General features: G+C 45.4%; 113 protein-coding genes and 1 tRNA gene (1 of these 114 running past the window's edge). 60 read left to right on the top strand and 54 right to left on the bottom strand.

From position 1 onward, the window contains the following. Positions 1-262: 262 nt before the first annotated feature. Together AC1DP6_RS19415 and AC1DP6_RS19410 are read right to left on the bottom strand one after the other, a co-directional pair. Positions 263-1,015, bottom strand: a complete 753-nt coding sequence (locus tag AC1DP6_RS19415) for an ABC transporter permease (RefSeq protein ID WP_477056317.1) — start codon at positions 1,013-1,015, stop codon at positions 263-265. 4 nt (positions 1,016-1,019) lie between these two features. Continuing rightward, on the bottom strand, positions 1,020-1,955 hold the full coding sequence (locus AC1DP6_RS19410; RefSeq protein ID WP_477056316.1) for an ABC transporter ATP-binding protein: 936 nt from the start codon (positions 1,953-1,955) through the stop codon (positions 1,020-1,022). A 175-nt stretch (positions 1,956-2,130) separates the two neighbouring features. Between AC1DP6_RS19410 and AC1DP6_RS19405 the strand changes: the two genes are divergently transcribed. The 4 genes from AC1DP6_RS19405 (at position 2,131) to AC1DP6_RS19390 (ending at position 6,401) form a co-directional block, all read left to right on the top strand. Next, the gene (locus AC1DP6_RS19405) at positions 2,131-3,210 is read left to right on the top strand and encodes a sensor histidine kinase (protein ID WP_477056315.1); all 1,080 of its coding nucleotides are present in this window, start codon (positions 2,131-2,133) and stop codon (positions 3,208-3,210) included. After that, positions 3,211-3,921, top strand: a complete 711-nt coding sequence (locus AC1DP6_RS19400; RefSeq protein ID WP_477056314.1) for a LytR/AlgR family response regulator transcription factor — start codon at positions 3,211-3,213, stop codon at positions 3,919-3,921. It begins immediately after the preceding gene. A 110-nt stretch (positions 3,922-4,031) separates the two neighbouring features. Further along, positions 4,032-5,543, top strand: a complete 1,512-nt coding sequence (gene mqo / locus AC1DP6_RS19395; protein WP_477056313.1) for a malate dehydrogenase (quinone) — start codon at positions 4,032-4,034, stop codon at positions 5,541-5,543. Further along, positions 5,544-6,401, top strand: coding sequence for a fumarylacetoacetate hydrolase family protein (locus AC1DP6_RS19390; RefSeq protein WP_477056312.1), 858 nt, complete (start codon positions 5,544-5,546; stop codon positions 6,399-6,401). It abuts the gene before it with no gap. Positions 6,402-6,427: 26 nt separating this feature from the next. On the opposite strand, the gene AC1DP6_RS19385 is transcribed toward AC1DP6_RS19390, so the two are convergent. Further along, positions 6,428-7,051 carry a class I SAM-dependent methyltransferase gene (locus AC1DP6_RS19385; protein WP_477056311.1) on the bottom strand — a complete coding sequence of 208 codons (624 nt, stop codon included), beginning with the start codon at positions 7,049-7,051 and terminating at the stop codon, positions 6,428-6,430. Positions 7,052-7,344: 293 nt separating this feature from the next. Between AC1DP6_RS19385 and AC1DP6_RS19380 the strand changes: the two genes are divergently transcribed. After that, a complete protein-coding gene (locus AC1DP6_RS19380) occupies positions 7,345-8,052 on the top strand; it encodes an FkbM family methyltransferase (RefSeq protein ID WP_477056310.1) in 708 nt (235 codons plus the stop codon). 2 nt (positions 8,053-8,054) lie between these two features. On the opposite strand, the gene AC1DP6_RS19375 is transcribed toward AC1DP6_RS19380, so the two are convergent. The 20 genes from AC1DP6_RS19375 to AC1DP6_RS19280 form a co-directional block, all read right to left on the bottom strand. After that, the gene (locus tag AC1DP6_RS19375) at positions 8,055-9,458 is read right to left on the bottom strand and encodes an undecaprenyl-phosphate glucose phosphotransferase (protein WP_477056309.1); all 1,404 of its coding nucleotides are present in this window, start codon (positions 9,456-9,458) and stop codon (positions 8,055-8,057) included. 15 nt (positions 9,459-9,473) lie between these two features. Beyond that, a complete protein-coding gene (locus AC1DP6_RS19370) occupies positions 9,474-10,670 on the bottom strand; it encodes a glycosyltransferase family 4 protein (RefSeq protein ID WP_477056308.1) in 1,197 nt (398 codons plus the stop codon). Further along, on the bottom strand, positions 10,667-11,407 hold the full coding sequence (locus tag AC1DP6_RS19365; protein ID WP_477056307.1) for an FkbM family methyltransferase: 741 nt from the start codon (positions 11,405-11,407) through the stop codon (positions 10,667-10,669). The genes AC1DP6_RS19370 and AC1DP6_RS19365 overlap by 4 nt, the downstream gene beginning before the upstream one ends. After that, on the bottom strand, positions 11,404-12,510 hold the full coding sequence (locus AC1DP6_RS19360; RefSeq protein WP_477056306.1) for a glycosyltransferase family 4 protein: 1,107 nt from the start codon (positions 12,508-12,510) through the stop codon (positions 11,404-11,406). The genes AC1DP6_RS19365 and AC1DP6_RS19360 overlap by 4 nt, the downstream gene beginning before the upstream one ends. 7 nt (positions 12,511-12,517) lie before the next feature. Then, entirely contained in the window at positions 12,518-13,387 is an 870-nt protein-coding gene (locus AC1DP6_RS19355) for an FkbM family methyltransferase (RefSeq protein WP_477056305.1), read from the bottom strand. Further along, a complete protein-coding gene (locus AC1DP6_RS19350) occupies positions 13,353-14,798 on the bottom strand; it encodes a hypothetical protein (RefSeq protein ID WP_477056304.1) in 1,446 nt (481 codons plus the stop codon). Before AC1DP6_RS19350 ends, AC1DP6_RS19355 begins: the two co-directional genes overlap by 35 nt. Before the next feature lie 15 nt (positions 14,799-14,813). Further along, positions 14,814-15,719 carry a hypothetical protein gene (locus AC1DP6_RS19345; RefSeq protein ID WP_477056303.1) on the bottom strand — a complete coding sequence of 302 codons (906 nt, stop codon included), beginning with the start codon at positions 15,717-15,719 and terminating at the stop codon, positions 14,814-14,816. Continuing rightward, positions 15,719-16,366 (bottom strand): class I SAM-dependent methyltransferase, encoded by a 648-nt coding sequence (locus AC1DP6_RS19340; RefSeq protein WP_477056302.1) that lies wholly within the window; start codon positions 16,364-16,366, stop codon positions 15,719-15,721. Before AC1DP6_RS19340 ends, AC1DP6_RS19345 begins: the two co-directional genes overlap by 1 nt. Before the next feature lies 1 nt (position 16,367). Continuing rightward, positions 16,368-17,060 (bottom strand): FkbM family methyltransferase, encoded by a 693-nt coding sequence (locus tag AC1DP6_RS19335; RefSeq protein WP_477056301.1) that lies wholly within the window; start codon positions 17,058-17,060, stop codon positions 16,368-16,370. Next, entirely contained in the window at positions 17,057-18,397 is a 1,341-nt protein-coding gene (locus AC1DP6_RS19330; protein WP_477056300.1) for a flippase, read from the bottom strand. The genes AC1DP6_RS19335 and AC1DP6_RS19330 overlap by 4 nt, the downstream gene beginning before the upstream one ends. Beyond that, positions 18,390-20,753 carry a GumC family protein gene (locus AC1DP6_RS19325; protein ID WP_477056299.1) on the bottom strand — a complete coding sequence of 788 codons (2,364 nt, stop codon included), beginning with the start codon at positions 20,751-20,753 and terminating at the stop codon, positions 18,390-18,392. The genes AC1DP6_RS19330 and AC1DP6_RS19325 overlap by 8 nt, the downstream gene beginning before the upstream one ends. A gap of 10 nt (positions 20,754-20,763) precedes the next feature. Continuing rightward, a complete protein-coding gene (locus tag AC1DP6_RS19320) occupies positions 20,764-21,525 on the bottom strand; it encodes a polysaccharide biosynthesis/export family protein (RefSeq protein WP_477056298.1) in 762 nt (253 codons plus the stop codon). Between the two features lie 122 nt (positions 21,526-21,647). After that, on the bottom strand, positions 21,648-22,868 hold the full coding sequence (locus AC1DP6_RS19315; protein ID WP_477056297.1) for an acyltransferase family protein: 1,221 nt from the start codon (positions 22,866-22,868) through the stop codon (positions 21,648-21,650). Positions 22,869-23,495: 627 nt separating this feature from the next. After that, positions 23,496-24,419 carry an alpha/beta fold hydrolase gene (locus AC1DP6_RS19310; RefSeq protein ID WP_477056296.1) on the bottom strand — a complete coding sequence of 308 codons (924 nt, stop codon included), beginning with the start codon at positions 24,417-24,419 and terminating at the stop codon, positions 23,496-23,498. A 149-nt stretch (positions 24,420-24,568) separates the two neighbouring features. Continuing rightward, a complete protein-coding gene (locus tag AC1DP6_RS19305) occupies positions 24,569-25,315 on the bottom strand; it encodes an AAA family ATPase (RefSeq protein ID WP_477056295.1) in 747 nt (248 codons plus the stop codon). Positions 25,316-25,354: 39 nt separating this feature from the next. Beyond that, complete coding sequence (locus tag AC1DP6_RS19300; RefSeq protein ID WP_477056294.1) at positions 25,355-27,154, bottom strand: AMP-dependent synthetase/ligase; 1,800 nt, start codon at positions 27,152-27,154, stop codon at positions 25,355-25,357. Positions 27,155-27,640: 486 nt separating this feature from the next. Then, positions 27,641-28,018, bottom strand: a complete 378-nt coding sequence (locus AC1DP6_RS19295) for a hypothetical protein (protein WP_477056293.1) — start codon at positions 28,016-28,018, stop codon at positions 27,641-27,643. Between the two features lie 156 nt (positions 28,019-28,174). Beyond that, positions 28,175-29,038: an AraC family transcriptional regulator gene (locus AC1DP6_RS19290; protein WP_477056292.1), complete on the bottom strand. Its 864-nt coding sequence runs from the start codon at positions 29,036-29,038 to the stop codon at positions 28,175-28,177. Between the two features lie 150 nt (positions 29,039-29,188). Further along, positions 29,189-30,700: an alpha-L-fucosidase gene (locus tag AC1DP6_RS19285; protein ID WP_477056291.1), complete on the bottom strand. Its 1,512-nt coding sequence runs from the start codon at positions 30,698-30,700 to the stop codon at positions 29,189-29,191. Between the two features lie 209 nt (positions 30,701-30,909). Next, positions 30,910-31,773: a hypothetical protein gene (locus tag AC1DP6_RS19280; protein ID WP_477056290.1), complete on the bottom strand. Its 864-nt coding sequence runs from the start codon at positions 31,771-31,773 to the stop codon at positions 30,910-30,912. A gap of 1,256 nt (positions 31,774-33,029) precedes the next feature. On the opposite strand from AC1DP6_RS19280, the gene AC1DP6_RS19275 reads away from it, so the two are divergent. Genes AC1DP6_RS19275 through AC1DP6_RS19215 form a run of 13 tightly spaced genes read left to right on the top strand, consistent with a single transcriptional unit; the run spans position 33,030 to position 83,192 of the window. Then, positions 33,030-35,159, top strand: coding sequence for an AMP-binding protein (locus AC1DP6_RS19275; protein WP_477056289.1), 2,130 nt, complete (start codon positions 33,030-33,032; stop codon positions 35,157-35,159). After that, positions 35,156-39,859 carry an aminotransferase class III-fold pyridoxal phosphate-dependent enzyme gene (locus AC1DP6_RS19270; protein WP_477056288.1) on the top strand — a complete coding sequence of 1,568 codons (4,704 nt, stop codon included), beginning with the start codon at positions 35,156-35,158 and terminating at the stop codon, positions 39,857-39,859. The genes AC1DP6_RS19275 and AC1DP6_RS19270 overlap by 4 nt, the downstream gene beginning before the upstream one ends. Positions 39,860-39,865: 6 nt before the next feature. Further along, a complete protein-coding gene (locus AC1DP6_RS19265) occupies positions 39,866-49,366 on the top strand; it encodes an amino acid adenylation domain-containing protein (protein WP_477056287.1) in 9,501 nt (3,166 codons plus the stop codon). Between the two features lie 15 nt (positions 49,367-49,381). Then, the gene (locus AC1DP6_RS19260; protein ID WP_477056286.1) at positions 49,382-54,163 is read left to right on the top strand and encodes an amino acid adenylation domain-containing protein; all 4,782 of its coding nucleotides are present in this window, start codon (positions 49,382-49,384) and stop codon (positions 54,161-54,163) included. Between the two features lie 44 nt (positions 54,164-54,207). Continuing rightward, positions 54,208-55,611 (top strand): aspartate aminotransferase family protein, encoded by a 1,404-nt coding sequence (locus tag AC1DP6_RS19255; protein ID WP_477056285.1) that lies wholly within the window; start codon positions 54,208-54,210, stop codon positions 55,609-55,611. A gap of 45 nt (positions 55,612-55,656) precedes the next feature. Then, positions 55,657-64,068 (top strand): amino acid adenylation domain-containing protein, encoded by an 8,412-nt coding sequence (locus AC1DP6_RS19250; protein ID WP_477056284.1) that lies wholly within the window; start codon positions 55,657-55,659, stop codon positions 64,066-64,068. A 41-nt stretch (positions 64,069-64,109) separates the two neighbouring features. Beyond that, positions 64,110-75,752, top strand: coding sequence for a non-ribosomal peptide synthetase (locus tag AC1DP6_RS19245; RefSeq protein ID WP_477056283.1), 11,643 nt, complete (start codon positions 64,110-64,112; stop codon positions 75,750-75,752). 35 nt (positions 75,753-75,787) lie between these two features. Further along, positions 75,788-77,434: an ATP-binding cassette domain-containing protein gene (locus tag AC1DP6_RS19240; protein WP_477056282.1), complete on the top strand. Its 1,647-nt coding sequence runs from the start codon at positions 75,788-75,790 to the stop codon at positions 77,432-77,434. A 39-nt stretch (positions 77,435-77,473) separates the two neighbouring features. Further along, the gene (locus AC1DP6_RS19235; RefSeq protein WP_477056281.1) at positions 77,474-78,772 is read left to right on the top strand and encodes a hypothetical protein; all 1,299 of its coding nucleotides are present in this window, start codon (positions 77,474-77,476) and stop codon (positions 78,770-78,772) included. Between the two features lie 52 nt (positions 78,773-78,824). Next, positions 78,825-79,259, top strand: coding sequence for a cobalamin B12-binding domain-containing protein (locus AC1DP6_RS19230; RefSeq protein WP_477056280.1), 435 nt, complete (start codon positions 78,825-78,827; stop codon positions 79,257-79,259). Between the two features lie 26 nt (positions 79,260-79,285). Continuing rightward, positions 79,286-79,990, top strand: coding sequence for a thioesterase II family protein (locus AC1DP6_RS19225; RefSeq protein WP_477056279.1), 705 nt, complete (start codon positions 79,286-79,288; stop codon positions 79,988-79,990). After that, the gene (locus AC1DP6_RS19220) at positions 79,987-80,691 is read left to right on the top strand and encodes a 4'-phosphopantetheinyl transferase family protein (protein ID WP_477056278.1); all 705 of its coding nucleotides are present in this window, start codon (positions 79,987-79,989) and stop codon (positions 80,689-80,691) included. Before AC1DP6_RS19225 ends, AC1DP6_RS19220 begins: the two co-directional genes overlap by 4 nt. Positions 80,692-80,741: 50 nt before the next feature. Beyond that, positions 80,742-83,192: a TonB-dependent receptor domain-containing protein gene (locus tag AC1DP6_RS19215; protein ID WP_477056277.1), complete on the top strand. Its 2,451-nt coding sequence runs from the start codon at positions 80,742-80,744 to the stop codon at positions 83,190-83,192. 93 nt (positions 83,193-83,285) lie between these two features. On the opposite strand, the gene AC1DP6_RS19210 is transcribed toward AC1DP6_RS19215, so the two are convergent. Beyond that, on the bottom strand, positions 83,286-84,188 hold the full coding sequence (locus AC1DP6_RS19210; protein WP_477056276.1) for an oxidoreductase: 903 nt from the start codon (positions 84,186-84,188) through the stop codon (positions 83,286-83,288). A gap of 85 nt (positions 84,189-84,273) precedes the next feature. After that, positions 84,274-85,179 (bottom strand): helix-turn-helix domain-containing protein, encoded by a 906-nt coding sequence (locus tag AC1DP6_RS19205; protein WP_477056275.1) that lies wholly within the window; start codon positions 85,177-85,179, stop codon positions 84,274-84,276. A 273-nt stretch (positions 85,180-85,452) separates the two neighbouring features. Here AC1DP6_RS19205 and AC1DP6_RS19200 point away from each other — a divergent pair, with 273 nt between their 5' ends. Together AC1DP6_RS19200 and AC1DP6_RS19195 are read left to right on the top strand one after the other, a co-directional pair. Beyond that, positions 85,453-86,487: an endo alpha-1,4 polygalactosaminidase gene (locus AC1DP6_RS19200; protein ID WP_477056274.1), complete on the top strand. Its 1,035-nt coding sequence runs from the start codon at positions 85,453-85,455 to the stop codon at positions 86,485-86,487. A 102-nt stretch (positions 86,488-86,589) separates the two neighbouring features. Continuing rightward, a complete protein-coding gene (locus AC1DP6_RS19195) occupies positions 86,590-87,702 on the top strand; it encodes a serine hydrolase domain-containing protein (RefSeq protein WP_477056273.1) in 1,113 nt (370 codons plus the stop codon). Positions 87,703-87,814: 112 nt separating this feature from the next. On the opposite strand, the gene AC1DP6_RS19190 is transcribed toward AC1DP6_RS19195, so the two are convergent. Both AC1DP6_RS19190 and AC1DP6_RS19185 read right to left on the bottom strand, forming a co-directional pair. Beyond that, positions 87,815-89,440, bottom strand: coding sequence for a dihydroxyacetone kinase subunit DhaK (locus tag AC1DP6_RS19190; protein ID WP_477056272.1), 1,626 nt, complete (start codon positions 89,438-89,440; stop codon positions 87,815-87,817). Between the two features lie 34 nt (positions 89,441-89,474). After that, positions 89,475-89,846 carry a hypothetical protein gene (locus tag AC1DP6_RS19185; protein WP_477056271.1) on the bottom strand — a complete coding sequence of 124 codons (372 nt, stop codon included), beginning with the start codon at positions 89,844-89,846 and terminating at the stop codon, positions 89,475-89,477. A 186-nt stretch (positions 89,847-90,032) separates the two neighbouring features. On the opposite strand from AC1DP6_RS19185, the gene AC1DP6_RS19180 reads away from it, so the two are divergent. Beyond that, positions 90,033-91,055, top strand: coding sequence for an LLM class flavin-dependent oxidoreductase (locus tag AC1DP6_RS19180; protein ID WP_477056270.1), 1,023 nt, complete (start codon positions 90,033-90,035; stop codon positions 91,053-91,055). Here AC1DP6_RS19180 and AC1DP6_RS19175 read toward each other — a convergent pair whose 3' ends face one another. Next, positions 91,056-92,456, bottom strand: coding sequence for a DUF1254 domain-containing protein (locus tag AC1DP6_RS19175; protein WP_477056269.1), 1,401 nt, complete (start codon positions 92,454-92,456; stop codon positions 91,056-91,058). 219 nt (positions 92,457-92,675) lie between these two features. On the opposite strand from AC1DP6_RS19175, the gene AC1DP6_RS19170 reads away from it, so the two are divergent. The 5 genes from AC1DP6_RS19170 to AC1DP6_RS19150 all read left to right on the top strand — a co-directional run bounded on the left by AC1DP6_RS19170 (position 92,676) and on the right by AC1DP6_RS19150 (position 98,054). Beyond that, positions 92,676-93,317 carry a class I SAM-dependent DNA methyltransferase gene (locus AC1DP6_RS19170; protein ID WP_477056268.1) on the top strand — a complete coding sequence of 214 codons (642 nt, stop codon included), beginning with the start codon at positions 92,676-92,678 and terminating at the stop codon, positions 93,315-93,317. Between the two features lie 248 nt (positions 93,318-93,565). Continuing rightward, the gene (locus AC1DP6_RS19165) at positions 93,566-94,477 is read left to right on the top strand and encodes a transporter (protein WP_477056267.1); all 912 of its coding nucleotides are present in this window, start codon (positions 93,566-93,568) and stop codon (positions 94,475-94,477) included. A gap of 54 nt (positions 94,478-94,531) precedes the next feature. Then, on the top strand, positions 94,532-96,091 hold the full coding sequence (locus AC1DP6_RS19160; RefSeq protein ID WP_477056266.1) for an arylsulfatase: 1,560 nt from the start codon (positions 94,532-94,534) through the stop codon (positions 96,089-96,091). A 98-nt stretch (positions 96,092-96,189) separates the two neighbouring features. Continuing rightward, the gene (locus tag AC1DP6_RS19155) at positions 96,190-97,314 is read left to right on the top strand and encodes a helix-turn-helix domain-containing protein (RefSeq protein WP_477056265.1); all 1,125 of its coding nucleotides are present in this window, start codon (positions 96,190-96,192) and stop codon (positions 97,312-97,314) included. 98 nt (positions 97,315-97,412) lie between these two features. Then, on the top strand, positions 97,413-98,054 hold the full coding sequence (locus tag AC1DP6_RS19150; RefSeq protein ID WP_477056264.1) for a DUF2306 domain-containing protein: 642 nt from the start codon (positions 97,413-97,415) through the stop codon (positions 98,052-98,054). 22 nt (positions 98,055-98,076) lie between these two features. On the opposite strand, the gene AC1DP6_RS19145 is transcribed toward AC1DP6_RS19150, so the two are convergent. Then, on the bottom strand, positions 98,077-99,654 hold the full coding sequence (locus AC1DP6_RS19145) for an arylsulfatase (RefSeq protein ID WP_477056263.1): 1,578 nt from the start codon (positions 99,652-99,654) through the stop codon (positions 98,077-98,079). Positions 99,655-99,966: 312 nt separating this feature from the next. Between AC1DP6_RS19145 and AC1DP6_RS19140 the strand changes: the two genes are divergently transcribed. The 4 genes from AC1DP6_RS19140 to AC1DP6_RS19125 all read left to right on the top strand — a co-directional run bounded on the left by AC1DP6_RS19140 (position 99,967) and on the right by AC1DP6_RS19125 (position 108,901). After that, complete coding sequence (locus tag AC1DP6_RS19140; RefSeq protein WP_477056262.1) at positions 99,967-102,483, top strand: AfsR/SARP family transcriptional regulator; 2,517 nt, start codon at positions 99,967-99,969, stop codon at positions 102,481-102,483. 250 nt (positions 102,484-102,733) lie between these two features. Next, on the top strand, positions 102,734-105,991 hold the full coding sequence (locus AC1DP6_RS19135) for a SusC/RagA family TonB-linked outer membrane protein (protein WP_477056261.1): 3,258 nt from the start codon (positions 102,734-102,736) through the stop codon (positions 105,989-105,991). Between the two features lie 9 nt (positions 105,992-106,000). Continuing rightward, positions 106,001-107,782, top strand: coding sequence for a SusD/RagB family nutrient-binding outer membrane lipoprotein (locus AC1DP6_RS19130; RefSeq protein WP_477056260.1), 1,782 nt, complete (start codon positions 106,001-106,003; stop codon positions 107,780-107,782). A 12-nt stretch (positions 107,783-107,794) separates the two neighbouring features. Next, positions 107,795-108,901, top strand: coding sequence for a glycoside hydrolase family 99-like domain-containing protein (locus AC1DP6_RS19125; protein WP_477056259.1), 1,107 nt, complete (start codon positions 107,795-107,797; stop codon positions 108,899-108,901). Between the two features lie 92 nt (positions 108,902-108,993). Here the strand turns inward: AC1DP6_RS19125 and AC1DP6_RS19120 are convergent, their stop codons facing one another. Continuing rightward, positions 108,994-109,365 carry a winged helix-turn-helix transcriptional regulator gene (locus AC1DP6_RS19120; protein WP_441577207.1) on the bottom strand — a complete coding sequence of 124 codons (372 nt, stop codon included), beginning with the start codon at positions 109,363-109,365 and terminating at the stop codon, positions 108,994-108,996. Positions 109,366-109,457: 92 nt separating this feature from the next. Here AC1DP6_RS19120 and AC1DP6_RS19115 point away from each other — a divergent pair, with 92 nt between their 5' ends. Continuing rightward, on the top strand, positions 109,458-110,354 hold the full coding sequence (locus AC1DP6_RS19115; protein WP_477056258.1) for an NmrA family NAD(P)-binding protein: 897 nt from the start codon (positions 109,458-109,460) through the stop codon (positions 110,352-110,354). A 103-nt stretch (positions 110,355-110,457) separates the two neighbouring features. After that, on the top strand, positions 110,458-111,222 hold the full coding sequence (locus AC1DP6_RS19110; protein ID WP_477056257.1) for a hypothetical protein: 765 nt from the start codon (positions 110,458-110,460) through the stop codon (positions 111,220-111,222). A gap of 66 nt (positions 111,223-111,288) precedes the next feature. Here AC1DP6_RS19110 and AC1DP6_RS19105 read toward each other — a convergent pair whose 3' ends face one another. Next, positions 111,289-112,185 carry a glycoside hydrolase family 25 protein gene (locus AC1DP6_RS19105; RefSeq protein WP_477056256.1) on the bottom strand — a complete coding sequence of 299 codons (897 nt, stop codon included), beginning with the start codon at positions 112,183-112,185 and terminating at the stop codon, positions 111,289-111,291. 535 nt (positions 112,186-112,720) lie between these two features. Here AC1DP6_RS19105 and AC1DP6_RS19100 point away from each other — a divergent pair. The 10 genes from AC1DP6_RS19100 (at position 112,721) to AC1DP6_RS19055 (ending at position 128,111) form a co-directional block, all read left to right on the top strand. After that, positions 112,721-113,008 (top strand): hypothetical protein, encoded by a 288-nt coding sequence (locus tag AC1DP6_RS19100; RefSeq protein WP_441577203.1) that lies wholly within the window; start codon positions 112,721-112,723, stop codon positions 113,006-113,008. Between the two features lie 171 nt (positions 113,009-113,179). After that, on the top strand, positions 113,180-115,750 hold the full coding sequence (locus AC1DP6_RS19095) for a bacterial transcriptional activator domain-containing protein (protein WP_477056255.1): 2,571 nt from the start codon (positions 113,180-113,182) through the stop codon (positions 115,748-115,750). A gap of 180 nt (positions 115,751-115,930) precedes the next feature. Then, positions 115,931-117,988: an SGNH/GDSL hydrolase family protein gene (locus AC1DP6_RS19090; protein ID WP_477056254.1), complete on the top strand. Its 2,058-nt coding sequence runs from the start codon at positions 115,931-115,933 to the stop codon at positions 117,986-117,988. Positions 117,989-117,991: 3 nt separating this feature from the next. After that, positions 117,992-118,381: an SxtJ family membrane protein gene (locus AC1DP6_RS19085; RefSeq protein ID WP_477056253.1), complete on the top strand. Its 390-nt coding sequence runs from the start codon at positions 117,992-117,994 to the stop codon at positions 118,379-118,381. Between the two features lie 21 nt (positions 118,382-118,402). Further along, positions 118,403-118,552 (top strand): DUF5989 family protein, encoded by a 150-nt coding sequence (locus AC1DP6_RS19080; RefSeq protein ID WP_477056252.1) that lies wholly within the window; start codon positions 118,403-118,405, stop codon positions 118,550-118,552. Beyond that, entirely contained in the window at positions 118,552-120,408 is a 1,857-nt protein-coding gene (locus AC1DP6_RS19075) for a carbamoyltransferase family protein (RefSeq protein ID WP_477056251.1), read from the top strand. The genes AC1DP6_RS19080 and AC1DP6_RS19075 overlap by 1 nt, the downstream gene beginning before the upstream one ends. A 139-nt stretch (positions 120,409-120,547) precedes the next feature. After that, the gene (locus AC1DP6_RS19070; RefSeq protein WP_477056250.1) at positions 120,548-123,535 is read left to right on the top strand and encodes a SusC/RagA family TonB-linked outer membrane protein; all 2,988 of its coding nucleotides are present in this window, start codon (positions 120,548-120,550) and stop codon (positions 123,533-123,535) included. Positions 123,536-123,580: 45 nt separating this feature from the next. After that, the gene (locus AC1DP6_RS19065) at positions 123,581-125,140 is read left to right on the top strand and encodes a RagB/SusD family nutrient uptake outer membrane protein (protein WP_477056249.1); all 1,560 of its coding nucleotides are present in this window, start codon (positions 123,581-123,583) and stop codon (positions 125,138-125,140) included. A 115-nt stretch (positions 125,141-125,255) separates the two neighbouring features. Beyond that, positions 125,256-127,511, top strand: coding sequence for a GH92 family glycosyl hydrolase (locus AC1DP6_RS19060; protein ID WP_477056248.1), 2,256 nt, complete (start codon positions 125,256-125,258; stop codon positions 127,509-127,511). Positions 127,512-127,598: 87 nt separating this feature from the next. Then, positions 127,599-128,111 carry a 2'-5' RNA ligase family protein gene (locus tag AC1DP6_RS19055; protein ID WP_477056247.1) on the top strand — a complete coding sequence of 171 codons (513 nt, stop codon included), beginning with the start codon at positions 127,599-127,601 and terminating at the stop codon, positions 128,109-128,111. Here AC1DP6_RS19055 and AC1DP6_RS19050 read toward each other — a convergent pair. The 5 genes from AC1DP6_RS19050 to AC1DP6_RS19030 form a co-directional block, all read right to left on the bottom strand. Beyond that, positions 128,108-128,938, bottom strand: coding sequence for a hypothetical protein (locus AC1DP6_RS19050; RefSeq protein WP_477056246.1), 831 nt, complete (start codon positions 128,936-128,938; stop codon positions 128,108-128,110). The genes AC1DP6_RS19055 and AC1DP6_RS19050 overlap by 4 nt on opposite strands. Before the next feature lie 252 nt (positions 128,939-129,190). Continuing rightward, positions 129,191-130,156 carry a DUF5007 domain-containing protein gene (locus tag AC1DP6_RS19045; protein ID WP_477056245.1) on the bottom strand — a complete coding sequence of 322 codons (966 nt, stop codon included), beginning with the start codon at positions 130,154-130,156 and terminating at the stop codon, positions 129,191-129,193. Positions 130,157-130,179: 23 nt separating this feature from the next. Continuing rightward, entirely contained in the window at positions 130,180-130,863 is a 684-nt protein-coding gene (locus tag AC1DP6_RS19040; protein ID WP_477025690.1) for a hypothetical protein, read from the bottom strand. Positions 130,864-130,881: 18 nt separating this feature from the next. Then, positions 130,882-132,357, bottom strand: coding sequence for a RagB/SusD family nutrient uptake outer membrane protein (locus AC1DP6_RS19035; protein WP_477056244.1), 1,476 nt, complete (start codon positions 132,355-132,357; stop codon positions 130,882-130,884). A gap of 18 nt (positions 132,358-132,375) precedes the next feature. Beyond that, the gene (locus AC1DP6_RS19030) at positions 132,376-135,636 is read right to left on the bottom strand and encodes a SusC/RagA family TonB-linked outer membrane protein (RefSeq protein ID WP_477056243.1); all 3,261 of its coding nucleotides are present in this window, start codon (positions 135,634-135,636) and stop codon (positions 132,376-132,378) included. 480 nt (positions 135,637-136,116) lie between these two features. On the opposite strand from AC1DP6_RS19030, the gene AC1DP6_RS19025 reads away from it, so the two are divergent. The 3 genes from AC1DP6_RS19025 to AC1DP6_RS19015 all read left to right on the top strand — a co-directional run bounded on the left by AC1DP6_RS19025 (position 136,117) and on the right by AC1DP6_RS19015 (position 137,741). Continuing rightward, positions 136,117-136,623, top strand: a complete 507-nt coding sequence (locus tag AC1DP6_RS19025) for a hypothetical protein (protein ID WP_477056242.1) — start codon at positions 136,117-136,119, stop codon at positions 136,621-136,623. Positions 136,624-136,758: 135 nt separating this feature from the next. Next, positions 136,759-137,061: a hypothetical protein gene (locus AC1DP6_RS19020; protein WP_477056241.1), complete on the top strand. Its 303-nt coding sequence runs from the start codon at positions 136,759-136,761 to the stop codon at positions 137,059-137,061. Beyond that, the gene (locus tag AC1DP6_RS19015) at positions 137,058-137,741 is read left to right on the top strand and encodes an ATP-binding cassette domain-containing protein (RefSeq protein ID WP_477056240.1); all 684 of its coding nucleotides are present in this window, start codon (positions 137,058-137,060) and stop codon (positions 137,739-137,741) included. The genes AC1DP6_RS19020 and AC1DP6_RS19015 overlap by 4 nt, the downstream gene beginning before the upstream one ends. A gap of 50 nt (positions 137,742-137,791) precedes the next feature. Here AC1DP6_RS19015 and AC1DP6_RS19010 read toward each other — a convergent pair whose 3' ends face one another. Together AC1DP6_RS19010 and AC1DP6_RS19005 are read right to left on the bottom strand one after the other, a co-directional pair. Continuing rightward, positions 137,792-138,544 (bottom strand): XRE family transcriptional regulator, encoded by a 753-nt coding sequence (locus tag AC1DP6_RS19010; RefSeq protein ID WP_477056239.1) that lies wholly within the window; start codon positions 138,542-138,544, stop codon positions 137,792-137,794. Positions 138,545-138,606: 62 nt separating this feature from the next. Continuing rightward, the gene (locus AC1DP6_RS19005; RefSeq protein ID WP_477056238.1) at positions 138,607-139,752 is read right to left on the bottom strand and encodes a redoxin domain-containing protein; all 1,146 of its coding nucleotides are present in this window, start codon (positions 139,750-139,752) and stop codon (positions 138,607-138,609) included. An 87-nt stretch (positions 139,753-139,839) separates the two neighbouring features. Here AC1DP6_RS19005 and AC1DP6_RS19000 point away from each other — a divergent pair, with 87 nt between their 5' ends. Further along, a complete protein-coding gene (locus tag AC1DP6_RS19000; protein WP_441577185.1) occupies positions 139,840-140,142 on the top strand; it encodes a hypothetical protein in 303 nt (100 codons plus the stop codon). Positions 140,143-140,214: 72 nt separating this feature from the next. Then, positions 140,215-140,982, top strand: coding sequence for a helix-turn-helix transcriptional regulator (locus tag AC1DP6_RS18995; protein ID WP_477056237.1), 768 nt, complete (start codon positions 140,215-140,217; stop codon positions 140,980-140,982). Between the two features lie 58 nt (positions 140,983-141,040). Here AC1DP6_RS18995 and AC1DP6_RS18990 read toward each other — a convergent pair whose 3' ends face one another. Further along, positions 141,041-142,228, bottom strand: a complete 1,188-nt coding sequence (locus tag AC1DP6_RS18990) for an MFS transporter (protein ID WP_477056236.1) — start codon at positions 142,226-142,228, stop codon at positions 141,041-141,043. A 257-nt stretch (positions 142,229-142,485) separates the two neighbouring features. Here AC1DP6_RS18990 and AC1DP6_RS18985 point away from each other — a divergent pair, with 257 nt between their 5' ends. The 7 genes from AC1DP6_RS18985 to AC1DP6_RS18955 all read left to right on the top strand — a co-directional run bounded on the left by AC1DP6_RS18985 (position 142,486) and on the right by AC1DP6_RS18955 (position 152,771). Continuing rightward, positions 142,486-143,094, top strand: coding sequence for an RNA polymerase sigma-70 factor (locus AC1DP6_RS18985; RefSeq protein WP_477056235.1), 609 nt, complete (start codon positions 142,486-142,488; stop codon positions 143,092-143,094). A 120-nt stretch (positions 143,095-143,214) separates the two neighbouring features. Continuing rightward, positions 143,215-144,231 (top strand): FecR family protein, encoded by a 1,017-nt coding sequence (locus AC1DP6_RS18980; protein ID WP_477056234.1) that lies wholly within the window; start codon positions 143,215-143,217, stop codon positions 144,229-144,231. Between the two features lie 47 nt (positions 144,232-144,278). Continuing rightward, entirely contained in the window at positions 144,279-147,761 is a 3,483-nt protein-coding gene (locus tag AC1DP6_RS18975; protein ID WP_477056233.1) for a TonB-dependent receptor, read from the top strand. Positions 147,762-147,780: 19 nt separating this feature from the next. After that, complete coding sequence (locus AC1DP6_RS18970) at positions 147,781-149,388, top strand: RagB/SusD family nutrient uptake outer membrane protein (RefSeq protein WP_477056232.1); 1,608 nt, start codon at positions 147,781-147,783, stop codon at positions 149,386-149,388. A gap of 25 nt (positions 149,389-149,413) precedes the next feature. Beyond that, positions 149,414-150,535, top strand: a complete 1,122-nt coding sequence (locus tag AC1DP6_RS18965) for a SusE domain-containing protein (RefSeq protein WP_477056231.1) — start codon at positions 149,414-149,416, stop codon at positions 150,533-150,535. An 8-nt stretch (positions 150,536-150,543) separates the two neighbouring features. Then, positions 150,544-151,689 (top strand): glycoside hydrolase family 76 protein, encoded by a 1,146-nt coding sequence (locus tag AC1DP6_RS18960; RefSeq protein WP_477056230.1) that lies wholly within the window; start codon positions 150,544-150,546, stop codon positions 151,687-151,689. Between the two features lie 14 nt (positions 151,690-151,703). Further along, the gene (locus AC1DP6_RS18955) at positions 151,704-152,771 is read left to right on the top strand and encodes a glycoside hydrolase family 76 protein (protein ID WP_477056229.1); all 1,068 of its coding nucleotides are present in this window, start codon (positions 151,704-151,706) and stop codon (positions 152,769-152,771) included. Between the two features lie 77 nt (positions 152,772-152,848). Here AC1DP6_RS18955 and AC1DP6_RS18950 read toward each other — a convergent pair whose 3' ends face one another. Continuing rightward, positions 152,849-153,904: an AOC03_06830 family ribosome hibernation factor gene (locus tag AC1DP6_RS18950; protein WP_477056228.1), complete on the bottom strand. Its 1,056-nt coding sequence runs from the start codon at positions 153,902-153,904 to the stop codon at positions 152,849-152,851. 248 nt (positions 153,905-154,152) lie between these two features. Here AC1DP6_RS18950 and AC1DP6_RS18945 point away from each other — a divergent pair, with 248 nt between their 5' ends. Continuing rightward, positions 154,153-154,557 (top strand): carbohydrate-binding protein, encoded by a 405-nt coding sequence (locus AC1DP6_RS18945; protein WP_477056227.1) that lies wholly within the window; start codon positions 154,153-154,155, stop codon positions 154,555-154,557. 84 nt (positions 154,558-154,641) lie between these two features. Next, positions 154,642-154,725: transfer RNA gene (locus AC1DP6_RS18940), tRNA-Leu, on the top strand. A 168-nt stretch (positions 154,726-154,893) separates the two neighbouring features. On the opposite strand, the gene AC1DP6_RS18935 is transcribed toward AC1DP6_RS18940, so the two are convergent. From AC1DP6_RS18935 to AC1DP6_RS18925, 3 genes are all read right to left on the bottom strand, one after another. Beyond that, positions 154,894-156,018, bottom strand: a complete 1,125-nt coding sequence (locus AC1DP6_RS18935) for an FAD-dependent monooxygenase (RefSeq protein ID WP_477056226.1) — start codon at positions 156,016-156,018, stop codon at positions 154,894-154,896. Between the two features lie 38 nt (positions 156,019-156,056). After that, positions 156,057-156,881 carry a helix-turn-helix domain-containing protein gene (locus AC1DP6_RS18930; protein WP_477056225.1) on the bottom strand — a complete coding sequence of 275 codons (825 nt, stop codon included), beginning with the start codon at positions 156,879-156,881 and terminating at the stop codon, positions 156,057-156,059. 448 nt (positions 156,882-157,329) lie between these two features. Beyond that, a complete protein-coding gene (locus tag AC1DP6_RS18925) occupies positions 157,330-158,073 on the bottom strand; it encodes a hypothetical protein (RefSeq protein WP_477056224.1) in 744 nt (247 codons plus the stop codon). A gap of 332 nt (positions 158,074-158,405) precedes the next feature. On the opposite strand from AC1DP6_RS18925, the gene AC1DP6_RS18920 reads away from it, so the two are divergent. After that, positions 158,406-158,987, top strand: a complete 582-nt coding sequence (locus AC1DP6_RS18920; protein WP_477056223.1) for a hypothetical protein — start codon at positions 158,406-158,408, stop codon at positions 158,985-158,987. On the opposite strand, the gene AC1DP6_RS18915 is transcribed toward AC1DP6_RS18920, so the two are convergent. The 3 genes from AC1DP6_RS18915 to AC1DP6_RS18905 form a co-directional block, all read right to left on the bottom strand. Continuing rightward, on the bottom strand, positions 158,952-159,248 hold the full coding sequence (locus AC1DP6_RS18915; RefSeq protein WP_477056222.1) for a hypothetical protein: 297 nt from the start codon (positions 159,246-159,248) through the stop codon (positions 158,952-158,954). The genes AC1DP6_RS18920 and AC1DP6_RS18915 overlap by 36 nt on opposite strands. Before the next feature lie 128 nt (positions 159,249-159,376). After that, entirely contained in the window at positions 159,377-160,753 is a 1,377-nt protein-coding gene (locus AC1DP6_RS18910) for an aspartate kinase (protein ID WP_477056221.1), read from the bottom strand. Positions 160,754-160,827: 74 nt separating this feature from the next. Continuing rightward, positions 160,828-161,598, bottom strand: coding sequence for a nuclear transport factor 2 family protein (locus AC1DP6_RS18905; RefSeq protein WP_477056220.1), 771 nt, complete (start codon positions 161,596-161,598; stop codon positions 160,828-160,830). Between the two features lie 146 nt (positions 161,599-161,744). On the opposite strand from AC1DP6_RS18905, the gene AC1DP6_RS18900 reads away from it, so the two are divergent. The 3 genes from AC1DP6_RS18900 (at position 161,745) to AC1DP6_RS18890 (ending at position 164,051) form a co-directional block, all read left to right on the top strand. Further along, complete coding sequence (locus AC1DP6_RS18900) at positions 161,745-162,122, top strand: winged helix-turn-helix transcriptional regulator (RefSeq protein ID WP_477025721.1); 378 nt, start codon at positions 161,745-161,747, stop codon at positions 162,120-162,122. Between the two features lie 130 nt (positions 162,123-162,252). Continuing rightward, positions 162,253-163,116, top strand: a complete 864-nt coding sequence (locus AC1DP6_RS18895; RefSeq protein WP_477056219.1) for an NmrA family NAD(P)-binding protein — start codon at positions 162,253-162,255, stop codon at positions 163,114-163,116. A gap of 5 nt (positions 163,117-163,121) precedes the next feature. Next, complete coding sequence (locus AC1DP6_RS18890) at positions 163,122-164,051, top strand: helix-turn-helix domain-containing protein (protein WP_477056218.1); 930 nt, start codon at positions 163,122-163,124, stop codon at positions 164,049-164,051. 31 nt (positions 164,052-164,082) lie between these two features. Here AC1DP6_RS18890 and AC1DP6_RS18885 read toward each other — a convergent pair whose 3' ends face one another. From AC1DP6_RS18885 to AC1DP6_RS18850, 8 genes are all read right to left on the bottom strand, one after another. Further along, positions 164,083-164,463, bottom strand: coding sequence for a hypothetical protein (locus tag AC1DP6_RS18885; RefSeq protein WP_477056217.1), 381 nt, complete (start codon positions 164,461-164,463; stop codon positions 164,083-164,085). Positions 164,464-164,861: 398 nt separating this feature from the next. Next, positions 164,862-165,356, bottom strand: coding sequence for an acetyltransferase domain-containing protein (locus tag AC1DP6_RS18880; protein WP_477056216.1), 495 nt, complete (start codon positions 165,354-165,356; stop codon positions 164,862-164,864). Between the two features lie 67 nt (positions 165,357-165,423). Next, positions 165,424-166,185, bottom strand: a complete 762-nt coding sequence (locus AC1DP6_RS18875; protein WP_477056215.1) for a 5'-methylthioadenosine/adenosylhomocysteine nucleosidase — start codon at positions 166,183-166,185, stop codon at positions 165,424-165,426. A gap of 231 nt (positions 166,186-166,416) precedes the next feature. Beyond that, on the bottom strand, positions 166,417-167,865 hold the full coding sequence (locus tag AC1DP6_RS18870) for a nitrilase-related carbon-nitrogen hydrolase (protein WP_477056214.1): 1,449 nt from the start codon (positions 167,863-167,865) through the stop codon (positions 166,417-166,419). Between the two features lie 60 nt (positions 167,866-167,925). Continuing rightward, complete coding sequence (locus AC1DP6_RS18865; RefSeq protein WP_477056213.1) at positions 167,926-168,750, bottom strand: DUF6597 domain-containing transcriptional factor; 825 nt, start codon at positions 168,748-168,750, stop codon at positions 167,926-167,928. Between the two features lie 13 nt (positions 168,751-168,763). Further along, positions 168,764-169,009 (bottom strand): hypothetical protein, encoded by a 246-nt coding sequence (locus AC1DP6_RS18860; protein ID WP_477056212.1) that lies wholly within the window; start codon positions 169,007-169,009, stop codon positions 168,764-168,766. Positions 169,010-169,214: 205 nt separating this feature from the next. Further along, complete coding sequence (locus AC1DP6_RS18855; RefSeq protein ID WP_477056211.1) at positions 169,215-170,495, bottom strand: epoxide hydrolase family protein; 1,281 nt, start codon at positions 170,493-170,495, stop codon at positions 169,215-169,217. 380 nt (positions 170,496-170,875) lie between these two features. Continuing rightward, positions 170,876-170,989 carry the 3' portion of a T9SS type B sorting domain-containing protein gene (locus AC1DP6_RS18850; protein ID WP_477056210.1) on the bottom strand. It continues 3,105 nt past the right edge of the window, so only the last 114 of its 3,219 coding nucleotides appear in the window; its start codon lies beyond the right edge, outside the window; the stop codon is at positions 170,876-170,878.

Here is a 170,989-nt window from a genome sequence, read left to right as displayed (position 1 = left end):
CACAACAGGTGCTTTCATTGTTCATTGACAGATTGTTGATAAATATTGATTCGGGTTGTTGATGTTATAAATGTAATGAAAAATTATCTTGTTCCTAATTTTTAACAAATTTTCTATATTGAAATATGGTAACTGATTAATTTTCTATTCTTTATAAAAAGTTATGTGTGCATCGACAAGACGGTGTGGGTTACGCGGGCACAAAAAAAGGCATGCAGTTTTTTAACTTGCAAGCCTTTTTATTTTTCTGGCTCTATCAAACTCAGCCCCGGAATTTTTTCGTAAAATCCAGGTAGCTCAGCAATGAAATGAACAGGAATACACCTCCACTATAAATTTCATTTTGGGCAAGAAAGCCTTGTTGAGGGTATTTATAGAATACGGTCAGAAGACCATCGATGTAAGGATAATAAACCGCTTGCTCCATTTTCCTGTATAGCATGATGGCGATACAAATACCGAATAAGCCAATGCCTATATTGATAAACATGTTTTTTATCCTGATGCTCAGCCAGAAATGAATAGCCAATATGCCAAGGAATGCTATCAGTGTTCTGAATGCCATGTAAAATATAAAGCTAAAGTCTGGTAAATGGCGCAGAAATCCCATCCCCGGATAGGCCAGCCCCAGTAAGATACCGTCAAAAAAGAAGAACAGCAGAAATAACAGGCAAAGCAGGGAGAGCAGGATCAGGTTCATCCCTAATTTGTTAAAATAAATGCTGCTTTTTTTCTGTGGTAAAGTAAGCAGGTATTTCCATGCATTGTATTTATGCTCGATGTTAATGTACATACAGGTGACCATCACGATAACGAGCGGACCGGAAAATACTGTGAATCCCTTAAGCGCTTCTTTCCAGAAATCAGGCCAGGGGTTAGCTTTGGCCTCTATGATCTCTTTTGCATGTTCTATAAAATCAAAAGTAACCAGCATCGGAACGAGAAAGGCCGCTGCTGCTATCAGCCAAAGAATGAAGTTGTTTTTTAGTTTGAGTATCTCTGTTTGGAACTGCATAGCGTTATATTAATTGGTTATTCTTTTCTATAAAGTTTATAAATGTATTTTCCAGATCCTTGCAGGTAACGTATAATCGGTAGATATTCACGTTGGCCCCTACCAGTAGCCTCGCAATAGCAGATACCTGCTCGTTATTTTCAAATGGAATTTCCAGTGTGTGTGGCTCTTTTTGAGTGATCCTATACTGTTTATCCAATACTAAGATGGCTTTGGAATTGTTGTCTGTTTTTAATTGGATAACGTTAGCAGTTTTGTTGATTTCCTTAAGTGCTTCCAAGGAGCCCTGGAAAATCAAAGATCCTTTGTTAATGATACCGACATGTGTAACTAGTTTTTCAATTTCGGAAAGTAGGTGACTGGACAAAAATATGGTGATGCCCAACGCTTTATTAAGGCTAAGCAATAGCTCCCTTGTTTCGATAATACCGGCAGGGTCCAGTCCATTTACAGGTTCATCGAGGATCAAAAGGTCAGGCGTTGAAAGAAGGGCCAACGCCACACCCAACCGCTGCTTCATTCCCATTGAATAGGTTTTTACTTTCCGGTGAGCAGCATCCGTCAGCCTCACAAGTGTTAATACTTCGCGAATTCTTTTCTCATCCGTTTTCCGGATAATCCGGGTGATTTCCAGGTTATCCCAGCCAGAAAGGTGCTCATAGAGAGAAGGTTGTTCTATCATGGAACCCGTTCTGGAAAGTACCTGCATCCGGTTTTCTGAGAGCGGATTTCCAAACAGCCTGATTGTGCCGGCAGACGCCGGAAGTAAACCCAGTAATAACCGGATGGTGGTTGTTTTTCCCGCTCCGTTAGGCCCCAGGAAACCGTAAATAGCACCTTTTTCAACCTGTATGCTTACATTTTTCAGCAGCTGTTCTTTTGGCGTGAAACCGAAACTCAGGTTAGACGTCTCAATAAGAAAATCAGATACACGTTCCATGATGTTGATATTTTCAGTTTATGGAATAAATGTATTCTTCTCTGTCAGCACCGGAAAATGTTTGGGGCAGAAAGACAGGAACAACGGATGAAAGCACAAATAGTACTTAAATGGGAATTTCATTAGATAGTCCGCCTTTTTCGTTATTTCGAACAACATTTTAATACATCGGTCCATGTATGTTGTTATTGTAGCCAATTTTTATGATATTCGTCAGGTGAAGTCAATAACAGATAATTTTTCTAAGATATTTGAAAAGGGTATTGGACTACATGTTTTTTTTGCAGGCATTTTGTTGTTTGTACTTTCAATAATTACCCTCTCCAGTCGTTATGCGGTATCACTTTTGCCGCGGGCGATATTCAGTTTTATTTTGTTGATGCTTTGCGTTTACACTGGCAGATGGATTTGCCGGAGATGGCTGTTTAAAGACAACTGGGTAGTGCTGGCGTGCTTATACATTATCTTCATTGCTTTCTTTTCTATTCTTGGGGTGGCGGGCTATATATACCTGATGGATTTCAAATTTGATGAAAATGATTCTAAAGTGTTCTTTGTAGGAATACCTGGATTTGTTATTATGTTTTTATTCGGTGGCGGTTTTGTGGCCATTGGCAGGTCTGCCAGAAAAGAACAGATTCATGGAAATATGGTACTTCAACAGCAGAAGGAAAGTGAGTTGGCCTTATTACGCTCCCAGATAAGTCCTCATTTCCTTTTTAACACATTGAATAACTTGTACGGCCTATCCGTTACCGATCATGAAAAGGTTCCCGGACTATTGTTGAAACTTTCTGACCTGCTGCGTTACTCCGTTTATGAAACGGGACAGCAATGGTTTTTGCTGGATGACGAATTAGCTTATATACGGAGCTATATTGAACTGGAAAAGATAAGAATGGAGGACCGGCTTTCATTGCATGTACAGATGTCCGCAGGAAATGGAACAGTGCGGATTGCACAAATGGTGCTCATTACATTCGTGGAGAATGCTTTTAAACATTCCAGGAACATAATAGGACAGGAGATCCGGATTGACCTGGTTTTATCGGTGGTAGACGATTTTATAGTTTTTACGATAGGCAATAGTTTTGGAAACGATGCCAATGAAAATAGCCCATTGAAAGATGCATCCGGTGTTGGGGTCGGTAATACAATAAAGCGGCTTGATTTATTATATGGGACAGCGTATTCTTTGCGCCAGCACAAAGAGAATAATTATTATAAAGTGGACCTTCGGCTTAAAGTAAAATAAATGGAGAAGATCAAATGCCTTATAATAGATGATGAACCAATTGCGAGAGACATCGTTGTTAACTATTGCCATGTCATTCCATCCCTGGAAGTAACAGGCGTTTTCGGAAACAGCATCGATGCAAGAGCAGGGTTGATGAACAAAAACATACAATTACTTTTTTTGGACATACATATGCCGGTTTTAGACGGCATAGCTTTTTTGAAGACCCTGAAGAATCCGCCACAGATTATTTTTACCACCGCCTACAAAGAATATGCAGCTACAGCATTTGATTTAGCTGCCTGCGATTACCTGGTGAAGCCTTTTTCGCTGGAGAGATTTATTATAGCGGTAGACAAAGCCATTGAACGTCTCCATTATACTAATAAAGAAGTACCGGGAAAGGATAGTACACCTGATGACGGATTTATTTCTTTCAAAACTGAAGGTAAAATATACAGGATTAAGTATGAGGATTTGTTATATGCAGAGGCAAGTGGAAACTATAGCAGGATAATCACCTGTGATGCCGTCATAGTGCTGAATATGTCATTTATGAACGTGGAAAAAATGCTTCCGGGAAGTCATTTCCTCCGTGTACACAGGTCGTTTATCGTGAATAAGTCGAAAATTTCATTTATCCAGGGACAGACCATATTTTTGAATAAGGTAGAAATACCTGTCGGCAAGAATTTCAAAGGTGATTTGTTCAATACCCTGGGATTGTAATCCGGCTCCCTCTCACATAAATTAATTATTCCTTAAAATTTATCCCATATCACTAAACATTTATAGAGATAGATTATTTTATGTAAGAATCACCTTCAAACCGGGATCATATGCAAAAGCAAATATTACATACAGATGTTTTACTGATAGGTGCGGGCGTCATGAGCGCTACGCTGGCTACATTGCTCAAACACTTGTCACCGGACTATTCCGTTCACATTTATGAACGTCTCGACAAGGTGGCCGGAGAAAGCTCCGATGCGTGGAACAATGCAGGCACTGGCCACTCCGCGCTGTGTGAACTGAATTATACCCCGGAAAGGGAGGATGGTAGTATCGATACAAGTAAAGCTATTCATATTATTGAGCAGTTTGAGGTGTCCAAACAATTTTGGTCTTACCTGGTAGAACAGGGGCAGCTGAAAGATCCGGCCGGCTTTATCAGGAGTACACCACATATGAGTTTTGTACATGGAGATAATGATGTGGCGTATCTGCGTAAACGGTTTGATGCACTTCAGCAGTACCAGCTGTACCAGGGGATGGAATATTCGGAAGATCCGGCAGTGCTGCAGGATTGGATTCCCCTGGTGATGGAGGGTAGGGAGCTTTCAGAAAAAACAGCCGCCACGCACATGGAACTGGGTACGGATGTTAATTATGGTGCGCTGACAAGAGGGTTGATACATCAGCTCCAGCAACAGCCCAATTTCAAGTTGCACCTGGCGTATGAAGTGGAAACTATGGAACAGTTAAGGGACGGCAAATGGGAAGTAAAAGTAGAGAACCTGCTTACTAAAGAAACATCACGTGTCACCGCAGATTTTGTGTTCATAGGCGCCGGCGGAGGATCGTTACAACTGCTGCAGAAATCAGGTATCCCGGAAGGAAAGCAGTATGGCGGCTTTCCGGTGGGGGGCGAATGGCTAGTATGTAAAAAAGAAGAGATCGTGAACAGGCATAACGCCAAAGTATATGGACAGGCCTCTGTTGGGGCTCCTCCCATGAGTGTACCCCATCTGGATACCAGGATGATCGAAGGTGAGAAAGCCATTTTATTCGGACCTTTTGCTACTTTCTCCACCAGATTCCTGAAGGAAGGGTCCTTCCTGGACTTGTTTGAATCGATCAAATACTGGAATATTCTTCCGTTAATGAAGGTAGGATTAGAAAATTTCGGTCTGGAGAAATACCTTGTGGAACAGTTAAGTTTATCATTTGAAGACAGGATTGCCGCTTTGCAGGTATTTTATCCAAACGCCGATGGCAATGACTGGGAACTGCAACAGGCGGGGCAAAGGGTGCAGGTGATCTACAATGATCCCGATAAGGGAGGTACCCTTCGCTTTGGAACAGAAGTGGTAGCAGGAGAAGATGGCACTATTTCAGCCTTACTGGGTGCCTCTCCGGGGGCGTCTACAGCGGTATCTATTATGCTGGACTTGCTTAAAACCTGTTTCCCTGATAAAGTAAAAGGAGAGTGGACAGCAAAGCTGAAAGCAATGATTCCATCCTATGGTACTCATCTGGAAGGAAACCCGGAATTATGTTATCGTATCAGAACATGGACAAGTGAAACATTACAATTAGACTGGAAACAGCCGGTAGTAAAACAACAATAGATGAAATTATTAAGACATGGGAATCCGGGAGATGAAAAACCAGGTATTCTCCTCAACGATGAATGGTATGACACATCAGCACTCGGCGAAGACTATACAAATGATTTTTTGGGTAGCGGTGGCCTGGAAAGACTGGCATCTTTTATAGCAAAAGACAGGCATCAGCTTAAAAAAGTACCGCCTGCAACACGTTTGGGAGTACCCCTGGCCAATCCGGGAAAAATTGTTTGTGTGGGATTAAACTACAGGGATCATATTAAGGAAACCGGCTTTATTCCCGAATCCGAACCCATCTTATTCCTGAAAGCCATGAGCGCGCTGAACGGACCTTTCGACGGCGTGATGATCCCTAAGGACAGCCTTGAAACAGATTGGGAAACAGAATTAGGCGTGGTGATAGGTAAAGCCGGTACCAATGTGGAAAAGGAAGAAGCTATGAATTATGTGGCCGGTTATATCCTTCATAATGACGTGAGCGAACGTGCATACATGAAGAAGCGGGGAGGCACCTGGGATAAGGGAAAAGGATGTAATACGTTTGCTCCGCTGGGCCCTTATTTTGTTACGAAAGATGAAATTCCTGATCCGGGGAACCTGCATATCTGGCTTAAGCTGAATGGAGAGATGATGCAGGATGGGCACACATCGGATCTTATTTATCCGGTGCCGGATCTGACGGCATATATCAGCGAGTTTTTTGGTTTGTTTCCCGGTGATATTATTTCCACCGGCTCACCGGCAGGAAGTGGCACTGGACGTATTCCACAGCGTTTTCTGCGTCCCGGGGACGTGATTGAATATGGTATTGATGAACTGGGAGTAGCCAGGCAATCTTTCCGGGCATATGAACGTACCTGATATGATTATTTGCGGTCAGCCATGTATCATGGCTGACCGGATGTTGCTTTGAAAGTGCAAAACAGGAAATGCTGTCTGGTATTAAATGGCGTAATATGTTCTTCTGTGATACATTTGATCTTTGTAAAACCGTTTGATAGTTGCGCCGCCAGCGCCGTTTCATCATATTGCTTAATGGTTAGTCCACTACATTTTGTCGGACCATCATAGGAAAAGGTGCCAATGGTCATATAGCCTTTTACTGCTTGCTTCGCAATGCGGAGGTACTTTTCAATTTGTTCGGAAGTCGTCATAAAGTGAAAAGCAGCCCTGTCATGCCATAAATCATACGTGTTGGTAGGGTTAAACGTCGTTATATCAGACACTATCCAGGTCACCTTCTCCGCGAGCACGCCCAAACGTTTCTGAGCCCGTTCCAATGCTTTTTCAGATATATCCAGTACGGTAATATCTTCATAGCCTTCCCGGAGCAGGAAGTCAACCAGCTTGCTGTCACCGCCTCCAATATCAATCATCCGCGCTGATTTCGGAAGGTTCATTTCACGAATGAGTGCCAGTGAGATTTCAGGTACTTCCTGTGTCCAGCTTACTTCATTTGGCTGCTTGCCTGTATAGATATTTTCCCAATGTGCTTTCTGATCCATCATCATGTTTTCGGACCACAAAGATATCTATTCGGTAAGAACTTTCCTCAATTACACAGGTGGCTATAAAAGGCCTGTCCGGCTCCATTCCCCTCAGAATGAACAAAGTGAATAGATCTTCCCGCATTAAATATCAGTAAATTTAGTATAGTGGAGTATTGACTTTGTCGTATATGATCACCCCATCAAATAACTATCAAATCATGAATGCCCTGGGAAAGTCAGTTAAAGGAATGTATGTATTCTTATTCGCGCGAAGGGTTTTTTACCCGTTCAATCTTTTTTTATACAAATTGAGCATGTGTGGACTAGGCCTCAGGAATTACGAGAATGAGGTGGTGTCGGGAGAAAAAGCATTTATTAAATACCTGATGGCCGGGCAGCATCTTGATTCCGGCGTTATAATGGATATTGGTGCCAATATGGGCAACTATTCCATCATGCTCAGGAAGAATAATATCAGGCTACCTATTTATGCTTTTGAGCCTCATCCCGTGGCTTTCCGGAAATTGCAGGAGGTGGCTGCAGTACATGATTTTACACCTGTGCCGCAGGGAGCCGGAGAAGTAAGTACCCATGCCGCCATGTATGATTACCGCGGAAATGGCGGTTCCGAACATGCCAGCATGTATAAAGATGTGATAGAGCATCTCCATAAAGGACAGGCAGAGGAAGTGGCTATTATGCTCACTACCATTGATGAATTTGTAGCATTAAATAACATATCGAAGATCGCGCTATTGAAAATTGACACAGAAGGCCACGAGTTAAGTGTGTTGAAAGGGGCGCATCAAACTATCGCTAAAGGACTGGTATCTGTTATACAAATCGAGTTCAATGAAATGAACATCATCTCCAGAACATTTTTTAAAGATATTGTTGATATATTACCAGGCTATGATTTTTACCGGTTATTACCCGATGGATTAAAAGCGCTGGGAGCGTATAATTCCACCGGTTATGAAATATTCTCTTTCCAGAATGTAGTAGCATTAAAACGCGACTAGCATCAGTAGGCGTTTTTATCTCCCTTGATCATATTCATTAACGTCTGAAAAATGATCTGGCAGTCCAGCCAGAAACTATAGTTCTCAATATACCACAGATCAAAATCAACACGCTTTTGCATCTGACCGGATATCCTGGTTTCACCTCTGAAACCATTTACCTGTGCCCAACCTGTAATTCCCGGCTTCACCACATGTCTTAGCATATAGTGTTGTATGGTGTTCTTGGATTCCTGGTGTAAAGGAATGGGATGGGGGCGGGGACCCACCAGTGACATATCTCCCAGCAGTACATTGAAAAACTGGGGAAGTTCATCGAGATTGGTTTTGCGCAAAAAACGCCCGATGCGGGTCACCCTGCTATCATTGCGTGCTGCCTGCTGGTACCTCCCATTTTCATCTACGACATCCGTGTTGATGACCATAGAACGGAACTTATAACAGATTATTTTTTTGTTCTTCAAACCCCATCTTTCCTGTTTGAATAAGATAGGGCCAGGAGAAGATAGCTTAATCAGCAAGGCTATAATGGGAAATAACCAGCTAAACACCATAATAAAAAGCAAACAGGTAAAGCAGAGTTCAAAAATACGCTTGAACCTTTGTTGGGTGAGATCATCCAATGGAGAAGTCCGGATCGTTAAAAGCGGGAACTTGCCAAAGAAATTCATGCTGGCAGTAGACGTGCAGAAACGATGACAATCCGCTATGATTCTTACGCGTTTGGCTTCCTTTTCACTGGCAATAATGATATTTTCCATCTGCCCGTTTAATGTTTCCGGTAAGGCGATGATCACATCATCTATTTCATGATCTTCCAGTATCCTGGTAAGATCAGACACCTTACCCAGGTACTGCCGGTGCAGGTGATCATTGGCTTGCTCATCCACAAAACCAACGCAGCGGTAACCAAAGTGATCGTTGGATAAAATTGTTTTGTAAAACTTCATTCCTGTATCGCCGGTACCTACTATGAGTATATTTTTTATGTTATAACCATTTGACCTTAACCTCAGGAGGGACTGCTTTACAAAAAATTTAACGATAGTAATGCTGATGAAGATAAGAAAAGTATATAGCAGCGTGAATGTTCTGGGATAAGGATAATACTTGAAAAAATAGAAGAACAGAAATGTGAAGAAGCAGGCCTGTAGCAAGACTGCCTTGAGAATCGCAACAAATTCATAGGAAAACGACCGGGTCCTGAATTCATCATATAAATGAACAGACATACCAATGGCAGTCCATGCTGCAATACTGATGCCCAGCAGTAACAAATTAAATTGGGAAAAATATACATCTCCTAAACCAGCAATATATTTTCTGGCGCAGAGGAACGCCACCGTGAGCACTATATAATCAATGAGTAATCTCAGAGAAAAATTAATTTGGTTTCCTGGTTTCATAGTATTGTTGTTAAATCAGTTCCCGATAGCTTCAAATACCTGCAAAAACTTGTTTTCAATATGATGGATGTCAAAATGTTTTTCCGCATAAGACCGGCCGTTATAACCCATTTCCTTTCTTAAAGATGCATCCGCCACCAGCTTCTCTATATGATGACAAAAACCCTGATGATCATCCGGCGCAGTGCAATAGCCGGCTTTGTTTTCCAGAACAATAGCAGCACTCAGATTAGAGGGGGGAATAGCAAGTACAATGGGCTTTTGAGCACATAAATAAGTAAGCACTTTTGATGGTACGGAATAGATGCCCGCATCATTTTCCAGTATGCCCAGTAAAATGTCCGCGGCGCCCAGTACCTGGCTCATATCCCTGAAATGCTGGAATGGTAATAATAACAGGTTGTCCAATTGTTGTTGCTCCTTTTCTTTTTGTAGAAATGCTGCACCCAGTCCTTCTGAAATGACGATAAAAACAACATCCTTATGTTTACTGAAATAGGCTGCTGCTGCAGAAAGCATAGCAGGATTATGTTTTAACCCAAGTGTACCGGAATAAATAATGCAGATTTTATCCATTACCTGGTGTTGCCTGGCCCATTGATTATTTTTATCCATCAGTGTTATTTCCCTGATAGGCGCCCAGTTGGGGATGCAGGTGACCAGGTTGGGATGAATGTTCCATTTACGGAACAGATGGTTAAAATCCTGGGTGATACTAATAACATGTGAACTTTTCTTAAGCAGATTTACTTCGAGGCGCTTGAAATAATACCAGATCGGGAAACTGAAGAAACCCAGCCGCCGCCTGGCAATTTGCCTGATAGCCACTGCATAGATGTCCTGACACCAATACACAAATTTAATCCCCTTGCTGATGCAATACCGCTGCACATGTTGTTGCACAAATAAAGGCGTGGTGCCACTTAACACTACATCGGGTTTAAATACCTCCATTTTATCAATTAACTGCCGGGCATATTCAATTTCCTGTTTTCTTCTTTTTAAAAGGGAGTATTTATCAAACTTGCCTTTGATCATAATGGGCAGCACTGTCAACCTGTTTCCGTCAACAGGCAGATCTTCAAAATTTCCTTTGGGTGATTGAAAGGATACAGAGTAAGCATGGAGGACTTCATGCCCGCTTTGTACAAATTGCCGGCTTAATTGCAATGTAAACGCATGACCCGAATGATCGTTGACCACAATTTTCATACTGTCTTTCTTTTATATAATAGATCCATTTGAAGGATTTGTAATTTTTCAGATTGCAGGAAACCCACCGGGGCGATGAATTCAAATCCCAGTTCTTTAACAAAATTGTGCATCTCGTCAAATAATGGTTCCCCATCATACATTTGAACAAATGAGGTTTCGAATAACAGGTAATCAATTTGCCGGAGTGTATTCGCCGCACCTTTTAGTACTTCTTTTTCAAATCCCTGCACATCCATTTTTAATAGTAATGGCGCCACTAAGGGAGAAGAAGGCCGGAAGTCGTCCAGTCGCTTCACCTGCACCTGTATTTCGTTAGAGGTAGCTGTTTGGGGAAGCATATTTTTTTGTAAAACAGATACATGGAGCGCAGAACTGGCGTGAGAATAAGCATTGCTATTAAATGCAAGGGTGCCTGTTGAATTACCCAAAGCAAAGTTGTAAGCGTTAATCTGGGGTAACCTGCGTGTATTGCGTTGTAATATTGAAAACACTTCCGGAAGCGGCTCAAAAGAATGAATAGTTGCTCCGGGATAGAAATGGTTGGCTGCCAGGGCAAACTGCCCCTGGTTAGCGCCTACATCCAGGATGACACTCAATGAAGGAATGTAATGCCGGCAGTTATGTACTATCAGGGTAGAGGCAACGGATGCTCCTTTTTCCAACAGGGGAGTGAAACCCCTTCCCGAGGTCAGAAATACTTTTACCGAATCCGCAATTCTGAAAATAATACTCATTTGGAAAATTTATAATTCCAGCAATCCTGATAGAATCCAATCGTTTCCCGTACGCTTTTAGCCCACGTGAACTGTTGCACCTGTGCTAACCCCTGAGCAATTACCTGCTGCCTGTAGCCGTCATTTTCAAGACATTGAATTTTTTCTGCAAATAACACGGGATCTGCGTTTTCTGCCATTAACCCGGCATCACCCACTATTTCAGGCATGGATGTAATGTTGGTAGTGACAACTGGACAGCCAGCCTTCATGGCTTCACCCGGAGGAAATCCAAATCCTTCATAAGCGGATGGATACAACAAACAGAAGGCGTGATTGTATAAGATATTCAGATCAACCTGGTTCACAATCGGGAAAATATGATAACGACCGGCAATTTTTTCCTGCATGCCCTGTAGTTCTTTTTTACCCCAGGGCTCACCACCTATTATTACCAGTTGGTAAGCGGGCGGTAGTAACTCCATTACTTTTACTGCCATGGAGAAATTCTTATAGTTCCTGCGCGCGCCCACATATAGAATGAATTTTTTATGGAGATCCATATCCAGTGAGCATCTCGCTGATAATTGTTTGTTAATCGGATAAAAATCATCAGAAATGCCATGATAGATGACCTTCACTCTTTCCGGATCTATGGCCGGGAAAAAGTGAAGCAATTCCTTCCGGGTACTTTCTGAAATGCAGATAATACCATCTGCGCGATTGATACCATATGCCTTTTGCAGCGTATTGGCCAGCCCCCGCGGAAATTTTGAAGCGAGTTTCCGTTCATGTGCGAAATCATGCACAGTAAGCATATTCAGAATGTTTTTCTGGGTAGAAACCCGGAGGTAGCCGGCATGAAAAACGGAAGCTGCCGGGAGTTGATACCGCATAGGCAGGTAGCGGAGATATTTGCTGGGAATCCAGCTTTCACGGATACAGTTGAATGGATGATAGTTTATTTTCTGCTCAAAAATATTCTTTGGTACCGGAGAGGCATTTAAAAAACAAATGGCTTCACCGCTGTTGCATATACCCGACAGCAGCTCATACCAGTAAGCAGATACACCACCTGCTTTTTGAATAGAGAATATAATATTGTCCAAAAATATCTGCATCATGATCTGTTTATATCCACATATGTAACATCACCGGATTGCCGGAGATGTAATGAATTCCTTTTACGAGGTGGTTGTATTCTGGTACCACTCCTTTTATCAGGGCGATCAGCTTTTCGTAATCCTGCCCTTCATGATAAGTAGTAATGGCTATTTTAGGCTTGCTTTCCCGGATCGTTTTCAGTGCGCCCCTGATCATGTTTTCCTCAAATCCTTCAATGTCTGCTTTCAGGTAATCTATCCGGATGCCTTTGTCAGCAAAGAGACTGTCCAGCGTAACTACTTCCACTTCCACGGAATGCCCGTTGTTACTATGCTGCTGGATGGTACCATTCAGTACAGTGTAACCGGAGATAATATTCATGTATGCTTTCTGACAAACATCTCCGGCAGCTACCGGAAGAATCACTACTTTGTTTTTTTGTTGAAAAAGTTGTTGCAGGGAATCTACAAACAAGGGCAGGGGTTCCAATACAAAAATGCGGCTGGCAGTATATTGATGCTGGAATGCAAAAAAACCTTCTGCACTTCCGCAGTCTACTACCACATCACCCGGAGCTACCTTTGTTTGTGGTATTTCATAGTAATGCCAGTGAGGAGGTCTTGCTTCTGCCAGTATCATCGCCAGACTATAAAATGGCGCTGAGGATGGATAGATGAATATATCCTCAAAGCCTTGTATCCGGTAATAGGAGTAGTGATCATCTTTATTTACGAGGAGGGCCTTTTGCCTGGCTACCGCATACATGCCGGGTGAAAACAGATGATACATCATTTCACGCCAGGCTGTTCGTTGCCTTACCGTTTTATTGAACAGGTAATGATACAGTAAGGCCCCCCGGAACCTAATGCCCCATAGTATATTCCGTACTTTGTTCATATTCATTTTCATTAGTTGCCCCATTTTCATATGCACTGAGCAATGCGACTATTATTAAAAAGAGATCGATCTGACTGAAAAAGAAACAGACGCCCACAAATGCGAAATAGTTGCGCTGAAAAGCAGGTGTATGTGGGTTTGTTTTAGTAAGTATCAGGAAGAAGAAAAATAACGATACAGCGCCAAATTCAGCGAGAATGAAGAACCATCGCATGTTGAGATTATGACCACCAACACCATCCACCCGATTTTTGTAACTAAGCTGCCCGAAGAAGTAATTGGGAGGAATGAACGTGCTGTTCCCGGCACCATATCCCGATAAAAGAAGGTAGGGTTCATCCTTCAGGAAATCCACTATAGGTAACTCCATATCCCTTTGGAGTGGAATTCCCATGATGATATTATTCTTTTGCCATATCTCATTATCGTACCGGTAGGCAGATCTCTCAAAGAGCAGCTGATAAACAGGCTGGTTCCGGTTTTCCATATAATGTTTCAGGAAATATTCCTTGGAAGCAGCTACGACGAGGAAAATGCCCACGATCATGCCTAGTGTACCCAACATTTTCACCCTGACGGAATTGAATTTCTTAAACGTAGAAAACAGGAATGCGGCGGCCAGTATGTTTATCCAGAATGTTTGGGAAGCGGTGAGAATACCAACAACCAATGTAACAGCTACCATTTTGTAGTTTCTGTCTTTAGCAAATAGTGGGATGGCCAAAGATAAAAAGGCGCTGAATATTTTAGGCTCTGAGAAAAATGCCTGTACCCGCAACCCAAGCGGGCCATTGATTTGCTCCAGCATATACCGGCTTTGTAACCCCAGTAGTTCCCCCAATGCAATATTCTTAAAGACCAGCTGCACGGCAATCTGGAGGGTAGCCACTCCACAGGAGATGCCCGCGATTTTTTTTATGGTGGTGATGAATTTGTCGAACGAAAGCTCATTTCTGTCCTGCACTATCTTTGCCCCAATAGCAAATAGCGGTAAATAGGTTTTTACGTAAAAATAGATGGGCTTGGTACAAAACGCCAATAGTTTACCTCCCGGGTAATAGAATGGATCCTTGTATAGCTGTGTAATAAGGAATACCGAAATCTCAGAGAGCAACGGCAGCATCAGCAGGAACAGATATTCCTTCCGGATGTATTGTCTGCCTGTCAGCAGTTGATGAAGCTGTTCGATAAAAAAGAAGATGCCGATAAAAAAAGTAGCTGTAAAGGTAGGACCTATGGCAATCATCGTGTAAGCTTCCGTAGCAAAGGCACATAGCAGCGTATCAATAATATTGATCCGCCTGTTGTAATACAGATACAGCAGTACACCAGCCACCATCAGGGGCATACTTTCCCTGAAAGCTTCCACATATGCATTACTGCTTTGAAGACTAGTGTATCCGGTATCCATTTTATTTTTTACTAATTAGGTGATACGTTTATATAAGCCGTATAACAACGGGTTTTTCTTTACCATTTTTTTGAGTCTGATAGATAAGCTGCCCTGACTGTATACTGTAGTAGCAGTATATCTGTCTGCTTCCTCCTGTATGCTATTTTTACCGGGATGAATGATGTCTGTTATAGATCCGTATTTTATTTTTTTGAACCACCCTGGAACAAAACGGGTATGAGTGGAGGCTTTTCCATAACCTATATTTTTAACAAGACTAATATTCGGGGTAATCGCCCATCCCTTATTAAACCAAATGCTCATAAACCATTGTATGTCCCAGGTATCGGTTTTAGCATCGTATATGGATTGCAATTCGGATTGTAGGAATGTATTGAGGCCGCTCCGGGAAAGGTGTTGGAAGGAGCGGAGTGAAAAATCATATTTCTGCCAGGCACGCCGCCAGGTAGCCCATCCCCATACACATGCGTAACGGGAGAAGTAATAGGCAGCATCTCCCCAGTGTTTGCCTGCCTGGAAGTTACTTCCGTTGATGTGCATGATGTTTTCATCAGACCTGTATTGTGTCAGTAGGGTGGCGCAAAAGGGGAAGAAACTGGGATCCGGAATGCAATCGTCTTCCAGTATGATGCCTTCCTCTACCTGCTGAAAGAACCAGTCGATGGCTGTACTTACGGCCTTACCACATCCCAGGTTGTGCTCGCGGAATAACGTTTGTACTTTGCAGGGCCAGTCTATTTTATTTAAGATGCCATTTCTTGTTGCTTCACATAACGCTGCCTCTCCGGGTTTATCCGCACGCGGGCCATCTGCAGCTATAAACAGCTGTTCCGGCCGTTGCAGCCTGATTTGCCCGAATACCAGCAGTGATTGCTCAGGACGGTTAAATATCAGCAATAAGACAGGCGTTTGTAACATTATTTGGTCGCCTCCAGTGCAACTGCGTTATTAAATCTGATTTCTTCTTCTACCAGTTTAAACATATGATCACTGCTGTCGTTAAACCCGCAGCTTCGTATGTTTTTGAATCCGGCTTCCGCTAACTGATGTGTGAGTGATACGTGGTCCCACATATACAGATGTTCGCGGTTCCCCAGCATAAATTGTACGATTGGCCGAAAACCACGTATCCGCTCTTCCTTGCCCAGCAAGGTTTCCTGCATGAATGCGCTGTTAGCCTCAGGGTCATTATTATCCAGCAGATCAATATATCTCCTGGCGGCCCCGCCTAAATCAGGAAGCACGCACCTGAAGTAGCCACCTGGCTTGAGTAATTGGAAGGTATTCCGGAGGGCCAGTTTGCAATCGCTGCGGGACAAATGCTCCAGTACATGGGAGCAATAGATGCCATCACACGAGTTGTCGGCAATACCGGGTAACCCTTTTAATATATCACCCAGTAGCACATCAGGATGAAAAGAAACATGCATCGCTGGTTTCAGCAGGTTCCCTATCAGAGGAATTCGCTGAATGCTAAGCGTAGGCGATGAATCGAAATTTTTCCAGCCAGCCGGTGCTGAAAACGGCCCACAACCATATTGTACATATAACTTGTTACCAGACATTTTATGGTTTCATATTTTTAAAGAAATAAGTGTAATAGGTTTTTGCGAATATGCTGTATCCTTCCTGTTTCATATACTGACAGAGTTCACTGTTGTCTATATGAAATAGCTCAAATGGTTGTGATTCCACCAGTACATAAGCCGGTCTGTATTTACTCCAGTTGTTGGAGCGTAATACTTCCATATCAAGTCCTTCTGCATCAATGGTGAGAAAGTCAATGGAAACATCCTTGGCCAGGTATCTATCCAATATATCAGCCAATGGCCAGGTATCTATTTTTTGCTCTTTGATGACCCGGTATTGAGGGGCCTGTGTATACTCTTTTACTTTTTCCTGAGAAAAAGTACTTAAAGCAGGTTCGTTGAATATGAAGTACGTAAGTTGCTGCTTTACTGCTGATACCCCCATTTCCAGGTTGGTGTCTTTAGGTCGGTGCCTGTTGAATAAAGCTTTCGAACCGGGAAGGGGATCTATGTTTATACCGGTCCACTTTTTTTTATGCAGCAGGTAAGTATTTGACACCCGGAAGGGGTGGTGTGCACCTACATCTACATATATGCCGTTCTCTTTCTGGCCAAAGATTCTTTGCAGAATAAGATCTTCTCCCTCAGAACTGTATGCCCGCACACCATAACGGAGTCTGGGAAATAAGGAAGAGACTATTTTTACTGCTATGTTCCTCAAACCACTCATAATTTTTTTTGATTTACGGTTAATAGCTTGCCAGTAAATACTTTAAAGCTTGAGTGTACCTGTTTCATATCTGAAATCATCCGCAATGGATGAAATATTTTTTTGGTCAGCAGATATCCTTGTCCGCTTTTGTCGAGCAACATCGTTGTTCCATATACGGCACTATATGCAACTACTGATGCGATAGCAGCGCCCACTCCGCCATAAGCAGGAATCAGGAGGAAGTTAATACCGGCATTGACGAGTAACCCGGAGATATTGCCATAGAGATAAATTTTATACTTCCCCTCCACGAAGAGGTACTGTACTAAAACGATACAGGTAAATACCGGGATGCTGGCCCATATGTGGATCATCAGTATCTGTGAAGCAGCCGCATATCCTTTACCGTATAAAAACGGAATAATGAATTGTGCCGTGAGGGTAATAAACAGAGAGATAGCAAGACTTAACCAGAAAGATAAGCGCAGCCATTTTTCCAATGTAAGCAGATACCTTTCTTCGTTGTTTTTCTTCTTTTCTATCAGCCCCGGTAACACCGCTACCGCCACAACAGTGGGAACGGCATACCAGAGTTCGGATATCCTGGCCGCCGCAACATACTTACCCAATTCAGCCGGACTGGAAAGGATATCGAGTAATACAAGGTCTACTTTCAGGAACAGGACTACCAGCAGGTTGGATAGTATCAGCGGCCAGCTTTGCGCCAGCAGCATTTTCGCCAGTGGTATATCCACGTGCAGGGTAAATCCGTTAGTATAGTGGTACCTGTATATCAACAATATGATCAGGTAGGTAATCAGCAACTCGATGACCGATGCCCATAAGAAAGTGAGCAGCGTACCATGGAAGAATATAATGAGTAGTTTAATCCCGCAAAAAGTAATGAAGACAGATACCTTAGGGATAATCACTCTTTTAAGATTGCTTTTTACCTGGTAGAAATAATCCAATACATCAAAGGATTGTAGTACAATGAGCAGGGACGAAAAAATGGTACAATAGAGGTAAAGTTGCTGATGTTTCCGGGTAACCAGCACAATACTGACACTTGCCAGCAAACAGGTGATGCTGGCAAGCAATCTCATAAAGATAATAGTCGCAACAATTGCCCCTTGCTGCTGCTCATGATGGATTAATTCTTTAACAGCAATTTTATCCATACCCAGTATCGCTACGCTACCAATGATAGTGGTAAGTGCCAGGGCATAATTCCATATGCCGAATTCTTCGGGTCCCAGGTAACGGGCAATGAGCGCCATGATGATAATGCCGGGGAAGAGTTTACTCAGCTTATCTATCAGCAGCCAACCGCTATTTTCAAATAATTTATGCAATTCTTTGTTTTATTTTTTTAACCAATGATGCCCAGGTATTATTATTCCGCTTATTTTCTGTGTAGGAATAATGATCATAATAGTAATATGGATAGAAGGTATCCTGCTCTATACCGTTGAAAATGATCCCTGTTTTTTTGAAGAATCCTTTCCTGATATTTTCAGATACAGGTATTAATTTGGACTTATGCGTGAAATTGTACCGTACCACAAACAAGGCGCAGTCTATTTGTTGTGCAATACTTTTTGCGTCAGATACAATGCCGATCGGCGACATATCAATGATCACGAAATCAAACTCCGCTTTCAGGCGATCCAGCAGATCAGCCATGCGTTGTCCTTCTATTAATTCAATCGGGTTGGGAGGAATAGGCCCGGATGAAACAAGGTAAAGACCGTCTGTATGCGGTACTTTTTTGATGATCTCATCTATCGTTTTGTTACCAATAATATAGTTGGTGACGCCTACGCTGTTATCCATTCCCAGGAACTGGGAGAGCTTTGGTTTCCTGAGATCCAGTTCAAGGAGCACTACTCGTTTATTGCTCACCGTTAGGGCATTACCCAGGTGTGCGGAGAGGAATGTCTTTCCTTCACCTGAGATGCTGGAGGTAAGTAGTATCGTGGGAGTACCTGTTTGTCCGGTGAGCAGGAATTTAAGGTTGGTACGCATGTTAAAGATCTGTTCTACCAGTACGGATTTATTCTGGAGAGACATATCCCTTGCACCTTCTTCCTGTTGATAGATTTCAGCGATCACCGGCAGATCAAATACCTGTTCGATTTCTTTTTTACTAAGTACTCTTGGATTTAAGAAATACTTCAGATAAATGTAGGCGCTGGTAAGAATCAGTCCTACCGCCACGAAACCAATGAATACAATGGTTTTTCGCGGGGAGATGGGTTTGTCAGGTATGTAGGCAGGAGCAATGACTTTGTTGTCTACTACATTGCTCGCATACGCTACCGCCGCTTCTTCCTTTTTCTTTAGCAGGTAGAGATATAGATTTTCCTTTACCCCCTGTTGTCTTTTAATATTGATATATTCCTTTGCGTAGGTAGGTATATTCGCTATTTTCTGTTGAATCTGGTTTACCTTATCCTGCGTTTTCTTTTGCACAACGCCGGCATTCCGTTTATAACCTGCGATATAGTCTTTGATGGTTTGCCTGGTGTCGGTGATCTGTGATTCCACATTTTTTAAGATATCGCTGGTAGGCTTCAGGGAGAGCGACAATCGTTTCTTTTCTCTCAGGGCTTCTTCATATCGGTTGATCATGGATGTGAGCGTTTGATCAACGTTACCTAACATGGGGGCAAAAGGATAGTCGCTGGAGGGATTACTGACGTAGTTTTCTACCTGGTTAAATACAGACAGCTGCATATTAGCCTCGCTCAGGCGGATGTCTGCGTCTTTTACCTGTTCCAGTGCCAGTTTTGAGCTGGCATCAATATCCGTAATGCCTCTTTGTATTTTGAAACTTTCTTCCTGTTGTTCCAGCAGGCCGAGTTCTTCTTTCAATGAATCAATCCTGACCGTGAGAAAATCTACTGTTTTGAATGTGACTTTATTTTTATCATCGAGGGTATATTCATTGTAGGCATCGAGTAAAGCATTCAGGAAGTCGGCGGTTCTTTCGGGAATAGGGTCCTTGAAACTTACCAGTATGACTGTCGCATCCCTGTTGACCAGTGCGGTGCCTATCTCTTCTATCTTGTCATAAGCAAATTCTATTACGGAATCCACGCGTATACGGAAGTTCTGGCTTCCTCTGTCTGAGCCGGATGTAGGATAGGTGATGACGAATTTATCTTTTGCTATTACAAATGGTTCTCCAGGCCGGACTGTTAATTGTGTGCTGGAGTCTATCGTATCACTGATTCGTTTTATCCTGAGTTGGCCATTCGCTGTCGTTACATCAAAAATGTAATTGCCTACTTTTGAAGCGTCGCTCAACACGCGGATGGTTAATGGAGGATGACTATAAATTTCTTCATTACTGACTGTTCCCTTTACATAATAGCGCAGGTTAAAGCCATTATTGGCGATTACTTTTTGCAGGAGTATGGGAGATTTGAGGACCTCCATTTCATTCTCTATATTTTTGCTGCTATTGAACATTGACAGCGATTTCAGCGCATCCATTTCTTCTCCGCCACCTTTTTTCTCGTCTTTGAGATAAAGTTTAGCGGTCGACATGTATATCGGTTTCTTGTACTTCAGGTAAAGCATGGCCGCAGTCACTGCAGCTATTATTACCAGGAGGTATAATGGCCAGTGAAAAGTTATTTTCTGGAAGAGATCATTCAGATCTATAACAGCGTTTCTGTTGTTGGTGGCTTTATGCTGATTCATATATTGCTGATCATTTACTTAGAATGACAATCGTGGTAAGAAGTGATATCACACCTATAATAGCTGGTAATAACTGTATCGTTTTGGACGTGGCAAACGTACGGTCAGGGCCAGGTTTCACATAAATAACATCGTTATTGCTGAGATAATAGTAAGGAGAGGAGAGCGTTTTGCTGTCGTTCAGGTTGAGGGTGGCATACGTTTTTATACCATTTACTTCCCGAATAATCATGATATCGTCTCGTTTAGCAGTTACATTGAGATCACCTGCCATACTCAACGCATCCAGGAGAGACGCTCTTTCTGCGCCTATACGAAAAGAGCCCGGATGGGCAACATCTCCCAATACTGATACCCTGAAATTAACCAGGCGGGTGGATACATAAGCATTACGGACTGTTTTCTCCAGCTCATGTGATACCAGGTCATTGATTTCAGCAGTTGTTTTGTCTTTTACATTTATTTTGCCAATAACGGGTAAGGCTATATTTCCGATGCTGTCTACCAGGTAACCCTGTTCCATGCCATTGTTGGTAGTGGAACCGGAGGCAGCAGCATTTGGATTAAAAATCTGCGATATTTCTTTGTCAAGTGTAGTAATGGTGATCTGCAGAATATCACCGGGCTGTATTTTTAGTTGTTGTAGCCGGTTAAGGGAGTCGGCTCCTGAAGTGGCGGCCAGGTCATTGAAATAGGTCAGTTTGCGGCTGCTGGAGCAACCGTAAATGATAACCAGTAACATGATCAGTGGTAATCTGAATTTTAATCCCATATTTAGTAATTAATATATAAATGCAGGTATTGCGTGAAAAGTGAACCATGAAAGCATCAATCACTACACACATCGGGAGGCCCAGCATAGACAGCTGATAAGCCAGTTTAAACAGGATCCTTCTACGTTATTATTTCGACTTCGGTAATACTAATATTTGGTTTATTCTTTTTGAAAAATGTTGCCCGGATTTTTTCCTGGGCAGGCAATTCAAAATAATAGTAAGCGACAAAGCTGAGCGGTATCAGCACCAGGAAAAACAGTAATAAAGTATATGGTGAATGCAATGCCATGCGGTTGATACCGAAAAGGTCAATGCCAAGAGCGAAAGTTATCATTAAGGGAAAATGAAGGAGATACATTGCATAACTGCAATTACCCATTATTCCCCATTTGCTGTTAATCGTACCTTTCACCGTTTCCCATAATGCAAAGGTTAAAACGGTACATGGTGCAACAGCGGTACGGAAGAAGAAGTTTCTGAGTAGCCCAAACGCTGCCAGTGCAGATTCAGGTTTTTTGCCGGGCATTACCAGCGGGTAGTACTTTAACCACAGGTTCTGCATGAAAGACAGGTGATACTCCGCAAGTATCATGATCCATAGCGATACAGTGATGGTTATGAGCAGGGGTAAGGTTTTATTGGCCTTGTGTTCTTTTACTAACCAAATGTACCAATAGTAAACAAGTGCACCTAAAAAGAAGGAATACATTCCTTTTCCAATCAGGCTGAAATAATATTGCAGGAATGCGCCAATAGGGAGCATGAGCAGTAACAATACCTTTTTGTTTTGTAATCTCAGGTAGCAGACCAGGAAAAACACTAAATACAGGAATACTTCTACGGAGGCAGACCAGGCTGGGCCATTAAATGATGGCCCTTTCTCAAATCCCCAACTTTGTAAAAACAGGAGATTCAACACGAAATGATAAGCGTCATTATATTGTCCGATGAAATAGTGGCCCATTGTTTTTAACATCAGCCATTGCAGTATTGCCACCAGTATTAAGGTAACAAAGTGAATGGGGTAGAGCCGGCTAAGCCGGTATCCCATAAACTTCCTGAAAGTCAGTTTATGATTGGCGACTTTGTCTGCGTACAACCAAAAGAATATAAAACCTGATAGCAGAAAGAACAGGTCCACCGCTACCGGGGCATCATTATAGAATAGGGAGAAATACCGGTATAACGGAAGTGCTGTTTTATCATATCCTCCGGGCACATAGGTATAGTCTGCATAATAGAAAAACTGCCAGTGGTATGTTACTACGATCATGGCGGCAATGCCTCTGAATGCATCAAGCGTGTAAAAGTGCTGGGGTGGTTTTGGGTAGGATGCCATTTGGATTTTCGATAGCTAGTTGATTGATGATGATCCTAATTCACTTTTTATTTCAGATTTTGATCGAAGTAGCGTTAATAGACACTACAAAAACGCAGCTTTATGATGTTAATTTAGATATAATAATGAAATGTACTCTGACAGCGGGATAGAAAGGATAAAATGGATGCCTGGTTATAAAATGAACAAAATGAACAGCATCAGGTAGCGCTTCCTTCGGCTTCTCAAAAGGGGGATGGTTAACTCCGATGCCTACACGTTTCTTGCCTCAACTACTTAAGATCTCCACAGGAAATCTATCCTGTTGGTTTAGTATTTATAAACTTTGTAAGCCGCCTGAATGGCCGGCAAAAGGGAGGTGATACCGGAGCACAAGAGGAATATGTAACGGCCCCATATCGTAAATGGAAGGTGTAAAAAAAGTTCGGGAGATAGTAGGGTTTTCTTCTCCTGAAAGTGTATTAATAGCATCTGTCAAATGCCACGGCAATACCGATAGATACACGATTAACAGGAACCGGCTTTTATCAATAAAATATCTTCTGCTCCTATGGAACGGGCTTTTTACTATGCGATTATCGCCTGGAAAATGATGGCTATTATTTTATTTATTCCACTTTCCCTCGCTTACTGCTTTTTTAACCACTGCTGCAGACTATTCAGAAAAGCCGTTTGTCTGTCCACAAAAAGATAATGTGACGCACTATCCAGGTACTCAAAATGGGAGTCGCCCACTATATTCCGGAGACTGCCTATTTGTGCTATAGAAAAGATGCCATCCTGCTTTCCATACAATGCATATATGCGCATATTGTGGCGCTTTAAATCGGACAGTATCGGCTTTACATCAATGTTAGTACGCTTTTCATTTTTATAGAAAAGTTCGGGTGCCTGATCATTTCTGATATCTTTTAAGCCGCCTGCATCATAGGCAGCATAGATTTTTTTTGCCGCCTCCGTGCTATTGGCGACTTTGAAGAATCCATTTTCAGCGGCTAATGCAAAACATTCTTTGCGATACTCCGCTGAATTTTTAGAAAGATTTGAAACCGATAATACCTGTTTTAATTTTAACGTATCATGTTTTCGTGTATAAATAGTTTTTACGGAATCCAGGATATGATCATAAGTTTCCTGCTGGGAGAACAGGCCACTTGTCAGAATAAGTGCATCTATTTTCTCCGGATGTTTTTGGGCAAACAGCGTAGCCACCAACCCGCCAAAACTAAAGCCGATGAGGTTCGCACGTGTGAGCCGGAATCGTTGATAGATACCATTCAGGTCGTCAAATGCTTCCTGGTAGGTCACTTTTGCATTTTCATAGGTAGACCGGCCCTCGCCTCTGCGGTCATATACAATCACATAAAAGCCGCTATTAGCCAGTTGTTGCGCAGTAGTTGCTTCAAAAAGCAATGAGTTGCCCCTGGGGCCACCATGAATAAATATGACAGGGAGGCCGTTTTTATGCCCAAACGTTTTAATGTAAAGAGATTGCCCCTGCGCCGGCAAAAGCAGCAGAAATAAGGCGGCTAATAGAAAAATGTGTTTCATGTTGTAGTTTAACTCAGCGGCCGCAAATTATTTTATCTGCGGGAGATATCAGCCGGAAAGCTTTAGTATTTTTTTATGCTGGACAATATGAAGCGGCTGCTTTCAATGAACGGCCTGTAGAAAGGAAATGTAAAGAAGTTTATTCGCCATCAGCCTTCTCCCAATAAAATCTTCACCATGTTTTCATGGTTATTAATAAACTGCCGGGATGTTTTATAATTCTCCGTTTCCGTATAACTTGTTTTCCGTATCCCCTTTTCGCTGAGCTCATAAATAGTGGCATCAGGATAAGCCATTACGATGGGGGAATGGGTAGCGATGATGAATTGGGCATCCTGTTGAATCAGTTCATGCATTCTTGTCAGCATCGCCATTTGTCGCATGGGAGAGAGGGCGGCCTCAGGTTCATCCAGGATATATAAGGCATTTCCGGAGAAGCGGTGCATAAACAGCGCCCAAAATGCTTCTCCATGAGATTGTTCATGCAAAGAAACGCCCCCATAATCCTGGATCACCCGGCCCGTAGGACCTTCATCTAAATGTTCAATATTGGTTCCCACGTTGAAAAAGCTTTCACTTCTCAAAAAGAAGCCATCTTTTGGTCGTATCGGTGCCCGGGCTATCCTGATATACTCGTGTAATACAGAATGAGAAGCCCGGGTAGCAAAATTGAAATTTTTGGAACCACCTTCCGGATTAAAACCACAGTTGACAGCAATGGCTTCAATCAGGGTAGATTTACCCATTCCATTTTCACCGGAGAGGTAAGTGACTTTAGGATGAAATTCCAGCGAGGAAAAGTTTCTCAATGCAGGAATATTAAAAGGATACTCCCTGGAAGATGCTATTTTATCCCTGTTGAAACTCAGTGTTAACAGTCCTCTTTTTTTTACCATCACCGATCCTTGTTTTGCGCAAAAGTAAGGGAAAGATTGTTAGCTGTAAATCTGCGCTACCACATCCTTGAATTTTTCCATGACTGCTTTTCGTTTCAGGCTAAGTTTAGGTGTCATTTCCCCACCGGCAATGCTCCATTCTTCTGTGAGCAGTTCAAATTTCTTGATCTGTTCCACATGATTAAAGAATTGGTTGTATTTATCCACCACTTCCTGGTACATTTCCAATACCCGCGGGGTTTTAATGGCGGCTTCGTTGGTGGTGTAAGGAATATTCTGCTGATTCATCCAGTACTTCAGGTAGGTATAGGCAGGCACTATCAATGCACCCGTAAATTTTTGCCCGGCGCCTACTACCATGATCTGTTCAATAAAAGGGCTTTCCTTGAACTTATTTTCAATCGGCTGCGGGGCCACATATTTTCCGCCACTGGTTTTAAACAGTTCTTTTTTCCGATCCGTTATTTTCAGGAATTTATCATCTACCCAAACACCTACATCACCGGTGTGCAACCAGCCATCTATCACTGTTTCTGCGGTGAGGTCAGGACGTTTGTAATACCCTTTCATCACGCTGGGCCCCTTTACACAAATCTCTCCATCTTCTTCCAGCTTTACTTCCAGTCCGTTGATAGGAGGTCCTACGGTACCAAACTTCACGCCGCCGGGGGATTTCCTGTTTACAGAAATAACCGGGCTGTTTTCGGTAGGTCCATATCCTTCAAATACCGGGATACGGGCGGCATTAAAAATGCGCAGTAACTTTTCCTGGCAGGCAGCGCCGCCAGTCACGATAAAACGGATATTATTGCCCAATGCCTGTCGCCATTTACTAAATACCAGTTTGTTGGCAATGGCCAGCTGCAGGTTGTACCAGGCACCACCACTGATGTTGTTATCATATTTTGAAGCCAGTGCAACCGCCCAGAAAAACAGGCGGCGTTTAATGCCGGTTAAACCGTTGCCGGTGGCCATGATTTTTTCGAATACTTTTTCCAGCAAGCGGGGTACCGTGGTAAAGCCATCCGGGCTGATTTCCTTCAGGTTGGCGCTCAGGGTATCCATGCTCTCCGCATAATAAATGCTGATGCCGCTAAACATGTATATATAAGTCACCAATTTTTCAAAGATATGATTCAACGGCAGAAAGCTTAATACCTTAAACGGCTGAGGGGCATCTTCAAATGGAAAAGATGCCTTTGACATCATCAGGTTCCAGACAATGTTATGATGCGTCAGCATTACTCCTTTGGGTGTGCCTGTAGTACCAGATGTATAAATAATGGTAGCCAGGTGATGCGGATCAATGCTGTCTTTTATCTCTTCCACACGGGCCAGCAGTTGGGGGGTAGATTGAGCCGTAATATCGGACCAGTGTGTAGTACCGGGTATTTCGTCAAATGTATAAACATGCTGTAAAGTAGGCACCCCATCCCGTATACTGTTCACTTTATCCAGCAACTCTTTACTGCTCACAAACATATATTTCACGGCGGCGTCCTGCAGGATGAACTGCAATTCGGCTGGATTGGTAGTAGGATATATCGGCACCAGTACCGCACCGGTTTGTTGAACGGCAATGTCTGTGAAGATCCATTCCGGGCGGTTGTTACTGATAATGGCAATTTTATCGGCGCCTTCGGGGGTAAAATCATTTCCTCCCACACCCAGCTGCAATAGTCCTGCGCTGAAACGGTTTACTATGTCGCTGACACTGGCGGTATCATAGGTTTTCCAATTTCCATTTACTTTCGCCGCCAGCATATCCGGTTTAGGGAATTGTGATAACTGCCAGCTAATTGCATCAAAAAGTCTTTGCTTCTTCGGGATATTGCTCATAACGCGATTTTAATGAAAGTTCGTTCTTGTTCCTGTTGTTCTAAATATACTAAATAAACAATATAATTTATTAAAGCGATCTCCTCCCGGGAGATATTTTCATGAATAACTCTTTACACCTGTTTCCTTTGAATAATATATCTTTTTCCTCAGCTGCCTCCTGGTGCTGAAGAATAGCTACTATGGCCGATTCAAACTTTCCATTCATCTTGTGACTGGGTTGTACATCCGAAAGTCATCTCCGCATCAAGTCCACCTCACCTCCACCTCAACTCCACCTCTGCTGCGGTGCTACTATATATACATAGTTTGTTTCAGGCATAGGATCAACGGAGCCAACATAATGGCGACACTTTTGCAGATAATCTTCATGCACTATACAACTTGATACCAGGAGAGGGAAAACGACAGCATACATGACCTTCTAAAAACAATAGCCGGTCCTTTTTAAAGGGCCGGCTATAATTATGCGGAGCGATCGTATTATTAATCAATGAAACACGGCGCCGTGTTGGTTTCACTGTACGGCCCATTGGTAGATCCATCACTGAATTCGTAGTGGTAGTAGCAGTACCAGCGTCCACCGCTGCCGGGTACACTTTGGTCGTTTACCCTGATACCGGTTTCGCAGATGCCATTGATCAGTTTTTTATTACGCCCTGTGCAATCAAACATCACGGTGGAGCCATACATGTATTTCAGTGTTACCTCGTCATTATAAGCGAGGGCATATTTGCTGGGAGTGGCTACTGCCAGTGTATTGGCAACCGGGTGTACGGACGGCAGGATACCGGATTTTTTGCTGACAATAAAAACAGCACAAAACAGGAGTACGGCGCCTATGGCGCGCATCAGAGTTTTCATACCTACTTTTTTGATGTGAGGAATTACGGGTTTAAATCGGTTATTTGAGTTACCGGGTAACTATATCAATTTAGGAAAACTCAGAAAGATGAGCAATTTAATTTTGCACTAGTAAAGATGGTATTTGCCGACATCCTGGTAGCGATAGTGAGGGCTTTATTTAAAATGACTTTTATACTCCAGTGGTCTTTTTCCTGTTATTAATTTGAACATGTTGATGAAGTGAGACAACGTGTTATAGCCGCACTCATAGCAGATCTCCGTGATGTTCTTATCAGAATCAATGAGTTGTTGGCAGGCATATCCAATCCTTAATTCCGTAAGAAACCGGACATATGTTTTTCCTGTTTTAAGCTTGAAGTACCGGCAAAATGAAGTGCCGGTCATATGCACCAATGCGGCTGCATCTTCCAGGGTTAATTTACTCCGGAAGTTGTGGTGCGTGTATTCAATCACGGTTTTCAGCCGTTGGTTATCATGCTGAGACGGATCATAATTGAAACTTTCTGTCGATAACAATGTATAGTCACCACTTTCAGCTATCAGGTACAGTATCTGCAGCAAGGTGAGTAATCTGCTGCCGGGCGACTGTACCAGCAGGTCTTCCATCATACCGGCAACGTTGCGGCAGGTGTCGCCTTCCAGCTTAATGCCCTGACGGGAGAGTGACAGCAGTTGGGTGAGTTTACGCATTTCCGGCCATGCGGACAAGGTACTGCTGGGTATATCCTGTTTGAACAGGGCTACCACCGCCTCACCGGATTGTCCTTTCTGTTCACGGATAAAAGTATCCTCATGACGAAAGGAGTGGGGCAGGTTAGCACCAATTAAAACAACATCACCGCTTTGGAAAGGGCCGATATAGTCGCCTATCAGCCAGGTACCTGAGCTTTTCTTTATGAACAACAATTCCAGTTCAGGGTGAAAATGCCAGATATTACGCATGTTTTCCCCTATATCTTTTCTTACAGTAAAGGAACTCTCTGGTGGCGGAGTAACTTTCTTCAGTACTGCTTTCATAATCGTGCTGTGGCCGGAAAGGAAATAAAAATGGTTTATACTTACTCTTAAATGTAAGTATTTTTTCTCATTTTTGTAAGAATCAGGGAAGAAGTTCCTCCCAGCCGCCTCTAAGGGAATCGTTTGTGACAGCGGTAACGGCTGGCATCATTATTTAAAACCGAATTTGAAACCAATGACCTTCCATGACGGCAGGTGAGCGGGTTTGCTGATCACCAGGGCATCATCTTCGGCTTTCCACTGCACTTTTTCATTGCTGCCCAGCATTTTTACCGAGGCAATTGTTTTATTATTCAGGCTGCCTTTTTTACCTAATGATTTGATGCGGATATCACCGGAGGGAGTGTCCAGGAAGTAGGCATACAGGTAATTGCCTTTGCTGGTAAACCGGATATCTTCCGCTGTGTATTTTACTTTTTCTTCGTTAAAATTGCCTGCTTTAACCGTGGTGGCATTGGCCGGTTTTTCGCCATATATTTTCCAGGGCCGGCTGCCGTAGATGCCTTCGCCATTGGCCGCTATCCAGTTGCCGATTTCATCCAGCGTTTTCAGCATATCGGGTTCCAGGTCGCCCTCAGGTGTTTGTACAATGTTGATGAGCAGGTTGCCGTTTTTGCTGACAATGTCTACCAGCATACGCAGCACATCAGTGGCAGATTTGTAGTGCTGCCCCGTGCGATAGTACCAGTCGCCGATGGAAGTATCCGTTTGCCAGGGAAATGGACTGATCGTATCCTGGACGCCTCTTTCCAGGTCCTGTGCCCACATCCCTTCGGAGGGCTGCTTACAATTATACACAGCGGTAGGTTTGCCTTTGTGCCAGGCAATATTATCATTGTAGTAGTTGGCCAGCATGCTTCGACCAATTTCGTCAAAGGGTAGCTGACTGTCAGAATAGAGCAGGTCAGGATGATAGGTTTCTACCAGTTCTTTTACGTAACTATACCATAATTTCATCCATTCCGGATTGGTGGTGAGCCAGCCTTTATCATCGGGCGCAGCGGCAGTATGATAAAGATCAGCATAAGCCGGATCGTTTCCATCGTAAGGGACGCCTTTTAAATCCCCGCCTTTATCAGCGCGGTGGCTCGGCTGATACCAGGTATAGCTGGCCGCAAGATGCTCTGATACACCGAAATACAGCCCTTCTTTTTTAGCTGCCTGCTGCCACAAACCCACTACATCTTTTTTAGGTCCCATATTCACCGCATTCCATTTGTGAATTTTAGAGTTCCAGAGAAAAAAATTATCGTGGTGGCTGCCCATGCTGACAAAGTACCTGGCCCCCGCTTTTTTATAAAGTGCCATCAGCTTTTCCGGATCCCATTTCTCTGCTTTCCAGAGTGGGATAATATCCTTATAACCGAATTTGGAAGGATGTCCGTAGTGGGCCACGTGATATTTATAGTCCGCGCTGCCTTCTTCATACATAGCCCTGGCATACCAGTCACCCATGCGTGGTACTGCCTGTGGCCCCCAATGCGCCCATATACCAAACTTGGCATCGCGGAACCATTCGGGGTATTGGTATTGTTTTAAAGATTCGTTGGTGGGTTGATAGGGCCCTTTTGTTACCGGCAGTTGTTGAGCGGAAACAGCCAGCGTTGTTAAGGCGGCAACTGCACCGGTTAGCAGGGAATGCTTCAGCAATTGTATTTTCATACGTAGATACTATTTAGAATAATAAGGAGTATCCAAAAGTATCGCTATAATAAAAAACACCTGTCGACAAAATTGCCTGTTTACTATGGTATTTTGCCCTGCACCGGGGCCGGGAGATAAATCAGCGCGCAGGTTACTGCAGATGCAACCAGGAGAGGTAGGAGCATCCTGCCTGAAATAAGCTGCTTACTTCAGGCAGGATGAATAAATTATTTAAAAAGCGGAGTCCTCTTCATGAGAAAATTTATATAACCTTTCCACAGGTCATCTTCCAATGTAAGTTCAGGACCAAGGTCCAGTGGCTTCACGCGACGTTGGTATACAACTGTGCCATCACTTTTATAGAGCGATACTTCTGCGCTGATGTTATAGGCGTCTTTATCTGTAGCGGTGCTGGTAACAGAATGGTCGTTACTATTTCTTTCTGCACTGCTGTAAGTGCTCTGTTGTCGTTCTTTAAAAGTTTTAAAAAGATCAAACATCAATATATATTCTGTACCTGTTTTTTGTGCGAGGGCAGCAATATCATAGCTGTTAATAGCAGTGAGATCAATGTTGCCACTTCTTAATCGTGTATTTATAACCCTTATATCTACTGGTGTAACATTGATCTTTTTCTTATTCTTACGCATAAAGTCCATGATATGAGATTGCGCAAGATCACTGAGGTCTTTACGATAAACACCTTCCTGTGTGAAGTAAGGAGGTATGATGGCAACGCTGTTAGGTGCAACAGGTAAGGCACTGTTATTACCGGTTTCTTTCAGTGGAGGAGCGGGGGCATCATTAGTAACAGGAGGTTGACTATCATTTTTTTTAGCAGGTACATTGCTGCTAAAGCTCTGTTCCCTGCCGCTCGAAAAAACGATCTTGTTGATTTCTGTTGTTGGTATTACATTCTCAACAGCTTCTCCGGGATACCTGAAACTGATGGTGCTGTTGGTGACTTTAAATACCTGTACTTTAAGAATGTCGCCGCTTGTTTTAATCACCATATCTGTTTTAGTGGTTTGCTGGGCAACAGATGCTAATGCCAGTATTAGCAGGCAAAAGAGGAGAAATGGATTTTTCATTATAAAAATGGATTTATGAAGATAGGATAATAATGATAGTTCCGTTTTGGGTTAGCGTTAATCAGGATGCAAAGTAAATGGATATCGTTTAAGTAAAAAAAATATTTTCACATAGTTCGCTATTTGCGGCGCTGCGTTGTTTTAGCAGTGGATTTAGTTAAATAAAGCCTGATCTGTTGGTTTAGTATTATTCTGAAAAAAGTTAGTATAACTAATCAGCGGCGGGTGTTAATGTTTTTTTAATGTGGAATTAATTTTTATTGGGCATGGAAATTTGGTTATATCGTGTTTTTTCTCGTATTTTACGCCCAGATTGTTCTTTTACACACGGAAATTATTGAACATTCACACTTACTGAAGGGTTAATCCACCACACCTCAACGTAGACACTGCTCCTTGTGATGATAGTAAGTTCCTTAAGTATTGTTTTGGTTACTTGAAAAACATTTTGCCTTACATCTTTTAATTATCTGTTTTATCGAGTTACTGAGAAAGGTTAGGATAGTATACACGGAATATACTGTATTAGCCTGCAGGTTCCCCCTGACTTTAATTCACCCAAAAGAAAAATGACTTATGAGACCCTTGAATAGCTGTTGCTGTTAATACAAACATTATTATCCCCCAGGACATAAAATTATGTGCTGTGAAGAAACCGCCTCTTCTTCGCTGTATCGATAATTATGTTATTGAAATGACATTCTATGTCGTATAGCTTTACTATGTCACACAATGGTGATAACTGTACGCTTATTTATAAAATGCAGGCGCCACCTGCATGTCAGAGCTTTATTGTATCGTTAAAATATAAAAACAACGACTAGAATTTAAAGAAACCCTATTGATGATTAGATTAGAGCAAGAAGTATGATGTTAGTATCCTAAAAAGAGTTCGTCACATTGATCATGGAGAGAATTCTGCATGTCGGGAAGACAAGTGTAACTGTAACTGAGCCGTGATGTCACACCCTGGCATATAGTAATTATTCCATTGATCAACCACCAGGAAATCTCTTCACTTAAACAGAGCTAAACGTTTGCAGCCCGGCTAACAGCGCTGGTGGAACATTGCTGTGATACCTGATGCTTCAAACGTCTGCTATAACCTGCTGCACCTTTCCGGTGCGGTGAGGGTGATGCTTGCCAAAAACGTGCGCCATTTTATTTCCGTGAATAAAATGTGCGCCGTTTTGGCTCAGCATTCTATTGCTTCTTTGACTCATTTTATTATATAAAATATAGAACGATATAGCCCTATGAACAATTTTCTACATCAGGAATGTGTACTGCTGACAGATATGTTGTCACGACTGCAGCAGGAAGAAAGTAAAGGAATCGTATTTATAAAAGGCGGAGAGCAGGAAGTATTTGTTTCCTATGCTTTGTTATTCAGAAGAGCAAAACAATGCCTTTACTACCTCCAGCAGGAGAAAGGGCTGCATGCCGCTGATGAACTGATCATACAGGAAGATGACAGCGAAATATTACTGACTGTTTTCTGGGCCTGTATATTAGGGGGTATCATCCCCATTCCCGTATCCACCGGTAATAAAAATGAACACAAACTGAAAGTGCTGAAGATCCGCGAAAATTTAAAACGTCCTTATCTTTTTGCAGGGAGTGATCATGTACAGCGATTGATTACCTATATACAGACGGATTTACCAGGAACTGATGTGCTGGCGCTACAGCACAGCATTATAGACGCCGGGATGTCATTTGAAGAACAGCCGGACACGCCTGAGTTGCGTACCCCTTTAGCAGACGACCTCGCTTTTGTACAATATTCTTCCGGATCTACAGGGTCACCCAAAGGAGTCATGCTCACCCATCGCAATCTCTTTTATAATACTACTGATTTAGCGGAACGTAAACAGCTGACCGCCGAAGATAAAGAGCTTAGCTGGATGCCGCTCACGCATGATATGGGGATGATCTGTTTTCACCTGACCGGTGTACTCACAGGTTGTACCCAATACCTGATGCCTACTGCCTTGTTCATCCGCCGTCCACTGCTTTGGATGGAATCTGTGAACAAGCATAAGGCCACCATTTTGTATTCTCCCAATTTTGGATATGAATATTTCCTTGAAGCACTGGATAACAAACCCGTGGGTAACTGGGATCTGTCTTCTGTGAAAATGATTATTAATGGTGCTGAGCCTATTTCTGCGGAAGTATGCCGGCGATTTACCAGCAGGCTGCAAAGTTATGGCTTATCGCCTGTTTGTATTGCACCAGGGTATGGACTGGCAGAAGCATCTGTGTGTGTAACACTGAGCAAGCAGGGAACACCTGTACGGGAACTGTATCTGCAACGGGATGCATTAGGAATAGGTGACGAAGTGATTGCGGAGGAAAATGCACATACAGGTACAGTAGGTTTTGTAGAAGTGGGATTTCCAGCAACCCATTGCAGAGTAAGGGTTTGCGGCGACAAAGATGAAGTACTTCGATTTGGTACTGTAGGCCATATTCAGATAAGCGGATTAAATGTTACATCCGGTTATTATCGCAACGAGGCTGCTACAAATGCTATCCTCACCTCCGATAACTGGGTAAGAACCGGTGACCTGGGTTTCCAGGAAGCCAACGGGATGTTGGTGATCACCGGCCGGCATAAAAACATGATCATCCTGCACGGACAAAATTATTACCACCACGATATTGAACGTATTCTTTTTGATGTTCCAGGTATTTCCGCCGGAAAAGTAGTGGCAGTTGGTATTCCCGGAAATGGTAATGAAAAAGAAAAGTTAGCGGTATTTGTATTGTTCAAAGGACAGTTACCTGCATTTGCTGTTTTGGAAGAAGCCATCACAGAGAAGCTGGGCGACGTGCTTTCTATTGTGCCGGATCACGTAGTGCCGGTAAGGGAAATTCCTAAAACTACCAGCGGAAAAATACAGCACTATGAATTGATACAACGTTTCCGCAATGGAGAATTTGACGATACATTGAATGAACTGAAGGCATTGTCCGGCGATGTTTTCCTGCGGCAATGGCAGGATGAACCGCATGCTGCGCGGGTGCAGGCCATAGCACAGTGGTTGCGGGAAACAGTGGCACTGCTCATAAAAGTATCTGCGCAGGAAATAGATCTGTTGCAGCCACTCACGGACCAGGGGCTGAAATCATTGCACGCCATGCAGCTCAAAGTAATATTGGAACGTAAACTAAATATCCCGGTAGGTATCGGGGTGCTATATAAATATCCTGTTATAGAAAGATTGGCCCTGTTCATAGAAAAGACATTATTCCCCGCGGCAGTGCATATACCATCCGCCATCATTGCCAGGGAAACTGCTGCTGTGGGTCTGCTCGAAAGAGTGGCCTCCTTATCTGATGAAGAAATTGCTTTACTCCTTAATGAAAATTTACTATGATAACCCGGGAAGAAAGAATAGCGGAACTTAGTCCGCTGCAGAAAGCGTATTTAAAAATTGAAGAATATAAAACACGGTTAGGCCAGCAGCTGCAAGATAAAAGCCGTGGCTATGCCGACATTGCGGTGATTGGCATTGCTCTGCGTTTTCCGCAGGCAGATACACCTGCAGCTTATTGGGAAAATCTTGTTGCAGGGCGTGATCATATAAGACCTTTTCCGGAACAACGTGCCACAGACGCGCTGGATTACCTGCGTGCTGCCGGCAAAGGCGCTGTAGCGCCCCAGTTCAGAGAAGCCGCCTACCTGGAAGATATTGATAAATTTGATCCCCGTTTTTTTAAATTCAAACAGAAAGAAGCAGCATTAATGCATCCATTGCAACGCATGCTGTTACAAACATCCTGGCAGGCAATGGAAGATGCCGGCTACCTGGGTAATGACCAGGCAGATGATCGCACCGGTGTATATATGGGCGTGTCCGGAGATCATACCTACAGCCAGTACCTCGACATGATTGCCAGTGGATACCAGGATGTAAGTGCTCTAGCACTCACTGGTAATAATAATGCCATTACTTCGAGCCGCATCTCTTATTTCCTGGACCTCAAAGGTCCGGCAATTACCATTGATACTGCCTGTTCCTCTTCCCTGGTGGCTATACACCAGGCATGTAAAGGATTAATGAATGGCGACTGTGAGATGGCACTCGCCGGTGGCGGACGGGTATACCTGGTGCCGGAAAAGGGAAAATATGAAGTAGGTTTTGAATCACCTGCCGGCAGAACAAGGGCATTTGATATTGCTGCAGATGGCGCCGGTGTAGGAGAAGGTGTGGCAGTAGTGTTGTTGAAACCATTGGATAAAGCCATCGCTGATGGTGACCGTATACATGCAGTAATTAAAGGTTCCGCCATTAATCAGGATGGCACCTCCGCCGGCATCACCGCACCTAATCTCGCTGCGCAGGAAGCTGTGTTGAAAAGTGCGTGGGCAGCGGCCTCCATTGACCCGGCTACGATTACTTATATTGAAACACATGGTACAGGTACATCTCTGGGAGATCCGATAGAGTTCCAGGCCCTGAGTGATGCGTTTGGTGCAAATGCACCTGTGCAGGGTTGTGCTTTGGGCGCTGTAAAAAGTAATATTGGTCACCTGTTTGAAGCTGCTGGTATTGCAGGTTTGATCAAGTGTATACTGGCATTGCAGCATAAACAGATACCTCCTGTCATTAATTATACTGCACCTAATCGTGAAATTACACTCAAGGATTCTCCTTTTTATATCAATACAGAAAGCATTCCCTGGAAGCTGACAACGGCAGATATCCGCCGTTGTGGTATCAGTTCTTTTGGTATCAGTGGCACCAATGCACACGTGGTGCTGGAAGAATACATTCCGGCAGCATCTAAAGATCAGCGTCATACAGCTACACCACAACTGTTTACATTATCCGCTGCCAGCAGGGAAGATTTGCTGGTACTGGCCAATAGTTATGTATCGTGGCTGGAAGATAAAAAAGAAGACAACCTGGAAACGATCTGTTATGCCAACAATACCGGCAGGGCACATTATTCCTGGCGGCTGGCAGTTGTAACAGACAACGTTGCACAATTGCAGGAGGCATTGCGGAAAGCAGATACGTTGTTATTACAGGCTGAAAGGCGTTCCCATATCAGCGAGCAGAGTTATGATCAGCTGCAGGAGCTGGCTGCATTGTACCTGGAAGGTGGTAGTATCAACTGGCAGTTGTTATATAAAGGGAAACGTATTACCCGGATAGCACTACCCACTTATCCGCTGAACGAAGTACGTTGCTGGGTTACCTACGATCAGGCAGCTCCGGTAGCAGCTCCTGTGCAGGTAGCAGCAGTGATAACGGCTACGCATACACGCGCGGATATTTATAAGGCGGTGCGGACAATGATCGCCAAGGATACCGATCTGAAGCCGGAAGATATAGGCGAAGATGCCGACTTTTTTCAGCTCGGACTGGATTCCCTGATCATCATGCAATTGATTCAGGGCATACGCAAAGAGTGGAAACAGCAGGTGGAATTATCGCAGTTTTATGATAAACTGACTACGCTGAGCAGGCTCGCAGATTACCTGCTGGAACACCTCGCGGCAACAGGCACCGTGCAACCGGCATTGACTGTTACGCCGGCAGCAACAGCCACTGTTGCTGCTGCAAGGCCGTCGCAGATCAACTACTTTGTGCCTTATAGAGAAGTAGAGAAAAAATCCGATCATAACCTATCTCCCCAACAACAACAACACCTGCAGCAGCTGGCTGCCCGTATTAATCAACGTACCGCCAGAAGTAAAACATCTACCCAGCAGTATCGCGGCGTGCTGGCCAATAACAGGAATGTAGCAGGCTTCCGCCCTGAGCTGAAAGAGATCACTTACCAGATCATTGCAGCAGAAGGTAGCGGCGCCAATATTATGGACCTTGATGGCAATCAGTATGTAGATCTTACGATGGGCTTTGGGGTTAACCTCTTGGGATATAATCCTCCGTTCATAAAGGCTGCTTTAATGGCCGAACTGGAGAAGGGATTCCCGGTAGGCCCGATGGTGGAAACAGCAGGTAAAGTAGCATCGCTCATTTCAGAAATGACTGGTGTGGAAAGGGTGGCATTTTATAATTCAGGTTCCGAAGCAGTAATGGTTGCACTCAGGCTGGCCAGAGCCACCACGGGTCGTAATAAGGTAGTGCTTTTCAAAGGCGCTTACCACGGTACTTTCGATGGCGTGCTGGCACTGGCTAACGCGCTTGATCCTGCGTCTTCCATTCCTTTGGCGCCAGGCATTGCGGACAATTATGTGAGCAATGTAGTGGTACTTGATTACGCTACGCCGGCATCCCTCGATTTCATCAGGGAGCATGCCCATGAGCTGGCAGCAGTATTGGTAGAGCCGGTGCAAAGCCGCAGACCGGATATACAGCCGCGTGATTTCCTCCATGCGGTAAGAGAGATTACCGCTTCGGCTGGTGCCGCCATGATCATAGATGAAGTAATTACCGGTTTCCGCATTCACCAGGGCGGTGCACAGGCCTGGTTTGACGTAAAAGCGGATCTGGTCACCTACGGAAAAATTGTAGGTGGTGGTATGCCGGTGGGCGTAGTGGGAGGCAGTGCAAAATTCATGGATGCGATAGATGGTGGTATGTGGCAGTTTGGCGATCAGTCTTACCCCGAAAAAACCACCACTTTTGTAGCCGGTACCTTTAACCAGCACCCGCTCACCATGCAGGCCGCGTGGCAGATACTGACGTATCTGAAACAACAGGGCCCCGGCTTACAGGAAACACTGAATGCGCGCACTGCGAAACTGGCAGCACACCTGAATCAGTTCTTTACTGAAAAGCGTGTACCCATTTCCGTTGTAAATTTTGGTTCGCTGTTTCGTTTTGTGCTGAAAGGTAACTGGGAGCTGTTTTATCAGCATCTGCTGGCCAACGGGGTATATGTATGGGAAGGACGCAACTGTTTTATTTCTGCAGCACATTCAGAAGAGCAGATAGATTATATCTACCAGGCTGCTACCAGGTCAGTAACAGAGATGCTGGACGGTGGCTGGGTAACTGCCGGACCAACCGTCACGGTGGTAATGTCGGAGATCCCCTTTACGGAAGAACAGGAGCAACTGTATGCGCTCGCCGCATCTGATCCGGAAGCTTCCAGCGCTTTTAATGAAAACCAGGTAGCTACCCTTACAGGTGCGCTTGATAAAAACGCTTTGCATGAAGCCATTGATATTGTTGTAAACAGGCACCAGGCGCTGAGAACCGTTAAGGTCAGTGCAAAGGGTATGCTGGTAGCAACAAAAGCAGCAGCTATTATTAAAACGATTACAGCGGCGGAACTACTGGCCTTACAGGAACAGGGTATCACCACCACAGATCTGTTGCGCGAAAACGGGCAACAGGCTTTCGATCTGCAACAAGGTCCTTTCATACGTTTTCTTTTACTGGAAAACGATGAAACACATCATAGCCTCCTGATGACTGCCCATCACCTCGTGGCAGATGGCTGGTCCATCGAAATCATCTGGAGTGAAATCGGGCAGGCCTATTCTGCTATCACCGGCAAAGAACCGGTATCGCTGCCATCCACCGTGGCGATAGAAAAATTCAACGAATGGCAACAGGTGCAACAACAGGACGAAGCAGGTAAAGCATTCTGGAAAGCAGCATTTCAGCAGGACTATCCGGCTATTGAGCTGCCGGCAGACCGACTGGTGACGGCTAATACCGGCAAGCAGGGGAGCAGCTTTACGATCACCCTGGATGCATCGCTCCGGAAACAACTGACTACATTGGCACAGCAGGAAAAACTGACCTTGTTCAACCTGTTATTGGCTGCCTATAATATTTTGCTCTACAAACTGAGCGGACAACATGCTTTTGTTATTGGCATTCCTTCCGCAGGACAGGCCCGTATGGGGGAGAACTGCCTGGTAGGACAATGTGTAAGCATGCTGCCATTCTACAGCCACCTGCAGCCTGAAACACCGCTTAAAGACTATCTGCTGGATATACGTACCAGGTTGTCGGATATTATCCGTTACCAGGATTGCTCTTTTTCATCGCTGCTGGCGGCAGATACTACACTGACCCCGCCGCGTATTGCTACAGAAATAGATATGGGCAACAGGCAGTATTCACTGCCTGTTGCCGCAACCCGGTAATATAACATGAACATCAGATCAGGAAAAATTTTACCTGCGGTAGAAGCAGATAAAACAGCAGTTATACATGGGAGTACAACGCTCAGTTACGGCGGACTGGCAGAAGCGGTATGGAATAATGTGGTGATGCTGAAAGTGACCGCAGGTCGCCCTGTATTTATCGTGGCAGATGATCCCATTACGCGGTTAACGCTGGCGTTAAGTGTAATAGAAGCAGGTGGCTATTGTTCCTTCCTGCACCCGGATGCAGATGATGTCTTAAAACAGGAAATCAGCAACTGGAAAGAGGCGGTGATATTATCTGAGAAATGTTACAGCGGACAGTTTGCATCCGAACGAATGATTATATACGATGCGGAGGGGTACATTCTTCCTTCCAGCCTGGTGCTGGCGGAAGATGAACCACCATACGCAACAACAGGCGGTATCGTTTTGCGTAATACCCTTCCGGGGGAGGCCGCCGCTTTTATAGTTGATTATCCGGTGCTCACAGAGCACTTACAACATATCATCCGTGAATTTGGGATCACTGCTTCTCAGCGGCTGCTAACGGATACTGTCCGTCAGTACCACGATCTGCTGGAGTGGTGGCTACCGGCTATCTCCGGAAAAGCAACCCTGCAGTTTATGGACAAAAACACGCCAGGCGGTAGTCATGGCGAAGTGGCGTTGAAACTGAATGTAAAAGGAGTGAGAGAGTGGTTGCACCGCCCCGGATCATTCCGGCATATCATCAATGGTGATACCGGCAGGCTGATCATCAGTTGCCACCACCGTGTTAACCGCCACCTGGTGAAAGCATGGAAAAAACAGTACCCTCATATCCCGGTGGTGTCGCATACCTATCAGTTGTTAGGCCTGCCCGTATCCATTGCCAGCGGGTATATGGACGCAGCCGAAGTAACAGATGCCGATATCACAGACAGCTTATCCTTACACCGGCCATTTGGCAAAACGAGGATCGCGATACTGGATGAAAAAGGCAAACCGGCACCGGTGAATGTAAAAGGTAGTCTGCAGGTAGAAAACAATTGTTTGACGAACCCGGTATTATTTAATCAGGATTCCCCTGTTTCTCAAAAATTATTTCCCACGGGATACAATGCCCGCTTTATACCCGGCGGAAAAATACAGCTGATCAACCAGCAACACCGGGAGGTACGCAGCGGCAACCAGGTGATCACGCCGGATGAAATAGAGGAAATCGTTTACGCACATCCGTTAGTATACCAGGCAGCAGTAATGTTGTCATTCGGACATACCCATCCTGGCGTAACGGTATTTGTAACGCCAAAAGAAAATGAAGAGATAACTCCTGCTGGTTTGCGTCAGTGGCTGAGTGTATACGTGCCCGCATCCCGGATGCCGCGTTACTTTGTGGTATTGCCATCTTTCCCGGAACTGGCGGATGGTCAGCTGGATATCGCTGCCCTGCGGTTGCCGGAAGATCATTACGACAGCCAGGCTACCGCTAACGAAACAGAGGCCCGGATCATCAGCATCTGGAAAGAAACGTTGAAACAGGATAATATAGGTCCGGCAGATGATTTCTTTTCGCTGGGCGGACATTCTTTGCTGGCAGCACGTACCACGGCCGTGATGAACGATGCCTTTGGTCTTACCTTGTCTCTCAAAGATATTTTTATACACAGTACGCCGGCGTTGCTGGCGACTTTTATTGCCAACCTAACGGAAACGGATACTGGCGAACGCCCTGTTCCGGGTGAGCGTGGTAATCATATACCGCTTTCTTTTTCACAGGAAAGGGTATGGTTCATTCATCGTCTGCAGGGCAGTGTGCCCTTTCATTTACCTGCACTGCTGAAGTTGTCGGGTAAGCTGGATATTGCCGCATTGGAATATGCTTTGTCAGGCATTGTGCAGCGGCATGAAGTGATACGTACACTGATCCGGGAAGAGAACGGCGAAGCATTCCAGGAGGTAATACCTGCCGATACCTGGCAAATGCAATACACAGATGCTACGGCGCTGAACGGAGAAAGCGCCTTGCAGGAGCTCCTCCATCAGCAGGTGATGCTGCCCTTTGATCTGCGAAAAGATATGATGCTGCGGGCTACACTCATCCGCCGGTCTGATAACGAACATCTCTTGCTGTTGGTGATGCACCATATTGCTACAGACGGAGGATCTTTTCCGGTGATCATGAATGAGCTGGTGGCATTTTATGTAGCCCATACAGAACATCGGGAGCCTGAACTGGCACCGCTGCCCCTGCAGTATGCGGATTATGCCATATGGCAGCGCAAACTGCTGACGGATGCGGTGTTGGACAAAGAAGTGGGCTTTTGGAAGCAACAGTTGGAAGGATTATCACCGCTGGAACTACCCACCGATTTTGCGCGGCCGGCTATTCAAAGTACCGCCGGTGGAATGGTGTGTTTTCATCTCGATAAATCGTTACACAAACAATTAAATATGCTGGCGCGACAGGAAGGGGTAACCCTTTATGTGTTGTTGCTGTCGGCATTTAAAATAGTGTTGGCACGTTACAGCGGGCAGCAGGACATTTGTGTGGGTGTACCTGTGGCCAACAGAACGTATGCCGAACTGGAACCGCTGATAGGCTTCTTCCTCAACCTGCTGGCCTTGCGTACGCAGGTGGGTGAGTCGGGCAGCGGCAGGGTACATGACCTGTTGTTATCTGTAAAAGAGTCCCTCCTGCAGGCCTATGCGCACCAGGAAGTGCCTTTCGAAAAAGTAGTAGGCACACAGCGGGATCTCAGCCGGAGTCCTGTATTCCAGGTGTCGTTTACACTGCACAGTGGTGGCGGGGCCGAGCTGTTCCGCATCCGCGACCTTGCCCTCAGTGAAATAGACCTGGAAGAGCGGGCCATACAATTTGACCTCGATGTGGCGGTAGTGGAAACAAAAGGCGCGCTGCAGGTAAACCTGGGTTATTGCAGTGATCTTTTTACGCGGGAAACAATCCTGCGCATGGCGCAACATTACCAACAGGTGTTGTTGTCGATACTGGAAAATCCTTATCGCAAGATTGCTGACATTCCGTTTATAACGGCATCGGAAGCTACGCTGTTGAAGGATTTCAATGACAAGGCTTATCCGTTCCCCCAGGATAAAACAATGGATGAACTGATAGATGAAATTGCTATCCGCTATCCCCACCGGATTGCCATAAAGCATAACAATAACGTGGTCGACTATACGCAACTTAAACAGGGGGCGGAGCAATTGGCCAACTACCTGGTGTCCGCCTCAAAGTTGCAACATGAGGATATTGTGGGCGTATTATCAGACAGAAGTCCTTTACTGCCGCAGGCTATTTACGGTATATGGAAAGCCGGTGGCGCATACCTGCCGCTGCATCCGGAGTTACCGGAGGAGCGGCTGAAAATGATACTGGAAGATGCAGGCGTAAAAGTACTGATCACAGAAAAAAAATATAGCACGGTAGCTACTGCTTTGCAGGCAGCCTGCCCGTTGCTGGAGCATGTTGTATATGCCGACAGTCGGGAAGCATATCAGGAAGGCATCTTTCTGAAAAGTAATACCGGAAAGGATAACAGCCAACTCGCCTATGTAATATATACTTCCGGTTCTACGGGAAAACCCAAAGGGGCGATGGTAGAACATAAGGGGATGATCAATCACCAGTATGCACGTCTCAGGGAGCTGGAAGCAGATGATCAGTGCCGCATAGCGCAGAATGCTTCTCAGAGTTTTGATATTTCTATTTTCCAGTCGTTTGCCGCGCTGTTGTGTGGTGGAACTACCGTTATTTATAGCCAGGATACCGTATTAAGACCGGACGAATTCCTGAAGCAGGTGACCGCGGATGGTATTACGATGATGGAAATAGTGCCAGGATATTTATCGCTGGTGCTGGATGAACTGCCGGTTCAGAAGCAGTCGGTGTTTACTGCCCTGAAGTATATGCTGGTAGGGGGAGAAACGATGAAGAAGAGCCTGGCAGAACGATGGTTTGCTGCCTTTCCCGGTATAAAGCTGGTGAACGGTTACGGACCTACGGAGGCATCAGATACGATTACGCAGCATATCATGGATCAGGTTCCTGCCGGCAGCAGTATTCCTGTTGGTAAGGTATTACAGAACCTGCGTATTTATATTGTAGATAAAAATGGAGAACTATGTCCGCTGGGAGTGGTAGGTGAAATATGGGTGGCGGGTGTTGGCGTAGGCAGAGGATATTTGAATGATCCGGTTAAAACAGCCACCTCATTTATAATCGATCCTTTCACACAGGACGGTGGACGCTTATATAAAACCGGTGACCTGGCCCGTTACCTGCCTGATGGTTCCATTGAGTTTACCGGCAGAAAAGATTACCAGGTAAAGATCCGTGGTTACAGGATTGAACTGGGAGAAATAGAGCAGCGGCTGAATAATTTGCCTGGTGTAAAAGAAACGGTGGTGATGGACAGGGAAGGTGCAGATCATCTGCCGGCATTGTATGCTTATGTTACACTGGATGCCGGGTGCAGGATGGATGAACAACAACTCAAAACATTGTTGTCCGCACAGTTGCCTGCTTATATGGTGCCTGCACATATCATGGTGCTGGAGGTGTTTCCGCTGACAGCCAATGGTAAAGTAGATCGCAAAATATTACCCATGCCGGATGCAGCGGCCATCGTTGCAAAAGATATGGTGTTGCCACGCAACCGGGTGGAAGCCGGTATGGTGGCTATCTGGCAACGATTGTTGCAGGTGGAAACGGTGAGCGTGACCGCTGATTTTTTTGAACTGGGTGGCCATTCGTTACTGGCGGTGCGGGTATTGTCCGCTATCCGCAGTGAGCTGGACCTGGAAATCAGCATCAGGGACTTTTTTACTTATACGAGCATCGCTTCATTATCTGCGTTTATTCATGACCGTGAGGACGCACCAACAATCGCTGCAACACTGGGCGTACAGGAAAGAGACGCATTTATCCCTCTATCTTTTTCTCAGGAACGGCTTTGGTTTGTAGACCGTTTCTCCGGCTCGCTTCCTTATCATCTTCCATTTTTGCTGAAGCTGACAGGTGTTATAAATGCACCGGCATTACAATATGCATTACAGCAAATCGTGAACCGGCATGAAGTGTTACGTTCGGTGATACGGGAAGAAAATGGCAAGGGGTATCAACAGGTATTGCCTGAAAATGGCTGGCAACTGGAGTTTTTAGATGCCGCCTATTTTACTGATGAAACGGAATTAGAGGCGTTTATCCGGGAGGAAATACAAACTTCCTTTAACCTGGAAGCAGATCACATGATGCGTGCAACACTTATTCGCCTCAACAGGAACGAACACCTGCTGCTGATAGTGACGCATCATATTGGATCGGACGGGTGGTCCATACCGCTGATGGCCAATGAACTGGCGGTTTTATACAGCGCCAGGGTACAGCAACATACCCCCGTTTTACCAGAGCTGTCGTTACAGTACGCAGACTATGCGATCTGGCAGCGCAAAAATATCAAAGAAGAACTGTTGGCGACACAGTTGAATTACTGGAAGGGACAATTGTACGGGGTAGAACCTTTGCAGCTGCCAACAGATTTTATACGTCCTGCCATGCAGAGCACCCGTGGGGCTGTAAAGCATTATCATCTTGCAAAAAATATCTGTGAAGCGCTGGAATCATTTTCAGAAAAGCAGGGTGTAACGTTGTTCACCACTATGCTGACGGTGTTTAAAGTACTGCTGCACCGACACAGCAATCAGCACGATATCTGTGTAGGTATTCCTGTTGCCGGCCGCCTGCGGCCAGAACTGGAGTCACTGATTGGCTTCTTCGTAAACACAATGGCACTGCGCAGTGATTTTACCGGCAACCCGCTTTTTACCACTATGCTGCAGCAGGTAAAGGAAACTACTATCGCGGCTTTCATGCACCAGGATGTACCCTTTGAAATGGTAGTGGATCAGTTGACTATTCAACGGGACATGAGCCGCAATCCGGTATTCCAGGTAGCCTTCGGATTAAATAATGTGCCGGCTGCCGCGTCCACGTTGATGCTGGATCAGCTTGAGGTGGAAGAAGTGCTGCTGGAAAAAGAACACGCCAAATTCGATATCAGTTTTGAATGGTTTGTTACCGGCAACGGATTACAACTGAGCGTGGAATATTGCACAGACCTTTTTACTGATGATACCATCACGCGTCTGGTGCATCATTATATGAACCTGTTACAGGCCATACCTGAGCAGGCACACCTGCATGTACTTGAATTGCCTATGCTGTCTGCTGCAGAAATACAACAACAGTTGGCAGACTTTAATGATACCAAAGTACCTTATCTCCTGGAGCAAACCGTTACCGGTTTACTGGATATACAGGTACGCAGCAACCCTGCAGCCATTGCCATTGTAAGCGATGATAGGCAGATTTCCTACAGTGAACTGGATGAGCGTTCCGGACAGCTGGCTAATTATCTCCTTCAGGAAGGAATTGGAAAAGGTTCACTGGTAGCGGTTTGTATGGCCAGATCTCCGGAACTGATCATCAGCATTACAGCTATTCTGAAAGCCGGGGCGGCATATGTGCCCATAGATCCGGCGTATCCGCATCAGCGTATTGCCTTTATCCTGTCAGATACAAGAGCGGCGCTGCTCATCACAGATGATGCCCTGAACACCACGCCGGATGAGCAACTACCTGTTAAAACATTACATGTCAGTGATCATTGGCAACAACGGGTAGCGTTACTACCTGCTACCATCAGTGATGTATCTATTGTGCCGGAAGACCTGGCCTATGTGATCTATACCTCCGGATCTACCGGCGAACCCAAAGGGGTAATGGTAGCACATAGGTCTCTACTCAATCTCTGTTACTGGCATACCGATGCCTTTAATGTAACGGCTGCTTCCCGTGGCACCATGTATGCAGGCATTGGCTTTGATGCAGCAGTCTGGGAAATATGGCCCTACCTGTTGAATGGTGGTAGTTTGTACCCTGTAGCAGAAGAATTGAAATTGGATATGGATAGCTTGCTGCATGTCTTTCATCATAACAGTATCACTCATACGTTTTTACCTACCGCTATTTGCGAACAACTGGCGGATCACATCACAGCAGCGGATGAAACATTGCCACTGATACTTACTGGTGGTGATCAACTGAAAAAGGCAAGCCCATATTTACGGATCATTAATAATTACGGTCCTACGGAATCTACCGTGGTAGCTACTTCTATACCGCTGAACCCAACCGCTGAAAAAGGGGTGCTTACTATTGGCCGCCCTATCAGCAACACACAGATTTACATCCTGAATGACGCCCTGCAGCTAATGCCGGCAGGCGCCTCCGGCGAAATATTTATTGGTGGCGACAGCCTGGCCATAGGATACCTTAACCAGGACGAATTAACGGCCACCCGCTTTATTGTCAATCCTTTCGAACAACATACCCGTCTGTATCGTACCGGTGATCTAGGTCGCTGGCTGCCGGATGGCACCATAGAGTTTGTTGGCAGGAAAGACAACCAGGTGAAGATAAGAGGCTATCGCGTAGAATTGGGCGAAATAGAAAATGTTATACAACAAAGCGGGCAGGTAAGTCAAACCGTTGTGCTGGCGAGAGAAGATCATGCCGGTCATAAACAACTGGTGGCCTATATCGTATCGCCTGATTCATTGAACAAGGATAGCTTAACAGATTATCTCAAAGCAAAATTACCTGCTTATATGGTGCCGGCATTACTGGTACCACTGGATAGTATGCCGCTGACGCCCAATGGCAAAATAGACAGGAAAGCATTACCGGTACCGGATACCGCTGCACTTTCCGGCAGCGTATATACGTCACCGAGAAATGAACTGGAACAACAACTCGCCAATACCTGGCAGGACCTGCTGGGAATAGCATCAGTGGGAATCCACGATAATTTCTTTGAATTGGGTGGTGATTCCATCATCTCCATACAATTGGTCAGCCGGTTAAAACGCCTGGGATATTCCCTGCACACAAAGGATGTGTTTAATAATCAAACGATCGCCAGGCTGTCGGCATTGCTGATAGAACGGCAAACCGTTACACCTGCATTTATTGCAGAACAGGGCTACCTGACAGGGCCCAGCGGACAGCTGCCGATACAACAATGGTATTTTGAAACCCGGCCGGCAGTAATATCACATTTTAACCAGAGCATTCAGCTGAATATCAATAAAGCCGTAACAGCTGCGGTGATGCAGGAGGTAGTAGCACAACTGGTAGCACACCACGACAGCCTGCGTTTTTTATATAACCATCACAGTGATAGCTGGATACAGGAGTATACATCAGCAACGAACATCCAGGTGCAGGTGAAAGATCTGAAACATGTTTCCCCTCAGGAGTTGCCGGCGCTGATCACCGCATTGGAGGAACAACATCAGCGAAGCCTGGATATTACATCCGGACAGGTAATGCGTGTGGTATTACTGGAAACCCCGGCGGAAGTACGTGACAACAGGTTGCTCACCATCATCCATCACCTGGCAGTAGATGGCGTATCCTGGCGGATCTTACTGGAAGATACAGAACTGCTGATCACGGCAGCCATTAATGGTAACGTAGCAGACCTGGGTAAAAAGACAGGTTCCTACCGTCAATGGTATCAGTCGCTGGAACATTATGCAGCCTCTTCAAGATTATCGTTACAGCAACCCTACTGGGAGAAAATCACCCAGGCATATACCGCGTTGCCGGTAGATACTTCTTACCCTGATGCTATAACGGTGAAGGATGTACGCCGCATAATCACCTCGCTGGATACTACGTTGACTCATCAGCTATTACAGGATGTTTCAAAAGTATACCGTACAGATATCAATGACATGCTGCTGGCGGCGCTGGCAAGACTGCTGGCAGATTGGAGCGGCCATCACAACGTGGTGATCGGACTGGAAGGACACGGTAGGGAAGATGTAGGAACAGACACGGATATCAGCCGCACCGTAGGATGGTTTACGAATCTTTATCCCGTATTGCTGGATGTAACACGCTCCGAAAATGAAAAAGACCTGATCCGGAATGTGAAAGAGCAACTCCGGAGCATCCCGGACAAGGGCATGGGATATGGCGTACTGAAGTATATCCGTAAAACAGCGCAACTACATGGCAATGATCCCTGGGATGTTGTATTTAACTACCTCGGGCAGTTGGACAACCTGGTGAGTAGGAGTCAATGGTTCAACGGCATGGATGAAGCAGATACCTCCAATGCCAACGTAAGCCCGCTGAACAGTGTTGGTGAAAAGATAGCCGTAACGGCCATGGTAGAAGGTGGGGCGCTGGTGCTGGTATGGAATTACAGTAGCCGGCATTTTGAAGCAGCTAACATTCAAGAGCTGGCCAACCGCTACCTGGAAATACTGACAGCATTGATACAACACTGTATAGAACAGTCCGGCACCGTATACACGCCTTCTGACTATGGATTATCTGCTGAAGTAAGTAATGAAGAGCTGGATCTCTTCTTTATGAAACAGGAAACAGATGACGAAGAAGCCGACATGGACAGTATTCTGAACTTCTAAAATCAAGTATAAAAAATGACTATCCAGGAATTTGTGGAATATATTGAAAGCATGCATTTCTCACTGGCAATAGAAGGCGATACATTGAGCCTGAAGGCCAACAGGAAGAAGCTGAGCAAGGAAGAAATCAATGCCATCAGGCAAAACAGCGAAATCATCACCTACATTAAAACAAATAAAGCAGCCCTGATGGATTATGTGGCTGCTGCCAAAAATAAAAAGCATACAGAAGCTGTTAACGCTTTATATCGTTTAAGCGGGCTGCAGGAAGGGATGCTCTTTTACGGTTTGTATGATGACGGCACTGGTGCTTATATCAACCAGTTGTCGTGCGACCTGTTGCTACCAGATGAAGCCATTTTCATCAGGAGCTGGCAACACCTGTTCACCAGGCATAGTATCCTGCGCAGCAGTTTTTATTATGATGCCTTCAGCATTCCCGTGCAATGTGTGGCCCAGTCTGTTACCTTACCGGTTACAAAACTTGATTTCCGTCACCTCGATGCCGAAGCACAACAGGAAGCACTGAAAGCATATGAAGAAGCTGACAAACGAAAAGGATTTGATTTCAGACAGGCTCCCGTGATGCGCCTGGCCCTCATCCGCCTGGATGAGCAGCGTTACCGGATGGTATGGACACATCACCACATCCTGCTGGATGGCTGGTCTGTGCCCACCCTGATGGAAGAGTTTATTGATACCTATGAGCGGTTGACAGCCGGCAGGGAATTGCTGGAAGAAGAGGAAGACAGATACGAAGATTATATCCGTTATATAGCAGCCCGAGATAAGGAAGCAGATGAACAATTCTGGCGCAATTATCTCCGGGACGTGGATGAAGGTTGCCTGCTGCCATTCGTAACGACTACGGCAGAACGAACAAAAGGATTGGGTGTGTATGCGGTGGAACAATTAAAGCTGGGAACCGCCGTAACAGCACGTATAGCAGCATATGCACAGCGCAATCATATCACTGTAAATACCCTGATGCAGGGCGTGTGGGCGTGCCTGTTACAACATTATACCCGCCGTGCAGCGGTGACTTTTGGCGTAACGGTTTCCGGCAGACCAGAGGAATTACCGGGCATTGAACGCCGTATTGGTATGTACATCAATACACTGCCGGTATTTACGCAATGGCAGCCGGAGCAGGAAGTAGCGGCATGGTTGCAACAAATACAGCAGGAACAGTTACAGTGCAGAGAGCATCAATATACTGCGCTGAATGATATACAACGCCTGACAGGCGTACAGGGTGATCTCTTTGATACCATATTGGTGTTTGAAAATTACCCCGTGTCAAAGGTGGCTGCGTCCGGAGCATCTTCCCTGCAACTGGACAATATCAGTTTCCATGAGCAAACGAATTACCCGCTGGATATTATGGTGGAATTAGCTGCAGAAACAGTTGTTTCCTTTAACTATAATACCCTTTTGCTGGAAGCATTTTATGTAAAGCAACTGGTAGTTCATTTTGAACATGTGTTGTTGCAGATAGCAGATGGTGCTGCTCAGCATTTATCTGATATTGTGCTGATCACACCGGAAGAACGGAAACAGTTGTTGCAGGATTTCAATGATACCGAAAAGCCATTTGATCTGAGCAATAGTTTCTATCACTATGTAGAAAAATATGCGAGGGAAACACCTGATAAAACAGCCATCATCTGCGATGACCGGCAGTTGACCTATCAACAGTTAAACAGCCGCGTAAACAACATGGCTGCCGCCTTACAGGAACAGATCACTATCCGTGAGGATGATTTCCTGGCGGTATTCATGGATCGTTCAGAAAATATGGCGGCGACCATCCTGGCTATATGGAAACTTTCCGGTGCCTATATTCCCATTGAAAAGAAATTACCGGACAACCGGATTATCTCCATCCTGGAAGATGCCGGGATAAAAGCCGTAGTGGCAGAACGGGCGCTTGTTAGCCCGGGAATGGCGGAAAGGATACAACAGTACTGCCCGCTCATTTATGTGGAAGATTTGCTGGAACCACGTATGGTGGCAGACAGAAATCCAGAGCTGTTTTTGAATCCGGGAAGTTTATCTTTTTCCGTATTCACCTCCGGTTCTACCGGCCGTCCCAAAGGGGCTATGAGCGAACATGCCGGTATGATGAATCATGCATGGGCCACCGTGGAATATCTTGGCATGGACGAAGAAAGTGTATTGGTACAAAATGCTTCTCATAGTTTTGATATCTCGGTATGGCAGTTCTTCACCGCTTTTATCAAAGGAGGTACCACATTGGTATTGAACGATGATATCGTCCACAATGCAGAGGAATTTCTCCGCAGGGTAGTGGCGCACCAGGTGACCGTATTACAAGTAGTACCCACTTATCTGAACCTCTTACTGGATATACTGGAAAAAGATCCACAGCAATATCTGCTGCCCGTGCAGCGCCTGGTTTGCGGTGGTGAGATCCTGAAGCCGGAAACAGTAAAGCGTTGGTTTGCCCTGTATCCAGGTACCACGGTGGTGAATGACTACGGACCTGCAGAAGCATCAGACGGTACCTGCTGGTATGTATTTGACAGCATACCGGATGATATGCAGCAGATACCGATAGGTACTTCTATCTACAATATGCATACTTATATCGTTGACGACTATATGAATTTGTGCCCGGTAGGTGTAGTGGGAGAAGTGTGTGTGGCTGGTGTGGGCGTAGGACGCGGATATATCGGTGATCCTGAAAAAACGGCCGCCGTTTTTATGATGGATCCTTTTGCCACAACACCGCAACGACTTTATAAAACCGGTGATCTGGCGCGTTATCGTCCGGATGGGTTACTGGAGTTCCATGGCCGTAAAGACTACCAGGTAAAGGTAAACGGACAACGGATAGAGCTGGGAGAAATTGAAGCGAAGCTGGCGCATCTTCCTGCCGTAAAAGATGCTGCAGTCATTGCCGCTGATGATACGAACGGCCGCAAATATCTCTGCGCTTTTGTGGTGTTTCATGAAGGCCAGGCACAGGAAACAGTTCGTTTGAAAGAATTATTATCCAAAGAGCTTCCGCCGTATATGGTACCCCGCATTTTCCAGGAACTGGAAATATTACCGGTGAATGCCAATGGAAAAGTAGACCGCAAACTGTTGTCGCGTATGAATACGGCCACCGTAGCAACGGGAGCTGATTATACTGCACCGGTGCTTGATGTGGAGAAAGTGCTGGCAACTGCGTGGCAGTTGGTATTGAAGAAAGAAAGAATAGGTCTCACCGATAATTTCTACGAGTCGGGTGGGGATTCCATCAGCGCCATACAGGTGGCTTCGCAGATTTATAAGCAGGGATATAAAGTAGAGATCAAAGATATTATGAAGTTGCCCACTATCAGGGAACTGGCCCTCGTGGTAAAACCGCTGAAAGTAACGGCAGAACAGGGAGCCGTGACAGGAGAAGTGCCGCTCATACCTATTCAGGCCGATTTTTTTGCAGCGAAAAAAACAGCACCGCATCATTATAATCAAACGGTGTTACTGCAATCAAAGCAACCGTTGAACAACAGCGCTGTACAAAAGGCCATCAATGAGCTGGTTGATTTTCACGATGTATTAAGAAGCGTTTTTAAAACGGTAGCAGGAAAAGTACAGCAGTACACGCGGCCAACAGGCATAGGAGTAGCCGTAGAAAGCTATGATTGGCGCCATTCCGGGGATGCTTCCTTGTTGATGGAGCAAACCGCGGATCAGTTGCAAGGCTCCCTCGATCTGGCGGAAGGTCCTTTATTACAGGTAGCCATTTTCCGGATGCCGGAAGGAGATCACCTCTTTATCACGGTACATCACCTGTTAATAGATGCCGTGTCGTGGAGAATATTACTGGAAGATTTTTCCGCTTTGTACGAAGCAGCGCTACAATCGCTTACCGTTAGTCTGCCTGCTAAAACAGATGCTTTTAAAACGTGGGCAACACGTTTAACGCAATATGCCAACTCCCCTGATTTCAGGAAAGAAATCGCCTACTGGCAGTTGCTGCAGCACCAGGAAGCAGGTAGCTTCCCCTGCGATGGGCACGACATCCGCTCTGCTGCGGTGAAAGATATTACTACTTACAGTGTGCGCCTGGATGAGCATACCACCCGCTTACTGACTACACAGGCACACAAAGCATATAATACGGATATCAACGATTTACTATTGGCGGCACTGGGGCTTGCTACTGCCCGTGTGTTTGGTCTGCAACATATGCGGTTGATACTGGAAAGTCATGGCCGCCCCGATATTTTTAATGATATCACGGTAGCCCGTACCATCGGCTGGTTTACCAGTGAGTATCCCATTTGCCTGAACCTGGAGGAGGTACATGACCTGCCGAAGCATATTAAACAAACCAAAGAATTGCTGCATAAGGTGCCACATGGCGGTATCGGATATGGCCTTGCAAAATACCTGGCTGCCGGTGATCCGCTGCCACATACAGAAAAGCCACAACTGGTATTTAACTATCTCGGTGCTACCGGTGATGATCTGCCGGATGGAGATTTTATCCTGCTGGAAGATGCAGCTGGTGCGGTAGAATCGCCACTCAACAATAGCGACTACTCCCTGGAACTGATTGGTTTCCTCCGTCAGCAACAGTTAGTATTAACGGTGTATTATCATCCTGCACAATTCAGGGAAGCAACCATCAGCGACTGGATGCAGGCTTACAGGGATGCCCTGGAAGAAGTAGTGGCGCTTTGTTCGGGTACCACCACTCAAGAGCTTACACCCAGTGATTATGACTATAAAGAACTATCACTGGAAGAATTAGATGCGCTGAACTCAATGTTTGAATAACACTCACAAACCAAACTATCTAAACCCATAAACCAATAACTATCATGTCTGTTTTCTCTGGATTTCATCTCTCTGAAAAACCCCGGATCGTTACACCGGCCATCCCGGGTACCCGCTCACAGGAATTGCTGGCATTACAGCAGCAAATAGAAGGAAGTATCGTGTCATACCCCAGGAGTATTCCTATTGCTATTGAACGTGCCAAAGGCGCTATTATAGAGGATGTGGACGGCAATCAGTTCCTCGACTTTTTTGCCGGTGCCGGCGTGGTGAATCTGGGTCATTCCAACGAAGAAGTATTGGCCTATGTAACTGCCCAGCAGGAAAAGCTGATCCATGCACTGGACTTTCCTACGGAAAATAAATTATCTGCTATTCAAAAAATACTGGCCCATCTGCCGGAAGAACTGAGAGATCAGTACAAGGTTAGCTTTGGCGGACCTACCGGTTCAGACGCCATTGAGGCGGCTCTCAAACTGGCCAAGATCAAAACCGGTCGTGATACCATCATTGCTTTCACCGGCGGCTATCACGGTATGACAGCAGGTGCGTTGTCACTCACCTCTGATACCGGTTTCCGCAACCGGATTACCTCCCTGATGCCAAACGTACACTTTGTGCCTTATAGCTATTGCTATCGTTGCCCATTTAAGCTGGAAGAAAAGAACTGCAAAATGGCCTGCGTGGATTACCTCAGAAATGTGCTGGAGAATGGACATTCCGGTGTTCCTAAACCTGCTGCTATTGTGATTGAGCCAATACAGGGCGAAGGCGGCAATATTGTGCCAAGAGAAGGTTACCTGGAGGCACTGGTGAAACTGGCACATGCACATGATGTGCTGGTGATCTTTGATGAAATACAAAGCGGCTTTTTCCGCTCCGGCGAATTTTTAGCCTGGATGCATACCGGCGCTGTTCCGGATATTATTACCGTATCAAAAGGCCTGGGTGGCGTAGGTCTCCCGCTGGCAGGAATCATTTACCGCAAGGACATAGAAGCCTGGGGACCAGGTGCACACATCGGTACCTTCAGAGGTAATCAGGCCAGTCTGGCAGGTACCAACGGCGCTTTCGACTTCGTTGATAAGTATAACGTAAATGATCATACGAAAAAAGCAGGTGAATACCTGATCAACGGATTGAAAGAATTACAGGAGAACAGCAGTTACATCGGCGATGTAAGAGGCCGTGGACTCATGATAGGAGTGGAGTTTGTAAAAAATAAACATACGAAAGAACCTTTCCCTGGCATGGTAAAGCATTTCAGGAATGAGTGTATGCAACGCGGATTGATCTTCGAAGTGGGTGGGCACTATAACAATGTAGTTCGCCTGGTACCTCCTCTGATCATCACTATGCCTATTATCGATGCAGCCCTTGATGTAATGAAAGCCGCGCTGGAAATATGCGAATCCGCTGTAAACGGAGAAAGGGTGGCGGTATTATAAGTACGCTGGCTGCCCGCTAATATTTGCCCTATAAAAAACTATCCAATGAACGACAAGCATAATATACAGAAGATATATCCGCTGACCGCCATGCAGGAGGGGATGCTGTTCCATACACTATACGGTGGTAATCATGCTTACTTTAACCAGGTGTGTTACCGTACCTCCGGTCACCTGGAAACCGCTTTGCTGGAACAAAGCCTGGATGTACTTTCCCTGCGGCATGATATCCTCAGAACTTCTTTTGTATATGAGAAGAATGAAAGACCGATACAGGTAGTATTAAAAAATCGTCGTATTGCTTTCTATACCACTGATATTTCTCACCTGGACAGCAGGGCTGCAAAAGCATTCCTGGAAGACTTCCGGCAGCAGGATATTCTCCGCAGCTTTGACCTGGTGAAAGATCCGCTGATGCGGCTGTCTGTGATAAAAATGGCCGACAACGAATATGAGTTTGTATGGAGCCATCATCACATCCTGCTGGACGGATGGTGTATACCTGTCCTGTTGAATGAGCTGGTTACCATTTATAGGGCGTTGGCGGCCGGGCAGCCGGTAAAATTACCACCGGCAGTATCCTTTGCTGCTTATATACAATGGCTGGAGAAACAGGATAAAGCGGCAGCATCCAGCTACTGGACTAATTACCTGAATGGATATACGAATATAGCAGGAGTGCCTCCGGTACTCTTTCCTGAAGGAAAAGTAGCGCATCATGTCACCGCAGTAGAAAAGCTACAGTTGTCAAAGGAGAAGACCGCTCAACTGGAAACGTTGGCCAGGAAAGAACATACCACCATGAACGTAATGTTCCAGTCGGTATGGGGCATACTCCTGGCTGCGTATAATAATACAAATGACGTGGTGTATGGCAACGTGGTATCTGGTCGCCCGGCGGAAATACCAGGCGTACAGGATATCCTGGGGCTGTTTATTAATACCGTACCACTGCGTATCCGCTTCGGCCACGAAACAAGGTTTAACCAGTTGCTGCAACAGGTGCATCATGATGCGATCGAAGGATTGCCTTATCATTATTCACCGCTGGCAGAAATACAAGCTGGTACTGCATTAAAGCGGGAGCTGCTCCAACATATCATTGCAGTGGAAAATTATCCGCTGGAAGAAGGTATCATGCAGTCCGGCAGCACCGGTGATATATTTGATGTGAAGGAAGTGAAGATGTTTGAACAAACCAACTACCACTTTCATATCAACGTAGTACTGGGAGAACAAATGGAAGTGATTTTATCGTATAACCCTGCCTGTTATACGACTGTATACATGAATGAGATCCTGCAACAGTTTGAAAGGATCATCGATCAGGTATTGACAAATGAAGATATTCCGGTAAAAGAAATAGCGATAGATATTCCTTCGGAAGTAACATCACAACCGGCTTATCAGTTGGCGTACTGGAAGAAACAACTGCACGGCGTAGAGCCATTGCAGTTGCCAACAGACTTTCCCCGTCCACCAATAGCGGGTACATATGCAGCAGTAGCGGAGTACAAAGTGCCCGATCATATCAGGGATGGCCTGACCATTTTATCAATGGATGAAAATACGACCATGTTCCAGGTGTTGCTGACGGCATTTCACGTGATGCTATACCGGTATACAGGTCAGCAGGTGATCAGTTCCGGTATTCCTGACCCACGTGGAAACAGGTTGCTGCCGTTAAGTGCGGACATCAGTAACGCCCCACTGTTTGTAAACCTGCTGCAACAGGTAAAGGATAGTATCCGGGAGGCGATAGCATGTCACGATGTGTCCTTAGCTGAAATAGCTGCATCATTAGGGATACCCGAGAATAATAACCCCGGCGCACTTTTCCGGGTAACGTTTGGTATGGAAGACAGTACCTCTGTTTTATTATTTTCCGGAGATGACTATACTGACTATGATCTGCAAATGCAGTTCAGGGACGGAGAAGCTGGTCTGCACATCTCTATAAAATATGCCACTGATCTTTTTACCGCTGCTACCATTGAGCGGATGCTGGGGCACTATCAGCAGTTGTTGCAGGATATACTGAGAAATCCTGAGCAAAGAATCGATACGCTGAGGATGCTCACCTTACCCGAAGAAACACAGCTGTTACTGGCTTCTGCGGAAAAAATAGCCGGCTATCCGTATCATAAAACCATCACAGATCTTATTGAAGAACAGGTAGCTGCTACACCGGATAATGTAGCAGTAAACATAGGTGCCTTACAACTAACTTACCGCGAACTGAATGAAAAAGCGAATCAGCTGGCACATTTTCTTCGTAGCAAAGGTGTAACAGCAGATACGCTGGTGCCGGTATGCATCGACAGGAGCCTGGAAATGATCATCGCATTGCTGGGTATTCTGAAAGCCGGTGGCGCCTATGTGCCGGTGGATCCGGCTTATCCGCAGGATCGCATTGCCTTTATGCTGGAAGATACCGCCGCGAAGGTGGTTATTTCTGCGTCATCTGTAGTAGCCGCAGTAAGTGACGCTACCAATGCCACTATCATTCTGCTGGACAGCGATGCAGCAGAAATCAGTAAAGAAAGCACACATAACCCTGATCCGGTGGCTGCTCCGCACCACCTGGCCTATGTAATATATACTTCCGGTTCTACCGGCAAGCCTAAAGGCGTGCTGATAGAACACCGCAACGTAGTGCGTTTATTTGAAACAGACGCGCCGTTGTACGACTTTAACAGTAAGGATGTATGGACCATGTTCCATTCTTTCTGTTTCGACTTTTCAGTATGGGAAATGTATGGGGCCCTGTTTTACGGTGGCCGCCTGGTCATAGTGCCGAAGGAAGTGGCAAAGGATACAACTTTATTTGCCGCATTGTTACAGGAAGAAGGCGTAACTGTACTTAACCAGACACCTTCCGCCTTTTATGTATTGCAGGATGATATGGTGGCTAACTCTGCTGCTTTGCAAATACGTTACGTCATATTTGGCGGGGAAGCATTGAATCCTGCGGCTATCAGGCCATGGAAATCATTGTATCCGGACTGCCGTATGATTAACATGTACGGTATTACAGAAACCACGGTGCATGTTACCTACCAGGAAATCGGGGAAACGGAAATGGCCAGTAGCAGCAGCGTAATAGGGATGCCTATTCCTACGCTGGGGCTTTATATTCTCGATGCCCGTTTGCAGTTATCGCCTGCAGGCATACCGGGAGAGTTGTATGTGTCTGGGGCAGGCCTCGCCAGAGGATATCTGCATCGTGACGAACTTACCCGGGAGCGGTTTATTGCTAACCCATTTAACAAAGAAAATAATTCCCGATTATATAAAACCGGCGATCTTGCCCGCTGGCTGCCGGATGGCAATATCGAATACCTGGGTCGTATTGATGACCAGGTGAAGATCCGCGGTTTCCGCATAGAGCTGGGAGAAATTGAAACGGCCTTGCAGCAGAGTGGTTTTGTGAAACAGGCGGTAGTGATGGCTGGTAATGATGCCACCGGTGCTAAAAGACTCGTGGCTTACGTGGTACCCGAAGGTATCTTTAACCGCGATGGACTACTGGCTTATCTGAAAGACAGACTGCCCGATTATATGGTGCCGGCCATCCTGATACCATTGCCGTATTTCCAGCTTACCTCCAATGGTAAAACCGATCGTAAAGCATTGCCTCATCCGGATGCAGCAGCCGTATCTGTTACAGGGTATGTAGCACCGGTTGGTAAAACAGAAGAAGTGCTGACAGGCATCTGGCAGCAACTATTGCACGTGGAGCGTATAGGCGTGCACGACAATTTCTTTGAACTGGGAGGTCATTCCCTTTCCGCCATTCGACTCACGGCCGCTATCAACAAACAGTTGAACGCTGCCGTAAAAGTGGCACTTGTATTTCAATATCCTACTATCCGGCAGTTGGCACAAAATATTGGCGGTGGAGAAAATGTATATGCAGCTATTCCGCTTGCACCGGTACAGGACAATTACCCGTTGTCGCATGCGCAGCAACGGCTTTGGCTTGTTTATCAACTGGAGGAAGACCGCGCTAATTACAACCTGCCTGTTGCCTGCACCTTCAGTGGTACACTCGATGTTGATGCATTATCGGCTGCTTTTAACCTGCTGGTAGCGCGGCATGAAATATTGCGCACGGTGTTTATAACGGTCAACGGAGAACCCCGTCAACAGGTAGTTTTCAACGATGCCCGTTTCGGATTACAGGTAGAAGACCTGCGCGGTAAAGAAGACGTGAAAGACCGGGTAGCAGCGGCTACGCGAAAGGTATTTGACCTGGAACAATCTCCGCTCTTCAGTGCACATCTGTGGCAAACCGGCCAGCAGGAATATGTATTTCTTTTGGTCATACATCATATCATCACAGATGCCTGGTCTACCGGTATTTTAATGAAAGAGTTGATGCAGTTCTATAGCGGCTTGCTGGATCATAAAAATGTGCTGCCTGGCGCTTTAAAAATACAGTACAAAGACTTTGCAGTATGGGATCATACACAAGCGGCTTTACCTGTTTTCCAGGAACACCGCCGTTACTGGCTGGATCATTTCCGCGAAACGGTGAATGTGCTGGAGTTGCCGGCAGATTATCCGCGGCAAACCAGTGGTATACAACAAGGAAAAGTAGTATATGCCACCGTGCCATCAGCATTAACAGATAAATTGAAAAGTATAGCCGGGCAACAAGGCGTAAGTCTTTTTATGCTGCTGTTGGCAGGCTTTAAAGCATTGCTGTACCGTTATACCGGTCAGCAGGATATTACAGTAGGTACCCCTGCCGCAGGCCGTGAACATAGCGACCTGGAAGACCAGGTAGGCTTTTACATAAACACCCTGGCTTTGCGGAGCCGGTTCAATGCAGATGCTTCCTTCGCTGCATTGCTGGAAGAAGTACGGAAAAATACCCTGGCTGCTTATGAACATCAGCATTATCCATTTGATCAGCTGGTAGAAGAACTGGCGATAAAGAGAGAAGCCGGCAGGTCGCCGCTCTTCGATATTATGCTGGTGCTGCAGAATGCCGATGGCGGTACTCATCTCCCGGAAAAATATGACGGATTTCACATAAAGGAATATCCGCTGGAACTGCAGAGCAGTAAATTTGATCTTACCATAGAGATGTGGGAAACAGCAGGTAGTCTGAAAATGTCATTCGAATATAATACCGGCCTTTTTAGTGAAGCGCGTATTACCCGTATGACTACCCATTATATTAACCTGCTGGCGGCTGTTGCAGATAATATTCAATTGCCGGTAGCAAGACTGGAATACATTGGTGCTGCTGAAAAGCAGCATATCCTCGAAGTACTTTCCGGTGATAACAAAAAGCTGCCGCAGGACAGTACCGTAACGCAGTTGTTTGAAGCAACGGTGGCGCGCTATCCGGATGCACCGGCCCTGGCAGATGAACAACATGCATACACTTACCGGGAGCTCAACGATCGTGCGGGCAATTTAGCGGCTTATATCAGCAGGCATCACGCTGTTGCCACCGGAGATGTTGTGGCAGTGGTGATGTCCAGAACAGCCGGATTTATTACTACGATGCTGGCGGTATTGAAAGCAGGTGCTGCTTACCTGCCACTGGAGCGTAATACACCGGCCGATAGAATCAAATTCCTGCTGGCCCAAACCAACGCTGCTTTACTGATTACAGATGATGTGGTATTAAAAGCTACACTGGAAGATGATATAGCAGTGCTGACGCCGGAAGAAGCATACTTTAGTACCTCCACTGAAGTATCTCCTTTAGCACCGGCTATTACAGGTGATTCCCTGGCTTATATTATGTTTACCTCCGGATCCACCGGCACTCCTAAAGGTGTAATGGTAACGCATAAGAGCATTGTTCGCCTGGTAAAAGATACCAACTATATCCGGCTGGACGCAACTGATAAAATATTACAGACAGGATCACTCTCGTTTGATGCGGCCACTTTTGAAATATGGGGTGCGTTGTTGAATGGTGGTGAGGTGCATTTACTAGACCTGATGCACTTGTTGGATACACCCCGGCTGGCTGCTGCTATCCGCGAAAAGGAAATTACCACGATGTGGTTCACTGCCTCCTGGTTTAATCAGCTGGCAGATCAGGACCCGTCACTTTTCAGGCCACTCCGCCATGTACTGGCAGGAGGAGAGCAACTATCACCTGCGCATATACGAAAAGTACAGGTAGCTTGCCCTGATATTACTATTACTAATGGATACGGACCTACGGAAAATACTACCTTCTCTATTTGTGGAGAAGTGCCTCTGCTTCCTGATACACCTGTGCCACTGGGCAGACCTATCAGCCATAGCACCGTGTATATAGTGGATCGTCACCTGCAGCCGGTGGGAGTAGGCATTCCAGGTGAAATATTGCTGGGCGGAGAAGGGCTAAGTACTGGTTATATGGGTGATCCGGAACGTACCGCACAACAATTTATCGCACATCCATTCCTTCCCGGTGAAAAAGTATATCGTTCCGGGGATCTGGGCAAGTGGCTGGAAAATGGTATGGTGGCTTTCCTCGGCAGAACCGATGACCAGGTGAAAATCCGTGGTTACCGCGTAGAACCAGGAGAAATCGCGCATGCTATACAGCGTATAACCGGCGTGAAAGAAGCATTTGTATTGGTAGAAAAAAATACGAATGGTGATAAAATGCTGGTATGTTATTACGTACCTGCAGCAGAAAAGAGCATTACTACTTTTAAACCTGCACTCAAAGCAGAGCTGCCCGATTATATGATTCCTGCTTTGTTTATACCGTTGGATAAGGCGCCATTGAACAAAAACGGGAAACTGGACAGAACCGCTTTGCCGGACATCAACGAATGGTTGGCGCAGCAGGAGCAAGGCGATGATGTTCCTCACAGTGAAACAGCCGCGCAGTTGCTGCTACTATGGGAAGAAGTGCTGGGCCGGAAAGGCATTGGCATGCAGGATAATTTTTTTGAATCAGGAGGTAGTTCCTTATCCGCCTACCGCATTATTACCCGCGTGGAAACAGTGATGCGTGTTAAGATAGGCCTGGCTACATTTTTCAAGCATCCTGATATTCATTCACTCGCTGCCTGGATAGATGAACAGGAGCAACAGGATACCCACAGCATACCATTGGTGCCTGCCGCAACATTGTATGAAGCATCGCGTGCACAACAACGTTTGTGGATAGTAGATAAACTGGAAACGGAAAAGAATGCCTTTAACATCACGGGTGCCTTTGTCATCAACGGTAAGCTGGACGCACCTGTGCTCGAACAGGCATTCAGACAGGTGATAGCACGGCATGAAATATTACGTACCGTGTTTGTAGAGAAAGATGGAACACCTTATCAGCGCATACTGGATACAGCAGACTGTCCCGTTACCTTGCCTGTAACGGTGGCCGCCACTGGAACGGATATTATTGAACAGGGCACGGCATTGCTGCGGGAAGAAGAAGAGCATGTGTTCCGGTTGGATAAATGGCCGTTGATCCGTTTCCGTTTGCTTACCAACGGTGAAGAACAGGTATTGGTACTGAATATGCACCATATCGTCAGTGATGGTTGGTCATTACAATTATTTTATACAGAAGCACTGCAACTATATATACAGCAGGTGAGTGGAGACACCCGCGGTTTGCCACCACTTCGTGTGCAGTACAAAGACTTTGCCGCCTGGCAGCAACAGCAGTTACTGCAGGATACTTCCCATGATGAAAAGTACTGGCTGCAACTGTTACAACGTACAGAAGAATATCCTGACCTACCACTGGACAGAGATCGTACCCGCACCCGTACCTATGGTAGTAACACCCTGACCTTTAACCTGAACGCGGCTACGTTACAAACATTCCGCGACTGGACGGGGGAAAAAGAGGTCAGCCTGTTTATGATATGTCAGTCACTGATTGTACTATGGCTGCAACAGTACCAGCATACCAACGATATTGTGGTAGGTACCACCACCGCAGGCCGCGAGCATCCGGACTTACAACAGCAGCTGGGATTTTATGTAAACGTACTGGCATTGCGCACGGTTTTACAGGAAGACGATACTTTCTTCAGCTTGCTGGAGAAAGTAAAAGCAACTACGCTGGCAGCATACGAGCACCAATCTTATCCTTTTGATCTGCTGATAGAAAAGCTGAGACTGAAACGTAACCTGGGCAGAAACCCATTGTTTGATGTCATGATTGCATTCAACGATGGCTTTGGCACACATATTCCCGATGCCCCGGATGGACTCCGTTTCACTGAATTGCCACAGGAAGAAAGGTTAAACAAATATGATATTACTTTCTTCATTGAGTCAGACCCGGCAGCCGGTATCAGCATAAGACTGGTGTATAACAACGCCTTATTTTATGAAGATACGATGATGGCGGTGCAGCATCGTTTGGAAACACTGGCAGCGCAGATAGTAAAGGATCCGCAGGTCCCCTTGCATACCCTGCTTCCCAAAACAACAAGACCAAAAGTGTTTAGTCTTGAAGATGATTTCAGTTAATCCGATATCCTTAATAACCCTATTATAACTGGTTTAGATTTATGAGCGAGTTTACTTTACAGGAGTCTGCTACCACGAGTTACTGGACTAATAAAATAAAAAATGCCGGAGGCGCGTCCTTCTACAATATATTACCGCTTCCCGGCCATGCAAAACGGCAGCAATACACGCTGCGGTTTCCTGCGGCGCTGTCGGCTGCAGTTATCCATGCTGCAAAAGATAAAGATATCAATATCTATAAACTGGCAATGGCTGCACTGTATATCGTGCTGGGCAAATACAGTCAACGCCCGGAGCTGTTACTTACTACAGGCGGTGTGCGTATTGACGAAGAGTTGCCAATAAGTGAACCTGCCTTGCTGTTTTTTGCCGTGTCTTACGAGGAAGATATGTCAGCAAGAGAGTTGCTGAAACAAATACACCTGGAGCTGGAAGCCAATATTATCCAACGTGATTATGATTTTTCCAGACTGGCGGCAGTATTGAAAGAGGAGCAGCAGGAGTGGGCAAAGTATGCTTTTACTACCGGCTTCGGTTACGAACCGGTTACCATATTGCAGGAGGAATTATATCAGACAGATATATTTTTCCTTTTCAGCCGGGACGAGGAGGGGCTTACATTACAGCTGGATTATAATGCTGCATTGTATGAGGAATTATATCTTTCTCTACTGGGTGGGCATCTCCTTAAAACACTGGAAATTATCAGTCATGATCTTTCTACGCCAGTAGGGAATATTAATTTTATTACGGCAGGGGATCACCAGTTTATTCATGGCAGTTTTAATGATACTGCTGTGGCTTTCTGTGAGCAGGCAGTGATAGAGCAGTTTGAGCAGCAAGCCTTGTTTACACCTGATAGTATAGCGGTTAAAAGCGGAGATGTAATACTTACTTACAGAGAGTTGAATGAAAGGGCCAACCAGGTGGCTTATTACCTGAAACAGGAGCGCGGTTTACTCCATCAGGACAAAGTAGCGCTGATGGTGAATCGTTCTGAAAAAATCATCATCGGTATTATTGGTATTCTCAAAGCCGGCGGGGTATATATTCCGATCGACCTGAGTTCACCTCCTGAGCGTGTCCGGTTTTTCCTGGAAGACAGTGAATGCGCTATTGTGCTGACGGAAAAAGCATTGATAGAACAAACGCCGGATGCTGCAGCACTCGGATATGTAGCTATTGATGAGCTAACTGATGAGAGAGCGGATAATCCCGTTATTCAGCGTGATCCGCATGAACTGGCCTACATGATCTACACGTCAGGTACTACCGGGAAACCAAAAGGGGCGATGATTCATCACCTGGGCCTGGCAAATCACGTTAGCTGGTTCCGTAAACGATTTGCTATTACACCAGCAGACAGTACCATGCTCATTAACTCCTACAGCTTTGATGGATGTTATAGTTATATATGGGCTACATTGACCGCTGGCGCCACACTTCACGTGCCTAACGATAGCTTTTTTGATCCGGAAAAAACACTGCGGTATATTAAACAGGAAGGTATCACCTTCCTGAAAATGGTGCCTTCTACTTTTGGTGTACTGGTAAACAGTGCCACTTTTGATGAGGACCCGTTAGTATGTAGTTCGGTGCGTATGATCAAGCAGGGAGGGGAAACCATCAACGTAAAAAATCTCCGTAAATATCTTCAGCGTTATCCGCATGCTGAACTAGGTAATCACTATGGCGCCACCGAAAGCACCATTGGCTCTGTGGCCTGGTGGATGCGGGAGCATAGTATCGATGATTTTGCCCGTCAGCCGGTGCTGGGAAAACCATTTGATAATCAGCAGGTATATATTCTGAACAGCAGTAATGAACTGCTGCCGGTAGGCGTGCCCGGTGAAATATGCATTGGTGGTGTAGGTGTTGGCAAAGGATATTATAACCGGGAAGAACTGACGGCGCGTAAGTTCATCGATGATCCTTTTTCTCCCGGAGGGAAATTATATAAAACAGGAGATCATGGCCGCTGGCTACCTTCGGGTACACTGGAATTTTTTGGCCGTATCGATAACCAGGTTAAAATAAGAGGATATCGTATTGAACTGGATGAGGTAGCAGAAACGCTGAAAGCTTATCCGGATGTACGTGATGCAATAGTGCTGGTATATACTAAAGATGGACAGGACCAGCTGGCGGCGTATATAGTAACAGACAATGAACCGCATATCCCGGCCCTGCAGGAGTTTATGAAAGGCAGGTTGCCCGAGTATATGCTCCCCGTATATTATATACCGTTAGCACGCATTCCGCTAACACCCAATGGTAAAATAGATAAACGCGCATTACCGGATGCCGGCGACTACCGCCCACAATTCCAGGGAGCAGCCGTTGCGCCGCGTACTGCAACAGAAGCGTTGCTGCTACAGATCTGGGAAACCTTGCTGGACATTTCAGGAGTAGGGGTAACAGATAACTTTTTTGAGATAGGCGGACACTCGCTGAAGGCCACACAGCTCATTGCGCAGATCCATAAAAAAATGCAGGTGCTGTTGCCTTTAAGAGAAGTCTTTTTGCACGCCACTATTGAAGAGCAGGCGGTGTTGGTAGATGCCAGTGGCAAAGATGGTTTTGCCGACATTCTGCCGGTAGTTGAGCAGGAAGATTACAGCCTGTCGCATGCACAACAGCGAATGTGGTTGCTGGCAGCGATGGAAGAAGAACAAACCAGTTATAATATTCCACATGCTGCTGTGCTGGAAGGTAACATCGATGTAGAGGCATTCCGTAGTGCACTGGACGCACTGGTAACGCGGCATGAAATATTGCGTACCGTATTCATTACAAAAAACGGTGTGCCAAGACAACAAGTGCGAAGCCTTGCTGATTCCGGTTTTACGTTGGTGTATAAAGATCTGCAATCTGAACCGGAACGTGAAAACATAGCTGCGGATATTGCTGCAGCAGAAGCAGGAACCGTATTTGACCTGGAGAAGGGGCCACTGGTAAGAGCCGTGTTGTTGCAGGTTTCCGGCAACAGGTATACCTTTCTGTTTACGTTACATCATATCATTTCTGATGGATGGTCTACACAGGTATTTTTCTCAGATATACTGAGTCTGTATTACGCTTTCAGCAAAAAAGAAACAGCCTTACCTGAGCCGCTTCATATACAATACAAAGACTTTGCGGCCTGGCAGCAGGAATTGTTGTCGGGGTCTGCTGGTGCCAAGTATCGTGATTACTGGCTCCTCAAGTTAGGCGGTGAGCGGCCGGTACTGGAATTGCCGGCAGATTTTATCCGCCCCAGGGTAATGACCTTTAACGGAGATTATATTTCCTGCCACTTGCCTGGTGACGTACAGCAAAAGCTGCTGCAATATGCTGCTGCTAATAACCTGAGTCTGTACATGGTACTGATGGGTGCTGTAAAAACGCTGTTATACCGTTATACAGGGCAGCAGGACCTGATAGTGGGTACACCGGTAGCCGGACGGGAACATGTGAGCCTGGCGAACCAGATAGGCTGTTATGTGAATACATTGGCTATCCGCTCAAAGATCAGTAATGGAGCATCTTTCGACGACTTTGTAAAAACAGATATCAGGGATAGTTTGCTGGAAGGATATCAGCACCAGGCATATCCGTTTGATCAGCTGATAGATGATCTGCAACTGGAAAGAGATATGAGCCGCTCTCCACTGTTTAACGTAATGGTGGTGATGCAGAATAATAACAGCACGCGCAATGCGCTGCTGGATATGAATGAGCTGAAAGCTTATCCTTTTAACAACCAGCGCCCTGTCAGCAAGTTTGATCTGACTATAGATTTTGAAGAAACCAATGAAGGGCTGGTACTGGGCATTGAATATTACACAGATCTTTTTGCTGCACCGCGCATAAATCGTATGCTGGGGCATTTGGGCAATATCATCCGTGCCATAGCGGATAATCCGAATGAACTACTGGATGATATAGATTATATGACGGAAGAAGAGCAGCAGGAGATCAGCTCTTTTAACGGAAGCTTCACGCCATCGTCTTCCGCTGCCGTACATCATGTTTTTGAAAAGATAGCTGCGCAATTCGCCGATGCCATTGCATTGGAAGATGAACAGTCTGCCTGGACCTATGCGCAGTTGAATAATCGCGCCAACCAGCTGGCAGCAGCCTTATCGCCTTATGCAGTCAGAGAAGGAGTAGTAGCAGTGGTAATGAGCCGCGGTGCAGATTTTGTGACCGCAATGCTGGCTATCTTAAAAGCAGGTTGCGGTTATCTGCCGATAGAGTCCAATACACCTGTAGAGCGCATCACGCAACTGCTGGAATATACACAGGCAGTGGCGGTGATCACAGATGATGAAACCATCTCTCTGCATCTGGAAAGTAGGGCAGGCGTGTTGTATTTACCGGACATAGACCTGGATGCAAATGCTGCTGTAACACCGGAACTGCCGGTGGCAGATGGTAATTCATTAGCCTATGTTATGTTTACCTCCGGCACAACAGGTAAGCCCAAAGGGGTGATGATAGAACATCATAGTATTATTAATCTTGTCAGGGAAAACCCTCCGTCCGCTATCACAGAGAAAGACAGGATACTCCAGACGGGGGCATTGTCTTTTGATGCTGCCACACTGGAAGTATGGGGGGCATTGCTGAATGGTGCCCGGGTGATTGTGCTGGGGCTGCAGCATCTGCTGGATCCTTCCAGCATGGCCGCCACTCTCCGGGAGAAACAGGTAACATTGGCCTTTTTTACTACTTCCTGGTTAAATCAGTTGATAGATCATGACCCGCTGATGTTTATTCCGTTACAGTCTATATACACCGGTGGGGAACAAATATCAGTATCGCATATACGTAAATTGATAGCGCAATACCCGGCGGTGCGCGTAATGAATCTTTACGGGCCTACAGAAATAACTACTTACTGTACCTGCACGGAAATGAACGGGTATAGTGGTGGCCCGGTATCAATAGGGCAGCCTATACAGAATGACCTGGTATTGATTGTAGATCGTCGCGGGAAACCCGTACCCAAAGGTATTCCCGGCGAAATGTTGCTGGGTGGTGCAGGATTAAGCCGGGGTTATATACAGGATGAAATACGTACGGCACAACAGTTTATTACACTTGGAGGTGACCGTTTTTATAAGTCAGGTGACCAGGCCCGCTGGACGGAGAATGGGGGCATTGAATTTATTGGCCGTATAGATGAACAGGTGAAGATCCGCGGTTATCGGGTAGAGCCGGATGAAGTGGCTACTGTATTGCAATCCCATCCTGCCGTAAAAGAAGGGATCGTGATTGTACACCGCAAGAGCAATGGCGATAAAATACTGGCAGGCTATTATACGCTCACGGAAACGGCGGCTACACGGGATGAAATCAAAAGCTACCTCGGTAAATTATTGCCCGCTTACATGGTGCCTGATTCACTGATCGTACTGGACAGGATACCACTGAATGCTAACGGTAAAACGGATCGCAACGCGTTACCAGAACCGCAGCTGATAACAGAAGCCTATCAGGGCGCCCGCAATGAAACAGAACAAGCGCTGGTGACGATCTGGGAAAGATTATTAGGCGTGTCACCGATAGGCATATACGATAATTTCTTTGCACTGGGAGGACACTCTCTGCTGGCAACAAGACTGGTATCTGCGATTCGTAGTGAAATGAACCGGGCAGTGACAGTAAAGGAATTATTCATACAACAGACGATTGCTACCTTGTCGCCGCTGCTGGAAGCTCCCGTGAAGGAAAAGCTACCAGCTATCAGTCGCTATACCGCCAAGGGTAGGGTGCCATTGTCTTTTGCGCAGGAACGTCTTTGGTTTATTGATCAACTGGAAGGCAGCGTGCAATATCATATGCCGGTGTTGTTGCGATTGAAAGGTACATTGGATACCGCCGGATTGACACATGCCCTGCGTGAAATGATAGACCGGCATGAAGTGCTGAGAACCGTGATTCTGCAGGAAGATGGCCGGGGCTATCAACAAACAAAGGATAGTGATCAGTGGCAATTGACCCTGACAAATGATACTGCGTATTCCGATCCGGCACTGTTACATGCTGCCGTAGAAGAGTGGGTGGCCGCACCTTTCGACCTGTCTGCCGACTTCATGCTGCGCGCAAGACTGATAAAAGTCGCCGAAACAGAACATGTATTGCTGATCGTGATGCATCACATTGCTACGGATGGCTGGTCTATGGGTATTATTATCCGTGAACTGACGGAATTGTATAATGCGTATACCACACAGCGAACCGCTGCATTACCGGTATTATCCGTACAATATACTGACTTTGCCATCTGGCAGCGCCGGCATTTTTCCGGTGAAATACTGGATAAACAGCTACAATACTGGAAACATAAACTGGATGACGTAACCCCGCTTAATCTGCTGACAGATTATGCGCGCCCCGCGATACAAAGCGCACGGGGCTCCTACGTTACTTTTCATATAGATGCTGCACTGACAGCACAATTACAGGAACTGAGCAGGCAACAGGAGGCAACTCTCTTTATGACGTTGCTGGCTGCATTTAAAGTATTACTGCACCGCTATACCGGTCAGGATGATATCAGTGTGGGAGCACCGATAGCCGGCAGAACACAACAGGAGGTGGAACAGCTGGTGGGCTTCTTTGTAAATACCCTGGTGCTGCGCAGTGACCTGAGCGGTAATCCTTCTTTCCTGCAATTATTACAACAAGTAAAAGAAACTACTCTGGAAGCCTACGAGCACCAGGATGTACCTTTTGAAAAGGTGGTAGATGAAGTAGTGGTTTCCCGCGAACTAAGCAGAAGCCCTCTTTTTCAGGCCGTATTTGCCTTGCAGAATGCCCCCCGTGCAAACGGTATGGACCTGGGAGGAATACAGTTATCCGAAGAAGATATCGAGCAAACCACTGCGAAAACAGACATCAGTTTCTCCATGGAAGAAACGCCGGAAGGATTACAGGGCAGTGTGGTATACTGCGCAGATCTGTTCAGGCAGGACACCATTGTACAATTGCTGGCGCATTTCAAACAATTATTACAGGCCATCGCAACGACTCCTGCTACCACTATAGGATTACTGCCGCTGTTATCTGAAGGGGAAAAACAGCAGCTACAGGATTTCAATAAGGCGATACCCGGATTTGATATCCCTGCCGACGCAAATATCCTCTCCGTATTTGCACAACAGGTGGCCTTGTATCCGCAAAATCCCGCACTCGTATACGAAGATATTACCTTAACCTACAACGAGCTGGATACGCGTTCCAATCGCTTTGCGCACTATCTGCGTCAACTGGGTGTTGGCCCGGAAACACTGGTTCCTGTATGCCTGGAGCGCTCACCGGAAATGATTATTGGCATCATGGGCGTTTTGAAAGCCGGTGCGGCCTATTTACCCATTGATCCGGCCTATCCGGCAGAAAGGATATTGTATACGCTGGAAGACAGTGGTGCCGACATCCTGCTGAGCAGCAAGGCCTGCGAAGGTCTGGTGAATTATCCGGAACACATCCGGGTGATAAAAGCTGACAGCGATTGGGATGCCATCAGCCAAACAACGGATCAGCCGTTGGAGATACCATCGGTAAATAATCAATTAGCTTACGTCATCTATACCTCCGGTAGTACCGGAAAACCGAAGGGGGTGCAACTGGAGCACAAAGGTGTAGTAAACATGGTACAGGGGCAAACAATAGCGCTGAGATTGAAGCCCGGACTGCGAATGCTGCAATTCTCTTCCTTTGGCTTTGACGCTTTCTGTTATGAGCTGTTTTGCATGCTCCTCAGCGGCGGCTGCCTGGTATTGCCCAAGCGGGAAGATTTATTGTCGGCAGAGGGCTTTGAAGCTGTGGTCGACAGGCACCAGGTGGAACTGGTGGTGTTACCGCCTTCTTATCAGCGGGCTATCAGGGAGAAAACAGGTACGCTCCATACCATCGTTTCGGCGGGAGAGGCACTGAATACAGAAGACGCGCGTTACTTCAAAGAAAAAGGTATCCGCCTTATTAACGCTTACGGACCTACGGAAAATACAATCATCGCTACATATACAGATGATCCGGTTAAACCACATACTGTTGTGATCGGGGTACCGGTACCCAATGTGCAGGTGTATATCGCAGACCGGTATAATAACCTGTGTCCGATAGGAGTGGCGGGTGAAATATGCATAGGAGGAGATTCACTGGCACGGGGTTATCTACACCGTGATGACCTGAATGCAGAGAAATTTATCGGCAATATTTTTAATCCCGGTGCTACCGGGAAGTGTTATCGTGCCGGTGATCTGGGACGCTGGTTGCCTGATGGCAGCATTGAGTTTCTGGGCAGGATAGACGACCAGGTGAAGATCCGCGGCTATCGCATAGAGCTGGGAGAAATCAATACGGTATTATTGCAATCTCCGTTGGTAAGAGAAGGAATAGTGGTGGTACATAAAAACAACCGCCACAAAATGCGGCTGATAGGTTATGTGGTGCCGGAAGGACCATTCGATAGGGACGGCATCCTCGCTTACCTGAAAGGTCAGCTACCAGACTATATGGTACCATCGCTGCTGATAGAAATGGCAGTATTGCCGGTAACTACCAGTGGTAAAATAGATCGGCGCGCATTGCCCAACCCCGATGAAACTGCCTTCTCTGAGCGTACTTATACCGCTCCCCGGAATGAAACGGAGCGGGAACTGGCCCGTATCTGGCAGGAACTGCTGAGAGTAGAACGGGTAGGCATATACGATAATTTCTTTGAGCTGGGTGGAGACTCCATCATCACCATACAGATGGTGAGCAGAGCCCGTCGGGCAGGTTACGTGCTGCATCCGAGGGATCTCTTCCTGCATCAGCAGATTGCCGCGCTGGCAGGCGCGGTAACAACCAGCAGAGAGGTGATAACAGAACAAGGCATCCTCAACGGTGAAGCAGGCTTGCTGCCAATTCAGCAATGGTTCTTTGACCAGTCATTCGCCGAAAAAGATCATTTCAATCAGGCTATCCTGCTGAATATTGATAAAGCACTCGACGTAAGCAAACTGGATGCAGTAGCGGCCGCGTTAGCCGAACGTCACGATGTGCTGCGTTGCCACTATCGCAGGGAGGGTGACCGTTGGATACAGGAATATGGTTACCTGTTGCCAGGCGTCGCCAGCGAAGAGGCCACAGATGAAACGGCGATAACAGCCATATGCCAGCACTACCAGGAACAACTGGATATAAGCGCCGGTAAAATCTGGCAATGCGTATTGATAAAAACGCCACATTCAGATGCCCATCACCGCTTGTTTATCGTGATCCATCACCTTGCGGTAGATGGGGTGTCATGGCGCATTATACTGGAAGACCTGATGATATACCTGGATGCGGTTACTAAAGGACAGGTACTGCAACCGGCTTCTAAAACTTCCTCTGTACGCCAGTGGCAACAGGCACTTTGCCGTTATGCTATAGCACCGGTTACGGTGGCAGAGCTGCCGTACTGGAAGCATATCGTAAACGGGTATACGCCGTTGCCGGTATCTAAAGACATAAAAGAAGTATTGCGTAAAGAAACCGATACACATACCGTGCTGCTATCAGAAACGGCTACACGTCATTTGCTGGGTAAGGTGCAGCAGGTATATAATACCGGCATAAACGATTGGCTGCTGGCTGTCCTGGCACATACCATCGGTAACTGGACCGGCAACAATAAAGTATTGATTACCCTGGAAGGCCATGGCAGGGAAGCCATCGCGCCCGAACTGGATACTACACAAACGGTGGGTTGGTTCACCAACATGTACCCGGTATTGCTGGAAGTACCAGACAGTGCTTCCGCGGCGCTGATAAGATCCGTGAAAGAACAGTTACGGATGGTACCGGCAAAAGGCATGGGTTATGCCGCTCTCCGTTATCTGCATCCGGACGATGCTGTCAGAAAAAGTTTATATCTGCCGGCTACTGATATTCTTTTTAATTACCTCGGACAGTTGGATAATTTACTCCGCGCAGATGGAGATATCAGCATGTCAGATGAATCTACCGGCGATGCGGTAAGTGGCAACAATGCCTTCAATAGTAAGCTGGAAATTACGGCTTCTGTATCAGGAGGACAACTGTATATGTCCTGGACTTATAGCCCGGATCAATACAACCCGGTTGTAATAGCCCAACTCGCTCAAAGCAATATTTCTTTGCTGGAGGAACTGATTGCAGCTACCGTTATACAGGAAACGGCAGCACCTACGCCATCTGACTATGGTTTATCGGGCCTGCTCAGTATACAGCAGTTGGACAGCTTCCAGGCGGCACAGCAGGATGGAAGTTTACATGAAACACAGCTGCGTACATTGTACCAGTTAAGCCCACTGCAATCGGAAATGTATCGCTACAGCCTTTCCTCTGTGAATGCCGGCACTTACGTTATCCAGGTAGGTTTTGAAGTTTCCTTCCCTCATATCCAGCTGATGAAAAAAGCCTGGGAACATGTGATTGCACGTCACAGCATTTTACGTACGGCTTTTCATGATATAGGTGGTACGCCACTACAAACTGTATACAGCCCCGTGGGCCTGCCTTTCGCAGAACTGAACTATAGCGGTCTTACACCTGCAGAGCTGGAAAAAGCACTGGCTGCCTTCCTGCTGAAAGATAAATGTACCGACTTTGATATGGCTACACCGCCACTCATGCGGGTTACATTTATCCAGTTGCCAGGTGGCAACACCAGGATGGTGTGGACCTGTCATCATATTATTATGGATGGCTGGTCTATGCCGGTGGTGATAGATGAATGGCTCTCCACCTGTAGCGCCCTGCTGAAAGGCGATACCATCAGCAGTGGAGCAGAGGACCAGTATGAAGCATTTATCCATTTTCACGATACGACTGATCGCCACACAACAGCGGCTTTCTGGAAGCAGTATCTGAAAGGCATTACAGCGCCTAATTGGTTGCCTTTTGCGGATGATCGCCCCGACAGAAATAAGCTGCCGGGAGTGTTTAACGATGTGCGACTGGTACTCGATGAAACCATCACCTCCGATATGCAGCAGTTTGCACAAACCCATCACATCACGGTGAATACGCTGATACAGGGCGTTTGGGCTACCCTGTTGTACAGGTATAACCGCAACAGAAAAGTAGTATTTGGAGCTACAGTTTCTACCCGTCCGGCAGAAATAGACCAGGTAGAACAAAAGGTAGGTCCTTATATCAATATCATTCCAGTACGCGCAGATGTAACGGCTTTGCCACTGGCAGACTGGCTCCGCGAATTGCAGGACACACATAGTCTTTCCCGTAGTTATCAGCATGCAGGGCTGGCTGATATCCGCACCTGGACAAACATCAAGGATGACCTGTTCGACAGTGTACTATTCTTTGAGAACTATCCGCTGGGAGAAGTGAGTGAAAAAGAAGAACGGCAGCCGGAGATCCTTCACCTGGAGATGAGTGAGCATAATAATTACCTGCTGTCTGTTTTTGTAGGAGTAGGCAGTGAGCTGGTGGTTCGTTTTAATTACAACAGCAGCTTATTGAGTGATGTCAGCGTCAACATCATCAGCGGACATTTTAAAACAATGCTGTTGCAGCTACTGACAAATCCGGACAAGCCGGTTACACAATTCCGGCTCATCACACCACAGCAGCTGAAATCGGCCTTTGAAGCAACTGGTATCGGGCAACGAAAAAGAATATCGTTGTCTGCAACTACCAGCGAAAAACCCCGTAAATCAAAATAAGTCATCACCACCGCTAATCAACAAAAAAAATGAGCATGTTAAAATTACTCCAGCAAAAATCGAAAGCGTTCTTCTGGCTGCTGGCCTTACTGGGGTTGATCAACAGTATATGGAGCAGTACCTTGTTATTATTGATTAATAACAAGATCACCAATACACCTTTACCGTTTGGTGGAGGATATGACTGGCAGATGTATTGTGTCCTCATCGTATTGGCTTTTGTTACCGCCAGGTTTTTTCAGTCGTATATGATCCGGCTCACCTACAATCTGGGTAATGATCTGGGCCTGTCTATATTCAATAAACTGCGATTCACCAATTATGAGGAATACATGAAGCTGGGTGATGAAAAAGTTCGTACATCCGTTGCTGATGTAACCACATTGCAACGTTTTCCACAGGCATTTATAGAAACCTTTAATGCCGTAGTAATGGTGGTGATAGGCGTACTCTATCTTTTTTATATCAACCTGGCCGGTGCTGCACTGATTACCCTTATCCTCGGGATGCTTGCAGGTATTTATTATTACCGCAACCTGGCGGTACATCGTGATATGACGACAGTTAGAGACCTGGCCAATGTGTATCAGCAGAATGTAAACGACTTTCTCCGTGGTTTCCGGGAAATCAAGATGAGCACCCTGCGCAGTGATAATATTTATCATGAACACATCACGGTTAACAGAGGCAGGGCAAAGGATCTTACCGTGAAAACCCTCATCCGGCATATGGGCAATGAGTTGATGGGTAGCTATGTATGGTACCTGATGATCGGTATTATTCTCTTTCTGCTGCCGGCTTTGTTGCATACCACTACTGGCGCCAACAGCAACTTTATTGTGACACTGTTATATCTCATGGGGCCCATGGGGATTATCATCACAGAAATACGAGAGTTCACCCTGATGCACATCGCGGTAAAGCGACTGGAAGAATTTGATAAAATTATCAGTGCTTCCAAAACCATTGCGTTGGGACATGGTCGTGTAGGGAATACAGAAAAATCTTTCCGCAGTATTCGTTTTGAAAACGTGATATACGAATATTATGATGAGATCAGGTCAGAAACATTCCGGCTGCAACCATTGAACCTGGAAATCAATAGCGGAGAAAGCATTTTCATTACCGGCGGTAATGGCAGTGGTAAAAGCACTTTCGTGCATTTGCTTACTGGCTTGTTTATGCCAAAATCCGGAAACATTTATTTCAACGATGTACGTGTTACCCCGGAAACCTACCCCTGGTACCGCGATCAGATGGTAGCTATTTACACAGACCATTGTCTGTTTACGGAAAACTACGACAATTATATACTGGACCGTAGCAATGAAAGACTGATGCATTTGCTGGATAAAATGAGGCTGACTGATATCGTAACTTTTAATGAAGGCAAAAATGTGATTAAAGCCACCTTATCCAAAGGCCAGCAGAAAAGGTTAGCACTGATATATGCGCTGCTGGAAGAAAAGGACATCATTGTGCTGGATGAGTGGGCGGCTGAACAGGACCCTGTTTTCCGCGCCTACTTCTATAAAGTGCTGGTGCCGGAAATGAAAATGATGGGTAAAACAGTGATCGCAGTATCACATGACGATGCCTATTTCTATTATGCAGAAAGACTGTTGCGCTTTGACTATGGACGTGTGCAGAGTGATGTGAAACAGCCGGTGATGACAGCATAGCGGCATCTATTTTATTGTTGACCAATAACAAACGTTTTTATGGATCAGAGTACGGCATTTTTTCACAACTACGTAAAAGAGAACGCACGCAATAAACGGCTGGTGGTACAACCCCGTATGGGCTTTAGTGATAAGGCAAAAATGCGTCATGGTTTACAGGAAGTGAAGCAGCTGGACGCACCAACCATAGGCACTATTACACTGGATAGTTTTACCCGCAGTGGTGACTTCCGTAGTGCCACCAAAGCAGTGGAAGAAGGAATGATGTTGAATGGTTATCCCATTGTAAGTTATCCGCAGAAAGAAAATGAACAACTGATAGCCGGCTTGCGGGAGCCAGGTTTTCCGGTACAGATCAGACATGGTAGCCCGTTGCCGGTGGAGATCTTCAAAGCGACTATCTCCGCAGGGATTGATGCGATTGAAGGCGGCCCGGTTTCCTATTGTTTTCCTTATGGTCGTATTCCGTTGGCACGCAGCCTGGAGGCATGGCGTACCTGTTGCCGTTTGTTTGCCGATGCCAGTGACGATCCCTGGCATATAGAAAGTTTTGGGGGATGTATGATGGGGCAACTATGTCCACCTGCTATCCTGATTGCCATCACTGTGGCGGAAGCCATTTTTATGATCCGTAATGGGGTGAAATCCTATTCTCTTAGCCTGGCGCAGGGCACACATACCTCGCAGGATGTGGCAGCACTGCATGCATTACGGCAACTGGGTGTCAAATACCTTGGCCCGCAAAGTGACTGGCATATTGTGTTTTATACGTTCATGGGAAAATTTCCGCAGTCGTACCACGGCTCAAAAGCACTGATTGAAGAAAGTGCCCACGCAGCGGTGAAAGGCGGCGCAGAAAGATTGATTGTTAAAACCGTAAAAGAGGCGCATCAGATACCATTGATAGAAGACAACCTTGATTCACTGGGCTGGTGTCATCAGGCGGCTACTGCAGAACGGATAACGCCCAGTCAGCATGCTGGTGTGGAAGAATGGACTACCCAGATTTATGAAGAAGCCGACTTCCTCATAGACCTGTTGCTTAACCTGGATAGCAACCTGGAAAGGAGCATGGCCAAGGCATTTAAAATGGGTTATTGGGATGTTCCCTATTGTCTGCATCCGGATAACCGCCGTCTTACCAGTGCACAGCTAGACGAAGCGGGATATGTATACTGGTCAGATCCGGGTAAAATTCCTTTTCCTCCACATATCCGCAACAATGCGGTGAAGCGGAAGAAGAAACTTTCTTCCAGTGAATTGTTGCACATGCTGTCATTCAATCAACAAAAGTACGATGGACTGTGTGTGCCGCAGGAGCAGCTATACACGCCCTGAATCCTATTTTTTCATGAGTAGAAATATTATCCTGTTTATAAAATAACATCACATGAAGCCTATTGCATTATTAACAACCATTCCATCGGATTCCCATAACTGGAACATGGTTTTTATACAGCTTTTTTTACAGGAAAACGGCTTTGAAGTCGTGAACCTGGGGCCCAGCGTTCCCTATGATTTGTTGCTGGATGCCTGTGTGCAGCATCAGCCCGATCTGCTCATCGTTTCCACCATTAATGGCCACGGCTATATTGAAGGAAAGGAACTGATCAAACGGGTGAGAACCCTCGATATTATGAAAGAAAGACCGGTGTTTATCGGTGGCAAGCTCAGTACAGACGCCAATATGTCTTATCTGTATGCCGTAGAGCTGGAGGAGGCCGGCTACAACAAAGCTTACTGCAGTGATCAGGACATGCAGCATTTCAAAACACAGCTACAGCTTATTTCGCAAAAAGCGGCTGTAAGCAGAGAGGTACAATAATATCCGCTTTTATAAAGTATAGGAAGATGAAAATAAACCTGATCACACTGCCTTATGCAGGCGGCAACAAATATGCATATAACACACTGAAGCCCTTTCTGCATAATAGCATTGCGGTGGTGCCGGTAGAGCTGCCTGGCCGCGGACAGCGCATGGCGCAACCACTGCTGGAAGATATTCACCGCATGGCAGATGACCTGTTATTGCAGGTAAGCGGACATACGGATAAAGATTATATACTGTATGGCCACTCTATGGGCGGCATACTCGGTAATTTGTTGCTGCACCGCCTGAAGGAAGCAGGGATGAGGTTACCACTACATTTTTTTGTGACTGGTTGTGCCAGCCCTAAATCCAATCACCTGCGTACTATCCGCCATCGTTTACCGGATAATGGGTTAAAGGAAGAATTGCGGGTACTGGGTGGTTTGCCGGAAGAGGTGTTGAGTAATGATGACCTCATGGAATTTTTTCTGCCCATCATCCGGGTAGACATGAAGGCATTGGAACTGTATCAGTATCAGCCGCTGGGACGTTACGAAGTACCGCTGACGGTTATTTGCGGCACTGAGGAACCTATTTCAGATGAAATGGCCGCCGGTTGGGCAGATGAATCTGTGTATCCACCCAACATCCTGCGCATGAAAGGGAACCATTTTTTCATACTCCATCATTTTGAAACACTGGCGGAGTTGATTAATAAAGAAACAAAAGGAGCTGTTTACCTATGATCACGTATTCCTTTTTTTTATACACCCAGCAGTTGAATCCACACCTGTATGATACGCTGCTGCAGTGTATCCCGGAGCAGATGCGTCCTGTAATAGGGGCCTATCATCGCTGGGAGGACCGGCAGAATCATCTCTTCGGGAAGTTATTACTGAGGGATCTGCTTTGCCAGGAAGGATATGATCCTGATTCACTGGAACGGTTATACGCAAATCCATACGGTAAACTTTTCCTGGATGACAGCATCGATTTTAATATTTCACATTCAGGTAACCTGGTGATGGTGGCAGTATCCCGTTGTGGGCGTGTAGGCGTAGACGTAGAAAAGAAAGGATGTCTGCAACCGGAAGACATTGCTGCTGCGCTTCGGCCGGAAGAACTGAAACAGCTTAAAAATAAGCCTGCAAACGAGGCATTGTATCAGTTGTGGATCAAAAAGGAAAGCCTGGTGAAAGCGAAAGGAGCAGGGCTTTCCATAGATCTGAATACCATACACCTGTATACGGATCGTGGTATTCTTAACACCGGCAATGGTCTTGAAACCTGGTATTATCAGTCATTACCTGTGCATGCAGCATATGTGGCCATGCTGTGTACAGAAAGCCAGCGGCCACTATTGCAGTATGCACCCGCAGAAGATATGATAGACAGGGCTATCCGGTATGCGGGAATCAATATGCCGGAAATACACCTGTTTGGCTGAACATAAATGTATCTATCTCGAAAAAATAATAATCATCTTAATAAAAAATAATGAAAGCCTTATTTATTGCTGCATTGGCAGTTTTGTTAACCGGAACCTCTTTTAATGCCTGGTCACAGGAAGTCACGGGAAAGCTTATCGGGAGTGTAAAGGACGACACCCGGCAGCCCGTCATTGCAGCTACGGTCGTACTGCGGAAGGTAGCTGATTCTTCACTGGTAAAGGCCGCTTTATCCGATACAGCAGGTGTTTATACCTTCGAACAGATCGTATATGGCGATTATTTTATTACCATCAGCAGTATTGGTTATCAGCAGGCAGTATTGCAACCGGTGAAAGTAGCCGGTCCGCTGCTGGAGTTACAACCGGGAATATTAGGTACCGGGTCTAAAACATTAAAAGGTGTAACGGTAACGGGCAAACGCGCATTAATTGAGCAGTATGCCGATCGCACCGTGGTGAATGTAGAAGGAGTGGTGTCTGCTGCAGGCGGTTCCGCGCTGGATGTGCTGGAAAAATCGCCCGGTGTGGCGGTAGACAAGCAGGGAAACATCACCATCCGGGGAAAGCAGGGGATAAAGGTATTTATTGATGGAAGGGCTACGTACGTCACCGGCGCAGACCTCGCAGGTATGCTCCGTAATATGCAGGCAAGTCAGCTGGATCAGGTAGAAATCATCTCTAACCCTTCTGCAAAATATGATGCTGCCGGTAACGGCGTGATTAACATCCGCACCAAAAAGACCAATAGCAAGGGTTTTAATGGCAGTATCGCCCTGGCTTATCTGCAGGGGCGTTATCCCGGTACCACGCAAAACCTCAATTTCAATTATCGTATTGGCCGCATTAACCTCTTTGGAAATGGAGGCTACAGCTATCGCAAAGGCTTTGAGGATATTTACATTTTGCGCAACTTCCGGACAGACGCCAATGGTGGCATCAAAACCATCTATGACCAACACTCTTTTACACGTAGCACCAATCAGAGTCTGACTGGTAAGCTTGGACTGGATTACGATATTTCCAACCGCACCACACTGGGTGTAGCTGTAAGTGGTTTCCACAACCCTTCCCGCTCAACAACAGATAACAACACACTGCTTAAAGGAGGAGATAATAAAGTACAAACACAGATAGTGGCGCCTGCCGATATGAATGGTAAGTGGAATAATACAGAAGTCGACTTATCTCTCAAACATCGTTTCGACTCCAGTGACCATGAATTACAAATCGATGCAAGTTACCTGCAATATAATACGGCCAGTTTGCAGCATTTCAATAACAACTATTTCGATGCGGAAGGAAAGCCAACGGAAACGCCTACACGGTTTATGACCGATATGCCCGGGGAGATTCATATTTACACCGCCAAAGCAGATTACTCCGTGCCTGTCGGTAAAAATGGTAAAATAGAAGCCGGTGCAAAGTTCAGCTACGTAAACACCGATAACAATGCCATGTACTCCGACCGTATAAATGATAAATGGGTTAGCAACGACTCCCTCAGCAATCACTTTCTGTATAAGGAATATGTGTATGCCGGCTACCTGAATTACCGGAAAACTATCAGGGATTGGGAATTCCAGGCGGGCGTGCGTGCAGAGCAGATGCAGATGAAAGGCCATCAGTTGAATGGAGGCGATTCATTTGACCGTAACTATCTGCAATGGTTCCCCTCTGTTATGCTGGCTTATACACTCAATGAAAAAAATAAGCTTAGCCTTAACTACAGCCGCCGTATTGAAAGACCGGATTACCTGAGCCTGAATCCTTTCCGCTTTTATGTAGATCAATATACTTATACGGAAGGTAATCCTTACCTGTTGCCACAATACAGCAACAACATAGAGTTGAGTCATATATTCATGGATGGTGCACTCACTACCACTTTGCTTTACAATAAAACAACGGATGTAATACAGGAAATTGTACAGCAGCGCACTGCCACCAATGAAACCTTTATCCGTCCGGAGAATATCAGTACGCGCACTATCGCAGGGGTGAACACCAATCTGCAGTTGCCATTGAGCGATAAGCTGACCACCGTGGTATACCTGGAGCTCAATCATTATAAATATGATGGCACCATTAACAAGGCACCTTTTTCACTCTCTAATAATACTTTTTCAGGTCAGCTGAGACAACAGGTGAAGTTAACAGATACCTGGATGGTGGAACTGGCCGGTATGTATACTTCCAGTGTGATTGACGGTACCTTTATACAACGGCCGGCAGGTACTTTCAGCATAGGTCTGCAAAAAGACCTGTGGCACAAAATGGCTACTCTGCGTATCAACGGTGTGGATCTTTTTAAATGGTACAAGTACGAAGCTTCCAGCCGTTACCAGAATGTAGATGTATACGCATTAAACCGCTGGCAAACGCAGGCGCTGCGGGTAATCTTTACCTATCGCTTCCGCAGTGGGGCTAAGCTGACGGAACGCAGTTCAGAAAATACAGCTTCCCCAGAAAAGGAAAGGGTGAAGATCAAGGACAAATAAGCGGATCAGTTATATCGGTTGTTCACAAGTAGTAAGCCCTGCGTTTAACGCGGGGCTTACTGTTTTTTGAAAGGTTTTATACAACGATTCTTTTTAGCCAGGGAAACTTACCCCTGTCACTTTCTCTGCAAGAAGCCATAATTTTTCCGCCACAGCTTCATCTAACGCATTCGCTGTAATTACTGCCTGTGCAGGATAACCACGATAGCCTCCGTCCTGATCCGGTCCATATAATGCGCCGCCAATGGCCTTTGGATCCGTGGCCGCAAACAGGGATGGCAAAGCACCCTGCCAGGGCTCCATCAGCTCACCAATGCGCTGAACCGCGGCTTCAAATTCGCCGCTATCCATATGCCTGGATAGCTCCGTTTGATTAGCACCCGGTTGTGCTGCAATAGAAAGCACATTGTCTCCGGCAGCCACTATTCTGCGTTGCAACTCTACCGATAATATGAGGTCCGCCAGTTTACTCTGACGGTATTCGCGCATCGCATCATAAGAAATTTCGGATTGCAGGTTGTCGAAATCAATGACGCCGTTGAGATAGGCCATGCTGCTGACGGTTACAATCCTGGCTTTAGGAGTAGCTTTTAGCAACGGATACAGGTAACCGGTGAGTGCAAAATGTCCAAGGAAGTTAACACCGAATTGCAACTCGTAACCATCCTTTGTTTTGGAGGCAGGTGGAATCATGACACCGGCATTATTAACTAGGATATCCAGTTGTTGGTGCTGCTGAAGAAAAGCCTGGGCGTATGCTTTTACAGCCGCGAGGTCAGACAGATCGAGCTGACCGGTTTCCAGGGTTCCTTTGCCGCTATGTTCCTGTATTTTCTGAAGGGCTGCTGTTGCTTTCTGAAGATCACGGCAGGCCAGTATTACATGTGCGCCAGCTTCATCTAAGGCCAACGCTGTTTCTAAACCAATGCCGGTATTGGCGCCGGTAACGAGGGCAGTTTTGCCGGATAGATCAGGTATGTTGTTTTTTGTCCACATAACTTATACTTGTTTATGATGCAAAGTTCAGTGGAATGGGGAAGAATATCGATACTAAAATGAAACCAAAAAGTACAAAAATCAATCAATTTGACTGCCGGAACTGATTCGGGGTGATATTATTTCTGCTTTTAAAAAAGCCGGAAAAGTGATTGGGTTCTTCAAAACCCAGGCTCCAGGCAATTTCATTGATACTCCAGTTGGTGCTTTTTAACAGGATCTTTGATTCCTGCAGAATGCGGTCACTTATGAGTTGAGAGGTGGTATGTCCGGTAATTTCCTTCAGCGCTTTATTCAGGTGGTTTACATGCACATTTAATTGTGTGGCAAAATCGGCTGGCGACTTCAACTTAATTACCTGGTAGGTCATCTCAATGGGGAATTGCCTTTCCAGTAATTCTGCAAACCCGATGGTAATTCTTTCGGCTGCATTGGAGCCGGCATAACTATTCATGGCAGCCGGTTGTGTTTTCTGCGCAGAGTGTACCACAGTCATTAACAGATTACGCAGCAGGTCGTATTTATAAACATAGTTGCTTTGTATGTCACTATGCATTTGTTGAAACAATGCCAGGTAAGGAGGCAACTGTTGTTTGCTGAGTGGTAGAATAGCGGCGTCCGGAGACTGGAAAACAGGATACTCTTTGATATTTGCAAAGCGATTGAAAAAGGCTTCGGTGAAGATGCAGAGATATCCTGTATGCTTCTTACTGATCCTTTCCCAACGATAGGGGATCAGTGGATTGGTAAATACCAGCGCGCTATCCCGGATTTCAATAGTTTTATCAGCATAGTGTAATTTGCTATGCCCCGTAACCAGGCTGATTTTATAAAAACTTCGGCGGCTGTAACTCCCTTCCCGGCTGTGTTTCGGAAGCAGGATATCTTCTATCTTAAAAATATTGAAATGACCGGTTTCATTCCTGCTCAGCTCAGAAGGCTGGTCAGCAATACTGTTGTAAAAGGTTTGTAATGCAATGTAGGAAGACATATTCAAAGGTACAACATTCAAATAATATGGACGGCGGATCTGTAAAGAATTGTCCTTTAGGTGTGCGCTATTATTGTGTCGCATATGCATATTTCAGTCAAACGATTGACTAAGGTTTTGGGGCAAATGTTTAAAATAAACGCCTACATTTATCACATCTGTACCATACGAATATTTTTTATAACCAAACGGACCCATGATGAAAAGCCCTATTGGTAAACCTTTGCCGTAGCATAACTATATCAGCATCTTTAATAACCATAACATATATTTATGAAAACACTAAACAGACACCTGTTGCTGGCTTCCGTAGTGATCAGCAGTATTACAGGGTGTACGTCAAAAGAAATGTTACAAACGCCTGCGCGCCCCGGCGCCGCGGATCTGCAGAAAAAAATAACAGCAGCAGCCATTGATTACCGGCAGGAAATGAGAAACTTTGTTATCGGGATTAGTCAGTATGCCAAAGCAAGGAACACACAATTTGCAATCATCCCACAAAATGGACAAGACCTCGTTACTACCGATGGAGAATCTACCGGACCTCTTGCCACTGCTTATGTACAAGCCATTGATGCAGTAGGCCGGGAAGATCTATTGTTCGGCTACACCGGCGATAATAAACCAACTCCCACTGCGGATAAAAACTGGATGCAGGGATTTCTGAACAGGATTAAAACCACCAAAAAAGTATTGGTAACGGATTATTGCAATGGGAGTGTAAACATGGGCAAGTCGTACACGACTAATAATGCCAACGGCTATATTTCTTTTGCGGCAGACCATCGCGGCCTGGATAATATTCCATCTTATCCGGCTACACCATATGGTGTAAACAATACGGATATCAATAACATTATGCTGGCAAAGAATTTTCTTTACATCATTGATCCGGGAAAGTATGCGAGCAAGAACGCATTTATTACAGCAGTCCGTGCCACTAATTATGATCTGATTATTATGGATCTTTTTTTTGACAGCACGACTATATTTACCGCGGCAGACATAGATCTGCTTAAGCACAAAGCCAACGGGGGTAAACGTTTGGTGGTAAGTTATATGTCAATAGGAGAGGTGGAAAATTACCGTTACTATTGGAAAACCGGCTGGAAAGTAGGCAATCCTCCGTTTATCAGCGCAGAGGATCCCGATTGGTCAGGCAATTTTTACGCGGAATACTGGAACAAAGACTGGCAGAATATTATTTACGGCAATAGCACTTCTTACGTACAGAAAATTATTGACAGTCATTTTGACGGCGCTTACCTGGATTTGATTGATGCGTTTGAGTATTTTGAAAACAGGTAAACAAACGGTAATAAATTTTATGAAACCGTGGGGGTAATATCTTTTAATGGTGTCGTATAGGTGATACACAAGATTGTTCATCACCGAAATCAGCATCATATTATGAAATACCTGGCCATAACGCTTTTAGCGATTGTTCTTTTTGCCTGTCGTAATGATCACACGCTGGTGCCTGATACTACGGTAGAAGGATTTGAAGCAGGCTCTTTTGAAGAAGCCAATATTGATAAGAGTAAAATTATTGGTCTGGAACAGGAGATCAGCGGCGGCAAATTTAATACGCATAGTATCCTGATTTTGCGACACAACAAACTGATTTACGAACATTACTTTCCGGGTGAGGATGCTGTATTCCCAACGCCAGTGGGTAAAGTAGCGCATACCAGGGACAGTTTACATGATTGCCGCAGTGTAACTAAAAGTATTGTATCGTCTTGTGTCGCCATTGCAGTCGGACAAGGGAAGATCAGGAGTATCAACGACTCCATTTTCCATTATTTCCCGGCATATAAAAAGTATGCTACCGGAACCCGGGGAGGGATTACTATTAAAGACCTGCTCACGATGAGTGCTGGTTTAGAATGGAATGAACACACGCCCTACACAGATCCGGAGAATGGAGAACGACAACTGATGGCAGCAGCAGATGTGGTGGATTTTGTACTGAGCCGGAATAGTGTGGCTACACCAGGTACTGTTTTTAATTACAACGGAGGATGTACACAGCTCTTGGCGCAGCTGATACAAAAGGTAACGGGTATGCCTGTTCATCTTTTTGCAAAAAAGTATTTGTTTGAACCAATGGGCATTAAAAACTTTAACTGGGCAGTAAGAGACGACAGCACGGTATGGGCGCCATCAGGTTTGCGCATGCGTCCAATTGATATGTTGAAGATAGGACGTTTGTACATGCAGCAGGGGCGTTGGAATAATCAGCAACTGATAGCGGCGGATTGGATCAGTGAGGCCGTGAAATGGCAACTCAATACCAGCGATGTACCGGAAGGATATGGCTACCAGTTCTGGTGTGCGAAACCGGCGATAACAGGCCAGCCAACCCCCATTACAGTGGCAGAAGGCAACGGTGGACAGATTATATGTATGGTGCCCGCACTTGATATGGAAGTGGTGCTTACTGCCGGAAATTATAATGAAGATGGAGAAGATTCTTACGATGTGTTGTTGAAATATATATTTCCTGCGGTAAAGAAATAGCTACGGCAGGTTGAATGACATATCAACATCCTGTAATCGAAGGCCTTATCTATACGTATTCCCATCAGGAGATATGTGTAGGTAAGGCACTTTGGTTTTAATGCGTGGCGGATTATAACCCCGCGATTTTTTCAAATACCCTGGCAATTACTTCTGCACCCGGATCCGGAATATTTTTTAATACTTCTTCAGAAAGATAAGAGGAGCGACCGAATTTTGTACGAATAATATGTTTCGTATCATCGGCTCCTTTGCGTGCCTGTTGAGCGGCGGTGCTGATGCTTTCCCCGGCAGCCAGTGCTTCAAAAGCAGGTTGCAGGGCATCAATCATGGTTCTGTCGCCCGCCTGAGCGCCACCATAATCTTTTACTTTCTGCAAGCCTGCCAGCAATGCTGCGCCGAGATCGGGTTGGGTGGCATATGTATTACCGGCGGCTGTAAATAAAATAGATAGCAGTACTCCGCTGGAGCCGCCTGCTTCCCTGGCGAGGATACGGCCGATGGTCTGTAGTAGTTTACCGGTATCGTTCAGTGGTAACTGTGAGATGTTAGATAACAGGCGTTTGCCGGTGAGTGCAAAAGTAGATCCTGCATCACCATCACCAACTTTGGCATCGAGGTCATTGATTTCTTTTTCGATGGCTACCAGCAGACTACCCGTGGAGGAAATAATTTCCTGTACCTGGCTATTATCCGAAGGCTTGAAAGGAAGGGTGGCCGGCAGTGATGGCGCTGCAATACTGGCCGGCCTTTTAAATGCCTGTAACTGCCATGCAACAGGTGTTGCCGGCGCCAGTAAGGCTTTTTCAATTACCTCGTTCAGTTGAAGTAAAGACACGGAAAATCCGCTCATATTGATGGATGACATCAACGCGGCAGGGCCGATCATGAAATCAACTTTATCACCTAAGGGTGTTTTTCGGAATGCATTCACCAGCACACCCATTTCAATAGGACTTACACTGCCCATGTTGTTAAAGAGCAGGGCGTATCTGTTGTTTGTTTCCGGCAAACTGGCCGCCAGTGTATCCATGGCAATGGCCATCAGCTGATCCGCTTTATCGTATGCAATCACTTTGATACCGGGTTCTCCATGAATGCCCAAACCTAATTCCACCTGTTCATCGCTCAGACGGGAGATGGTTTGCTGGCCCAAATGCCTGCATTCCGTAAGTGATAAGCCAATAGATGCGGTACGGTCAATCACCTGTTGTGCGATGTCAGCAATTTCATCGAGTGACTTTCCTTCTTCTGCCAGTTGCCCCGCTACTTTGTGGACAAACAGGGTGCCTGCTACGCCGCGTTTTTTTACGTCAGGTCCCAGTGCCACGTCATCATCTACGGTAACGGTTCTCACTTCATGTCCGAGGGCACGGGCCTGTTCGGCAGCTAAACCAAAATTAAGCCGGTCGCCGGTATAGTTTTTTATGATCAGTAAACAGCCTTTAGGACCTGTTGTAGCGAGGATGGCAGATAATACGGCATCTACGCTCGGGGAGGCAAAAATATCGCCGCATACGGCCGCTGTCAGCATACCTTTTCCTACAAAGCCGGCATGGGCAGGCTCATGACCTGAACCTCCACCGGAAATAACGGCTACTTTCGATTTGTCCCAGTCTTTACGTATCACTACCCTGATGGCAGGGAAGCTATCTAATTTCGCCAGATCCGGATTCGTCAATAATCCATCTATTGCTTCATTCACGATCTGATCTACTTCGTTGATGAAAAATTTCATAGCGCCAATTTTCTACAAGATACCGAAATGATAATTATGCCCCTGCCGCCAATAAATCTTCCAGGGTATAATAAACCGGTAGTCCCCGTTGCTGCGCGATGCGTACATCTTCATCCGCTCCTTTGGAGGCGCCTGCTATTCTTAATACCGCATCACATTTTGTAATCAGGCGGCCCGCAACAGGATATAGGATTTCTTCATACACCGCATCACCGGGACGTGTGGAGCCTCCTGCCCTCAACAGCGGTAAGGCAAACCACTCCCCGATAACAGGAATATGTCCTGCCCGGAATATAGGCAGCGCCATCTCTTCCAGTTTCCTTAAATTCTGTTCCATTAAAACAGGATCGTCGTTGGTCCCTGAACGATAGGGGCCTGCAATTAAAATAGTCAGCATCTGTTTCATATCATGATGTTTTTAAATGATCGTTTATGATCGTTTATGATTAATATTGATCAAGTTAGTATTTATTTGCAATTTTCCAAGAGATAATAAAAAGAAGTAAGCCGGTATGCAAAAGCATAGCATGCCAGGCAATGGTGCTCCGCAAAAAATTGGATATCTTACAGATAGTTTAATAAAGCACATTTTATGGAAGTAGGAATCGACAGCTTTGCAGCTACAAATGCAAAAGACACCGCATTGGATGCGGCAGGTAATATGAATGAAATGGCCAATTTACTGGCAAGGATAGAAGCCGCCGACAAGGCCGGTTTACATGTATTTGGTATAGGAGAACATCATCGTAAAGAGTTCCTGGATTCAGCGCCCACCATGATATTGGCTGCGGCCGCAGCCCGCACCAAACAAATCCGGCTCACCAGTGCGGTAACGGTTTTAAGTGCCGCTGATCCGGTAAGGGTTTTCCAGAACTTTGCTACACTCGACATTATTTCCCGTGGCCGTGCAGAAGTAGTGGTGGGTCGTGGCTCCTTCGTAGAAGCCTACCCGCTGTTTGGTTATAACCTGGAAGATTATGATGCGTTGTTTATAGAAAAGCTGGACTTGTTTCTGCACATCAGGGACCATGAAGTGGTAAAGTGGAAAGGCAAATTCCGGGCAGCGCTGAACAACGTAGCGATTTATCCGCGGCCAGTACAGAATCCTTTGCCGGTTTGGCTGGGCGTAGGTGGTACACCGCAATCATTTGTGCGTGCCGGTACACTCGGACTGCCACTCATGGTGGCCATCATCGGAGGAGAGACACATCGCTTCCGGCCTCTGATAGATCTGTACCGCGAAGCCGGCGCCAAAGCCGGACATGCCCCGGAAAAATTAAAGGTGGGTCTCCACTCATTGGGATATGTTGCAGATACCACACAACAGGCGGTAGAAGATTATTTCCCCGGCTATGCCGAAACGTTCACCAGGATTGGCAAAGAGAGGGGATGGCCTCCGGTTACCAGGGCTCAGTTCGATGCACAGGCAGGCGCCCGCGGCGCTTTATTAATTGGCAGCCCGGAAGAAGTAGCCGAAAAAATAAAACGCCATAGCGATGCCCTGGGTGGTATTTCAAGAGTGACTTTTCAAATGGATAACGCAGGTCTTTCTCACGAAAAATTATTAAACGCCATTGAATTAATCGGTAAACGTATTGTTCCTGCGTTACAGTAATTATTTGACCAGCTCTGGTTGAGGTGCTTTCCACTCGCCTGTGAGAATGGCTGGTTCCGGCCCATAAATTCTGATCAGGTAATAGAACGCACCTTCGGGAGTAGGCAGCCAGTTAGGCTCCTTGTCTTTTGACGGAGGCTGATGTTGAAGATACAACGTAAGGTCTCCATTAGGATCCGTTTGTAAGCTACTTGTTCTGTCACCGATAGAATACCGGTTAATCGGATTTTTAACCAGGAAGCGGCTGGGTAATTCATATAAAGTAATACTCCAGAAGTATTTGTTAGGAGGTGTTTGTCCTTTGGGGAATCGAATGATATAATCATTTTTTCCTGCCAGGAACTTGCCGGCTTTATCAGACCTGGTACCGATATAAACAGCTTCTTCTTTGGTGTTGCCGAATAAGCCGGCAGCGGCGCCCAAGGCACGTTTAAAGTAATTGCCATGCAACATTTCTCTCGTCCCAAAGAGATCTGTTGCATTGGTGATGGTATCAGTGCCTTCCTGTAATTCCTTCTCTGCACTTCTTACACCGGTATTGATGGCTGCCAGTATATCAGCAGAGAAAGCAGTGCTGTCAAATTGTTTTCCGGGTTCAATGCCAATGCGGGCAAATCTTTTCCTTGTTTCTTCTTCTTCCGGTGCAGGGCCGGTATATTGCAACAGGTTATTCAACAGACCAATGAAAGAATAGGAGCCTATGACAGCCGGATTATATACCGGAAGTGGTAAATCAAACTTTTTGGCGGAAGGCGCCGGTTGCCCGGTATACTCGTGTAGTTTGATGATCTTAAATCCCTGCTGTATTTTTCTGACATTCTCCATGTCATTCGGCGTTGTTTTTAGTTCTGTTCTTCCTAAAAGTGTTACCAGGTATGTTTCTGAAGGAATAATACTATCCACCCCTGCTGGTTTTTCGACGTGTTGGCCAGGACCTGTAATCATATATCTGCCTGCACCGGTGCCGGTAGTTCTGCTGCCTATGTATCCGAAATTGAAAGTATAAAGATCGATTAACTGCAGTGCATAATACCGCTTGTCTTTGATCTCTGGTACTTCGATAATTACCGGTTCATCGCTCAAATTAAGAATTGCCCAGGAGTAAGGGGTATCATTATTGGGCGTTACCACGGCGGTATCGCTGGAAGTAAAGCTTTTGCTATAGTTTCTGAATTGATTAAATCCACCTATGTAATCCGGGTATTTTTTGTCCATCGCATAGAGGTACATCGTTCTGTAATTGGTAAACATTGGAAACGAATAAATCCAGGCATCATGCGCGATGCTTTGGGCCGAATCCGCTGTTAGCGTGGAACTGTCGCTTTTGTCTTTGCTGCCATTTTGAACGCAACCGGTAAAACACCATAACGCAGATAGCAGTAACAGTAAGGAAGATTTCATATTTTAATTTTTCAAGGTTAGAAAGGAGGTAGCATAGCCATCTCATTACTAGTTATATCAATAACTAATGCCAGCCGGGAATTTGGGGATTGCTTATTTATGCGAAGGAAAAATAAAGGAGATGTCCTGAACTATTAACAATGAGGCCCCTGATTTGTTTGAATGAAAATTGTAAATTAGAAGAGTTGATGCTATTGAAAACATCAAACCTAACCCTATATGGATAACAACCAGATGTCTGTTGATGTATTCAATAAACGCGCGGACCTCTACCAGGAAAAATTCATGAATGTAGATCTGTACCAGGATACATTCGATTTGTTTTGTAACAGCATCCCACGAAAACAGGCCGATGTTTTGGAAGTGGCCTGCGGGCCTGGTAATATCACTAAGTACCTGTTGGAAAAGCGGCCGGATTTTAATATCACCGGCACTGACCTGGCGCCTAATATGATCCGGCTGGCTGCATTGAATAACCCGGCGGCGACTTTTCAGTTAATGGACGCCAGGAATATCGGTAAAATCAACCGCACTTATGACGCCGTTCTATGTGGTTTTGGTTTTCCTTATTTGTCAAAGGAAGAAGTCATCACATTTATTGCAGATGCCGCCAGATTACTATCTGCTACGGGTGTACTTTACATCAGTACCATGGAAGATGATTACAGCAAATCCGGTATTAAAAGATCTGTCAGTACCGGTGATACTACCTATACTTATTACCACCAGGCAGATTATTTAATGGCCGCACTTACCGAAAATAATTTTGATATCCTATTGCTCACACGCAAAGTATATCCGGCCACAGATGGTATGCTGACAACAGATCTGGTGATCATCGCTGTAAAAAATAAAATGTAAATGCTGCATGTATTATTTTGTTATCAGCACTTTTCCTGATAGCGTAGAAAAAATAAAATCTGCTATTATTTTTTGGATTATAAAATTCATTCTCCTATTTTTACAAAAGTTGTTACTCATTTCCGGAATTATTCCGTCCTCTGCATAAACAATTTCCTTCTTCATTTCCTGTAGTTAGCATCACAACGATGAACTTCCGTCATTAACATGGTGTGTATGTAATTTACTGACCCTCTAAATTATTGCTTATGAAGCGCCTGAAATTGGCTATGGTGGTAGCGTTGCTACTACTCAAGCTTTCTGATGCCTGTAGCCAGGCAGTTCCTACGGAGCCCCGTTCCTATCTTAATGTGCCCAAAGGCACACAGGCACTAGGTGTATATTATACCTACGCCAATGCAAATTTTCCTTCACTACAAAATTCTCATTATCTGGATCAAACAGGTATCCACAACAATATTCTTTTTACACGGTTTACCAGTTTCTTTTCCTTAGGTGGAAAAACCGCCGGCGTGAATGTAATGTTGCCCTATACTTTTGTGGATGGTAACATTCCGAAGTTGGGAATAAAAGGCTCCAATGCCGGTTTCGGGGATATTTCTGTTACCATTGGCGCAAATATTATCGGTGCTCCTTCATTGTCACTTCCGGAATTCATGAAGTATAAACAGAAAACAATCCTTAGCTGGACATTACAGGTGACGGGACCTACGGGTAAATATGATACTACCAGTGCCCTGAACATCGGCACCAATCACTGGATATTCAAGCCGGAAATCGGACTTTCCCAGGCTTTTGGCAAAGGGTTTATATGGGACTTTTATCCAAGTGTGATGTTTACCACCCCCAACAATAAAGTGAAGAAAGCCCGGCAGGAAACGATCAAACCTATATTGGGACTGGACACACATATTAGTTACAATTTTACGCCTACGCTCTGGTTATCCGCTGATTTCTTTTCTGCATTCGGGGGACAGAGTTATCTCGATGGAGTAGGGCAGGATAACAGTCAGAACACGATTAAAGTAGGAGCTACCGTCAAAGATATGATTAAGCGCCGGCACTTACTGGGACTGGCTTTCATGAAAACAGTACATCAGAATAAAGGCGCAGATGTGCTGGCATTTACATTCAGCTATATGTATACCCTTCGTATGTAAAGCGGAACCGCTTTGTGTTTATAGAAACCCATTTTTTTACTTAAATCGGTACTTATGTTCATTAAACAAACTGTTTATTGTACAGGATTAGTGTTGCTGCTACTGCTCACTTGTAATCACCTGGAGGCGCAGAAGAAGCCTAACATACTTTTTATTATGACAGATGATGTTGGCTGGGGAGATGTGGGCTGTTTCGGGGGCGGCGCCATGAGAGGTGCTCCCACACCACATCTCGACAGACTGGCATCGGAAGGTACCCGTTTCGTAAACTATTATGGACAGGCCAGTTGCACCGCAGGGCGTGCCTCATTTATGACAGGGCGTATTCCTATCCGGACAGCACTTTCATTGGTGCTGGTACCGGGAGATCCTGATCACATCACCAACGAAACACCCACTGTTGCACAATTTTTAAAGCAGAATGGTTATTCCACTGTGCAGTTAGGTAAGTGGCATCTGGGAGATGTGCCTGAAGCATATCCTACTGCTGTGGGCTTTGAAGAAATGTATCATATGCTGCCGTATTATGCCGGTGTATATGCTTATGATGACCAGAACCTGAATCCTTCATGGCCCAAAAATGATACTGCTTTTATGAGACAGTGGGCGAATGTGAATTTGGGTGAATGGGAGCAAAAGCCCGGACAGCAGCCGAGAAAGACGAGGGAATTTACGTATAAAAATCTCGAAACAAGTGATACTGAAATCAGGGAAACTGCGATCTCGTGGATCAAAGACCATGCAAAAGACAGCAAGCCTTTCTTCATGTATCTTAACTTCATGAAAGTGCATCAGCCTAATTTTCCTTCTGCTGCCTGGAAGGGCAAATCACCTGCAGGCATGCCATACCAGGATGCCTTAATGGAACTGGATGATAACTCAGGTCGCGTTATTCAGACCATCAGGGAGCTGGGACTGGAAGAAAATACCTTGATTGTATGGACAACGGATAATGGCGCCTGGGTAGATGCATGGCCTGATGCCGGATATACGCCTTTCAGAGGTGCAAAGGGAACGGCGTACGAAGGAGGTTTTCGTGTACCCTGCATTGCTGCATGGAAAGGACATATCAAGCCCGGCACTACTTCCGCAGAAATGATGTCACATATGGACTGGTGGCCTACTTTTGCCAGCCTTATCGGCGTACAGCCACCTCCGCATATCTGGAAAGATAACAAAGGAAATCCTATTGTCTTTGATGGTATCGATAATAGCGACTATCTGTTAGGCAAAGGTCCCAGTAAACGGGAGGAATTCTTTTTCTATTATGATCAGTCTTTTGGCGGTGTACGGGTGAAAAATTATAAATTCCTTTTTACAGCGAAAGACAGTTGGCTTGGCCCGAGCATGCCATTGACCAGTGCCCCTGCTGTTTATAATCTTTTATGGGATCCTGCTGAAAATTATGACATTCTCTTTAACGGTGCCGCTCCTTCGCAGGGGGTTAAAACATCTCCCGGCAGAAATTCCGGCCCTGATCGTGGCTGGGCACTTACGATGTATATGTCTCCGGTTTTAACCAAACATTTCAGTGAGGTGAGGAAATATCCGAACAGGAAGTCGCTGATAGGCGGCGGCCCTTATTTCCAGATTCCGGAAGAAAACAGACCTTAAGTATTTGTCTTTTTTGATTTGTGTACAGGGGATGGCAATTTATTGCTATCCCCTTTTTTGTGGGATTACATTAAATTACCAGCTGATAAACATATGAAATGCTGCTCAGATCTCTCATATTATCCGGCGCTATACAGGGATGTTTTCTCATACTACTGTTGAATGCCAAAAGAAAGAATTCAAACACGGATCAGCTGTTGATGGTCTGGTTAGGGATTACGGCGCTGCAACTATTATTCTATTATGATAACCTGTCTGTACAACCGGTGGCTGCTGAATACCTGCAATTATCGGGGTTTTCGCTTCCCTTGCTGAGTGCTCCTGTGCTTTATCTGTATATTTATTCCCTGGCTTTCGGGCCTGCATTTAAATGGCGGCGAACGTGGGCGCATGTATTGCCTTATCTGCTATTCAACGGAGTGATTGCGGGTTTGGTGAGCATGCATCCTGATAATGTGCATGCGGCTAATGGGTTCCTGCATTTTGGAACAAATGTACCTGATTGGCTGGCGGAGACTTTAAATATGTTGCTGGCCATTGTTCCGGGAACCTATGCAATATTGAGCCTGCGGGTATTACTGCGGTATCAGCGATCGTTACCGGATAGCTATTCCTATACGGAAGAAGTGAATCTGAATTGGCTGAAGTGGGTAGTTACTTCTTTACTTATAGAGTTTGTGGTGTTATTTCTCCTCATCAGGTTTGGCGTGCATACCGGGCTGCTGACTTATTCTTATTTGTTTGCCGTGGTAGGAAGTGTCCTGGCGGCATACATTTTCTTTATCGGTTATTTTGGCTTACGGCAGACCGTGATTTTTACCAATATACCGGAAGCAACCGGGAGTGGTGCTGCGTCCAGCTATAAAAACTCCGGTCTGAATGAAACGATGGCAGCCGGGCTGTTTGATAAACTGAAGCAGCATATGGACGAGCACAAACCTTATTTAGAAGAGGATCTGAGTCTGGCGACCCTGGCAGACCAATTAGAAATGACCAGTAACCAACTATCGCAGGTGATCAATCAGCAGGCGGCGGTCAACTTCTTTACCTTCATCAACAGCTATCGGGTGGCAGCCGTCAAAGAGCGGTTAAAGGATCCTGCTTACGCACATTACGCTATTATTGATATCGGATATGATTGCGGGTTCCGGTCAAAATCGTCATTTAATAAAATTTTTAAGGAGATGGTGGGTATTACACCGTCTCAATACCAGAAATCCTGAAAACTTCCGTATTTACTGGTCCATCCCTACCTTGCAGGACCCCGGAGCGGGTTAAAAACCTTTCATTTGTATCATCTTCTCATTAAAAAAAGATGACGATGGAAGTATTACATCAGGCCAATATTTTGGTGCATATCGGGAGCGGCACGGCCGCCTTATTAACGGGTATTATGACGTTAATTGCCAGAAAGGGAGGCCAGTTTCACCGGTGGTTGGGAAAAGTATTCCTGTGGCTTTTAGTTATCGTGATCATCACCGGTTTGCTGGGTGTCTTCGTTTTTGGCAGAAATACATTTTTGTTGTTGATCACGGTGCTAAGCGGGTATATGGGTTTTTCCGGTTACCGTGTCTTACAAACTAAATCCAACCGGGCGAAGTTATTGGACGTAGGTATTGCCTTACTGGCAGTAGCAACGGTGCTGTATGTGCTGTATTATTTCAGGTCTATGGGCATGATATGGGCGCCGGTAGTGATGTACAGCAGTGTAGGATACCTGGTTTTTATAGTGACCTGGGATTTTGCCCGGTACCTGATTCCTGCCGCTGCGTATACCAACGCTAGCATATGGCTGTACGAGCATATTTTAAAAATGGTCAGCGCTTTCAGTGGATTGCTTTCAGCTTTTTCCGGTACTGTTTTATCGCAGTACCAGCCACATAGCCAATACTTGCCTTCGCTATTATGTTTCCTGGTAGCGATAGGATTTATGGTGAGCTGTTATAGAAAGAAGTCCGCCTAAACCTTGCTGAGCCGGAACGATGTTATGGTAAATCTACCACACCCACTTTAGCGGCCCAGGCGTTATAATCCTGTTGCAGTTCGGCCACTTTGGCCGGGTTTTGTGGGGCGATATTATGCGTTTCGGATCGGTCTTTTTCCATATCATACAATTCCCATACCTCCCCTTTTTCGGCTACCAGTTTCCATTTTCCTTTCCTCACAGCACGACTGCCCTCATGTTCCCAGCACAGGGCGGTATGGTCTTTAAACGGTTTATTGTGAAAGGCGTTGTAAAGAGAAGTACCCTGTAATGGGGTAAGTTTTCGCCGATGGAAGGAAGCAGGATAAGGGATGCCGGCTGCACTTAAGCAGGTAGGCATAATATCTATCACATGCGCCACCTGGTGATTGACGGTACCAGGTTTAATCACACCGGGAAAGTAAGCGATGAAAGGAGTGGAGATGCCACCTTCATGCGTATTTTTTTTGAATCCCCGGAAAGGCGTATTACTTACCGTACCCCAGGGAATTTCATAGCTGTCGATAGACGTTACGGAACCAGGCATACCGGATTGCTGGATCACATAGTCCCAGTTTTTCACATCATCAGCGCTGCCGCCATTGTCAGACAGAAAAAGAATAAGCGTATTGTCGTCCTGGTGAATAGCTTTGAGTTTATCGAGCAATCGACCTATTTCCCTGTCCATGCGGTCTATCATGGCGGCATAAATGGCCATCCTGGTATCCTGTCTGTCTTTCTCTGCATCAGATAAGGTATTCCATGCCGGTATCTTCGTTAGTTTGGAAGATAGCAGCCACTCTTTTTTTATCAGTCCGGTAGCGATCAGCTTTTCGTACCTGCTTTGTCGTAAGCTATCCCAGCCACTGATGTATTTTCCTTTGTAGCGGGCAATGTCTTCGGGCAGGGCCTGTATGGGCCAGTGTGGCGCATTATACGCTACATAGAGGAAGAACGGATTCAATTTATTTTTTTGTTCTTCCAGCGCTTCCACCGCAAAGTTGGTAATCGCCTGTGTTAAATAAAGAGAAGTATCTTCTCTGACCACTTCTTTATTATTCAACAGGAAGGTTACTTTTCTGCCATCGTTATACAAAGGCTTTGAATTGAAATAATTGCTCCCATTGTTCTGCAGGGTAAAGGATTTGTCGAAGCCCCGGTTGCCCGCCCAGGCAGCAGGTACTAATCCTACATGCCATTTGCCGGAGATGATAGTGGAATAGCCAGCCGTTTTTAGTAATTCTGCAATGGTAGCGCAGCTATCGTTCAGGTAGCCCTGGTAAGCGGGGTAACCTCTATCCTGTACCATATCGCCTACGCCTGCCTGATGGGGATATAAGCCTGTCAGCAAAGCCGCTCTGGAAGGGCAGCACCTGCCGGCATTATAAAACTGGTTCATCACCAGGCCACCTTTTGCCAGCTTGTCCAAGTGAGGCGTATGGATTTCCGAGCCAAAGCAACCCAGATCAGAAAAGCCCATGTCGTCCGCCAGTATGACAATGATATTGGGTTTCTTTTGCGCATGAATGGATGCTGAAGTCAGTAGCAGACCAATGAATAAAAGGGCAAGTACTTTGGTTATTTTATTTGCGTTGTCCATCTGCATTTTAAATATATTTATCTCCGCTGCATTTTACTAAAAGCTAAAAGCTAATGGCTAAAAGCTGACGTTATTATTCTACTAAATTAGTAGAGTAATAGGGATAAAACAACTCCTTTCGGAAAACAGGTGATCTTTTGTTACCTTGAAGCCCTAACAACCAAAATAGTATCCAGGCATTATTAGCAGATGGGGTGGGCAAGGGTGATATGATTTAATATTATAACTTGCAGCCTGTTATCAGATCGATGTGCCCTTTAGTGTTCCACTATGAATATTTGCTCACATAAAGCCCTTCTCATTTTTGGGGCAGTGATATTTTTTTTCGCAGGCAATTGTTTACCTGTCAGATCGCAAGGCCTGGTCTTCTCTTCCTTTGAGCAGGTACAGGAGAAAAGGACATCGCTCATGCTGCATGGGAATGAACCGTTTTGTCTGGATGGCAGCTTCGGCTTATCGTTTAACTTTACTTTCTTCCCCGATCGCAGTGTTTATTATGGATACCTGGTGAGATTGATTAACAATCCTCAGCAGCATATAGATCTTATCTACAATCATAAAGACAGGAAATTCAATATTATTTTCGGCGATACCTTTGCCCATCTTGATTTTCAGTTGGACAGCGCTGCGCTATTTCATCGCTGGAACAGTTGTTCCCTGCAGTATGATCAGCAGGTGTTGGCGTTGATGGTGAATGGGAAGTCTTGTGGCAGTACGAAAATAAACCTGGAAGATCAGTGTTTCCGGATTTTTTTTGGTGCCTGTCAGCTGCATAATTTTAAAACCACGGATCTCCCACCCATGCAGTTAAAGGAGGTGTCGTTGTTTAAAGACAAGCAACTGTTTGCTTACTGGCCACTGAATGAGCTGAGCGGAAAAACTGCGGTAGACAGTATCCATGGCAAAGTAGCCACTGTCAATAATCCGGTGTGGGGTACGCCGTTGCACCAGCAATGGCAACTGTTACAGGTACTAACGGTGAAGGGTAATGGTAGTTATACTTTTGATCCTTCGGAAGAAGAAATACACGCCGTGGGTATCGACAGCATCTATCATTTTCTCATGCGTGATAAGGTAATGCGGTCCGAAGCGCTTATCAGACCCGTATATCTTTCCGCCGGATTTCAGGCTATCTACCATCCCGGTGATCGTATCTTATACAGTATTCATATCGACCAGCGGCAACTGTCGGGTTATATGCCGGGCAACCGCAACTGGGACATGTCATTTGATTCAGTAGACATCACCGAATACTGGCAAACGAATAAGTTTATTAACAGCAGTGAAAACGCCTTATATATTCTGGGTGGCTATGGGCAGTTGAAATATAAAAACCTGGTACAGCGCTATGGATTTGCCACCCGGAAATGGGAGATCGTGAACGTGCAGCAAACTGATTATAAGCCAAGATACCTGGCAGCACTGGGTGTGTCACATGGAGGCGATACCGCGTATATCCTTGGTGGTTATGGCAGCGGTACCGGAGAGCAGATGCTCAACCCTACCTACTATTACGACCTGCTGCAGTTTGATGTGAAACGTAAAAGTATTAAGAAGCTGTTCAATTTACGGGAACCCGCGGAGCCATTTGTATTTGCGTCTTCTATGGTCATCGATACCACCGATCATAGTTACTATGCCCTGATGTTTCCAAACGACCGGTTTAAATCACGGCTGCAACTGATCAAAGGTTCGCTGTTGCGCCCGGAGTATCAGCTGGCGGCCGATACTATTCCCTATGCTTTCCTCGACAACCGCTCCGGGGTGGATTTGTTCTATTGCCCGCGGAGCAACCAGTTGGTAGCTATAACGCAGATAACAGACAGAGATAAGTCCACTGAAATAAGGATCTATTCCCTGGCCTTTCCTCCCGGACAGTTGTCATTGACGCCTGGGGGTAATAAAGCAGGTATGGAGATGAAATGGTGGCTGTTACTCCTGGCCGTCACCGGCGTGGTGGGAGTGCTCATATATTATATATATAAGCGGAAGCCGCAAAGAAAAGTGATACCTGTTGTCGTAAAAGAAGAAGCGTCCGTGGTACACGTACGGGCGCCAGCACCGGGAGTCACTGCCGCTGCTGAAGATGGATGGCCCGACCGGTCAGAGAATAAAGCAGCGTTGTTGTTATTCGGCGAATTCCAGGTGATCGACAAAGACAAAAATTCGTTGACACATTTGTTTTCACCCTTGCTCAAAGAAATGTTCCTGTTGATTCTCATACATACCGAATGGTCAGGCAAGGGCATCTCTTCCGAAAAATTATATGAGCTGCTCTGGCATGATAAGTCGGAAAGGGATGCGCGGAATAACCGCTCTGTTAACATGGTGAAACTAAAAGGCATACTGGAAAAGTTGGGTAGCGGTGTAATTCTACGGGAAGAGGGCAGGTGGAAAATGCAATACGATCCGGCATTGTTGTGGATAGACCTCGCCGATTTCAGTTGGCTGGTAAAGTCGGGGGCGCTGGGACCAGAACGTTTAACTGCCTTATTGAAAATAGTCAAAGAAGGTACCTTTCTGTATCGCACAGAATACGCCTGGCTGGAAGATATTAAATCTGAAATTTCCTCGAAAGCACTGGATGTACTATTGATGGCCATAGATGAGTTACCCGCCACCACATCTCCGGAAACTTATATAGAAATAGCGAATGCCATTTTCGTTTTTGATCCTATCCACGAAGTAGCCCTCCGGATAAAATGTAAAAGTCTCGTTCAGCAGGGCCGGCTTTCTCTTGCCCGGTCTGTTTATGAAAAGTTCTGCAAAGATTACCTCCATATGTATGGAGAAGCATTTGTTTTGAACTTCCAGGAAATCATCTCCTGATCTTCCTTTTTTCTTCTTTTTAAAAAAAATCTACCGATTAACGACGCATTAATGCGATCGTTAATGGATTTATTAGCGTGTAGATCATTGATTTGCAGTATTATTTATTTTTTTTCAGCGATGCGCTTCGTTACTGTATTCCACGATCTGAAAGATGTCCTTTCCTATCCATCTTTTCATGGTAGCAGCCGTTTTTTCTGAAAAAGTTCCACGATTCCCGTTTCTTTTTTAAACCATTAATTATCAATCAATGATGAAATTCTGCTTGCCAGTCTTGCTCTTGTTCTGTTGTACGCAGGCAATGGCGCAGCGAACCCTTATCAGGGGGAAGGCTACTGATGACAAAAACAATCCCTTACCAGGTGTTAGTATTATGGTTAAAGATACCCGCAATGGCGTGGCCACATCTGAAGACGGTACTTTCGCCATTTATGTCAATGAGCCACAGAAAACTATTTTACGGGCAACCATGACTGGTTATGAAAGCCAGGAAATTACCCTTAACGGGAAAACAGCCGTACAGTTTTCGTTAAGGACATCCGCCATTAATTTAAAAAATGTGATTGTATCCGGTGCACTTGGTTTGAACCGGCAAAAAAAATCAATTGGTTATTCCTCACAATCCGTCAACCCGGATAATCTTACGGAAGCCAGGGACCTGAACATCGTAAACGGTTTAGCCGGTAAGGTAGCAGGCTTACAGGTGACTACCAATGGGCAGCCAGGATCTTCCAGCAGGGTGGTGATCCGCGGGGAAAACTCGATGACTCAGAACAACCAGCCATTGTGGGTAGTGGATGGGGTACCCATTAACAACGATATGGGCGAAAATTCGGCAGATGATAAACTGGATTTTGGAAATGGCGCTGCCGATCTGAATCCGGATGATGTGGAATCCATCACGGTGCTACAGGGACCTAATGCTGCGGCCCTTTATGGGTCAAGAGCCGCCAACGGGGCCATCCTCGTGGTGACTAAAAAAGGTAAGATAGAAGACGCCAACCTGGGTATCGCAATTAATCAGAATACGATAATCAATAGCATCACACAGTTTCCCGCCTATCAGAATGTATATGGGGAAGGGGGCAACGGCTTCCTGGTGGGAAATGGCAACAACATTGTGCCGGGTACCGGCGCGGTGCGCATGGGTACCAATGGCGCTACCTGGGGCATGCCTATGTTAGGACAACCTTACAACGACTTTAACGGTAAGCCTATACCAGGTGGCTACTCGCCACAACCCAGCAATGTGACCTCCTTTTATAAACCCAGTGTCACCAATGCTTCCGGTATTTCTATCAGCAAGGCCGATGCGCTTTCTGCCTTCCGTTTGTCTTATACTTTTACCAACAGCGATGATGTATTGAAGAACCAGAATATTATCAAGCGGCATAACCTGGCATTGACCGCCAGCCGTAAGCTGGGAAATATCATCAACATTGATACAAGAATAACGTATACCAACCAGGGTACAAAGAACCGTACCTATCGCAACCTGGACGCATCGAGTCCTATGTCGGCCTACGTGTATATGCCCCGCAGCTTAAATATCGATGCACTTACACCGTGGGCAGATGCGAATGGTAACTCTGTTACCTATGGCTCGGTGAACAATACAGAAAATCCTATGTGGATGTTATATGAAAATCAGAATGAAGATACCCGCAACAGGATTCTGGGAGGTATAACGGCTACGGCTAAACTGACCAGTCACCTGAGTTTCCGTTTGCAGGCATCTACTGATATCGCTTTTGCCAGCTTTTATCAGTATAAGGAGCTGGGTGGACTGAAAACACCGCTGGGATATTATTCCAATTCTTCTCAGAACAACCAGATGTGGGATTACCAGGGAATGTTCATGTATAATAATAAGCTAAGCAAATCCATTACGCTGACAGCCAACGCCGGCGCGGAATACGTGACTGTCAATAATCTCAACAGAGGCGCAAATATTTCTTCCCTGTTGGTACATGATATGCCGAGTATTCAAAACAGTAACGCGTTTCCCTTCGCTTTTGAATCCAACGTACGGTCTAATGTGCAATCGATTTACGGTAGTGCTACGGTTGGATTCAGGGACTTCCTGTTTTTCGATGTTACTGCCCGCAACGACTGGTCATCCACCTTACCGGTAGCCAACAGTTCTTTTTTCTATCCATCCCTGAGTGGAAGTTTTATTTTCTCCAACTTCTTACCTAAAACCAGTATTCTGAATTATGGTAAGCTGAGAGCTTCTGTTGCCCAGGTAGGTAATGCAGCACCACCACAATCGCTGATCACTACTTACTCCTATGGTGGCTTGTTTCAGGGCTTTCCTTACCTGAGCTATGGCTCCGGCAACCAACTGAATAACAACGCACTGAAACCGGAAAAAACGTTCTCCCGCGAAGCGGGGGTGGAGCTGGCCTTCTTTCAAAGCCGGTTACAGGTAACCACCAACGTATATCAGTCTAACACCACTAATCAGATCATCAAAGCGCAGATCCCTACGGAAACAGGTTTTTCTACCCGTGTGATGAACGCTGGTGAAATGAGGAACAGAGGGTTGGAAGTATCTGTAAATGCGGTAGCGTTGCAAACGAAGAAGCTGCGTTGGAATGTATTGGCCAACTGGTCAATGAACCGTAATACCGTGCTTTCCCTGGCGCCGGGTATTAATAAACTGGCCCTTGGTACCACATTGGGTGCTACTGTCAATGCTATTGTGGGTCAGCCTTACGGACAACTGACGGGTAATGCCCCTTATAAAAGCCACGACACTATCCTGGTGAATCCTTCCAATGGCAGAACGATTGCCGATCCGAATGTGCTGCTGGGTAATTTTCATCCTGACTGGATTGGATCATTGGGGTCCAACTTTAAATATGGTGCCTTTGATTTATCGTTTTTATTTACCGTGAAATGGGGTGGCATTCTTTATTCCGCTTCCTATGGCCGCGCCAACTTTGCCGGCAATACCATCGCCAGTTTGTATGGCAGGGATGAATGGCTGATGAGCAATGTAATACTGGGAGAGAACGATCAGGAACGTATGGGCGTAGGACAGGCCACCAGTACAGGTAACACGGCTTACCAGGATGGGGACAGACCTAAAGGCGCCAGGTATAACGAAGCCTATTTCCCTTTGGTAGATAAACAAGGAAAATATATTCTCGATAAAGATGGTCGTATGCAACCGGGTGTAAAAAGCAGCATCTGGATGAATCCCACCACCTACAATTCGGATATGGTGGTAAACAATACGCCTGCCATTACTTATAACGCTTCCAACATTAAACTCAGTGAACTGATATTCGGCTATACTATTCCGGCAAGGATCATCAAGGGCACGCCTTTTAAAAGCACCCGCCTGGCCTTTGTAGGCAGAAACCTGTGGACACTTTTTAAACATACGCCGCAGGGTATAGATCCGGAAGCCGCTAATACAACGGGTAATGCCCAGGGTATTGAGTCTGGTGGATCTTTCCCTTATGCGATTTATGGATTTGACCTGAAAGTAACTTTTTAAATGAGTAACATGAAAGCAGTTGTTATATTTTCTTTTATCGTGATGATGTGTTGGGGTTGTACAAAAGATTTTACCCGTCTCAACACCGATCCTACACAGTTTACAAAAGCCACACCGGAAGCCGGCATTCTGGCGGCCGTAAAAAACCTGAATACCCAGATGGCGAATCACAATACCAGCAAATACTGGGATCTGGGCCATTTGCTTTGCCAGCAGAGCAACCGGTATGATGTAACGGACGCCGGTTTATGGCAAACCATGTATCAGGGTGTGCTCGGGAATCTGCAACAGATAGAGCTGAATTATGGAAACGATTCCGCCTTTAATAACCGGGTGCAGATAGCCCGGATAGTGAAAGCCTATGCATATTCTATCCTGGCAGGTAACTATGGCCCGGTGCCGTTAACACAGGCCAATGATCCGGAACATCTTTCCGCTATCGAATTCGATGGTGAAGACGCCATATACAGTTATGTACTGACTACCTTAAAAGATGCAGCAGGTAAAATAAAACCTGCCGGTGATAAAATGGCCTATGATGTTATTTACAACGGGAACCTGCAGAACTGGGTGAAGTTTGCAAATACCCTGCGGTTAAAGATAGCGCTGCAGTGCACGAAAAATCTGGGTAGCGTAGCCACGGATCATATCCGGGAGGTGATGTCGTCAGAAGCAGCCACCATCAGTAACGAAATGGAAACCGCGAAGATGAGTTTTGAAAATGTGAATGGAAATGAAAATCCTTACTTCGTAAAGTATATCAAAGGCAATGGCTACTTTCCCTACAATCCTACGGCTACGGGGCAGGCGCCCAAGCTGAGTGAATATATGCTCACACTTTTCAGGTCGTACAGTGATCCAAGATTATCTGTTTATTATGATACCGTACCATTAGCTAATCGCTTTTTGGTAACAGATACCCTTACGAGTGACCTGGACGATTCGCTGAGGGTGGTGACTTATCCTATACCTTACCTCGGACAGCCTAAAGCAGGTACCAAACTGGCCGGCTGGACTAATCTTGCCGGACTTGCAGATGTGGTAGGTGGTGCGGACATCAAGGCTTATTCAAATGCTAATCCGATCATCTTTCAGCCGAACCGGCCCTTTATTATGTTGTCTTTTTCCGAATCATTTTTCCTGAAAGCCGAAGCGGCCAAACTGGGCTATGGTGGGGCTATGGCGCCGGAGCAATATTACTATGCAGGTATCGATGCCAACTTTGCTTACTGGGGTATCAACAGCGCCCTGCGGGATGCTTACAAAGCAAGAGATGGTATTAAATGGGGGACCAGAGGGAAAGGATTTAATAATTACCTGAGCCTTGTCAACACCGATATTCCGCAGGATGATAATTACAAAATATGGACACAACGCTGGTTGAATTATTTCCCGGATGGCGGCTTTGATTGCTGGGCCCTGGAACGTAGAACATGGGTGTTTAACCTGCCACCACATACCAATCCCGGTGGAAATGCCACGTACTCGCCTAATCCAACATATTCCGATATTCCTGGCAGAATGTCTTACCCGGTATCTGTGGTGAATCTTAATCCTGTTGGTTACCAGAGTGCATTACAAGCCTTAGGTACTACCCGTGTAGATGATTACGACATTTACCAGGAGCTGCATTTTGCAAAACACCGCGAAATTCCTGATTGGGCCGGCGCCAATGCTACCTACGATTATGCTTTCCTGCGGAAATGGTATGGTACCACTATTCAGTCGCTGGACGCAGCTGCCGCTGCCAACGGTTTCAGATATGGTGTTTCCCTGACTTATCGCCCATAAAACAATGTAACCATGAAACGTTTTAATATACTTTTTGCTGCTGCGGTGTGCCTGTTGTTATACGCATGTAAGAAAGACATGACAGGACCGTCTGTAGATGATAATGTGCTGAATTATAAAATAAATGAAATACCTGTCACACAGGATTATGTGGTAGGTGCTTTTTATTACAGCTTTGGTGGCTGGAATGGCGTCATTAAAGAAGTGCCGGTAGTGGGCACTTATAGTTATCCCAGCGGTGTGCCCACTGCGGGCGTAATGGCAAAGCATATCGGTTTCGGTAAAAAAGCGGGACTGGATTATTTTGTTTTTTCTTTCCGTTCGCCGCTCAGAGATGCCAACAATTTCAAATCAGATTCCACCGTGATCCGTTCTTTTATCAATGCTGATGGCGAAGGCAACATGAAGTTTGCCATGATGTACAATTTCTCTACCGGATCATACGGTGTCAGCGCTGCCAATCCGCTGGAAAAAGACAAGGTAAAGCTGGAGCAGTTCTTTCAGGACTTCAGCAGGGCGGTACCTTATATGAAAGATGCCAACTACATGAAAATTGATGGTAAGCCGCTGATCTATATTCAGAACGCACAGGTGCTGTATTCAGATAATAACAAAGCGATTTATGATACCCTCAGGAATCGTTTGAATGCACAAGGTATCCAGGTTTACATTGTAGGGATGCAGGATCGCTGGACACCGCCGGCGCGCTACGCCATTCGCTTCAAAGGATGTGTAGATGCCATCTATCATCAGTCATTCAGTTCACAGCCCAGCAACTGGGATCGCTGGTATGTACTGCCGCAGGCGATAGATCAGAACTGGAAATATTCCAAAGAATATTTTGCGCAGAATTTCGGCGCGGACTATGTACCGAATATTACGCCGGCATATAACTGGCTCATAGGCAACCCTACCAGTACCAATCCAAACTATCTGCGTTCAGATAGTGGTGCTTTATTCAGGCAGTTGTGTAATGTGGCTAAAATGAATGCCAGCAGTAAAACAAGAATGGTGATGGTGGATGCATTTAATAACTGGCAGGAAGATATGCAGCTGGAGCCAGCGCAGAGCTACGGGGAAGTATATCTCAACATCGTTAAACAACAATTTAAAAAATAACCCTGGATACCTATAGAATCGTGGAAAATTCTCTTTTGATCAAGTAATAGTAGAAGGGGCTGATCTGCAGCCCCTTGTTTTTTGTAGCAATATTAAATAGCTGCCTTCACTTTTTTCCGGTGATTCAGTCCCCAGTTGAGCATGGCTTCTGCCACAGGTATAAAGGTGCGGCCATATTCCGTGAGGGCATAGCTTACCGCTACAGGTCCGGATTCGCTACTGCTGCGGATGATGAGGTCGTTGATTTCCATTTCTTTCAATTCCTTCGATAACATTTTCGCAGAAATGCCTTCCAGGTCGCGTTGCATTCGTTTAAAAAAAATGGTTTCTGCCTCATGGATATAGAGGTAAGCCAGTATATACAATCGCCATTTGCCGCTCCACAACTCAGCGCTATCGCGCAACGCCAGTAAGGCTTCCTTGCACTGGTCGGAATGACGCTTTATTTTTTTAACTCTAATCATTGCTGCTGCCGGATTTGCCGGTTACCTGTAGTTAACCGTGTCGTGAAATAACGCTGTTTGTATGCAATTTAGCATAACAAAAATCAATAATAATGAACCAGGATAAAACGATTATAGTGACAGGTGCCACCGGGCAGGTAGGCAGTGCTACCGTAATGCAGGTGTTAAAAAAAGGATTTACGGTAAAGGCGTTGGTGAGAGATGCTACCACCACAAAAGCGCAGGCATTGGCGCAGGAAGGCGCTGTGCTGGTAACCGGAGATATGAATGACGCGGCGGCTTTAAAAGTGGCTTTTGAGGGAGCGTATGGGGTGGTGAGTATTCAGCCGCAGCGCATCAGTGAAAGTGTTGCAACGCCGGGTGCGCCTGCCGGTTTCACAGATGAAGACCAGGTAAGGTATGCGCAACTAGTGGTAGATGCTGCGGTGGCGAATCAGGTAGCTCATTTCATTTATTGTTCGGTAGCCGGCGTAGATGTTCCCGGGCTGCGCATTTTTGATATGAAACGCAGGGGAGAGGAATACCTGCGGGCTTCCGGTTTGCCGTTTACGATGTTGCGTCCCTATAATTTCATGGAAAATTACTTTGGTGGATGGGGGGACTGGGCCCGGGAAGGGAATGGACAGTTGCCAAGCCCTATTGCGCCTCATGTAAAAGAGCACCTGGTGGCCACCACAGATATCGGGGCCTTTGCCGCGATTGCATTTGCACAACCACAACATTTCATCGGCCAATCCATAGAGCTGGCCGGAGATGCACAAACGGTAGCCGCTACAGCCGCCTGTATGGCGCGTTTGTCCGGTAAGGAAATCAGTTATGTGAATATTCCGGCGGCAGCCCTGCAGCAAATAGACGGGCGCCTCGCGGAAGCTGTGGAATGGTTGAACAGCGCTGACTTGCGGGTAAATATTCCAGCCTTGCAACAGTGGCATCCCGGATTGCTCACATTTGAAGCCTGGCTGCAACAAAAGATCAACCACGTATCGTAAGGAAAACCTTTTTTATTGGTTGAAAACGAATGGATGATTTATTTTATATATATTAGGTGCTGAAATTGCAGCGAATTTTTTCTATGCCCTATAAATTCAACAAGTGAAATACATCATTCCTATTTTTATCCTGCTGGCGAATAGTCTTACTACGCTTGCCCAACAAAATGAACTGAAGGAAATCCTTAACAAGATCAATATCGCCGTGGGAAGCACACCGGCAGGGCAGTATACCTTAAATGAGGACTATAAAAAATCGGTGCCCGGCCAGAAGCCCGTTCATTTGGCGAGTGTGTCTACCTTGTATTTCAAAATAAATAGTAAGGATAAGGTGATCGGCTACAAATTAGCCGCCGTCAGGAATGATAGTACCTATCACAAAATATACGATGGAACAACTATTGTGGAGCTATCCGAAAAAATAGCCACGGTAACGGATGCACGTAAATATCCTGACGAAGTAAAACGGCTGCGCAGCGATGAATTATTGTTTCCTTTCATTATTTCTGCCAATATCTTTTTGCAGCAGTATAAAGCAGATAGTCTTATTAATAAAATGCAACTGCTGCCCGAGGAAGTTGTTAACGGTGAAAAATGCTGGAAGCTGATGCCGCAAATGGAGGGGATCGGAAATAAAAAAGTAAAGGTGTATTATTATATCAACCAAACCTCCTTTCTGCCGGTAAAAGCTGTCACAGAGTCGCGGGTACCTGTTGGAAAGGTCATAGAGACCACCGTGTTTACACATGCCATAGAACAACTTAAAAAATATAAAGTAGCGGATAGCGTTTTTACCATCAGCGCCATGAGTGGGTATAATTCTGTGAAGGAATTTTCCGGCGCCGGCAATGCATCGAACGCTAAGTAAGCAGCGCACAGCAGACTACACCCGATGCCACCTGTCATCGGGAGAAACGGCCAGCTAGAACCATCATCAGGGTATTATCACTGTGAGGTCTTTCATGATATTCAAATCCAGCATAGCATTGCCACCAATGTGTGCCTTTTCAGAGAACTGCCAGATGCTCCAGTCCTGCCAACCTACCGGGCATTTCAGTTTGTCCGCATCTCTGATGGAATAGGCCGCCAGCCAGAGGGGATATTTCCCCAACGTATGGTCTTTTGGTAGCTTCCGGTCGAGATATTCTTTCCTGCTATAGATCACTGGTGGAACGCCGGTAGATTGAATGATTTGTTGAATGAATATTTCTATCCAGGCCAGGTAATCTTTTTTGGAGAGGGGCGTATCCCAGCTGCTTTGATCTTCCAGGTCCAGCACCAGCGGGAGTGCCGGTTCCGGGAGCTGTTGCAGGATGATCACCGCGGCATTTGCTTCTGCAACAGCATCCGTTTGCAGTGTGCCTCCGTTCCTGGTGTCAGGTCTGCAGAAATGATAATAACCTGTTTTAAGGCCATTTGCATGCGCATTTTCTGCATGCGTTTTGGCTTTCTGGTCGGGAGTGCCTACACCTTCAGAAATTTTGATGTAAACAAAACTGATACCGGCATGTATCATCGCATCCCAGTCGGGCCGCGAGTTGTAATGCGAAACGTCAGCGCCCAACAGGTAATTCTCCGGAAGATTTATTGGCAAATCCTCCAGCGGAAACCTTGCAGGCTCGGGGAGTGCCATCAGGCCGCCGCCCCAGTAAAAATAACCATCCCGGTCTTTGTACCATTTACCCAGTGAAGGGTCCGCGATGTTTTTTACTTCTGTGCCTTCAAATTTAAATCCCTGAAGCACCGTGCCAATGATACTGCCTTTGTCTGTAAGCTTGGCGGGGACACGATTCCGCTTGTTTAGTTTTTTAACAGTTACGATGAGTTGCATAATATGCTGCAGCCTCCTGCTGCTTTAAGAGTTAACAAATAGCGGTATGTGAATTACACATGATCCATTGAAATAGCAGGACTGGCCCGCACGGGCATAACGTCAAAACTTTTGTGTTTTGCATAAAAATCTTTTGGGGAGATGAGTAGTTATTTGGGGTTGAATTAAAAATCAAATAGTGATTCCTGTATCCAGACTAAAGGTGTCCGCCAATGTCAGCGTCAAAAAAAGGATCTTGTCTTAACTTTTGGGGCCCATCTGCATGGCAAATAGTTCCCAAAAATTAGTACAAAATCCTGAAAAATAAAAACATAAAATTATTATGGCTTAAACTCCGTCCAGTCCAGCATGAAAAGGTACCTGATAGAATAATGTATTTTTTTTCGGGAAATGGGAGGAAAGGAAACAATATAAGATAGACGCTTACAATTGAAGATCATTGATTATGTGCTAATTTAATATCATAAGGCGCCATTTTGCTCCCTGCTTCCGTATATTTGAATCCCACATTTATATTAGCTGGTAAAATTTAAAGATGGATTTTATTGAATTTAAGCAATCCTTGCAGGATGCACATCCTCCAAAGCAACTTTCTGTGTACCTGGAATCGCTGTGGTATGATGGCAAAGGCAACTGGAAAAAAGCGCATGACCTGGTAGATGATTTACCGGGAACAGAGGCCGCCCGGGTGCATGCCTATCTGCATAGGGTAGAGGGAGACGAATCAAATGCCGACTACTGGTATCGCCGGGCAGGCACCAAACGTCCTGCCTATACGAAAGAGCAGGAATGGGAAGTATTAGTCAACCAATTTTTAAAATAAAGAACAACTGTTTATAAGGAAGGTTATAGGCAGCTTAGCGTGTATATTTTACATTTGTCATTGATTATTAGTGCATAAAAAAGCACTAATTTGTTTATTATTTGTATATTCCACGTGGCGTTAGATCTATAAAATATTAAATAGTTAGTTATTTTAGTTTTTTAGCGGAGTATGTGGAAATTTATCCTTTTACTATTTATATCTGTTCACCTGATTACAAATGCTGGTTATGCTCAGTCCTATGGATTACGCTTTTCTAGTCATGAAGTTGTGCAGGAAAGACGAACAACGCTGAACCTCACCTCCTCCGGGCCGCTCTGTTTTAAGAAAGACGCAGAGATTTCTTTCGACCTGAACTTCTTACCTTATAAGGAAACTTATTTCGGATATGTACTAAGAGTTATTGCGGCCAATAATCAGAATATAGATCTGGTATATAATCAGAAGGAACGCACCTTTAATTTCCTGATAGGAGAAAGTTTTTCACGGGTGTTTGCGGTAGACTCACTCGCGCTGTTCGGCAAATGGACACACTTTTCGATCCGGTTTGATGTAGAACATAATGAGGCCGCTATCTCTGTAAATGATAAAATTATTGCCAGGGGCCCTGCCAAATTAGGAGCACCGGTATGTGCCCGCGTATTTTTTGGTACCAACACTTACGAAGGATTTCAAACGGTAGACATACCGCCCATGAACCTCCGGAATATATTGGTAAAAGAAAGTGGCACTGTTAAATACAACTGGCCTCTCTCTGAAAATACCGGCAATACCGCCACTGATATCGTAGCAGGAAAAACTGCTGTTATCAACAACGCCAACTGGATAGGACCCAAACATCGGAACTGGAGCCTGGTAGAGCATTGGGAAATCAGTGGTACGCCAAGTGTGGCATTCGACAGAAATACGGAAGTACTTTATATTGTATCCGCGGACTCTTTATATAGCATCTGTTTTAAAAATGAACAAACGCACGGCATCCGGCTCGCCCAACGACTGGATAGCTTGATGCCAGGTAATCAGTCGGTGTTCAATCCATTTAATAATAAGCTATATAACTTTTATATTGATCATAAGAAGGCGGGCGCATATGATTCTTCCACCCGTAAATGGGACGTGACCTATTCGCCGGATTTACTGACCGTTTTCTGGCAAGCCAATAAATTCATATCAGCAGCAGATTCATCGCTCTATGTCCTGGGAGGCTACGGCCAGATGCAGTATAAAAATACGGTGCAACGCTATCATTTCGCTGACAGGAAATGGGATTCCATTCCTACTACCGGTGAACGCCTCATTCCCCGCTACCTGGCGGCCGTTGGCAGCACCCCAGATGGCGATACCGCCTATATCCTTGGAGGATATGGTAGCAATAGCGGCAACCAGGTGGTGAACCCACGGCACTATTACGATCTGATGGCCTTTGCGGTAAATGATCATTCCTTTCATAAAATTTATCAGTTACCGGAACCACCGGTGCAGTTTTGCTTTGCCAACAGCCTTGTCATAGACCCGAATACCAAAGCCTACTATGCGCTTATTTTTCCGGATGATAAATTCAATACCACCCTGCAACTGATTGAAGGATCATTGCTGGAACCTAAATACGCTCCGCTGGCCGATGCGATCCCATACTCTTTTCATGATATTAAATCTTTCGCAGACCTATATTATTGCAAAGACAGTAAAAAGCTGGTGGCGGTAACACTATACACATCCAAAGACAATGTCACCGCAGTAAAAGTATATACCCTGGAATTTCCACCGGATGTAATGATCACTGATACTTCCGGTCTCCCGGATTTTGCCGGTTGGTATTACCTGTTGCTGATTCCACTGGGCGCGCTTGGTATCCTTTTATTCCTGAAGAAGCGCCGCAAGCAACCGCCAGTAACAACAACCACTGCTCCTGTGACCGCGGCAACAGCCACCGCTGTAAAACCTGTAGCTCCCGCCGCTCCGCCGCCAGCTCCGGCATTGATAGAAGAAGCAGAGAGCGTTCCTGTACGGGAAGCCGAGAAAAAAGGCCATGTCTTTTTCTTCGGTCCATTTGAAGTACAGGATAAAGACGGACAGGATGTCACTAAATTCTTTACGCCGTTACTGAAGGAATTATTCCTGCTGATCGCCATTAATACGATCCGTTCCGGAAAAGGTATTTCTTCTGATAAACTATATGCTATTTTATGGCGCGATAAATCCAGCAAGGAAGCACAGAACAACCGATCTGTAAATATGGTGAAGCTGAAAGCCATACTTGATAAGCTGGGCACCTGTGCATTCGTGAAAGAAGCCGACAGGTGGAGCTTGCACTATGCTAGTGCAGATATCCGCATGGACCTGGCAGATTTTCAACACCTGCTGCAGGCACCACGCCCTTTGCAAAAAACACCGGTGCGTGAGCTGCTGAGTATTCTGCGGAGAGGCTCCTTCCTGCCTGATGCCAATTACAGCTGGCTGGAAGATATTCAATCGGAGATATCCAATAATGCCCTCGATATTTTAACCGAAGCGGCTTTGCAGTTTAAAACAGATCCGGAGCTCCTGATAGAAATTGCCGATAGCATCTTCCTGTTTGACCCGGTCAACGAAGAAGCCTTGCGGCTGAAATGTAGCAGCCTGGTCCTGCTCGGCCGGCATTCCCTGTCTAAAACAGCCTTCAATAAGTTCACCAAAGAATATCTGCACATGTACGGAGAAGAGTTCCCGCATTCGTTCACTGCCTATTCAGGCGACAAATAAAAATACTACTTCCTCCCGGCGTCCCGGCAAATACAAACGGCTAACAATCGTTTGCATTAGCCGGGACGCCTGCTTAATTGGATATTAATAAGAAACCTGCTAATATTTATTCCGGATTATACCGGTAGTTAGTGCATTATTAGTGCTGCTATTAAGGCTGGCCGTATAAATTGCATTGAAATGAATAAGACAAGATTCCACGACTATGGCACTCAGGCCGCTTTATTACAAAAGAAAAGAATGCTGGTGATTAAAATCATCAGCATTCTTTTTCCCTTTATGTTGCTGGGTGGTTTGGAATCAGGACTAAGATTATTCCATTATGGTCATGACCTGCGGTTATTTATTACTGCTCCCGACAACAACGACTATTATATACTGAATCCCGATGCTTCCCGTAAATATTTCTCCAACCAGGAAATTGCCACTACCGGCAACAGAGAGTTATTTAAAAAAGTAAAGGATACCAATACACTCCGGATTTTTGTTTTGGGAGAATCTACTACCATCGGCTATCCCTATTTTCATAATGGCTCGTTTCACCGCTGGCTGCAATACCGGTTGATGCATAACTGCCCGGATAAACGACTTGAGATCATTAATCTATCACTAACGGGCGTTAATTCCTATACAGTAGAAGGGTTTGCAAAGGAATTACTGCCTTATCAGCCGGATGCTGTACTTATTTATACCGGGCATAATGAGTATTATGGTTGCCTCGGCACCGGCAGCACCGATAAGATAGCAGGTAGTCCTTTCCTGATTCACCTCATCTTACAATTGCGGGAGTACCGCCTCACGCAGTTGATGGCGAATACGCTGCAGCAATTATCCGCGCTGAAGCCATCCAACCCGCAAGGCGAAGGTAAAACACGGATGGAGCTGATGGTGGCCGAGCATGAAATTCCTTTTGGATCGCCCACATACGAAAAGGGGATGGCGCAGTTCACTGCTAATATGGACAACACCCTGCGCCTGCTCAACGAAGCGCAGGTGCCTGTTTTTTTCAGTAACGTGGTGTCCACAGAAAAGGACCTGTTTCCTTTTATCAGCATCGCACCCGATAGCACGAAGTTTCCCGGCTTTACACCGTTGTATAAAAAAGGAGAACAGCTATTAGCCAGCGGCGACTCCGCAGCTGCGCAAAATGCGTTTCTGGCAGCAGACAATATTTACCCGGTACATGCCGGTTGTAACTATTACCTGGGTACATTACTTTTTCAGAAAGGAGATACTACCAATGCAAAAGCATATTTCGATAAAGCGAGAGATCTGGATGGCCTTCGGTTCCGGGCACCTTCCCGGCTGAATCTGATCATCCTGGAATTATGCAGCAAATATAAAAACGCACACCTGGTAGATGCCAATGCGGCATTTGAAGCCAACAGCAAGGGGCATATCATCGGCAATGACCTGATTCTTGAACATGTGCATCCGGACCTGAAAGGATACGCTATATTATCCGATGCTTTTTATAAAGCCATGAAACAACAGGGCCTTATAAAAGTAAGTGCTGCCGAAGAAATGACCTTTGCCGCCTTACAACAAAACATGCCATTAACGATTGTAGATTCCTTATCGGGTGCTTATAAAATAGCCAAGCTGAAAAGCAGCAAGCCTTTTAATACTACTTCAACAACAAGCGATACTACGCTGATTTCCACCCCGGAAGAACAACTTGCTTATGAAGTTGCTTTCAGACATACTTCCTGGGCTGCCGCCATGGAGCAACTATATCAGGCATACAATCAGCAGGGCAATTTGTCGAAAGCAGGCACCATTGCAGAAGCATTTGTACAGGAGCATCCAACGGAAGCGGCCTGGTATGAAGTAGCTGCTAACTATAACGGCAAAGAAAATAATACCGCTGCGGCCACTTTTTATTTCAGACAGGCATTCTCTTTATCGCCTTCTTTTAAGTCGGCCAGGATGCTTTTTGTATTGTACCTGCAACAGGATAAAACAACCGAGGCATTGCCTTATCTCGATTACGCCATCGCCAATAATGAGCAGCATTTAAATTTAGCACCCGTGAAAACGTTACTGATGCAGGTGGTGCAATTGCAGCAGGCAGCCGCAAAAGCCCCCGGGAATGTAGACGTCATGAATGAAATAGCCGAGCGGTACTTTAAGATGGGTAATAAACCAGGTGCGGAGTTATATGTAGAAAAGGTATTACAAACATCACCCGGCAACAAAGCCGCACTCGCATTACAAAGTCAGCTGAAAAAAGTATAGGTCATGCAGAAAAGTTCCGCCGTTATCACCCGGCAGCAATGCATAGAATTCGGACAGGTAGTTGTGTTGGCAGCTATCGTGGCCGCGTTGTATTACCGGAATTTTCAACTGGTGGCACTGGCATTGGTGGCATTGGCGATCACTATTTTAGTACCGCGACTTTTTCATCCGCTGGCCTGGATATGGTTTGGCTTTTCAAAAATACTCGGTGAAATAAATATACGCATATTGCTGACACTTGTTTTTGTGCTGGTGGTATTACCGGTAGGATTATGGCGCAAACGGCGTGGCAGGGATAGTTTGCTGCTGCGCCGCTTTAAAAAGGACGATGCCTCGGTGATGGTAGTACGAAATCATTTATATACGAAAGAAGATTTGCAGCATACATTTTAAAATAACTATAATTCACACGTGATGGAATTTCTGCAGGAACTATTTCACTTTTTAAAAACACGTAAAAAGTTCTGGTTGCTTCCTTTGATTGTCATGCTGTTATTGCTGGCTTCATTGGTGGCATTGACCAGTATATCTGCACTGGCACCTTTTATTTACTCCATATTTTAATGGCATTGAGGAAAATCATTCTGGGTATATCAGCATTTTATCATGATAGTGCAGCGGCGCTGATAATAGATGGACAGATAGTGGCGGCTGCCCAGGAAGAGCGGTTTACCCGCATCAAACAGGATCCTTCTTTTCCGGCACAGGCGATTAAATATGTATTGTCAGAAGCAGGCATTTCATTTAATGAACTCACCGCGGTGGCATTTTATGATAAGCCGTTATTGAAATTTGAGCGATTGCTGGAAACGTATCATGCGTTTGTACCACGGGGCTGGCGTAGCTTTCTGGCAGCGATGCCGGTATGGATGAAAGAGAAGGTGTTTATGAAGAAGTTGTTGCGCAAAGAGTTTCGGGCGCTCGGAGCCAGCAGCAATATCCCGCTGCATTTTCCGGAGCATCATTTATCACATGCAGCCAGTGCCTTTTATCCTTCGCCTTATGAAGAAGCGGCCATACTCACGGTGGATGGTGTGGGAGAGTGGGCAACGACTACCATTTCCTATGGAAAAGGAAAAGATATTACCGTGTTGCGGGAGCTGCGCTTTCCGCATTCACCAGGTTTATTATACGCTGCCTTTACTTATTTCCTGGGCTTTAAAGTAAACAGCGGTGAATATAAATTAATGGGGCTGTCGCCGTATGGGCAGCGGGAATCCATGCAGACAGCTGCTTTCCGGGAAAAGATCCTTGCCACGTTAGTGGATATACGAAAAGACGGATCGCTGTTATTGAACATGGACTACTTTGAATTTGCCACTGGCATGAAAATGACGGCTACGGCAAAATGGGAAGCCTTGTTTGGCATGGTGCGGCGGGAGCCGGAGTCGGATATCGCACAGGAGCACATGAACCTGGCGATGGCTATTCAGCAGGTAACGGAAGAAATAGTGGTAGCGCTGGCACGCACGGCAAAAGAAATTACGGGTAGTCATCACCTGGTGATGGCAGGTGGCGTGGCATTGAATGGGGTGGCCAACAGCAAGATCAGGGAGGCTGGTTTTTTTACAGATATATGGATACAGCCGGCGGCCGGTGATGCCGGCGGGGCTATCGGCGCGGCATATGCAGCGTACTACATTGGTATGGAACAAGAGCGGATTTTTGTTCCGGGAGAAGATGGTATGCAGGGCGCATTCCTTGGTCCGGCCTATGGCGACCGCGATATCAAAAATATGATGAGTCGGTACAATGCACAAGGAACGCACTGGTCAGATTTTAACGCACTAACGGATTTTATCAGTACAAAGTTATCTGAAGGAAAAGTAGTAGGCTGGTACCAGGACCGGATGGAATTTGGTCCGCGCGCACTCGGCAACCGCAGTATTCTGGCAGATCCGCGAAAGGCGGATATGCAACGCCTGATCAATCTGAAGATTAAATTCCGCGAAGGTTTCCGTCCGTTTGCACCGGCAGTATTAGCGGAAGATGCGGCCGATTATTTTGAAGTGAGCATGGCATCTCCTTATATGTTATTTGTAATACCGGTAAAAAAATCGTTGCGGCTTGCCCTGAATGATGATGCCCCTACTTTATATGAACGGTTATATGAAATACGTTCTACCGTTCCTGCCATTACACACGTAGATTATTCTGCGCGCGTACAAACCGTGCATCGTACGCTTCATCCAAAGTTCTGGGCACTTATTAATAGTTTTAAAAAACTTACTGGTTGTGCGATGCTTATCAACACCTCTTTTAATGTAAGAGGAGAGCCGGTAGTGAACACACCATCCGATGCGTGGCTGGCATTTATGCGTACAGAAATGGATTATCTCGTAACAGGTAATTATGTTTTTGAACGCAGTGAGCAAAAAGCTTTGCCCGCAAATATGTTTACAGCATTCGATAAAGACTGATCACGTTATTCATCTCACTAAAATTTTAAAAAAAATATAACATTAATGCCCTTGTTAGTTCATTATTAGCGCGGTTGTTAGGCCAATGATACTTACTTGCAGGGTATTATTTTTTATCAATCGAAATATCGTTCGCGTTATGAAAAGATTACTATTGCTGATGCTCCTCGCATCGGGCCTGCTGCAGGCCTATGCACAAAAGCAGTTGACAAAGGGTAAAGTGCTGGATGAAGCCGGCCAACCACTACCCGGAGCAACTGTAAGAGTAAAAGGTACCAACATCTCAAGTCCAGCCAATGGTACGGGCGACTTCCAGATCGCAACCGGCGATGCCGCGTCTCCGATACTGGTAATTTCTTACATCGGCTACATCACGGAAGAAGTAGCCATCACTGGTGATAATATCACCGTTCATTTGAAAGCAGATTCACGGTCACTGAATGATGTGGTCGTAGTAGGTTATGGTACACAAAAGAAAAGAGATGTAACGGGTGCTACAAGCACCGTAAAAGCGGTTGAAATTGCCAAGCGTCCGCTGGTAAGAGTAGAGCAGGCTTTGCAGGGTACCACTTCCGGTGTCACTGTTCAGAGTAACAGCGGTCAGCCAGGTAAGGGGATGAGCGTAAGAATCCGTGGCGCCAGCTCTGCGAGTGGCAGTAATGATCCATTGTATGTAATAGATGGCTATATCGGTGGAAGTATTGAGTCTATCAGTCCGGCAGATATCGAATCTATGGAGATTTTGAAAGATGCATCTGCTACAGCGATTTATGGTTCGAGAGGTTCCAACGGTGTGGTGCTGATCACTACCAAAACCGGTAAAACTGGTAAGCCACGCGTTGATTTCAGTACCTGGCTGAGTAAAGCTGAAATTCCTAAGAAGTTGAGTTTAATGAATGCGTATGATTTCGCTAACCAGGTGAACATTTACACCATTGCAAAAGATCCTTCCGCTACCAAACCATTTACACAAACACAGTTGGATGGATTTAAAACAAATCCGGGTACCGACTGGCAGGATGAACTGATCCAGTCTCCCCTGATCCAGAATTACCAGGTAAGTGTTTCCGGTGGTTCAGAGAATATAAAATATTTCTTCTCTTACAATCACCTCGATCAACCCGGCTTATTAATTAACCAGTGGTATAAGAGAAATACCCTGAGGGCAAACATTGATGCAAACCTGAACGACAGGATGAGCTTCAAGGTAAATATTACCGCTGTATTGCCTCAAACACACAATACTGATTTCTCTGGTGATATCACTGATCCATTTGCACAGAGCTTCCAGTGGGATCCTACCGCTCCTGTAAGAGATGCTTCCGGTAAATATGTTCCGGGTTCAGCGTTTGCATCCAATCAGTACAACCCGGTGGCGAATGCGAGGAACAGGTCTGTAGATGGCAGCACTACCAACGTAACAGCTACAGGCGTATTTACTTATCGCATCCTGGATCATCTGACCTTTACTTCCAATAACAGTTATGAGTTACAGTCACAGTTAACTCAATCCTTATTCCCACCGCAAACCAACGAAGGTAAAGTGGGTGGGGACTATGCGCAGGCTGAAACCAACCGTTACAGAAGCTGGCAGAATAGTAACTTCCTGACTTACAGCAATAAGTTTGGCGATCACTCCATCACGGCTACCGCCTTGTTTGAGCAAGCATCTAAAACCAATACCAATGTAAAGTCGCAGTCTAAAAACCTGTCAACCTACAACAATGGTTATTACAACCTCGGTTTGGGTGCTACACAGCTCACTACCAGTGGTTACTGGGCAGATGCGTTGATTTCTTACATGGGAAGGATCAACTACGCCTATAAAGATAAGTACCTGCTAACGGCTGCTGTTCGTACAGACGGATCTTCTCATCTGACCGAGAAATATTCTACTTTCCCATCCGTAGCATTAGGCTGGGTAGTTGACAAAGAAAATTTCATGCGGAATGCGGGTGTACTTTCTGGTCTGAAAGTACGTGCCAGCTATGGACAAACCGGTAACCAATCCGTTCCTGCTTATGCTACCATTGCACAGGTGAGCAGTGGCGGACCAGCTTACTACTTCGATGGATCTACACCGAGCGTTTCTACTCCACTGGGAACACCAGTATCCCAAACCCTGAAATGGGAGCGTAACACCACTTATGATGCCGGTGTGGATATGGAATTTTTTCATGGCCGCTTAACCTTTACCGCAGATGCGTATCAGCGTAAAGTAACTGACCTGTTGTATAACGTAATCAACGCAGGTTACTATGGTGGTGGAAACTACCAGAAAAACATTGGTAGCCTGGAAAACAAAGGGCTGGAGTTCAGCATCGGTGGTACGCCAGTAGTTGGTAATAAATTTAAATGGACCTCCAACTTTAATATTTCCTTCAACCGCAACAAGGTGATAGACCTGGGTGGAGTGGATAATATCATCGTTAACAATATCGGATCTGCACAAACCGGCGCCGCTATCCTGAAAGTAGGTGAACCACTGGGTTCTTTCTATGGTTACAAATTCCTGGGTACCTGGAAAACCAAAGATGCAGCCGAAGCAGCTAAATACAGTGCAAAACCGGGTGATGCGAGATACGAAGACCTGAATGGCGATGGCACACCAGATCTGCAGGTAATAGGTCATGGTTCTCCCAAATATGGTTTTGGTTTCATCAATGACCTGTCTTACGGTAACTGGAGTATGAACATTATGTTCCAGGGTACACAGGGCAACCAGATCTACTCTTTCACCACACCTTATACACTGGGTGGTTTAGGTGATGCCCGTCATGCTACTTCTACTGAAGTACTGAATATGTGGACATCGGAGAAAGAAACAGAAGTACCTACTTACACCAGTAAGAGCTACCTGACCAGCAGTCGTTGGGTATACGATGCCAGCTATATTAAACTGAAAAATATCTCCCTGACGTATGCTTTCCCTGAAAGCTTACTGAGCAGGATCAAAGTTCGCAGCTTCGATATTTATGTGAGTGCACAGAACCTGTTTACTATCACCAACTATCCTGGCTACGATCCAGAGGTAACCAATGCTACCAATGGTATCACCCAGGGGCTGGAAACAGGAACTATTCCGAATCCTAAAACCTACACTATCGGTTTAAGACTTGGATTATAATTGATATTGACAGCGAAGGATTCCATTTTTCAAAAAACTACGATTATGAACTTTAAATATTTCATGCCTTTAGCACTGGCGGCAGTATTGGGAACTGCCTCCTGCGTAAAGCTGACGGAAGATCCAAAAGGTAACTTAACACCTGATAATTATTTTGCCACCCAGAAAGATCTGGATGCAGCCGTTGCTTCTATTTTTCAGAAATTAAGCGTGGATGGCGCATGGGCTTTCACCAATAAAATGACTTCCTACTTTGGCGCAGATGACCTCACCACGGATAAGGGATTAAACAAACAGGACTTCCGCGATTTTGATAAGCTGGAAGGACTTAGTACCAATGAGGGGCTGAAAGCACAATGGGATGGCCCATGGAACGCCATTTACCAGGCGAACAACGTGCTGGCCAATTATGAGAAAGTACCCACCACAGACCAGAACAGCATCAATGCCCGGAACTACTCAGCCGGACAGGCTTACTTCATGCGCGCATTGGGCTACTTTATGCTGGTTAGAACATTTGGTGCGGTGCCTATTGTAGATAAGAAAGCAGAAATTGCGATCGTGCCACCCAGAGAAGACGTGGGTAAAGTATATGCGTTCATCGTAAATGACCTGAAACAGGCGATCGGTATGTTGCCTGACAAGTGGACAGCTGCCGCAGATATCAGCCGTCCGGGCAGTCTCGCTGCCAGAGCTTTGCTCGCCAATGTATACCTGACTATGGCAGGATGGCCGCTGAACCAGACTTCCAACTATGCACTGGCTGCTACAGAAGCCGATGCGGTGATCAAGTCCAATAAGTATTCACTTGTAGGAGATTATCTGCAGGTATTTACTACTAATAATAATGCAGAAAGTATTTTCGGTATCGAGTTTAATGTAGGCGGCAACGCGCCTAACCGTTCATTCGGTTCTACCAGCGTGCCTTTGGAAGAATTGGGGCTGGATGGTTCCAGTGGATGGGACGACTTCTATCCTGAGGTGAATTTCTATCTGAATGCACCTAAGTGTAAGCGTACCGACCAGACTTTCTACACCACCATCAAACTGCGCAATCCCGATCAGGTAACATACACCCTGGTTAATTGGGATGATGCACGTACCAACGCCAGGCATCCTTACTATAATAAGTTCCGTCACGGGCTGAATGATGGCGTAAAAGAAACCGCTACTACCATTCAGACTATTCAACCAAGTACCAATAAAACAACGGATATCATCCGCTATGCAGAGCCACTGCTGATTTATGCAGAAGCTTCTACCATGGCCAGTGGTACACCTTCCGGTCCGGCTTATGATGCCATCAACCTGGTAAGGCACCGTGCAGGGTTGCCCAATCTCACACCCGGATTATCTGCTACTGCCTTCCGTGATTCAGTAGTATACGAACGTGCCTATGAATTTGCCGGTGAGTTTGGTCAGAGATGGTTTGATATCTGCCGTTTGCAATTGCTGCCAAAAGTATTGGCACAGCGTAGCAAAACAGCAGAACAGAATGCGATCAATACTAACTCAGCCAGTAACCCTGCACCTAAGTATCTTGCTCCGATCATTTTCCGTGATCTGAGCCTGAGCCCGGGATGGACACAGAACCCATCTTACTAAGCAATTTTTGATTTGGCCTATAAATAGTTTAATCATGCCTTGTGTATGATTAAACTATTTTGTTAATTCGCTGCGCAGACTACGAGAATTTCTTACTGTGCATAAACTTTAGTGAATGAAAAAAACAATGTGGAAGCTGTGCAGCCTTTTGTTGCTGACACCCTTTGTATGCTTGACTGGCAGCGCTACAGCGGCTGTTCCGGACACAATTCCCGGCCATAAGCAGCCTGTTGACCTGATTGACCCTACCATTGGCAACGTTGGACAATTGCTGGAGCCTACCCGTCCTACGGTGCAGTTGCCCAATCAGCTGATCCGGTTTACGCCGCAACGCAAGGACTACATGGATGACCAGATCTCCGATTTTCCATTGACCATTGTATCGCACAGATTAGGACAGGTATTTTCGGTGAAACCTTCTGTAGAAGCTCCCGCAGCAGCCGGATGGGAGAAAAGACTGGCATATGATCATAACCTGGAAATCAATCAGCCCTGGTATTATTCCACCTGGTTACTGAATGAAGAAGTAAACGTAGAATTTACCGCCGGTAAAAAAACGGGCTACTATCGTTTTCGTTTTCCGCAGGGGAAAAATAAATCTTTATTATTTGATGTATACAACGACGGCGATGCCTCGTATAGCTTCCTGCCGGGTAATGTAATGACTGGTATGGAAACTTATAATGGTTACGTGAAGGTATATATGTATGGCGTTTTCAGTGAAGCCGGCACACCTGGTGTAGTAGAACAGGGACAATTGACTAACAATAAAAGCATTGCTGGTAAAGGCGTTAAAGCTTATATCAGTTTTCCTGCCACTACAAAAGAAGTCACTTTTAAATATGGCATTAGTTATATCAGCCCGGCACAGGCAAAGAAAAGCTATGAAGACGAAATCAGTCGTCAGCAATTTGATGCCGTAGCCGCCAACGGTAAAAAAGTCTGGTCCGATGTAATGTCGCAGATCAGAGTAAAGGGAGGGACCCTGGCACAGCAACGTTCTTTCTACACGGCTTTATATCGCTCGTATGAAAGAGCCGTGGATATTACCGAAGACGGACAGTATTACAGTGGCTATGATAAGCAGATCCATAAAGACAACCGTCCTTTTTATGTAGATGACTGGACCTGGGATACTTACCTGGCACTACATCCGCTGAGAATGATCCTCAATCCTGCGAAGGAAGAAGATATGCTCGAGTCGTTCGTACACATGTATGAGCAAAGTGGCTGGCTGCCTACTTTCCCGGTGTTGTTTGGAGATCATGCCTGTATGAATGGTTTTCATTCTTCTGTGGTAGTGTTGGATGCCTGGAGAAAAGGGTTGAAGAAATTTGATATTGAAAAAGCCTACGAAGGCATGCGTAAAAATGCCACGGATGCTACCATGTTGCCATGGCGTAATGGTCCTAAAACCGTACTGGATGATATCTATCATACCAAAGGTTATTTCCCCGCTTTACATATAGGGGAGAAGGAAACCGTAGCAGAAGTGCATCCATTTGAAAAACGGCAGGCCGTAGCAGTAACGCTGGGCGGCGCCTACGATGACTGGGCACTTGCGGAACTGGCAGGAGATCTGAATAAGAAAGATGATCAGCGTCTTTTTGCACCAAGGGCAAAAAATTATAAAAACCTGTGGAACGCCGATAAGCAATTCTTTTTGCCGAAAGATGAGAAGGGCGACTGGATAGATATTAATGTAAAATATGACGGCGGCATGGGCAGTCGTGATTACTACGATGAAAACAATGGCTGGACTTACCTCTGGCAGGTACAACAGGATATTCCTGGTTTGATTGGACTCATGGGTGGTAAACAGGCATTTGAAAACAGGCTGGATCAGTTGTTCCGCGAACCATTGGATATGTCGCGTTATGCTTTCTGGAGCAAATTCCCTGATGCCACTGGCCTGGTTGGTCAGTACTCTATGGGAAATGAGCCCAGTTTCCATATTCCTTACCTGTACAACTATACCGGTTCGCCATGGAAAACGCAGGAGCGTATCCGCTTCCTGCTGGACACCTGGTTCAAGGATAACATCTTCGGTATTCCCGGTGATGAAGATGGTGGTGGGATGTCTGCCTTCGTGGTATTTTCTTCTATGGGTTTTTATCCGCTCACACCGGGTATTCCTGAGTATACCATTGGTAGTCCTGTATTTGAGAACATAAGCATTGCCTTGCCCAATAAAAAGCAATTTACCATTGTTGCACACAACAGCTCGGTGGTCAACAAATATATACAGCAGGCGAAGTTTAACGGCAAGCCTTTAAACAAACCTACTTTCACCCATCAGCAACTGGTAGATGGTGGTACCCTGGAACTGTTCATGGGACCTAAGCCTAACAAAAGCTGGGGTGTTCAGTAAAATCGTTTTCCGGTTTAGTGAGCCGGTAACATTGATGAAGACGTAAGAACAGGCCGCATTAGCGCGGCCTTTCTTATTTTTGTGTATATGACATCAGCACTGATTCTTACTTTACAACTGGATCCTGCTGCCACCGGCCTTTTTAACCGGTTGCGCCGTTTGTATTACCCGGCTTATGCCAATGTGGTGGATGCCCATCTTACCTTATTTCACCGCCTGCCGGCAGATGAGCCACGCGTTGTTGCTGCTCTTGCCAAAATTCAGGCGCCAGCCGTCTTTACTTTACAGGTGAACGGATTGCAACGTTACGCTCACGGTATTGCCTATACGCTTACATCCGGACCATTGCAGGTACTGCATCTGTCGTTACAACAGGAATGGGCGCCCTGGCTGATCTGGCGTGATCAACAACCTTTACGACCACATATTACCATTATGAACAAGGTGACAGCCTGGAAGGCACAGGGAGTGTATGAAAAGCTGCTGGCGGATTTCCAGCCATTTGACATACAAGCTACCGGCCTGCAGTTGTGGCGTTATGAGAAGGGGCCCTGGGGTTTAGTGAAAACGCTTTGTTTTACAGAACAGCGTCCTGCTTAATCTTTGATTTTTGCGGATAACTCCTGTACTTTTTTATTCAATTGAATGATGTATAACATTTGTTCTTCAATTTTCTGCAGCAATAATTTATTCATTTCGCCCAGGTCTATGCCTTCTTCTTTTACTTGTTTTTCTGTGGGAATGCCGGGTAAATGCTGGTTTTCGCGGATATAATTTTCCACTTCGGATAATGCAGGGAGGTGATAGTTGCTGTGAAATACAAAATCAGCCCAGGTTTCCTGTGTTACTTTTACACGGCGCCCGGCAATAATCCCGTTTACAGCCAGCTTATAACTATTGGGATTAACTCCTATGCCTACATTACCGTTACCTGCCACTTTAAATTGTATACCGGATGCATTCTGTAAAGTAAACAGATCCCACGCGGTACTGACACCATTATCCAAGAATATCCCTCTCTTAGATGTGGTGATACTATTATCGGCCGCAGTTCCTGGTCCGAAAAAAGTAACCGGAGCAGTAGATCTGAAGACACCGGCTATTTCCACATTTCCTTCAGGACTTATCGTTAATAGTTTCCTTTCGTCCCCATTATAGTTTAAATTTTTAAAGGCAAAACCTCTTACTTTCGAATTCAGGCTGAAGTTTGCGGCATCGTCATTTGCGCCCATACTTAAAATATAACCGGAACTGGAGGTGCCTGTTCCCAACATCAGCTCTTGCACGCCATTTTTAATGTGCAGGGGCGCGGCAGGGGCTGTGGTACCTATTCCGGCATAACCATCTGGCAGGAGCCTATTTGTTGGTGTTTGTGCAAAAACGTTGGTACAATACAGCATCGCCATCATGAGGCAGATAGATTTCATAAGTATTAATTTATTATAGGTATAAATATTAGAACTATGGATTAAACAAAGCAATGTAATGCGGTATAATTAACATTACTACATGATAACAATAAAGGGTACAAAATTACGCGGCAAATCTATGGTATTTCGTGGAGTAATTTAATACCTGTTTGAAGAAAGCAGGATGGGGTAATGATCTAAGTCTCAGGTAGTTTAAATACAAAAGCCTTCCCATTTAACCGGGAAGGCTTTTTGTTGCTTGCATCTCGTTTATTTTCTGGTCACATGTTTTACTTTTACCGTTACCTCGTAAGTTCCTTCCTGGAAAATCTGGAACTGGAACCTTGGATTCACGTTATATATGGGATCACTGGTAGGTGCATAGCCGGCATCCACTTTAACAAAGTTGCTGGGGATACGATAATAGATCAGGTATCCGTAAGCACTCTGTAATAAAGGAAAAGGCGTTGTTTCAAAGTTGCAGGTCATTGACGTATCTGTCAGTTCCAGCGGATGGAACTGGGCGTACGTTTGGAAATCACTGCGGTCACCTCTTCTGATAATTTCTCCTTTAGATGGATTAAAATACCTGCCATTCTGATCCGCTATCTTCAGGATGATATTGGTGCCTTCATCAGATATTTTTTTAATCGTGACAATGGGGGCGCCAAGGTCGCCACTGGTGGTGGTACCGTCCCGGAACCAGGCAGCCCCGCCGTCACCAACGTTATAGGGTGGTTCATCCTGCATGGTAATGGTGGCAATGTTCTTGAAAATTTTAGAGCCGTTCTGATTGGATGCCTGGATATCAAATTCATAGGTGCCAAGCGGCACTTTCACGGAAGTACCGAAAAAAGTAAAGGAACCGGTGAACTCATTAAACTCCCAACAGGGCGTATTTACTTTTTGTCTTTTTTTGTTCAGTAATGCTACCGTGGTATCTTTTGTAGGATCAAACTGTGCGGTCCACTCGTAGCGTTCATACCTGGCATACATACTGTCGGAGTGCTGATGTTTGATGACATCACGGATATCCAGCAGCTTATACGTTACAGGTGCACTGGATCCATCATTGCTCACAGGGGAGGTTTTCTGTACCTGCCCGCGTTTTATCCTGATGGGATTATCTACATAACGTATCTGATCACTGAGATAACCGTTTTCCACTTTTGAGCAACTGTATATCGCAGTAGCAGCAAGCAGTATAGCGCTGAAGGTTTTTATATGTCTTTTCATGATAATTGCGTAAGGGTAAAAACTTAGTTAAACAGATCCGCGTAATAAGTGAAGACGTGCCCATTATTGACTACGTGCAATATACCGGTAGTGGTAATAATGCCTGTTGTCTGACAACGTGTTTGTAAAAACTGGTCAGACGTAAGGTTAGGTAGCCCTGATTCATCCGGAGGAACCGGTCTGCCTGGCTTAGCGATCACCTTGGTCAGATACAGGTAAACCGGGTACTGTGTAAATACACCGTTGTTGGTATAATCACTGCTGGGAATCCCTTGTATCAGGCGCTTTTCACCGTCATTGGCGGTGTAAAACTTTCCCACTTTGGTGGCCTTGTCCAGGGTGATCTGATCCTTGAACATGTAGGCACGGAGAGAATCTTTTATCGCTTTAAAATCTATTGAATCATAGTCAAATTTCACGTTGGGATCTGTCAGCCTGGCTACGTCACGTTTCTTGTCGATATAGTTGTCCAGCGCGTAATTGGTGATGGCAAAAAAAGTACCGCTGGCATTTACTTCATCCTTAAGACCTGTTTTGTCAATCAGCAACACGATCGTATCAAAGAGGTGGTTTGTTTTCAGATAGTCGTAAGTAGTCATGTTTACATGCGGATCATGCACACTGCCGCCGATGGTGTAATCCTTTTTACAGGAAAACAGGATGATGCTCACAAAGGCGATGATACCAAGACATAATTTATTTTTCATACAGCTGATTTTAGTTGATTAAAGTTTACCTCTCCAGTAAGGCGTTTGCACCAGGGTATAGTCGTCTTTGAACATGGCGGGATCCACCGGCCATAACCAGCCACCTGTGGGAGCGCCGTTCATGAACTGTGCGCTGGTAAAGTGCTCATTATAATCGGAGATTTTTTTTGTACGTACCAGGTCGTAATACGCATGTCCTTCGTAGTAAAGTTCTCTTAAACGTTCTTCCAGTATGGTAGTACCCAGGTCGTCAGTAGCCTGGTAATCGCTGATGCCGGCTCTGCTACGCACTTTGTTAAGTAAAATAATAGCATCGCCGTCTTTACCCAGAGCGTGAAGCGCTTCGGCTCTTAACAGCATGATATCGGCCAGCCGGAAGATGATGAGGTTGTTGCTCAGGCGTCCGTCTTTTTTCGCTGCTCCATCTGCATATGCAATGTTGGAAAATTTGATGATCTGTCCTTTATCGCTTTGCGATTCATAAAAGAAACTCTTAAACCGGATATCGTTCGCAGTATCTTTATAGAGTCTGTTTACGAAGTTGGTACTTACCGGCCATTCTATCGGATCTTTACCATCAATGAAGGGCATTCTCATGGTTACACCAAAACCCGGGTTGTTTTGCAGGGAAAGTCCTTCTGACTGGGCATCGCTGATGTTGATTTCAAAAATGCCTTCGTTTGTTTTGCCAATAAATACCTTCATATAATTAACGGCATCCTGGAGTACATATCCGCCTTGTGTGATCACCGTATTGGCGGCTTCTGCACAACCGGCATAATCATGTTTCCAGGCCAGGATATGTGCCTGCAAAGCAAAAGCACTTCCTTTATTTGCTCTTACAGCTCTTTCGCCTCCGTCTGCATCATAGCCGAAGTCGAGATTTAGCTTCGCTGTTTCCAGGTCACTCAGGCACTGTGTCCATACACTGTCTGCAGGGCTTCTGGCTATATTTTTGGCTGTAGATACATCCAGATCGGGTTGCAATTTTAAAGGCACATCTCCCCAGATCCGGCTCATATAGAAATAAGTAAAGGCACGCAGGAAATAAGCTTCTCCTATCACGTGACGCTTGGTATCAATAGAGGCGAATTTGGCATCCGGAATACCGGGTGCTTTATTAATGATCAGGTTTATCTGCTGCAGCAGCTGGTAATACTGTTGCCAGTTCCAGTTGTTGCCACCCACATTTAAACCAATGAACTCACCATTGGAAATGTTGAAATTACCGTTGTCTTTACTACCATCAATACTCAGTTCCCCCGATACGATGTCGCCGTATTTATGCCAGGAGTTATCCCTGATCAGGATATTTCTCAGGATAGCATACGCGCCGGAGAGCGCGGTTTTGGCATCGGACTCACTGGTGAAGTAGGCACTGGTGAATGTGGAGTTGTGCGGCTCCAGATCCAGTATTTTTGAACAGGAAGATACCAGGGCCGTTGCTGAAATAACAGCAGCAGCATATGCGATATATAAGCGTTGTTTTTTCATGATGTCGTTTTTGATGGTTTAAAGGCTAAGATCCAGTCCCAGTGTGAATTTTTTAGGAATGGGATAACCACTGCCGCTATATATTCCGAAAGCATCTACCTGTTCCGGATCAGGAATGTTTTTAGATTGTTTAAAGAGATAGAGATTGTCGGCCAGTGCATAGATCCTCAAACGTTTGAAATGGAGCTTATCTAATACGCCCTGGTTAAAGGAGTAGGAGAGGGACACATTTTTTACGCGGAAGTAAGCACCGCTTTCTATCCAGGCAGAACTCACCATGGCATATTTATAACGGGTACCATATACAGAACTCAGACTTGGATACTGCGCATTATCGCCCGGGTTGTTCCAGTAGTTGATACCGCTCAGGTCAGGTAAAGCATGGGTGGAAATAGAGTGATATGGATTAGGATCGCCATCATCTGTAGGCACCAGCTGCGACAGTTTACCCGCGAGATAGTCATTAAAGATTTTTCTGCCTGCGGTGAATGTGCAGAATACATAGAGCGTAAAGCCTTTGTAGCTGAAGGTATTACCAAAACCACCGGTTACTTTAGGGTTTGGATTTCCGGCAGGTATATAGTCTTTATCATCTAATATGCCATCACCGTTGGTATCCTGCCAGATTGGATCTCCACCTCTGAACGCACCACCATAAAAGCTGAGTGGCTGCCCGGTTACTTTATTAATAGGTACATCCGCATCTGTTTTGTAGATGCCTGTTTTATTAAATACGTTGTAAGAATTGAGTGGCTGTCCCTGACGTAACAGGAATTTATCGAGATAAATATCGCGTCCGCCATTGGGCAGGGAAGTAATAATATTATCGTTATGAGCCAGGTTTAATAATGCCTGCCATTGGAATTTGGAAGATGGTTTTAATACGTTGGCAATGAGCTGCAGTTCTATCCCGGTGTTGCGTATACCAATTGCATTTGCGGTGAGGATAGAATAGCCGGTAGTTACAGGTACATTCAGGTTAAAGATACCGCCGTTGGTATTTTTAATATAAGCATCTGCTACTACGTTGAATCTGCCGTTCAATAAGCTCGCATCTATACCAAGGTTGGTTTGTGTATTCTTCTCCCAACTCAGGTTATTATTGGTCAGTCCTTTATCAAAATTCAGTGCTACAGCTGGTATGCCGTTGTATCCAAAAGCATAGTTATTGCCGGTAGCAGGGTTGCTGCTGCCTGGAAATCCGCCGGCGCCGATGTTGTAGGTGTTATAAGACAGGTAGTTGTCGCCACCATCCGGTTGTCTTCCGGTTACACCATAGCTGGCGCGTAATTTCAGCAATGTGAGCCAGTTGCCGGCAGATTTCAGTGCCGGTTCATCACTGATGATCCAGCCGCCGGATATGGAGGGGAAGTAGCCCCAGCGATTGTTCTTACCAAAACGGGAAGATGCATCCGCAGTGATTACCCCGGACAACAGGTAACGTTCTTTATAGCTATAGTTGGCTCTCAGGAAGAGGGATTGAATACCACTCTGCAGCAGATCGGATCTGGTGTCGGCCAGGTTCTTATTCAATACGGTCACCGTATGGATCTGATCATTGGGAATACCAATGGCATAAGCATAGGTGGAGCGGTATTCCCAGAACTCTGTGTTTTGTCCGGCAAGCAGATTGAGGGAATGATTGGCACCCAGTGTAGTGGTATACTGGATGGTATTGCTCATTAAATAATTATTGGATTTATCAGTAAAGCTGGTGGCTAAACCGGTACCATCTCTTCTCGCAATACCCGGTGTATAGGCATCCATCCGGCTGTTGGTTTGTGTAAATGAGATGACGGTATTAAAACTGAATTTCCTTGAAATCCGCCAGTCGATCACCGGGCTAATAGACAGGTTATCATTGGTATTCTGATCGGTAGCGCTACTGCTGGTGCCAAAAATAAAATCCTTCGAAGCATCCGTCATATACATGAGTGACGTTGGCAGTGGGCTGGAAGCATAATATCCTCCGTTAAATGCACCAAAGCCGCCGGAGAGATCATTGATAGACCGTGGTCTGTCGAGCTTTGAATAACGGATCTGGGTAGAAATCTTCAGATTTTCTGACAGGTTCAGACCAGTGCTGCTGCTGAAACTGTAGCGCTTTAAGCCTGATTTGCGCACAATGCCCTGTTCATTATAATAGTTGAGTCCGTAGCGGTAGTTCACCAGGTCATTGCCGCCGGAAACGGATACATCGTAGTTATCAACCCTACCGGTGCGGTATATGCCGCCCTGGTAATCGTTGGCGTTGTTAAAGGCAGGATTAAGACTGTCGGTGAGTATCTGTGGCAGATCTTTCAGGTTACCCCAGCTACCGTAGTGATTAATCAGGTCCATTTTTGCCCTGCGCTCTTCTGCGCCAATCAATACTTTTTCCAGTTGTGGTTTTTCAGTGAAGCCGTGATAGGTAGCGAAATCTACTTTAGGTTTTCCGGAGAGCCCTCTTTTTGTTTTGATGATGATCACACCACCAGCGCCTCTTGATCCGTAGATCGCAGCAGCAGAGGCATCTTTCAGGATATCTATACTTTGTATATCGTTGATGGCAATACCGGCCATTACGTCTGTATTGGTGCCAGTACCGTAGTTGATAGCAGCAATATCTTCTGTCGTTTGAGGTACGCCGTCAATCACGTAGAGCGGTCCGCTCAATGCGCGGGCGAGACTTGTTTTACCAGTAGTACTGCTGATATCGCTGCTGATAGTGCGACTCACCGCCGTGTTACCACGCATCACCACATTACTTCTTACACCCGGTTCACCGGAGTAGTTCTGTACGTCCAGTCCTGGTGCACGGCCCTGCAGCAAGGCATCAAAGGTAGGAGCAGGAACATCCAGTAATGTTTTCGGATTGATGGAGGTCACCGCTGCCGTCACCGTTTTACGGGAGGTTTCCTGGTAGCCGATGATCACCACATCTTTCAATACTTTTTTGTCTATAGGTAAGGAAACATTCAGGTGGGCATTGCTTTCCTTTACGGTGATGGAACGGGGCAGATAGCCTACAATGGTAAAGGTAAGCATGCTGCCGGGATTCACTTTAAGGGTGTAGCTGCCGTCGGCATTGGTGATAGCGCCCGATTTGGAATCTGAAATGCTGATAGATACGCCCGGTAGGGGATTTCCGTCAGATCCGTCCCGTACAAATCCGGCTACCGTGATTTTCGTTGTGGCAGGATTTACCTGTGCGAAACCGGGTAGGGAAAGGACGGTGAGGCAGAACGTTAATAACATAACAGCACAGCTATGGCTGTATTTTGTAAAATTAACAGTCATGTAATTTAATTTGAAGCTTATGAAATGATACTGGAATGCTGATGCCAGTTGTTAAAATGAAATTGGTTGACGTATTGTATTTGAATTAATAATGCCTATCTACTCTTTTCGTTGGTATAATAAATTTTGGTTTGATATACTTTATCAGATGCTAAATCGATTTTCTAAATAAATCACAGGTGCTGAATAAGGCAATGAAGTTAGTATGCAGGAGAAATCTAACTTGTTAATGAAATTTAAAAGATTGTAAACAATGTTAAAAGCGGGGTAGGGAGAGGAGGAGGACCGCCGGCTGTGTGGGCGCGGTATGGCGGCCTAAATATCTGAAAGATAATTGAATTATTGGGGTTGTTTTTTTGCTGGTTCGGGGCTGATCCATTTTGCCGGGGAAACGATCCTCTTCCCGTAGGGGATATTAATATATGATTTTAATATATTATATTTATGGCGTAAGAAAACCTTTACCCGGAAATTATACCTATGAAAAAACGCTACTCACTTTTTTTAGTGCTGTTTACTTTTACGTTTATCAGCACTTTTGCACAGCAACAAGCCATCAACGCCGGCAGCCGGGCCAAAGCTGCGATTCAATTCACCAAATTACTGAATGAAGCCGCCACCATTTATCCGCCGCAGTTATCTTATCTGACGGAATCCGGCGCCAAAATCGAATCCTCTTTCCGCATCAGCGAAGAGGGGATCTTATCAGTTACCTTTCGCTACCCGGTGGAAAACAGTTTTACACTGTACCGCTTAACTGCACCAGTAAGTGCCATTAAAGCCGTATTCTACGACTATTATATAGGACTGGAATTTGATGGCAGCGTGGTAACGATAGCTGAAAGCGATAAGGGCAGCCGGGAACTGAAAGAGAACAATTCGCTGTCACTTTTTCATATTGCCAAACCGGGTGACGGTCCGGAGGGTGCGCGCCTGAAAGCAAGGATGGAACAGGGGTTGCAGGCATTCAGGGAAAGTTATAAGTAAGACAACAATTAATGGAGTGGTTTGGTACTTCCATCCACAACCATTCAGAATATTATGTTAAAAAAAGGAGGGGTGCGGCAACGTACTTCTCCTTTTCATTATTACAGACTTATATTTAGCAGGCAAAGATCCGACATGAAAATTTTATTACACTATTATAAATCCCTACATAGCTTCAATATTCCATTTTCTTTACTCTTAGGTTGTTTCGGTATGATTGGCGGCGATAAGCTGGACGGCTTTCTGCTGACTTTTGCTATTTCTCTTCTTACAGGTGGTTTTGGGTTAGCGTTATTTTTTTACGGGCTAAAATATGAACACTGCTATTACTTTTATTATAACAAAGGCTTTTCCAAAATGAAACTGATAGGGTTATCGTACGGTATCAATGTGGTGGGCATCACTGTTTGCTTACTGATTAAAAACAGCATCGTATGAGTACAAATCAATTGGTAGCTGACAGTATTTTCAAGTATGTTGGCCACCGGGAATTGCTGACGGATTGTTTTGTGCGCTGTAATACCGGAGAGGTGATTGGTATTTTAGGGAGAAATGGTTGTGGTAAATCTACTTTCCTGAAAATCATTTTCGGCACGGTTTCCTGCCACCATAAATTTGTAAGCATTAACGGTAAAAAGTATGATGCGCCCTACAAAGAAAAGGGGCTGATCGCTTATTTGCCGCAGCATGATTTCCTGCCGGGTAACGTTACCGTCCAGCAAGTGATAGCACTGTTTTTAGATAGCCAGGTGGAGCAGGAACTGGTAAAGACAAATGAAAATATTGTACCCCATCTCCATAAAAAAGTAAGTGCCTTATCGGGAGGGGAATTAAGATACCTGGAAATATTATTGCTGGTGCATTCTCCGGCTAAGTTTATTTTGCTGGATGAGCCTTTCAATGCGCTGGACCCACTCTTCAAGGAAAAGATTGTGGCATTGATCCAGGCAGGCAGGGTGAGCAAGGGGTTCATTATTACGGATCATGACTACCGGAATATTATTGCCAGCAGCGATTGTATTATCCTGGTTACCCAAGGAGTATTCAAGAACATCAAGGCGTTGTCGGAGTTGGAGGATTTGCACTATTTACCGAAGGGAAGTTTGGAGGATCTTTGATACAAAGAAAAGTGGATGTGAAAGAGCCTCCCTTTCACATCCATTATTTTTCAGACAGCTTTTGCTTCCGGTAATTCTTTACTGAGATACCCGATGAAAGTCCATATTTCCAGGACTTCTTCAATATTTATAATCGCAGTGTCGTAATTACTATTCAACGAATGCAGTGTTAAGGTGCCATTCTGTTTAATATGGTTACCGACTACTTTGAAAATAATTTCTTCTTCTCCACCTTTCAGTATGAGGATACAGGCTGTATTGTTTTTTAAGTGAGCCCAGTCCTGCAGGTACTGCGCAATGATATGACTACCATCAGGGATGGGCTCCATAGAGTCGCCGCTGATAGGGAACATGCGGATGGTTTTACCTCTGGGTAATTCCGGCAAGGTAAATTTCGGCAGGGCGGCAATGAAGCCGGGATCGCTGAAACCGCTACGGTATCCTGCTTTGGCCCTTGCTGGCACGTATTCCATATTCTCCTCGTTACTGTTATCTACCGTAATAGGCAAAATACGTATATGCCTGCCCGTGAGGTCCACTTTTTTACCGGCTTCCAGTTCTTCCAGTTGCGTTTCCGGGATTTGAGACAGGTCCGTTTTGATGATGAGGTCTATGTCAATCCTGAAAAAGGTGGAGATCAGGACCAGGTCTTCCATGCGTGGATTGCGTGTTTTGCCGCTTTCCTGCGCAGTGATCTTGTTCCGGTTCAGTCCCAGTAAATCAGAGAGGTGTTGTTGAGAGATCTTCTTTCGTGTCCGTAATAATTTCAGATTAGCGGCCCAGAAAAGGGGCTGTTTGTCCATGTTTTATATAGTTACAATAAATTATATTTATAATTGACAAGGACAAATGTAGGGCTTTTTACTCATTCCTGGTGAAGTAAAAGACTACTCAGCTGTTGTGAGAGGGATTCTCCGTGGAGGTCCCGGTTGAAAATCATCCCGGTAGAATCGATCAGGTAATTTTGTGGAATGAGTTTTATACTATAGGCTTTTGCCGCCTGATTTTTATCTTTGGCAGGATCGGCGAGGTTGGTCCAAACGAGGCTGTCTTCCTGTATGGCCTGTATCACATAAGCCCTATCCGCCGGGGGATCCAGTGCAATGCTGATCACGGTAAAGTTTTTATCCTTGAATTTTCTATAGGCATCCCGGACATACTGGTGTTCTCTGCGGCAGGGCTCACACCAGGAAGCCCAGAAGTCGAGCAGCACTGTTTTACCTTTAAAATCAGACAGGCGTACCATTTTGCCGTCCATGTCCTGTACTTCAAAGTCGGGGGCATCGTTGCCTACGGTAAGGTTACGGATGCGGGTGAGTTCTTCCTGGAATGCTTTTCCTTCGGGCGTATTGCGTATTTCAGGTGTTAACTTCTGAAAGAGGGGTTCAATCTGATCCGGATCTATTTGTATGCCGGCCACATCTTCCAGGGCCAGCAGGCTGAAATAGGAACCGGGGTTTTCAGCGATATATTTTTGCTGCATGAGCTTTTTGGCTTCGTAGGCTACTGCATAGCGCTGATTCATTTTTTGCTGAAATTCCTTATTGGCTTTTTCGGCTGCAGATGCTTTTGTGTATGATTTCGTGATCAGGCCAATGGCTTTTTCAACTGTTTTCAGGGAATTATTATAATCGATTTCGAGCTGATTGGTGGTGGAGGTAACGTGTGCTTTGCTGACGTTTTCCTGGGTTTGTATTTTGGTATCGCCTTTTTCCAGGTAAAATATCCGGACATCGGCATCGGCGGGTAATTGCATAAAGTCCATCGTAGATCCCTTGTGGTCGAATATGAGCATGGCCCGTATCGGGCCATCCACAGTGCCTTCAAAGCGAAATACACCATCCCGCACATCTGCGGAATCAATAACGAGCTTTTCGTTGATCAGTTGGTTGAGATATACTTTAACCGGGCCGCTTTGCTTGGTCACCTTGCCATTCAGAACAAACTTTGCGGGCTGTGCCTTTATGAATACAGGGCAACTTAACAGGGCTAAGATTGTTATTTTTTTCATAAGATAATTTCTACTGACGAATGTCTTGACTAAATTTCTTCAATTCGTGTTACAAAGCATTTGTTAAGCAGGAATAACAAAAAAAATATGGCAAATCATAGCAAGTCGCCGCACATTCTGAATACCTCCACCAACCTTTTGGGTTTTTGTTTGATTGTTCTTACCTCTATAAAAGTGGCCAGATTTAATAACGCCACCATTATTGACGACTTCACCGGTATTGCCGCCCTGCTCCTGATGGCCAGTTGTCTGCTCTCATTTTTATCTTTAAAAAGTAAAAATGATAACAGAAGCGAACGACTCGAACAAGTGGCGGACTACACTTTCCTGGTGGCATTAATTTGTGTCAGCATTACAATAGTTTTTGTATCTTTTAATTTATTGAGCTGATCGTTAGCACTTTGTTTTCCCGTTGCCAGGACATTTTCCTGTTACGGCTTATTTATTCTGCAATATCCCGGTATGCTGAAAATTCGTTTGTATGAAGAAGCCAGAAAGATCTGGAATATCATGGCGGAGAGTAAGGACCCGCCCGACCTTACACTGGAGCTGGAAATTCATAAAAAAGTACTGAGCTTTTTCCAGGTAGGCGATTTTTGCTATTTTATTTTTAATGTCGTGAAAGGGGAGTTTGATTATGTGCATCCCGGTGTATATGATTTGTTGGGGTATAACGTCAATGAATGCACGGTGTCGACTATGGTGAGTTATATTCATCCGGAGGATATGGGATGGTTCCTTGATTTTGAAAATACCGCCGTGGCATTTTTTGCAGAGCTGCCGCCGGAGAAAGTCCTGAAGTATAAGGTGCGTTATGACCTGAGGGTACAGAAAGCCAATGGTGAATACCTGCGCGTACTCCAGCAAACCACGCCCGTTCAGCATGATGGGGCAGGGGGCCTGCTTCGTACCCTGGTAGTACATACAGATATTTCGCATCTTAAAATGGCCGGGCGTCCGGTACTCTCTTTTATAGGACTGGAAGGCGAACCTTCTTTTCTGAATGTGGAAGTAAAGAAGGCTTTTGTACCCGCACGGGAAGTGCTGACGAAAAGGGAGAAGGAGGTATTGAGACTCATGCTGGGAGGGATGCCCAGCCGGGAAATCGCTCAGCACTTAAATATCAGCCGGCAAACAGTAGATCAGCATCGTAAAAATATGCTCAAGAAAACAGGCATTAAATCATCCGCTGAGTTGGTGGTGAAGGCTATTAAGGAAGGATGGGAATAACAGCTATTAGCTATTAGCCATTAGCTTTTAGCTTATGGCGTTTGCCAATAGCAAATAATTATTTTCTGAAGGTAATCATGGTGGTTCCCGCCGCGAGTAGTACAAAAATTGCTGCTATCCAGGGAGTAGCTCCCAGTCCAAGTGATGACGCCACAATGTTTCCACCCACATAAGCCCCAATAGCTGCTCCGGCATTAAATGCCGCAATATTCAGTGCAGAGGCCACATTCACTGTGGCGGGGGCGGTCTTCTCTGCGGTTTGTACCACATATAATTGGGAAGCCGGTACCGTAGCAAATGATAATCCTCCTATAATAAAGAGATTGATAATAGCCGTGATACTGTTATGTACCGTAAAGGTGAAAATCAGCATCGCGACCATTTCGGCTATTAATATATAACGGAGGGAGCGAAGCGGATTTTTGTTGGCCAGGCTGCCCCCGGCAATATTACCAATGGCCACTGCTACACCATATATTAAAAGGATCATACTCACTTTGCTTTCCGCGATGCCGGTAAGATCCGTCAGTAAGGGCGACAGGTAAGTAAATACCAGGAATACGCCGGCGTAGCTAAGGACGGTGGTGAGTAATGCCAGTAATAAAGGTTTGTTAGACAGTACCAGGAGTTGGGCTTTCCGGCTACCGGGGGCTTCCTGGGGGATATTCCCCGGTAGCAGGAGCAGATTGGCCAGCAAACCGATGGCGCCTAATATGGCTACTCCGGTAAAGGTGGCTCTCCAGCCCAGTTGTTGCCCGATGAAGGTTCCTAAGGGCACCCCGGTCACCATGGCGATGGTGAGGCCGGCAAACATCAGGGCAATGGCACTGGCTCTTTTGTCGGGAGATACAATAGCTGCTGCGATGGTAGCCCCCACAGAGAAGAATACGCCATGGGCAAAGCCGGTGAGCATACGGGCGGCTATGAGCAAGTAGTAGCCTTTTGAAAAAGCTGCCAGCGTGTTACCCGCAATAAATAATATCATGAGGGAAATCAGTAGTTGTTTACGTGGCACTTTAGCGGTTAATGCCGTGAGGATGGGCGCGCCGATAGCCACTCCGATGGCGTAAAAGCTGACCAGCAATCCTGCCGCCGGGATGCTCACTGCCAGGTCCTTTGCGATGACAGGCAATAATCCAACAATCACAAATTCTGTGGTGCCAATGCCGAACGCGCTGATCGTTAATGCCCATAACGCAGCGGGCATGCGGCTTTGAGACGTAGCCGCTGTTAATGTTGTTTCCATTTTTAATTGATTTGAAATATTCACCCCGCAAAGGTGGTACAACTATATGTATAAAATAAATAAGGTGATTTTGGTAGGTCTATAAATAAATTTATACTATAAGGAAGGTTTGTTGTTTTTGTTAATCCTTTTTTTTATTATTGCTACGGCAAGGGAGCCAACCAGACTATTCCCTTACAACAAGCAACCAGATCAATCAGGAAAAGTTTCCGTTTTTTTTTGTCTATTTAGCAAAAACGTTTTAGCTACACATGAGCATGGATGAGATTCGTGAATGGCAGATGCAAATAGCGCGTTATGATGATGAGCAGGCTTTCTCCCGCTTGTTTCGCCATTTATATGACCGGCTCCTGCATTTTTGTATCAGGTATGTACATGTAAAAGAAGCGGCAGAAGAAATTGTATCAGATGTTTTCGTGAAGCTCTGGAACCGTCGTACGGAACTGGAACCCATCGTAAACCTGGAGGTATATCTTTTTGTGGCGGTTAAAAATCATTCGCTTAATTATCTGGAGCAGTACTCTCATTTGCGTATTGTACCCCTTTCCGGTTCAGATACCGCCGATCTGCGCAACAGCGTGGACCTGGAGCGTGACCTGGAATGGAAAGAGATGCGCTTTAAAATGGATAAGGTAGTATCCTCTCTGCCGGCTCAATGCCGCCGCATCTTCCAGTTGATCAAAGAAGACGGCTTTAAGTATAAAGAAGTTGCTGAAATCCTGAGTATCTCTCCCAGAACAGTTGAAACACAACTTTTCCGGGCTATGCGCCGCCTGAATGAAGAACTGGGCGCCATTGGCAAGGGCAAAAATGTGTTGCCGCCATTGATTATGTTACTGGCATTGTCTTTCCCCGGCTTTTGCTAAACCATTACTATCCTGCTACCGCTACGCCAACCCATCAGCCGGGTAGAAAAAATATTTTCCCCGCCTGTAAGTAATTCTCCTCCCGTTACCTGTCCTTATCTCTGAACACGATTCCATTTTATGATAAACGAAGAATATTTCGTCTTACTGGTGACCCGTAAACTAGCCGGATCCGCCACTCCGGCAGAATTGTCGGAACTGGAGACCATGTTGGACCAGCACCCGGTATTGAAAGAGCGGTATACCCACCTGCATCATTATTTTGAAGATCCGTTACACCACGCGGCAGAAAATACCGAACAGGCCCTGCAACGCACGCTGGCAAAAATAAAATCCCAACAAACGGCGGTCACATCTCCCACCACAAAAATTAAAAAGATACATCCCTGGAAATGGGCGGCAGCAGCGGCAGCAGTATTGATGCTGGGCGGCGCGTTCTACTTTTTCAATAAAGGCAGTAAGCCTCCGGCAGCAGGTAAGGAGCAATGGGTGAAACGTAGTAATGGCAAGGCTACCCGGTCATTTATAGAACTGGCAGACGGCAGTAAAATATGGCTCAACGCAGAAAGTATGCTCACCTATCCGGAAAAATTCAAAGGCGATAGCCGCGAAATTTTCCTGGAAGGAGAAGCCTTTTTTGATGTAGCTACCAATGCTAAACGTCCCTTTATTGTTCACCTGAAAAAAGGAACGATCAAAGTACTGGGTACCTCCTTTAATATCCGCGCTTACGAGAATGAACCCGTACAAACCGCGGTGGTAACCGGTAAGGTGGCCTTTATTCCGCGGTATGAAGAGGCAAAGAAAATTAATGATACCATCCTGATTACCCCGGATGTGAAAGTAAGCTTTACTGCCAGCAGTGGTACACTGATCAAAGGCAATACCATCGGTGCAGAAGACAAAGCCTGGACGGAAGGTCGCCTCATTTTCAGAAATGCTACCCTGGAGGAAATCGGCGCCAGCTTAGAACGCAATTTCAATAAACATGTGGCCTTTGAAGCCAATGCACCTAAACAATATCGTCTTACAGGTTCTTTCCATAATAACTCCCTGGAAGATATCATGTATTACCTGAGTAAGTCAAAAGCATTCCACTATCGTATCACTGATTCAACGCTTGTCATCGGAGAATAATATAAAGCCAACATTACCATTTATTCATTTTTAATCACCACTACGTTATGAGAAAGGAACTATACAAGCCTTCTTTTCGTCCACCTTTCGGGTCGCTGATAATTTGTTTATCGCTACTGAGCGTGCTGGACCTGCATGCGCAGGTAGCTTACGCGGCTGGTACGCGGCGGCAGGTACAGCATCAGCCGGCGAAGGAGCGCGAAAGACCGCCATCTCTCAACTACCTGGTTAGCCTGCAGGTAGACAATGCCAGTCTGGCCCAGGTGCTGGACAAAATCGAAGCACAAACTTCCCTCGTGTTTGTATATGCTAATGATGATATTAAAGCCGCACGGAAAATATCCCTGAACGTAAAAGATAATAAACTGGATGATGTACTACAGATGATCCTTTTACCACTGGAGATCAACTATGAATTCATTGCCAACAAAATTATTCTAAAACGGAACGGCACCAGCTTTTCCGCAGAACAGCAGCAGGAAATTATTATTACCGGCCGCGTAGTGGATAATAAAGGACAAGTCATCCCCGGTGCCAATATCCGCCTGAAAGGACAGTCCATTGGTACCGTAACAAGCGCAGATGGTACCTACTCCCTGAAAATACCTGCCAGCGCGGCGAATGGTGTATTGATATTTTCTTCGATAGGATATGTTCCTTCGGAAATAACTATCGCCGGCAGAACTAATATCGTGGCCATGCTGACTGTAGATTCCAAAGATCTTGGTGAGGTAGTGGTAACGGCGTATGGCCAGCAAAAGAAAGGACAGGTAACCGCGGCGATCAGCACGGTGAATTCCAAAGACATTACCAGCAGACCGTCCGTGAATATGTTCCAGGCCTTACAGGGACAGGCACCTAACCTCATTATGCAGCAGGCCACTGCCGAACCCGGTGCCGGCATGGTGATGAACATCCGTGGTGTGGGTAGCTTAACCGGCAACGCCCCCCTGGTGATCATTGATGGAATACAGGCGGGTACCTCCGGTTTACAGAACCTGAATCCATATGATGTGGAAACTATTTCTGTATTGAAGGATGCAGCTTCTTCTGCTATTTATGGTTCGCAGGCAGCTAATGGTGTTATCTATATTACTACAAAAAGAGGTAAGAAAGATGAACGCCCATCTGTACAATATAACGGCATGTATGGCTGGCAAACGCCCACCACACTGCCCCGCAACGTGGAAGCATGGCAATACATGACCCTGAAAAATGAAGCACTGGTGAACTCCGGTAAAACCCCGCAGTATACACCGGAAAATATTCAGTACTGGCATGACCGTGGTTCTGAACCCGCTATGCTCCATGAAATGCTGCGCAAATATACTCCCCAGCAAAACCATAGCTTAAGTTTAACCGGTGGTGGCAAAAGCAGCAGCTACCTGTTTTCCATGGGCTACCTGGACCAAGGCAATATGCTGCAGAATGAATATGTACCACAGGATTTTTACTACAAAAGATACAATGCCCGTTTAAACGTATCCGTTGACGTTAGTAAGTATGTAAAGGTAAATGCCAATGCCGCATATACCCGTTCCAACTACCGCACACAGGTGTCTGATATCGGTTTCCTGATTCGTGATGCGATGCGCGTTCCACGTACCAATGCCGTAAAAGACTCGCTGGGTAACTGGGTGGTGCCTAGTCTTACCAGCAACAGTGTGATCGCATTACTCGCCAACGGAGGTTTTAATTCCAGAACCATCGATAACCTGATGGGTGGGTTAGATGTGGTGATCACACCGGTGGATCACTTCAAGATTAACCTGAATGCTTCCGGTGTTTACAACATTGATAATAACGTACAGCGTATTAATAAATTTACGTACGCTCCTTATTATACCACGGCTACGCCACCTTTATATAATCAGTCGCAGCAGGATGAATATAAAGATCTGACGACAAACGTATATGCTACTGCCGAATATGAAAATACTTTTGGTAAGCATTATGTAAAAGGACAGGTGGGTGTGCGCAGTGATGCGGTAGATGAAGGCTACGGCTTCAGATCCACCCGGTATGGTACCACCAACCTGGATCCTAGCTGGGCGATCGGTGGCGGTTATATCCCCAAGCCGGATGGTACTTACGATTATAAGGATATAGGTACCTATAATGATTTGCGTAATCCAAATCTGTATGCGCTTAATTCCCTGTTTGGTCGCTTGAACTATGCGTATAATGATAAATACCTGGCGGAAATCACCTGGCGTTATGACGGCTCTTCCAAGCTGGCACCGGGTCATCGCTGGCAGTTTTTCCCGGCATTTTCACTGGGTTGGAGACTGACAGATGAAGCCTTTATGGAGGAGGTGAAAGACAGGATAGGCAATTTCAAACTGCGTTATTCCTGGGGGCAGGTGGGTAACTCCAACATAGGTGGATTCAACTACCTGTCGAGAGTATCCATCAACGGCGCTAACTATTCGTTTAATAATTCCATTGCACCCGGCAATACTTTTTCTACCTATAATGACCTGTTGAAGTGGGAAATCTCTACCATGAGCAACTATGGTGTGGATGCAGATTTTTTCCATGGTAAGTTAACCGCGTCCTTTGATTATTTTAGTAAGATGACCGATGGGATTTACCTGTTCCAGACGGTTCCCGGAACTGCCGGTACATCTGCTCCGCTGGAAAACGTAGGTAAGGTGAATAACAAAGGCTGGGAGCTGGCATTGTCGTATCGCGCCAACACCGGTGCTTTCCATCACACCTTTGGATTTAATCTCTCCGATAACCTGAACAAGGTGATTAAATTCGGACAGGAATCTGTTCGCGGATCGGATGTTAGCTTTATCATTAAAGAAGGATTCCCGATTTCATCTTACTACGGTTACAAATCGGATGGTTTGTATCAGAACCTGGACGATATAAAAAATGCACCTAAAGTACCATTTGCCTACAACCAGCAGGTAATGCCGGGAGATGTGAAGTACATAGACCGTAATAAGGATGGTGTGATCGATGAAAACGACCGCTATGTATTCGGTAATCCTTTCCCCCGTTATACTTTCGGCTTTACCTATAATGTAAGCTGGAAAAACTTTGACCTCACCATGTTCTGGCAGGGAGTGGGTAAAAGAACACAGTTCATGCGCGGCGACATCGTGGAAGCCTTCCATAACAACGAAGACCACGCGATGGTGCAGCACCTGGACCGCTGGACACCTACCAATCCGGGCGCGTCTTATCCACGTTTAACCATCGGATCTGCTGATGCCAACAACTTCGCCTATTCCGATTACTGGTTGTTTGATACCAAATACCTGCGTCTGAAAAATTTCCAGATAGGATATAACCTGCCTGCCTCCTTAATGAAAAGAGCCGGTATGCAGGGCGTACGGGTATATTTCACCAGTCAGAACCTGATAACGATTATGCCTAAACGATTCCGTGAGCTGGGGGTAGATCCTGAGTTTACGCAGTTCGATGATAAGCTGAACATGAATAATTACAACGCCATTGCCGGACGTAATTATCCGAATGCAGCCACCTTCGCTTTTGGTTTGGATGTAAAGTTTTGATGCCTAAACAATCATTGTTATGAAGAAATTAGTTTTATCAATATTAGTCGCCGCGGGATTGTTTGGCTGTCGTAAGCTGGACCAGCCCATTACGCGGGAGTTTACCGAAACGGCTTACTGGCGTGATTCACAGGATGCGCTGGATGCATTAACCGCTTGTTACGAGCATCTTTCAAAAGATGATTATTTCTTTGGAGATGAAGCCCTGAGTGACAATGCCTATAATAGTGGTGGTGGGTTATTGAATGTTACTGCGATTGCCAATGGTGGTTACGATGGCGCCAATGGCCGCGTAGTGGATACCTGGCCTTATTATTATACTACTATCCGCCGTTGCAATACCGTTACTGCGAACATAGACCGGGTGCCCAACATGGATGCCACGCTGAAACGCCGTATCATCGCAGAAGCGCGTTTTATCCGTGCCTATGCCTATTTTCAGCTGAGTGCCTGGTATGGTGATGTGCCTTTTTATACTGATCTGATTACGATAGATCAGTCACGTACCATTGGCCGCACCGATAAAAATACCGTTCAGCAATTTGTATTAACGGAGCTGGCGGATATTCAGAAAGACCTGCCTACCAATCTGCAGCAGTCGCAGAATGACCGTGGTCGTATTACCCGCGGCGCAGCAGTTGCGCTGAGTGCCCGTGTACACCTGTTCCGCAGCGAATGGCAGGCGGTTGTAACAGATTGCGAACAACTGATTACTAAAACCGATAACGGCACTTATTCCCTGTTTGTTAATTACAGCAACCTGTTTACTGTAGCCAATGAATACAACAGTGAGGTAATCCTGGACCTGGAATATGGTGGCGCCAGAACATACGACAAGCAACGTCAGTTTATGCCGCAAACTATTGCCGCCCTGAGAAGTGTGCTGGTACCTACACAGGACCTGGTAAATGATTACATCATGACCAACGGTAAAGCTATTGGCGAGGCGGGCTCCGGGTATGATGAGAACAATCCTTACATCAACAGGGATCCACGTTTTGAAGTAACCATTTTGCATGATGGTTCCAAGGTAACAGACTTCAGCGGTGTGGTGCAAACGATTCTCACCAAGCCAGGGTCAACACCTGCTACCAACACCGTAGATGACCAGGGAGCTTCACCTACCGGTTATTACTTCTATAAATACTACGACCGGGCGGCCACCAACTATGCCTCCGGATTAAACCTGGTGCTGATCCGCTACGCCGATGTATTGCTGATGTATGCAGAAGCAAAAAATGAACTGGGACAGATGAATGCCGCTATATGGAATCAGACCATTCAGCCTTTGCGTACCCGAGCCGGGTTTACAGATGCCGGTGCGCTGCAGTTTAACGGGGCGTGGAGCCAGGCACAACTACAAACCGTGATTCGCCGTGAAAGACGTGCTGAGCTTGCGTTTGAAGGGTTACGTATATGGGATATACGCCGTTGGAAAACATCCGACGTAGTCATGAACAGACCGGTAAGAGGTATCAAAGTAACCTCCGGTGCATTCAATAAAGATCCCAACGGATATATTATCGTAGAAAACAGGCTGTTTACCAATCCTAAACATTACCTGTGGCCTATACCTACCATTGAACGCGATCAGAATAAAAATCTTTCACAAAACCAAGATTGGTAATCCTTCCACCTAAAACTGTAATAACATGCAAAAATATTTAATCATCGTACTGAGTGTTATATTGTTTAGTTGCAAAAAAGACTACACACTCAATACCAATATGCAGCCGGTAGCGAAACTTACCGCACCACTGGATAATAAATACATCAAGCTGCAACCTGCCACCAGTGCTACACTGAGCTTTGAATGGGATCAGGCCCGTGCAGAAGATGGTTCACTGGTGATCTATGAAGTAGCTTTTGATAAAGAGAATGGGGACTTTTCCAATCCTGTTGCCAAATTTGCTTCCGATGGTGGTGGCGTACAGAACAAACTTACCTTATCTCACAAAGACCTTAACAGCATTGCCGGTAAAGCAGGCATTGCGTCTCTGGCTACGGGTAAACTGAAATGGACGGTGCTGGCATCTAAAGGATATAATATCCAGAAAGCGGCAGAAACGAAACTCATAGAAGTAGAAAGACCTAACGGTTTTGCTGAAATTCCCACAGATGTATTCCTGACAGGCGAAGCTACGGAAGCAGGCGCTGATTTGTCGAAAGCGCTGAAGATGAAATCCACCGCACCGGGGGTATATGAAATTTATACCTCTCTCAAAAATGGTAAATATCATTTTACCAACAGAAATACAGGCGCACCTACTACTTACTCTATCCTGGGTACTGCTGTAAAAGAAGGGGGAGAAGGAACGCAGACAGCCGGTACCAAAGTATACCGTTTACGCCTGGACTTCAACAATGCCGCGGCTTCGGTAACAGAAGTCACCACCATAGGGCTCTGGTTTGCACCGCTGAACAAGTTTTTATTTGAAATCAGTTATGCCGGTAATGGTACCTGGAGTATCAAGAACCAGTTGATCACTTTCAAACAGGAATCATGGGGTCGTGATGAGCGTTATAAATTCCGTTTAGCCGTTAAAGATAGTGATGGCAATGCAGGTGAAGAATGGTTTGGCAGCGCCAACAGCGATAACAACCGTCCTACCGCCGCCACGCCGCTGAGCTTCTGGGAATTGCGGCCAATTGCGGGTAATGACCAGTGGGGTTATTGCTACAAGTTTGCCACCGAAGCAGATACCAAGAACTGCGATATCAATGTATACTTCACCACTGACAAGAATTACACGCACGAAATAATCGTCAAATAATTATAGCTATGAAGATAGTACGGTATTCTATATTAATGCTCACCCTGGCCTTCACTGCCTGTTTGAAAGAACCGGTAGATGATGGCCCGGGTCCGGGCGCCGGCAAAGCACGTTATGCGTATAACTGGCCGCAGATCGCAGATTCGTCTACACAAGGGTTGATCAGTAACTTCTGGAACCAGGAAAAATACTTTAATCAGAACAGTACCGGCGGTACCACCTTTAATTACTGGCCTAATGCGCACGCATTGGACGTACTCACGGATGCGTATATACGTAAAAATGATCCTGCCATTAAATCCCGTATGGATGATTTGCTGGCAGGCATGAAAGTGAAGAATGGCGGTACTTACATCAACCACTTTTATGATGACATGGAGTGGATGAACCTGGCCTGCCTGCGTGCTTTTGAAGCCACGGGTGATACACGTTACAAAGAGGTAGCCGTGATCCTGTGGAATGATATCAAAGGCGGGTGGGATGATGTTTGGGGCGGTGGTATTCACTGGAATAAAGACAAATCCAAGAATTATAAAAATACACCGGCGAATGCACCGGCCTGTATTATTGCCTGCAGAATGTACGGAATTACCCAGAACGCCGACGATATTGCCTGGGCAAAGAAAATATACGACTGGCAGAAAAGTGTGCTGGTAGATCCTGTGAGCGGTCTTGTTTGGGATGGTATTAACCAGGATGGCAGTGGACAGGTAACCAAGAACTGGAACTTCACTTATAACCAGGGCGTTTTCATTGGTGCTGGTGTGGAGTTGTACAAACTCACCGGTCAGGCCAGCTACCTCAACGATGCGCTGAAAACAGCCAACAATACGCTGGGTGGCGGTTTTACCAATGCCAATATCCTGAAGGATGAAGGCGCCGGTGACGGCGGTTTGTTCAAGGGTGTACTGGTACGCTACCTGATGTTATTGATTACAGATGGAAGCATCAGCAGTACGGATGTTACCAAGTATGCCAATTTCCTGCAGTTGAATGCAGAAACGTTGTGGCTGAAAGGCACCACCCGTCCGCAGGTATTATTTAATAAAGACTGGAGCACCCTTGCGGCCAGCAGCGATCTGACGACACAGCTGAGTGGTGCGATGCTGATAGAAGCTGCTGCCAGGCTCAAAAGTATGGGATTGATCAAGTAACGAAAATTACAGTGATGGGGAGCAAAAAAACGACTGTTACCTTATGGTGTTTGCTTGTTGCCGGTGGGCTATGTGCTCAGAGCAACAGGCAGCGGGCGGCAGTATTGCAAAAGGCAGTGGATCAGTATCTGTATGAGCGCAAGACCGGTTTATATATTCAAACCAGCGACCGTACCAAAAATCATAATCTGCATGCGGACCTGTGGGGCCTTTGCGGGCTGATACAGGCGGCTAATGAAATGGAGAAATTAAATCCGGGTAAATCGTATATGTTACCAGTGGTAGCGGCTATTAATCAGTATTATGATCCGATTCCGCCCGCACCTGGTTATGCATCGTATGTGGTGAAAGAAAGGAGGGAAGACCGTTATTACGATGACAACCAATGGATCGGCATTGCTTACCTGGACGCCTATACGAGAACGGGTAAGAAATGGTACCTGGAGAAAGGGGCGGAGATCTACCAGTTTATGATGACGGGTTATGATACAGTAAGTGGTGGTGGTTTGTACTGGAAGGAGGGGGACAAGACCACAAAAAATGCCTGTTCCAATGGTCCGGGTATATTATTGGCGCTGCAATTATATGATGCCACGCATAAAAAAACCTATCTCGATACGGCGAAGCTGTTGTATAGCTGGGTAAATAAATACCTACGTTGTGGGGATGGTGTGTACTGGGATGCCCTGAAACCAGAGGAGAACAACCGGATTGACTCCGCCGTTTATACTTATAATACCGGTACGATGCTGGAAGCCAATGTAAAGCTGTATCACATCACTAAAAATGTACAGTATTTAAGGGAGGCGCAGCATATTGCAGCAGGAGGTTATCAGCGGTTTTTCAGGAAGGGGCGTTTTCATTCTTCTTACTGGTTTAATGCGGTGCTGCTGAGAGGCTACGAGGCATTGTATAAAGCCGATAGTAACAAAAAGTATATTAACGCTATGCAGGAATACGCAGATAAGGTGTGGTGGAATGATCGCGACAGCAGCACCAATATGCTGGGCAACCGTCCGGAAAAGGAGCTGCTGGGACAGGCGGGGATGATAGAGATCTACGCAAGACTGGCTGGTATTTAATATTTAGCGCTACACGCTACAAAATAAGCCCGCAGCGTTCTCGCTACGGGCTTTTGTTTTGTGTATGAAGCATGCGTTTATGAGAATCTTGTTACCAGTGCCATGCCCTGGTAGGTATTCAGTGTATTTTCATCCATGAATACTACTTTGCCGCCTTTCTGCAGCACACTGTCGATGATGATCAGCGAAACATCTTCAGCGCCTGGCTGATCTGATTCCGTAATGGCGCCGTCTTCGATGGTGCCATTACGGAAATAGGTTTTTTCCAGGTAAAGTGTGTCTGCTGCGCCGGCTTCTGCGGCCCGGTAAATATCTCCCAGGTCTACCAGCAGGCGTTGTTTGGATTGTGCTTCACCTATAGCAGACAGGGCTGCGGTTTGTTTGTCGGCCATATGTTGCTGCACCAGCGGGAAGGTCACCTTTAGGATTTCGTGGCTGCTGGTGTCGTCGTAGCTGCCGGCGGCGGTAGCCATCACGATTTTTTTGATATCCATTTGCTCCTGGTAGTAAGCAATACTTTTGGTGTCGCCTAAGAGTACCACGGGGAGCGGATTTGCGTGGTAGTATTTTTTGAATTGTTTATCGGCCACATTGAAATATTCTTTCAGCAGGTCATCTATAATAGCGTCCTGTTGCAATTTCATGGGGTCTTTGGTGTAATATTCGTTGGAGAAGGGGAAGTCGTCATTATGGATTTCCCTTACCAGGGTATCGTTATAAGCCTCCAGCAGCCTGATTTTCTGGCGTGCGATGGTGAGGATATAGTAATGTTCCTGTTGTTGTAACGCTTTGAGCAGCGGTCGTACTTCAAAGCGGTCGCTGATCACTACACGGTCCGTTGCCGGAACGGGGAGTTTCACCACCTGTATGCTGTCGTGGTTTGCAAAAATGGTGAGGCTATCCAGGTTATAGTCGTGATTGATGTCCAGTTCAGCGGCCTTGATTTTATCCAGTACAGGCCATACTTCCCTTTTGTCGAACGTATCGTATAACCTGGTTTCCGCTTCTGCTACCAGTTTTTTCAGGTTGATAGGGTCCTGTTTATTGTCGGGATGAGTTCTGTGAGTAGAGAGTAGTATGGTGACTGCCGGTGCTCCGTGGTATTGACTCAGTGTCATTAATGCTTGTTCCATAATTTCCGTTTTTATTGCTTAACAAACAGTTGAATACAATGTTTAACTGTTTGGTAAAGGTAGTATGCAAGCATTGCGCCATTCATGATAAGTATCACCCGTTCGGCTGATTTTCATCAGTTCACGTTATTATTTTGCTATAATATTACATAATTCCTTAATTTTATGATATTTATTATTAATTTATCACCGGGAACAGCTATTCCTGTTCCCCTGTAAAAAGAGTAGACGAAACCTATCCTATCCCTATGAGGCTGATGATATTGCTGTTTTTTGCTTTTGTGCACATGTCTGTTTATGGACAGACGGCAGTGCCGGCGGCTAAAAAAGGCAATCGGGCAACAGAGTTTCAGATGAAGGAGGGGAGCTATCTGAGTTTTGCGCAGGTGAATTTAAGTCTGGGTGAAATTGGTTTCCGGGTAGAAGTCGCCTCTGAGCATAAAAAAAGTAATGCGCGTATTGAATTCCGCATCGACAAGCCCAAAGGGAAAATTATCGGGACGCTGGAAATACCCTATACCGGTGATAGTACCTACGCATTGAAATTAACGGGTAACCTGCGACACGCAGAAGGCGTGCACGATTTATACCTCGTAGCAAAAGGCGCCATGCCATTTAGCATCACATCTTTTGGCTTCATCTACAATTATTAATATAGCCATTTACGTTAGTTTGAGAATTTTTTTGGTGGAATGAAATAGGTGTGTATATTTGCAACCCCTGACACGATATCAGTTGCCCAGATGGCGAAATTGGTAGACGCACTGTGTTCAGGTCGCAGCGCTCGCAAGGGTGTGCTGGTTCGAATCCAGTTCTGGGCACGAGATTTACGAAACCCGCTTTTAGAGCGGGTTTCGTCGTTTTACAATTTTATACAAGATTCGACACCAGATGCTAAAATCCCTGCTGGTTATTATTCTACAGGTTCGATTACCAGTTGCCGTTCTGTATCCCCCAAGCCAATGTTTTATACTTTTGACTTACCTATGTTAGAATGGCTTTGCCTCGGTGTTACGTTTGCGGATTTCTTCATCGGTTTTTAGTACAAAATTTTCTTTTACATTTTGTTCGGCTGTGAGCTGGATTTGTTCGATGAAGGGTCGGAGGTTCCTTTCGTATTCCTCAAATCCGAACGCGTGGTTGCCACTATGTTTTTGCAAGGCATCTGCTATAGCGGCGGCGCCCAGCATAGATAAGGATGCGCCTTGTCCGGCAGCAGGTGACGCACAATAGGCCGCATCACCGATCAGTGCGACCCGGCCTTTCGTCCACGATGGCATTTTGATCTGGCAGAATTTATCAAAATAAAAGTTTCCTGAACGTTTTACTTCTTCCAGCAGTTCAGCTGTTCGCCAACCTTGCCCGGCGAATTGATCGAGTATGATTTGCTGCTGTTGGGTAATATTGCGGTAATCGTAAGGGATTTCTTTTTCAGAAACGAAGTTAAAAATAATGTCGGTCTTACCATTGTAAGCGTTAAGCATAACTGATTTATAAGGAACGCTATACATTTGCATCATCTTTTTGGGAATGAGTAATGTATTAACAATGCTAATGGAAAAATAGGCGCCCAGGAAATGCGAGTAATCAGCTTCGGGGCCGAACCAGAGCTTTCTGATACCGGAATGCGAACCATCGCAACCCAATACCAGACCGAAGGTACGTGGGGGGATACCTTGTTTGAATGTAACGGCCATCTCATTATTCTTTTCCTCGAGTGCGCTAACACTGTTGTTAAAAATAAACTCCACTTTATTTTTCAAGTCACCGAATAAAACCTCCACAAATTTATCACGTTCGATCTCAATATCATCGTCCCGGACTTCCTGCCCGTCGTTGATGATAATGGACCCCTCTGTCACATCATTCACATTCTTATATTCTATTTTGTCGACGCCCAAACGGTGTGATTTGAGCTGCTCGTACAGACCCATTCGTTTGGCAATATTTACAGTAGGTCCAACCAGGTCAACAGCTCCGCCCACAGTCCGTGGCGTTCCTGCAATTTCGACGACGGTCACTTGATAACCTATATGATTCAGCCACCAGGCGGTAGACAGGCCTGCGATACTTGCGCCGGAAACGAGTACTTTTTTATTTTCTCTGACTTTCATGCTGTTAGGATTTGAGCACAAAGATCAGAACCAGGACGTCAGGAGGATAGAACAATTGCGACAAAATCACCGTTGAAGATTTTCTTTCGCAATTTGACCTGTCTGGCAAAGGCCGCAACTGTCATACCACTATAACGTTTAAACTCCCGGTTCAGGTGGGACTGATCAGCATAAGCAAGTTCATTCGCCAAACTGGCGATATTTACATCGGGGGTAAGCCATAAACGGTCGCGCACCTGCTCAAAACGCATTAGACCCGATACGTTCTTCACCGTATGGCCTGATGAAGCCTTAAATTTCCGCTCTAATGTTCGTACAGTGGCATGCGCCGCTGCCGCTACTGAACTTACCGGTAAGGTGCCATTCGCTTCCAGCATCGCCTTACCTGCTTTTGTAAGCGTTGCGGAGGGCGTCAGTTCAGATCGTACATCCATAAACCATTTAAGTACCAGCGCAAATGCCTCATCGACTTTCCCGGCGTTGATCAAATCATTCAAACTAGTTTGCAGTAAGGCAATTGGATGTGCTAACCCGCGAACACCGCCACCGTCAACAGAAGACAGTTTAAGCAAATCGTAAATCGCCCAGGGAAAGCACCTAACTCCAATGATGCGTAAACGATCTTTTGCATAGAAATGAGTCGGCTGTCCCAACAAGCCGACAATAAATGGTGATGGCAACAACACGGAATTCCCTTCCTGCAGCATACTGCAGCCGCTTCCGAAATAGAAGATAATTTCAGCATGGCCATCTGGTAGTACCTCAAAAGCAGACGGCAGCGCGCCGAAATCTTTTTCAAGATACCAAAAGCCCTGTATCATATTCCTGAGTTCTTCAGGTGCGTCAAGTTCTTTATGCTGCATAGTTAAAGGTAAGACGATATAAATCGATTTATATTTTATCCTAAGAATATACTTAAAGAGCGACGCTGCAAATAACGATGGATAGTTATGCAGATATTTAGAAGGAATTTTATCTTCGTTGTCTCTAAATACTTTTGTAAGATATAGTGTATTAAGCCCCCCATCATTATAGTCAGCATTACCTTTTCATTATGTAGGCTCCGTCGAGCCTATGCTTAGCACCCGCTATGTACCTATAGTAACAGCGCAGTAGAGGTGGACTTGATGCGGGGATGACGTCCGGATGTATAACCGGGATGAAATTGAATCAGAAGAAGGATGGAGGTGAGAACAGGCCATAGGAGGGCTGCTTCAGTGCCAGGCTGTAGCTGTGGAAAGAAATATACGATTGAAAGGAAGTAGGCATAAAGGGTTTATTTATCAAAATATCTCCGGGGGCAAGATGGCTTTATTCCAGTTGAATGATGGATGGATATGCGTGAGTATAGGCAAGGTCGGGAAGCAATATTTTCCGCTTTGGATACCTACGCTTATGAGCAGATTTGGGTACTTGTGGTGCTGCCACCGCAATAATATCGGCGGCCATGTATTGTCTGCCGTTCGATGGGCGGTCTTTGTGCATTGCTCTTACCTGGAAAACCACTACCAGTGAACCCTCCCCGGGTACATCCAGCGAAACATTTGTTTCCTGGAAAGTGGTATCCGGATCTATCATTAGTGTAACCGTTTCGCTACCCGCTACCTGACGGGATACAAAATCAATACGCGTTGCGATCACTTTTACTTCCAGTGCAGCAATGCCTTTACACCCGGGGATGGTTTGTGCGGGAATATTTAATATTCCATTGCTGAAAAGTCGGGGAGCCACCGGAAAAAAACGATCTACTCCGGTATGCTGATTGAAGCGGAAGCCTGTGATGGCCTCGTGATGATCGCCGGCAGCAATGAGTACCCTGTTCAGTCGATTGATGTGGGCGCCGTCACAGGCGATATCCAGGTGGGGGTAGAAAGCATGCCGGATAAAAGCACCTTTCCTGCTGGCGATGCCAAAGCGCCGGGATGCGCGGCGGGTAGCAGCCGTTTGCTGCACGCTTTGAGGCATGGAGCGCAGGAAGTAGTTACCATTGCGCTTATACCCAATGAGAGGGCCGAGTTTTCCCGTAAAGGGAATAATAGACATTTGTTTTGCCATGGGAGATTATTTTGATTACTATAAATATAACGTAATTCGGGGAACCTGTTTTCGGGGCAGATTGAAGATTAGCTAAAGGAGTGTATGGAGCATTGTATAATATTAAAAGATAGTGCAGTAGGTATTTGAGAATGACAAATGCGAGTGTATGGGCATTTAGAGAATATTGAAAAAAGATCATCTCCAGGTTGAAAATTTGATCTGTAATATCGCACGCCCTTACCATACATGAAAAAGTAAGAAGCGATTAATATTTTATCCATTATTTAGATTAAATTACAAATACAAAATAACCAAAATCAAAATTGTTATCACCCCAATATTAAGCTTGTATGACAGTTAAAGAGCTGAAAGAGTATAAAGGGGATCGTACTGCCGATCTAAATCGCGACTTGTCGGAGTTTGAGAAAAATTTTATTCTAATTACAGGAGGTATACTTGCTTTCTCTATTACATTTATTAAGGATATTGTTAAACTTGATGAAGCAATTTTAATTGCAACACTTTTTATCGGTTGGGCTTTAACTGCGATAGCAATGGGGATCATGATGTTCACATGGCAATACTCTTCAAACGCTAGTCACAAACTATGGATAATAGCAGATGATTTTATTAATAGACATTCATTATTTGACGATAAAACACAACTGTCGGCTATTCAGATAGGTGAATTAAAAACGAAACTTAATAGCTATTATCTTCCAGTAAAAAGGAAACTTAGTGGGCTTAGGAACGGGGCTATAATTATTTTTCTTTTGGGGCTGCTATCACTTTCTATTTTTATCGGTTACAATCTAACGAAAGATAATAAAGCGAAGGTCCCCCCAAAAAGCAGTAAATACTATATCGTAATAGAAAAAGATTCGATAAAAGTTAATTTAGGAGATAGCATAATCCTGACAAATCATAAATAGTATGGCACTACCCAAAAAGAAAGCCGCTGCAAAGAAAGCTGCTCCCAAAAAGAAAGCCGCTGCAAAGAAAGCTGCTGCAAAGAAAGCTGCCCCCAAAAAGAAAGCTGCTGCAAAAAAAGCTGCCCCAAGAAAGAAAGCCGCTGCAAAGAAGGCGGCTCCAAGAAAGAAAGCTGCTGCAAAAAAAGCTGCCCCTAGAAAGAAAGCTGCTGCAAAGAAGGCTGCTCCCAAGAAAAAAGCCGCTGCAAAGAAAGCCGCCCCCAAAAAATCTTCGGGATCTGGAAGCCGGTTTCCTGATCCAGGAGGGTCAAAGTTTTGATCTTAACAAATTGATTTAATATTCTTATATCATTAGCGGTTATCAGAACAAAGCACATTCGCATCCCACCATCCTATTGCCCCACCGCCTTATTAAGCGCAACAATCGCTGCTTTGAAATGTTGTCTTGTAATCACGAACTGGAAATTGACTTTTCTCAACGCTATCCCAACGCTTAAAATATTAATCTCAGCCTGGGCCAGTGCGGCAGTAGCTTTGGCCAATAATCCCGGCTGATCCATGTTTGAGCCAAGCAGGCAAACCATTGCCACAGGTTCTACCGTCACATGTTCATATTTTGCTTTCAGGTCCTTTAGTAACTTCTGATTCAAATCACTTTCCCAGATGACGATGCTGATGCTGTTGGCACTGGTAGCCTTAAAGGTATAGCTGATACTATAACGGGCAAATACCTGCATGATATCGAGATCACTTCCCACGGCGCCTACCATTAGTGGGTCATAGATGTCGATGAGTAGTTGTTGGTCTGAACCGGTGATCACCTCCACGCGCTTATGTTCAGAAACATAATTTTTAGTGATCAGCGTACCTGGATGCTCGGGTTCAAAGGTATTTTTGATACGAAGATTGATAAGGGCTATCTCCAGCGGTTTGGCCGCTTTAGGATGAATAGCTTCCATGCCAACATCGGCCAGCTGGTCGGCAATGTCATAGTTGGTATACCCAACTGGTTGTACGTTTTCTATGCCTACCAATGCCGGGTCGGCGGTTGACAGATGGTATTCTTTGTGGATGATAGCTTCTTCCGGCCGGAGCAGTTGCGCTATTCGGCTGAAGGTTACCTCAGAATAGCCGCGGTCAAATTCTCTCATGATCCCTTCAGTTCCCTTTACATACCCTGTTGCAATACAGAGGCAGGTTTTAAGATCGATGGTCGCAAATTCTTCCCTGATGCGTTCATCAATAGTGAAGGAACGTCCATCACCCAGGCCGCTTAGGTCTGCCAGCGCTACGTTAAGGGCTTTGTTCTGCAGGATGTTGGCCAGCACAAAGGCGGAGTGGCTTTCACCTACGGAGGCGAGAATCTCCCGGACAGCCAGCAGAATGCCCTCATTGAGGTATCCGGAGGCCAGCATGGTGTTGGCGCTATCGAGATAGGTCAACACCCGGTTAATAATGCCATCAGTTACTTCGTCGGCATGCACTATATTCAGCCCAAGTGGCCCGTAATGGGCATTCAGCTGTTTAAGGTGAAGTCTGACAGCTTCAAGTGCTTTATGGTAATCATTTCCTGTTGCGAATTGATGATAGGCCCCGGGCGCTTTTGTCTTTTTATTTTCCAGCAGCAGGTTGGTGACGCCGGAAAAAGCAGAAACAATAAAGACACGATTATATAGCCCATCGCCGGTACGGCCGTAATAAATGATATTGTCGATTACATCTTTCAGGGCGGTCATTGACGTGCCCCCGATTTTTTCCACAGTTAACATACTGCGAAACTATATAATTTATTAATGAAATGAAAGCGGGGAGCCGCCAAAATAATTTTAACGCAGAAGGCATCTTAGAACTTACCATTCGTATTCTTTCTGTCTTCTACCGGTGGGATGGTTTCAAATACGTCCCAGTGTTCTACTATCTTGTTCTCTTCCACCCTATATAGATCATAGACCGCAGTATGCCTTCCCTGCCAATATGCTTCGCTTAATGCCAGTACAAAGTTTCCTTCTCCCAACACGAGATGTAACTGTTTATATTCCAGGGGTTGTCCATTGGCTTTCCATTCCTGCATGGCTGTCACATAAGCAGCTACACCATCGCCCAGGTGCGGATGATGCTGTATGAGCAGGTCATTATTGAAATAGGTATGTATTTCTTTCCAGTTTTGTGGTATCAGGATATCTTCTGTGAACCTTGTTATGATTTCTTTATTGGCGGCCGTTTTATGATGATCTGTTGCCTTTGTTTTACCATCTGTCATGGTACGGCCCGAGAGATTTCTTTCTTTGGGTGTGGGTTGGAGATTATCCCAATGTTCAACACTAATACCTTCTTCAAAGCGGTGTATGTCGAATGCGACGGTAGGTCCGAACAGGTGATAGTCTACGTGTACGAAGCCATAGTCTCCATCCTGAAATGCACGTACTACATTGGTATATATTTTTTCATGTGGCATCAGCGCGTGTAAATCCAGGATGGCCTGTCTGCCGGTGGCTACATTCGGATTGTGCTGTTTGTACCTGGTAGGGTGTAGCAGGCCCGTTTCCAGCAATGTGTTTGTTTCTATGCTATTCTGGATGGCTGCTGCTTTTTCGCTGTTTGATAAATTGTTCATTATAGTCGTTTTATATTTACGGAAGCAAAATTCCTGATAAGCCGGGACGCAAACAATACCAGTGAAAATTATCAGATAGGGGAAAATTATCGCTATGGCGAATTAATAGCGTAAGGCGTATTTTTGCAATAATAAGTATCAACAAGATGTATCAGAAGAAAACAACAAATGACCTGATTGCCTGTGGTATGGGCATTACGATGGAGGTGATCGGCGGAAAGTGGAAACCCTGCCTGATACTTTCTATTAACAGGGGACTTAAAAGGCCGAGTGAACTGCACAAAGCACATCCTCATGCATCCCCACGGGTGCTTAGCCAGCAACTATCGGAGCTGGAAGACTATGGGATCGTTAAAAAGTATGTATATCCGGAATTACCTCCCAAAGTTGAATATACGTTGACCGCTTATGGAGAGAGCCTGCTGCCTATATTATTTGCCATGGAAGCATGGGGAGAGAATTTTGAAAATGTATTTCAGCCTATGCACTTAAGCAGGCAGCACAAGCTCAATAAAGTGCTGTGAGCGCAAGGCTGGTATCTTTCACAGAGGCCGCCTTTTATTTTTTTTAATACATTTTCATACAATTTGCTGAGATCTGAACACTTTTACGCTGGCGTTCCGATGGACCTTTGAGTTCATCAAAATATTTTAAATGAAAATTGTACTTACCGGCTCTCTCGGGAATATCAGTAAACCGCTCACTGAAATGCTGGTGAAGGAAGGACACCAGGTCACCCTCATCAGTACCGATCCCAATAAGCAGGCCCAGATACAGGCAATGGGTGCTCAACCCGCTATTGGCAGCATTCAGGACCTGCCTTTCCTCGTTAAAACCTTTACAGGCGCAGATGTTGTTTATTGTATGAATCCACTGGATTTCACCGCACGGAATCTGGACGCATGGGCTGAGAATATGGATAATTATATTCAGGCTATCAGGGAAACCGGGATAAAGCGTGTAATCGTGCTCACGGGCTGGGTAGCGCACCTGCTGAAAGCTATCCAACCAGAGAAAAAGTTTGAGATACTTGAGGACGTGTCTATTACCTTTGTGCGACCAGGACCTTTTTACAGTAATTTCTATCACCTGAAGGATATGATCCGCCAGCAGGGCATGATTACATCCAATTATGGGGGAGAAGATATGGTGGCTTTTGTGGCTCCGGAGGACATTGCGGCTGCCATCGCGGAAAATATCAATGCTCCGGCAGTTGCCGGATTGAATGTGATGTATGTGGCCAGCGAGGAACTTACCTGCACGCAGGCTGCACAAATCATAGGAGAGGCCATTGGTATACAAGACCTCCAATGGATAGTACTTCCCGGAGAACAGGTGAAACAAGGGCTCGAAGCTGGCGGCGTATCGCCTGAGGTGGCGGAACTATTGGTGGAAATGCAGGAAAATATGCATAATGGGAAAGCGCAGAATGATTACTACCTTAACATACCAGTACCAGGAAAAAGAAAACTACGGGATTTTGCCAGGGAGTATGCTGCCTGGTACCATCAAAACTAAATATTATGGCCGGAAACCTGCCCCTGAAAATAAAAAGCATCCATGAGCTATCGCAACTGAGAGGCTTGCCTGATACAAAGCACCCGCTGATGAGTGTACTCAATATCGGGGAGTTAAAAAAGCAGTCTAAGAATATTGATATAGTGGTGGCTGCTGATTTTTATTTTATAGGTATGAGCAAGGCCATTCAGGCTTGTTTGACAATGAAGTATGGGCAGCAGGAGTATGATTTTGATAAAGGTGTGATGAACTTCATAGCACCGGGGCGGGTATTTAGTTTTAATGCTGATCAGGTGGAGGAATTGAGTCAGTCCGGATGGTTGCTATTGCTCCATCCGGACTATCTCTGGAACCATCCCCTTGCATTGAAGATAAGGCAATACGAATTCTTTGATTATGCGGTAAATGAAGCCCTGTTCCTGTCTGCTCAGGAGGAGCAGACTATCAGCGGGTTGTTTAAGAACATAGAACAGGAGTATAGTACCAATATAGATAAATTCAGCCAGGGGATTATTATTCCACTCATCGAATCGCTACTGGGATATGCAGAACGCTTCTACCAGCGGCAGTTCATTACCCGTAAAATCACCCACCATGGTATCGTGAGCGAGCTGGAAGCATTGCTGGAAAAAGCTTTTACCCAGGAAACACTGGAAGATAAGGGGATACCTACGGTGAAAGATATCTCCAGTCAGCTTAATATTTCACCTAATTATCTGAGCGGTCTGCTCAAAACGCTTACAGGTAATAGCACCCAACAGCATATACAGGAGAAGATCATAGAGAAGGCGAAGGAAAGACTGAGTATGACAGATTTGTCCGTAAATGAAATAGCTTTTGAACTGGGGTTTGAATATCCACAGTCTTTCTCGAAACTGTTCAAGACAAAGACGAATATTTCACCACTGGAGTTTAGAAAGTCCAGCAGGTTTTAATCAAGAAGATGTAGGCGTGGTTATTCGTCAGCTATCGTTGCCATTCTTTATTAAACTTTTCTACCTCGGCTGCTGAAGGAGCGGCAACTGCCATCACCTGTCCATTCCCAGTCTTTGATATATAAAACTTTAATGGGTTGAATTGTTTTGAGCTTTCCAGAATGGCTTCATAATATACGTCACCATTTTTTACGCTTCGGTCCAGTTTAAAGAAGGACGCGTATGGCGCCAAACCAAGCCTGTACACGTTACCGGTGTCCACCGATATCGTACTTGCTGCAGTTACAAGAGCATAGGAATTGTTGGTAATAGCAGTATCAGGTTCAGGTAAATTGGATGCAGTCACAGCACTGTTTTTTTGACAGGCAACAATAGGCGGGAAAATCAGGTAGCAAACAAAATTTATATTCATAAATGAATTTACAAATTTTATTTATACTTAGCTACTCATTTGCAACCCGATATTCCAGAAATATTTCTTTGTAAAGTTTATTAAGTTAAATGAATAATTAAATATAGCTATGCCACCACTTTTTCTCCCTTTGTTTAAGGCGCATAAACCAACGGCAGGGGATATAGAGTATAGCCACTACCATTATCCAGACAAGATAAACTACAGGAAGATTGAATCCCCACCCGGAAGGCGGTTCGCCCCGGAAAGGATAATAAAGCATGGTTTCAATAGAGAAACCAGCCAGAAATGTAATCAGTAGCTGAGTAGTATGCATTAAATAGATGTGCAGTACGTAAAAGAACATCGGAACTTTTCCATACACACTTAATATATCCGTCAGCCAATTTTGTTTATACTCAAGAAGCGCCAGGGCAATAATGGCTACTCCCAATGTCATCAGGATATATAATAACGATGGGGGATATTTTAGGAGGTAGAAATATCAAACCGGATAATAGGATCATGCTCCAGCCAATGGCCCAGATGACTTGTAAAAATATCAGGTGAAATCCCGGATCAAACTGCCAGCCAAAGTTAAGAATGGTCAGCTCCATAAAGATGAGCCATATACCTCTTTTAAGCAGAATTAAAGAAGCCTCCTTGTGGCTCTTTTTTGACAGCGATAAAAATGCACTGGTCCCTGACAGGAATAGAAAAGTTGGCGCACAAAAATGGGTAATCCAACGCGTCATAAAGAGCAGGACAGATGTTTTATCCAGGTCTAAAGGATCGTACTTAATTAAACTAAAGTAGTCACGGGCATGATCAAGCACCATAATGATCATTACGATTCCCCGAAGCGTATCTATGGAATTAATTCTTTGGTCAGTTTTGGTTGAAATTGCTTCCATTTTTTTATTATAATATTCTTGTATAGAATTATCGCATGACGAGACCAGGAACGGCTTGTTTCATAAATTATAACAACGTGAATACATTTTCAATGATCTGATGAGCGTACCTGCTGGAAACATGTTGTATAAAATCAGGGAAATCGATAGAGGAGTTTTCATTACACTCATCTGAAATGATCCGGATAACCGCAAAGGGTACGTCATACTCATAACAAACCTGGGCTACAGCCGCACCTTCCATTTCTACACAAAGGGTTTCCGGAAGAGCACTATACAGTTGTTCCTTATCTTGCTGACTGGCGAAAAACTGATCGCCACTGGCTATCACCCCGGTATATAAGCGCGGGTTATCCAGCACAAAACGCGCTATTTCAACGGGCGCAATAAATGATCCGATACCTTTTTTTAACATACCCTCTACCGCTTGTTGTGCAATAGCCAGGTGCTGCTGATCTGTTTCAAAGTAGCTCATTCCCAACAGCGGAATTTCATATTGTGGCATTAAAGGACGTGCATCCATATCGTGCTGAATCAATCGATCGGCTACTACAATATCTCCAATTTTTAACTTCGCATCGATGGCTCCTGAAACACCAATGAACAGGAGATCCGTGATGTTAAATTTAGTAATCAGACTGGTGACAGTGGTTGCTGCCGCGACCTTTCCCCACCTGGAGAAAACCAAAACAGTTTTTATTCCATTAATAGTTCCCGCATAGTATGTTCTTCTGCCAAAGGAAAACTCTTCTATACCAGACATCAGTTCCAATACGCTGTTGATTTCTTCATGCATGGCCCCCATAATGCCAATTACCTTTTCATTCATAAGAGTAAGCTTGTTTTGTATAACCAGTTGGTAGGGATGTTTAAGATATAAGTAGGCGACAAAAATAGACCAAAAGGGCGAAGTTCAAAATTTATTTAATTAGTCGCGACCACCTGCTGCAATGATCCGTTGAATCGCACATTTTGTACATCGGATATTTTACGTATGGCCATAAATAATTTAATCCCTGTTCTGGTGGGAAGCAGGGATTAAGTTATGTTACAGTAAAGATCAGGCTAATTTCTTACTTACTAAAAGTAGCATACACAATACGGCGGCAACTGCATTGATGATACTAAACCAATCCCCCCATCTGCTGTAAAGGGTCATATGGTGTTGCGCATCAATGGTTCCTGTTAACAGGGCGGGAGTACCATTGTCACCATTGGCTTCAAACAGCACTTTACCGCGATAATCGTTAATGGTCAGTCTCCCTTGCCGGGCATTTCTGATCATACCAAACCCGCCTTCCACACTCCTCATGATGGCCATACGGCTATGCATCCAGCCATCGACGACAAAGTCCCAGGCCGGAACATATAAAAGATTGCTTTGCGACTTTCCATAGCCCAGTATGTACTGTTGGAAATCCATATCCTTGCAGATAGCAACGCCTTCTGTAGCGCCGTTCCGATGGAATAACGCCATTTCCTTTCCGGGCCTGACGGTGTCCAGCACTTCCCCCTCAAATAAATGGACCTTCTGATAATCGGCTATAAGCTTTCCCTCATCAGAGATGACCCAGGCCCTGTTTTCATAATAATCCGCTTTCTTATTTGCTACGGAGGCAATGATGAATACCTGGTGAGCGATGGCCGTGTCTTTGAACATCTGCAGGATCACGGGGCGACCGGTATCCTGCACGGTAAACATTTTTTCAGGGAATACCACTACTTGGGCCCCTTGTTTTGCCAATACGGCCACTTCTTGCAGGTATAGATTGGCCAGGTGTAAATTCCTGTCTTCCCCGGCCGCATACTTCCTGTGATATGCCTGCTCATCAATGGTGGCCATGCCCACGCGGACTGATTTTTTAGCGGAAGGAGTGTCATTAAGCCGCAGGACACCGAAGGCCATTGTTGCAACAAGCATACCCATCGTCACAAATGATAGTGTTCTGATGGGAAGCTTATTTTTATACCTGAACAGGATGAGTGCAATGGCTGCCGGAACAAACGTGGCCAGGAAGGTAATGCCTTGTATCCCTGTGAGGGAAGCTACCTGCACAACGGGCAGGAAATCGTTTTGAGTATAAGCGATGCTGCCAACCGTGCCATCCCGGGAGTAAAGGAACAGCAGGTATTCAAAAGTGGTAAATAATACCGGGAACGCAAATACTGTGGACCAATGCTTGTAGGTGAGCATAATTTTACGGGCAGCTATCACCAGCAATGCAAATATCAATGGCAATATCAACGTAAAGATCAATACCAGGGGTAATGGCAGCACGCTTAATAAATAGGGGACCCAACTGAGCCTGCCTATTAAATAGCCGGCAAAAGCCATGGCAAACGCCCACTTTCCGGAAAGCCGTAAAGAAAAATAGAGTATGGGAACAGGCGCCAACCATAAGGTATACCAGGTATGTGCGGTAAGGCTAAAGGATAAATACCAGCAAACGCCTGCAAAAAGTACTCCTGCGGCCAGCAGGATTTTGGATACGGGCTGTGAATCCGACATGTTATAAGTTTGGTATAAATGTCAAAGCTATAAAGGTTTTTCGGGGCAGAATTGTATATTTTAGACAGGCTGATGTTTTATAAGAATAGCTGCTATCTTATTATCCTCTTTTTTAAACTGGGTGGGGGTGGTACCGGTAAACTGCCGGAAATCCCTTATGAAATGCGCCTGGTCAAAATAATTACACTCATAGCAGATATCTGTCAAAACATCCGTGGTCCGCATAATTCTGACTGCCTTATTGAAACGTAGGAGTTTGTGGTAATACTTTGGCGTGTAGCCGGTGTTTTTCAGAAAAACTCTTTCCAACTTCTTATAGTACCAACCTGTTTGCTGACAGATGGTGGCAATAGATATATCTTCCTGACTGTTCCGCAGTGCATCGATGGTGAAGTTGACCAGCAATCTGTCGTCAGGCGTACTTTTTAATGCTTTTTTCAGTAATACATCCAGCGCGCGCACCATCTTCTCATCACCAGGCTGTTCCTGCAAAAGCACCTCCCAGTTTTTTAGCTGTGCACCTAAAATCAGTTCAGCAGGAATGATGGCGTTCAATAACCCAGACACCGGCATTGGGGTAAATGCCGACAGGCCGCCTGGTTTAAATCGTACCCCCAGCATGCGGGTTTTACCGCTGCTTTTGGCATAAAATATCCTGTCGCGTTGTCCCATCAGCATAGGACCATTTATACGGGTCCCTTTGGGATTGTCTGCTGATATCAGCCAATCCAGCGGCGCGCCGAAATTAAATATCAATTCCACACGGCCACCAGGTATTAAGCGATCGGGAGTATCCATAAACCTGCCAGGCGCATCTAATCGCCAATAGCATTCAATGAAGTCTGCTAAGGGAGCGGATGGATAATATTGCTGATAGCTGAACATGGCATGAATTGGTTTAGTCTAATGACGGAAATTCCCCGGCAAGACTTTTACGGTCGTCCGGTGTGGGCTGCTGTATCGGATGGGCTTCTACCTGAACTTCTTCTGTTATCCACTCTGCTGTTGGGTCCTGGCTGATGACTGTTGCTGCGGCCACCAGCTTTTCAAAATCGATACGGGCCGACCCATCTTCCTCGTCTCTCAACACTTCCCGCGTAACAGGAACAGTTACATACGTGTCTTCGTATATGATCCGTCTCATCCTCAAAGCAATCGAATAGGTTTTATTTTCTGCAGTCATATAAAGTTGGAACTAATTACCAGACAAATTAATGAATTGTTCGCTTTGGTGGCGCTTTTTTTAATACATAATTTGTAAAGCACAAAAAGAAGCAGCCAACTGTTTTCAGTTGGCTGCCAGTCAAAGTTTATTTATTATAAAATGATTTAAATCGGGATGCGCTTTATCAGCGCAATGATTTGAACGCGGCACGGAGTTCTTCGGAGAAGAGTTGCGGCTGTTCCCATTGTGCGAAATGGCCACCGTTGTTAGCTTCGTTGAAGTAAATCAGGTGATGGTAGCTACGTTCGGTCCAGCTGCGGGGTGCCTGGTAGATCTCACCGGGAAATACGGTTACCGCTACAGGGATGGAAATTTCGGCAGTCCTTTGTTCCACAGCATTGAAATTGTTGTTATTGTTTTCCCAGTAAAGCTGTGCAGAAGACGCTGCGGTATTGGTAAACCAATAGAGAGAAATATCATCCAGCATTTCATCTTTGGTAAGTACTTTTTCCGCATTCCCGCCGCTATAAGTCCAGTCGTTAAACTTGTCCAAGAAAAAAGAAGCAAGACCAGAAGGGGAGTCCGATAGCCCATAACCCAGTGTTTGCGGACGGGTTACCATGAGCGCCGCATAACCACCGCCTTTGGTATATAAATTATTCAGTGAATTGAATGCTGCCTGTTCCTTAGCAGATAATCCGGCCGGTGCAGGATCTCCGTTTTTAAGTGCTTTTGCTACGTCTGCAGGTACTGTTGCCGGCATGTTCACATGGATGCCTATGAGGCCTGCATAATGCTGACGTGCCATGGCATCTGCCACTACTGAACCCCAGTCGCCACCCTGTGCCACATAATGGGTGTAACCGAGACGGGTCATCAGTTGATCCCATGCGTTACCGATGCGTTCCGGGCCCCAGCCGGTATCTTTGGGCTTCTCAGAAAAGCCATAGCCAGGCATGGAAGGGATGACTACATCAAAGGCATCTTCTGCACGACCACCATAAGCTTCGGGGTTGGTCAACGGACCAATGATCTTTATAAGTTCGAATACAGAACCAGGCCAGCCATGGGTGATAATGATCGGCAGGGCTTTGGGATTTTTGGATTTGACATGAATAAAATGAATGTCAAGTCCGTCAATTTTAGTAACGAATTGTGGCAGTGCATTCAGCTTTGCTTCTGCTTTTCGCCAGTCGTAATTTTTATCCCAATACTTTACGAGACCCTGTATCTGTGCTAATTTCACGCCCTGAGAGCGATCCGCAACCGTTTCCATGTCTGGCCATCTTGTTGCTGATAACCGGTGATGAAGATCCGTGATCGCCGCTTCCGGAATGCTGATATGGAAAGGACGAATTTGTTCAGCACTATTGGTATTAACCTGGGCGAAACCTGGTACGGTGGCCAGCATAAGTGCGCTTGTAATAATCCGGCTGATAAGGGTGTGTTTGTTCGTTTTCATCATGTTAGGTTTAAATTTTTTTTCTTTTTGTTGAGATGTTGATCATGCGGCAATCCTGTGGTTTTTTTTCAAAGGATGCACTTGCAATGAATAGCATGGACAGCAGTGATACCAAACCGATCATTAGTTTGTGCGGCCCGTGTGTATTGTGTTTGTCCATGGTGTTTTTTCTTATTTGCTTCTCAAAAGTATTTCAACCGCAACAGGCCAGGAAGCGCAAGTCAGCCAGCCGGACATAATCGTAGGGGAGTTAGACATATTCATTGGTGAAGCGGACAGGCTAAGGATGCATTTAACAGCCTGGATTAAAATTGTGGGGGCATAAAACGAGCAACCCCGCCATTATAGCGGGGTTGCTCGTTTTATCATTTCATTTCCGGCAATTACCGGATCAGTGTTACCGTACCTTTGTGTGTGGTTGTTCCACAACCGGTTGTGACATTTATGAAGTAGATATATGTTCCGGCAGGTTGGTCTGTGCCCTTGAATTTTCCATC

Source organism: Chitinophaga sp. 01L420 (genome assembly GCF_056399985.1).
The sequence above is the reverse complement of the archived record's forward strand: the minus strand, read 5'-3'. Positions and strand labels throughout refer to the sequence as shown.

Coding starts and splice junctions, on each gene's coding strand:
- AC1DP6_RS19225 (WP_477056279.1), top strand. CDS start 79,286: ATGAAAATAAACCTGATCACACTGCCTTATGCAGGCGGCAACAAATAT.
- AC1DP6_RS19325 (WP_477056299.1), bottom strand. CDS start 20,753: ATGAATCAGCATAAAGCCACCAACAACAGAAACGCTGTTATAGATCTG.
- AC1DP6_RS19255 (WP_477056285.1), top strand. CDS start 54,208: ATGTCTGTTTTCTCTGGATTTCATCTCTCTGAAAAACCCCGGATCGTT.
- AC1DP6_RS18865 (WP_477056213.1), bottom strand. CDS start 168,750: ATGTTCAGCTATCAGCAATATTATCCATCCGCTCCCTTAGCAGACTTC.
- AC1DP6_RS18880 (WP_477056216.1), bottom strand. CDS start 165,356: ATGGAAGCAATTTCAACCAAAACTGACCAAAGAATTAATTCCATAGAT.
- AC1DP6_RS19345 (WP_477056303.1), bottom strand. CDS start 15,719: ATGTTACAAACGCCTGTCTTATTGCTGATATTTAACCGTCCTGAGCAA.
- AC1DP6_RS19310 (WP_477056296.1), bottom strand. CDS start 24,419: ATGAAACACATTTTTCTATTAGCCGCCTTATTTCTGCTGCTTTTGCCG.
- AC1DP6_RS19115 (WP_477056258.1), top strand. CDS start 109,458: ATGAACCAGGATAAAACGATTATAGTGACAGGTGCCACCGGGCAGGTA.
- AC1DP6_RS19215 (WP_477056277.1), top strand. CDS start 80,742: ATGAAAGCCTTATTTATTGCTGCATTGGCAGTTTTGTTAACCGGAACC.
- AC1DP6_RS19335 (WP_477056301.1), bottom strand. CDS start 17,060: ATGAGTGGTTTGAGGAACATAGCAGTAAAAATAGTCTCTTCCTTATTT.
- AC1DP6_RS18950 (WP_477056228.1), bottom strand. CDS start 153,904: ATGGAACAAGCATTAATGACACTGAGTCAATACCACGGAGCACCGGCA.
- AC1DP6_RS19405 (WP_477056315.1), top strand. CDS start 2,131: ATGTATGTTGTTATTGTAGCCAATTTTTATGATATTCGTCAGGTGAAG.
- AC1DP6_RS19300 (WP_477056294.1), bottom strand. CDS start 27,154: ATGAGCAATATCCCGAAGAAGCAAAGACTTTTTGATGCAATTAGCTGG.
- AC1DP6_RS18985 (WP_477056235.1), top strand. CDS start 142,486: ATGGATGAGATTCGTGAATGGCAGATGCAAATAGCGCGTTATGATGAT.
- AC1DP6_RS19315 (WP_477056297.1), bottom strand. CDS start 22,868: ATGGCATCCTACCCAAAACCACCCCAGCACTTTTACACGCTTGATGCA.
- AC1DP6_RS19270 (WP_477056288.1), top strand. CDS start 35,156: ATGATAACCCGGGAAGAAAGAATAGCGGAACTTAGTCCGCTGCAGAAA.
- mqo (WP_477056313.1), top strand. CDS start 4,032: ATGCAAAAGCAAATATTACATACAGATGTTTTACTGATAGGTGCGGGC.
- AC1DP6_RS18935 (WP_477056226.1), bottom strand. CDS start 156,018: ATGAAAGTCAGAGAAAATAAAAAAGTACTCGTTTCCGGCGCAAGTATC.
- AC1DP6_RS19150 (WP_477056264.1), top strand. CDS start 97,413: ATGGAAGTATTACATCAGGCCAATATTTTGGTGCATATCGGGAGCGGC.
- AC1DP6_RS19125 (WP_477056259.1), top strand. CDS start 107,795: ATGAAACGTTTTAATATACTTTTTGCTGCTGCGGTGTGCCTGTTGTTA.
- AC1DP6_RS19200 (WP_477056274.1), top strand. CDS start 85,453: ATGAAAACACTAAACAGACACCTGTTGCTGGCTTCCGTAGTGATCAGC.
- AC1DP6_RS19290 (WP_477056292.1), bottom strand. CDS start 29,038: ATGAAAGCAGTACTGAAGAAAGTTACTCCGCCACCAGAGAGTTCCTTT.
- AC1DP6_RS18885 (WP_477056217.1), bottom strand. CDS start 164,463: ATGAATATAAATTTTGTTTGCTACCTGATTTTCCCGCCTATTGTTGCC.
- AC1DP6_RS19305 (WP_477056295.1), bottom strand. CDS start 25,315: ATGGTAAAAAAAAGAGGACTGTTAACACTGAGTTTCAACAGGGATAAA.
- AC1DP6_RS18905 (WP_477056220.1), bottom strand. CDS start 161,598: ATGAACAATTTATCAAACAGCGAAAAAGCAGCAGCCATCCAGAATAGC.
- AC1DP6_RS19210 (WP_477056276.1), bottom strand. CDS start 84,188: ATGTGGACAAAAAACAACATACCTGATCTATCCGGCAAAACTGCCCTC.
- AC1DP6_RS19375 (WP_477056309.1), bottom strand. CDS start 9,458: ATGAAACCAGGAAACCAAATTAATTTTTCTCTGAGATTACTCATTGAT.
- AC1DP6_RS18900 (WP_477025721.1), top strand. CDS start 161,745: ATGTATCAGAAGAAAACAACAAATGACCTGATTGCCTGTGGTATGGGC.
- AC1DP6_RS19385 (WP_477056311.1), bottom strand. CDS start 7,051: ATGATGATGGATCAGAAAGCACATTGGGAAAATATCTATACAGGCAAG.
- AC1DP6_RS19145 (WP_477056263.1), bottom strand. CDS start 99,654: ATGGACAACGCAAATAAAATAACCAAAGTACTTGCCCTTTTATTCATT.
- AC1DP6_RS19245 (WP_477056283.1), top strand. CDS start 64,110: ATGAGCGAGTTTACTTTACAGGAGTCTGCTACCACGAGTTACTGGACT.
- AC1DP6_RS19160 (WP_477056266.1), top strand. CDS start 94,532: ATGTTCATTAAACAAACTGTTTATTGTACAGGATTAGTGTTGCTGCTA.
- AC1DP6_RS19085 (WP_477056253.1), top strand. CDS start 117,992: ATGCAGAAAAGTTCCGCCGTTATCACCCGGCAGCAATGCATAGAATTC.
- AC1DP6_RS18970 (WP_477056232.1), top strand. CDS start 147,781: ATGAAGAAATTAGTTTTATCAATATTAGTCGCCGCGGGATTGTTTGGC.
- AC1DP6_RS19025 (WP_477056242.1), top strand. CDS start 136,117: ATGAAAAAACGCTACTCACTTTTTTTAGTGCTGTTTACTTTTACGTTT.
- AC1DP6_RS19190 (WP_477056272.1), bottom strand. CDS start 89,440: ATGAAATTTTTCATCAACGAAGTAGATCAGATCGTGAATGAAGCAATA.
- AC1DP6_RS19340 (WP_477056302.1), bottom strand. CDS start 16,366: ATGTCTGGTAACAAGTTATATGTACAATATGGTTGTGGGCCGTTTTCA.
- AC1DP6_RS19045 (WP_477056245.1), bottom strand. CDS start 130,156: ATGAAAAGACATATAAAAACCTTCAGCGCTATACTGCTTGCTGCTACT.
- AC1DP6_RS19080 (WP_477056252.1), top strand. CDS start 118,403: ATGGAATTTCTGCAGGAACTATTTCACTTTTTAAAAACACGTAAAAAG.
- AC1DP6_RS19135 (WP_477056261.1), top strand. CDS start 102,734: ATGATGAAATTCTGCTTGCCAGTCTTGCTCTTGTTCTGTTGTACGCAG.
- AC1DP6_RS19035 (WP_477056244.1), bottom strand. CDS start 132,357: ATGAAAAAACAACGCTTATATATCGCATATGCTGCTGCTGTTATTTCA.
- AC1DP6_RS19070 (WP_477056250.1), top strand. CDS start 120,548: ATGAAAAGATTACTATTGCTGATGCTCCTCGCATCGGGCCTGCTGCAG.
- AC1DP6_RS18980 (WP_477056234.1), top strand. CDS start 143,215: ATGATAAACGAAGAATATTTCGTCTTACTGGTGACCCGTAAACTAGCC.
- AC1DP6_RS18955 (WP_477056229.1), top strand. CDS start 151,704: ATGGGGAGCAAAAAAACGACTGTTACCTTATGGTGTTTGCTTGTTGCC.
- AC1DP6_RS19180 (WP_477056270.1), top strand. CDS start 90,033: ATGGAAGTAGGAATCGACAGCTTTGCAGCTACAAATGCAAAAGACACC.
- AC1DP6_RS18975 (WP_477056233.1), top strand. CDS start 144,279: ATGAGAAAGGAACTATACAAGCCTTCTTTTCGTCCACCTTTCGGGTCG.
- AC1DP6_RS19350 (WP_477056304.1), bottom strand. CDS start 14,798: ATGGATACCGGATACACTAGTCTTCAAAGCAGTAATGCATATGTGGAA.
- AC1DP6_RS19055 (WP_477056247.1), top strand. CDS start 127,599: ATGACATCAGCACTGATTCTTACTTTACAACTGGATCCTGCTGCCACC.
- AC1DP6_RS19065 (WP_477056249.1), top strand. CDS start 123,581: ATGAACTTTAAATATTTCATGCCTTTAGCACTGGCGGCAGTATTGGGA.
- AC1DP6_RS19100 (WP_441577203.1), top strand. CDS start 112,721: ATGGATTTTATTGAATTTAAGCAATCCTTGCAGGATGCACATCCTCCA.
- AC1DP6_RS18890 (WP_477056218.1), top strand. CDS start 163,122: ATGGCCGGAAACCTGCCCCTGAAAATAAAAAGCATCCATGAGCTATCG.
- AC1DP6_RS19195 (WP_477056273.1), top strand. CDS start 86,590: ATGAAATACCTGGCCATAACGCTTTTAGCGATTGTTCTTTTTGCCTGT.
- AC1DP6_RS19390 (WP_477056312.1), top strand. CDS start 5,544: ATGAAATTATTAAGACATGGGAATCCGGGAGATGAAAAACCAGGTATT.
- AC1DP6_RS19295 (WP_477056293.1), bottom strand. CDS start 28,018: ATGAAAACTCTGATGCGCGCCATAGGCGCCGTACTCCTGTTTTGTGCT.
- AC1DP6_RS19360 (WP_477056306.1), bottom strand. CDS start 12,510: ATGATGCAGATATTTTTGGACAATATTATATTCTCTATTCAAAAAGCA.
- AC1DP6_RS19205 (WP_477056275.1), bottom strand. CDS start 85,179: ATGTCTTCCTACATTGCATTACAAACCTTTTACAACAGTATTGCTGAC.
- AC1DP6_RS18990 (WP_477056236.1), bottom strand. CDS start 142,228: ATGGAAACAACATTAACAGCGGCTACGTCTCAAAGCCGCATGCCCGCT.
- AC1DP6_RS19320 (WP_477056298.1), bottom strand. CDS start 21,525: ATGGGATTAAAATTCAGATTACCACTGATCATGTTACTGGTTATCATT.
- AC1DP6_RS19355 (WP_477056305.1), bottom strand. CDS start 13,387: ATGAACAAAGTACGGAATATACTATGGGGCATTAGGTTCCGGGGGGCC.
- AC1DP6_RS19250 (WP_477056284.1), top strand. CDS start 55,657: ATGAACGACAAGCATAATATACAGAAGATATATCCGCTGACCGCCATG.
- AC1DP6_RS19020 (WP_477056241.1), top strand. CDS start 136,759: ATGAAAATTTTATTACACTATTATAAATCCCTACATAGCTTCAATATT.
- AC1DP6_RS18870 (WP_477056214.1), bottom strand. CDS start 167,865: ATGTCGGATTCACAGCCCGTATCCAAAATCCTGCTGGCCGCAGGAGTA.
- AC1DP6_RS18945 (WP_477056227.1), top strand. CDS start 154,153: ATGAGGCTGATGATATTGCTGTTTTTTGCTTTTGTGCACATGTCTGTT.
- AC1DP6_RS19370 (WP_477056308.1), bottom strand. CDS start 10,670: ATGAAAATTGTGGTCAACGATCATTCGGGTCATGCGTTTACATTGCAA.
- AC1DP6_RS19410 (WP_477056316.1), bottom strand. CDS start 1,955: ATGGAACGTGTATCTGATTTTCTTATTGAGACGTCTAACCTGAGTTTC.
- AC1DP6_RS19230 (WP_477056280.1), top strand. CDS start 78,825: ATGAAGCCTATTGCATTATTAACAACCATTCCATCGGATTCCCATAAC.
- AC1DP6_RS18930 (WP_477056225.1), bottom strand. CDS start 156,881: ATGCAGCATAAAGAACTTGACGCACCTGAAGAACTCAGGAATATGATA.
- AC1DP6_RS19015 (WP_477056240.1), top strand. CDS start 137,058: ATGAGTACAAATCAATTGGTAGCTGACAGTATTTTCAAGTATGTTGGC.
- AC1DP6_RS19365 (WP_477056307.1), bottom strand. CDS start 11,407: ATGAGTATTATTTTCAGAATTGCGGATTCGGTAAAAGTATTTCTGACC.
- AC1DP6_RS18855 (WP_477056211.1), bottom strand. CDS start 170,495: ATGATGAAAACGAACAAACACACCCTTATCAGCCGGATTATTACAAGC.
- AC1DP6_RS18965 (WP_477056231.1), top strand. CDS start 149,414: ATGCAAAAATATTTAATCATCGTACTGAGTGTTATATTGTTTAGTTGC.
- AC1DP6_RS19380 (WP_477056310.1), top strand. CDS start 7,345: ATGTGTGGACTAGGCCTCAGGAATTACGAGAATGAGGTGGTGTCGGGA.
- AC1DP6_RS19155 (WP_477056265.1), top strand. CDS start 96,190: ATGCTGCTCAGATCTCTCATATTATCCGGCGCTATACAGGGATGTTTT.
- AC1DP6_RS19120 (WP_441577207.1), bottom strand. CDS start 109,365: ATGATTAGAGTTAAAAAAATAAAGCGTCATTCCGACCAGTGCAAGGAA.
- AC1DP6_RS18860 (WP_477056212.1), bottom strand. CDS start 169,009: ATGAGACGGATCATATACGAAGACACGTATGTAACTGTTCCTGTTACG.
- AC1DP6_RS19010 (WP_477056239.1), bottom strand. CDS start 138,544: ATGGACAAACAGCCCCTTTTCTGGGCCGCTAATCTGAAATTATTACGG.
- AC1DP6_RS19060 (WP_477056248.1), top strand. CDS start 125,256: ATGAAAAAAACAATGTGGAAGCTGTGCAGCCTTTTGTTGCTGACACCC.
- AC1DP6_RS19030 (WP_477056243.1), bottom strand. CDS start 135,636: ATGACTGTTAATTTTACAAAATACAGCCATAGCTGTGCTGTTATGTTA.
- AC1DP6_RS19130 (WP_477056260.1), top strand. CDS start 106,001: ATGAAAGCAGTTGTTATATTTTCTTTTATCGTGATGATGTGTTGGGGT.
- AC1DP6_RS18875 (WP_477056215.1), bottom strand. CDS start 166,185: ATGAATGAAAAGGTAATTGGCATTATGGGGGCCATGCATGAAGAAATC.
- AC1DP6_RS18995 (WP_477056237.1), top strand. CDS start 140,215: ATGCTGAAAATTCGTTTGTATGAAGAAGCCAGAAAGATCTGGAATATC.
- AC1DP6_RS19005 (WP_477056238.1), bottom strand. CDS start 139,752: ATGAAAAAAATAACAATCTTAGCCCTGTTAAGTTGCCCTGTATTCATA.
- AC1DP6_RS19275 (WP_477056289.1), top strand. CDS start 33,030: ATGAACAATTTTCTACATCAGGAATGTGTACTGCTGACAGATATGTTG.
- AC1DP6_RS18895 (WP_477056219.1), top strand. CDS start 162,253: ATGAAAATTGTACTTACCGGCTCTCTCGGGAATATCAGTAAACCGCTC.
- AC1DP6_RS19235 (WP_477056281.1), top strand. CDS start 77,474: ATGGATCAGAGTACGGCATTTTTTCACAACTACGTAAAAGAGAACGCA.
- AC1DP6_RS18910 (WP_477056221.1), bottom strand. CDS start 160,753: ATGTTAACTGTGGAAAAAATCGGGGGCACGTCAATGACCGCCCTGAAA.
- AC1DP6_RS19175 (WP_477056269.1), bottom strand. CDS start 92,456: ATGAAATCTTCCTTACTGTTACTGCTATCTGCGTTATGGTGTTTTACC.
- AC1DP6_RS19050 (WP_477056246.1), bottom strand. CDS start 128,938: ATGAAATCTATCTGCCTCATGATGGCGATGCTGTATTGTACCAACGTT.
- AC1DP6_RS18960 (WP_477056230.1), top strand. CDS start 150,544: ATGAAGATAGTACGGTATTCTATATTAATGCTCACCCTGGCCTTCACT.
- AC1DP6_RS18920 (WP_477056223.1), top strand. CDS start 158,406: ATGACAGTTAAAGAGCTGAAAGAGTATAAAGGGGATCGTACTGCCGAT.
- AC1DP6_RS19220 (WP_477056278.1), top strand. CDS start 79,987: ATGATCACGTATTCCTTTTTTTTATACACCCAGCAGTTGAATCCACAC.
- AC1DP6_RS19260 (WP_477056286.1), top strand. CDS start 49,382: ATGACTATCCAGGAATTTGTGGAATATATTGAAAGCATGCATTTCTCA.
- AC1DP6_RS19265 (WP_477056287.1), top strand. CDS start 39,866: ATGAACATCAGATCAGGAAAAATTTTACCTGCGGTAGAAGCAGATAAA.
- AC1DP6_RS19090 (WP_477056254.1), top strand. CDS start 115,931: ATGAATAAGACAAGATTCCACGACTATGGCACTCAGGCCGCTTTATTA.
- AC1DP6_RS19400 (WP_477056314.1), top strand. CDS start 3,211: ATGGAGAAGATCAAATGCCTTATAATAGATGATGAACCAATTGCGAGA.
- AC1DP6_RS19240 (WP_477056282.1), top strand. CDS start 75,788: ATGTTAAAATTACTCCAGCAAAAATCGAAAGCGTTCTTCTGGCTGCTG.
- AC1DP6_RS19185 (WP_477056271.1), bottom strand. CDS start 89,846: ATGAAACAGATGCTGACTATTTTAATTGCAGGCCCCTATCGTTCAGGG.
- AC1DP6_RS19165 (WP_477056267.1), top strand. CDS start 93,566: ATGAAGCGCCTGAAATTGGCTATGGTGGTAGCGTTGCTACTACTCAAG.
- AC1DP6_RS19075 (WP_477056251.1), top strand. CDS start 118,552: ATGGCATTGAGGAAAATCATTCTGGGTATATCAGCATTTTATCATGAT.
- AC1DP6_RS19285 (WP_477056291.1), bottom strand. CDS start 30,700: ATGAAAATACAATTGCTGAAGCATTCCCTGCTAACCGGTGCAGTTGCC.
- AC1DP6_RS19095 (WP_477056255.1), top strand. CDS start 113,180: ATGTGGAAATTTATCCTTTTACTATTTATATCTGTTCACCTGATTACA.
- AC1DP6_RS19105 (WP_477056256.1), bottom strand. CDS start 112,185: ATGCAACTCATCGTAACTGTTAAAAAACTAAACAAGCGGAATCGTGTC.
- AC1DP6_RS19280 (WP_477056290.1), bottom strand. CDS start 31,773: ATGAAAAATCCATTTCTCCTCTTTTGCCTGCTAATACTGGCATTAGCA.
- AC1DP6_RS19170 (WP_477056268.1), top strand. CDS start 92,676: ATGGATAACAACCAGATGTCTGTTGATGTATTCAATAAACGCGCGGAC.
- AC1DP6_RS18925 (WP_477056224.1), bottom strand. CDS start 158,073: ATGGCAAAACAAATGTCTATTATTCCCTTTACGGGAAAACTCGGCCCT.
- AC1DP6_RS19415 (WP_477056317.1), bottom strand. CDS start 1,015: ATGCAGTTCCAAACAGAGATACTCAAACTAAAAAACAACTTCATTCTT.
- AC1DP6_RS19000 (WP_441577185.1), top strand. CDS start 139,840: ATGGCAAATCATAGCAAGTCGCCGCACATTCTGAATACCTCCACCAAC.
- AC1DP6_RS19040 (WP_477025690.1), bottom strand. CDS start 130,863: ATGAAAAATAAATTATGTCTTGGTATCATCGCCTTTGTGAGCATCATC.